This is a genomic window from Falsiroseomonas sp. HC035 (genome assembly GCF_050563525.1).
Lineage (GTDB): Bacteria > Pseudomonadota > Alphaproteobacteria > Acetobacterales > Acetobacteraceae > Falsiroseomonas.
In genome coordinates this window covers 1-166,619 of record NZ_JBNXUN010000012.1, presented here as the reverse complement: position 1 = coordinate 166,619, position 166,619 = coordinate 1, and the positions used below count along the sequence as shown (strand labels likewise).

The 166,619-nt window shown below is 70.0% G+C and carries 131 protein-coding genes and 6 pseudogenes; 58 read left to right on the top strand and 79 right to left on the bottom strand.

What is annotated here, in order from left to right; genetic code table 11:
• Positions 1 to 245 precede the first annotated feature (245 nt).
• Both ACLF3G_RS21950 and ACLF3G_RS21945 read right to left on the bottom strand, forming a co-directional pair.
• Positions 246 to 383, bottom strand: a complete 138-nt coding sequence (locus tag ACLF3G_RS21950) for a hypothetical protein (RefSeq protein WP_430671547.1) — start codon at positions 381 to 383, stop codon at positions 246 to 248.
• Positions 384 to 399: 16 nt separating this feature from the next.
• Positions 400 to 1,023 carry an alpha/beta hydrolase family protein gene (locus tag ACLF3G_RS21945; protein WP_430671549.1) on the bottom strand — a complete coding sequence of 208 codons (624 nt, stop codon included), beginning with the start codon at positions 1,021 to 1,023 and terminating at the stop codon, positions 400 to 402.
• A 119-nt stretch (positions 1,024 to 1,142) separates the two neighbouring features.
• Here ACLF3G_RS21945 and ACLF3G_RS21940 point away from each other — a divergent pair, with 119 nt between their 5' ends.
• On the top strand, positions 1,143 to 1,949 hold the full coding sequence (locus ACLF3G_RS21940; protein ID WP_430671546.1) for an exodeoxyribonuclease III: 807 nt from the start codon (positions 1,143 to 1,145) through the stop codon (positions 1,947 to 1,949).
• A gap of 54 nt (positions 1,950 to 2,003) precedes the next feature.
• On the opposite strand, the gene ACLF3G_RS21935 is transcribed toward ACLF3G_RS21940, so the two are convergent.
• Entirely contained in the window at positions 2,004 to 2,549 is a 546-nt protein-coding gene (locus ACLF3G_RS21935) for a hypothetical protein (protein ID WP_430671545.1), read from the bottom strand.
• A 158-nt stretch (positions 2,550 to 2,707) separates the two neighbouring features.
• Positions 2,708 to 3,157, bottom strand: coding sequence for an N-acetyltransferase family protein (locus ACLF3G_RS21930; protein ID WP_430671544.1), 450 nt, complete (start codon positions 3,155 to 3,157; stop codon positions 2,708 to 2,710).
• Between the two features lie 298 nt (positions 3,158 to 3,455).
• Here ACLF3G_RS21930 and ACLF3G_RS21925 point away from each other — a divergent pair, with 298 nt between their 5' ends.
• Complete coding sequence (locus ACLF3G_RS21925) at positions 3,456 to 4,289, top strand: DUF1206 domain-containing protein (RefSeq protein ID WP_430671543.1); 834 nt, start codon at positions 3,456 to 3,458, stop codon at positions 4,287 to 4,289.
• On the opposite strand, the gene ACLF3G_RS21920 is transcribed toward ACLF3G_RS21925, so the two are convergent.
• From ACLF3G_RS21920 to ACLF3G_RS21900, 5 genes are all read right to left on the bottom strand, one after another.
• Positions 4,270 to 4,539: a hypothetical protein gene (locus tag ACLF3G_RS21920; RefSeq protein ID WP_430671542.1), complete on the bottom strand. Its 270-nt coding sequence runs from the start codon at positions 4,537 to 4,539 to the stop codon at positions 4,270 to 4,272. The two genes, ACLF3G_RS21925 and ACLF3G_RS21920, sit on opposite strands and share 20 nt — an antisense overlap.
• Before the next feature lie 9 nt (positions 4,540 to 4,548).
• Positions 4,549 to 4,755, bottom strand: a complete 207-nt coding sequence (locus ACLF3G_RS21915) for a hypothetical protein (protein WP_430671541.1) — start codon at positions 4,753 to 4,755, stop codon at positions 4,549 to 4,551.
• Positions 4,756 to 5,253: 498 nt separating this feature from the next.
• Positions 5,254 to 5,553 carry a hypothetical protein gene (locus ACLF3G_RS21910; protein ID WP_430671540.1) on the bottom strand — a complete coding sequence of 100 codons (300 nt, stop codon included), beginning with the start codon at positions 5,551 to 5,553 and terminating at the stop codon, positions 5,254 to 5,256.
• Positions 5,554 to 5,875: 322 nt separating this feature from the next.
• Positions 5,876 to 6,265, bottom strand: coding sequence for a hypothetical protein (locus tag ACLF3G_RS21905; RefSeq protein ID WP_430671539.1), 390 nt, complete (start codon positions 6,263 to 6,265; stop codon positions 5,876 to 5,878).
• A gap of 864 nt (positions 6,266 to 7,129) precedes the next feature.
• Positions 7,130 to 7,837 carry a substrate-binding domain-containing protein gene (locus ACLF3G_RS21900; RefSeq protein ID WP_430671538.1) on the bottom strand — a complete coding sequence of 236 codons (708 nt, stop codon included), beginning with the start codon at positions 7,835 to 7,837 and terminating at the stop codon, positions 7,130 to 7,132.
• Between the two features lie 118 nt (positions 7,838 to 7,955).
• Between ACLF3G_RS21900 and ACLF3G_RS21895 the strand changes: the two genes are divergently transcribed.
• Positions 7,956 to 8,582: an aspartate/glutamate racemase family protein gene (locus ACLF3G_RS21895; protein WP_430671537.1), complete on the top strand. Its 627-nt coding sequence runs from the start codon at positions 7,956 to 7,958 to the stop codon at positions 8,580 to 8,582.
• Between the two features lie 40 nt (positions 8,583 to 8,622).
• Here the strand turns inward: ACLF3G_RS21895 and ACLF3G_RS21890 are convergent, their stop codons facing one another.
• The 3 genes from ACLF3G_RS21890 to ACLF3G_RS21880 all read right to left on the bottom strand — a co-directional run bounded on the left by ACLF3G_RS21890 (position 8,623) and on the right by ACLF3G_RS21880 (position 12,710).
• The gene (locus ACLF3G_RS21890) at positions 8,623 to 10,320 is read right to left on the bottom strand and encodes a GMC oxidoreductase (protein ID WP_430671536.1); all 1,698 of its coding nucleotides are present in this window, start codon (positions 10,318 to 10,320) and stop codon (positions 8,623 to 8,625) included.
• A gap of 131 nt (positions 10,321 to 10,451) precedes the next feature.
• Positions 10,452 to 11,927 (bottom strand): mannitol dehydrogenase family protein, encoded by a 1,476-nt coding sequence (locus ACLF3G_RS21885; RefSeq protein WP_430671535.1) that lies wholly within the window; start codon positions 11,925 to 11,927, stop codon positions 10,452 to 10,454.
• Between the two features lie 18 nt (positions 11,928 to 11,945).
• Positions 11,946 to 12,710 carry a DeoR/GlpR family DNA-binding transcription regulator gene (locus ACLF3G_RS21880; RefSeq protein WP_430671534.1) on the bottom strand — a complete coding sequence of 255 codons (765 nt, stop codon included), beginning with the start codon at positions 12,708 to 12,710 and terminating at the stop codon, positions 11,946 to 11,948.
• A gap of 173 nt (positions 12,711 to 12,883) precedes the next feature.
• On the opposite strand from ACLF3G_RS21880, the gene ACLF3G_RS21875 reads away from it, so the two are divergent.
• Genes ACLF3G_RS21875 through ACLF3G_RS21850 form a run of 6 tightly spaced genes read left to right on the top strand, consistent with a single transcriptional unit; the run spans position 12,884 to position 18,711 of the window.
• Complete coding sequence (locus tag ACLF3G_RS21875; RefSeq protein ID WP_430671533.1) at positions 12,884 to 14,191, top strand: ABC transporter substrate-binding protein; 1,308 nt, start codon at positions 12,884 to 12,886, stop codon at positions 14,189 to 14,191.
• A gap of 55 nt (positions 14,192 to 14,246) precedes the next feature.
• Positions 14,247 to 15,044 carry a carbohydrate ABC transporter permease gene (locus ACLF3G_RS21870; protein WP_430671532.1) on the top strand — a complete coding sequence of 266 codons (798 nt, stop codon included), beginning with the start codon at positions 14,247 to 14,249 and terminating at the stop codon, positions 15,042 to 15,044.
• Complete coding sequence (locus tag ACLF3G_RS21865) at positions 15,038 to 15,853, top strand: carbohydrate ABC transporter permease (RefSeq protein WP_430671531.1); 816 nt, start codon at positions 15,038 to 15,040, stop codon at positions 15,851 to 15,853. Before ACLF3G_RS21870 ends, ACLF3G_RS21865 begins: the two co-directional genes overlap by 7 nt.
• Positions 15,850 to 16,818: an alcohol dehydrogenase catalytic domain-containing protein gene (locus ACLF3G_RS21860; protein ID WP_430671530.1), complete on the top strand. Its 969-nt coding sequence runs from the start codon at positions 15,850 to 15,852 to the stop codon at positions 16,816 to 16,818. The genes ACLF3G_RS21865 and ACLF3G_RS21860 overlap by 4 nt, the downstream gene beginning before the upstream one ends.
• Positions 16,815 to 17,750, top strand: coding sequence for a PfkB family carbohydrate kinase (locus tag ACLF3G_RS21855; RefSeq protein WP_430671529.1), 936 nt, complete (start codon positions 16,815 to 16,817; stop codon positions 17,748 to 17,750). Before ACLF3G_RS21860 ends, ACLF3G_RS21855 begins: the two co-directional genes overlap by 4 nt.
• Before the next feature lie 43 nt (positions 17,751 to 17,793).
• Positions 17,794 to 18,711 carry an aldolase gene (locus ACLF3G_RS21850; protein WP_430671528.1) on the top strand — a complete coding sequence of 306 codons (918 nt, stop codon included), beginning with the start codon at positions 17,794 to 17,796 and terminating at the stop codon, positions 18,709 to 18,711.
• On the opposite strand, the gene arsJ is transcribed toward ACLF3G_RS21850, so the two are convergent.
• Genes arsJ through ACLF3G_RS21825 form a run of 5 tightly spaced genes read right to left on the bottom strand, consistent with a single transcriptional unit; the run spans position 18,674 to position 23,039 of the window.
• Positions 18,674 to 19,930, bottom strand: a complete 1,257-nt coding sequence (gene arsJ / locus ACLF3G_RS21845) for an organoarsenical effux MFS transporter ArsJ (RefSeq protein WP_430671527.1) — start codon at positions 19,928 to 19,930, stop codon at positions 18,674 to 18,676. The genes ACLF3G_RS21850 and arsJ overlap by 38 nt on opposite strands.
• Positions 19,927 to 20,454 (bottom strand): hypothetical protein, encoded by a 528-nt coding sequence (locus ACLF3G_RS21840; protein ID WP_430671526.1) that lies wholly within the window; start codon positions 20,452 to 20,454, stop codon positions 19,927 to 19,929. Before ACLF3G_RS21840 ends, arsJ begins: the two co-directional genes overlap by 4 nt.
• Positions 20,451 to 20,966 carry a glyceraldehyde 3-phosphate dehydrogenase NAD-binding domain-containing protein gene (locus tag ACLF3G_RS21835; protein ID WP_430671525.1) on the bottom strand — a complete coding sequence of 172 codons (516 nt, stop codon included), beginning with the start codon at positions 20,964 to 20,966 and terminating at the stop codon, positions 20,451 to 20,453. The genes ACLF3G_RS21840 and ACLF3G_RS21835 overlap by 4 nt, the downstream gene beginning before the upstream one ends.
• Before the next feature lie 22 nt (positions 20,967 to 20,988).
• Positions 20,989 to 21,906 carry a metalloregulator ArsR/SmtB family transcription factor gene (locus ACLF3G_RS21830; RefSeq protein WP_430671524.1) on the bottom strand — a complete coding sequence of 306 codons (918 nt, stop codon included), beginning with the start codon at positions 21,904 to 21,906 and terminating at the stop codon, positions 20,989 to 20,991.
• Between the two features lie 47 nt (positions 21,907 to 21,953).
• Positions 21,954 to 23,039 carry a site-specific integrase gene (locus ACLF3G_RS21825; RefSeq protein WP_430671523.1) on the bottom strand — a complete coding sequence of 362 codons (1,086 nt, stop codon included), beginning with the start codon at positions 23,037 to 23,039 and terminating at the stop codon, positions 21,954 to 21,956.
• Between the two features lie 355 nt (positions 23,040 to 23,394).
• Between ACLF3G_RS21825 and ACLF3G_RS21820 the strand changes: the two genes are divergently transcribed.
• The 13 genes from ACLF3G_RS21820 to ACLF3G_RS21760 all read left to right on the top strand — a co-directional run bounded on the left by ACLF3G_RS21820 (position 23,395) and on the right by ACLF3G_RS21760 (position 39,777).
• Positions 23,395 to 24,414, top strand: a complete 1,020-nt coding sequence (locus ACLF3G_RS21820) for an ABC transporter substrate-binding protein (protein ID WP_430671522.1) — start codon at positions 23,395 to 23,397, stop codon at positions 24,412 to 24,414.
• Positions 24,414 to 25,043, top strand: a complete 630-nt coding sequence (locus ACLF3G_RS21815; RefSeq protein ID WP_430671521.1) for a cysteine hydrolase family protein — start codon at positions 24,414 to 24,416, stop codon at positions 25,041 to 25,043. Before ACLF3G_RS21820 ends, ACLF3G_RS21815 begins: the two co-directional genes overlap by 1 nt.
• Before the next feature lie 77 nt (positions 25,044 to 25,120).
• Positions 25,121 to 25,915: an ABC transporter ATP-binding protein gene (locus tag ACLF3G_RS21810; RefSeq protein WP_430671520.1), complete on the top strand. Its 795-nt coding sequence runs from the start codon at positions 25,121 to 25,123 to the stop codon at positions 25,913 to 25,915.
• 13 nt (positions 25,916 to 25,928) lie between these two features.
• Positions 25,929 to 26,753 carry an ABC transporter permease gene (locus ACLF3G_RS21805; protein WP_430671519.1) on the top strand — a complete coding sequence of 275 codons (825 nt, stop codon included), beginning with the start codon at positions 25,929 to 25,931 and terminating at the stop codon, positions 26,751 to 26,753.
• Between the two features lie 2 nt (positions 26,754 to 26,755).
• The gene (locus ACLF3G_RS21800; protein WP_430671518.1) at positions 26,756 to 27,904 is read left to right on the top strand and encodes an acyl-CoA dehydrogenase family protein; all 1,149 of its coding nucleotides are present in this window, start codon (positions 26,756 to 26,758) and stop codon (positions 27,902 to 27,904) included.
• Positions 27,901 to 28,770 carry an amidohydrolase family protein gene (locus tag ACLF3G_RS21795; protein WP_430671517.1) on the top strand — a complete coding sequence of 290 codons (870 nt, stop codon included), beginning with the start codon at positions 27,901 to 27,903 and terminating at the stop codon, positions 28,768 to 28,770. The genes ACLF3G_RS21800 and ACLF3G_RS21795 overlap by 4 nt, the downstream gene beginning before the upstream one ends.
• Positions 28,767 to 30,221, top strand: coding sequence for a class I adenylate-forming enzyme family protein (locus ACLF3G_RS21790; RefSeq protein ID WP_430671516.1), 1,455 nt, complete (start codon positions 28,767 to 28,769; stop codon positions 30,219 to 30,221). The genes ACLF3G_RS21795 and ACLF3G_RS21790 overlap by 4 nt, the downstream gene beginning before the upstream one ends.
• Before the next feature lie 201 nt (positions 30,222 to 30,422).
• On the top strand, positions 30,423 to 34,334 hold the full coding sequence (locus ACLF3G_RS21785; protein ID WP_430671515.1) for a hydantoinase B/oxoprolinase family protein: 3,912 nt from the start codon (positions 30,423 to 30,425) through the stop codon (positions 34,332 to 34,334).
• A gap of 8 nt (positions 34,335 to 34,342) precedes the next feature.
• Complete coding sequence (locus ACLF3G_RS21780; RefSeq protein ID WP_430671514.1) at positions 34,343 to 35,923, top strand: ABC transporter substrate-binding protein; 1,581 nt, start codon at positions 34,343 to 34,345, stop codon at positions 35,921 to 35,923.
• Between the two features lie 9 nt (positions 35,924 to 35,932).
• The gene (locus tag ACLF3G_RS21775; RefSeq protein WP_430671513.1) at positions 35,933 to 36,940 is read left to right on the top strand and encodes an ABC transporter permease; all 1,008 of its coding nucleotides are present in this window, start codon (positions 35,933 to 35,935) and stop codon (positions 36,938 to 36,940) included.
• A 4-nt stretch (positions 36,941 to 36,944) separates the two neighbouring features.
• Entirely contained in the window at positions 36,945 to 37,841 is an 897-nt protein-coding gene (locus ACLF3G_RS21770; RefSeq protein WP_430671512.1) for an ABC transporter permease, read from the top strand.
• The gene (locus tag ACLF3G_RS21765; protein ID WP_430671511.1) at positions 37,838 to 38,824 is read left to right on the top strand and encodes an ABC transporter ATP-binding protein; all 987 of its coding nucleotides are present in this window, start codon (positions 37,838 to 37,840) and stop codon (positions 38,822 to 38,824) included. Before ACLF3G_RS21770 ends, ACLF3G_RS21765 begins: the two co-directional genes overlap by 4 nt.
• The gene (locus ACLF3G_RS21760) at positions 38,821 to 39,777 is read left to right on the top strand and encodes an ABC transporter ATP-binding protein (RefSeq protein WP_430671510.1); all 957 of its coding nucleotides are present in this window, start codon (positions 38,821 to 38,823) and stop codon (positions 39,775 to 39,777) included. Before ACLF3G_RS21765 ends, ACLF3G_RS21760 begins: the two co-directional genes overlap by 4 nt.
• On the opposite strand, the gene ACLF3G_RS21755 is transcribed toward ACLF3G_RS21760, so the two are convergent.
• Positions 39,774 to 40,499, bottom strand: a complete 726-nt coding sequence (locus ACLF3G_RS21755; RefSeq protein WP_430671509.1) for a transporter substrate-binding domain-containing protein — start codon at positions 40,497 to 40,499, stop codon at positions 39,774 to 39,776. The two genes, ACLF3G_RS21760 and ACLF3G_RS21755, sit on opposite strands and share 4 nt — an antisense overlap.
• Before the next feature lie 124 nt (positions 40,500 to 40,623).
• Here ACLF3G_RS21755 and ACLF3G_RS21750 point away from each other — a divergent pair, with 124 nt between their 5' ends.
• The 3 genes from ACLF3G_RS21750 (at position 40,624) to ACLF3G_RS21740 (ending at position 44,061) form a co-directional block, all read left to right on the top strand.
• A complete protein-coding gene (locus ACLF3G_RS21750) occupies positions 40,624 to 41,283 on the top strand; it encodes an AroM family protein (RefSeq protein ID WP_430671508.1) in 660 nt (219 codons plus the stop codon).
• A complete protein-coding gene (locus ACLF3G_RS21745) occupies positions 41,283 to 42,368 on the top strand; it encodes a DUF917 domain-containing protein (RefSeq protein WP_430671507.1) in 1,086 nt (361 codons plus the stop codon). The genes ACLF3G_RS21750 and ACLF3G_RS21745 overlap by 1 nt, the downstream gene beginning before the upstream one ends.
• Before the next feature lie 124 nt (positions 42,369 to 42,492).
• Entirely contained in the window at positions 42,493 to 44,061 is a 1,569-nt protein-coding gene (locus ACLF3G_RS21740) for a hydantoinase/oxoprolinase N-terminal domain-containing protein (RefSeq protein ID WP_430671506.1), read from the top strand.
• A gap of 343 nt (positions 44,062 to 44,404) precedes the next feature.
• Here ACLF3G_RS21740 and ACLF3G_RS21735 read toward each other — a convergent pair whose 3' ends face one another.
• The 10 genes and pseudogenes from ACLF3G_RS21735 to ACLF3G_RS21690 all read right to left on the bottom strand — a co-directional run bounded on the left by ACLF3G_RS21735 (position 44,405) and on the right by ACLF3G_RS21690 (position 53,519).
• Complete coding sequence (locus ACLF3G_RS21735) at positions 44,405 to 44,680, bottom strand: glycine zipper domain-containing protein (protein ID WP_430671505.1); 276 nt, start codon at positions 44,678 to 44,680, stop codon at positions 44,405 to 44,407.
• On the bottom strand, positions 44,677 to 45,066 hold the full coding sequence (locus ACLF3G_RS21730) for a Rap1a/Tai family immunity protein (RefSeq protein ID WP_430671504.1): 390 nt from the start codon (positions 45,064 to 45,066) through the stop codon (positions 44,677 to 44,679). Before ACLF3G_RS21730 ends, ACLF3G_RS21735 begins: the two co-directional genes overlap by 4 nt.
• A 124-nt stretch (positions 45,067 to 45,190) precedes the next feature.
• The gene (locus tag ACLF3G_RS21725; RefSeq protein ID WP_430671503.1) at positions 45,191 to 46,198 is read right to left on the bottom strand and encodes a lipid A deacylase LpxR family protein; all 1,008 of its coding nucleotides are present in this window, start codon (positions 46,196 to 46,198) and stop codon (positions 45,191 to 45,193) included.
• 3 nt (positions 46,199 to 46,201) lie between these two features.
• Positions 46,202 to 47,191 carry an SLC13 family permease gene (locus tag ACLF3G_RS21720; RefSeq protein WP_430671502.1) on the bottom strand — a complete coding sequence of 330 codons (990 nt, stop codon included), beginning with the start codon at positions 47,189 to 47,191 and terminating at the stop codon, positions 46,202 to 46,204.
• 11 nt (positions 47,192 to 47,202) lie between these two features.
• Positions 47,203 to 48,015: an SLC13 family permease gene (locus ACLF3G_RS21715; RefSeq protein WP_430671501.1), complete on the bottom strand. Its 813-nt coding sequence runs from the start codon at positions 48,013 to 48,015 to the stop codon at positions 47,203 to 47,205.
• Between the two features lie 3 nt (positions 48,016 to 48,018).
• Entirely contained in the window at positions 48,019 to 49,569 is a 1,551-nt protein-coding gene (locus tag ACLF3G_RS21710) for an AbgT family transporter (RefSeq protein WP_430671500.1), read from the bottom strand.
• Positions 49,566 to 50,948, bottom strand: coding sequence for a M20/M25/M40 family metallo-hydrolase (locus tag ACLF3G_RS21705; RefSeq protein WP_430671499.1), 1,383 nt, complete (start codon positions 50,946 to 50,948; stop codon positions 49,566 to 49,568). The genes ACLF3G_RS21710 and ACLF3G_RS21705 overlap by 4 nt, the downstream gene beginning before the upstream one ends.
• A gap of 154 nt (positions 50,949 to 51,102) precedes the next feature.
• On the bottom strand, positions 51,103 to 51,537 hold the full coding sequence (locus ACLF3G_RS21700; protein WP_430671498.1) for a DUF1269 domain-containing protein: 435 nt from the start codon (positions 51,535 to 51,537) through the stop codon (positions 51,103 to 51,105).
• Positions 51,538 to 51,625: 88 nt separating this feature from the next.
• A pseudogene (locus ACLF3G_RS21695) lies at positions 51,626 to 52,015 on the bottom strand (alpha/beta hydrolase); the annotation flags it as partial.
• 352 nt (positions 52,016 to 52,367) lie between these two features.
• A complete protein-coding gene (locus tag ACLF3G_RS21690; protein ID WP_430671497.1) occupies positions 52,368 to 53,519 on the bottom strand; it encodes a patatin-like phospholipase family protein in 1,152 nt (383 codons plus the stop codon).
• 1,301 nt (positions 53,520 to 54,820) lie between these two features.
• Here ACLF3G_RS21690 and ACLF3G_RS21685 point away from each other — a divergent pair.
• Genes ACLF3G_RS21685 through ACLF3G_RS21665 form a run of 5 tightly spaced genes read left to right on the top strand, consistent with a single transcriptional unit; the run spans position 54,821 to position 59,463 of the window.
• The gene (locus ACLF3G_RS21685; RefSeq protein ID WP_430671496.1) at positions 54,821 to 56,146 is read left to right on the top strand and encodes an ABC transporter substrate-binding protein; all 1,326 of its coding nucleotides are present in this window, start codon (positions 54,821 to 54,823) and stop codon (positions 56,144 to 56,146) included.
• 21 nt (positions 56,147 to 56,167) lie between these two features.
• Positions 56,168 to 57,103: a branched-chain amino acid ABC transporter permease gene (locus ACLF3G_RS21680; RefSeq protein ID WP_430671495.1), complete on the top strand. Its 936-nt coding sequence runs from the start codon at positions 56,168 to 56,170 to the stop codon at positions 57,101 to 57,103.
• A complete protein-coding gene (locus ACLF3G_RS21675; protein WP_430671494.1) occupies positions 57,100 to 58,044 on the top strand; it encodes a branched-chain amino acid ABC transporter permease in 945 nt (314 codons plus the stop codon). The genes ACLF3G_RS21680 and ACLF3G_RS21675 overlap by 4 nt, the downstream gene beginning before the upstream one ends.
• Positions 58,041 to 58,793, top strand: coding sequence for an ABC transporter ATP-binding protein (locus tag ACLF3G_RS21670; protein ID WP_430671493.1), 753 nt, complete (start codon positions 58,041 to 58,043; stop codon positions 58,791 to 58,793). The genes ACLF3G_RS21675 and ACLF3G_RS21670 overlap by 4 nt, the downstream gene beginning before the upstream one ends.
• Positions 58,786 to 59,463: an ABC transporter ATP-binding protein gene (locus ACLF3G_RS21665; RefSeq protein WP_430671492.1), complete on the top strand. Its 678-nt coding sequence runs from the start codon at positions 58,786 to 58,788 to the stop codon at positions 59,461 to 59,463. Before ACLF3G_RS21670 ends, ACLF3G_RS21665 begins: the two co-directional genes overlap by 8 nt.
• Positions 59,464 to 59,665: 202 nt before the next feature.
• Here ACLF3G_RS21665 and ACLF3G_RS21660 read toward each other — a convergent pair whose 3' ends face one another.
• The 9 genes from ACLF3G_RS21660 to ACLF3G_RS21620 all read right to left on the bottom strand — a co-directional run bounded on the left by ACLF3G_RS21660 (position 59,666) and on the right by ACLF3G_RS21620 (position 71,747).
• Positions 59,666 to 60,568, bottom strand: a complete 903-nt coding sequence (locus tag ACLF3G_RS21660; protein ID WP_430671491.1) for an MBL fold metallo-hydrolase — start codon at positions 60,566 to 60,568, stop codon at positions 59,666 to 59,668.
• Positions 60,558 to 60,728, bottom strand: coding sequence for a hypothetical protein (locus ACLF3G_RS21655; RefSeq protein ID WP_430671490.1), 171 nt, complete (start codon positions 60,726 to 60,728; stop codon positions 60,558 to 60,560). Before ACLF3G_RS21655 ends, ACLF3G_RS21660 begins: the two co-directional genes overlap by 11 nt.
• A 178-nt stretch (positions 60,729 to 60,906) precedes the next feature.
• Positions 60,907 to 62,610, bottom strand: coding sequence for a GMC family oxidoreductase (locus ACLF3G_RS21650; RefSeq protein ID WP_430671489.1), 1,704 nt, complete (start codon positions 62,608 to 62,610; stop codon positions 60,907 to 60,909).
• 23 nt (positions 62,611 to 62,633) lie between these two features.
• A complete protein-coding gene (locus tag ACLF3G_RS21645) occupies positions 62,634 to 63,719 on the bottom strand; it encodes an ABC transporter ATP-binding protein (protein ID WP_430671488.1) in 1,086 nt (361 codons plus the stop codon).
• Positions 63,720 to 63,725: 6 nt separating this feature from the next.
• Positions 63,726 to 64,610: a carbohydrate ABC transporter permease gene (locus ACLF3G_RS21640; protein WP_430671487.1), complete on the bottom strand. Its 885-nt coding sequence runs from the start codon at positions 64,608 to 64,610 to the stop codon at positions 63,726 to 63,728.
• A complete protein-coding gene (locus ACLF3G_RS21635; protein WP_430671486.1) occupies positions 64,607 to 65,524 on the bottom strand; it encodes a carbohydrate ABC transporter permease in 918 nt (305 codons plus the stop codon). Before ACLF3G_RS21635 ends, ACLF3G_RS21640 begins: the two co-directional genes overlap by 4 nt.
• 2 nt (positions 65,525 to 65,526) lie before the next feature.
• Positions 65,527 to 66,900, bottom strand: a complete 1,374-nt coding sequence (locus ACLF3G_RS21630; protein ID WP_430671485.1) for an ABC transporter substrate-binding protein — start codon at positions 66,898 to 66,900, stop codon at positions 65,527 to 65,529.
• Positions 66,901 to 67,338: 438 nt separating this feature from the next.
• Complete coding sequence (gene fdhF, locus ACLF3G_RS21625; RefSeq protein ID WP_430671484.1) at positions 67,339 to 70,080, bottom strand: formate dehydrogenase subunit alpha; 2,742 nt, start codon at positions 70,078 to 70,080, stop codon at positions 67,339 to 67,341.
• On the bottom strand, positions 70,077 to 71,747 hold the full coding sequence (locus ACLF3G_RS21620) for an NADH-ubiquinone oxidoreductase-F iron-sulfur binding region domain-containing protein (protein WP_430671483.1): 1,671 nt from the start codon (positions 71,745 to 71,747) through the stop codon (positions 70,077 to 70,079). Before ACLF3G_RS21620 ends, fdhF begins: the two co-directional genes overlap by 4 nt.
• 506 nt (positions 71,748 to 72,253) lie before the next feature.
• Here ACLF3G_RS21620 and ACLF3G_RS21615 point away from each other — a divergent pair.
• The 5 genes from ACLF3G_RS21615 to ACLF3G_RS21595 are packed head-to-tail and all read left to right on the top strand — an operon-like array spanning position 72,254 to position 88,459.
• Positions 72,254 to 74,914: a hypothetical protein gene (locus ACLF3G_RS21615; RefSeq protein ID WP_430671482.1), complete on the top strand. Its 2,661-nt coding sequence runs from the start codon at positions 72,254 to 72,256 to the stop codon at positions 74,912 to 74,914.
• Positions 74,914 to 78,456, top strand: coding sequence for a DUF6603 domain-containing protein (locus ACLF3G_RS21610; protein WP_430671481.1), 3,543 nt, complete (start codon positions 74,914 to 74,916; stop codon positions 78,454 to 78,456). Before ACLF3G_RS21615 ends, ACLF3G_RS21610 begins: the two co-directional genes overlap by 1 nt.
• Positions 78,457 to 78,461: 5 nt before the next feature.
• Positions 78,462 to 81,869 carry a hypothetical protein gene (locus tag ACLF3G_RS21605; protein ID WP_430671480.1) on the top strand — a complete coding sequence of 1,136 codons (3,408 nt, stop codon included), beginning with the start codon at positions 78,462 to 78,464 and terminating at the stop codon, positions 81,867 to 81,869.
• A gap of 8 nt (positions 81,870 to 81,877) precedes the next feature.
• Positions 81,878 to 86,668 (top strand): hypothetical protein, encoded by a 4,791-nt coding sequence (locus tag ACLF3G_RS21600; protein WP_430671479.1) that lies wholly within the window; start codon positions 81,878 to 81,880, stop codon positions 86,666 to 86,668.
• 3 nt (positions 86,669 to 86,671) lie between these two features.
• Positions 86,672 to 88,459: a hypothetical protein gene (locus ACLF3G_RS21595; protein ID WP_430671478.1), complete on the top strand. Its 1,788-nt coding sequence runs from the start codon at positions 86,672 to 86,674 to the stop codon at positions 88,457 to 88,459.
• A gap of 29 nt (positions 88,460 to 88,488) precedes the next feature.
• Here ACLF3G_RS21595 and ACLF3G_RS21590 read toward each other — a convergent pair whose 3' ends face one another.
• Together ACLF3G_RS21590 and ACLF3G_RS21585 are read right to left on the bottom strand one after the other, a co-directional pair.
• Positions 88,489 to 89,643 carry a Gfo/Idh/MocA family protein gene (locus ACLF3G_RS21590; protein WP_430671477.1) on the bottom strand — a complete coding sequence of 385 codons (1,155 nt, stop codon included), beginning with the start codon at positions 89,641 to 89,643 and terminating at the stop codon, positions 88,489 to 88,491.
• Positions 89,640 to 90,323: a GntR family transcriptional regulator gene (locus tag ACLF3G_RS21585; RefSeq protein WP_430671476.1), complete on the bottom strand. Its 684-nt coding sequence runs from the start codon at positions 90,321 to 90,323 to the stop codon at positions 89,640 to 89,642. The genes ACLF3G_RS21590 and ACLF3G_RS21585 overlap by 4 nt, the downstream gene beginning before the upstream one ends.
• A gap of 240 nt (positions 90,324 to 90,563) precedes the next feature.
• Here ACLF3G_RS21585 and ACLF3G_RS21580 point away from each other — a divergent pair, with 240 nt between their 5' ends.
• The 8 genes from ACLF3G_RS21580 (at position 90,564) to ACLF3G_RS21545 (ending at position 98,730) form a co-directional block, all read left to right on the top strand.
• Positions 90,564 to 91,844, top strand: a complete 1,281-nt coding sequence (locus ACLF3G_RS21580) for an ABC transporter substrate-binding protein (RefSeq protein ID WP_430671475.1) — start codon at positions 90,564 to 90,566, stop codon at positions 91,842 to 91,844.
• A gap of 4 nt (positions 91,845 to 91,848) precedes the next feature.
• Positions 91,849 to 92,802, top strand: a complete 954-nt coding sequence (locus ACLF3G_RS21575) for a carbohydrate ABC transporter permease (protein WP_430671474.1) — start codon at positions 91,849 to 91,851, stop codon at positions 92,800 to 92,802.
• The gene (locus ACLF3G_RS21570; RefSeq protein ID WP_430671473.1) at positions 92,795 to 93,679 is read left to right on the top strand and encodes a carbohydrate ABC transporter permease; all 885 of its coding nucleotides are present in this window, start codon (positions 92,795 to 92,797) and stop codon (positions 93,677 to 93,679) included. The genes ACLF3G_RS21575 and ACLF3G_RS21570 overlap by 8 nt, the downstream gene beginning before the upstream one ends.
• 11 nt (positions 93,680 to 93,690) lie before the next feature.
• Positions 93,691 to 94,809, top strand: coding sequence for an ABC transporter ATP-binding protein (locus tag ACLF3G_RS21565; protein WP_430671472.1), 1,119 nt, complete (start codon positions 93,691 to 93,693; stop codon positions 94,807 to 94,809).
• Positions 94,806 to 95,564: an SDR family NAD(P)-dependent oxidoreductase gene (locus ACLF3G_RS21560; protein ID WP_430671471.1), complete on the top strand. Its 759-nt coding sequence runs from the start codon at positions 94,806 to 94,808 to the stop codon at positions 95,562 to 95,564. The genes ACLF3G_RS21565 and ACLF3G_RS21560 overlap by 4 nt, the downstream gene beginning before the upstream one ends.
• A 15-nt stretch (positions 95,565 to 95,579) precedes the next feature.
• Positions 95,580 to 96,761 (top strand): mandelate racemase/muconate lactonizing enzyme family protein, encoded by a 1,182-nt coding sequence (locus ACLF3G_RS21555; RefSeq protein ID WP_430671470.1) that lies wholly within the window; start codon positions 95,580 to 95,582, stop codon positions 96,759 to 96,761.
• Positions 96,762 to 96,785: 24 nt separating this feature from the next.
• Positions 96,786 to 97,571 carry an HpcH/HpaI aldolase family protein gene (locus tag ACLF3G_RS21550; RefSeq protein ID WP_430671469.1) on the top strand — a complete coding sequence of 262 codons (786 nt, stop codon included), beginning with the start codon at positions 96,786 to 96,788 and terminating at the stop codon, positions 97,569 to 97,571.
• A 115-nt stretch (positions 97,572 to 97,686) separates the two neighbouring features.
• Positions 97,687 to 98,730 carry a tagatose 1,6-diphosphate aldolase gene (locus ACLF3G_RS21545; protein WP_430671468.1) on the top strand — a complete coding sequence of 348 codons (1,044 nt, stop codon included), beginning with the start codon at positions 97,687 to 97,689 and terminating at the stop codon, positions 98,728 to 98,730.
• Here the strand turns inward: ACLF3G_RS21545 and ACLF3G_RS21540 are convergent.
• The 8 genes from ACLF3G_RS21540 to ACLF3G_RS21505 form a co-directional block, all read right to left on the bottom strand.
• Positions 98,711 to 99,622, bottom strand: a complete 912-nt coding sequence (locus ACLF3G_RS21540) for a PfkB family carbohydrate kinase (RefSeq protein WP_430671467.1) — start codon at positions 99,620 to 99,622, stop codon at positions 98,711 to 98,713. The two genes, ACLF3G_RS21545 and ACLF3G_RS21540, sit on opposite strands and share 20 nt — an antisense overlap.
• Position 99,623: 1 nt before the next feature.
• A complete protein-coding gene (locus ACLF3G_RS21535) occupies positions 99,624 to 100,904 on the bottom strand; it encodes a TRAP transporter large permease (RefSeq protein ID WP_430671466.1) in 1,281 nt (426 codons plus the stop codon).
• 4 nt (positions 100,905 to 100,908) lie between these two features.
• Complete coding sequence (locus ACLF3G_RS21530; protein WP_430671548.1) at positions 100,909 to 101,310, bottom strand: TRAP transporter small permease; 402 nt, start codon at positions 101,308 to 101,310, stop codon at positions 100,909 to 100,911.
• A 103-nt stretch (positions 101,311 to 101,413) separates the two neighbouring features.
• On the bottom strand, positions 101,414 to 102,418 hold the full coding sequence (locus tag ACLF3G_RS21525) for a DctP family TRAP transporter solute-binding subunit (protein ID WP_430671465.1): 1,005 nt from the start codon (positions 102,416 to 102,418) through the stop codon (positions 101,414 to 101,416).
• A 91-nt stretch (positions 102,419 to 102,509) separates the two neighbouring features.
• The gene (locus ACLF3G_RS21520) at positions 102,510 to 106,217 is read right to left on the bottom strand and encodes a cellulose synthase subunit BcsC-related outer membrane protein (RefSeq protein WP_430671464.1); all 3,708 of its coding nucleotides are present in this window, start codon (positions 106,215 to 106,217) and stop codon (positions 102,510 to 102,512) included.
• A gap of 3 nt (positions 106,218 to 106,220) precedes the next feature.
• Positions 106,221 to 110,834: a UDP-forming cellulose synthase catalytic subunit gene (gene bcsA, locus ACLF3G_RS21515; protein WP_430671463.1), complete on the bottom strand. Its 4,614-nt coding sequence runs from the start codon at positions 110,832 to 110,834 to the stop codon at positions 106,221 to 106,223.
• Positions 110,831 to 111,658 (bottom strand): cellulose synthase operon protein YhjQ/BcsQ, encoded by an 828-nt coding sequence (locus ACLF3G_RS21510; RefSeq protein ID WP_430671462.1) that lies wholly within the window; start codon positions 111,656 to 111,658, stop codon positions 110,831 to 110,833. Before ACLF3G_RS21510 ends, bcsA begins: the two co-directional genes overlap by 4 nt.
• A 32-nt stretch (positions 111,659 to 111,690) precedes the next feature.
• Complete coding sequence (locus tag ACLF3G_RS21505; RefSeq protein ID WP_430671461.1) at positions 111,691 to 112,296, bottom strand: hypothetical protein; 606 nt, start codon at positions 112,294 to 112,296, stop codon at positions 111,691 to 111,693.
• A gap of 373 nt (positions 112,297 to 112,669) precedes the next feature.
• On the opposite strand from ACLF3G_RS21505, the gene ACLF3G_RS21500 reads away from it, so the two are divergent.
• The 3 genes from ACLF3G_RS21500 (at position 112,670) to ACLF3G_RS21490 (ending at position 116,286) form a co-directional block, all read left to right on the top strand.
• Positions 112,670 to 112,954, top strand: coding sequence for a hypothetical protein (locus ACLF3G_RS21500; protein WP_430671460.1), 285 nt, complete (start codon positions 112,670 to 112,672; stop codon positions 112,952 to 112,954).
• Positions 112,955 to 113,162: 208 nt separating this feature from the next.
• Positions 113,163 to 114,965 carry a hypothetical protein gene (locus ACLF3G_RS21495; RefSeq protein WP_430671459.1) on the top strand — a complete coding sequence of 601 codons (1,803 nt, stop codon included), beginning with the start codon at positions 113,163 to 113,165 and terminating at the stop codon, positions 114,963 to 114,965.
• A 367-nt stretch (positions 114,966 to 115,332) separates the two neighbouring features.
• A complete protein-coding gene (locus ACLF3G_RS21490; protein ID WP_430671458.1) occupies positions 115,333 to 116,286 on the top strand; it encodes a dihydrodipicolinate synthase family protein in 954 nt (317 codons plus the stop codon).
• A gap of 32 nt (positions 116,287 to 116,318) precedes the next feature.
• Here the strand turns inward: ACLF3G_RS21490 and ACLF3G_RS21485 are convergent, their stop codons facing one another.
• The gene (locus ACLF3G_RS21485; RefSeq protein WP_430671457.1) at positions 116,319 to 117,272 is read right to left on the bottom strand and encodes a Bug family tripartite tricarboxylate transporter substrate binding protein; all 954 of its coding nucleotides are present in this window, start codon (positions 117,270 to 117,272) and stop codon (positions 116,319 to 116,321) included.
• Between the two features lie 5 nt (positions 117,273 to 117,277).
• Entirely contained in the window at positions 117,278 to 118,258 is a 981-nt protein-coding gene (locus tag ACLF3G_RS21480) for a Bug family tripartite tricarboxylate transporter substrate binding protein (protein WP_430671456.1), read from the bottom strand.
• A gap of 91 nt (positions 118,259 to 118,349) precedes the next feature.
• Here ACLF3G_RS21480 and ACLF3G_RS21475 point away from each other — a divergent pair, with 91 nt between their 5' ends.
• Genes ACLF3G_RS21475 through ACLF3G_RS21465 form a run of 3 tightly spaced genes read left to right on the top strand, consistent with a single transcriptional unit; the run spans position 118,350 to position 122,164 of the window.
• Entirely contained in the window at positions 118,350 to 120,059 is a 1,710-nt protein-coding gene (locus ACLF3G_RS21475; RefSeq protein ID WP_430671455.1) for an SMP-30/gluconolactonase/LRE family protein, read from the top strand.
• Between the two features lie 15 nt (positions 120,060 to 120,074).
• Positions 120,075 to 120,983, top strand: a complete 909-nt coding sequence (locus ACLF3G_RS21470) for a dihydrodipicolinate synthase family protein (RefSeq protein WP_430671453.1) — start codon at positions 120,075 to 120,077, stop codon at positions 120,981 to 120,983.
• Positions 120,980 to 122,164, top strand: a complete 1,185-nt coding sequence (locus tag ACLF3G_RS21465; RefSeq protein ID WP_430671452.1) for a mandelate racemase/muconate lactonizing enzyme family protein — start codon at positions 120,980 to 120,982, stop codon at positions 122,162 to 122,164. Before ACLF3G_RS21470 ends, ACLF3G_RS21465 begins: the two co-directional genes overlap by 4 nt.
• 19 nt (positions 122,165 to 122,183) lie before the next feature.
• Here the strand turns inward: ACLF3G_RS21465 and ACLF3G_RS21460 are convergent, their stop codons facing one another.
• The 5 genes from ACLF3G_RS21460 to ACLF3G_RS21440 are packed head-to-tail and all read right to left on the bottom strand — an operon-like array spanning position 122,184 to position 127,263.
• Positions 122,184 to 122,879 carry a haloacid dehalogenase type II gene (locus ACLF3G_RS21460; protein ID WP_430671450.1) on the bottom strand — a complete coding sequence of 232 codons (696 nt, stop codon included), beginning with the start codon at positions 122,877 to 122,879 and terminating at the stop codon, positions 122,184 to 122,186.
• A gap of 17 nt (positions 122,880 to 122,896) precedes the next feature.
• Positions 122,897 to 123,895: a Bug family tripartite tricarboxylate transporter substrate binding protein gene (locus tag ACLF3G_RS21455; RefSeq protein ID WP_430671449.1), complete on the bottom strand. Its 999-nt coding sequence runs from the start codon at positions 123,893 to 123,895 to the stop codon at positions 122,897 to 122,899.
• A gap of 31 nt (positions 123,896 to 123,926) precedes the next feature.
• Positions 123,927 to 125,042, bottom strand: a complete 1,116-nt coding sequence (locus ACLF3G_RS21450; protein ID WP_430671448.1) for a MalY/PatB family protein — start codon at positions 125,040 to 125,042, stop codon at positions 123,927 to 123,929.
• Positions 125,039 to 125,869, bottom strand: a complete 831-nt coding sequence (locus tag ACLF3G_RS21445) for a sulfurtransferase (RefSeq protein ID WP_430671447.1) — start codon at positions 125,867 to 125,869, stop codon at positions 125,039 to 125,041. The genes ACLF3G_RS21450 and ACLF3G_RS21445 overlap by 4 nt, the downstream gene beginning before the upstream one ends.
• Positions 125,866 to 127,263: an ABC transporter substrate-binding protein gene (locus ACLF3G_RS21440; protein ID WP_430671446.1), complete on the bottom strand. Its 1,398-nt coding sequence runs from the start codon at positions 127,261 to 127,263 to the stop codon at positions 125,866 to 125,868. The genes ACLF3G_RS21445 and ACLF3G_RS21440 overlap by 4 nt, the downstream gene beginning before the upstream one ends.
• 74 nt (positions 127,264 to 127,337) lie before the next feature.
• Here ACLF3G_RS21440 and ACLF3G_RS21435 point away from each other — a divergent pair, with 74 nt between their 5' ends.
• Positions 127,338 to 127,745: a VOC family protein gene (locus ACLF3G_RS21435; RefSeq protein ID WP_430671445.1), complete on the top strand. Its 408-nt coding sequence runs from the start codon at positions 127,338 to 127,340 to the stop codon at positions 127,743 to 127,745.
• Here the strand turns inward: ACLF3G_RS21435 and ACLF3G_RS21430 are convergent.
• Positions 127,712 to 128,632 (bottom strand): LysR family transcriptional regulator, encoded by a 921-nt coding sequence (locus tag ACLF3G_RS21430; RefSeq protein WP_430671444.1) that lies wholly within the window; start codon positions 128,630 to 128,632, stop codon positions 127,712 to 127,714. The genes ACLF3G_RS21435 and ACLF3G_RS21430 overlap by 34 nt on opposite strands.
• A 98-nt stretch (positions 128,633 to 128,730) precedes the next feature.
• On the opposite strand from ACLF3G_RS21430, the gene ACLF3G_RS21425 reads away from it, so the two are divergent.
• Complete coding sequence (locus tag ACLF3G_RS21425) at positions 128,731 to 130,269, top strand: proton-conducting transporter membrane subunit (protein WP_430671443.1); 1,539 nt, start codon at positions 128,731 to 128,733, stop codon at positions 130,267 to 130,269.
• A gap of 18 nt (positions 130,270 to 130,287) precedes the next feature.
• Positions 130,288 to 132,678 carry a YbcC family protein gene (locus ACLF3G_RS21420; RefSeq protein ID WP_430671442.1) on the top strand — a complete coding sequence of 797 codons (2,391 nt, stop codon included), beginning with the start codon at positions 130,288 to 130,290 and terminating at the stop codon, positions 132,676 to 132,678.
• Positions 132,679 to 132,693: 15 nt separating this feature from the next.
• Here ACLF3G_RS21420 and ACLF3G_RS21415 read toward each other — a convergent pair whose 3' ends face one another.
• From ACLF3G_RS21415 to ACLF3G_RS21365, 11 genes are all read right to left on the bottom strand, one after another.
• On the bottom strand, positions 132,694 to 136,011 hold the full coding sequence (locus tag ACLF3G_RS21415) for a hypothetical protein (RefSeq protein WP_430671441.1): 3,318 nt from the start codon (positions 136,009 to 136,011) through the stop codon (positions 132,694 to 132,696).
• Positions 136,012 to 136,388: 377 nt separating this feature from the next.
• Complete coding sequence (locus ACLF3G_RS21410; RefSeq protein ID WP_430671440.1) at positions 136,389 to 137,537, bottom strand: Gfo/Idh/MocA family protein; 1,149 nt, start codon at positions 137,535 to 137,537, stop codon at positions 136,389 to 136,391.
• On the bottom strand, positions 137,534 to 138,592 hold the full coding sequence (locus ACLF3G_RS21405; protein ID WP_430671439.1) for a sugar phosphate isomerase/epimerase family protein: 1,059 nt from the start codon (positions 138,590 to 138,592) through the stop codon (positions 137,534 to 137,536). The genes ACLF3G_RS21410 and ACLF3G_RS21405 overlap by 4 nt, the downstream gene beginning before the upstream one ends.
• 17 nt (positions 138,593 to 138,609) lie before the next feature.
• Positions 138,610 to 139,527, bottom strand: coding sequence for an SRPBCC family protein (locus ACLF3G_RS21400; protein WP_430671438.1), 918 nt, complete (start codon positions 139,525 to 139,527; stop codon positions 138,610 to 138,612).
• Between the two features lie 11 nt (positions 139,528 to 139,538).
• Positions 139,539 to 140,369 (bottom strand): phosphoenolpyruvate hydrolase family protein, encoded by an 831-nt coding sequence (locus ACLF3G_RS21395; RefSeq protein ID WP_430671437.1) that lies wholly within the window; start codon positions 140,367 to 140,369, stop codon positions 139,539 to 139,541.
• A gap of 2 nt (positions 140,370 to 140,371) precedes the next feature.
• Positions 140,372 to 141,568, bottom strand: a complete 1,197-nt coding sequence (locus ACLF3G_RS21390) for a Tm-1-like ATP-binding domain-containing protein (protein ID WP_430671436.1) — start codon at positions 141,566 to 141,568, stop codon at positions 140,372 to 140,374.
• A 14-nt stretch (positions 141,569 to 141,582) separates the two neighbouring features.
• Positions 141,583 to 142,284, bottom strand: a complete 702-nt coding sequence (locus ACLF3G_RS21385) for an ABC transporter ATP-binding protein (protein WP_430671435.1) — start codon at positions 142,282 to 142,284, stop codon at positions 141,583 to 141,585.
• On the bottom strand, positions 142,284 to 143,030 hold the full coding sequence (locus ACLF3G_RS21380; RefSeq protein ID WP_430671434.1) for an ABC transporter ATP-binding protein: 747 nt from the start codon (positions 143,028 to 143,030) through the stop codon (positions 142,284 to 142,286). The genes ACLF3G_RS21385 and ACLF3G_RS21380 overlap by 1 nt, the downstream gene beginning before the upstream one ends.
• 56 nt (positions 143,031 to 143,086) lie before the next feature.
• On the bottom strand, positions 143,087 to 144,358 hold the full coding sequence (locus ACLF3G_RS21375) for an ABC transporter substrate-binding protein (protein ID WP_430671433.1): 1,272 nt from the start codon (positions 144,356 to 144,358) through the stop codon (positions 143,087 to 143,089).
• A 68-nt stretch (positions 144,359 to 144,426) separates the two neighbouring features.
• Entirely contained in the window at positions 144,427 to 145,422 is a 996-nt protein-coding gene (locus ACLF3G_RS21370; protein ID WP_430671432.1) for a branched-chain amino acid ABC transporter permease, read from the bottom strand.
• Positions 145,415 to 146,290, bottom strand: coding sequence for a branched-chain amino acid ABC transporter permease (locus ACLF3G_RS21365; RefSeq protein ID WP_430671431.1), 876 nt, complete (start codon positions 146,288 to 146,290; stop codon positions 145,415 to 145,417). The genes ACLF3G_RS21370 and ACLF3G_RS21365 overlap by 8 nt, the downstream gene beginning before the upstream one ends.
• 114 nt (positions 146,291 to 146,404) lie before the next feature.
• Here ACLF3G_RS21365 and ACLF3G_RS21360 point away from each other — a divergent pair, with 114 nt between their 5' ends.
• Entirely contained in the window at positions 146,405 to 147,028 is a 624-nt protein-coding gene (locus tag ACLF3G_RS21360; protein WP_430671430.1) for a hypothetical protein, read from the top strand.
• On the opposite strand, the gene ACLF3G_RS21355 is transcribed toward ACLF3G_RS21360, so the two are convergent.
• The gene (locus tag ACLF3G_RS21355; protein ID WP_430671429.1) at positions 146,992 to 148,629 is read right to left on the bottom strand and encodes a phosphoenolpyruvate hydrolase family protein; all 1,638 of its coding nucleotides are present in this window, start codon (positions 148,627 to 148,629) and stop codon (positions 146,992 to 146,994) included. The two genes, ACLF3G_RS21360 and ACLF3G_RS21355, sit on opposite strands and share 37 nt — an antisense overlap.
• Before the next feature lie 218 nt (positions 148,630 to 148,847).
• On the opposite strand from ACLF3G_RS21355, the gene ACLF3G_RS21350 reads away from it, so the two are divergent.
• Positions 148,848 to 149,540, top strand: coding sequence for a class I SAM-dependent methyltransferase (locus tag ACLF3G_RS21350; protein ID WP_430671428.1), 693 nt, complete (start codon positions 148,848 to 148,850; stop codon positions 149,538 to 149,540).
• On the opposite strand, the gene ACLF3G_RS21345 is transcribed toward ACLF3G_RS21350, so the two are convergent.
• Genes ACLF3G_RS21345 through ACLF3G_RS21320 form a run of 6 tightly spaced genes read right to left on the bottom strand, consistent with a single transcriptional unit; the run spans position 149,530 to position 156,985 of the window.
• Positions 149,530 to 151,332 carry an ABC transporter ATP-binding protein gene (locus ACLF3G_RS21345; RefSeq protein ID WP_430671427.1) on the bottom strand — a complete coding sequence of 601 codons (1,803 nt, stop codon included), beginning with the start codon at positions 151,330 to 151,332 and terminating at the stop codon, positions 149,530 to 149,532. The genes ACLF3G_RS21350 and ACLF3G_RS21345 overlap by 11 nt on opposite strands.
• A complete protein-coding gene (locus ACLF3G_RS21340) occupies positions 151,332 to 152,282 on the bottom strand; it encodes a glycosyltransferase family 2 protein (RefSeq protein ID WP_430671426.1) in 951 nt (316 codons plus the stop codon). The genes ACLF3G_RS21345 and ACLF3G_RS21340 overlap by 1 nt, the downstream gene beginning before the upstream one ends.
• Positions 152,279 to 153,250 carry a polysaccharide deacetylase family protein gene (locus ACLF3G_RS21335; RefSeq protein WP_430671425.1) on the bottom strand — a complete coding sequence of 324 codons (972 nt, stop codon included), beginning with the start codon at positions 153,248 to 153,250 and terminating at the stop codon, positions 152,279 to 152,281. Before ACLF3G_RS21335 ends, ACLF3G_RS21340 begins: the two co-directional genes overlap by 4 nt.
• Positions 153,247 to 153,888, bottom strand: coding sequence for a hypothetical protein (locus ACLF3G_RS21330; RefSeq protein ID WP_430671424.1), 642 nt, complete (start codon positions 153,886 to 153,888; stop codon positions 153,247 to 153,249). The genes ACLF3G_RS21335 and ACLF3G_RS21330 overlap by 4 nt, the downstream gene beginning before the upstream one ends.
• Positions 153,873 to 154,739, bottom strand: coding sequence for a glycosyltransferase (locus tag ACLF3G_RS21325; protein WP_430671423.1), 867 nt, complete (start codon positions 154,737 to 154,739; stop codon positions 153,873 to 153,875). The genes ACLF3G_RS21330 and ACLF3G_RS21325 overlap by 16 nt, the downstream gene beginning before the upstream one ends.
• A 2-nt stretch (positions 154,740 to 154,741) precedes the next feature.
• Complete coding sequence (locus ACLF3G_RS21320) at positions 154,742 to 156,985, bottom strand: glycosyltransferase (RefSeq protein WP_430671422.1); 2,244 nt, start codon at positions 156,983 to 156,985, stop codon at positions 154,742 to 154,744.
• A 279-nt stretch (positions 156,986 to 157,264) separates the two neighbouring features.
• Here ACLF3G_RS21320 and ACLF3G_RS21315 point away from each other — a divergent pair, with 279 nt between their 5' ends.
• Positions 157,265 to 158,299, top strand: coding sequence for a glycosyltransferase family 2 protein (locus ACLF3G_RS21315; protein ID WP_430671421.1), 1,035 nt, complete (start codon positions 157,265 to 157,267; stop codon positions 158,297 to 158,299).
• Between the two features lie 121 nt (positions 158,300 to 158,420).
• Here the strand turns inward: ACLF3G_RS21315 and ACLF3G_RS21310 are convergent.
• From ACLF3G_RS21310 to ACLF3G_RS21295, 4 genes and pseudogenes are all read right to left on the bottom strand, one after another.
• Positions 158,421 to 158,575 (bottom strand): annotated as a pseudogene (locus ACLF3G_RS21310) (IS481 family transposase); the annotation flags it as partial.
• A 27-nt stretch (positions 158,576 to 158,602) separates the two neighbouring features.
• Positions 158,603 to 159,021, bottom strand: a pseudogene (locus ACLF3G_RS21305) (IS21 family transposase); the annotation flags it as partial.
• Positions 159,022 to 159,471: 450 nt separating this feature from the next.
• Positions 159,472 to 159,867: pseudogene (locus ACLF3G_RS21300) on the bottom strand (transposase); the annotation flags it as partial.
• Between the two features lie 219 nt (positions 159,868 to 160,086).
• Positions 160,087 to 161,118 (bottom strand): IS110 family transposase, encoded by a 1,032-nt coding sequence (locus ACLF3G_RS21295; RefSeq protein WP_430671420.1) that lies wholly within the window; start codon positions 161,116 to 161,118, stop codon positions 160,087 to 160,089.
• Between the two features lie 318 nt (positions 161,119 to 161,436).
• Here ACLF3G_RS21295 and ACLF3G_RS21290 point away from each other — a divergent pair, with 318 nt between their 5' ends.
• Entirely contained in the window at positions 161,437 to 162,591 is a 1,155-nt protein-coding gene (locus tag ACLF3G_RS21290) for an acyl-CoA dehydrogenase family protein (protein ID WP_430671419.1), read from the top strand.
• 513 nt (positions 162,592 to 163,104) lie between these two features.
• Here the strand turns inward: ACLF3G_RS21290 and ACLF3G_RS21285 are convergent.
• Entirely contained in the window at positions 163,105 to 163,536 is a 432-nt protein-coding gene (locus tag ACLF3G_RS21285; RefSeq protein WP_430671418.1) for a hypothetical protein, read from the bottom strand.
• A 173-nt stretch (positions 163,537 to 163,709) separates the two neighbouring features.
• Complete coding sequence (locus ACLF3G_RS21280; protein ID WP_430671417.1) at positions 163,710 to 165,452, bottom strand: SWIM zinc finger family protein; 1,743 nt, start codon at positions 165,450 to 165,452, stop codon at positions 163,710 to 163,712.
• 153 nt (positions 165,453 to 165,605) lie between these two features.
• Here ACLF3G_RS21280 and ACLF3G_RS21275 point away from each other — a divergent pair.
• Positions 165,606 to 165,992 (top strand): annotated as a pseudogene (locus ACLF3G_RS21275) (YrrC family ATP-dependent DNA helicase); the annotation flags it as partial.
• A gap of 187 nt (positions 165,993 to 166,179) precedes the next feature.
• A pseudogene (locus ACLF3G_RS21270) lies at positions 166,180 to 166,619 on the top strand (IS21 family transposase); the annotation flags it as partial.

Below are 166,619 nucleotides of genomic sequence, written 5' to 3'. Positions count from 1 at the left end.
ACGCATCGTCGAGATCTTCCTGCACAACCTGGAGTGCTGGCTGGATGGCCGGCAGGCGGACATGCGGAACGTGCTGGACAAGGCGCTGATGTACTGAATGAGGTTGGCCCGTTCGTGCGAGGGCGCTTTCGGGCTCGCGCGGTTGCTGGCCGAGAGTCTGGGGGCGAGGGTCGGATGCGCGAGCAGCAGCTCCGCATGGCGCAGCACGCCCCCGGACGTCTGGCGATAAAGCGAAGCGGACTCAGTCAATTACCCGGATCGGGATCCAGGCCAATCCGTTCGACCGTGCTTGCAACAGCGGTGCTATCCTTGCACGGTCCGCCTGACGCCGCGGCGCCGGCCGCATGTTCAACATCGGCGATCGGCTGTTGATCCGTGGTCATGGGGCGCAGGTCGCCGTCACGCAGCTTGGGCGGCGACGCCTCGCATCCAGGCCGCAGCACGATCGAGCATCTCGTGGAGGATTTCGGCATCGGTGCGCCCGGACCTCAACCGGACATGGAAGGCGTGGTCAGCCTGCTCCGACACGACCAGCGTCGCCCGTTCCCCCAGCTTCGCGACCACCGGCCGCAGGTGTGCCATGTCGGCGAGGGCGTCACGCGTGCCCTGAAGAAACAGCATCGGCACGCTGATCCGCGTGAGATGGTCCGCCCGTTCGTCGCTCGGCTTGCCCGCCGGGTGCAGCGGGAAGGCCAGGAAGACCAGCCCCGCGACATCCGGCAGTGGCGCCTCCGCCTGTGCCTGCGATGTCATGCGTCCGCCAAAGGATTTGCCCCCGGCGAAGAGCGGCACCTTTGGCAGTCTCTCGCGCGCCGCATCGACAGCAGCCCGGACGGTTGCCTGCGCGAGCGGCGGCCGATCCGGCCGCTTGCTGCCTGCCTCCATGGAGGGGAAATGGAAGCGCAAGGTGGCGATCCCCCGTGCATTTAACCCCTCGGCCACCGCGGCCATGAACGGGTGGGTCATGCCGGCGCCAGCGCCATGAGCCAGGACCAGGCAGGCCTCGGGACGTGGCGGCGCCATGAGCAGGGAGGACACGCCGTGCGCGCCATCGACCTGGATCTTCATGACGCCTCCGACGATCATTCTACGTTGGCCCCGGGACAGCCGACCCTACAGCGCATGAGCCGAGATCCAATCACGTGAAGATAGCCACCTTCAACATCAACAACGTGAACAAGCGCCTGCAGATCCTGCTCGACTGGTTGGCGGAGGCGCGGCCCGACGTCGTCTGTCTGCAAGAACTGAAGGCGGCGCAGAATGCCTTTCCTGCGGAAGCCATCAGGGCGGCAGGCTACCACGCGGCCTGGGTGGGGCAACCGACCTGGAATGGCGTCGCGATCCTCGCTCGCGGCGCAGCACCTGTGGTGACCCGCCGGGATCTGCCTGGCGATCCGAAGGATCTGCAAAGCCGGTACATCGAGGCCGCCGTCGGCGGCGTTCTCATCGGCTGCCTCTACGCACCGAACGGCAACCCCCAGCCCGGCCCGAAGTTCGCCTACAAGCTGGCTTGGCTCGAGCGGCTGATAGCCCACGCCGCGACCTTGCAGCAGGCCGGGATCCCGATCGCGCTCGCCGGCGATTACAACGTCGTACCCACGGATGCAGACATCTATCCGTCCAGGTCCTGGGCCAAGGACGCGCTGCTTCAGCCCGAAAGCCGAGCGGCGTTTGCCACACTGCTCGCGCAGGGCTGGACCGATGCGATCCGCGCAGGGCACCCGGGCGGGCCTGTCTACACATTCTGGGACTACAAGCGCGACCGCTGGCAGCGAGATGCGGGTCTGCGGATCGACCACATCCTGCTCAGCCCGGCGCTCAGTGAGCGGCTGGAGGCCGCGGGCGTTGATCGTGAGGTCCGAGGCTGGCAGGGTGCGAGCGACCACGCGCCCGCCTGGGTCGCACTACGCCCCGCAGGGAGGCGGCTGCGTCAGGCCCGCAGACGCTGACGGTCCTGGCGTGGCCGATCGGGTCCATCCTGGGATCAGCGAACCAGCCTCGCCTCAGGCGCGACCACCCGCCTCGCGGTACGCTTTCTGCGCCGCGGCTACTTTAGCCTCGGCAAGCCGGCGCACCTCCACATAGCTCGCCTCGGCTGCAGCCTTTTCGGCATCCAGGGCTGCCTGGCGTTCATCCAACTTCGCCTCCTCGGTCTTGCGCCGCTCTTCGACGGCACGCAGCGCCGCTTCGGCCTTGGTCAGCATCGATCGGTCGGGAGGTGGCGGCGGAGGTGGCGCCTTGGTCGCTGCTGGCTTGCCAGTCCGCCGGTTCGCCGTCCTGGGCGGCACATCGGGCAGTTCGGGAAGCGATGTCGGCTCGACCTCGAAGGGCCCGTCGGAGCCGACAGGCCGCTTCAGAACCGTCCCCGGATGCGCATTTGCCGCCGCAACGGCCGCCTCATTGGTCGTGAGCTTTGCCTGCCCGTCCGCAAATACATTTCGATGGACACCCCATGCCTGCATCGCCGCGGCCTGGCTCGGCGCTGCCACGACGGTGTCAAAAAAGCCGAAGTGGGCCTGGAACACCTTCAGCTTGCGGGCCTTTGCCATGACGATCCCATCTACTGCGTGCCAGGCCCGATCACTTGGCGCCCGCCGTGCTCGTGGCCATCCATTCCGTTCCGCCCAGACAGGCCGCTGGTCCTCTCGATCCGGGCTTGCGCCATTCACGGGCACCCCTGCGAACTCGGCCTGGACCAACGCGCACGCTACCCCTGCTTGCGAAGTGACCGTACGAACATCCGGCCTGCCTCTGCAAAGCCAGTGGCTCGGCAAAACGCATCGAGCGACGCCGCGTCTGGCCGGGCCAGGATTTCCAGGTCGCCGCAGCCCGCCACGCGCGCAGCTTGAGCGGCCGTCTTGACCAGAATGCGCGCAATGCCCTGACGCCGCTCCTCGGCGTTGACCAGCAGTGTCGTGATTTGCGCTGTCGGACGAGGCGCACGAAGCGTCGGATACCAATGCATCACCACCAGGCCGCTGAGCGGCCCCCATTGCAGGGCCACAAGTGCCGTTGAGGATGCCTGGCGCGATGCCACGATCAGTTCTGCCAACACACGCGCGTCGGTAACGTGCCCTGCCGTGGCGAGCAAGGTGGCCAAGCCAGGCGCGTCGCTTGCCGTGGCCGCGCGGATCTCAAGGCCGTAGCGTGACGTCAACACGTTGATCCCTGGATTTGACGGACCCTGTGGATGAACCAAGGATCAGGTCAATGGCACAGCGGTTATGCCCGACGCATCAGGACGCTGGCGACGGTGTTCTGGGTCCGGGCTGACCCGGTCTTGGCGTGAGCAGCGCTTTGCTTTGAACGCAGGAGAAGCCTTCGAAAGCTGCTGGTGCTGCACGGAAACCCGGCCGGCACCGGTCCGGCGATCAGGGCGAGCGACCTTGCACCGGAACCCCGGCTTTGATGCGTCGTTCCATATGCTTCGACCAAGGAACGAAGGGAACAGCGGCATGCCGGCCTCCCGGAATCGCCTCGAGCAACTCGCCAGGCTCGGCTATGCGGCGCGTGGCGCCGTGAGCCTGATCGTCGGGGGGCTCGCCCTGCTCGCGGCATTTGGGCAGGGCGGCGAAGCCACCGGATCGAAGGGCGCCCTCCAGGCCCTGATGGCGCAGCCGCTCGGCGAGATACTGCTGGTCGTCGTCGCCCTCGGCCTCTTCGGTTTCGCGCTGTGGCGTGCGTGCCAGGCGGTGCTCGACGCGGATGCGGAGGGCCGTTCTGCCAAGGCGCTCGCCGTTCGTGGAGGGCGTGCGCTTGCCAGCGTTACCTATGTCAGCCTCGGCATCTTTGCCCTTGGCCTGATCTTCGCTACCGGGCGTGGAGCCGATGAAGAGCAATCGGCGCAGGACTGGACCGCTTGGCTGCTGGCGCAGCCCTTTGGCCGTTGGTTGGTGGCCGGGGTGGGCCTGGCGATCATTGGCGCGGCGATCGGCATGGCGGCGAAGGCGTGGACTGCCTCATTCAGGCGCCACCTGGCCTGCGGTCCGGCCGCATCCTGGGTCGTCCCGCTCGGCCGGGCTGGTTTCGCGGCGCGCGCTGTCGTGTTCCTGCTGGTAGGCGGCTTCCTGCTCGTCGCAGCCTGGCAGACAGATCCGAGCGAGGCACGTGGCCTCGGTGGTGCGCTGGAGGCGCTGCAGCAGCAGCCCTATGGCCGGGCGATGTTCGCGCTGGTGGCGCTCGGACTCGCGGCGTTCGGCGCCTTCAATTTCGCACAGGCGCGGTTTCGGCGGATCGCCACGCCCGAGGCCGGTGAGGTCGCCGCGGCGGTCAGGGCAGGCACGGCCTGACGCTCTGATCGGCCGTCGCGGACGGTGACCGCCATGACCGCGCAGCCCCGAGGTCCTGGGCGGTCGTGGCAAGGGCGGCAGCGGCCGCCGCGTGGGACGCCGGTGGCCGGGCGCGCAGGCGCACCAGCCGGTCGGCGAGACGGATCGGCTTGCTGAGGTCGTCGCTGGCGCCGCAGCCCAGGCCGTCGAGCCGGTCCTGTTCGCCGACCGCGCCGGCTGGCAGGAGGAGGGGAATCCACAGCCAGCTCATTGGGGGTTGCTAGGCGGCATCGGCCGGGATCGTCAGGGTCCGGAGCATGGCCTGGCCGGCCTGCCAGGCATCCTCGGCGTAGCGGAAGGGCTGGTCGAAGTGCTGCAGGACGATGCCGTTGGCCTCGCGGAGGATGGACCAGCCCCAGGTCTTGGGGAGGCGCGAGCGGATTTCGACCTTCACGTAGCCGGCGATGAAGGGAGGGCGTTCTTGCATGGTTGCGACCTTCCAGGAGCGGCGGCCGGCCGATAGGGACGGACGGCGTGCGGGCCGGAGGTACCACAGCACGTTTCCGTGATGACAGCATCAAGTAAGCAACCCGACAAAAAGCCACGAACTAGCATGCCCTGGTTTCTTGACTTCCCGGCGATGCTACCGGAGGGCGATTCGTCGTTGTTTGGGGAGGCGAGGGCACAGGCGGAGACGCGCAAGTTCCTTGTGCAATTTGGGACTACCCCTTAGGGATTCTCACGGAAACGAGAGAAGGGGGTTCTGATGGCCAGAGGGATCGTACTTGTGCCGGCGATGTCCGTGCCGCTCTGGATCGGCATCTACTACGTTTTCAGCCTTCTCTTCTCCGCGGGATAGCCACGGCGCCAGGCGCGCCCGCCTGTGCCTGGCGTGCCACGCTTGGATGCCTGGCGCCCCTTCAGGCAAGGTCCATGCCCGGCGCCTCTGTGACGCCCGCAGACCTCTATCGGGGCTGCCGGCCACTCATGACAGGCCGAGCCGGCGCGCCCAGGATCCGGGCCCGCGCGGCGCGGGGGGCGCGATCTGCGTCACCTGAAACCGGTCCGCCACCGCCTCCGGCATCGCCACCGGGCCGAAGTAACGGTCGCCCCGCAGGTCGGCCGGCGCGCAAACGACCACGCCATCCTGCCACTCCCGCCGATCGACCGTCTCCGGCCAGTCGTCGCCGCGCCAGAGCAGCGGGCGCAACCCGCTCGCATCCTCCACCCAGTGCCAGCCGCTGCTCTCCGGCCTGACGGGGACACCATCCCACCTGTCGCTCATGCGCCTGTCCCAACCTGTGCCTGATATCTGCAGCGTAGCAAGCACGGTGCCGCCGCAGTGTGGCGAAAAGGGGTAACTCGAAGTCCATGGTTCGCCCTGCTGTGACCTGGCCGCTTATGGTGCTGCTCCAGGTCCGGCTCGGCGGCCAAGGCTGACATCGCCGAGCGGTTCAGGGATGACCGCTGCAGGGCGCAGCGGGGTCAGTAGGGATCCCATTCCTCACTGCGTTGAGCGCGCCAAGCGATCAGCCTGTGCCATACAGGGGTTGCCAGGATACCGCCCAGCAGTCCGACGACCAGCATCAAGGCCACGTCCACGACCGTCAAACCGCGACCAGGTCGAGCCGCTCGACCAGTCGTCGGTGCCGCCAAGTCGACGCAGCAACCGAGGCAAAGCGAAGCGCCAGCGACCGGCGCTTCGCCTGCTGCGTTGGCACGCCCGGCAGAGACCATGCGATCGCCGTCTCGCCGTCGGCCATCATCGCGTCTGCAACACCCACAGGGATCAAGCGTGCCGATGATCGGGCCAGATCGGAGGACATGTTCACGACCAGCAACACGGGCCGGTCAGTCGCCGCCAGGTGACCCATTGCCTGCCGCAGCATGAGGGCGAAATGCGCTGTAGCGGCGCGCTCGGTCTGGACCAGATCCAGTGGTTGGGCACGTCGAGGCGCAAATCCTGCCGTGGTCCGAAAGGCGGCGCTGATATGCATTTTGCTGGGCCTAATGGCTGCTGGGGTTTGCCTTACGGTTGCAAGGCAGCCGCTCGGGGGGGGCGGCAGAAAGGAAGTAGCGCAGCGACGCACACTCCAAATTTGACATATTGTTGAGAAAGTTAGTAAAAGGTTATTGTCCCGCCTTTGTGATGTTCTGCTGCTGCCATGAACTTCGAGTGGCGCGTCTCTTTGACCGCTCCACCTCAGGTACAAGACACCTGCACCACGCGTGGCGCCGCCCGCGGTCAATGTTAGGCCGCAGTCACTGGCCGGCCGGCTGGCTCAGGCCTTGTCGGGCGCCGCCAGGGTGCTGGAACCAACCGGACCTCATGCCGAAGCCAGCATTATCTGGCAGCCCAGGGCGGAGGGCGCGCCCGCAATGGTGCAGGACAGCAGACACCGTGGCGCATCATCATGCCGCCGCGAGACAGCCATCGACGCTCGCGAACTCGCCGGCGGCGGATAGCCCGGCGCTGCATCGGCCGCGGCTGGCCCGGCGTGCGGCACGCAGGCGCTCGACACCCCGAGCACCGACCGCACATGCACGCGGGCCGGGCGGCGCTCAGGACCTGGAAGTCCCCTCGGCGGCTTCCTTCATGATCTGCCTGTCGAGCGTCAACTCGCCACCCCCCGCTTCAGCCGCGGGTTCTCGCGCTCGAGATCCTTCAGCTGCCGCGCCTAGTCCACCTTCCGGCCGCCATGCTCGATCGCCAGCGATAGAAGTGCGCTTTCGGCGACGATCAGGCTACGGCAGATCTCCCTCCTTTGGGGCCCTGCGCCAGCTCTCCTTACAGGTGAATCCCGGTCAGGGGGGGAAGGGCAGCGCTTCAGGAAGCTGGTGAGCGCGCCGGTCCTTGACCGTCAGGTCGCGGGATCAACCCCGCTCGCCAAATAGGCGGCTCTCGCCCGTTCGCCCTTCAGCGCCGCAAGGAATGCCTCGGCCGCGGCGCGGTTCGGCGATTGCGCCATCATTGCCGCCGAGAAGGACGAGACCTGCTGCAGCTCCTCCGGGAATTTCCCGACCACCTCGATGCCGGGGACGACCATCAACTCACTCACCTGCTGCACGGCGAGATCCGCCTCCCCGGTCACCAGCTTTTCGGCGGTGAACCCGGCCGGGATCACCGTGGCGCGGCTGCGGACGGCATCGGCGATGCCAAGGCGATCGATCACCTTCTCGAGGTGGATGCCGCTGGCCCCGGCGCGTGAATAGGCGACGGACCGCGCCTGCAGCAGCGCCGCCTTGAACGCCTCGATGGTATCGATTGCCGGATGCGGCGCACCGGCTGCCACGGCGAGGCCGAGGCGGGAATGCGCCACCTCCACCCGCGTCGCCGGATCGACCTTGCCCTGCTCGACCAGCTCGTCCATCGAGGCCTTGATCAGCACGAGAATGTCAGCCTGCTCGCCGGCGGCGACCTTGGTCATGATCAGCGTGGTCGGCACCCAGTCGACCACCACCCTGTTTCCGGTGCTCGCCTCGTAATCCGCCACGATCCCGCCCTCGAAGGCACCGCGTACGGCGAGCCCTGACAGGATCTGGAGCGTCGCGCCCGACAGATTGGCCATGGGTTCTGCATCTCCTCCGATGGGTATAGGCTGGCCCCGTACAAGCCTGGCGGTCTGCCAGCAACAAGGTCCTCCCATGCCCTGCCGCATCGTGCTCCTTCACGCAACTCCCGTCGCCATGCAGCCGATCCAGTCCGCCTTCGCGGAACGCTGGCCGGAGGCGGAGACCGTCAACCTGCTGGACGATGGCCTCTCCCTCGACCGCGCACGCGTATCGGAGCTGACCGAGGCGATGATCGAGCGCTTCGTGGCCTTCGGGACCTATGGCCACCGCATGGGCGCGGACGGCATCCTGGTGACCTGCTCCGCCTTCGGCCCGGCGATCGACCGCATGATCGAGGCGCTTCCCATCCCCGTGCTGAAGCCGAACGAGGCGATGTTCCAGGCGGCGATCGCGCAGGGCGGACGCGTTGGCATGCTGGCGACCTTCGGGCCATCCGTCGGCACGATGACGGAGGAATTCGACGAATTCGTCGCCCGCAGCGGCCGGCCGGCGAGCCTGACCACCGTGCTGGTGGCAGATGCCATGGACCTGCTGAAGAAGGGCGATGCGGATTCACACAACCGCCTGGTCGCCGAGCGCGCGCCAGACCTTGCCGGGTACGACGCCATCATGCTCGCCCACTTCTCCACCTCCCGCGCCGCGGCGGCGGTGCGCAGGGTCGTGGACGTCCCGGTGCTGACGGCGCCGGATGCGGCCGTTCTGCGCATGCGGGAGATGATCGAGGCCCGCGCGGGCAGCTGACTGGTTCGCCGGGAATGATCGACGTCTCCCGGCCGGGGCGTCAGCCGATCTCCTTGGCCAGGCGCAACGCCAGCGCAACCAGGTGCCGCACCGGGTTGGCCGCCGCGGAGAAGGGCATCACGGACATGTCGCACACGTAGAGCCCTCGCCCTTGCCCGCCGCGGACCTCGAGGTTCTCCTCGACGACGCCGGGGGTGAAGTCCTGGTCATGGCGCGCCTTGCTCGGCATGCGCAGCGACCCGACCGCGTGGTGGACCGTGCCCCAGCCAAAGCCGTGGCCGTCCTGGCCCATCGTCTCCCACGGCGTCGCGGCGACGCCGTTGTTGTCGAACTTCCCAATGACCCTGCGCGCCATCCCGTTGATGAGGTCGAAGATCTCCTGGTCGGTCCTCTCCGGCCAACCAGCCAGGGCGGGGAAGCGGTTCCTGCGCAGGTGGTCCGTGTGGCTCTGGTTCCGGAAACGGATCTCGGGGACGTAGCCGAGGTGGTCCGCCGAGAGGATCGCGTTGTCCGGGTCCAACGGATTTCCGAAGCTGAACTTGATCTCGATGGAGGGGGGGCCCGCGGCCGGGAAAGGCTCGCTGGGCGAGGACGGGTCGTTCTCCCGCAGGTGCCAGTACTCGTGGTTGACATTCATCTCGATGTTGAAGGGATAGCGCACCGCCGCGCCGTCTCCCGCCAGCCCTCGGCTGTAGAGGATGATCTTGGCCGATATGCCCCGCGGGATCGCAAGGCCCGCGATGTGAGTGGCCTGGCTGTGGAACACGCCCGTGGTCGGATGGTCAGTCAGCCCCACCCCGATGAGGTCCTGCACCGACTGGTCGAGCGTCCGGCCGATGGTGCTGCGCCGCAGGAGCTTGGGGCTCTCGATCGACCCGCCCGCCAGCACCACGGTTTTCGCCCGGAAGAAGCGGGCCTCGCCGGTCAGCGTGTTGCGCGACACCACCTCTAGGCGCCCGTCCGGATCCGGAATCCGGATGACGTCCTCGACATAGTGGTTCAACAGCATCTTCAGACCCTGCGGCTCCGCGCCGGAATTGTGGTCGCCGGAGAGCTTGAGCTGGTTCACCAGCAACTCGGCGGTGTTGAACACGCCGGTGGACTCGCGCGGAAAATCCTTCGCCGCCTCGCCGCTGGCTTGCAGATAGGGCTGGTCCAGGGCGCGCGGCGTCTGCACGATCTCGAAATCCGCCGCGAGGTCGGTCGCGCGGAGGCGTTGCACGATGCCTTCGGCGACGTCGCCGAGCGTCAGCGACTGGTTCATCTTCCTGCCCGCCTCGTCCAGCAGGCCGCTGGTGAACGCGGCGCGCACCTTGTCGGGGAAGAAGTCCAGCTCCCAGTCCTGCAAGGTAGGTATCAGGCCGGACCAGAAGATGGAGCGGCCGCCCAGGTTCATCTGCGGGAACTCGCCGATGAAGAAGGGGTTGCCGTCGTCTCCGCGCTGCGCCGCCTGCCAGAACGTCCGGCAGCCGAAGCGCTTGGCCACCTGGTCGTTGGACAGGCGGGCGCAGTTGTAGACATGAGTCGGGTAGAGGAAGGTGCCGGCCTCCAGCACCAGGATCCTCCGCCCGTCCTGCATGTCGGCGAGGGCATCCGCTAGCACGCCGCCGCCGATGCCCGAGCCGACGATGATGATGTCGAAGTCGCCGCTGGCGCCGGTGTAGGAGGGCGAGACCCTCTGGAACACGGGGTTCAGGTCGGCGATGAAGTTCGGGAAGGTTCCGGGGGTGAACGTCATCCTGATGCACTCCGCGCGCGGTGTGATCCTGCCGGCGCGAGGCTACGATTTCAGTGCGGCCTGATGCTACAGCCGTGGCGTGGCGCCGGTCCCTGACCTGCCGATGAACCGGCCCCGGCTGAAGGCCTTCCCTAAAACGCCAGCACCTCCCGCGCCGCGACGAGGGTTCGGCGGGCGCCGGTCGTATGCAGCGCGTGCAGCCATCGTCGCAGCGGCGCGACGAAGGCCGGCCGTGTGCCGAGGTCGCCGAACACCGCCTCAACCGAGAGCAGTGGGGCCGGGTCCGGCCCGCCCTCCAGCGCCCGCTGCCGCAGCAGCGGGGCCAGCGCGTGCCGCAGCAGGATCGGCTGGCCGGCCTCGTCCTCCCCGGCCGCGCAGCGCATCCACGCGGCGACCGCAAGCGCGAGAAGATCCACCGGCAGGCCGTCGCGCAAGCGGTCACGCAGCGGGTCGAGCAGAATGGTGGGGGATCCATCGGCCACGATGCGGGCCGGCGTGTCGCGGATGGCGGGGTTGGCAAAGCGCGCGACGAGGCTGCGCTTGTAGGCCTCGAGGTCGACGCCCGGCACCGGCGGTACGGTCGGGCCGGTCTCGCGGTCCATCACCGCCCGCATCAGTGCCGCCAGGTCTGCATCCGCCAGGCAATCCGAGACATGGGCATGGCCGAGCAGCCGTCCGAGGCCCGCCACGGTATGATGGCTGGCATTCAGCAGGCGCAGCTTCATGAATTCATAGGGCCCGACATCCGGGACGAGTTGCGCGCCCACCTCCTCCCAGGGCGGGCGGCCGGCGGCGAAGTGGTCCTCGATCACCCATTGGCGGAAGGTCTCGCAGGGTACCGGCCAGCGGTCGCGCAGGCCGTGCCGCGCCGCCAGCGCCTGCCGGTCCTCCTCCGTCGTGCCGGGCGTGATGCGGTCCACCATGCTGGATGGAAAGGCGGCTTCGGCCGAGATCCAACGCGCCAGCGCCGGGTCGCGCATCTCCGCGAAGGCCAGCACGGCGTCGCGCAGCACGCGGCCATTGTGCTGGATGTTGTCGCAGGACATCGCCGTGAAGGCGGGCCCGCCGGAATCGCGGCGGCGGCGCAGCGCCTCCACGATCAGGCCGATGGCGGAGCGCGGCGCCTGCGGCGCGGCCAAGTCCGCGCGGATCGCCGGGGTCTGCGGGTCCAGTTGCTTGGTCGCGCGGTCCACGCAGTAGCCGTTTTCAGTCACGGTCAGGCTGACGATGCGGATCTCCGGCGCATCCATCGCGCGCAGCAGGGCGGCTGGGGAGGATGCGGCGTCGATCAGGCCGGCCAGGGAGCCGATCACCGTCGCGCCTTCCTCTCCCTCGCCGCGCTCGAGCAGTGTGTACAGCCCATCCTGCGGCGCCAGCGCTTCGATGATCCGCCGATCCGTCGGCATCAGGCCGGCGCCGAGGATGCCCCAGGACAGGGCCTCGGCGCGGCGTTCCATCAGGTCGTGCGTGTAGCGGGCCATGTGGGCCCGGTGGAAGTTGCCAGGGCCGAGATGCACGATACCGGCGCGCACTGCGGCCGGGTTGTAGGACGGGGTCCGCACCGCGGCCGGCACGGCCCGCAGCGTCGCGCGGCTGAGTTCGATCACGCTTTCCTCCTTGGCCTTTCAGACGACCAGAACCTCTGCCCCCGCCGCCCGCAGCGCCTTGCCGGTGGCGGCCGGGGCGGCGGCATCCGTGACCACCATGGCACCGCGCCCAGGCCGCGCCACGCGGCAGGGCGCGGCGCGGCGAAATTTCGTGGCATCCGCCACGACGAGAAGGCGCCCGGCGCCCGCGAGCATGGCGCGCGCCACCGCCACCTCGTCCTCGTGGTAGTCGAGCAGCCAGCCATCCGCGCCGATGGCGCCGACGCCGGTCAGCAGCGCGTCGCAGCGCCAGCGTCCGGCCATCTCGGCCGCCGTCGCGCCGGTCAGCCCGCCATTGCGCGCCTGCCAGGCGCCACCCAGCAGGTGCACCTTCATCCCTGGCGCGGCGCCGAGGATGCGGGCTGCCGCGCTGCTGTTGGTGACCACGAGCAGGTCGCGATGCGTCGCGGCCAGAGCCGCGGCCGTCGCCTCCACCGTCGTGCCGAGGGTCAGGAACAGCGAGGATCCATCCGGCACCAGCGTGGCCGCGGCCTCCGCGATCCGTGCCTTCGCGGCGCTGTTCTCCACGTGACGCACGGCATAGTCGGTGTTGGCGATGGAGGAGGGCAGGCTGGCGCCGCCATGGTGGCGACGCAGCACGCCCTTGCCGGCCAGTTCCGACAGGTCGCGCCGGATGGTCTGCGGCGTGACGGACAGGCCGATCGCCAGCTCCTCGATGCCCGCATAGCCGCCGCGGCGGCGCAGCGTGTCGAGGATTCCTGCATGCCGGCTGTCGGCGCCCATCCCTGCGCGTCCTTCCCTCGCCCTCGTTCCGTCGGCGGAAATCTGAGCGCGAAAACGAAAATCCACTTGCGGAATCGAACATAGGGCGTCTTCAATCCGCTCCGCAACAAGGCGCGTGATGTGCCGACTGCAACAAGATCACCGCGGTCCACCGCGGGATGGGGAGAACGGCCATGAAGCGGCGTGAGCTCATCGGTGGCGCCTTGTCGATCGCAACGGCCGCCGGAACGGCGCCGGCGCGCGCCCAGACCAGTGCCTTCGACTGGCGGCGGCAGGACGGCCAGACCATCAACCTGATGTTCAACAACCACCCCTGGTCACAGGCGATGCGCGAGCTGGTGGCGGAGTTCACCGCCCGCACCGGCATCCGCACCCGGATCGAGATCTTCAACGAGGAGCAGTTTCGCGCCCGGCTGACGACCTTCATGCAGGGTCGCTCCGCCGACCTCGACGTCTTCATGACGCTGGCGAGCCGGGAGGGGCCGGTGTTCCGGCGCGCCGGCTGGTATGCCGACCTGGCGCCGCTGCTGGCGGACCCCGCACTTACCGCCCCGGACTACGACGCGGCCGACTTCTCCGCCTCCATCCAGGGCGCCAATACCTTCGAGGGCCAGGTGGTCGCGGTGCCGATCAACCAGGAGGGGCCGCTATTCTACTGGCGAAAGGACGTGTTCGAGCGCCTGGGCATTGCCGAGCCGCGCTTCCTGGAGGACATTCCGGCGGCGGCCGCGGCGATCAAGGCGGGCGATACCAGCATCATCCCCTGGTCGGCCCGCGGCCTGCGCACCGCCATCCCCTACGCCTTCATCGGCTTCGTCAACAACCTCGGCGGGTCCGTCGTCACGGCCGATGGCAAGCCCGGCCTGTCGCAGCCCGGCAGCATCCGCGGGCTGGAGATGTATGCGAACCTGCTGAAGGATTACGGCCCGCCCGGCGCGCTGAATCACACCTTCACCCAGGTGATCGAGCTGCTGGGCTCGGGCCGCGTCGCCATGGTGCACGAAAGCAGCAACGAGTTTGCCAACATCATGCGCTTCCCGGGCCGTGCCAACGACCTCGGCGTGAAGGTGCTGCCGCCGGGACGGGAAAGCGGCATTTCAAAGCCGGCGGCGATCGGCTGGGGCATCTCGATCTCCAGCCATTCGCGTCGCCAGCCCGCCGCCTGGACGTTCCTGCAGTGGGCGACGTCCAAGGATACGCAGGCCAAGCTGGTCTCGGCCGGCGTCGCGCCGCCCCGCGCCTCGGTCTTTCGCGGCCCGGCCTTCGAGGCCTGGGCGGCGGAACAGCCGATCCGCCGCGCCTGGGCCGATGCGCTGGTGCAGCTGGGCCGGGAGGGCACCGGCGTGTTCCAGCCGCCGACCGACCGCATTCCGGAAGCGCGCGAGAAGATCGGCGATGCCGTGCAGCAGGTGGTCCTCGGCCGCGCAACGCCGGCCGAGGCGGCCCGCACGGCGGATGCAGAGCTTGCGAAGCTCCAGTAGGCGCGGCGCCTCTTATCGCTGGATGGTGGCGCCCGCGCTGGTCTTCGCGGGCGTTATGATCGTCTTCCCATTCGGCTACGCGGTGTGGCTGTCCCTGTCCGAGGTGGCACTCGGACAGGCGCCGCGGCTGAACGGCGGCGCCAACTACGCGCGCCTGGCGGCCGATGCCGATTTCTGGAACGGGCTGCGGCTGACCCTGACGCTGTACGTCATCTCGCTCGGCGCGCAGCTCGTCATCGGCACCTGGCTTGGACTGCTGCTCGCACGGTCCCGCCGCGCGCGCGGCCTGGTGCGGACCATCCTGGTCTCGCCCTTCATGCTGCCGCCGGTGGTGATCGGCATGATGGCCATCGTCATCCTCGATCCCTCCTTCGGCATCGCCAACTGGATCCTGATGCAGCTCGGCCTGCCGCCGCGCCTGTGGCTGGCGGATCCGGACACCGTGATCCTGACGGTCGCGGCCATCGACACCTGGCAGTGGACGCCCTTCGTCGCGCTGATCGTCATGGGCGGCTACCTGTCCCTGCCGACGGAGGTGTTCGAGGCGGCGGAGGTGGACGGCGCGCAGGGCTGGCAGCGCTTCCGCCGCATCACCCTGCCGCTGCTCGGCCCGACGCTGGTGACCGCCGCGGTGCTGCGCAGCGTGGACCTGCTGCGCTTCTTCGACGTGATCTACATCACGACTCAGGGCGGCCCCGGCACGGCGAGCACCACGCTGAACATCCTGGCCTATCGCCGTGGCTTCGAATTCTTCGACATCGGCTATGCCAGCGCCATCATGGTCACGCTCTCGGCCATCGTCTTCGGCTCCGTCCTCGCCTTCGCGCGGCTGCGCCGGGCCGTGACATGGTAGGGCGGCGGTTCTGGCGCGCGGCCGATACCGCGTCCCTGGTGCTGGTGCTGGCGGTGCTCGTCGCGCCGGTCGCCTGGGTGGTGCTGAGCGCCTTCAAGACGCGGACGGAGGTGGCGGCGCTGCCGCCGAAATTGGTCTTCACGCCGACGCTGGAGAACTTCGTCGAGCTGTTCGGCCGTGGCGACTTCCTGGACTACACCTGGAACAGCTTCGTCGTGGCAGGTGGCTCCGCCCTGCTCGGCCTGGCGCTCGGCTTTCCGGCAGCCTTCGCCATGGCCTGGCACCGCATGACCTGGCCGGCGACGGCCACGCTGTTCGCCCGCATGGCGCCAGGGACGCTGTTCCTGCTGCCCTGGCTGATCATGTTCACCGAGGTCGGGCTGACCGGCACGCGGACCGTCCTGGTGCTGACCCACGCCGTCATCACGCTGCCCGTCACCATCTGGGTGCTGCTGCCCTACCTCGAGGGCATCCCGCGTGAACTGGTGGAAAGCGCGCATATCGACGGGGCGCGGCAGGACCAGGTGCTGCGGCTGGTCGTGCTGCCGCTGGTGGTGCCGGGCATCGTGGTGGCGGCGATCCTGTCCTTCGTCTTCTCCTGGAACTACTTCCTGTTCGCGCTGGTGCTGTCGGGCATCGAGAGCAAGACGGCGATCGTCGCAAGCTTCAATTTCGTGGGCGAGGGCGTGACCAACTGGGGCGCGCTGATGGCGGCCGCCGTGGTCATCGCCACGCCGCCCCTGGTCCTGACCATGTTGATCCAGCGCCGCCTCGTCGGCGGGCTTGCGGCGGGAGCGGTGAAGGGATGAGAGCAGCGCGTTTCCACGGCGAGGGCCGGATCAGGGTGGAGGAAGCGGCCGATCCCGCCCCGGTGGCGGGCGAGGTCACGGTGCGCGTCGCCGCCTGCGCCCTGTGCGGCAGCGATTTGCGCCCGCTGCGGCGCGGCTGGCCGTTCACGCCGGGCCACGAGATCGCCGGCATCGTCGACCAGCCGGGGCATGCGCGGCACGGGCAGCGCGTCGCGGTCTACATCCCGGTGTTCTGCGGCCGCTGCGAGGCCTGCACCAGCGGGCGCACCCATCTCTGTGAGACCAGCCGCGAACTCGTCGGCTGGCAGCGCCACGGCGGCTATGCGGAGGCCGTGGCAGTGCCGGAGCGTTGCCTGCTGCCGCTGCCGGACGACGTGCCGGACCATCTCGCGCCGCTGCTGCTCGATACCATCGGCACCACGGCGCATGGCGTCCGCCTCGCCAGCCGCCTGGTGCAGGACGGGCCGGCGCTGGTGCTGGGGGCCGGGCCGATCGGGCTCGGTGCCATCCTGGTACTGCGCCGCATGGGGTTCGGGCCGATCTCGGTGGTGGATCCGGTGGCCTACCGGTCCGGCTTCGCCGCCACCCTGGGCGCCGAGCCGGTATCGGCCGACGCCGCGGCGGCGGGCCGCTTCGCCCTGGTGGTCGAGGCGACGGGCAAGGACGCGGCACGGCAGGTGGCGCTGGAGGCCGTAGGGGTGGAGGGCGTGATCCTGCAGCTCGGGGAATCCGATGCCTGGACGATCACGGAGACGCGGTCGATCCGGCTGAAGGACTTCTTCCTGCTGCGATCCTTCTACTTCCCGATCGGCGACTTTGCGGCGAACCTCGCATTGCTGCGCGCCGACCGCGCGGATTACGAGCGGCTGGTCGATGACCGAGCCGGGTTGGACGGGCTGGAGACCCTGTTCGCCGCCTTTGCGCGGGGCGAGAAGCTGAAGCCCGTGCTGGCGCCGGGGCCGTGACGGGCAGCCGTGGCCGCGTGGTCTGCGTCGGCATCGCCGTGCTGGACCAGGTCTGGGAATTGCCGGCGCTGCCGCCCGCCCCAGGGAAGTACCTGTCGCACGGGTTCAGGGAGACGGGCGGCGGCATGGCGGCCACCGCGGCGGTCGCCGTCGCCGCGCTTGGCGGTGCCGCGCTGTGGCATGGGCGGCTGGGAGAGGATGGGCCGGGCGCCACGCTGCTCGCGCTGCTCCGGCAGCGCGGCGTGCAGGTGGTGGATGTGACGCCGGCGCCGGGCGGGCGCACCCCCATCTCCGGGGTGCTGGTCGATGCGGAAGGCGAGCGTGTGCTGGCGGTCTTCCCCGGTGACGGGCTGCCGGAGGCCTCGGCGCTGGCCGAGGCCCGGCTCGATGGCGCCGGTGCCGTCCTGGCCGACCCCCGCTGGCCGGCCGGGGCGGAGCGGCTGCTCCGCCTGGCCGGCGCACGCGGCATCCCGCGTGTGCTGGACGCCGATGTCGCGGCCGCCGGCACGATCGCGGACCTGGCACCGGTCACCGACCACGTCATCTTCTCCCAGCGCGGCCTGGCCGAGTTTACCGGCGCCGATGACCCCGCCGCGGGCCTTGCCGCCGCCGCCACGCGCCTCCGCGACCTGCCGGCCTGCGGCCCGGGCGGATCGCTCGCGGTGACGCTCGGGGCGCGGGGCAGCCTCTGGTGGCGGCCGGGCGGCTCGGCAACCCTGGCCGCACCGCGCATCGCGGCCCGTGACACCACCGGCTGCGGCGATGTGTTCCACGGCGCCTTTGCGCTGGCGCTGGCCGAGGCGCGCGAGGTGCAGGAGGCCGCCCGCTTCGCCACGGCCGCGGCGGCGCTGAAGGCGCAGCGCGGCGCCGGATGGCAGGGCATGCCGGACCGCGCCGCAGTCGAGGCGCTGGTTCATGAGGGTTGGACATGAGGCCGCCGCAGAAATGCGTCCGATCAGGACAGGGGAGAGCACGATGATGAAGACCGCCCGGGGAATCGACCTCAGCGCCCTGGCCCGCCCTTCCGGCGCCTTCGCCATGCTGGCGGTGGACCAGCGGGAAGGTCTGCGGGCCATGCTGGCCGAACATCAGGATGGGCCGGTGAGCGACCGGACGATGTCGGATTTCAAGATGGCGGCGTTGCGGGCGCTGACGCCGCATGCTTCTGCGGCGCTGCTGGACCGGGAGCTGGCCTGGGACCGCGCGATTGCGGAGCACGCGGTGGCGCCAGGCTGCGCCCTGATCGCCGCCGCGGATGTGCTGGTGCCTGGACCCGGGGAACTCGTCGCCGACTCCCGCATCGACGAGGCGGTGCTGCCGGCGAAGGTTCGGGCCGATGGCGCCGTGGCGCTGAAGCTGCTGGTCATCTGGCGGCCGGACGATCCGGCCGAGCCACGCGTCGCGCTGGTCGATGACTTCATCGCCCGCTGCCGCGCCGCCGGCCTCGCCAGCATCGTCGAGCCGGTCTGCCGCAAGCCGCGCGACGGCCGCGCCTGGAATCCGGCCGAGGGCATCCTGCCGGCCGCACGCGAACTCGGCGATCGCGGCGCCGACATCTACAAGGCCGAGATGCCGCTGTTCGGCAAGGGCGCGGAGGCGGAGGTCCGGCGGGCCTGCGCGGAGTTGACCCGCACCGTGAACGGTCCATGGGTCGTGCTGTCCTCGGGCGTCGCGCCAGACGACTTTCCGCAGGCCGTCGAATGGGCCTGCCGCGAAGGCGCATCCGGATTCCTCGCAGGGCGCGCCGTGTGGCGCACCGTCATCGGGCGCCCCGATATCGAGGCCGCGCTCCGGGAGGATGCCGTTCCGCGCCTGCAGCGCCTGGTGGAGGTCGTGGACCGGGTCGCGGGCGGGTTCAGCCCCGGCGCCCGGCCCCGGACGCCGCACGATTGAGCGGCAACCCCAGCGTCACCGCCCAGCACGCCGCGAGCATGATCGCCGACCCGGCCAGGCAGGCCGCGAGCCCGCCCCAGCCATACAGCAGCCCCGAGAGCAGGGTTCCGCCGAAGCGGCCGGCGGCGTTGGCGGCATAGTAGAAGCCGACATCCTCCGCCGCCTTCTCCGACCCGGCATAGGCCAGCACGAGGTAGGAGTGGACGGAGGAGTTGACGGCGAAGACGAAGCCGAACACCGCCAGCCCCGCAGCCACCACCAGGTCCGGCCGCGGCACCTCCGCCAGCACCACGCCAGTCAACGCCACGGGCACCAGCGCCAGCGCCAGGGACCACAGCCGCGCAGCGGGAACCTCGGCGGAAAGCCCGTCGGCGCTGCGCCCTACCAGCCCCGGCGCGGCCGCCTGCACCACGCCGTAGCCGATGGTCCACAGCGCAAGGAACCCACCCACCATGGTGAAGCTCCAGCCAGCGGCATAGAGGAAGACGGGCAGGCCGACCACGAACCACACGTCGCGGGCGCCGAACAGGAAGACCCGCGCTGCCGCCAGCAGGTTCACGCCGCGGTTCCTGGCGAACAACTCCCTGGTCGTCTCCGAGGCCTTCGCCCGGCCCATCAGCGGCGGCAGGGCGAGCACCACGCCGGCCAGGATCAGCGCCAGCCCCGCCGCCATGGCCCACAGCGCGCCGCGGAAGCCCAGCACCTCCAGCAGCAGGCCGCCCAGGAAGAAGCCGAGGCCCTTCATCGCGTTCTTGCTGCCGGTGAAGAATGCCACCCAGCGGAACAGCCGGCCGGAGGCCTCGCCGGCGGTCAGCTTGATGGCGGATTTGCTCGCCGTCTTGGTCAGGTCCTTGGCGACGCCACAGACGCCCTGGGCCGCCACGACCCAGGCGACCGAAGCCGCCGCCGTCCAGCCCGGCGACATCGCCGACAGCATCAGGAAGCCCAGGATCTGCGTGGCAAGCCCCACCGCCAGCATCCGCGCGATGCCGAAGCGCACGGCAAGCCATCCGCCGACCAGGTTCGCGCCGATGCCCGCCGCCTCGTACAGCAGGAACAGGAAGGCCAGCGTGAAGGGGGAGTAGCCGAGCCGGAAGAAGTGCAGCAGCACCAGCATGCGCAGCGCGCCGTCGGTCAGCGTGAAGCCCCAATAGGCGGCGGTGACGATGGCGTAGTTGCGCGTGCCGGAGCCGGGGGACGCGAGGGCGCTGCCGCTCAAATCCCGGCCTCCGCCATGTGGCAGGCGAGGTCCACCATGCGGCAGGCATAGCCCATCTCGTTGTCGTACCAGGCGTAGACCTTGAGCAGCGTGCCATCGGTCACCAGGGTGCTCGGCGCGTCGATGATGGAACTGCGGGTGTCGCGGGCATAATCGGCGCTGACCAGCGGCCGGGTCTCATGGCCGAGGATGCCGGCGAGGGGGCCGGCGGCGGCGGCGGCGAACAGCGCGTTGACCTCCTCGGCGCTGGTCTCCCGCCGCATCTCGAAGACGCAGTCGGTGAGGGAGGCGTTCAGCACCGGCGCGCGCACGGCGTGGCCGTCCAGCTTGCCGCGCAGCTCCGGGTAGATCAGCGCGATGGCCGTAGCGCTGCCCGTCGTCGTCGGTTGCAGGCTCAGCATGGCCGACCTGGCGCGCCGAAGATCCTTGTGCGGGGCGTCGACGACGACGTTGGTGTTGGTCGGGTCGTGGATGGTGGTGATCTGGCCGTGCCGGATGCCGATCGCCTCATGCACCACCTTCACCACCGGGGCGAGGCAGTTGGTGGTGCAGGAGGCTGCGGTGACGATCGGGTGCCGCGCCGGGTCGACAGGTGGTGATTGACGCCAACCACGACATTCAGCACGCCGTCGAACTTCACCGGTGCCGCGACGATAACGCGTTTCGCGCCACGATCGAGATGGCCCTGCAAGGTCGCCGGGTCGAGGAACTTCCCCGTGCAGTCCAGCACCACATCGACGCCCAGCTCGCCCCAGGGGATGTCGGTCGGCCTGACGTGCTCGGAAAAGCCCAGGCGGCGCTCGCCGATGCGGATGGCGTCGCCCTGTGCCGCGATGGGCGCGCGCCAGCGGCCCTGCACGCTGTCGAATTCCAGCAGGTGGGCGCAGGCGGCCGCACCGCCCTTGATCTCGTTGAGGTGCACGACCTCCAGCCGGTTGCCGGCGCGCGGATCCTCGGGCTGGCGCTCGGCCGCACCCATCGCCGCGCGGAGTGCGAGCCGCCCGATCCGGCCCATGCCGGAGATGCCGACTCTCATATGCGTAGTCCAGACTTGGCCATCATGCCCGCGCCAGCCCCTGCGGCTGCGCCAGTTCGTCGAGCCGCGCCTTCAGCGCCATGCGGTCCAGGGTGCCGAAGGGCAGGCTGGTGAAGATGGACAGGCGGCGGTGCAGCGCCGCGTAGAGCTCGTTGAGCAGCGTCGCGCGTTCCGGCGGGCTGCCGCTGAACTTTGCGGGGTCGGGCAGCGGCCAGGCGGCGGTGATCACGGTGTCGCCGAAATCCGGACAGGCCTGCCCGGCCAGCGTGTCACACAGCGCCACGACGAAATCCATGCGCGGCGCGCCGGGACCGGTCAGGGCGTCCCAGGATTTCGAGCGCAGCGCGGAGACCTCGTGGCCGAGCGCCTTCAGCTGCTGCAGCACCTCCGGCAGGGGGCCGTCCTGCGACGGGTCCGATCCGGCGGAGAAGGCGCGGAAGCGGCCTTCGCCGATCCGGCCAAGGATCGCCTCGGCCATGATCGAGCGGGCGGAGTTGCGGGTGCAGAGGAACAGCACGTTGAACACGGGCGGCTGCATGCGGGCGGTCTCCCTTCCAGTGTCGAACAGACGGTTGAGGTCGCCGCAGCGGTCCGGCTCACCGCCGCAGCAGGCCTCGGCGAGGAAGGCGACCAGGGCGCGGAGGGCGGCGATCTGCGGGGCGTAGACCAGGCTACGCCCGTGACGCGTGGCGGCGACGAGGCCGGCCTGCTCCAGGGCGCGGAGGTGGAAGGACAGGGTCGAGGCCGGCACGCCGAGGCGCGCTGCGATGTCCCCGGCGGCGAGGCCCGAGGGGCCGGCGACCAGCAGGGTGCGCATGAGCTCGAGCCGGGTCTCCTGACCCAGCGCCATGAAGCCCAAAACGGCCTGTCCTACATCCATGTTTCCAACATAGTCGAAGGGACGAGACATCAGCGTGAAGCTTGCGTGACGCTGCGACACCGGCGGCTTCGGGCAGAATCCGCACGCAGCAGCCCCTTGCAGCCGTCCTACAGCGCCCCTTTCAGCGGATGCCCCTCGAAGAGGTCTCCAAACTCAAGGTACTCGCCCAGCGTATCGAAGCGCTTGTGGCGCCCGAGGCGCTTGAGCTGCGCGGGGTGGGCGCCGCGGCTCATGCCGGTGGTGAGCGCGCCACGCTTCAGGCTGTGGCCGCCAAAGGCCGCGGGATCGAAGCCGGCCGCCGCGGCACGGGCCTGGACGATGTCGCCGACCGATTGTGGCGACAGCGGTGCGGTGCCAAGTCGGGGCGGGACCGCAGGCTGGCCCGGCCGTGCCGGCCCCGGCGCCCAGAGGCGGCGGAACAACGGCCCGGCCTCGATCGCCGCCGCGGCACGCCAGTTGCGGATGGCGCGAACCGGGCAGAGTTCGGTGCTGCCATAGGGCAGGGGGATGCGCACCGCCGCGGCCTGGCTGCCCTTGCTCTGCGGAAGTTCCAGCACCAGGCCGCGTTCCGTCGGCGCCAGGCGTTCGACCCGGATGGCCGCGATCTCGGCGCGGCGCAGGGCCCCGGCAAAGCCCACGATCAGCAGGGCGCGGTCGCGCAGGCCGCGCAGGTCGCCGGGGATCGGCGCCAGCAGCTGGCGCAGGATCGCGTCGGTGGCCGCCGCGACCTTCCTGGGCGTCTCGCCGGCGGCGGCGGCGGCACGGGAAATGCCGGCCAGGGTCTGGGCGACGCGGAGGTCGTCGGTGGGCGTCGGCAGGCCCGCGGCGCGATGGAGGTAGCGCAGCGCGGCGCGACGCAGCACCAGGGTCGGCGCGGCCAGCCCGCGGGCGCGCTCACCGGCCAGGAAGGCGGCCACGTCGGCGGCGTCGGCCGGCAGCGCCGGGCGGCCATGCACCTGGCACCAGGCGCACCAGGCGCGCACGGCGGATCGGTAGGCGCTGCGGGTGTTGGCGGCGGTGGCGAGCCGCCGGAAGGTTTCCGCGGCCGCCTGGTCGCCAGCCAGCGTGCCATCGGAGACTGGAGCGGCGGCCTCGGCCGCGGTATCGAACCAGCGTGCCACAGTGGCGGGGGCGGCGCCGAGCGGGGCAGGGGTCTGGTTCCGATCATGGGTGGAGAGGATGAGGGCGTCCAAGTGGCATCTCCAGATCGTAGCTACGAGATTGATATAAAACGAAATACCTACTACCGACAAGACGCATTATGGGTAGTAGCTTCATCAAAGCAGTCGGGGAGGGGGCCCTTGGCCGCGACGGCTGGAGCCGGTCGACGTTAGCCGCCGAGCAAGGCTGGCGCGGCTCCGGGCGACCCGGGGCCAAGCCCCTGGGGGCCGCGGCCAAGTCTGGTGCCGCGGGACGCGTTTGCCGGGATCGAGCCGCTGACGGCCTCCTGCTCTGCGGGGAGAAGCATCCGTGGGCGGTTCACGCGAGCGGCATTGACCCCGCAGGCGTTAGAGTTTCATCCTCGTGTCGCACAGCGAGGGGATCAACATGTCAGCACCGAACGCCACGCGCCGGGCTGCACTTGCACTGGGGTCCGGCGGGCTGATCGCCCTCACGCTGCGCGACACCCGTGCACAATCGACGCGCGCGATGACCTTCATCACGCCGTTTTCCTACATCCTGGCCTTCGTCGACGTGCTGAATGCCAAGGGCGGCGGCTATTTCGAGCGCGCGGGGCTCGACGTCACCATCGAGCAGGGTCGCGGCTCCGCCATGGCTGTGCAGCAGATCGTCGGCGGTGGCGGGCTGCTGTCCCGTACCGGCGTAGGGGACCACATCCGCGCTTCCTCGCGGCCCGGTGGCGATGACCTCATCGCGGTGGGCACCATCAGCCAGGGCTCGCCCTTCTACGTCATCAGCGCCCCGTCCAAGCCGATCCGCACACCCGAAGACATGGCGGGCAAGACCATCGGCGTCCTGTCGGTGGGCGGTGCGACGGAGATCGTGCTCGACGTGATGCTGCAGGCGCGCGGCGTGGACCGGGCGCGGGTGGCGCGACAGGTGGCACCGAACTCGCCGGCCGGGTTGCAGCTGATCGAGCAGGGGCGGATCGATGGCTACATCGTCTCGGCTGGCGTGCCGATCGCGCTCCAGGCCGCCAACACGCCTCATGTCTCCTGGAACACGGACGACGTCGCCCCGATCCCCGGGCAGTGCTATATCGCCCGGCGGTCCACGCTGGCGCAGAATGGCGACCTGATTGTGCGGTTCCTGCGGGCCGTAAAGCTGTCGCTTGACGACATGCTGGCGGATACGGACCTTTCGAAGACCCTGGCCAACCTGCGCGGCTTCGAGATCGCGGAGATGCGCAACGCCGCCACCGCACCGCTGATCCTGCGTAACGAGATGCAGTTCTGGCTGACCGCGGGACGCGAGAACATCCTGCGCAACGTGCCGGAGCGCTGGCAGCGCGGCTACGACCTGATGGCGGCGGCCGGGTTCACCCCGCCGGGGCTGAAGGCGGAGACGCTTTACACCAACGACTTCGTCAACCGCGCACTCGCCTGATGCGCTTCCGGCGTGCGGAGGCCGCGCTGCTGCTGGTGGACTACCAGCGGGGCTTCCTGCACAGCCAGGGCTTCGTCGCCGCCCAGGGACGCGACGTCTCGGCCTGCGCCGCCGCCGCACGGCAGGGCTATGCCCTGGCACGCGCCGCGCGGGAAGTGGGCATGCCGGTGATCTGGACGCGGCATGTCCTGCGCGCGGATCACGCCGATGGCGGGCTGCTCACCACGGAACTCCGGCCACGTCTCGGCGAGATCGGCGCGCTGGCCCGCGGCAGCGAGGATGTCGAGATTCCGCCGGACGCCGGTGTCGAGCCGGTGGACGTGGTGATCGACAAGCCACGCTACTCGGCGTTCTTCGGGACCGCGCTGGATGTCGTGCTGGCCACGCGCGGCATCCGTGGGCTGATGGTCGGCGGCGTGACAACATCCATGTGTGTTGAGAGCACCGTGCGGGATTCGGCGCAGCGGGATATCCGGACCTTCGTCGTCCGCGATGCCGTTGCGGATTTCGACCTCGCGCGCCACGATGCCTCGCTCGCTGCCATGGCCTTCGGCTTCGCCCGCATCCTCGGCGCCAACCAGGCCATGGACGCGATCGCAACCGGGGAGGCAAACTTCCCCCTGCCCTGACCCGTGCAATAGACAGGCGCCTGGTGACGCGCGATCCTCGTCGGATGCAGGCTGCACGCATGGCGCCGGGAGAACACATGGCCGACGCGACCCATCCCGCGATCGCCTTCCGCTCGGTTGAGAAATGGTACGGCACGCGCGACGAACCGGTCCACGCGCTGGCGGCCACGGACCTCGACGTGGCGGATACCGAGTTCCTGGTCCTGCTGGGGCCGTCCGGGTGCGGCAAGACCACCATGCTGCGAATGATCGGCGGGTTGATCGCACCCACATCCGGCCAAATCACCATCGAGGGCGCCAGCCTCTGGCGCAACGGCCAACGGCAGGCGGAGGCATTGTCTGACCTCGGCATGGTCTTCCAGGAAGCCAACCTGTTTCCGTGGCTGTCCATCGAGCAGAACATCGCCCTGCCGCTGGAGTTGAAAGGAACACCGAAGGCGGACCGGGCGGCGCGGGCGCAGGCACTGGCGACGCTTGTCGGCATCCAGGGTTTCGAGAAGCGCTGGCCGCGCGAACTCTCCGGCGGCATGCGCCAGCGGGCCGCCATCGCGCGCGCCCTGTCCTATGACCCGCGCATCCTGCTGATGGACGAACCGTTTGGCGCGCTGGACGCCATGACGCGGGAGGCGATGAACCTGGAGCTGCAGCGCATATGGCTCGAGACGCGCAAAACCATCGTACTGGTCACCCATTCCATCGCCGAGGCCGTGTTCCTGGCCGACCGCATCCTGCTGCTGTCGCCGCGCCCTGGCCGGGTGGACCTGACGGTGGATGTGCCTTTCGCGCGTCCGCGTGGCACGGACCTGCAGTCGACGCCCGAATTCCAGGCCATTGTCCGGCAGTTGCGGCACCGCCTCAACGAGATCAGCTAGGGAGCGGCCGAGCGTGACCGAAACGGCAAGGCCCGCCCCCGCGCAATTCGCCAAGCGCCTGGTGACCATGGACGGCGCATTGCCCTGGATCACGACGCCGATCCTGCTCGGCATCCTGATCCTGATCTGGGACTCCTATGTCCGCTACGCCGGCATCTCGCCATTGATCCTACCGCGCCCTGGTGCAGTGTGGACGGCCTGGATGGAGATGCTGCGCGATCCACGCGCCTGGCACCACACCTGGATGACGGTCTACGCCACGCTGTCCGGCTTCGCCTATGCCTGCGTCATCGGCATCACGCTTGGGGTGCTGATCGCGCGGCTGCGCTGGCTGGAGCTGACGCTGAACCCCTTCATCGTGGCGACGCAGGTGATCCCGAAGGTCGCGCTGGTGCCGCTGTTCGTGCTGTGGTTCGGCTTCGGCGTGACGTCGAAGGTCATCGTCGCGGCGGTGCTCGCCTTCTTCCCGATCCTGACCAACACGGCGATGGGGGTGAAATCCATCGACGAGGGGCATCGCGACGTGATGGTGTCGCTGAACGCCACGCGCTGGCAGGTGTTCCGCCGGCTGGAATTTCCCTCCGCGCTACCCTTCATCATCACGGGCCTCGAGATCGGCATCGTGCTGGCCATCATCGGCGCCGTGGTCGGCGAGTATCTTGGCGGCAATGCCGGGCTGGGGCATCTGTTGATCGCGCGACTCAACGCCTTCGAGACGGACCAGATGTTCGCCGTGCTGATCCACATGTCGATCCTCGGCTTCATCTTCTACTTTGCGATCGGCGCGCTGCGGAAGATGCTGGTGCCCTGGCATGCCTCGGCGCGGCTGCGGGTGTGACGATGACTGCGGAACAGGCACAGATCCTTGCCTCCGTCGACGTCTTCCTGGCGCGGCGCCTGCCGCCGGCGGAGATCCGCCGGCGCGATGCGGCGCATGTGCCGCCCTACGACCTGTTGCCGGAGATGGGCCAGGCTGGGCTTTTCGCCCTCGCCGTGCCGGTGGCGGAAGGCGGACTCGGGGCGGATTGGGCGACGGTGTCACTGGTGCAGGAACGGCTTGGCGAGCACGCCTACATGGCTGCCTCCATCTTCAACCGCGTCGTCGGCTTCGGGCTCGCCTCGGTGCGCGGCTACGGCAGCGCCGCGCAACGCGCCGCGCTGCTGCCGCCGCTGATGGCGGGCGAGGCGTTTTGCGCCCTGGCGCTGACGGAACCGCAGGCGGGCAGCGACGCGGCCGCGATCCGCACGCGCGCGACGCGCCAAGCGGGCGGCTGGCGCCTGAATGGCCGCAAGACCTGGATCAGTGACGCGCGGGAGGCTCGCTGGCTGATCCTGCCCGCGCGCACCGGGCCGGAGAATGAGGGGCCGCGCGGCATCTCCCTTTTCCTGGTGCCGAGCAACTCCCCTGGGATCGACATGACGGGGCTGCCGAAGATCGGCAATAACTGCATGCCCTCCTTCGACATCGGCCTGCAGGATGTCGACCTGCCGGATGACGCGCTGATGGGAGAGGAAGGTCGCGGCTTCACGCAATTGATGGCGACGTTGCATTACTCCCGCGCCTCCATGGCCGCCACTGTCACCGGCGCGGCGGAGGCGGCGCTGCGCATCGCGCTGGCGCATGCGCAGGATCGTGTGCAGTTTGGCCGGCCGATCGGCCAGTTCCAGGCGATCGCGCATCGGCTTGTGGATATGCGCATGCGCGTCGACCAATCGCGCCTCATGGTGCGCCACCTGGCGCGGCTGATCGACAAGGGCGCGCCGTGCCGGCGGGAGGCCGCGCAGGCGAAGGTCATCGCGACGGAAACGCTGCGCGATGTCGCCGATGCGGGTATGCAGATCCTGGCCAGCGCCGGCTATTCGGCGGACAGCGACATGCAGCGCCTGTGGCGCGACTCCCGCCTTTATACCTTCGGCGAAGGGGCCAACGAGGTCCTGCGCGATTCCATCGCGCGCGACCTGGGACTGACGACAAGGGGGACAGCGTGACAGGCATCCGGGCGATCGATGCGGTGGTGAACATCTGGACGCCGGAGGCGCTGGCCGGCCGGCCGGACCGCACCGGCTTCTACACCAGCAAGATGCGCGTGAAGCGCGAGATCTTCGAGGGCATGAGCCTGAAGGACATGATCGCGCGCATGGATGCCGCCGGAATCGAGAAGGCTTTCCTGATCGCGGCAAAGGTCGGTCGGCTCGGTCACCCCGCCTGCTACCACGTGGACTACCGGCTGGTGGCGGATGCGGTGCAGGCGCATCCGGACCGCTTCCACGGCCTCGCCGGCCTGGACCCGACGGAGGGCATGCGCGGCGTGCGTGAGCTGGCCCGCGCCGTGACGGAATACGGCTTCATCGGCGCGCATTTCTACCCGCACTGGTTCGAGCTGCCGCCGGATCATGCGAAGTGGTATCCGTTCTATGCGAAATGCGTCGAACTCGACGTGCCGGTGCAGCTCCAGGTCGGGCAATCCATGGTCTATGACCCGAGCTACCCGCTGCGCTCCGTCGGCCGGCCGATCACCCTGGATGCGGTGGCCTGCGACTTCCCCGAGTTGAAGATCGTGGGCATCCATGTCGGCATCCCCTGGACCGAGGAGATGATCGCGATGGCGTGGAAGCACGCCAACGTCTTCATTGGCTCCGACGCGCACAGCCCGCGCTACTGGCCCGACAGCTTCAAGCACTACATCCGCAGCTACGGACAGGACAAGGTGATCTTCGGCACCGATTTCCCGGTGCTCGATTTCGGCCGCACCATGGCGGAGATCGCGGAGCTCGGCCTGCCCGACACGGTGCTGGAAAAGTTCCTCCGCACCAATGTGCAGCGTCTCTACAAGCTGGACGGCGCCGGCGCATGAACCTGGCCGATGCGCTGGACATCCACGCCCGGGCCCGGCCAAGCCACCCGGCGCTGATCGACGGCGCGCTGACGCTGACCCATGCGGAGTTTGCCGCGCGCGTCCGGCGCATGGCGGCATGGCTGCTCGACCTCGGCCTGCCGCAGGGACGCCCCATCGGCATCTGCCTGCGCGACACGGCGCAGCATGTCGTGGCGCTGTATGGGGTGGCGCGTGCCGGCCTGCCGATCCTGCCGATGGATGTGCGCTGGACGACGGAGGAGCAGCGCAACGTCGCGGAGCATTTCGGTGCCGCCCTGGTGCTGGCGGAACCCGGCTCCCCACCCCTGCCCGGGCTGCGCTGCCAGCCTCCGCAGGAGGCCGGGACGGAGGCCGCGGCCGCCGCCCGCTTCGCCAGCGACCCGGACGCGCCCTTCGTGCTGTCGCTGTCCTCCGGCACCACCGGCCGGCCGAAGGGTCCGCTGATCGCGCACCGGCATTTCCTCGCCCGCTTCCGCACGCACTGGATCAATCTCGGGCTGAATGGCCGCGACCGTTTCGTCTGCGCCACGCCACTGTATTTCGGCGGTGGCCGCACCTTCGCGATGTCCGTACTGTTTTCCGGCGGAACGCTGATCCTGAAGCCACCGCCCTGCACGCCGGAGGATCTGGTGACCTGCGTCGCCGAGCAGGGCGCCACCAGCCTGTTCCTGGTGCCGACGCAGTTCCGCCGCCTGCTCGCGCTGGATGATGCCACTTTGGCCCCGCTGCGGGCGTTGAACCTGCTGTTCTCCTCCGGCGCGCCGCTTTCGCCGGAGGAACGCCTGGCGATCCGAGACCGGCTCTGCCCGCGCTTCTTCGAATACTACGCCAGCACCGAAGGCGGTGGCGTGTCCCTGCTGACACCTGCGGACCTGGCGACGCACGGCGAAACGGTGGGGCGGCCGGTCTTTGCCGTCGAGGTCGAGGTGGTGGATGCCGCGGACCGACCCCTGCCCCCCGGCGAGACCGGCCTGCTGCGCTACCGTGGCCCCGCCTGCGCCACCGCCTATCACCGTGACCCGGAGGCCTCGGCCGAGGCGTTCCGCGAGGGCTGGTTCTACCCGGGCGACCTCGCCTCGCTGGATGTGGAAGGATATGTGACCCTGCGCGGACGGCAGAAGGACATGATCATCCGCGCGGGCATCAACATCCATCCAGGCGATATCGAGGCGACGCTGAACGCGCATCCGGCGGTGGCGGAATGTGCTGTCCTGGCGTGGCCGTCGCCCGAATTCGGCGAGGAAATCGCGGCCTTCGTGAAACTGGCGGAACCCTGCGATCCGGAGGTGCTGCTGGGGTTTGCGCGATCCCGGTTGCCAAGGCCGAAATGGCCGCGCGCGGTCTTCATCGTGGACGATCTGCCCCGCAACAGCGCCGGCAAGGTGCTGAAGCGCGAATTGGCGCCGCGCCTGCCGAAGCTGGCTGGTTGATCCGCTGGCGAAATCCTGCCGCAAGGACTGGTGACATTCTTCCGAGAGACTTCAGCGGCCGTGATCTGAGCCCCAGGCCTGCACGCGCCGTCGGAATCTTCGATGTTCTTCATTGGCTCCGCCGGACGACGCATCATGGGGATTGCGAGCACCGGGGTCCGACCATAGGCTCGCCCTGTATTGATCGGAGCGAGACCTCCCGTGACGAGCGCCCCGGACCGCTATCGCCTCGGCTTTGACATCGGCGGCACCTTCACCGACTTCGTGCTGCTCGATGCGGCGAGTGGCGGCATCACGCTGCACAAGTGCCTGACGACGCCGCAGGATCCGGCGGAAGGAGCGATGGCCGGCATCCGCGCCATCGTCGCACAGGCTGGCATCGACGTCGCCGCGCTGGGTGAGGTGCTGCACGGAACCACGCTCGTCACCAACGCGCTGATCGAGCGGCGTGGTGCCACCACCGGCCTGCTGACGACGCGCGGATTCCGCGACGTGCTCGAACTCGGCATCGAGCAGCGCTACGACATCTACGACCTGTTCCTGCGCTTCCCCGACCCGATCGTGCCGCGCCGGCGACGGATCGAGATCACGGAGCGGATCACCCATGGCGGCGAGGTGGTCGCACCGCTCGACCTCGGGCAGGTGCGGGAGGCGGGGGCGCGGCTGGTGGCGGAAGGCTGCACGGCCATCGCGATCTGCTTCCTGCATGCCTATGCAGATCCGGCGCATGAGCGGGAAGCGGCGGAGGTGCTGCGCGCCTCGTTCCCGACGCTGTCGATCAGCCTTTCCTCGGAGGTGGCGCCGGAAATCCGCGAATACGAGCGCTGCGTCACCACCTGCGCCAATGCCTTCGTGCAGCCGCTGATGGACCGATATCTCGGGCGGTTGATCCGGGAGATGGAGGGGCTCGGCTTCACCGGCACCTTGCGCCTGATGCAATCCGATGGCGGGCTCTGCGCGCCGGAGGTGGCCCGCGCGCTGCCGATCCGCCTACTCGAATCGGGACCGGCGGGCGGCGCGCTGGCGACGGTGCTATTCGCCCGCGCGGCCGGGCTGCCGGATGCGCTGGCCTTCGACATGGGCGGCACCACGGCGAAATCCTGCCTGATCGAGAATGGCCGTGCCGAGGTGGCACCGCTGATGGAAGCCGCGCGGGTGCACCGCTTCAAGCGCGGCTCCGGCCTGCCGATCCGCGCGCCGGTCGTGGACATGATCGAGATCGGCGCCGGTGGCGGTTCCATCGCGCGGGTCGACGAGACCGGGCTCATCAAGGTCGGGCCGCATTCCGCCGGCGCCATGCCCGGCCCCGCCTGCTACGGGCGCGGCGGCACGGAGGCGAGCGTGACCGACGCCAACCTGCTGCTCGGCTACTACGACCCCGGCTTTTTCCTGGGTGGGACGATGGCACTGGATGTCCCGGCGGCCGAGGCGGCGCTGGCGCGGCTCGGCGAGAGGCTCGGCCTGCCGGCGATCGAGGCGGCCTGGGGCGTGCACGCGGTGGTGTGCGAGGCGATGGCCGGCGCCACGCGGGTGCACCTGGTGGAGAAGGGCCGCGATCCGCGGCGCTATGCGATGGTGGCGTTCGGCGGCGCGGGGCCGGCGCATGCGGCGCGGGTGGCGCGGGTGCTCGGCATCACGGATGTGCTGGTGCCGCCGGCCTCCGGTGCGGCCTCGGCACTCGGCTTCCTGGCGGCGCCGCTGGCCTTCGAGCAGTCGCGCAGCCTGATCTCGCCGCTCGGCAAGGATGTGGATTGGGCGGCGATCGGCGCGGCGCTCGCCGGCCTGGAGGACCAGGCGCGCGGCCGCCTGCGCGCTGCCGGCATCGCCGCCGATGCGATGCGGGTGGAACGCGGGGCCGAGATGCGGCTGGTCGGTCAGTTGCACCAGATCACCGTGCCGCTGCCGGAGGGCGCGATGGAGGCCGGCCGCCTCGCGGAGATTCGCGCGCGCTTCATCGAGACCTACCAGCGCCTGTACACCCGCGTGGTCGAGGGCGCCGAGATCGAGCTGTTGTCGCTGCGCGTGCGCGTGGTCTCGCCGGAGCCGGAGATTGCCGTCTCGGGTTCCGTCGGATCCGGCGATGCGGGCGGCGAGGCGTTGAAGGGCCGCCGGCCAGCCTGGTTCGACGGGGCGTTCCACGACACGCCGGTCTATGACCGCTACCGGATGAAGCCAGGTGCGATGGTCGCGGGGCCGGCGATCATCGAGGAGCGCGAGGCGACGACGATCATCGCGCCGGGGGATACGCTGCGGGTCGATGCCGTGATGAACCTGCGCATCACGGTGGGTGCCACCGCGCGGCCGCAGGCGCTGGTGACGCCGGGGATGGCGCTGGAAACCGCGATGGCGCGGATCGAGGCGGACCCGATCGGGCTCGAGATCATGTGGTCCCGGCTGATCTCGATCGTCGAGGAGATGTGGCAGACGGTCTGCCGCACGGCCTATTCGCTGATCATCTCGGAGGCGCAGGACTTCGCCAACGAGATCCTGGACCCGCAGGGCAACCCGCTGGCGCATTCGCCACGCTCCATGCCGTTGTTCAACCTGACGCTGACCCGCTGTGTGAAGGCGCTGCTGGAGCATTTCCCGGTCGGGACGCTGCGACCGGGCGATGTGCTGGTGACCAACGACCCCTGGCTCTGCGCCGGGCATCTGTTCGACATCGCCGTGGTGACGCCGGTGTTCCACCAGGGGCGCGTCGTGGCGCTGATGGGCACGGTCGGGCATGTCAGCGACATCGGCGGCGTCAAGGACCCGCTGAGCGCGCGCGAGATCTACGACGAGGGCGTGCTGATCCCGCCGATGAAGCTGTATGCGGCCGGGGAGCCGGATCGTTCGCTGTTCCGGCTGCTGGCGGCGAACATCCGCAACAGCGACCAGGTGCTGGGCGACGTGGAATCGCTGGTGACCTCCAACGCTCTGGGCGCGCAGCGGCTGGTCGCCTTCATGGAGGAATACGGGCTGGAGGATTTGGCTGCGCTGGCCGCCGTGGTGCAGGGGCGCAGCGAGGCGGCGACGCGGGCCGCGATCCGCGCGGTGCCGGACGGCGTGTATGAGAGCGAGATCGAGAACCGCCCGCTCGGCGAGGTCCTGCGTTATCGCGTGCGCGTCCACAAGCAGGGCGAGACGATCCATGTCGAGCATGTCGAGGCGCCGCCGACGCTGCCGCGCGGCGGGCTGAACTGCACGATGAACGTGACGGCGGCGCATTCCTCTTACCCGCTGAAATGCATGCTGACGCCGGCGGTGCGCGGCAATGCCGGCTGCTATGCACCGATCAGCGTGGTGGCGCCGGAAGGCTCGGCGCTGAACTGCAAGCCGCCGGCGGCGGTGGCCTATCGCACGCGCCTGTCCTGGTTCATCGGGCCGAATCTGTACCGGGCGATGGCGGCGGCGATTCCGGACAAGGTGCAGGCTTTCACGGGTCTGCCCAAATCTTTCGGCTTCTACGGCCGCAACAACCAGGGCCGCGTGGCGTCCGACCATTTCTTCATGGGTGGCGGGCAAGGTGCGTCATCCCGGTCCGACGGAAAGTCCGGGCTGCTGTTCCCGACCTCGGCGGCGAACACGCCGGTGGAACTGCTGGAAAGCCGGATGCCGGTGCTGGTGCTGGAGAAGGGGCTGGTGCCCGATACCGGCGGTGCGGGGCGGCAGCGCGGCGGGCTTGGACAGCGCATGCGGGCGCGGCGGCTGGATGCGGGGGCCGAGCCCATCATGGTCGGGCTGTACCCCGAAGGCTGGGGCCTGAAGCCGGAGGGCCTGTTCGGCGGCCGGCCTGGCGGACCTGGGCGAGGCACGGTGACCGCGTCGGGTGACGCCGCGCCACGCGATGTCGGCACCGGGGAAATGGTCGCACTGGTCGACGCGGGCACCGAGATCGAGGGCCAGATCGCTGGCGGTTCCGGCTTTGGCGAGCCATGGGACCGGGCCATCGAGGCGGTGCAGTCCGATCTTGAAGATGGCTATGTCACCGCCGAGGGTGCGGTGCGAGACTACGGCGTGGTGCTCGGCCCGGACGGGCGCATCGATCCCGCCGCCACGGCAAGGCGGCGTGCGACACGCGAGGCCGACGCGGACAGGGTCATGGCAACAAGCAACGGGGGCTCACAATGATCGAGAACATGTCACGCCGCGGGCTGCTCGGGGGCGCCGCGGCGCTGGCTGCGGCGGTGCCCGGCATCTCCGTCGCCTTCGAGCGCGACGGCAACCGCAAGGTGATGGTCTTCTCGGGCAACCAGGCGGTGCCGGTGCTCGACCCGCATGTGCGCTACGACTGGTCGACCCGCATGATCCAGCAGGGCGTCTATGACGCGCTGCTGAAATACGAGGGCGATCCGCCGGTCATCAAGCCGTGGCTCGCGGAACGGCATGAGGTCTCGGATGACGGCCTGACCTACACCTTCCACCTTGTCGGCAACGCGAAGTTCCACAACGGCGACCCGGTGGATGCGGAGGCGGTGCGGTTCTCCTTCGAGCGCGGGCTGAAGCTGAACGCCGGCATCGCCTGGATGCTGAAGGACTTCCTGAAGCCGGAGAAGATCACGGCGGTGGACGCGCGCACGGTGCGCTTCACCCTGGAACGCGCCTTCTCGCCGTTCCTGTCCTATGTGCCGTGGTGGTACATCGTCAATCCGCGCCAGGTGATGGCGAACCAGGAGGGCGACGATCTCGGCCGCAAGTGGATGACCGAGAACGAGGCGGGGTCCGGCCCCTTCAAGCTGCGCCGGTTCAACGCCAACACGCTGATCCATGTGGATGCCGTGCCTGACTACTGGAAGGGCTGGCCGATGCCGGAGGCCGAGCGGCTGTCCGGCATCATCTACCGCATCATCCGCGAGAGCGCGCCGCGCAAGGCCGCGCTGCAGCGGCGCGAGGCGGATATCATCACCAACCTGACGCCGGACGACATCGACCAGATGGCGCGGCTGCCGGGCGTCGCGATCGAGAACCACAAGGGCTCGACCACCTTCGGCATCAAGTTCAACTGCCAGACCGGGCCGACCGCGGACATCAACCTGCGCAAGGCGATCGCGCACGCCTTCGACTACGAGTCGCTGCTGACCATCCACAACGGCGCGGCGGCGCTGATGACCAGCCCCTTCCCGGCCTCCATGGCCGGGCACATCGACGTGCCCGGCATCCCGCGCAAGGACTTGGAAAAGGCGCGCGAGTACCTGCGCCAGTCCGGCACGCCGAATGGCGGGATCGAGCTGGAATACGTGCATGTGCAGGGTCTGGAGGATCCGCGCCGCATCGGCCTCGCGCTGCTCGACAGCCTGCGCGCGCTCGACATCCGCGTGAACATCGTGGGGCAGCCCTGGACCACCATGGTCAGCCGCGGATCGAAGCCGGACACCTCCCCTGCCATGATGTCGATCTACGTGACGCCGGTCGGCACCGACCCGGACACGGTGGCCTACCAGTACCATCGCTCCTCCTGGGGCCTGTACTACGGCACCTCGCACTACGAAAACGCCGAGGTCACCCGCATGATCGACGAGGCGCGGGGCGAGACGGACCAGGCGAAGCGCATGGCGCTGTATGCCGAGATCCAGCGACGCATCGTCGCCGACCAGCCGGAGATCTTCGGCATGGTGGCGAACCGCATCTGGGCGCGGCGCGACTACGTGCAGGGCTTCAGCTTCAGCCCGGTGCGCTTCACCGGGGAAATCGACCTGTACCCCCTGTGGGTCCAGGGCTGAGCGCGACAGGTGGCAGGCTACATCCTCCGGCGCATCGGCCTCGCGGGGCTGATGCTGTTCGGGCTGGTCTGCCTGACCTTCGTGATTTCCAACGTCGCGCCCGCCGACCCGGCGGCGCTGGCGGCGGGGCCGGATGCGGGGCGGTCGCAGATCGAGCAGGTGCGCCGCGAATACGGCCTCGACCGGCCGCTGCATGAACAGTTCCTGCGTTACGTCGGTGACCTGGCGCAGGGCAATTTCGGGCAGTCGATCGCCACCGGCCGCTCCGTCGGCACCGATCTTTCCCGATATTTCCCGGCAACGCTGGAATTGGTGATCCTGGCGATGGCGCTGGGGGTACTGCTGGGGGTGCCCCTCGGAGTGGTCGCGGCCTTACGGAAGGACCGCGTGGTGGACCACGCGACGCGGATCTTCGCGGTGTCCGGCATCGCCCTGCCGCCCTTCTGGTTCGGGCTGCTGCTGCAATTGGCCTTCGCCACCTGGCTCGGGCTGCTGCCGACCAGCGGGCGCCTTTCGGTGTTCACGGAGCCGGCCGAGCCGATCACCGGGATGCTGCTGGTGGACAGCCTGCTGCGCGGCGATCTGGACCTGTTCGGGGAGGCGCTGTCCTACATCATCCTGCCCGCGATCGTGCTGTCCCTGCCCTGCCTCGCCTCCATCCTGCGGGTCAACCGCAGCGAGATGGTGGAGGCGTTGCGGACGGACTACGTCACCGCGGCCCGTGCGCATGGCGTGACGCCCTGGCGGATCGTCGCCGTGCACGCGCTGAAGAACGCCATGCTGCCGACGCTGGCCATCATCGGGCTGCGCTGGGGCTGGATGATGAGCAGCACGGTGCTGGTGGAGACGGTGTTCGACTGGCCGGGCATCGGGCTCTACGCCGTCAGCTCCGCCATCGCCGGCGACTTCAAGCCGGTGATGGGGGTGACGCTGATCGTCGGGTTGAACTTCATGCTGGCGAACCTGATCGTCGACCTGCTGTACGGCGTGCTCGACCCCCGGCTGCGGCGGGCCTGAGGCGATGGACGCACCCCTCGCCGTCGAGCAGGCCGCCGCCGCGCCGGAGCGCCGCCGGTTGCGGCTGGCGATCTGGCTGCTGACGCGGTCCTTCTCCTCCATGCTCGGGCTGTTCCTGGTGGCGACCATCGTGCTGCTGGCGCTGGCCGGGCCGTGGATCGTGCCCTACCCGGACGATGTCGCCGGTGGCGTCAACCTGGCGAACAAGCTGCAACCGCCCTCCGCCGCCCATTGGCTCGGCACGGACGAGGTGGGCAACGACATCCTGACCCGCGTCATCATCGGCGCGCGGCTGTCGCTGCTGGTCGGCATCGGCATCACGGTGGCGGCGGCGGTGATCGGCGTGCCGCTCGGCATCCTGGCGGGGCTGGCGGGCGGGCGGCTGCGGGAAGTCATCATGCGCTTCACCGACCTGTTCCTGTCGGTGCCGGGGCTGGTGCTGGCCATCGCGCTGGTCGCGGCGCTGGGGCCGGGCATCGAGAATGCCATGATCGCGCTGATCCTGGTGTGGTGGCCGGGCTATGTGCGGCTGGCGGAATCGAAGGCGCTGTCCATCCGCGAGGAACCCTACATCGAGGCGGCCCGCGTCGCCGGCGCCTCGCAGTTCCGGATCCTGCGGCGACACGTGCTGCCGAACAGCATCTCCCCGCTCATCGTGAAGATGAGCATGGATGTTGGGCAGGCGATCCTGGCGGTGGCCTCGCTCGGCTTCATCGGGCTGGGGGCCAAGCCGCCGACGCCGGAGTGGGGCGCGATGATTTCCATCGCGCGCGGCTACCTGCCGGAATGGTGGTGGTACGCGATGGCGCCGGGCGTGTTCATCTACCTCGCCGTGCTCGGCTTCAACCTGCTCGGCGACGGGTTGCGCGACATCCTCGACCCACGGAGCAATCGCGGGTGACGGCGCTGCTGGAGATCCGCGATTACCGACTGGCCTTCGACACCTTCGACGGCACGGCGCAGGTGCTGGACGGCATCGATCTGGGGCTGGAGGCCGGGCAGACGCTCGGCATCGTCGGCGAGACCGGCTGCGGCAAATCCGTGCTGGCGCGCAGCCTGCTCGGCCTCAACCCGGCCCCACCGGCCCGGGTGGTTTCGGGCGAGATCCGCTTCCGCGGGCAGGATCTGCTGCGGCTGCCGGAGCGAGAGATGCGGCGGTTGCGCGGGCGGGCCATCTCCATGGTGTTCCAGGACCCGGCCAGCTACCTGAACCCGTTGCTCGCCATCGGCACGCAGATGGAGGACGCGATCCGTGGCCAGGATGCCGCGGCCGGGGTACGCGCACGGCCGCGCCGGGCGGCGCGGGACAAGGCGGCGGAGTTGCTGGCGGCGGTCAGCCTGCCGGAGCCGGGGCGGCTGCTGGACAGCCACCCGCACCAGCTTTCGGGCGGCATGCGCCAGCGCGTGCTGATCGCGATGGCACTGGCCGGGGAGCCGGCGCTGCTGGTGGCGGATGAACCGACGACGGCGCTGGATGTCACGGTGCAGGCGCAGGTGCTGGCGCTGATCGCGGGGCTGGTGGCGGCGCGCGGGCTGGCGCTGATGCTGATCAGCCACGACCTCGGCGTGGTGGCGGCAAGCTGCGCGCGGGTCGCGGTGATGTATGCCGGCACCGTGGTGGAGGAAGCGCCGACGCAGGCGCTGCTCGCCCACCCGCTGCACCCCTATGCGCGTGGCCTGATCGCCGCCGTGCCGGATCTGGACCGGCCGGAGCGGCGTCCGCAGGGCATCCCCGGCAGCATCCCGAGCCTGCTCACGCCGCCCTCCGGCTGCCGCTTCCACCCGCGCTGCCCCGCCGCGACGGAGATCTGCCGCCGGGAGAAGCCGCTGCCGCGCGCGATCCTGCCCGGCCGCGCCGTCGCCTGCCACCACGCCACGCCATGACCGATCTTCTTCTACGCGCGGAGGGGCTGTCCAAGGCCTTCACCAGCAAGGGCGGCGCCTTCCGCCGGCCCAGCCGGGTCCTGGCCGTGGCGGATGTGGACCTCGTCATCGCGCGCGGCGCGGCCCTCGGCGTGGTTGGCGAGAGCGGCTGCGGCAAGTCCACCCTGGCGCGGCTGCTGCTGCGGCTGATCCCTTTGAGCGGCGGGCGCATCGTCTTCGAGGGCCAGGATATCACCACGCTGCGCGAGCCAGCGTTGCGCCCGCTGCGGCGGCGGATGCAGTTGATCCACCAGAACCCCTCCGCCGCGCTGGACCCACGGCTATCCGCCGAGGAGTCGGTGGCGGAGCCGCTTCTGATCCATGGCGTCGCCTCCGGCCGCGCCCTGCGGGATCGGGTCGCCGCGCTGCTGGCCGAGGTGGGTCTGCCGGCGGGCTTCCTGCACCGGTTTCCGCATGAGTTGTCCGGCGGGCAGAAGCAGCGCGTCTGCATCGCCCGCGCGCTGGCGCTGGAGCCCGAACTGCTGGTGCTGGACGAGCCGACCTCGGCGCTCGACGTGTCCGTGCAGGCGCAGATCCTGGATGTGCTGGAGGCGCTGCGCGCACGGCGCGGCCTCGCCTACCTGTTCATCAGCCACAACCTGGCCGTGGTGCGTCAGGTGTGTGAGCGGGTGGCGGTGATGTATCTCGGCCGCATCGTCGAGGAAGGCACGGCGGCGGAGGTGCTCGGCGCGCCGCGTCACCCCTACACGCGCGCCTTGCTGACCGCCGTGCCGCGGCTGGATGCACGTGGCATCAGCCCGGCGGAGGCGGGAGAGCCGCCGAACCCGGCGGCGCCACCCTCCGGCTGTGCCTTCAACCCGCGCTGCGCGATCGCGGTGGAAGCGTGCCGGGCGGAGATGCCGGCGCTGCTCGATGTCGGTGGCGGGCACCTGGTGCGCTGCCCAAGAACCTAGGCGGCAGGCGCCACCGAGAGCCCGGCCACCTTGTGCTGCGCGATGAACTTCGCGACCAGGCCAGAAGCCTTCGCCTCCTCGACGAAATCGTGCAGGAACGCGGCGGCGGCGGTGTTGGCGCGGGCGGTGCCGATGGCCTGCTGCACCGCCATGAAGCGGCCCTCCAGGATGCGCGCGCCCGGCAGGCCCTCGACATCCGTCAGCAGGCGCGGGCGCAGCCCGGCCAGGGCTTCCAGCTTCTGCTCCACGAACAGCGTCAGCGACCCGTCCAGGCTCTCCGCGCGCATCAGCGTGGCGTGCTGGATGTTGCGGTCCAGCCACAGGTCGTAGGCGGCGCGCGCGGCGACGGCGATCCTAACGCCGGGACGATCGACCTCGGCGAGGCTGGTGATGGGCGACCCGGCGGGCACCAGGTAGGTCGCCTCGATCTCGGCATAGGCGGCGGTGAAGGCAATTCTCTCGGCCCGCTGCGGCTCGGCGCCGATCAGCCCGATGTCCCAGGCACCGGTGCCGGCGGCATCCGCCAGCTCGCCCGGCCGCGGATACGGCACGTAGCGCACCGGGACGCCGAGCCGGTCTGCCAGGGCGCGGGCCATGCTGGGGGAGACACCCTCCGGGTCGCCGGATGCGCTGCGGCCGGTGACGAGCAGGAAGTTGCTCAGGTTGATGCCGGCGCGGAGCACACCCGTCGGGGCAAGCTGGGCGAGAATCTCGGGGGACATGGCGTTGGCTCCGTTGGCTGGCGGCGCAGGATGCTTCGTGACGCGGCGTGCCGCCAGCCCCGGTCTTCCCCGCCTGTGCCGCCCGCGCCATAGTCCGACGGCAGCATCGGGATGAACACTGGCCATGGCGGCACTTCCCGTCTTCATCATCGGACAGGCGCCGCGCCACGACCTTGTGGACGAGATCGCCACCGCGGTGCCCGGGCTTCAGGTCGCGCTGCGCGGGGCGCTGGACGGGCTGTCGCGCGCCCAAGTCGCGGACTGCGCGCCGCGCGACGGCGCGGACACGCTGTCCACCGTGCTGCCCTCCGGTGAGGGCATCACCGTCTCCAAGCGCGCCGTGACGCAGCGGCTGCGGGGCCTGCTGGAGGCGGTGCCGGGCGCCGCCCTGCTCGCTTGCACCGGCGCCTTCAAGGGGCTGCCGGAGCGGCCGAGCCTGGTGCAGCCCTCCGCCGTGCTGAATGGGCTGGCGCAGGCGCTGCTGCCGCGCGGGCGGCTCGGCCTGTTCGTGCCGCTGCCGGAGCAGGCCGAGGCGCTGCGCGCGGAACGGGAACGGGAGGGGCTTTCCGTGGCGGTGGTCCCGCTGCGCCCGCATGGGGACGATGCGGCGCGGGAGGTGGCGATGCGGCGGATGGCGGCGGAAGCGCCGGACCTCGTGCTGCTCGACTGCATCTCCTACACCAGGCGCGACAAGGCGGCCGCAGTGGCCGTGCTGTCCTGCCCGGTGCTGCTGTCCGTCGCCGTGGCCGCCCGCGCCGCCGCGTCGCTGCTGCCGGAGGTCTGATGCGCGAACTCTCACTGGACGATATCGAGGCGCTGGCGGTCGGTGCCTGGGTGCTGGGCACGGGCGGCGGTGGGTCGCCCTATCTCGGCCTGCTCAACATGCGGCGCCTATACGCCGAGGGAAAGCGCGTCAGCCTGATGCGGCCGGAAGACTTGGCCGATGATGCGCTGGTCGCCGTCGTCTCCAACATGGGCGCGCCGCTGGTCGGGCAGGAACGCCTGACCGACAGCGAGAATATCGGCCGCGCCGTGACGCTGATGGAGGAGTACCTCGGCCGGTCCTTCGATGCGATCATGAGCGTCGAGATCGGCGGCAACAACGGCGTGCAGTCGCTGATGGCCGCCGCCGAGACTGGCAAGCCGGTGGTCGATGCCGACGCCATGGGCCGCGCCTATCCGGAGGCGCAGATGACAAGCTTCGCGGTCGGCGACCTGAAGCCCTATCCGCTGTCCATGGTCGATCCACGCGGCATCGAGGGCATTGTCGCCAAGGTACCGTCCTGGAAATGGATGGAGCGCCTGTCGCGCAAGATGTGCGTCGAGGTCGGCTCGATCGCCGCCACCTGCAAGGCGCCGCGCAGCGGGGCGGAGGTGAAGCAATGGGGCATCCTGCACACCACCAGCCAGGCTATCACGCTGGGCCAGGCGATCAGGCTTGCGCAAAGGGAACATCGCGACCCGGTGCAGGCGATCCTGGATTGCGAGAAGGGCGTGAGGCTGTTCCGCGGCAAGGTCGCGGATATCGCGCGCCGCACGACGGAAGGCTTCCTGCGCGGAACGGCACGGCTCGATGGGCTCGACGACTGGCGCGGCCATGACTTCGAGATCGCGTTCCAGAACGAGTGGGCCGTGGGCTGGCTGGATGGCGTGCCGCGGGTGATGACGCCGGACCTGATCTGCGTGTTGGACACGGTGAGCGGCGAGGCGATCGGCTCGGAGACGCTGCGCTACGGACAGCGCGTGACGGTCGTGGCGCTGCCGGCGCCGCCGGTGTTCCTGACGCCGCGTGGGCTCGACTTCGTCGGGCCGCGAGCCTTCGGCTACGACCTCGACTTCCGGTCGGTCTTCTCGGAGGTGGTGGCATGAGGCAAAGAGCGGGATCGCGAAACCCGCGGCCGCGGATAGCGGCCGAGGCCCCGAACGGCGCCCACCGCCCGTGCGGCGAGCCAAGCTCCCGCAGGGATCGCCCGGCGCCTGAGGGCACGGCAACATGAGGCGACGCATCGGCATTGATGTCGGCGGCACCAACACGGACGCCGTGCTGCTGGAGGATGACCGCGTCCTGCACGCGATGAAGACGCCGACCACGGCGGATGTGCTGACCGGTGTCCGGATCGCGCTGCTCGATGTGGCGCGTGCCATGGGCGCTGGCGGCGTGCAGGCGGTAATGATCGGGACGACGCATTTCGTGAACGCTGTGGTGCAGCGGCGCGACCTGGCGCCGGTCGGCGCGCTGCGGATCGGTCTGCCCGCGGCGAAGTCCCTGCCCCCGTTCTGCGACTGGCCGCCGGACCTGGCCGCCATCGTGCGCGGGCAGGTGCACATGGTCGAAGGCGGCCATGACTTCGATGGCCGCCCGATCATGCCGCTGGACGAGACGGCGGTGCAGGCCGCCGCGCGGGCGATGCTGGCGGGCGGCATCGGCTGCGTCGCCGTCAGCAGCGTGTTCTCGCCGCTCGACCCCGGCATGGAGCGGCGCGCTGCCGAGATCCTGCAGGCGGAGATGCCGGATGCCGCCATCACGCTGTCGCACGACCTCGGGCGCATCGGGTTGCTGGAGCGGGAGAATGTCGCGCTGCTGAACGCCTGCCTGGCACCGCTCGCCCGGCACACCATCGCGGCGTTCGAGGAGGCGTTGCGCCAGGCGGGCATCGTGGCGCCGCTGTTCATCACGCAGAACGACGGCACCGTGATCCGCGCCGAACTCGCCGCGCGCTTCCCGGTGCTATCCTTCGCCTCTGGCCCGACCAACTCCATGCGCGGCGCCGCCTTCCTGACCGGGGTGCAGGACGCGCTGGTGGTGGATGTTGGCGGCACCACCAGCGATGTCGGCGCGCTCAAGGGCGGCTTCCCGCGGGAGGCGAATGCGGTGGTGCAGGTCGGCGGCGTCCGCACGCTGTTTCGCATGCCGGATCTGCTGTCCATCGGGCTCGGCGGCGGGTCGCATGTCGAGTCGGATGACGCGGGCCGCATCCGCATCGGCCCGCGCAGCGTCGGCTTCCGCCTGCCGGAACTGGCGCGGATCTTCGGTGGGCCGCAACTGACCACCAGCGATATCGCCGTGCGCGCGGGCCTTCTCGGTCTGGGCGATGCCGCGCAGGTGGAGGATGTCGCACTTGGCTTTGCCAAGGCCACCTTGGCCGAGGCCGCGCGGATGCTGGAGGAGACGATCGATCGCATGAAGACCGATGCGGCGCCGGTGCCGCTGCTCGCGGTCGGCGGCGGCGCCTTCCTGGTGCCGGACCGGCTGCAGGGCGTGTCGGAGGTGCTGCGCCCGGCCCATGCCGCCGTTGCCAATGCTGTCGGTGCCGCCATCGCGCTGGTCAGCGGCGAGGCCGACCAGGTCTTCCAGGGCATGACCCGTGCGGAGGCGATGGCGGAGGCGGAGCGCATCGCCCGCAGCCGCGCTGTCGAGGCCGGCGCGGAGGCCGCGACGCTGGCGCTGGTCGATGTCGAGGACCTGCCGATCGCCTACCTGCCCGGCGGCGCGCTGCGGGTGCGTGCCCGGGTGGTGGGAGAGATCGCCGAGACCAGCCGAACGCCACGACCGGCACCTTGAGGCAAAGCTTGGGACGAAGTCCGAACCTGCGGTAGACTTCAACCCCTGTAGCAGTTCAGTACATCTGAATTCGGGATAGGCGGCACATTGGTCGGCGCCGCAGGGGGCATGCGCCGGGTAGCGGGAGAACGGCGACCGCGGCGATCATGTTCCGGCAAGCGACCAAACACCCGGATGCGACGCCGGACCTGCCGGGGCACCTCATCCACTGGCCCGGCCGTGGCCTTGCCACCGAGGCTGACCCTGGCCCCCTGCCCCGCAACGGGCTTCGCGAACCGGTCCATCCCGGCAGACGTCATGCCTTGCGGTCGGCTACTCCGATGCCGTCCTGCGCAAGCCTGGATCAGCGCTGCGTGCGGCCGGCTTGCACGCCCTGCTCGAAGGCGCGATCACGTGCGCGGACATGCCGGTCGTAGACGAAGCCACCGCCGGCGCCCAGCCCCGCCCCTGTCGCAGCGCCAAGTCCGGCATTGCCCGAGAAGGAGCCGACCAACGCGCCCGCGCCGGCGCCTGCCAGGCCGCCGGTCATGGCGCGCTGCGCGCCCGGATCGAGATCAGCGCAGGCCGCGAGGCTGAGTAGCGCGACGCCACTCATCGACAGGGAAAGCTTGCGCCTCATTGGCGTGTCCTTTGTGACGCGGGTTGCGTGGCTGCAGGCGTGGGGCAGGGAAAGGCACTACTGGCCCATCGCATCACGCCATCGATGGCACGATCCCCGGCATATCGAGGGTTTCCGCGCGACCAGGCGACGAAGGCGGCCTGCGCCTGCTCCACTGTCGGTGTGACCTCGCCCAGGCAGAACATGGGCGTCAGGCCGCCGCGCGCGGTGCTGGCCTCATGGTACTGCCCCGCTCCGACAAGGAAGCCACGGCAATACGCAATCGCCGCCGCATCGGACGACGCGCATAGTTCGGTCAGCGGGCCCGTCGCGATCGGGCCTGTCTGTGCGGCGGCCACTCCGCCGGCGACTGCCGCCAGCATCATGCCTGCGATCAATCTTCTCATCGGATCCAGGTCCTCCCGTCCCCATCGCTCACCGTGGGCGGCGTGACCGAGCTTCACCGCACGAGGCCGATCGGCACATCGGCAGGAGATCGCGGCAATATGCGCGGCGTCCCCGCCGCCATGTTCAGAAGCGTGCGGCCAGGCTGAGGGAGCCGAATTGCGAACCCTCCCGTTGCGTCTCGAACTCCTTGCTGCGCAGCGTGTAGGTGAAGGTCAGGCGCGCCAGCGGAAGCATCACGGCAAAGCCGAGACTCGCATCGCCGACCAGCGTTACCCGCGCCACGCTACGGCTGTCGCGCCAGGTGTTGCCGTCCAGCGTGATGTCGCGCGCGACGGCACGGCCCTCGACCGCCGCGAAGCCGTACCAGCCCCAGCGTTCCGTCGGCTGGAAGAACACGGATCCGGCCGAAACAGGCCGGGCGCGCGGCGGGCCGAAATCCGCCTCCAGTTCGGTGCCGACTCGCAACAGCAGCCCGGCGGCCGCATAGGTCTGCACATTGCCGAGGCTGGCTGCCAAGCTCGGCACGAAGCCATACTGCAGCCCGGTCTCGCCGAGCGGTTGGTTCAGACGCCACTGCCGGTTCAGCACCAGGTTGAGGCCCGGCTCATCCTTGATCTGCGCATCCCAGCCCAGGGCGCGGTCGATGTTCAGCAGGTCGTGCGTGTTGTTCTGCACCTGCTCGCCCAACGCAGCGGGCCCGACCACGCCGAGCTGCAGTTCCAGGCTGCCCAACTCCCGCGGCGTGTAGGACGTCAACGTTACCGCGCCGTAGAGCCACCCGGCATAGGGCCGATCGTTCGGATCGGGATTGCGCGCCAGGGTGTCCTCCGGCGTGAACTTCTTCTGCCCGACGGCCAGACCCCAGCGGGCGATGCCACCGGTCGGGAACAGCAGCGAGGGCCGGTCCGTCAGCGCCGCCAGCCAGTCCGGCGGGTTGTAGGACGGCGAGACCCAGCCGAACAGGAACCCGTTGGTGTAAAAGCGGTCCCGGCCCGAGAAGGTGTCGTTCTCGAGCAGGAAGATCCAGGTGGCCGCCGGGTCCGTCGTGCGCACCGGCGGGGTTTGCGCGGCGGCAGGCAGGGCGGCCAATGCGGCGGCAACGCAAGCAGCAGTCAGGGCGATTTGGCCCATCGCTCAGAAGCGCCAGACGAGAGGCACGAGGAAGACGCCGACGATGAAAAACCAGATCATCATCGGCAGGCCGAATTTCCAGTATTCGCCGAAGGCGTAGCCGCCGGGGCGCATGACCATCAGGTTTGTCGGCGTCGCGATCGGCGTCAGGAAGGCGGCCGCCGCGGCCACGGCGATGGTCATCAGCACTGGCAGCGGGGAGACGCCCATTGCCGCGGCCGCGGCGATGCCGACGGGAATGATGATCAGCGCCGTCGCCGTGTTGCTGATCAACTGGCCGAGCACGGCGGTCAGAACGAACAGCCCCGCGAGCAGGATGGTGGGGCTGCCGCCGGCGGCCATCGCCACCAGCCCGTCCGCCATCAGCTCCGCAGCGCCGGTCTGCACCATGGCGGTGGACAGCGGCATCATGGCTGCGACCAGGATCACCGTGGTCCAGTCGATGGCGCGGTAGCACTGCTCGACGTTCAGGATGCGAAGCAGCACCAGCGTGAAGGCGCCCAGCATTCCAGCGACCGCCGCCGGCACCAGACCGGTGGCCAGGCAGAACACCATCGCGGCGAGCACGCCGATGGCACCCCAGGCCCCGGCACCCAACGGCACGGCCTGCCGGCGCACGAGTTCAGGCGAATTCACCACCAGCACCTGCGGGTCCGCAAGCCGGACGTCGAGCGCCTTCCAGCTTCCCTGCAGAAGCATCGTGTCGCCCGCCTGCAGCGTCACCGGCTCCGACCCGGCATCGACGCCACCGCGCTGGATGGCGATGACGACAAGGTCGCCGCTCTCAGTGACCATGCCTGGGAAGGCGGTCTGGCCGATCATCGCCGAGCGCGGTGGGATCATCACCTCGGCCAGGCCCGAGTGGCGGTTGAAAAGGCTGTCACGCAACTCCACGTCGCTGTTCTCAAGCCGAAAGGCTAGGTGCTTCGAGGCGGCAAGCCGCGCTGCCTCGTCGCCCTCGCCGGAGACGAGCAGGAAGTCGCCTTCGGACATCGTCTCGCGCTTCAGGCGCTCGCCGGTCTTCCGTCATGGATCGCGACCAGGCGCAGACCCTCCCACGAGTGAACCTGGAGCACCGAGGGCGGCTGTCCGGCCAGCGGCGAGCTGGCGCGCAGCCGCAGCCGGAACAGTCCCTTCTGCAGCCCGTACTGCTCGACCAGCGTCGTCGCGTGGCGGCCGAAATCGACGCTCATCGTCTCTCCCGCCCGATGCGGCAGCAGCTTTTCGCCGAACAGCACGGTGATGGCCATGGTGCCCAGCAGCAGCGGGATGCCGACGATGGTGAACTCGAAGAAGCCGATGGCGCGCATGCCAGCATCGGCCGCGGCCTCGCTGACCAGCACGTTCACCGGCGTGCCGGTCAGCGCGAGCATCGAACCGGCATGCGCCGAGAACACCAGCGGCATGAGCAACTGGGAGGGCTTCCGCCGCAGCCGCAGCGCCATCACCATCACCACCGGCAGCAGGGCGGCGACCGCACCGTTGACGCTGATCAGCGCGGTCAGCACCGCCACGAGCAGGGAGATCAGCACCAGGAGCCGCGTGCGGCTTTCCTCACCGGCGCCACGGATCAGCATCTGCCCGGCCCAGGCGGTGACGCCGGTTCGGTCCAGCGCGGCGCTGATGACGAACAGCGTAGCGATGAACATCACCGCCGGATCGCCGAAGCCGGATAGCGCCTGGTTCAGCGTGACCAGACCGGTGGCGTACAGTGCGAGCCCGACGCTCATGGCCACGATGATGACCGGAATGCGGTTCCAGACGAAGAGGACGATCGCCGCCAGGATGATGGCGGCCATGAGGGTGATGTCACTCATCCTCTACAGGCCCCACGGCAGGCCGAGGAGGTACCAGGCCGCCAGCAGCATGGTCCACACCAGGGAGATCGCGATGACGTAGGGCAGCATCAGCGCGATCACGGTGCCGACGCCGGCATCCTTCTGGTACTTGATGGCGAAGGTGACGATCATGGCAAAGTAGGCGTTCAGCGGCGTGATGGAGTTCATCGGGCTGTCACCCACGCGGTAGGCGGCGAGGACGGTTTCGGGCTCGACGCCGAGTTGCATCAGCAGCGGCACGAACACCGGCGCGAAGATGGCCCATTTGGCGATCGCCGCGGTGATGATGAGGTCGATGCCGAAGACGGCGATGACGAAGCCGATCAGCAGCACGACGGTGGGCAGGTTGAGTCCGCCGAGGAACTCCGCGAGCGAAACCGCCGCGAGGGTGGCCATGTTCGAGTAGTTGAAGATCGCGATGAACTGGCTGATCACCAGCAGCAACAGGATCAGGCCTGCCAGGGCGCCGATCGATTTCTGGATGGCGGCGATGGCTTCCGCCGCGCTGCGCATGGTCCCCGCTGCACGGCCATAGGCGATGCCGCAGACCAGGAAAATCAGCGCGATGGAGACGATCAGGCTGCCCATGAAGGGCGAGGCACCGATGATGGCACCGGTATCCGGGTTGCGCAGCGGCGCGCCGGGCGGAAGCACCAGCAACCCAATGAAGGCCAGCACGCCGAAAAGGCCGAGGCCCGCGGCGCGGAGAGCTTTGTATTCGTCGTCCGACAGCACATTCTCGCCCGGAACCGTGTAGTCCCCCGTATAGGCACCGAGGCGCGGCTCGATCACGCGTTCCGTGATCAGCGCGATCAGCACCGTCAGCATGGCGACGGAGGCGATGGAGAACCACAGGTTGGCAGCGAGGTCGATCGACGCGGTCGGACTTACCAGGCGGGCCGCATCGTTGGTGATTTCTGTCAGGATGCCGTCCACGGGCACGATCAGGACGTTGACCATGAAAGCCGAGGCCACGGCGGCGAAACCCATGGCAAGCCCCGCGAGCGGATGGCGCCCGACGCTGAGGAAGGCCGCGGCCGCGAGGGGGATCAGCACGAGGTAGCCGGCATCCGCGGCGATCGAGGAGACGATGCCCACGAAGACCAGGATGTAGGTCAACGCCCGTGGCGGTGCGACGATCACGAGCTTGCGGATGAGCGCCTTCACGAGGCCCGATTCCTCCGCCACGCCGACGCCGACCATCGCCACGATGATGACGCCGACGGCGTTGAAGCCCATGAAGTTCGGTACCACTCCGGTGAACATGAAGCGAATGCCGTCGATGGTCAGCAGGCTGCGCGCGGCCGTCGTCGCCGGCTCGATGTCCCCGGTGGCCGGGTTGTAGGCCTGGTAGGTGACCCGGGCGCCGAAGGCCGCAAGCAGCGCCGACAGGACCACCACGAAGATGATGAGGTAGACGAAGATCATCACCGGATGCGGCACGCGGTTGCCGATGCGCTCCACGGTATCAAGCAGGCGCTGCATCACGGTCTTCGCCTCCAGCGCCGCTGGCGGAGGGTGGATCGCGCTCATGCCGCCAGTGCTCCCAGGATGCGCGCCCAGGAGCGGATGCCCTTCTGGAAGCTGACCAGGTTGTACTTCTCGTTCGGGCTGTGGATACGGTCATCCTCCAGCCCGAAGCCCGCCAGCACGACATCCATGCCGAGCGACGTCTTCAGCATGTGCGTCACGGGGATGGAGCCGCCGGAGCCGATGAACACGGCGGGCTTGCCCCATTCATCGCTCAGCGCCTTGCGCGCCTTGGCAAAGGCAGGATCGGTATCGGGAAAGCGAATCGCGCGGCCGGATCCGTGCTCGATGAACTCCGCGCGGCAGTCGGCAGGCAAGCGCGCGCGGACATGGGCGCGGAAGGCTTCGCGGATGCGGTGCGGGTCCTGGTCGAACACGAGGCGGAACGAGATCTTGGCGGAGGCCACAGCGGGGATCACGGTCTTGAAGCCATCGCCCTGATAGCCGCCCCCCATGCCGTTGATCTCGCAGGTCGGACGGGACCAGACCATCTCAAGGGCGTCGCGGCCTTTTTCACCCGCCGGCACCGAAAGCCCGATGGCGCCCAGGAACTGCTCGGCGGTGAAGCCGAGCGTGCTCCACTGCTCGCGCAGTTGCGCCGGCAGTTCCGGCACGCTGTCGTAGAAGCCGGGCAGCGTGACGCGGCCCTGTTCGTCGTACAGCTCCGCGAGGATCTTCGCGAGGATCCTGTTCGGGTTGGCCGCGGCCATACCGTAGAAGCCGGAATGCAGGTCGCGGTCGGCGGCGTGGATGATCACCTCCTCGCCGCACAGGCCGCGCAGCATAGTGACGATGGCGGGTGTTTGCGCATCCCACATGTTGGTGTCGCAGATCAGCCCGATGTCGGCCCGAAGCTCGGCCTGGTTGGCATCGAGGAAGGCCGGCAGGTTGACGCCGCCCGATTCCTCCTCGCCCTCCAGCAGGATCGTCACCGAGACGGGCAGCTTGCCCGTCGCCGCCTTCCAGGCGCGGCAGGCCTCGACGAAGGCCATCAACTGTCCCTTGTCGTCGGCGCTGCCGCGGCCGCGGATCACCTTCGTTCCGTCCTCCAGCGTCTCGACCACCGGATCGAACGGATCGCGATCCCACAGCTCCAGCGGGTCCACGGGCTGTACGTCGTAATGGCCGTAGAACAACGCGGAGGGGCCGCCGGCGCCGCGGTTGTGTGCGACGACGATCGGGTGGCCGGGCGTTGGGCGCGCCGAGGCATCAAAGCCGATGGATCGCAGATCCTCTGCGTGCCATTCGGCATTCGCGGCGCATTCACGGGCGAAGGCGGGGTCCGTGGAGATGGACTTGATGCGCAGGACGGCAAAAAGGCGTTCCAGGGCGCCGTCCATGTCACGATCAATCTGCGCCAGCACGCGGTCGAGTTCGCTCATGGATGTCCTGCCTGCCGTTGTGGCGGCCGGGGGCGCCTGTCGCGTCACCAGGTCCTGCCGGTAGGGTCACGTTAGAGACGTGCTGAGCATCGTCCCACGGCGACACGTCCCGCCGCTGTGCCCTCCGTCCGCCGCGACTGCGCGGCTTTGCGGATCATGCGGCGCCTCGCTCGGCCTCGGCACCAGCCAGCGCCGTGCGCAGCAGGTCCTCCTTGGTCTCGTCGAAGGAGCTGCTCATGATCCGTCCGCCCATGCCACGGAGCCCTTCCATCACGCGTTCGGCGGTCATCTTCCGCACCAGAAGGAACAGGGCGGCTTCGCCCGCGTCCAGCGTCTGCGCCACCTCCTTCATGAAGGTGTCGTTGATGCCGACATCGCTCAGGCGGCCGGCCACGGCGCCCGTCGCGGCGCCGAGCGCGGCGCCGGCCAGCGGATTCAGGAACAGCAGGCCGATCAGGGAGCCCCAGAGCGCGCCGCTGGCCGCACCCGTCGCGGTTGGCTGGAGGATCTGGTTGAGCTTGATGCTGCCATCCGGCCGGCGCAGGGCTACGGCGGCATCGCCGACCGCGATCAGGTATTCGCGCTGCATGGCGAGGATGCGCGCGCGCGCCTCCTCCGCCTGGGGCTCGGGCCGGCAGCGCCGTGAGTCCGGCAAAGCGGGCAAAGGCGGTGATGCCGACCATGGGGGAGATCAAAACGAGCCGGTCCGCCCGAGGCAGTCCCTGGTTCTCCAGGGCATCCAGCGCATGCTTCAGCGCCAGCGCCGCACCCGTGGAAAAGCCCACCAGATGCAACGGCCGATCCGGGCCGGCGCGGGCGCGCGCCTCGCGCATGGCAAGCCGCGTGGCGGCCAGCCAATCCTCCCATGTCACCTGCGTGAGGGCCGCCGGCACCGTGCCATGCGACGGCAACCTGATGCCAACGGCGACCCAGCCGTGGCGGTGGTAGAGCGCCCCGACGTGGCGCAGGCTGTAGGGTGAATCCGTCAGGCCATGCAGAAGAACCACGGCGCCACGTATCTCGCCCTCGGGCTGCAGCACGAAGGACCGGTTCCAGTCCCGCGCCATCCGCGCGGGATGCAGCGGGCTACCGTCAAAGTAGCGGTTGGCCGCGATCCGGTCCTCCGGCTCCAGCGCCTCCGTCACCTCCCGGCGGACCGTCCCGAAGGCCGCGGCCTCGGCGGCGAGCCAGCCAGCCCAGTCGGCGCCATCGATCGCCTCGGCGCGCAACTCCTCCGGCACCACCAGGTGCCAGGGCGCGAGGGGCGGGCCACGCTCGGTATCCCATATGCGCAGGATCAGCAGCGCGACCAGCAGCGTGGCCGCCAGAAGCACGATCCGCGTCGGCAGGCGCCGCATCCATCCGGGCATGCCCGTCACCCATCCTGGCTGGGATGGCGGCCGTATCGTGCGAGCAGGCTCATCGTTCGGCGGCCAGGGTTGCCGGCGCGGTGCGCGAGGCGGTGGGCGAGGTGGTGACAAGCGGTGGCGCGGTGGCCCAGGCTGTGCCGTGGAGACCGGCGGCACGGCCGTATTCGAAAAGCGCCTTCATGAAGTCGGGGTCGAACGGCCCACTACGCGGTGCCGTGAAGTCGGTGCCGATGTAGGCCACGCGAAATCCGAGCCCGTCGCGCACCGCCGTCAGGTAGATCCGGTTGATGTCATTGATGCCGCTGAAATGCAGGAGGGTGGAGGCGGATCGGCCCGTGATGCTGAGCACCCCGCGGGCGACGGTCGCACCTTCCAGGTCGATGCGTCCGTTGCGCACGACATGGATCGTCCGTCGCGGCGATGCCGACCTTTCGCGATCCAGATCGCGCAGCTGTACCGACGGCGGATAGAAAAATACCTGCACGGAGGCGCCGCCATCCACATGCATCTCCTGGTAGGCGCGCCCCTCGTGGTTGATGTTGACCAGCACCGGTGGGAACGCGCCCGGGATGGAGGCCGAGGCCAGCAGGATGCGGCGGAACAGGTCCAGCGCCCCGGGCTGGCCGCTCGCCGCGATGGCGCCGATGTTCCAGACCACCGGTCGTTGCAGGTCGAGATTGGTCGTGCCGATCAGCAGCAGGCGCCCGCGTGCGTATTCGCCGGCGATCGAGCGGAGCATCGCCTCGTCGGCATACCGCTCGATCATGCGGAAAAGCGGTGATGTATCGGCGACCGCCTCGCCGAACACCAGCGAGAATGCGGTGGCAAGCCACCCGCCGAAACGCAGCACGTCGGCTTGGCCTGCGGGGGTGAAGACCTCGCGAAGCTGTGCGTCGTAGGCAGGGCCCAGGAAGGCGAAGGGCGCGATCAGGGCGCCGGCGGAGATGCCGGTGACGACGGTGAAGACAGGCCGGTTGCCGGCCTCTGTCCAGCCGTTCATCAGCCCGGCGCCGAAGGCACCATTGTCGCCTCCGCCGGACAGCGCGAGGAAATGCGCTTCCGCCGGCCCCACGCGTTGCGCGCCCTGCGCCGCGCGGCCACGCTCGGCCATCAGCCTGCCTTCGCGGCTGAGCGCATCGGGCGGGCCGTCCGGCCAGAAACGCGCATTGGGGATGCCCAGCACAGGCAGGTCCGTCGTCATGCTGGACGGTGGCGGATCGAGCCGAAGGATGCTCGTGCAACCGCCGAGGAGGCTTGCTGTCAGGATCGAGAGGACGACGAGCGCCCTTCCGTGCGTCAGGCCCGCTTTGAGACCGCGCCAAGCCATGAGGCTGTCCCGCATCAGTCCGGGGCCATCCCGCCGCGGCGGGGGTGGCTTGCGAGGTCATCCCAAGCCAGGTCCGCCGTCCGGTCGAGTGGCCCTGCAGACAGTTTCCAGCCCCGCATCATTGGGGCGCCGTGGCAAGCATGAGGGCGATGGAGCAGATCACTGTCGTTCCTCCAAGATCAACGGTGGCTCCCGCAGCGAATCTGGCATGGCGCCTGCCAGGCGCGGGTCACGACAAGCCGCGGCAGGGGCTACCGTGTTGCTCCTGGCCCTGGTTCCGCCAGTTGCCGCCGGACCCGGACCAATTCCGCTAGAGCCACTCCGCTACCGCCGGGCCGCCAGGCTCGTGGCAGTCGATCCGGCCTCCTGCAGCCAAATCTTGAACTCCTCGGTGGATCCTCGTGTTGCAGCTTCGCCAGCCGGCACGGCGACGCCTCGACATGGGCCAGGTGATTCCGAGATCCACTGGAGCCTGAACGATGCGACCGGATTCGACTGGGGCTTGCGCCGGCACGTTTCCTGGCGGGAAGCTACACGGACCTGCCTGGCGGGAACAATTGGCACCAGGTGTCATCGCTGTGGCCGGAATCCCAAGCGCGGCGAAAGCTCGCCACGGGCCATCGGGTTCGGGTCACCATCCGGCCTGCCATGCCTGCCGCCGTCTTGAGGCTGCCGGCAGTCCCTTGCGCCCGAACCTTCGCCTCGACGGCGCTGCTGCCGCTGCCAAGTCGGAGCGGCAGGCCGATCGTGCCTCCTGAGCCGACTGTCCGGACGCACGTTGCCGCCGTGCCCGCTGCACCGCCGCCGATCTCAGCGCATCTGACCAACGCCGACGGCGCCCCCGACCGAAGAGCCGCGATAGGTATGAGGCCCAGTCGCAAGAGGTGCCGGCGCCACGCTCGCACACCTTGGCAGCCCTGTTGACATCGGCCCGAATCGGCCCTCTGCTGACGTCGAGTGGCGACTGCGCGGCACGGCCTAAGTGGTTGTGCCCGCGGCGATGATCGTGAGAGTCAGATTTTCCTTCAGGCCCGCCGGGACTCGAGATCGACACGGTTTTGAAAAGCGCGCCACGGTCGCCGATGCCGTGCTACCGCCTGATCCATCCGGCCCTTGGACCTGTCGCATCCACCCAAGCCCCGACAAATAACGGGGAGCCTCCAGGGAGAACGTCGATGCCGTCACCGTTCCAGCTGACCCGCCGCAAGGCGCTAGCCGCAGGCTTCGGGTCAGTGCTGCTTCCCGCTTCTCTCTCGGCCCAGGCGCCGGCGCAGCGCCCCAACGAGCTCAAGATCGGCGTCACCACCTTTCTCTCGGGCCCCGCCTCCGTGTTCGGTGTGCCAGGGCGCAACGCGGCCGAGATGCTGGCAGAGGAAATCAACCGCGAAGGCGGCATCGGCGGCGTGCCGGTGCGCCTGTTCTTCGTGGACGAAGCGCCCGGCATCGACCATCTGGTCGGGGAGTTCCGACGCCTAGTGCAGAACGAACGGGTGGACGTGATGTTCGCCTCGATCTCCTCGGGCTCCTGCCTGGCCTGCACCCCGCTCGGCGAGGAACTGCGGAAGGTGACGCTGCTGTGGGACTGCGGCACGCAGCGCATCTTCGAGGAGCGACGCTACCAGTACGCCTTCCGCACCCAAGCCAATGCGACGCCCGAGATCCTGGCGCCGCTGCTCTACCTGATGAAGACAAAGCCCGACTTTCGTACCGTCGCCGTGCTGAATCAGGACTACGCATGGGGCCGCGACTCCTGGGAGATCTGGAAGACCGCGATGGACGCGCTGAAGCCGGGGACGCGCGTCGTCGCGGAACTCTTCCCGCGCTTCGGCGCGACGGACTTCTCGGCGGAGGTGACACGCCTGCTGGCTCTGCGGCCGGACGTGATCCTCAGCACGAGTTGGGGCGGCGAACTCGACACCTTTATTCGCCAGGCGGCCGAGCGGCGACTGTTCGAGCGTTCGACCTTTGTGCTGCCGCTGGCCGAGTCCTCGCTCGAGCGCGTCGGGCGCAGCCTGCCTGCCGGGCACATCGTCGGCAGCCGCGGCGACCATTGGCACCAGCACCCGCGCCCGGCGAATCCGCAGGCCCTACAGCGCTTCGTGGAGAATTACCGGCGCCGCGCCGACGCCTACCCGATCTACCCGACCTACCACATGGCGCAGGCCTTCAGCGCGCTACGCGCGGCCCATGCGAAGGCGATGCAGGCGAATGGCGGCAACTGGCCATCCGATGCGCAGCTCGCGGCCGCCTTCCCTGGCCTCGAGTTCGATAGCCCGACCTCGCGCATGCGCATCCGCGAGGACGGCCAGGGCCTGGAGCCGCAGCTCATCGGCACCACCGTCCATACGGACCGCTTCCCCTTCGCGGTGATGGACAACATGGTGATCTTCCCGCCCGACCTGGTCACCACGCCGGCCGGCCAGAACAGCGTCGCCTGGCTGCGCACGCTGACCCCGGACATGGTGAGCCGGGTCCCCGATCCGATCCGGGCCGGCGGCTGACCGCGGAAGGCTGGCGCCTCGGTGAGTAACTGGTTCACGGAAAACGGGCCGCTGCTCGGCCTCGCGCTGCTGGACGGCGTCGCGAGCGCCGCGCTGATCTTCATGGTGGCGGTCGGGCTCAACCTGGTGTTCGGCGTGCTCCGCGTGCTGAACGTGGCACACGGCAGCCTGTTCGCGATCGGGGCCTACGCGGCGGCCTCGGTCGGCTTCTTCGCGGCCTCGGCGGGCCTGCCGGCCTGGGCCTCCCTCCCCGCCCTCCTGTTCGCTGCGATGCTGGTGGGCCTCGTGCTCGGGCCGTTGATCGAGCGGCTGCTGCTGCGGCGCATCTACGACGAGGAGCCGGTGCTGCAGCTTCTCGTCACCTTCGCGCTCTTCATGATCCTCGAGGATGCGCAGAAGCTCGTCTGGGGCGTGCAGCCAGTCTCCTTCAGCACGCCCGTCTCGCTGATGGGCACCGTGGACGTGCCCTTCGGCACCGACGTCATCCCCTACAACACCTACCAGGTCATCCTACTGCCGGCCGTGGCGGTCGCGACCCTGGTGGGGCTCGCGATCTTCCTGCGGCGCACGCTGACCGGACGCGTCATCCTGGCTGTTACCATAGACCGCGAGGCGGCGACCGCGATGGGGATCGACGCGCGGAAGGTGTTCCTGCTGACCTTCACCTTCGGCGCAATGCTGGCAGCCCTGGGTGGCGCGCTCTCCACGCCAACATCGTCCCTTGTGCCGGGCATCGGCGCCTCCACCATCGTGCTGTCCTTCGCGGTGGTGGCGACGGCCGGCCTCGGCCAGATCGAGGGCGCGGCGCTGACGGCGCTGATGATCGGCATCGGCCGGTCCATCGCGGTGACGTTCTATCCCGAACTCGAGGTGGTGGTGCCCTACATCATCATGGTCGCGGTGCTGCTGGTGCGGCCGCAGGGCCTGTTCGGCGTGGTGGAGACACGGCGCGTATGACCCTCCGCCGGATCGAGCTGCTGCTTGCCCTCCTCGGCGCCGGCGCGCTGGTCCTGGCGGCCATGGCGACGCCCTGGCTGAAATTCGTGCTGACGATCGCGCTTGCGAAGGGCATCGCGGTGCTCGGCATCATGCTGCTGCTGCGCGCGGGCCAGGTGAGTTTCGGCCACGCGCTCTACGTCGCGCTCGGCGCCTATGCCGTCGCCTTCCTGGCGCCCGTGCTGCCCGATGCCGCGCTGCTGCTGCCGGCGGCCGCGCTCACGACGACCATCGTCGGCACCCTCATCGGCCTGTTCGTGTCGCGCTACCGCGAGATTTTTTTCGGCATGCTCAACCTGGCCTTGAGCATGGTGTTCTACTCGATGCTGGAGAAGTTCTACCACTACACCAAGGGCACCGACGGGATCCGCGTGCCGCCGCTGACGGTGGCCGGCCTGGAGCTCGACCGAGTGACCCATGAATGGACGATCTTCGGCATCGCACTGGCGCTGGCCTTCGGCTTCGGCGCCTTCGCACGCGTCTATCTCGCCTCCCCGATGGGCCATGCGCTGACAGCGATCAAGACGCGCGAGACCCGGCTGGACTTCATGGGCGTCTCGGCACGCAGCGTGCTGCTGGCGGCCTATGTTCTCTCCGCCACGATGGCCGGTTGCGCAGGCGCGCTGATCGCGATGGCGACGCGCCACGTCACGCCTTTGCTGTCCTACTGGACGGCTTCCGGCGAATTGGTCTTCATCGCCATCCTTGGCGGTGCGGGCGGCGTCCTCGGGCCCTTCCTGGGCGCGGTCACCTACGAGCTGGTGCGGGTCTACGCGGCGGCGACGGTCGCCGACATGTGGCAGATGATTCTCGGCGCCGTGCTGTTGCTGGTCATCCTGTTCGCGCGCGGCGGCATCTGGGGCCTGCTGGCGCTCCGCCTGCAACGACGGGGCGCCGCATGACCGCGCTGCTTGAGGCGCGCGGACTCCGCCTCGCCTTCGGTGGCGTGAAGGCGGCGGATGGCATCGACCTCGCGGTCATGCGTGCCGAGTTCCTCGCCATCATCGGCCCGAACGGGGCGGGCAAGACCACCTTCATCAACATGGTGACCGGCTACCTGCGCCCGCAGGGCGGCACCATCACCTATGACGGTACCGAGATCACCGGCCGCCGCCCGCGGGAGATCGTGCGCCGCGGCATCGCGCGGTCGTTTCAGTTGCCGCAGCTTTTCTCCGAGCACACGGTGGAGGAGAACGCCGCCCTCGCGGTTGCTGCGCGCGAGGGGATCTGGTCGCCCTTCGCGCCCCTGCTCCGCCCGGCCTGGCGCGATGAGGCGCGGGAGTTGCTGGACCGCTTCGGCCTGCTGCCCGTCGCCACCCGGCGGGCCGACGCGCTGAACGAGGGCACGCGCAAGCTTGCCGATATCGCGATGGCAATCGCGCTGAAGCCGCGCCTGCTGCTGATGGATGAGCCGACCAGCGGCGTCTCGGCGTCCGAAAAGATGGCGGTCGTGGAGACGCTTGCGCGCGTGCTCCGCGAGGCGGGCGTCACGGCCGTGTTCGTGGAGCACGACATGGACGTGGTCGAGCGCTTCGCCGACCGCGTGGCCGTATGGTCCCAGGGCCGGATAGCGGCGCTCGGCCCGCCGGCGCAGGTCCTGGCCGACCCGGTGGTGCAGCGCGAGGTGATCGGGATCGAGCGCCATGCTTGAGCTGCAGTCGGTGGTGGTGGACATCGCGGGCGCGCCGGTGCTGCGCGACGTCTCGCTCACCCTGCCGCGCGGCGGGTGCGTGGCACTGATCGGACGCAACGGCGCCGGCAAGACGACGGCGCTGCGCGCCCTGATGGGCCTGCTGCCGCTTCGCGGCGGCCGGGTGCTGATCGAAGGCCATGACGCGTCGGCGGTGCCGGCGCATCACCGCGCGCGCCTCGGTATTGGCTATGCGCCGGAGGAGCGGCGGCTGTTCGGCGTCTTCACCGTGCGTCAGAACCTGCTGCTGCCGGCCGAGGTGCTGGGCCTGGCGAAAAGCGAAATCGGAAGGCGGCTCGATGCCGTCTTCACCTTCCTGCCGGAACTCGCGACACTGGCGGACCGTCGCGCGGCGGGGCTCTCCGGCGGGCAGGGCAAGATGGTGGCGCTGGGCCGCGCGCTGATGGTCGGCACGCGCGCCGTGCTGCTGGACGAGCCCTTCCAGGGCCTAGCTCCTGTGCTCGCGCAGCGCTACGCGCAGGCGCTGCGAGATTTGCAGGCGTCCTTCCCCGATGTCGCGCTGCTGGTGACCGAGAGCAACCCGCAACTCCTGACGTCGCTGGTGGACACCACCTATGTCATTGAGCGGGGCGAGATCACGCAGGGCCGGGCATCCGGGGCGCAAGGCTGAGCCGCGCGCCCGCGGACGGGCGTCCAGACCCTTCCACGATCTACTCCGTCAATTCGTCCCGGCGCGCAGCCCGGCGGCACGCCGTTGGCAACCGCGTCACGGTGGGGCCTGGAACGGCAGGCCTCCACTGCTGCGACGCCGGCAGAGGATCGCCGGTGATCGTGCGGGGGCGGAGCGGATCGACCTCCGCCAAGGCAAAAACTCACCCAAGGCTGGTGACGTTCATCGGTGTCGCCACCCAGCCATAGCCTTCGGCTTCCTTGCGGACATGGCCAAGCCCCGGCCACGGAAAATGGTAGGACAGCACCGCATGCCGGTCCGTCGCCAGGCGATCGAGCATGCGCGCGCGGGTCTGCGCCGACAGCTTCGGGTCGGTGTCGAAGGAGAATTCCATCAGCGGCTGTCGCAGCAACAGCACCTGGTGATGCGCCAAGTCGCCGGTGTTCAGCATGGTCCGGCCCGCCGACGTGATGGCGTAGCAGGTGTGGCCTACCGTATGGCCGGGCGCGAAGATGGCGGTGACGCCCGGCACCACCTCCTGCTCGTTGCGTACCATGACGAAGCGGTCGCGGTACGCGTTCAGGTTCTTCTTCGCGCCCTCGATGAAGACATTCATGAAAGCCGGACCGCGCTTGTTCGCGTCATCGGTCCAGAACCGTACATCGGCCTCGTTGATCGCCACCTGCGCGTTCGGGAACACACGCTGGCCGTTGGCGTCCACCAAGCCCCAGACATGGTCGCAATGGGCATGCGTGGCGACGACCATGTCGATCTGTTCGGGCTGGATGCCGGCGGCGCGCAGATTGGCCAGCAGGCGGCCCGTGGTCGGGCCGAACATCTTGGAGTCGGCCCCCATGCTCTCACCCATGCCGGTGTCGAACAGCAGCAACTGGCGCCCGGTGTTCAGGACCAGCACGTTCTGCTCGAGCGTGGCCGCGTTGGGATCCAGGAATTCGTTGGTCAGCATGCCGGTGATCCGATCGGCGCCAGGACCGACGAAGCTGTCCTGTGGCTTGCCCAGCGGCAGGCTGCCGTCGGAGACCACGGTCGCCTCGAAGTCACCCCATTTGAAGCGGTGCCAGGCTGGCGCAAGTTCATTGCGCATCGGCGCGGCCGCCTTGGCTGCCGCGTGCGGCAAGATCATTGCCGCCGCTGCGGCGGCTCCTGCGCCGAACAGGTCGCGGCGGGCGAAACCAGCGTTCATTGGGCATCTCCTCGTGCGGTTGTTCTTCGGCCAATGCCAAGGCCTTGGCCGACTGCATCATGCCACAGCCCATCCGGACTCGATGCTGGAAATCGGGGCCTGATCCGGCACGGTGATTTCAGCCGAACAGGGCCGGGGTGCCCAACGGCGCCCGGGGTCGGATCTGGCCGGTTCGCAGATGCCCTCACCATCCGGTCCAGGCCCCGCTTCGCCTCCGCGGCGCAGCCGCCCACATGCCGCTATGCGCCATCCAGGATGGCGTCGCTGATCTTCTCCGCGACCATCAGGGTGGGGAAGTTGGTGTTGGCGCAGGGCACCACGGGAAAGATGGAGGCATCCACAACCCGCAGGCCCCCCACGCCGCGCAGGCGACCGCTGGCATCGACCACGGCCATCGGGTCCTCCAGCCGCCCCATGCGACAGGAACAGGATGCATGCCAGATGCCGATGGTCTGCTTGCGGATGAAGGCTTCCAACTGCGCGTCGTCGGTCATCACCTCGGCAAACTGGAAGCCCTCCACCACGAAGCGCTCGATGAAGGCCTTCCGCAGGAAGGCGGGACCATCCAGGAAGCGGCTGATCACACTGGTCAGGAAGCGGTTCCGCGCATTCACCACGCCAATCTTGCGCACGCGATCGCTGTAGGCTGCCGGGAACGGATTGTCCGTCACCGCGGCCAGCGCCGGCGCCATCATCATCGCCGCGCACATCCGGAAGCCGGACATCAGCCGGTCCAGGTCGCGCCGGTCCGACAGGAGGTTGAACTCGACCACCGGTTCTTCGCGCCAATCCGCCGAGGCGAGCCGCACCTGCCCGGTCTCGGAGAAGGTCTTGTTCACCCAGATCAGGAAGCTGCCGACCTGCTCGCCGACACTGTGCCAGGCGGATTTGCTGACCACGGCGGCGAACATGTCGCCCTGCGGCATCTCGGCCAGGCCCGAGGAATAGCGAAGGCCGAGCAGGATATGCCGTCGCGTCCGCGCATCCACCCGCGCCGCCTTCCGCACGAAGGAGGACAGCGCGATGGATGGATGATCCATCAGGCCTTGGCCAACGCCCGGCAGGGCCGCGAGCACCGGGATGCCGAGGTCGCGCAGATGTGCCGCGGGACCGATGCCGGCCCGCATCAGCGCAGCCGGGCTGTGGATGGCGCCCGTCGACAGAATGATTTCCGGTGCCCGGAATTCCTGTTCCTGCCCGGCCACGAGAGCCACGACGCCGATGCAGCGCGTGCCGTCGAACAGCAGCCGCGTCACCTGTGTCCCGCAGGAAAGGGTCAGGTTGGCGCGCTGCCGGGTTGCCCGGTCGAGGTAGCCCATGGCGGCGCTGGCGCGTGTTTCATCCTGGTTCGAGATGGTGATGGGGAAGTAGCCATCACGCCACTCGCCGTTCTGGTCAGGCAGGTAGCGAAAGCCAGCGTCCTCGAAGGCCTGCGCGGCGGCCCGGGCGTGGTTGTTCCAGTTCTCCGGCATGATGCGCCGGACCGGTATGCGCCCCTCCCGGCCATGCAGCGGCCCATCGAAATCCAGGTCGCGCTCCACCTTGCGGAAATAGGGCAGTACCGCGTCCCAGTCCCACCCGTCCGCCCCGCGCTCCGCCCATTCCGCGTAGTCGCTGGGGGCGCCGCGATTGGCCATCTGTCCGTTGATGGAGGACCCGCCACCGAGCACGCGCGCCTGCTCGTATTTGCGCAGCGGCGGCCGCTCCGTCGGGTTGTTGTGGCTCACCACCTGCGTGTGCACGCGCAGGCTGGTCCAGTGGAAGCGCGGGTCGAAATAGGCGGTGCCGGAATAGCTGTCGCGGATCTCCGCAGGCTCCTCCCCCGGCGTCGTATCCGGCCCGGCCTCGCAGAGCAGCACGCGGTGGCTGCTGCGGGCGGAGAGGCGATGCGCGAGCACGGAACCAGCGGAGCCGCCGCCGATGATGATGGTATCGAAGTCCACGCGGTGGTTCTCCCGGTGCCGCGTCAGCGGCGCTTCAGCGCGGCGCCCGTCGTGGGATCGAACAGGTGGATCCGCGCCGGGTCGAAGGCGACGGCGGCCGGCGTGTTCAGCGCCGCACGGACCTCGCTGCGCACCTCCGCGGTGATGCGCAGGCGTGGGGCGACCTCGACCTCGATCAGGCGCTCGGAGCCGATGAGTTCCGTCATCCACACGGTGCCCGGAACGGCGTCTGGCGCATCCAGTGCCGCCATGCGTACATCCTGCGGCCGAACGCCGAGGGTCAGCCGGCGCGGCGCTGCGGACAGGTCGAATTGCGGCGGCGCCGGGATGGCTCGCCCGGCGACGACCAGAACCGGGCGATCCGCCACCGAGCTCAGCTCGACATCCGCGAAGTTCATCGGCGGGCTGCCGATGAATCCGGCGACGAACAGATTGGCCGGCTGGTCGTAGACATCCTCCGGCGTACCGAATTGCTGCACCTCCCCCTGGTCCATCACCGCGACCAGATCGGACATGGTCATGGCCTCGAGCTGGTCATGGGTGACGTAGATGGAGGTGGTTTCGAGATCCAGGTGGAAGCGCTTCAGTTCGCCGCGCATGGTGGCGCGCAGCTTGGCGTCGAGGTTGGACAGCGGCTCGTCCATCAGGAAGATGTCCGGCTTGCGCACCATGGCGCGGCCGAGTGCGACGCGCTGGCGTTGGCCGCCGGACAAAGCGCGTGGCTTGCGGGCCAGCAGCGCGCCGATCTCCAGCACCCGCGCCACCACGCCCACCTTCTCCGCCCGCTCGGCACGCGGCATGCCGCGGACCTTCAGGCCGTAGCCGATATTCGCCGCCACATCCATGGTCGGGTACAGCGCGTAGGACTGGAACACCATGGCGATGTTCCGGTCTGCCGGCGACAGATGCGCGACGCGGCGGTCGCCGAAATAGATCTCGCCCGATGTCGCCTTCTCCAGCCCCGCGATCATCCGCAGCAGCGTGGTCTTGCCGCAGCCGGAGGGGCCGAGCAGCGTGACGAAGCGCCGCTCCGGAAAGGTCATGTCGAGCGACTTCAGCACCTTATTGGAGCCGAAGGATTTCGAGAGTTGTTCCAGGCGGACCTGCATGGCGTCTCAGCCCTTCACCGCGCCGGCGCCGAAGCCGGCCACCAGGTGGCGTTGCAGCAGCATGAACAGGATCGCCATGGGCACGGTCATCAGCACCGAGGATGCCATCATCAGCCCCCAATCCACATGCGTGCCGTCGAAGAAATGCATCACGCCAACCGTCAGCGGCAGGTTCTCCATGGTGTTGATGAAGACCCGGCCGAACAGGTAGTCGTTCCAGGACACGATCAGCGTGAAGATCGCCGCGGCGACGATGCCTGGCCAGGCGCTCGGCAGCACGATTTCCCAGAACACTCGGAGGCGGGAGGCACCATCCACCAGCGCCGCCTCCTCGATCTCGATCGGAACGCTGCGGAAGAAGGCCCACATCAGCCACAGCGAGAAGGGCAGCGTGATGCAGACATAGCCGAGGATCAGGGACAGCAGCGTGTCCGTCAGCCGCAAATCCGCCATCACCAGGAACATCGGGAAGACGAAGATGATGGACGGCACCATGTAGCCGACCAGCGCCAGGTAGGGTACGGCGCGTTGGCCCGGGAAGCGGAACCGCGTCAGCGAATAGGCCGCGAGCGTCGAGACGATGGTGCTGATCAGCGTGGTGCTGACGGTGACGATGACGCTGTTGGTGAACCATTGCAGGAAGAAGGCCGAGGGTGGCGGCGTTTCCGTGCCCGCCCCGGCCTGGAAATAGGCTTCACGGCCGACCAGCAGGGCGCGGTAGTTCTCCAGCGTCCACGTGCTGGGCCACAAGGTCGGCGGCCACAGGAAGATCTCGTCCTTCGGCTTCATGCTGGTGAAGAAGGCCCAGATCAGGGGAAAGCAGACCAGTAAGGTGATCGCCAGCAGCAGCGCATACAGCGCCACGCGGCCAAGAACCTCGCGGCTTGTCATGGCGCCTTGTCCTCCTGCCCGAAGCCGGACACCCGCACATAGATCACTGTGCCCACCAGCAGCATCACGATCATGATCACCCCGGTGGCCGCGGCCACGCCAAGGCGCAGATTGGCCATGCCTTCCTCAAACGCATAGACCGCCAGGTTGAAGGTCGAGGTGCCGGGTCCGCCGCGCGTGAGCAGGTAGATTTCCTCGAATTTATTGAAGGTCCAGATGGTGCGGAACACCACCACCACCACCAGCACTTCCTTCAGCATCGGCAGCGTGATGTCGATGAACCGTCGCCAGGCACCGGCGCCGTCCACTTTGGCCGCGTCATACAGTTCGGTCGGAATCGTCTGCAGCCGCGCCAGCACGCAGATCACCACGAAAGGCGTGTATTTCCACACGTTCAGCAGCACGGCGGAGGTCATAGCCATGTTCGGCGTGGACAGCCAGGCGATGTTCTGGTCGATCAGGCCCGCGCTCAGCAAGGCGTGGTTCACGATGCCGATCTCGGAATTGAAGATCCAGCGCCAATTCAGCGCGATCACCACCGTGGGCACGATGTAGGGGAACAGCAGCAACCCGCGGAACACTGCCATGCCCGGCAGGGTCACATGTAGGAGCAGCGCCAGGCTGACGCCGAGCACTGTCTGCAGCAGGATGGACCATCCGGTCCAGACCAGCGCCTGGTGAAAGCTTTCCCAGAACAACGGATCGTCCAGGATGCGCTCGAAATTCTCCAGCCCAACCCAGCGAATGTCATCAGGCCGCAGCGGGTTGTAGGCGTAGAACGCCATGCGCACGGCTTCCGCGACCGGCCACACCATGAAGGCGGCCGCGGTGACCAGGAAGGGCAGCATGAACAGGATGCCGACCTGGCGATCGGAAAGCCGGAAGCGGGCCGGCCGCGGTCGGAGATCCTGCATGCTCAGCCGGCGAGCATGCGCGCATTGTCGCGACGGATGCCTTCGAACTGCCGGTGGCCCCATTCGACGGCGGCCTTCGGCTGCTCATTGTTCAGCAGCATGCGCTGCACCGCCTGTGCCCAAACGCTGCGGCCATGCGCGACGCCGGCCAGCGGGTTCACGCCGCGCTTCATCTCGAGTCCGGTGTTGCAGGCATGCGGCACGGATTGGCTGAAGATCACGTCCAAGGAACGCTGCTTCGACTGGTAGAAGGGATGCGCCAGCATCGCCGGCGCCGTCGCCACATCCTTGAAGACCGGTCCGACATTCGGCATCAGGCTCTGGCTGTAGCGCACCATCCAGTCGACGCTGTTGGAGACGTAGGTGATCGCTTCCTTCGCTTCCCTGATGAAGGCGTTGTCGCGGCGTGGGATGATCCAGCCGTTGATGTCGGTCCAGGACCAGCGCTTGCCGGTGCCGGGATGCGCGGGGTTCAGGTAGTACTCCATGTTCTGGAACAGCGCCGGCGTTTCCTCCGCCGCGCGGCCCATGGTACGGCCCCAATAGGCGGACATGCCGGTGCGTCCCGCGACATGCTGGTCCACCACCTGCAGGAAGCTGAATTCCACCGCCGCGCGCGGCATCGAAGCATGCAGCCGCCGGATGAAGTCGAAGGCTTCCGTCGTCGCGGTGCTGTCGAAGGTTGTGCGGAATTGCGCGGCCGGATCCCAGGTCAGCCCGCCGGCCTGCCAGATGAACTGCGTGATGTGGTAGTCGGCGCAGAGGTTGCGGCCGAGCGCCATGGTGTAGCCCGCCATGCCGGGCTTGCGTTCGGTGATGGTGCGGGCCGCGTTGGCGAACTGGTCCCAGGTCCAGGTTGCGGGATCACCGAGGCCCAGTTCGTTCACGATGTCCTGCTGCACCACCAGCAGGCAGGGCTGGTGGTGTACCGGCACGGCGTACTGCACGCCCCGCCAGGCGCCGAACTCTTCCAGCGTGAAGCCATCCACCAGGCGTTCCCGCGCACGGATCGCGGTGTTGACGTCCTCCACCGGCTCCAGCAGCCCTTCGGCCGCAAGTTGGTAGGCGATCGGGCTCTCGACGCTGATCAGGGCGGGCGGACGACGTGCGGCGAGATCCGTCGCCAGCTTCACCGTCACGCCGTCCCAGGGAATCTGCTCGATCTCGAAGCGGATGTTGGCGTTGTTGCGCTGCGCCCATTCGTTCATGCCCTGAACGAAGACGCCGCCATAGGGGCCGGGCTCGCCCCAGACGCGCGCAACCCGAGTGCCGCCCTGTGCAAGCGCCGGAGCCGCCAGGATGGATGAGAGTGCGGCGCCGCCCGCGCCCTGCAGCAGGTGGCGCCGGGATGAGGCAAGGCGCGTGAGATCGATCATCGGCTCAACTCCCTTCCATCGCGCAGGCCTTGTCCGGCCCATCGCTTCATTGTGTCAGCGGTGTTGCATCGGCGCGTCGTGGTGATCGCGAAGGCGGGTCGGCGCAAGGCTCCTGCGGCCGCCGTGCCAGCCGGGCCAACCCAGGTCGTTCCGTGGTTCGGCGTCTCCTTCCGATCCGTCCGACCACCCATCCCGCGCGGGCAGCGGTTGCTTCGGGCCAGGCCGGAAGTGGGCGTCCGGTGGCTTTTCCGGCAAAGTTGACGCGGTCTCGGGCTTGCCGGACCAGAACGCTATCGGGCTCCGCCCACGACTGCAACAGCCTCCTTGCGCGTGCGTGCAAGGCCATGAGGCCCGGACGTCGGAGAGCCGCCGGGCCGCCACCAGCGCGCCATGCTGGAGCGGTCCAAGCAAAGGATGAAGGCCTGTCAGCACGTTCCCTCAGACGGCCTCGACCCGTACGGCGCAATACTTGAACTCCGGAATCTTGCCGAAGGGATCGAGCTGGGGGTTGGTCAGCAGGTTGGCCGCGGCCTCCCGGTAGGCGAAGGGCACGAAGACGAGGCCGTCCGGCAGGTCCGGGTCGGCGCGCGCGGCGAGCTCCACCACGCCGCGGCGCGTGGACAGGCGCAGGCGCCCGCCCGGCGGCACGCCAAGCCGCCGCAGCACCTCCGGCGCCAGCGAGGCGGTAGGCACCGGCTGCAGCGCATCCAGCACGCCAGCGCGCCGTGTCATGGCGCCGGTGTGCCAGTGTTCCAGCTCGCGCCCCGTGGTCAGCACGAAGGGGAAATCGGCATCCGGCATCTCCGCCGGATCAAGCAGCTTCGCCGGTACCAGCCGTGCGCGTCCCGTCGCAGTCGGAAAGGCTTCGCCAAAGACGATCGCCGCCCCCGGCTGGTCCGGACCAAGGCAGGGATAGGTGACACTGTCCTCCCGCAGCAGCCGGTCCCAGGTGATGTGGTCGAGGCTCGGCATGGCCAGCGCCATCTCGGCGAAGACCTCGCGCGGATGGGCATAGCTCCAGTCCAGGCCGAGGCGCCGCGCCAGGTCGACGATAATGTCGAGGTCCTGCCGGGCCTGGCCGGGCAGCGGCAGGGCGGCGCGGCCCATCTGCACCTGGCGGTTGGTGTTGGTCGCGGTGCCGTCCTTTTCCGGCCAGGCGGAGGCCGGCAGCACCACATCGGCCAACGCCGCCGTTTCGGTCAGGAACAGGTCCTGCACGACCAGGTGGTCGAGCCTGGCGAGCGCCGCGCGGGCATGCACGAGGTCGGGGTCGGACATGGCCGGGTTCTCGCCCATGACGTACATCCCGGCGATCTCGCCGCGTTCCATGGCGCCCATGATCTCGACCACGGTCAGGCCGGGCTTCGGGTCGAGCCGAGCACCCCACAGCGCTTCCAGCCGCGTCCGGGCCGCATCCTCTCCGGTTGGGTGGTAGTCCGGGAAGGCCATCGGGATCAGTCCGGCATCGGACGCGCCCTGGACGTTGTTCTGCCCGCGCAGCGGATGCAGCCCGGTGCCGGGCCGTCCGACATGGCCGCACAGCAGCCCGAGCGCGATCAGGCAGCGCGTATTGTCCGTGCCGTGGGTAGATTGGCTGATGCCCATGCCCCACAGGATCATGGCGCGGTCGGCACGCGCGAACAGGCGTGCCACGCGGCGGATCTGGGCCGCTGGCACGTCGCAGATGGGCGCCATCGCCTCCGGTGTCAGCGCCGCGACGTGGTCGCGGAGCCGCTCGAAATCCTCGAGATGCGCCGCGACATATTGTCGGTCGTGCAGCCCTTCCGCGATGATGACGTGCAGCATCGCGTTCAGCAGCGGCACGTCGCGACCCGGCGCGAAGCGCACCACCTCCGCCGCGTGCCGGTCGAGGCCGGTTCCGCGCGGGTCCATCACCACGAGCTTCGCGCCACGGGCGGCGGCCTGTTTCAGGAAGGTGGCGGCAACCGGGTGGTTCTCGGTCGGGCGTGCGCCGATCACCACGATCACCTCTGCCTCCATCGCCGCCGTGAAGGGGGCGGTGACGGCGCCGCTGCCGATCCCCTCAAGCAGTGCGGCGACCGAGGCCGCGTGGCAGAGCCGCGTGCAATGATCCACGTTGTTGGTGCCGAAGCCCGTGCGCACCAGCTTCTGGAACAGGTAGGCCTCCTCGTTCGAGCCCTTGGCCGAGCCGAAGCCGGCCAGGGCATTCGGTCCGCGCGTGTCGCGGACACGGCGCAGCCCTTCGGCCGCGCGCGCCATGGCCTCCTCCCAGCTCGCCTCGCGGAACTTGCTGCGGGCATGGCCCAGGTCGACGCAATCGCCAGCGTCCTTCGCCGCGCCGTCGATTCGCACCAGCGGCGCCGTCAGCCGCTCGGGGTGGCGGACGTAGTCGAAGCCGAAGCGTCCTTTTACACAGAGCCGGCCGAGATTGGACGGCCCGTTGCGCCCCGTCACCTCGACAATGACATCGTCACGCACCTTGAAATCTACCTGGCAGCCGACGCCGCAATACGGGCAGACGCTTGGCACCACGCGCTCGGTTGCCTGGCTGCGCTGGCCGGCCTGGTCCACCACGGATTTCGGCAGCAGCGCGCCGGTCGGGCAGGCCTGCACGCACTCCCCGCAGGCGACGCAGGTGCTCTCGCCCATCGGCGTCGCGGTATCGAACACCACTTGCACATCCATGCCGCGATGCGCGAGGCCGATGACGTCGTTGTGCTGCACCTCGCGGCAGGCGCGCTCGCACAGCCCGCACTGGATGCACGCGTCGAGCTGAACCAGCATGGCGGGGTGGCTCGCATCCGTGCGCGGCACCCGCGGCTCCGCGGCGAAGCGGCTTCCCGTGACGCCGACATGCCGCGCCCAGCGGGCGAAGACGCCGGAGGGGTCGCGGGCGCCCGCGCCGGGCTGATCCGCCAGCAGCAGCTCGAACACCATTCTGCGCGCATGCTGTGCGCGTGGCGTCGCGGTCTGCACCACCATGCCTTCGGTTGGCCTGCGGATGCAGGACGCCGACAGCACACGCTCCCCGGTCACCTCGACAAGGCAGGCGCGGCAATTGCCGTCAGGACGGTAGCCTGGCCTTTCGAGGTGGCAGAGGTGCGGCACCTCGACGCCGAGGCGCGTCGCCACCTGCCAGATGGTCTCGCCGGGCGCGGCCTCCACGTCCCGGCCATCGAGTGTGAAGCGTGTCGTCATGGCAGACTGTCTTCGGGAAAATGGCGCAGCAGGGTCAGCACCGGGTTCATCGCCGCTTGGCCAAGCCCGCAGATCGAGCCATCCGCCATGGCCTGCGCCAGGTCCTTCAGCAGCGCGCGGTCCCAGACCGGCGCGTCCAGCAGGTGCGCTGCCTTGGCGGTACCGACGCGGCACGGCGTGCATTGGCCACAGCTTTCATCGCGGAAGAAGCGCATCAGGTTGCGCGCCGCCTCCGCCAGGTCGTCCTGGTCCGACAGCACCACCACGGCGCCGGAGCCGACGAAGCAGCCCTGCGCATCGAGCGTGCCAAAATCGAGCGGCAGGTCGCCGAGACGCTCCGGCAGGATCCCGCCGGAGGCGCCACCCGGCAGATAGGCCACGAAACGGTGGCCTGGCGCCATGCCGCCGCAGAACTCCTCGATCAACTCGCGCACGGTGACACCGGCGGGTGCCAGCTTTTCCCCGGGGTGGCGCACGCGGCCGGAGACCGAGAAGAAGCGCAGGCCGGTGCGCCCGCGCCGTCCCTGCGCCGCATAGTCGGCGGGGCCCCCTGGCGTGCCCAGGATCTGTGGCAGGAACCACAGCGTCTCGACGTTGTGGATCAGCGTTGGCTGGCCGAACAGGCCCGCCTCGCCGGGAAAGGGCGGCTTGTGCCGGGGATAGCCACGACGGCCCTCCAGGCTCTCCAGCAGCGCGGTTTCCTCGCCGCAGATATACGCGCCGGCGCCGCGCCGCAGGTGGATGGGCATGCCGGTGAGGCCTGCATGTGCCAGGGCGGCGAGCTCCCGTTGCAATGCGCGGCGCAGATGCGGGTATTCATCACGCAGGTAGATCCAGCAGGCCTCCGCCTGGACCGCATGCGCGGCGAGCAGCATGCCTTCCAGCACACGATGTGGATCGGTCTCCAGGCAGTAGCGGTCCTTGAACGTGCCCGGCTCGCCTTCGTCGGCATTCACCACGACATGACGCGGACCAGGATTGGCGCGCACGAGTGTCCACTTCCGCGCCGCCGGGAAACCCGCGCCGCCGAGGCCGCGTAGCCCGGACTCCTGCACCCGCGCCAGCATCACTTCGCGCGGCAGATCGCCCGCCAGCGCCGCCGCCAGCACGCGGTAGCCGCCACGGGCGCGGTAGTTCGACAGCGTTGGCGGCGCCGGCATCTCCGGCACGTCGCTGGTCACGGCACGCGCAATGCTCTCCGGCGTCGCCGCCTCCACCAGGTCATGTCCGACGGCGCAGGCGGGCGCGTGATGGCAGGCCCCCATGCAGGGAACCGCGACCAGTCTTGCACCTGCGATGGGGGCATCGCGCAGCGCCTGCATCAGCCGCATCGCACCGGCCATGGCGCAGGGCAGGCTCTCGCAGACACGCACCGTGACGGGCTCCGGTTCCGGCGCGGCATCGTCAACCACGTCGAAATGCGCGTAGAAGGTGGCAACCTCGAAGACCTCGACCGGCGCCAGGCGCAGCATTGCCGCCAGGGCCAGCAGGTGGCCTTCCCGCAGGCAGCCGAAGTGGTCCTGCAAGGCGTGAAGGTGCTCAATCAACAGGTCGCGCCGCTGGTCCATCCCCGTGAGCGCGGTGGCGACCGCCTCGCGCATGTCCGCCGTGACGCTGCGGCCACGCGGACCAAAGCGTGGCGCGCGGCGTGCTGTCGGCGGGTCCATGACCGGAGGCGAATAGGTGGGTGGGTTCACCATGCAGTCGATGCTCCACCTGTCCTCGGCATGCGCATGATCGACAAGTTCAATCTGCCGCCGGCAATCGGCCTGCCCCATAAGGGCACCGTGAGCGTAGGCAGGCCTGCATGCGGAGTGCAACACCTCCCAGGGCGCGGAGTCCATCAACCGGAAATACGTTGGCGCTTCGCGCTCGGGTTGCAGCCGTCACGCAGGATTGACTGGGCAGATCATCGGCCTGGGCGTGACGATGGCAGGGCGGACCGTGCGGAAGTCCTGCGCCTGGAGGAAGGCGGCCATGGCGTCGAGTTGCGACTTGGTGCCTTATCCGGTGAAGGTCGACCAGCGCATCCGGCGCCATCTGTCTCGCGGGATCATTCGTCGCCCGTGCCCCGCCCCGGCTGCCTCCATGCCAGCGCTCGCACAGCCACCATTCGAACCGCATCGCGGGGCGCAGCCTCATGGCTGACCTGCCGCTCCTGCTCGCCGGACCCATGTTGCGTCGGTTGGATGGTCAGACCGTCACCGTCTGGCTCGCCTGCCGCGAAGCTTGCCTGGTCGCGCTGACGCTGTTCGAGGGCGAGGCGACATCGTCCGGACCCGGCGCATCGGATGGGCTCGCCCCGGTCGGAAGCGGTACGGCGACGACCCGCCGCCTCGGCGAAGGGCTGCATGTGGCCCTGGTCCGCGCCGGGCGGCCGGAGGGTGCTGCGAACAACCCGGGGACCCCGGCGCTGCAGCCCGGCCACCTGCGGCCAGGCGCCCGCTACAGCTACGACGTCGTCCTGGCGCCGGTGGCCGGTGGCGCGGCGAAGGGCCTGCTGGCACTCGGACTGCTGGAGGATGACCCCAAGGGTGACGACGGCGTCCGCAAGATCGAGAACATCTCGCCGCTCGCGCCAGCGGTCTTTGGCCTTGGAGGTGGCGAGAAGAAGCTACCTGGCTTCGTCGCCCCGCCCGCGGCCCTGGATGAACTTCGCATCGCGCATGCGAGCTGCCGCAAGGCACATGGCTCCGGCACGGATGCGCTTTCCTGGCTGGACGACGCGCTGGCTGGAAAGGTCGGCGAGCCGCCGGTCTCGCTCGGACGGCCGCACCAGCTTTTCCTGACAGGCGACCAGATCTACGCGGACGACGTGCCGACGGCGCTGCTGCACATGGTCCAGCAGCTCGCCGCCGACCTGATGGGCGGCACGGAGCAGCTGCCGCGCGCGGATGGCAGCCTGGCCGACGTCACCGCGACAACCGTACCGCCTCTGCGTCGTACCGTCCTCATCCGCGGTGCAGGCGGGTTCACTTCGGTCGAGGCGCAGAACCACCTGCTCACATTCGGTGAGTACGCGGCGATGTACCTGCTGGCCTGGTCACCGCTCTGCTGGCGCGCGGTCGCCGACCTCGCCGCGTGCAGCGCGCAGTCCGGCACGGCGCCAGGGCCCTTCCCGCTGACCGACCTCGACGCGCTGCTGCCCGCGGAAGGCGGGCCAGGGTTGCCGGGCCGCATCGCGGTGACAATCGGGCCGGGCTTCGAGGCGGAGCGTCAGCGCCTGCGCGTCTTCGCGGCGACGGTCGGGAAGGTCGCGCGGGTGCTGGCAAATACCCCGACGCTGATGATCTTCGACGACCACGACGTGACCGACGACTGGAACATCAACGCGGCCTGGGAACGCCGGGTCCTGACCAAGCCGCTCGGTGTCGCGGTGATGCGCAACGCACTCGTCGCCTACACCTTCTTCCAGGCCTGGGGCTCGGATTGGCCGTCCTTCGAGAAGGCGGACTCACCCAACCGGAAACTTCTGGAGGCGGCGACGGGCTGGCTCGCGAACACGCGCGATCGCGATGCGGCCCGGCAGGCGGAACTGGACGAGCTGCTCGGTCTGACCATGGCGTCGCGCAAGCCGGAGGCGAAGGAGAAGCGTGCCACCTTCCACTACACCGCGCCCGGCCAGGTGCATGCCGTGCGCGTGCTGGACAGCCGCACGCGGCGCACCTTCCCGCAAGGTGGCGTCGAGCCGGCGCGGCTGCTCGGCGACACGCTGGAGGACCAGGTGCCGGATGCCCCGGCCCGCAACGCGCAGGAGGTGCTGCTGGTCATCGCCTCCACCCCCGTGCTCGGGCCGGAGATCATGGAGCGCATGATCCAGCCGCTCGCCGTGCGCGGGTTCGACGTGGTGCGCGCCTGGAAGGGCCGGGCCGAGGATGCGGACGCACAGCCCGCCGACGGCAAGCCGGCCGGCTCCGCCCTCGCCTTCGCGGCCGGCCGCACGCGCGGTGACTTCTTCGCTGACACGGAAAGCTGGCCGTCCAACGAGGCCGCGCTGCAGGACCTTCTCGCGCGCCTCGCCAACCATCCGCGCGTCGTGGTGCTCGGTGGCGACGTCCATTACGGCCTGTCGCTGGCGATGGACCGCTGGGCGCGCAAGCAGGGCGCATGGGAGGCCTCGCGCATCGTCCAGCTCACCTCATCCGCATCGCGCAATGCCCTGCTGCCGGAGGCGGAGGCGATCTACCGCGGTTGGCACTGGCTCAACCTCTGGATGGCGCCGAAGGGCGTCGAGGGCGTCGGCTGGAAGGGCAAGGCGAAGCTGACGGTACCCGACGACGCCGACCTGTCCCTGCTGCAACGCCGGCGGCTGGAGGAGGAGGAGCCCGCCCTGCTGCGCACAGCGGGCTGGCCCCAAGGCGTGGCGGAAGATGCGGCCAACCCCCCCGATTGGGCCTGGCGCATGATCACGCTGCGCGACATCCGTCCGGATGAGGCGCGTGGCGCCGCGCTCGCCGAGCCCGCCACGCGCACCGCGGAAAAGGTAAGGAAGGCGACGGACCTGCCGCGCGGGCTGGAACGGGCGCAGCGCGCGGCCGATGCGCATGCGGCGGCGCTGGGCGATCGCTTCATGCCGCTGCGCGAGGCGGTGCTGACGAACAACGTCGGGATCATCCGCTTCCAGCTGAACGATGCGGGCGAGCCGGTCGCGGTGGTGCACGACCTCATCTCCACCACGCGCCGCGACTATCCGGAGGACAAGGTCGTGCCGTTTCCTGCCGACAAGCCCTTCGGCTTCGGGGCCGACCTCTCGAAGGGCCACCCGCACACCAACTTCGTGGTTCCGCTTGCTGTCGACGGCACGCGCCCCACCCTGCCGCCGGCCGGCGCCTGATGCCCGCCGGGCCGCATATCCCGGGCCCGGTTTCCACGCTGGCGCGCTGGACGCGGCTTGCGCTCGACGGCATGCGGCGCGCGGCGGAGAGCCCGGCGCTGCTGGCCCATGTTAGGCGCGAACTCGGCTTGCCGCCCGGGCCGCCGCCGGATACGCCCGCGCTGCTCGATGACATCCGGCTGCAGGAGAAGAAGCTCACCGAGGCCGAGGACGCGGCACTCGACGACGCGCTGTTCGAGATGCTGAACGGCCTTGGCGAGATCCGGCGCCTGGCGGAGCGGCTGCTCGGCGCCGGCGACCTTGGCGACAAGGCGGCCGATACGGTCTACGCGCTGTGCACGCTGCTGGCGGCGGAGACGGTGCGGGCGGAGTACCCGCTGGCCCACGCCGTGCTGCGGCTGCTGATGCTGGGCTACGAGCGGCTGGAGGAGGCGCCACGGCTTGACCCGGTTGCGATCTTCCATCGCCTTTCCGGCAAGGCGGAGCGCGACGGGCTGCGGCGCTTCGGCGGCGACGACGCCCTGGCCGGAATGGCCGCGCCGGCGCTGCTGCTGATCCTGCGGACCCTGGCGGCGAAGACGGCGCCAGGCGCCGCGGACGTCAAGGCGCTGCCGCCAGGCGCCATCTATCTCTCGCCCGGCGAGGCCGGCGGCATCGCCTTCGCCACGGGGTGGGAGCCGGTGCCGCCCGCGCCTGACGCGCCAGCCTCCGTCGGCGAGGTGCAGGACCTTCTCGCCCGCGCGATCAGCGCCTCCTTCGGCGGCGCGCTGCACGTGAAGGGCAAGGACGGCCCGGCCGCCACCGTCAAGCTGGCCTTCGTGATCAGCGCCCTCGCGCTCGATGCGGAGGATGGCGGACCTGGCTTCCTGTTCCGCGCCGGCACGCTGATCGCGGAGGGTGAGCTCGATCTGCCGAAGCCGGATGGCAGCCTTGGAAAGCGCAAGCTGAGGCTGAAGGCGAAGGAGAACTCCGCCGCCACGCTGCTGTGGCGCACGGCTGACAACACGCTCGACCCCTCTGGCGATGCCGGGCCGCCCGACGTGGAGCTTTCGGTCCAGCTCGACGGAGTGCCGGACGTGCCCGCCTTCCGCATCGGTACCGCGGGCAAGTCGCGCCTCGATCTCCGCAGCGTCGCGGCGGGTGGGCGGATCGGCAAGAACGGGACGGGGCTGTTCCTGAAGGTCAGCGATGCGGAGCTGGTGCTGCAGCCCGGCGATGCGGGCGGACTCATCGGCGACATCTTCGGTGCGCTCGGCGCCGGGAAGCTGGCTGCGAAGCTCTCCGCACAACTGCTGCTCGATGCGAAGCGCGGCTTCCTGGTGGATGGCGCGGCAGGGCTCAAGATCAGGCTGGCTTCCGGCCTCGGCGCCGGCGATGCGGCGTCCGTCGCGGCCATCCGCGCGGACTACATCGACCTGGAGCTCGGGCCGGGCAAGAAGGGCGGCATCGGCCTCGGCATCCGCTCCGCCGGCAGCTTCCGCCTCGGTCCGCCGGCGCTCGGTCATTTCGGCGCAAGCCTCGACCGGTTCGGCTTCGACGTCGAGTTCGCGGGGAAGGAAAAGGGCGGGCTGAAGCTGCAGCCGCCCAAGGGCATCGGCGTCTCGCTCGATCTCGGGCTGGTCAGCGGCGGCGGCTACCTGCTGCTCGATTTCGACAAGGGCGAGTTCGCCGGCGCGCTGGACCTGACGCTCTGCGGCTGGATCGCGGTGAAGGCCATCGTCATCCTCTCGACGCGCCCGCCAGGTTCCACCTTCGGCGAGGCGCCGCCGCCCTATGCCTTCTTCGCCCTGGTCTATGCCCGCTTTCCGGGCGGGCTCGAGCTGTTCCTGCGCCTGACGCTGAACGCGGTGGGCGGCATGATCGGCCTGCACCACGGCTTCGACGAGGCCGCACTGCTCGCGGCCCTCCCGAGCGGCGCGATGGACGACGTGCTGTTCCCCGAGAATCCGGTGGGCGACGCACCGCGCATCATCTCCACCCTGAAGACCATCTTCCCCATCCGTCGCGACGCCATGACCATCGGGCTGATGGCGGAGCTCGGCTGGGGCTCCGACCAGCTTTCGTCCGTACGGCTCGGCATCATCCTGCCCTTCGACAACTGGGGTGGCGACCGGCGCACCTCGCTCGACCGCATCATCCTGCTCGGTCGGCTCGCCATCGAATGCTTCCGCAGCCTGCCGGACCCGATCCGCTTCTCGATCAAGGTGGACGTGGTCGGTGTCATCCAGTTCTCGCCGCCGCAGATCCGCCTCTACGGGCAGCTGCGCGACAGCCGGCTCGGGCCGATCGCGATCCAGGGCTCGGCCGCGCTGTCCTTCGGCTTCGGCGACAACGCGCATTTCCTGATCTCGGTCGGCGGCTTCCATCCGCGCTACGAGCCGAAGCCGGACTGGCTGCCAGCCATGGACCGGGTGGGCGCGACCTACGACATCGGGCTGGTGAAGGCCTGGGTGCGCGGCTACCTCGCGGTGGCCGCCGGCACCCTGCAATTCGGCGCAGAGTTCGGCATCCGCTACAAGTTCGGGCCGATCTCGCTGGGCGCAAGCTTCGGCCTCGACGCGCTGATCCATACCAGCCCCTGTTTCCGCTTCGAGGTGGCGGTGCGCGGCGCCGCCGATATCAGCTTCCGCGGCCGCCGCCTGCTCGGCGTCTCCTTCGAGGGCGAGCTGTCCGGCCCCGGCGCCTGGCGGCTGAAGGGCCACGCCGAGGCGAAGATCCTGTTCTTCACGGTCGAGGTCTCCTTCGACGAGCGGTGGGGCGACGATCCCGCGCCGCAGCCGCCGGTGATCGCGCTGGCCGAGCTGCGGGCGCTGCTGGAGCGCGACCTGACGGCCCGGGAGAACTGGGTGGTGGCGCTGCCATCCGGCACGCCGACCATGCTGACCTTCGCCGAGGGCCCGGCGTCGAAGGCCGGCGAGATCGTCGTGCATCCCTTCGCCGCGCCGGGCTTCGTGCAGCGCCGGCTACCGCTCGGCGTGAAGCTGCAACGTCTCGGCCGTGCGCCGCTGGAAGGTGCACCGCAGCTTGGCCTGCCGACGCTGTCGCTGAACGGCGCGCCGCTGCCGCAGGCGGAGACGCTGATGGAGTTTTTCCCGGTCGCCGAATACCTCGACGTGCCGGAAAACGAGCGCCTGACCCGGCCAGGCTTCCAGCGCATGGCAGCCGGCGTCCAGGCCGCGGGCAGCGGCGGCTTCACCTGCGCGCAGCCGGTCGCGGTCACGGTGGAGTATGAGGAAGTGCCGCTCGGCGAGGCCGGCAGCCTCGCGGTCGCCATGGTGCCGGACGGGCTCGCCATCCTCGACCTGCTGGCGGATGCCGCCGCCGCGCGCGGGGACCTCCGCCGCGCCGAGCGCTACGCGGTGCCCAGGCCCGACAAGGTGCGCCTGAAGGCCGGCGACTGGTCGGTGGCGGAGGCGGGCACGCTCGCCCCCCGCGCCACCGCGGCGCCGTCCTGGGCCGCCGCCTCCCCCGCCGCACTTCGGGCGATGGGGCTGGTGCCGACCGATGCGCTGCTGGTCGAAACCTTCGAGCTCGGGGGCTGAGGGCGATGCAGCGCTACCATTTCTTCTCCTGGGTGCGCCGCGGCCTCGGCAGTTCGCTCGCGCCCGCGGCGGGCGGCCTGCCGGCGCGCGGCACGGCGGAGTTGGCGGTCGGCATCACCCTGGCCGGGGAAAACATCACGCAGATCCGCCGCTTCCTGATGCTGGGCCCCGGCGACGTCCTCGGCCTCGACCCGCGGCTGATCGTGCGGCAGGAGCCACGGCCCGGCACACGCGACTTCGAACCGAACATGCTCACCGCGGTCGAGTTCGACCCGCCGGACCTGCCCTGGATCGTCGCCACAACCCAGCCTGAGCGCGACCAGCTGCGGCCCTGGCTCGTCCTCGTCGTGCTGGACCGCGACCGGGTGCCGGGCGTCCGCGTGCGACCGGGCCGGCCGCTGCCCTATGTCGAGGTCCCGGATGGCGAATTGCCCGACCTGTCGCAATCCTGGGCCTGGGCGCATGGCCAACGCCTGGCGCTCGATGGCGGCGCGGATGATGCGGCGGAGATGGCGCGGCGGCCGGAGCTGAACGTCTCGCGCCTGGTCTGCCCACGGCGTCTGGCCGCGGACCGGCGCTGGCTGGCCTGCGTGGTGCCGGCCTGGGACGCGGGACGGCGCGCGGGCCTCGGGGAGGCGGCCGGAGACCCGGACGCGCCGCTCACCGAGGCGTGGCAACCTGGCCAGGCCACGATCCTTCCCGTCTATCATCACTGGGAGTTCGAAACCGGTGAGGATGGCGATTTCGAGGTGCTGGCCCGCCGCCTGACCCCCGCGCCCGCCACCATCCCGCCAGCCGGCAGCGAGGAGGCACGCCGCGGTCTGGTCTGGCTCGGCGCCGCCGATGGGCGCGCGGACACCCTGGCCGCGCTGCCGCCCGGTGGCGACAGGGCGGAAATCCGGCAGGAAGCGCCGCTGGAGGTTCCGGGGCGGGAGGTGAGCCCGCAGGAGGTCCCGCCGGCTTTCGTCGAGGCGGTCCGCCGCGCCACCACGCCCGCCGAGCCCGGGCCCGACGGCCTGGCGGAGCTCCTGCCCCCGCTGCATGGCGCCGCGCATGTCCGGCGCGACGCACCGGATGCAGCCCGGATGGCCACGGACTGGTTCGACGAGTTGAACCTCGACCCGCGCACCCGCATCGCCGCGCGGCTCGGTGCCGACACCGTCCGCCGGTACCAGGAGGACCTGATGCAGGCCGCGTGGGAGCAGGTGGGAGAGGTGCTGGCGGCGAATGCGCAGCTCGACCGCGGGCGCCTGGCCGCGCTGGTCAACACGCGCCTGGTGGAGCGCCACGTCAGGCGCCTGCGGCCGGAGCGCGTGCTGGCGATCACCTCCGTGCTGCATGCGCGCACCTTCCCGGCCCGCGCAGGGCAGCCCGCTGCGCTGACGGTGGCCGGCGAGATCGCCCGCACCAGCCTGCCCGACCGCACCTTCGATGCCGCGGCACGCCGCCTCGCCAGCCCCGCCGGGCGGCTGATGCGCCTTGCCGAGCGTTCGCTCGCGGCACGCGACCTGCCCGCCGCCGGCGCCCGGTATGCCGCGTCGCGCGGGCTTGCCGCCGCGCTGCTGCGCAGCGAGGCCATTGCCGACCCCTCCCTGCGTGGGCGCGACGGCATCGCCGGCTTCCGCCCGGCCGAGGAGGCGCTGCGGCAGGGTGTCCCTGAATTCCGCCTGGGGCGGGAGGTGATCGGGATGGACCGGCTGCGGGAGGGTGGTGGCGCGCTCGACCGCGCGGACCGGCCGCGCGCCGATCTCGGCCGCATCGGCGTGCTGCCGGAAAGCCGCCTCCCCGAATTCCAGCGCTTCGCCGCCGCCCAGGGCACGGGGCTGGCCGAGGTGGTCGGCCAAGTGGCGGAGATGCTCGCCGTAGCGCCGCGCGCCGCGGCGGTCGCGCTGCAGCGGGACGGCGGCACGCAGCGCCTCGTCGCGCTCGAGCCGACGCAGGAACGCGGCTCCACCACGCTTTCCATCGTGGATGCCGCAGGTCGGCGCCAGGAACTGCTGACGGCGGCCGGCAGCGGCGTGCGCGACATCGCAGGCGCGGTGGAAGTCGCGCGCAGCGCCTCCGTTGGCCTGCTCGATGCCGTGCGCGAAGGGCGGCGCGCGACGGTGACCGAGCGGATGGAGGGTGGCAGCTCCGTACTACGGCTGCGCCTCGCCGAGGCCGTCGCGCCGCAACGCGTCGAGGAGGGGCGCCTCGGATTCCGCACCCGGCGGCGGGCCGGCACGGCGGAGACCACCATTCCCCGCGGCGGCGCCGCCGACATCCTGCTGCGTGGGCGCGAGGTGGCGCGCGAGCGTCGCGACCTCCCGGTCTTCGACGTCGGCGGCGATACGACGCCGCTGTTTGACACGGTGCTGGCCCTGCCGGAACGCGACCCGGCGGCGGTGCGCCGCGTGGAACTCGCCTTCTCGCGTCTCGACCTGCCGCCCGTCGCGCCCGCCGCGGTGCTACGGGGCGTGCCGGACGGGCTGCCTGCCCTGGCCGAGCGCCTGCGCGCCGCCATCCACCCACCGCGCGTCATAGGACGCCGCCTCGGCGCGCAGATCGCCATCCCGGGCTGGCTCGGGGGCGCCGGGCGCGCGCCGCTCGACCCGATCATGGCGGCGCCGGAGTTGCGCGCGCCGCTGGCCGACCTGTTCGCCGCCTTCGCACCGGACCAGATGCTGCCGCGCGAGCTTTCCCTGCCCCCGGACGGCGTCGCGGCCCTGGAGGCCAACAACCGCTTCATCGCGGCTTTCATGGTCGGCGCGAACCACGAGTTGAACCGGGAGCTGCTCTGGCGGACCTATCCGACGGATGGGCGCGGGACCTCCCTGACCCGGTTCTGGAACTGGCGCGACCCGGCACGGCTCGACTGCCGCGACATCCATGCCTGGCCGGCCGGCGGGCCGCTCGCCGCGCGGCTTGCCTCGGGCGAGGCGCGCATCGCGCTGGTGCTGCGCGGCAACCTGCTGCGGCGCTATCCCGGCACGCAAGTGCTGGCCTGGAAGGCGGACAACAACGGCAGGCTGGTGCAGGTCGACCCGGCGCAGCCCCGGGACACGCTACGCGAGACGCTGTTCCGCCTCAGGATCGAGCCCGACATCACCGTCGTCGGTCTCGACATCGGGGAGGAGGAGCTGCGTGCCGATCCGCACTGGCGCTTCGTGGTGCAGGAACCGACGACCGAGCCGCGCTTCGGGCTCGACGCGCCGGAAACGCTCGCCGGCGGTCGGCGCCGCGGCTTCCGGGGCCAGGCGCAGGCCGATGATCTGAACTGGCAGCAGACCGGGACGCCGCCCGGTGCGCATCTCGACCCCGCCCGCGTGCCGGGCGCCTTGCAGACCGCTGGCGCCCTCGCCGGACTGCTGCTGCAGCGCCCGGTGCGGGTGCTGATCACCGCGGCGACGCTGTTGCCGGACAAGCCGGGCTAGGAGCCGCCATGGCACTCGAGCTGGACCGCTTTCGCAATGCCCGCCAGGCGGAGGAGGCTGCCGCGCGGGAGGCGGAGGCGCTCGGACTCCGCGCCGCCGCCGCCGAACACGCGGCGCGACGCGCGCGAGGCGCTGGCGATGCAGTTGCGGCCGCGGCCAGCGAGCAGGTGGCCCAGGACCTGCGGGCCCAGCGCGCGCAGGCGCTGCGCCTGCGGCTGGAGCAAGCCGCCGAGATCGGGCAGCTCCTCGGCGGAATGGATCGCCGTGCGGAGACGCTGATCGGGACCCTCTCCACCCGCCATCCCGTGGCGCTGCTGCCGGTGCGGATCGAGACCCGCTTCGACCGCGACGCGGCCGGCGCCGTCGCGGCGCTGCGCGTGCGAATCTTTCCCGACCAGATCCACCTGCACCAGCACCGCGCCGTCCTGACGCCGGCCGAGGTCGCAGCGGGCCGGGCCTATTGGACGGCGCTGCATGCGGATCCGGCGGCCGCGGCCACGGCCTGGGCGGCGCTGGTGGATGCGGTGGCGCGGCCGGAGCGTGCGGCCTTCGTCATGGACCGCCTGCGCCCGCGCAACACGCCGCCCGCCGAGCCCGAGTTCCGGGACGTCGAGGGGATCGACGCCGCCGGGCCGGTCCCGGCGCAGGCCCGGCTGCTGCCGACCCGCTGGCTCGTCCTGCTCTGCGACGCGGATTGGACTGTCTTCCACCGGGCCTGGGGCGAGACCATTCCGGACAGCCTCGCCGCCGCCCCCTTCGGCGAGGCCCTGCAGGAGGCCGAGGACGCATCGGCCGATGACGCGGCGGAGGCCGATGACCAGGCGCCACCACCCGTGCCGGACGCGGCGACGCAGCGCGATGCCGAAGATTTCGCCTGGGTCACCGACTTCGCGCGGGCGCAGGCGGTCGGGATGGCGTTGACGATCCCACAGGCGGATCTCGCGGGGCGCGCCCTGGCCAACGGCGTGCCGCGGCTGGTCGTGCTCGGCGTGGACTGGACCATGACGCCGGAGGAGGCCGCGCAGCGCCTCGCCGCGCAGCTCGAGGCGCATGGCTACGCGGACGGCCTGGAGTTCCTCGCCCCCGGCACGCCGACCAATGCCCGCAGCGGCGGCGCGGAGCACCGGGCGGAGCAGGCGCAGCGCTTCCATCCGGCGCCCTGGGTCGCGCCGGCCGCGACGCCACTGCCCGCCGAGGCCGAAGCCGCGCGGTTGGCCCTTGCGCTGGGCCTCGACCCCGGCCTGGCCCCGTCCCTCGCCCGTTTTCCCGGCGGGGCCGCCGACCGGGAGACGGTGCCGCGCGAGGCGAACACCGCGCTCTGGGGCGCCGTCTTCGGCTTCTGGTTCGCCGAGCTGCTGGACGGCATGGTGCCGGAGCCGATGCTGGATGCGCTGCGCAGCCATGTGCGGGACTTCCTCCGTCCCGCCGGCCCGCTTCCGGCGCTGCGCATCGGCCGGCAGCCGTACGGCCTGCTGCCGGTGCTCGGCCTGCCGATCCGCCGCACGCAGGAAGCCGCCTTCGCCGCCTGGCCGGCGTTCGAGGCCGGGCTGGCGCGGATGCTCGGCCGCATGCGGGGCTGGGCGGAGGCGCCTTCGCTGCCCGGCGCCGCCGCATCCCGTCCGCTGGATGCACTCCCCGGCATGGCGAACATCCCGCGCGGGGAGGACACGCCGGATGTGCTGGCCGCCATCCTGAAGCGCGGCCCCGTCGCGGCGCGCGGTGCGGTTCGGCTGACCATCGGCGAATGGAGCCGCCTGCACTCCACCGCGGCGAAGGACGAGGCGGCCAGGCTCCATGCGCTGCGGGTCGGCGCGATCTTCGCGGACCTCGGCCTGTCGCAGGAACGGCTGATGGTGTCGGAGCACACCACCCTGCCCCGCATCCTGCCGGAGCGCATGCCGGTGCCGATGCGCGGCCTGCCCTGGGTGGCCGCCGAGCTGGCCGGCTCCGACGCGCCGCGTCGCGCCTATGAAAAGCTTGCGGCACGGCTCGAAGGGCTGAGCCGCAGCCGGGACGACGACCAGGAGGACCGGAACCGGGTGATGCTCGCCCAGTCTGCCGATCACTTCGACACGCTCTATGAGGCGCTGCTGTTCGTCTCCGCCGCGCATGAGGTGGAGAGGCTGGTCCTGAAGCTGGTGCTGGACCTGCCGCGCCAGGCTGGCATCGCCACCACGCAGCGCTTCGCCGCCGAGATGGCGGGAATCGAGGCCACGCCCGCGGGCAGCGCCCTGTTGCAGGTCGAGACGCCCTGGCAGGCACTCGGCCTGCAACGAGCCGGCGCGGCGACGAGCCTCGCGCAGGAGGTGCATGCGGGGCTGGAGGCGGTCCGCCACCTGCCGCCGCAGGCCGTCGAGCCGGAGACCGGCTTCCGCGACCTGCATGCGCAGCGCCGGGCGGCGGAGATCCTGGCCGATCGCCCGGCGGCGGAGCTGGACCACGCGCTGCGCGGGCTGCTGGATTGTGGATCGCACCGGCTGGACGCCTGGATCACCTCGGTCGCCACCCGCCGGCTCGAAGCGCTGCGCGGTGCCACGCGGCAGGGCCTGCATCTTGGCGGCTGGGGCATCGTGCACGACCTGCGCCCCGACCCGCTCGGGGAGGCCAGCGAGGGCTTCGTGCAGGTGCCGACGCTGCGGCACGGCGCGGCGGCCGCAGTGATACGGGCCGCGCACATGGCGAACCGCGACGATTCACCGGATGCCTTCGCGGTGCGGCTCGATTCCGCGCGCGTCCGCGACGCCCTGGCAATCTCGGAGGGGGTGGGGCAGGGCCAGCCGGCGGGCGCGTTGCTCGGCTACCGCCTTGAGAAGCGCCTGCTGGAGGACAAGCCGCGCGCCAAGTTCATCGGCCCGCTGCGCCGCCTCTGCCCCCTGCCCGGCGCCGCCGCGGTGGTGGCGCCGGTGCCGGAGGCGGTGGAGGCGATGCCGCCGGCCGGCGTGGTGGATGGCCTGGCGCTCGCCATGCTGTGGCAGGAACGCGACAACGACGCGGCCTTCTTCGCGAAGCTCCGCCCGCATGCGGGGTTCGACCTGGCCGAGCCCGACCTCGCCGCGCTGCGGACGCATCTGCAGGCGCTGCTTGAACTGGCCGACGCCTTCGGTGACCTCTGGTCCTTCGAGGCGGTGCACCACCTGGCCTCCGGCAACCTCGACCGCGCAGCCGCGGCGATGGCGGTCACGGACCGCCAGGCACAGCCACCCGAGGCCCAGGGCGTGCGCACGCCACGGGAGGCCTGGGGCTACACCCAGAAGCTGCTCTGGCTGCGTTCCGCGGATGCGGTTGCAGAAGGCTGGCCGGCCGATGTCGCGGCGGAGGCGGAGCCCGTCGGCAATGCCATCGCCGCGTCCCTGCTCGGCCCGCCGGACCGCTTCGCACTGGCCGGCGAGGTGGTCGCCGAGGACGGCACGACGACGCCTTTGGCCGGGCTTGCGCTGACCGACCTCGGCCTGTCTCCGCTCGGTCTGCTGCGCCTGGCCGAGGCGGAGGCGGAAGGCGGGCTCTCGCGGCTGGAAGCGCGGGCGGGCGCGGTGCTGGAACGGCGCGCCGCACCCTTGCCGGCCGGCGGGCGCGTGCGGATGCGGCCCGACCCGCCGGAGGGGGCCGAGGCATTCGGGCTGGCCGCCCTGCTCGCGCTGCTCATCGCCGCTCGCGAAGCCCTCTTCGACCGCCCTGCAGCGAACTGCCGCGACATCGTCCCGCCGCGCGGCCCCGTGGCCGATGGCGTCGAGCGGGCCGCGCTGCGGGCCCGCGTCCAGGCGCTTGAGAACGCGGTCACCAACGCAGTAGCGGCGCTGGATGCCGCGGCGGACCGCGCCGCGCGGCTGGAGGCGCTGCGCACCGCCTCGGCCCTGGCGGAGGTACCGGCCCTGGTTCATGCGGATCCTACACCGGAGCGCATGGCCGAGGAGGCCGTGGCGCTTGCGGTCGAAGCCGCCCGCGCCTCGCTGGAGGCGCTCCGCCAGCGCTGCGCGACGCGGCTCGCCGATGCCACGCAGGCCGAGGCCGAGGGGACCGAATCACCCGGCGAGGCCGTGGCCGCCGATGCCGAGGCGATCCGCCGGGTCTTCGGCGCCGGCTTCCCCATCCTGCCGCCCTTCAGCCTGCCGCCCGAGGAGGCGGCCGCCTGCGAGGCGAGCCTCGGCCAGCGGGCGGAGCTGCTCGGCCCCGGTGGCGCCTTCGAGATCGTGCGCTGGCAGCGCGCCATGGCGATGGTGCGGCCGCGCATGCGCGCGCTGCTGGGCGCACTCGATGCAGCGAGCCTTACTGGGCACGAAGCCGGGGCCACGGCGAATCTGGTCCAGCTTCCGCTGCAACCGGGACAGCGCTGGGTCGCCCTGCCATTCGCCGATCCCGAACGGCCGCCGCGGGCGACGCTGCTTGCCGCCGTACTGCTGGGCGACACAGGGTCCGCGGATGTGGCGCTGGACGCGCCGTTCGCCGGCTTCGCCATCGATTCCTGGGTGGAAGCGATCCCGGAGCGCCGCGTCACCACCTCCGTCACCTTCCACCACGACGCGCCCGGCGCCAGGCCACCGCAATCCATCCTGCTCGCGCTCGATCCCGGGCTCGGCGCCCAGGGTTGGTCGACCGACGCGCTGCTCGCCGCGGTGCGGGAGGCCTTCGACCTGGCGCGGCTGCGGCTGCTGGCGCCGGAGGATATCGCGGGCCACGGCGCTGTGCTGCCGACGACGCTGGTGCCGCGCAATGTCGCGGGCCAGTCGGTCTCGGTGGATCTCGCGACCAAGTTCGACAAGGTGAACCTGACGCTGTCGGCCTTCGTGGCCGGGAGGGAGTGAGCAATGCCCATCCTGGTCGGTACCGCTGCGATCAAGGCCGATGCCACGCTGTTCGTGCTTGAGCCCAGCATCACGCGCTGGCAGCGGCTGGAGGTCTCGCCCGCCGCGCTCGACATGGCGCCCGGGCTGGATGCGCGAATCGCCGACCCGCTCTGGATGATCGGGCGGCAATGGCAGTTCGCCGAACTGCTGGGCAACGACGCCGGCTCGCCGGTCTCGGCGACCCTCGCCTGGCAGTCCGCGCCGCTCAGGGTCGCCGGAGGCGGCGCGGAGACCGGCGGGGCACCGATCGAGCCAGTCATCGAGGCAGAGCCGGCGCGCGCCGCCTACGCGGCGCTCGCCGCCGAGGCGGGCATCGATTTCGGCCGTGCCCTCGCCCTGGAGGGCGCGGCGGCGTTGCTGCCGGTGTTCCGCGCCGCCTTTCCCTTCAGTCCGCCGGAGCCGGATGCGCTTGCCGCGCGCGACATGGCCGGGCAACGCTTCCGGGCGCTCGCTGCCGGCGCGCTCGACGGAGCGGCCCTGGCGGCCGCGCTTGTGGCGGCGGAGCAGGTGGCAGGCGCCGCGGCATTGCCCGATACGGTCGCCGTGCCGGAGACGTCCCGCGACGCCACGTTGCGCGCCGCGACCGCATGGCTCGGGCACTGGCGAACCCTGCTTTCGGAGCGCGACGGCGCATCGGCCTGGGATGCCGAGCGCCTCGCCTACCGCTTTACACTCGAAGCCGTGGAGCCCGATGGAGGCGTCACGCCACTCCCGGCGGAAGGCTATGCGGATGGCCGGCTCGACTGGTGGTCCTTCGACCAGGCTGCCTCCGCCGGCGGCGGCGGGGCGGCGGTGGCGCATTTCGTCACGCGCATGCCCGCGCCCGTGACCTTCGCCGGGATGCCTGCCGACCGCTACTGGGAGATGGAGTTGGGCGGCGCGCCGCTCGCCGGCGTTTCGGCCGGACCGGCCGGCATCGCGACGATGCTCGCGCTGGAATTCCTGCTGGTCTCCGGTACGGACTGGTTCCAGCTTCCGCTGCGCCTGCCCTACGGTGTCGCATGCCGTGTGTCGGGGCTTTCGGTCACGGACTGCTTCGGCGTGACGCAGCAGATCGGCCGGGCGGCGCCAGGGCCGGGCGGCTGGGCGATGTTCGACCCTTCGGTGCAGGACCGGGTCGCGGAGCCGCTTTTCATGCTGCCCTCGGTCACAGCAGGTGTGCTGGAGGGCGATCCGATCGAGGAGGTTGCGCTGTTCCGCGACGAGGCCGCCAATCTTGCCTGGGCCGTCGAACGGCGTGTGCCGGGACTGACGTCCGTGCCGCTCGACGGCAAGGCGCTCGCCGCGCCGGAGGGCGCCTTGCTGTGGCAGCGGCCGGAGGGCGAGGCGGAGCTTACGGCCGCGGCGATCTACCGGCTGCAGAGCCCGGTGCCGTTGCGCTGGTTTCCGCTGGTACCGGAGCGCGACCCGGATCGGGTCGGCGGCGTGAAGCTGCGCCTGCGCCGCCTGCGCCGCGTCACCGCTACGGCGGCTGACGAGAGCGGTCCCGATGCGCAGCGCGCCCTGCAGTTGCAGGCGAACGAGGAAACGCCGCTCGCCGCCGTACTGCAACCCAGGGATGGTGCCTTCCTGCTGGCGGAGCAGGAGGTACCGCGCGCCGGATTGGTCCTCACCCGGTCGTTTCAGTACACCCGCGGGCCCGATGGGGCGCGTCTGCTGTGGCTGGGACGGCGCAAGCGCATCGGCCAAGGCGAGGCCGCCAGCGGTCTTGCCTTCGACCTGCTCGATCCCGTGCGCCAACCGGCATGAGTGGCAGGGCTGGCTTGAGGCTTGCGCGTTCAATTACCGGGCGGCAGGTCGACCCAGGCGCCATGGTGGAACTGGCTTTCCAGCGCCGCCGCGATCATCCGCATGCCGGCCAGGCCATCGCGCAAACCGGGCACTGAAAGCGCCTGCGCGGCAGGCTCGCTGCCACGCTGCCGCGCCAGGATCAGTTCCGCGAAATCCTGGTAGAGGTTGGCGAAGGCCTCATGCAGGCCCTCGGGGTGGCCGCGCCGCTGGCGTCCGGCGGCCAGCGCGGTGGCGGACAGCAACGGGTGCTGGCGCGTCAGTATTGCCGGAAAGCCGTCCCGCGATGCCAGGCGCAACTCACCGTGACGGTCGTGCCGCCATTCCAGGTGGCCCTGCTCGCCCCAGACGCGCAGCAGGATGTGGTTTTCCGCCCCCGCCGCCGCCTGGCTGGCGATCAGGCTGCCGCGCGCGCCACCTTCCAGGCGGAAGCGCAGATTGGCGTAATCCTGCACCACGCGACCAGGCTGCAGGGTACCAAGCTCCGCGCTCAGCCGCACCGCGGACTGTCCTGTGACGTAGCAGGCCAGGTGGAAGGCATGCGTGCCGATGTCGCCCAGCACCAGGGACGGCCCGCTGGTGGCAGGATCCAGCCGCCAGCGGCGCGGCGCATCGACCTGCGCCTCCACGAAGCTGGCCAGGCCGGCGCCGAAATATTCGACCTGCACCATGCGCAGCGCGCCCAGTGCACCCGCTTCCACCTGGGCGCGCGCCTCGCGGATCATCGGGTAGCCGGAATAGGCATGGGCGAGGCACAGGATGGTGCCATGCGCCGCAACCGCCTCCGCGATCGCCGTGGCTTCCTCCATCGTATTGGCCAGCGGCTTTTCCAGCATCACGTGCAGCCCGGCCTCCGCCGCGGCGCAGGCCAGGCGCCGGTGGCTGTCGTTCGGCGTGACGATGGTGACGGCGGCGATGCCATCGGGCAGCTGCTTTTCGGCGGCGAACATCGCCTCCGCGCTCGGGTAGCTGCGGTCCGGGGCGACGCCGTATTCCCGCGCTGCCGCCGCCGCCTTGTCCGGATTGCTGGAAAAAGCGCCGGCCACGACGGCGAAGCGGCGGTCGAGCAGCGCGGCACGCTGGTGCACCGGCCCGATCATCGCTGGCGCGGCGCCGCCGACGAAACCCAGGGCGATCGGAGTCATGGCTGGTCCTTCTGCATCATCGCCAGCATGTCGTCCCCGGCGCGACGCACATGCAGGGCGTGGATGGCCTGCGCCGCGGCGGCATCACGACGCTCCAGCGCTTCGATCAACGACCAATGCTCCTGCTGGATGATGGCGAGGCGGCCGGGCGCGTAGCCGTGCCGGCTGCGCAGCACGCCGATGATGGCGGTATGCTGGTCCAGCAGGCGCATCGCCTCGGCGTTGCCGGTGACGCCGAGGATCGCCTCGTGGAACTCGCGGTTCACCGGCTCCAGCGCCAGCCGGTCATTAGCCGTGACAAGCGCATCGTAGCGGTGCTGGATCGCGCGAAGCTGGTCGATGAGGTCCGCGGTGACGCAGGGGGCCGCCTGGAAGGTCAGGAAGCCTTCCAGCGCCTCGCGGATGTCGAACAGGTTGCGGATGAACCGGGCATCCATGCGACGGACGCTGGCGCCGCGGTTGGGCGACAGCGTGACCAGTCCTTCGCCCTGCAGCTGCTGCAACGCCTCCCGCACCGGCATTTGGCTGAGTCCGTAGAGCAGCGCCAGGTCGGCGATCTTCAGGCGTGATCCCGGCGCGATGCGGCCGGCGATGATGTCGCGCCGGATGCGGTCGCGCACCCGCTGGTAGGTGGTGCCGCCCATCGGCGGGTCCGTCGTCTCCGTGGGCAACGTCTCCACGCGGATGCTCCTGCGGCGTCGTGGCGGAATGCTCCCGATGCCGTGTGCAGTGGGGTCGGGCGGCGAGGCTTGACCCCCAATGATCGATTTGATCAAATCGATCGGTCCAAGAAAATGCCGATTTGCAGGCCCCGGCGCAAGCACTGTGAGACCCGGGCCCTGCCGATCCCGAAGGTGCCGCGAAGCGGCCGTCACATGACAAGAAGGCCGGCCCCGAACGCCGGCTGAGAGGGAGGGTCCATGAACGCCATCACCCGCCGCGGCGCGCTGCTCGGCACCATCGGCGCCACGCTCGCCGCACCGCGCCTCGCGCAGGCCCAGGGCGTGAAGCCGCGCCTCACCCTGATCTCGCAGTGGAGCGCGGGCAGCGATGGCGCCGCGATCACCGCGCTTGGCCGTGTCTTCGAGGAGGAAGGCGGCACCTGGCAGCACAGCCCGGTGCCGGGTTTCACGACGGAGATGATGAACAAGCTGCGTGCCGACATCCTGTCCGGCAACCCGCCGGCGGCGTCCCAGCTCAAGGGACCGGAGATTGCAGCCTGGTCGCGCATCGCGCCGACGCGGGACCTGACGCGGGAAGTGGCGGCGGCGGGGTACGAGGCCGTGGTGGCGCCGGACCTGGCAAAGCTGCACAAGCCGCAGGGCAAGTGGATCGCGCTGCCGCTGCAGATCTACCGCACCAACACGCTGTTCGTGTCCCGCCGCGCGATGGAGAAGGTGGGGGCGCGCGAGTTGCCAAAGACCTGGGCGGAATTCAATTCCCTCGCCGGCAAGATGAAGGACGCCGGCATCACGCCGATCGCCAATGGCGGCATCCGCTGGGATGACGGCATGAAGTTCGAGATCGCCCTCGCCGGCCTCAGCCCCGAAGCCTACCGAAAGGCGCTGATGGAACTGGATGACCGCACGCTGCGCGGGCCGGAGGTGCTGGCCGCCTTCCGCCAGTTGCGCCAGTTCTCCAACTGGATGGATCCGGCGGCCGCCGGCCAGCACTACAGCACCTTCCTGCCGCGTTTCATCCGCGGCGAAATGGGCATGCTGATGATGGGCGGCTGGGCGCAAGGCGTCATCCGCCACAATGGCTTCGGTCCGGAGGACTACATGGTCGGACAGGCGCCGGTCGACAACGGCAAGCCCTGCTTCGTGCTGAACGCCGATGCCTTCATCTTCTGGCAGCGGCGCGAGCCGGATTTCCAGGCCGGCCAGGCGCTGTTCGCGAACCTGGTGATGAGCAAGCGGGTGCAGGAGATGTATTCCAAGATCACCGGCTCCGTCCCCGTCCGCACCGACATGGACCTGTCCGGCGAAGGCTGGTCCGACGGACAGCGGGAGGCTTCGCGATCGCTGGGTGAATCCGTGCGCGCCAACCAGGCGGTGCTGAGCCTGGCGCACAACATGGCGCAGAACAACCAGATGTCGGCGGCGATGATCGACATCCTGACCGAGTATGTGCACGACAAATCCGTGACGCCGGAGGTGGCGGTACGCCGTCTGGCCGCGGCCGTCGACGACGCGCGCTAGCTTTATGAATGTCGAGGCGAAGCTGGTGGGCGTGGCACCGCTGCCCGCCCGGCGCCTGCCTTCCGCCCGGCGTGCCTGGGTGGAGCGCTGGCTGCCGCATCTGGTGCTGTGGCCGCCGCTGCTGATCAGCGTGCTGCACGTGATCAGCTTTACGCTCTACACAACGTGGATCTCCTTCACCGACTCCACGCTCATCCCGAGCTACGAGCTGATCGGGATGCGCAACTACTGGTCGGTGCTGAACTCGCGCAACTGGGGCATCGCCTACAACAACCTGCTGATCTACGGCACCTGCTTCGTCACGCTGACCACCGCGCTCGGCCTGCTGCTGGCCATCCTGATCGACCAGCGTATCCGGGCGGAGACCCTGTTCCGCACCATCTTCCTGTATCCCATGGCGGTGTCCTTCGTGGTCACCGGCACCGTCTGGGCCTGGCTGCTGAATCCCGGGGTCGGCATCCAGAAGCTGGTGCGCGACATGGGTTTTCCGGAGTTCCGCTTCGACTGGCTCGTCGACCGCGACATGGCGATCTACACCATCGTCATCGCCGGTGCCTGGCAGGCCTCCGGCTTCGCCATGGCGCTGTTCCTGGCCGGCATCCGTTCGGTGGAGGCGGACCTGTACAAGGCGGCGCAGATCGATGGTGCCGGCGTCTGGCGCATCTACCGGCGCGTCGTGCTGCCCAGCATCGGGCCGATCTTCATCGCCGTGCTGGTGGTGCTGCTGCAATTCACCATCAAGACCTTCGACCTGGTGCGCGCGCTGACCGGCGGCGGGCCCGGCATCGCGACGCAATTGCCGACGCTGGTGGTGTACGACCTGATGTTCCAGCGCGGTCTGCTCGGCCGTGGTGCCGCGGCCGCGGTACTGATGCTGCTGTCGCTGCTGGCGGTGCTCGTGCCGTATTTCGGCTATGTCCGTTGGCGGAAGCACCGGGAGGGACGCCGCAATGGCTGACGCCGCCGCCCCCTCCTTCTCCCCCGGCGTGCGCGGCCGGCCGGCGCGCTTCATGGTCTATGCGCTGCTGATCGGCTTCGCCGCCTTCTATCTGACGCCGCTGGTGGTCGTGGCGCTGAATTCGGTCCGCACGGCGCAGGACATCGGCGCCACCTCCGTCATCGGTTTCCCACGCGAATTCGCCTTCGACAATTTCAGCCGCGCCTGGGGCAGCTACTGCATCGCGCAGACCTGCGCCGGCATCTCGCCCTACATGTGGAACTCCTTCCTGCTGGTGATCCCGGCGACCATCCTCTCGACCCTGCTTGGAGCGCTGAACGGCTATTCGATCGCGCTGTGGCGCTTCAAGGGCGACAACTGGATCTTCGGCATCATCATCCTCGGCGTCTTCCTGCCGGAGCAGATGAAGCTGATCCCCTGGACCCTGGTCCTGCGCGACCTCGGCCTGACCAACAGCATCTCCGGCCTGGTGATGATCCATGTCATCCAGGGCATCAGCTTCACGACGCTGTTCTGCCGCAACTACTACGTCTCCATCCCGCCGGAGCTGCTGAAGGCGGCGCGCATCGACGGCGCCGGCTTCTTTCGCATCTTCTGGCGCATCGTGCTGCCGCTGTCGCCGCCGATCCTGATCGTCACGGTGATCTGGCAGTTCACGCATATCTGGAACGAGTTCCTGTACGGCGTGACCTTCACCTCCGGCACGCAGCAGCCGGTGACGGCGGCGCTGATCGCGCTCAGCGTCTCGGTCAGCGAGGCACCGCAGTACGGCGTGCAGAGCGCGGCGGTGCTGCTGGCCGCACTTCCGACGCTGCTGGTCTACCTGTTCGGCGGCAAGTACTTTCTGCGCGGGCTCACGGCCGGCGCGGTCAAGTAGGGGATCCTGGAATGGCGGCACTGACCATCCGCGGCGTGCGCAAGCGGTTCGGCTCGCAGGAGGTGCTGAAGGGCATCGACCTGCAGGCCGACAGCGGCGAATTCCTGGTGCTTGTCGGCCCCTCCGGCTGCGGCAAGTCGACCCTGCTCGCGATTATCGCGGGCCTCGAGAACGCCAATGAGGGCGAGATCGAGATCGGCGATCGCGTGGTGACCCGCATTCCGCCGAAGGACCGCGACATCGCCATGGTGTTCCAGTCCTACGCGCTCTATCCCACCATGACAGTTCGGGAGAACATGACCTTCGGCATGGAATGCAGGCGTATCCCGAAGGCGCAGCAGGCGGAGGCGCTGGACCGCACGGCGAAGCTGCTGCAGATCGAGGCGCTGCTGGACCGCAAGCCATCACAGCTGTCCGGCGGCCAGCGGCAGCGCGTGGCGATGGGGCGCGCCCTGGTGCGTGACCCGTTGCTGTTCCTGTTCGATGAGCCGCTGTCCAATCTCGACGCCAAGCTGCGCGTCGAGATGCGGATGGAGATCAAGCAGCTGCATCGCCGCATCGGCTCCACCATCGTCTATGTCACGCATGACCAGATCGAGGCCATGACGATGGCGACCCGCATCGCGGTGATGCACCAGGGGGAGGTGCAGCAATACGCGGACCCCGACACCATCTACAACCGGCCCGCCAACCTGTTCGTCGCCCGCTTCATGGGGGCGCCGCCGATGAACACCGTTGCGGCGCGGCTGGCGAGTGATGGCGGTGGGCTGACAGCCGTCATTGGGGCTGGCCGGCCGGACGAAATTCGCCTGCCGCTGCCGGACGATGTGGTGGCGACACGCGCCTTCCTGGATCGCGACGTCGTGCTGGGGATCCGGCCGGAAGCCATTGGCGAGGCCGAGCGCCGCTTCGGCGCCGACCCGCGCACGAGCATCGCCATCGACGCACCGGTCGAGATGACGGAGCCGACAGGTGCCGAGACCATTGTGTTGATGCGCATGGGCGGCCAACAGCTCCTCGGCCGCGTCGCCCCGGATGTACGCTTGGCGGTGGATGCGCCCGGCCGCTTCGCCGTGGACACCCGCCGCATCTGCCTCTTCGACCCAGCCACGGACCGACTGATCGCATGAATCCTATCACTGCCTCGCGCTATGCGGGGCTCGCCGGCCGCCTGGTCATCGTCACCGGCGGAGCCAGCGGAATCGGCGAGTCCTTTGTCCGGGAATTCGCCGGCCAGGGTGCACGCGTGGCGTTCCTCGACAAGCAGGCGGAGATTGGCAAGGCGCTTGCGTCGGAGCTCGGCGCGACCTTTCGTGTTTGCGACCTGACCGATACGACGGCGCTGCGTCGGGCGCTGGCGGAAATTCATCTAGAATGCGGCCCGGCCTCCGTTTTGGTCAACAATGCCGCTGTGGACCAGCGGCAGGATTTCTTCGACGTCACCGAAGACAGCTTCGACTTCATGATGGCAGTCAATTTCCGGCACGTCTTCTTCGCCTGCCAGGCGGTCGCGCTGCAGATGCGTGAACTTGGCGGTGGCTCCATCGTCAACATGTCCTCGATCGCCTGGATGAATGGCGCTCCGGACATGCAGGCCTACGCCGCCGGCAAGGCCGCCATCGTCGGCTTCACCAACTCCCTGGCTCGGCAACTCGGCCCCCACCGCATCCGCGTCAATGCCATCGCCCCCGGCATGGTCATCACGCCGCGCCAGCGGGAGCTTTGGTATCAGGATGAGAGCAAGATCGCTGCCGGGCGTGCGCGCCAATGCATTCCAGACGCGATCGAGCCGGAGGAGGTCGCGCGCCTTGGCCTGTTCCTCGCCTCCGACGACAGCAAGCTGATCACCAAGCAATGCTTCATGGTCAGCGGCGGCTCACGCTGACGGAAAGGACTGCGCGTGAAGATCCAGGGCATCGAGACGCTGCACTGCGACGCGGGCTGGCGGCACTTCTCCTTCCTCAAGGTCACGACCAACGAGGGGTTGGTCGGCTGGTCCGAGTTCAACGAGGGCTTCGGCAGCACCGGCCTCGGCGCTCTAATCGAGGCGCTGGCGCCAATCGTCATCGGCATGGACCCGATGCGGATCGAGTTGATCGGCAACACGCTGCACACCCGCACCGTGCAATCTCGCGGCGGGCTGAACCGGCAGGCCATTGCGGCGATCGAGAACGCGTTGCTGGACATCAAGGGCAAGGCACTCGGCGTGCCGGTCCATGCGTTGCTTGGCGGCGCGGTGCGGGACCGCATTGCGGTCTACTGGTCGCATTGCGGCAGCTACCGCGCGCGCTACCCAGAATCACAGACCGGCGTGCCGATGATCCGCGATTATGACGGGCTGTCGCGTCTGGCGGAGGAGGTACGCGCACGCGGCTTTCGCGCCCTCAAGACCAACACGCTGCTGCCGGATGGCAAAGGCGGCCTGCGAAGCCACCGCCCTGGTTTCGGCCACGGTGCCGGCTTCCCCGAGTTGAACTGGTCCCCGGAAGTGGTACGCGGTGCGCATGATACAGCCATGGCCATGCGCCAGGGTGGCGGGCCGGACATGGGCGTGATGCTCGATGTGAACTTCCACTTCAAGCCGGAAGGTGTCATGCGCATCGCGGAGGCGTTGGCGCCTGTCGGCCTCGCCTGGCTGGAGGTTGATACGCATGACGTGCGCTCGCTCGAGCTCATCCGCCGCGTGGCGAACTGTCCTATCGCGTCGGGCGAGACGCTGTGTGAACGGCGTGACTTCAAGCCATTCCTCGAAGCCTACAGCATGGATGTCGCCATCATCGACGTGATCTGGAACGGCTTCTGCGAATCGCTGAAGATCGCCGCCATGGCGGAGGTATACGAGATCAACGTTGCGCCGCATAACTTCTACGGCCAGCTTTCCAGCGTCATCAGCGCGCATTTCTGCGCCGCGGTGCCAAATCTGCGGATCATGGAGATCGACATCGACAGCGTCGCGTGGCGCGATGAATTCGTCACGACGCCACCGGTCATCGAGAACGGCGCCATGCTGGTGCCGACCGGGCCGGGCTGGGGCTGCGATGTCAACGAGGCTGCGGTACGGGCACGCCCACCCAGGGCCTGACCGCGAAGCAAGGAGAGAGACCCGATGGCGACCAACGAGTTGAAGCAGCTGTGGAAGTCCGGCAAGGCGGCGGTGAACGGGTGGCTCGCCATCCCCTCCGGCTTCTCCGCCGAGGTGATGGCCCGCTGCGGCTGGGACAGCGTGACGGTGGACATGCAGCATGGCGTGCAGGACTACATGTCCATGGTCTGGTGCTTCCAGGCGATGGGGCGCGAGCCGGTGACGCCGATGGTGCGCGTGCCGTGGAACGAGCCGGGCATCATCGGCAAGGCGCTCGATGGCGGTGCCTACGGCATCATCTGCCCGATGGTGAATACCAAGGCGGAGGCCGAGGCGCTGGTGTCCTACTGCCGCTATCCGCCGAAGGGCGCGCGCAGCAATGGCCCGATCCGAGCCGGCTCCTACGGCTCCGCCGGCGAATACCAGCGCACCGCGAATGACGAGATCCTGGTGATCCCGATGATCGAGACCAAGGAGGCGGTGGAGAACATCGAGGCCATCCTCGACGTGCCCGGCATCGACGCGATCTATGTCGGCCCGAGCGACCTCGCCTTCTCGCTCGGCCTGACGCCGAAGCTGGATTCGGAGGAACCGCAGGTGCTGGCGATCTACGAGATGCTGCTGGCGGCCTGCAAGAAGCGCGGCATCTATGCCGGTATCCATTGCGGCTCCGCCGCTTATGCGGCACGCGCCATCAAGATGGGCTTCCGGTTGACCACCATTGCGAATGACAGCGGGCTGATGGCCAAGGCCGCGACGGAAGCCGTGGCCGCGGTGTGGAAGGAAGTCGGCGAGTTCCGCAAGGCCTGACCGGCGCTTTGGGCGCTGCCGGCGAGTGCGCCGACAGCGCCTGATGGTCATCGTGGCTTCTGGTCCGCCGGAATTGGCGGCATGCTGATCCCTGAACGAACGAAGGAAACGGCACATGGCGCTGGCCCCGGGAAAGCTGCGCGCATTGACGCGGCTTGCGGATCGCGACGGCTTCTTCCGCATGGTGGCGGTCGACCAGCGCCCGCCGATCATGAAGAAGATCCGTGAGACGCTGGGCGAGGATGCCGTGACCTGGGAGCGCATGGGCGCGGTGAAGGCGGCGCTGCTGCGCACCTTGCAGCCACATGCCTCCGCCATGCTGCTCGACCCCGGCTTCGCCTACCCCTACGCCTTCTGCGACCTGGACCCGGCGAAGGGCCTGCTCATCACGCTGGAGCAGTTCGAATTCGAGGAGGGCGAGGGCGGCGGGCGCATCACCCGCACTTATCCCGGCTGGTCCCCCAGAACGATCAAGCGCATGGGCGCGGATGGCGTGAAGCTGATGCTGTTCTACCGGCCGGATGCGCCCGCTTCCGTCAACGACCGCCAACATGACTTCGTCCGCCGCATCGGCGATGCGTGCCGGGAGGCCGAGATCGCGTTGCTGCTGGAACCGCTAGTTTATCCTCTGGCGCAGGATGCCGCCGGCGCCGCCGCCTATACCGAAGACCCGGCGAAGCGGCCGGAACTGGTGATCGAGACGGTGCGGGAATTCGCCAAGCCGGACTATGGCATCGACATCTTCAAGCTGGAGACGCCGATCGCGGCGAGCCAGGTTCCGGCGCCAGAGGATGAGACCAGCGCCGTGGCCGACACGCAGGCCTGGTTCGAGAAGATCGACGCGTTGCTCGACCGCCCCTGGGTGATGCTGTCCGCCGGCGCGGGGATGGAACCGTTCCGGCGCATCCTGACCTATGCCTTCCGCGCCGGCGCCTCCGGCTACCTGGCTGGCCGTGCCATCTGGTGGGACAGTTTCGCCGCCTATCCCGACATGGCCAAGTTCGAGGCGGCGCTGGCCGAGGGCGGCATCGCCTACATGCATCGGATCAACGCGCTGCTGACGCAGCATGGCACGCCCTGGACACGGCGGCCGGCCTACCGCGACGGCATCGAGATCAATCCGGGCGGCTCGGAATTCGTCAGCCGCTATCCCGGATGAGCGCCTCGACCTCCGCTCGCACCGGCGCGCCAAGCCGGCCGCCGCGACGGGTGCATTTCAGCGCGGCGGCGGCATTGGCGAAGCGCGCTGCATCGGCCAGCGTCGCACCCTCGGCCAGCGCCAGCGCATAGGCGCCGTGGAAGACGTCCCCTGCCCCCAGCGTATCCACCACCCGCACGGCAAAGCCCGGGCTGGACCAGTCACCCTCCGCATCCATCCAGCGGTAGCCGTGGTCGGCCCGCGTCACGCCGACGCTGCCGCGATAGCCGCCGCGGCGGGCCACCACCTTGGCCAGCGCGCGGGTCGGGTCTTCCTCCTCCGCCAGCATGGCGAGGCCGGGTGCTGAGAACACCACATGATCGGCCAGCGGCACCAGCGCCGCGGCGGAGGGGTTCGGGCTGAGATCCGCATCGAGCACGGAGGGTATGTTCCGCGCCGCGGCCTCCCGCAGGGCGCGTTCGGCGCCAGGTGGCCAGCCGACATCCGCCAGCACGCAGCCAATGCCCTCAAAGGCCGCGTCCCAATCCACCCAATCGGGCGGCACGCCGAGGCCCTGGCCAGGGAAGGCCAGGATCAGCCGCTCGCCGCCCGGTTCCACCGCGACGGAGGATACGGCGGAACGCGCGCCGTCCAGCGTAGCGACGAAGCGGGTGGCGACACCGAGGCGGTCGAGTTCCTCGATGATCTGGCCGCCTACCGCATCGGCCCCGACCCGCGCGACCAGCCGCGATGTTCCGCCGAGGCGTGCGATGGCGCAGGCGGCCGTCGCGGCCGGACCGCCACCGGTCTCCGACAGCTCGCTGGCATAGACCTTGATGGGCGCGGTCGGCAGGCCGGGCAGCGACAGGATGCGGTCCCACACGGCCATGCCGACGCAGAGAACTCCGGCCATCTCAGCGCGCGGCCCCGAAGACCAGGTCAGGAAGGAACAGCGTGATCTGCGGGAACAAGGTGATCAAGGCTAGTGCGGCGAACAGCGGGATGTAGAACGGCAGCACCGCGCGGATCAGGTGCTGCAGCGGGATGCCGCCGACCTTGGCGACGACGAACAGGCCGATGCCCATGGGCGGCGTCAGCAGCCCGATCATCAGGTTCAGCACCATGACGAAGCCGAAATGCACCGGATCGATGCCCAGTGCCAGGATCACCGGCATCAGCACCGGCACGGTCAGCACCAGCACCGCCAGCGCCTCCATGAACATGCCGAGGAACAGCAGCAAGATGTTGATGAGCAGCAGCATGACCAGCGGGTTGTCGGTGACGCCCAGCAGCATCTCCGCCACCTGCTGCGGCACACGCTCCCGCGCCAGCACCCAGTTGAACAGCGTGGCGGCCGCGACGATGAAGCCGACCACGGCGGTGGTGTTCATGCTTTCGCGGAACACCCGCAGCAGGTCGCCCCAGCCAAGCTCGCGGTAGACCAGCGTGCCGAGGATCAGCGCGTAGAGCGCGGCGATGGCCGCGGCTTCCGTGGCCGTGAAGATGCCGCCGAAGATGCCGCCGAGGATGATGGCCGGCGTCAGCAGCGGCAGGAAGGCGCGCAGGAAGGCGCGGCCCCGCTGCGTCCAGGTGAAGCGCGGGCCGCGCGGAAAGCCGGCCTTGCCCGCGACCCACCAGATATAGGCCATCAGGCACAGCGCGATGACGATGCCGGGCAGGATGCCGCCCAGGAACAGTCGGCCCACCGAGACATTCGCCATGACGGCGTAGAGCACGAGCGGGATGGAAGGCGGGATGATGGGCCCGACGACGCAGGACGCCGCGGTGATGGCGCCGGCGAAGGCGCGGGGATAGCCCTCCTTCACCATCGCCTTGATCTCGAGCGCGCCGAGTCCGCCGGCATCGGCGACAGCGCTGCCGGACATGCCGGAGAAGACGACGGAGGCCACCACGTTCACATGACCCATGCCGCCGCGGAAATGGCCCACCAGCGATGCGGCGAAGTCGAAGATCCGGTCGGTGACGCCCGATGTGTTCATCAAATTGCCGGCCAGGATGAAGAACGGCACGGCGAGCAGCGTGAAGCTGTCCACCCCCGCCATCAGCCGCTGCGGCGCGCTGATCAGCGGCGCACCCTCGATGAACAGCCAGCCGACGGCGACCACGCCGAGCGCGAAGGCGACCGGCATGGCCATGAGCACCAGGCCGAGCCAGGCGGCGAAAAATCCCAGCATGTGCCTAGAAGTCCCGCCCTTCGGTGTGGGTCAGCGCCTCGCCACGGCGCCAGGCGCCGATATCCTGCACCGCGCCGAGGACGATGCGGATGGCACAGAGGCCCATGGCGACGGGCACGATGCCGAGGACAAGGCCCGTCGGCATCTCGATCGCCTCCGTCGGCAGGTCCCAGACCTGCGCCGCGCCGCGAAATCCCCAGACCAGCACCAGCAGGCAGAACGCCAGCATCAGCGCCTGCATGGCGAGCGATACAATGAGCGTCAGGCCACGCGGCAGCGCCTCCACCACGAAGTTGATGCCGACATGGCTGCGGTCGCGCAGCGCGGCGGCGGCGCCCAGGAACACCACGCCGACGAACAGGCTGCGCGCCGCTTCCTCGCTGTAGGGGTTCGGGTCGTTCAGCACGTAGCGGGTGAAGACCTGCCAGAGCACGGCGGCGAACATCAGCACGCCGAGGAGGATGGCGACGCCCTCCTCGGCATGGCGCAGGACGAAGCGCACCGGCGCGCTACAGCGCCTGCAGGGCGGCGAAGACGCCGCGGCCCCAGACCTCCTCGTAGCGCTCGTACAGCGGCGCCAAGGCACGGCGGAAGGCGGGTCGGTCGCTGTCGATGAACTGCGTGCCACGGCCCTCAAACTCGCCGCGCAGGCTCTGCTCGCCCTGGCGGACCAGCGCATCCGAGACCTTGGCGCCCTCACGCAGCGCCTGCGCCACCAGCGTGCGGTCGGCCTCCGGCATCGCGGTCCAGGTGGCGGAGGCGATGACGGGCAGCAGCGGCACCAGGATGTGGCCGGTGAGGTTGATGTAGCGCTGCACCTCCATGAATTTATTGGCGGCGATCGTCGGCAGCGGATTCTCCTGGCCGTCGATGACGCCGGTCTGGAGCGAGAGGTAGACTTCGCCCAGCGACATCGGCGTTGGCGCGGCACCCAGCGTGCGCATCATGTCGACGAACAGCGGCGCCTGCGGCACGCGCATCTTCAGGCCGCGCAGATCCTCCGGCTGGCGCAGCGGCTTGTCCCGGGTCGTCATGTGGCGGGTGCCATAGTACCACGGCTCCAGCGGCCGCATGGACCGGCCCTCCGCCAGCTGGCGTGAGGCGGCCTGGATCGCGGGGTGGCCGAACATCCGCAGCACCTGGTCGAAATCGCTGGCCAGGAAGGGGGATTCCAGGATGGAGATCGGCCGCACCCAGCTTCCCAGTACGGCCGGGCCGGTGATGCAGAGGTCCAGCGTGCCGTTGGAGACCTGCGTCAGCATCTCCCGCTCGCCACCCAGCTGGGAGGACGGGAAGTTGTCGATCCGCAGCCGGCCGCCCGAACTCTGCTGCAGCACCTCCGCCGCCTTCACGATGCCGCGCGTCACCTCGCCCTCCGGCGGGTGGACATGGCCGAAGCGCAGCGTGCGGGCGGCCTGCGCCCTGGCCGCGCTGGAGACGATGGCAGGTGCGGCGAGCAGCGCGGCACCGCCCAGCAGGAAAGTGCGCCGCAGCGACCCCATGGCAATTGGCATTATCCGTTTCCCTTCGTATCCGTCCGCATTTCGTCCGCGTCCGTTCGAGGGGAAGCTTGCACCAGCCTCCGCGCGCAGGCCAGTCCCGGCTTCAGAACCGGTTCCGCAGCCGCAGCTGAAACCGCGTCTCGTCGAAATTGGACGCCTTGTCGTAGCGCAGACCCGCGCCGATCGAGAGGCTGGGGTTCAGCGCGTAGTCCAGATCCGCCCGCACCCCGCCCACCGCGCCGGCCTGCGACTGGCTGCGGAAGTTGGCCAGCACCGCGTCGTTGGTGCCCGCCGTGGCCGAGGCCAGCGCCACAAGCTGCCCCTGCAATTCCGGGTCATTCGGGAAGACCGGCGCCGCATCCTCGCGCCACGCGGCGTAGCCGAGCGTGGCGCCGACGCGATAGGACAGGTCGCCGTTGCGGCCGCGGTAGTCCACCGGGATGTTCAGCGCGGTGTATTGCTGCGGCGAGAAGTAGCCGCCGTGGCCGAGCGTGAAATACCGCAGGTTCCGCTCATAGGCGAGGTAGACCAGGTCCAGCCCGGTCCGCAGCTCGCTGTCGCCGTCGCGCCAGATCGGGATGGAGACACCCGCGCCGCCCTCGATCCGGGTGTTGGAGGCGACGCCACTGCCGTCGAAGGCGGAATAGCCGCCGCCGACATAGCCGTAGCCATTGCCGAGCGGGAATTCGATCTGCGCCCGCCCGCCGGTCCGTAGCACCGGGCCCCAGCTCGCGCCGGTACGCGGGTCCGTGGCGCCGGACCAGGACAACAGGCTGTCATTCATCCCGCGCCGCTCGGCCGTGAAGCGCGCGCGAATTCCCCCCGCGGTCAGCTGCGGCGCGATCTCGGCGCCACCAATGATGTTGGAGGTCTGGAAGCCGATCGGCGTGGTGCCGACATCGGCGCGCAGCCAGTCGCCGCGCTGGTAGGCAAGCCCGACCCCGACACCGGAGGCGCCGGCATCGCCAGGCGCGGGCAAGGCCCCTGCCCCGTTCAGCACGCTGGCGCCGAAGCGCTGCCGTGCCTGGCGCGAGTTCTCCAGTGAACCCGCGTCGATGGTGGTGGGCTCGGCGAAGGCGGTGATGCGTCCGCCGACCACAGGCAGCGCCGCCACCGCCTCCAGCCGCGCCGAAAGCTCGCTGAGCTTGTCGAGGCCATCGTCACCGGAACGCATGCGGCCGGAGGCCACGGCGGCGAGGCTGGGGCCGACATCGTCGCGCAGCGCGGCAAGCTCACGCTCGATGTCCCGCGTCAGCGGATCCGCCGGCGCGCCCTGCCGCGGCACCGCCGCCGGGCCGAAGGGATTCGCGAGGCCGGAGGGTGTCGCCGCCGCCGAGCCGCGCCCTCCTACGCCCAGTTCGGCGGCGCGCTGCCGCGATGCCGCCTCCAGCGCCTGCCGCGCCCGTCCACCGTCGCCGGCATCGCGCGCCACGCGCGCTTCCAGCAGCAGCATCCGCGCATCGCCCGGCATGGCGCTGCGGCCTTCCGCCAGAAGCTGCGCCGCGCGCTGGCGGTCGCCGGCCGCGATCGCCGCCTCGATAGTGGCGCGTCGCGTCTCCACGTTGCGCGGATCCCGCGCCAGCAGCATCTCCGCAATTCTCAGCGCCTCGGCGGGCTGGCGGGCGGTGATGTAGAGCCGCGCGAGAGCCAGCTGCGCCTCCGGGTTGCTGCCGTTGGCCAGGGCCGGGCGCAGGCGTTCGAAGGCGCCCGCCTGGTCGCCGGCCTCGTTCAGCCGATCCGCGGCGCGGATGGCGGCACCGCCGCGCAGCGCGGCCAGGTCGCGCTGCGCCTCGGCGGAAACCCCGCCCGCCTCGATCTCGGCCGCGAGCGCCACCGCTTCCGCCTCCAGCCCGGCCGAGAGCAGCGCGCCGGCGATGGCCACGCGCGCCGGAACCTGGGCCCGGTTGGCGATGGCCGCGACGCGGGCCGCCTCCCCGGCGCCAGGTCGGTCGCCGGCCTCGCCGAAGGCGCGGATGACGGCGGCGGCGGTGGCCCCCGTAGGGTCAGGCCGCGCGGCGATGGTCAGCAGCCGGGTGCGCCCCTCAAGCGGAGACGCCGCCATCAGTGCCACCGCCGCCGCCACGTCCCGCTGGCTGCGGATGCGGGTGGCGAGGCGGGACATGTCCGTGCTGCGGCGGTTGGCCGGGATGCGGGCCAGGAAGGCATCGGCATCCGCCAGCCGGCCATCCTCCTCCGCCATCAGCGCCGCGGCATAGGTGGCATCCGGCGTTCCGACGCGGGCGGCGAGCTCCTCGACCAGCGCGCGGCCTTCCGCACCCCGACCCTGCCGGCGCAGCGCGCGGGCGAGGTCGAGGAGGATCCACGGATCATCCGGCGCCGCCGCCACCGCATTGCGCAGCAGCGCGGCAGCCGCGGTGGGGTCCGCCATGCGCGCCGCCTCGTTGCGGAAGGCCGTGGCGGCGGCGGGCGCCGGCGGCGTGCCGCCTGCGACGCCGCGCGGCGCGCTGTCCTGCCGCGCCGCCACCACGACCTCGCTGCCGCGGTTCTGCGCCCGCAGCGCGGCGTTCAGGCCGGCCTGTGCGGATGGCAGGCCCGGGCGCCGCGCCAGGGCGGCCCGGAAGCGCGCCTCCGCCCCCGGCGCATCGCCCCGGCGCAGCGCGATCTCGCCGAGCACGGCTTCCGCGTCGGACCGGTCCTCCACGTCGCGTAGCGCGGCGCGCCGGCCGGCGGCATCGGCCTGGTCAAGCGCCCCGCGGCGCAGCGCGGCGCGGGCGGAGGCGACTTCCTCCCCATAGGACGCCGCATCCAGTGCCCGCTGCCACTGCCGGGCATTGGCCGGGTTGGCGGCAATGGCGCGTTCCAGCAGGTCCCGCGCCTGCGGCAGGTTGCCCTCCCGCAGCCGGATGATGCCGAGGCCGCCGAGCGAATCCGCATCCCGCGGGTTGTCCCGCACCAGCGCCTCGAACCGCCGGGCACTGTCGCCGAGCGCGCCGGCCTCTAGCCGTTCGAACGCCGCCTGGCGTGCGGCCGCATCCGGGTCGGGCGCAGTCGCGGCCGTGGCTGCCGGCACGCTGCGCAGCGCGGCGAGGCGTTGCGCCATGGAGGCGTCCTCGGGGAAGCGGCGGAGGAAGGTTTCGGCCTGCGGTGCGATGGCCGGGTCATTGCCGGCGAAGCCGATCCCGGCGGCCCAGGCGCGGCGCGCCTCCACCGCCACCTCCGGCATCTCCGACAGGGCGCGCAGGCGTTCCAGGCCCTGGGCGCGGGTGGCGGGGTCGAAGGTCAGGGCCTGGGCATAGGCCAGCCGGGCACGGCCATCGGCACCGGGCCGTTCGGCGATGCGGCCAAGGTTGCGCACTCCCTCCTCCCGCGTTGCCGGGGCGCCGGCGAGGGCCTGGTAGTATTCGACGGCGAACTCCTCGGGTGGCGGACGGTTGCCGAAGACGGCGCGGTAGCGCTGCACGGCGGCGGCGGCGCGGCCATCCTGGGCCAGGCGGCGGGCCTCCTCCAGCCCCGTGCGGTCCAGCGTGCTGGCGCGCACGGCGTCCTGCACCGCCTCCAGCTGCGCCGTGGCGCCGGTGCGCTGCAACCTGGCCAGGTAGCCATTCGCCGCATCGCGGTTGCCGCGCGCCAGTTCCAGCCGCGCCGCCATGGCCAGCGCGGAGGGGTTCTGCGGCTCCGCCGCCAGGGCCCGTTCCACCGGGGCGGCCGCCAGGTCCGGACGGTCCTGGCCCAGCCAGCGTTCCGCCTGCCGGATCAGGATGTTGACCGCGCCGGAGCCAGGCGCCTCCTGCGCCAAAGCGTGACCTGCGGCCAGCGTGGCCAGCAGGGCGAGTGGGAGCCGCTTGCGCATCCTTCAGTGGTCCTTCGGGGTGCGCGCGCGCAAGCGCATGGCGGAACGGCGGCGCAGCATCCAGGCGGTCGGCAGGCCGAGCAGCAGGGCCGCCGCCAGCATCAGCGCGATGACCGCATAGGGGTCCTCGTCGATCCAGAGGTAGGGCACCAGCCACCAGGGCGGATCGCCCACGGCATAGCCGCGCCCGGTGCGGAAGGCGCTGATCCTGCTGCCATTGAGCACGGACAGGTCGCCCTGCACCTGCCCCGCCGTCGCCGGGTCGCGCAGCGTCGCCACCGCATTGGCCAGCGCCAGCGGCGTGGCGCCCAGCACCGCGACCACCGACCGTCCCGACTGTAACGGCGACTGCGTCCCGACGATCACCGCGACGCTCTCGCCGAGTTCGGTCAGCGCCGCGGCGGCGCGCTGGCGTTCCTCGCCCTCGCCCAGGAACAGCGCGCGGATTTCCGACAGGCGGTCGGAAGCCCCGAGGGTAAGCCGTTCCGCCGTCACCTGCACCGGGCTGTCGCGCAGCAGCGCCGTCGCGGCGGGCTGGCGGCCGAGGGTGCCGAGCAGGATCAGGTCGCGGTTGGCCATGGCCGAGAGCCCGTTGGGGAAGGCCACCTGCAAGCCGGTCGCCGGCAGCCCGACCTTCAGCGCCAGAGCACCCACCAGATCCAGGAAGGCGCCGGTCTCCACCGTGTTCGGCTGTTCCGGCAGGACCAGTGCGGTGGAAGACAGGTCCGCCATGCGGGTGAAGGGAAAGCCGGAGGAGGCGAAGAAGCCCAGCGAGGGCAGCCGCGCATGCCGCCAGGCGCCGGTGATGTCGATGGTCGAGGTCGGCTCGATCGCGGCGCGGATCTCGCCCGGCACCGCGACGCAGTCGCCGCGCGCCAGCGGCCGCATGTCGAAGCGCATCTGCAACTCGTCCTGGCCGGCCAGCAGGTAGGTCGGCACCAGCACGCGGCCGCGGCGGACTGCCGGGTCGTCCAGCAGCGTGCCGACCAGCCAGGGCTGCGCGAAGCCGGGCAGCCACCAGCGATCCCCGGAGCCCAGCGGCAGCGACTTCAGGAAGGCGCCGGAGACCGCGACGTCGAGCCGGGAGGCTGCGACATCCAGCGCCTGTCCGGTCGGCGCACGGAAGGCGATGTCAACGGGAATGCCGCGCCCGGCCCAGGTCAGCAGGTCGGGCGCCGTGCGCAGCGGCACGCGGATGGTGCCGGGCGAGTAGCCGAAGGCCTGCAGATCGGTGCGGTCGGTGCGGCGGCCGAACTCCTCCGCCCGGTCGGCGGCGACCCAGCGCGGTGCGTCATAGGGCTGGCGCGGCGCCAGCGTCGGTGGTGCCGAGATCACCACGGCCTCGCCGCCGAAGCTGTTGCCGCCAACGGCCATCGCCGTGGCCGCCTGCACCAGCTCGCCCTCCGACCGGCCGGCGATGACCAGCAGCGTGCCGAAGGGGTCGGTCGGGTTCGGCACCAGCGCCAGCGTCGGTCCGCTGATGCGCGGCAGCGGCAGGTTCGGGATGGCATCGGCGCTGGCGGCGAACACCAGGGCGTTGCCGGTCGGCGGCAACTGGCGGGAGACCGGGAAGCGCGCGCCTCGGTAATCCGCCTCCACCGCGAAGTAGGAGGTGGCGATGGCCGCCGCGCGCAGCGCCGCGGTGCCGGATTCGGAGGCCATGACCACCGGCAGGTTCAGCGCCTGGCGCAGGTTGCGGCGATCGAACAGCGGCTCCGGCAGCCGCGCCAGGTCGCGCTGCGGCACCAGGCGCTCGATGGTCAGCGACAGCGTCGAGAGGTCGGAGACATTGGCGGACAGCAGGCCCGACAGCGGGTCGTTGCATTCGGTGGTGTAGCGCGCGCTGAAGCGGAAATTCAGACGGTTCAGCTCGGCGAAGGCCAGCGGGTCCAGGTCGAAGCCGACAGGGCCGAAGGCACCGCGCGCGGGGTCCAGCGGCAGATTGCCGACGAACTGTTCATTCAGCGTCACCGCGATCTGCGACAGGGAGGGGATGAGCTGCGCCGAGGAGCCGCCCTGCACCACCAACCGCGCGGCGGTGACGACCTCGTCGCGGGAAAAGCCGAACAGCACGCCCTGCAGGTCGGCGGTGCCGCGGAATTGCATGGGCCCGGTGAGGCCCAGTTCGCGCAGCGTGAAGCGCAATTCCCGTACGGCGTTCGAGGCCAGAGGCGCGGCGGCCAGGGGCGCGGGCGCGACCGAGGGGGCTGTTGTTGGCGCGGGAGCCTGCACGGGCATCTGGGTGGGCACGACAGAAGCCGGCGGTGGCAGAGGTTCGGAAAGAGGCGGCGCCATGAACGTGCCCGGGTCCAGCAGGGATCGCGGCGCCTGCGCGAGCGCCACCCCTGGCAAGCCGAGCGCCACGGCCAGCAGCACCGCGGATACCAGTTCCGGCAGTTTCCGCGCCGCCGTGCCCGGCGTATCCTCTGCCTGTATGCCGGCACGACGCGGGCGCAGCATGTCCGACTTGCGTTCCAGCACCGTGGCCGCCGTGGCCGCCGCCTTGCGCACCGGCGCCTTACGGATGCGGAAGCGGTAGCGCACGAACACCGCATCCCGCGTCGCCGCCACCACGTCGCGCAGCGCCCGCAGCGGACGATCGACCGGCCAGTGGTCCCAGGCGATCCAGGCATCCGGCCGGCCGAAGAACACGCGCACCAGCGCCATCTCGTCGCGCACATCGGTCAGCACGAAACGCACCATCGCCTCGTCATCCTCCCAGCGCAGCAGCTGCGCCGGCACCTCCTGGACCTCGCCGCCGACATGGAAGGCGATGCGGATCTCGGCCTCGTCCGCCACGCCGAGCGGCCGGTCCAGCAGCAGCCGCGCACCGGAGAGCGACAGGTCGGAGGTGGTGGCCTTCATCCGGCGCCCGTCGGGCAGCACGATCTCGGAGGGGATGTCCGCCTGGATGCGGGCGCGGGCGCGCATTTGCTCACGCTCCACGCCCACCGCGACGGCGGCGGAAACCGGCACCAGGCACAGAACCGCCCACAGCGTGTTCAGGGCGTAGGCCTGGAATTCCAGCGATCCGGTGGCGGTGGTGGCCAGGCCGTAGATGCCGATGGACACGCCGATAAGCAGCATGCCGAGGATCACCAGCGTCGGCAGCACGGCGCGCACGTCCAGGTAGCCTTCCTCCACCATGCCGCCCTTGTCGGTGACGTTGAACTTGCCCTTGAGGGGGTCCCACAAAGTGGCCAGCGTGACGCGCACCAGCGGCCCGGCCAGTGTCGCCTCATAGATCTCGGACCAGAAGGAATGCCGGTTGCGGCCGTTCAGCCGGGCCGCCGTGCCGAAGGCGTGGATCATGTGGCTGCCGGCGTAGGCGATGATCGCCAGCGGTGAGGCGGCGATGATGTTCTGGCCAAGGAACAGGAACGCCAGCGGCGAGGTCAGGAAGACGATGCGCGGCAGCGCGAACAGGAAGGAAAATCCCGCGGTGGTGTAGCACAGCCGCTGCGCGATGGTCAGCTCACGCGCCATCGGCGTGTTCTCCTGCCGCAGGATCTGGATCATCCCGCGCGCCCAGCGCATGCGCTGGCCCATGTGGATGGACAGGCGCTCGGTGGCGAGGCCGGCGGCCAGCGGCAGGCGGATATAGGCGGTGTGCCAGCCCTTCTTCTGCATCAGGAAGGAACAGTGGCAATCCTCCGTCACCGTCTGGTGCGGCACGCCGCCCACTTCCTCCAGCGCCGTGCGGCGGATCAGCGCGCAGGAGCCGCAGAAGAAGGCGGCGTTCCACAAATCGTTGCCCGGCTGGATAGCGCCGTAGAACAGCAGGCCTTCGTTCGGCACCGGGCGGCGGCGCGCCAGGTTCCGCTCGAACGGGTCCGCCGAGTAGAAGAAGTGCGGCGTCTGCACCATGGCGATGCGCGCATCGCGCACCAGCCAGCCGGCGGTCAGTTGCAGGAAGGCCCGCGTCGGCGCGTGGTCGCAGTCGAAGATGGCGATGTATTCGCCATCCGTGTGCTTCAGTGCGTGGTTGATGTTGCCGGCCTTGGCGCCCTTGTTGTCGGGGCGGATGATGTAGCCGCAGCCGACCTGCTCGGCGAAGTCGCGGAAGGCGGGACGGCGGCCGTCATCCAGGATGTAGACGTTCATCCGGTCCCGCGGCCAGTCGATGTTCATCGCCGCCAGCACCGTCGGGCGGACGATGTCGAGATCCTCGTTGTACGAAGGCACGTAGATGTCGACGGTGGGCCACAGCGACGGATCCGGCGGCAGCGGCACCGGCTTGCGGTCCAGCGGCCAGGTCAGCTGGACATAGGACAGGAACAGCAGCGTCGCGGCATAGGTCTCCGCCAGCAGCAGGCCGATGGACAGGGTGCCGCCGAGGAACGTCTCGAATTCCAGCGTCTGCGTCACCCGCCAGAACAGGTAGCGGGAGGTGATGGCGACCGAGAGCATCACCAGCACCACGGTGACGCGGCGGGACCGGAAGCGGTTCAGGACGATGAAGGCGGCGGCCCCCGCCAGCGTCAGCACGCCCTGCGCCTCCCCGGGCAGCGGCACGGTCACGACGATGACCAGCGCCAGCAGGCCGAGGCCGACCAGCAGCCCGCGCAGCAGCCGGCCTGGCAGCGGCAGGCGGCCTTCCGTCGCGGCGCGGATCAACGCCGGTGACCCCAGGATGCGAGGGCCGAGAAGGTGGGGCGTGGCTTGTCGCGGTCCTGCGGCACGGCCAGCGCCAGCAGGCCCTCGATGCGTTCCGCCAGCAGCGCCAGATCGTCCGACCCTGGCCCGGTGCCCTCGACCGGCAGGCGGCGATCCGCCAGCGCCTCCGCCACCGCAGGGTCGCGCGCCACGGCGCTCACCGGGCGGTCGCCCATGGTCTGCTGCGCGAACTCCAGCACGGCATCAGACAGGGGCGAGCCCAGCTCAACCTGGTTCAGCACCAGCATCGCCTTCTGCGCCGAGCGTGCCGCCAGGGTGCCACGACCGAGGAAGCGGCCGCTGGCAATGGAAGGGATGAAGGAGGCCGAGCCGGAATCCGCCAGCAGCACCACGCAGATCACGTCCGCCAGTGGCAGCACCGCGGACAGCGCCGGGGTCGGCCCTGGCGGCGCATCCACCACCACCACGCGCTGCGGCACCGACAGCATGTCCCGCACCTGGCTCGCCAGCACCTCCGGCTGTTCCAGCACCAGGCGCGTCAGGTCGAGCGCCGCCTTGGGCTCGGCATGGCCATGCGGCAGCAGCGAAATCGCGGCCCGGGTCGGGCGCACGCAGTCGCGCCAGGACAGGCCCTCCGCCATCCGCGCCAGGAAGCCGCCCTCCTCGTGGATCGGCACGCCGAGATGCAGCCGCAGCGCGTTCTGCGGGTCGAGGTCGAGACCGACGACCTCATGCCCCTGTGCGGCCAGCACGGCTGCGACGTTGGCGGCGAGGGTGGTCTTCCCGACGCCGCCCTTGGGCGAGACGAAAGCAACGAGCGGCATGATGGATGGGGTGCTCTGGCTGGATGTGGTGGTCAGGTCGCGGAGCGACGCGGCGCGTTGCGCCGGTCCGGGCGCCGGGAGGGGTCAGGCAGCATCTCCTCAAGCAGCGCAAAGCGCCGGCCCGGCGTGGCTCCCTGTCCGGCGTCGGGCTTGCCCGCTGGCCTCACGCCCGGGATGCTGTCCGGAACACCATCAGCCGGCGCCCGCCGGTCGCGGCCAGTCCTCGGCGGCCGGTAGCCGACATGGATCGGCGCCTCGAATCCTTCGGCCGGGGGCAGCGCGAGCGGGCCGCGCCTCCGGAGACTCTGCTGAACGGCAGGGCCCGTGGGCGCGGCAGGCTGCGGGTCCTCGATGAGGCGGGAAAAGCTCGCCAGCAGCGTCCGCGTACGCGCCGTGCTTGGCGTCTCGGCCGGTGGCGGACCGGGGGTGGCGGCCGCAACCGCCTCGGCGCCGGATGGCGCGGCGACGACGAGCAGCCGTGAGGAAGCCCCGGGCAACGGTTCGGCCGGCGCAAGCGGGGCAGAAGGCGCCAGGATCCCGGGGGCCGGCCAGGTGCGGTAGCTGAACTGGGCGAGACTGCAGGAGGAAAGAAGTCGTTCGACGTGGCGCTCCATGCTCCCCCACTTCACATTGAACAACAGGCAAGTCTGAATGCAGCAGAGTTCGCCCTTAAGTCAACAACAACGGCGAGGCCCAGTATTTGTTGTTCATAGAGCGTGAACGCAACGAGCGGATTTCGATCCGAATCTTCTTTTTGGTAGCTTATTTCATGCCGATGAGGATGTTGCGAAAATAGCGTCGATGAGAGACTGTGCCCTGCCCGGTTCCGTTCGTCCTGCTCGTCGCGGATCGGACTGCGGGCGCCGCGAACCCGGTCCATGGCGCCGGAACTGGTCGATCACCGGGCCTGTCGGCGTTAGGTAGAACTACCTGCCGCGATCCGGCAGCGAACCGCGGCATGCTTCCTGGCTTGGTATCGTGCGACATGTGGTCGATCCAACCTGGTCCCGAATGCCTGTTCCACCGGTGGCATCCCGCGTGCGAGGCGCGCTCGGCCTGGACCGCCTCGGTGTCGCCGCCGACGGCGATGTGGAAGGAACCAGCGCCGGCCCGACCGCCGAGGCAGGGCGCTACGTCGCGCCCTGCGTCTATCTCTGGCTGCGCCAGGGGGTCCAGAGCGGGCAGACCGGGGTGGGCAAGGAGGTGGAAATCACGCCGCGACTGAAGCTGGAAGGCGAGACCGCGACCGGCCCGGCCGGCGATCGCCCGGGGCTGACCGTCGAATTCCAATACTGACGGTGTGACGAGAGTGTCGATCGGCACATCCGCCAGGCGCTGTGCAAGGGTGGCGCGACACCGATCTCCAGGAATTCTTCAGGAAATCATCAGATCCGCATGAGCTTCCGACCAAGCCTGCCGGGCCGGCGGCTGGCAGATTCTCGCCCGCCAAGCGACCCGGACCGCCACGCGGGAATCCGGTCCGATTCATCAGGGAATCCAGACCATGACACCGACCCGATGCAGGCCCACCACCCGCACATTGCTGCTCGGCACCGCCGCGGCGGCGCTTCAGGCATTCGCCGTGCCGCAGGCCGCGGCCCATGACGATCACTACCGGCCGCAGGTCGCGCAATTGCAGGAGGCGCCACAGCCTGCACCGCCACGTGGTGAGATGGGCATCTTTGGGCGCGACCTGCCACGCGGCGCTTCCGCGCCCACCAGCGACGAGCGCCCCCCGCTGCGCCCCAATTTCGGCTCGCTGGGCTGGCCGGGTGCCAGCACGAACCCGCAGGCCCAGGCCTATTTCGACCAGGGCTACCGCTTCGCCTGGGCCTTCAACCATGGCGAGGCGGCGCGCAACTTCCGCGCGGCGCAGGCCCTGGATCCAGCCTGCGCGGCGTGCCTCTGGGGCGAGGCCTGGGTGCTCGGCCCGAACATCAACTACCCGATGGTGCCGGACGCCAATGCGCGCGCACTGATCGCGCTGGATGCGGCACGCCGGATGGCGGCGCAGGCCGCGCCGCAGCACCGCGCGCTGATCGAGGCGCTGTCGACGCGGCACGCGGCGGATCCGCAGGCCGACCAGGCCGCGCTCAACACGGCCTATGCGGAGGCCATGGACGCGGTGCAACGGCGCTTCCCGCAGGACCCGCACATCGCCGTGCTGGCCGCCGATGCCATGATGAACGTCACCCCCTGGGACTACTGGGGCGAGGGCGGGCGCGAGCCGAAGGGCTGGACGGCCCGCACCGTGGCGCTGCTCGAGGGTGTGCTGGGGGAGGCTTCCGGAACCGGCGTCGCCGCAATGCCCGACCATCCCGGCGCGATCCACCTCTACATCCACAGCGTCGAGGCGTCCGACCGGCCGGAACGCGCCGCCGGGCATGCCGCGCGGCTGCCCGACCTGATGCCGGGCTCCGGGCACCTGGTGCACATGCCGAGCCACATCCACTATCGCCTCGGGCGCTGGCGGGACAGCCTGGACGCCAATCGGGCCGCCTCCGCGGCCTCCGAGGCGCTGATCGCGGAGGGCGGCCAGAGCCTGATCATGAGCCAGGCCTACTACCCCCACAACGTCCACTTCCTGCTCGCCTCCGCACTGATGGGCGGCGACGGGCGCACCGCGGTCGAGGCGGCCGAGAAGCTGGCGGACCTGGTGTCCGAGCGCGCCAAGCGCGAGGTGCCGTGGACGCAGCCGATCGCCGCCAGCCGCTACCTCGCCCATGCCCGCTTCACGGCGCCGGGGGCGATCCTGGCCCTGCCGGCACCGGATGGCGACTTCCCCTATGTCCGGGCGCATTGGCACTATGCCCGCGGTGTCGCCTTCGCGCGCCAGGGCCTGGCCGAGCAGGCCCAGGGCGAGGTTGCGGCGATCGGGGCGCTGGGCCAGCGGCCGGAGATTGCGCAACTCGATGCCGCCGGCATTCCGGCGACGGTGGTGTTCGACATCGCGCAGCGCGTGGTCTCCGCTCGGGTGGCGCAGCGGGCCGGCGACCACGCCGAGGCGGCACGCCTGTTCGGGGCGGCGGCGGCATTGCAGGACAGCCTGCCCTACATGGAGCCGCCCTTCTGGTACTACCCGTTGCATCAGGCTCTCGGTGCCGAGCTGCTCGCGCAGGGTCGCCTCGACGCGGCGGAGGCGGCCTTCCGCGCGGCACTGGCGCGCGTGCCGAACAATGGCTGGGCGGCCGCCGGCCTGCTGCGCGTCGCCGAGGCGCGTGGCGACACCGCGGCAGCGCAGGAGGCCCAGGCGCTGATGCGGCGGAGCTGGTTCGGCGGCGAGCCGCCAGCGAACGACCAGCTCTGAACTGCCCGGCCGCGTGGCCTGCGGGTGGCGCGCCACGCGGCCAGGCAACCGGAAGGGGCAGCCCCTCGCAGGACCAGGCCTGCCGCTCCTCGTTGGTTATCCGAACCCGTTCGGGTCAGGGCTCGGCCAGGAATTAGGGCGGAAGCCCCGCCGAACTGCGCGCCGCGGGCGCCGGCGCGCGGACGTAGGCTGACTGGCGCTAAGCTGACCGGCGTGCGGCTGGCGGCCTGCGCCAATATAGCCGCAGTGGTGGCGGAACCGCGCCGCAGCAATACCGGAGCGGTTGACGCGCCAGCACCGCCGACCCGAAGCTCCTGGACAATGGAACGATGTTCCATCCAATGGCACTGCCAGGAGGACGCACCACGTGCCCCCATTGCCCCGCCTGTCGGGCGTCCACCCCATCCTCTACGCCTTCTACGGCCCCGACGGACGGCTGGACCGGGCGGCGCTGGACCGGCAGGTGGATGTTTGCCTGGCCGCCGGCTGCGATGGCATCGCCCTGCTCGGCCTGGTGACGGAGGTGTTCCGGCTTTCCACCGAGGAACGGCTGGACCTGGTCGGCTGGGCCGCCGCCCGCATCGCCGGGCGCGTCCCGCTGATGGCGACCGTCGCCGAGGCCACGGTGCACGGCCAACTCGACTTCATCACGGAGGCGAAGCGCCGCGGCGCCGATTGGGTGGTGCTGCAGCCGCCGCCGGTGAAGGGCGTGGCGGAGCGCGAGATCCTGCGCTTCCTCGGCGAAGTCGCGGACCATTCGCCGCTACCGGTCGGCGTGCAGAACAACCCGCTGAACATGGAGGTCTCGGTCTCCAACGAGTCGCTGCTGGCACTGCACCGCAACCATCCGAACATCCGCTTCATGAAGGCGGAAGGCCCTGCCGTCTCGGTCGGGGCCTTCGCGCGGGAGGCTTCGAAGACCTGCGACGTCTTTGCCGGCCATGGTGGCATCGAATGGCCGACCAACCTGCGCAGTGGCTGCCAGGGCCTGATCCCGGCGCCGGAACTGGTGGATGCGCAGGTGGCGCTGTGGCGTCTGTGGTCGTCCGGTGAGACCGAGCGGGCGGAGGCGCTGCACCGCGCCATCCTGCCCGTGGTGGTCTTCATGTCGCGGTCCCTGCCGCTGCTCATCGCCTATGGCAAGCGCCTGATGGCGCTGCGGATGGGCTGGCCGGAGGTGCATCCGCGGCTGCCGGAGGTCGCCGTGACACCCTTCGGGCTGGAGGAGCTGGCGCGCTTCCACGCGCTGCTGGGGCCGCTGTCGTCGGAGCCGGGGGCGAAGCTGTCCCCTGCCCTGCTTGGCCTGGCCGGGCTCGACTGAACGCCAGACGGGCGCCGCGTGACGCCCAGGCGCTACTCGATGCGAATGTTCGCCCGGCGCGGCACGGCGGACCAGCGCTCCACCTCCGCCAGGTAGAAGCGCCCCCATTCCTCCCGCCCCGTCGGCTTCGGAATCAGGCCGAGTGTATCAAGGCGCGCCTGCACCTCCGGCACCGCCGCCACCTGCGTGAAGGCGGCGTGCAGCCGTTCCAGCGCCGCCGGTGGCGTGTTGCGCGGTGCGAGGAAGCCGAACCAGCTATCGGATTGCAGCGCGGCGACGCCAAGCTCCGCGACGGTCGGCACCTCCGGCAGCATCGGGCTGCGCGTCGGGCTGGTGACGGCCAGCGCCCGCAGCCGGCCGCCGCGGACATGCTCCGCCACCTCCAGCACGTTGCTCACCATGAAGTCGAGCCGCCCGGCGATCAGGTCCGCCTGGCCCTGCGGGCCGCTGCGATAGGGCACGTGCTCCAGCGTCAGGCCGAAGGCCTCCTTCATGATCTGGTGCGCGGGCTGCCAGCCGGCCAGCGCGGCGCTGCCGGTCTGCAACGGCCGGGCGGCGGCCTTGCCGCGGGCGACCAGCGCCGCCAGGTCGCGATCCGGCGAGGCGACGGGCACCACCAGTGCATTCGCCGAATTGCCGGCGAAGAACACCGCCGCGAAGTCTCCGGCCGTATCGTAGGGCAGCCTTGCATACAGGCCGGGCGCCACCGCATGCGCATTGGCGATCAGCATGATGGTGTGCCCATCCGGCGCCGCCTTGGCGACGCGGTCGGATGCGATGGTGCCGCCGGCGCCGGGCTGGTTCTGCACCACCATCGGCTGGCTGAGCAGCGGCTGCATGCGCTCCGCGAAGGTTCGCGCGATGATGTCCGTCGCGCCGCCGGCGCCATAGCCCACCACCAGCGTAACTGGGCGTTCCGGCCAGGCTTGCGCCTGCGCGGCGAAGGGCAGGCCGAGGCCGGCGGCCAGCAGGATGCGGCGCTGCATGCGCGTCACTCCACCACGATGTTCTGGGCGCGGGCGAGGTCACGGAAGGTGGCCAGTTCACGCGCCATGAAGGCGCTGAAATCGGCCGGCGTGGTGTGTTGCGGCATCTCCAGCGAAAGCTGCCCGTAGCGCTGCACCGTCTCCGGTCTGCGCAGGAAGGCCTGCGTCTCCGCCGAAAGCCGCGCCAGGATCGGTGCCGGCGTGCCGGCCGGTGCGGCGAGGCCGTGCCAGGAGGCGAGTTCCGCGCCCGGATAAGTCTCATTCAGCGCCGGCAGGTCGGGGTAGGCCGGCATGCGCGCGGGCGCCGTCGTGGCCAGCGCGCGGATCTGGCCGTCGCGGATCAGCTGCGTCGTCGTGGCCGCGACATCGAGCGAGGCATCGATGGTACCGGCCAGCAGCGCCTGCAGCAGCGGCCCGCCGCCGGCGAAGGGCACATGCGTCATGCGGATGCCGGCCTTGGCCATGAACAGCTCCATGCCGAGATGCAGCGAGGAGCCGACGCCGGAGGAGCCGAAGTTGATTGCCTCCGGCCGGGCCTTCGCCGCCGCGACCAGGTCCGCCACCGTCCTCACATCCGGCAGCTTGCGCGGATTGACCAGCAGCAGGGCCGGCGTCACCGCCAGGTTCGAGATGGGGGCAAAATCCTCGATCGGGCGGTAGGGCAGCGGCACCTTGCGCACCGCGGGCAGGATGGCGTTGGCGGCGATGTTGATCATGCCCACGGCGGTGCCGTCCGCCGGCGCCTTGGCCAGCGCATCGACGCCGATGGCGCTGCCGGCGCCGCCGCGATTCTCCACCACGAAGCCATGCCCGAACGCCGTCTGGAAATGCGCCGCCAGCATGCGGCCGACCAGGTCCGCCGCGCCGCCAGGCGGGAACGGGATGATGAAGCGCACCGGCCGGCTCGGCCAGGCCGCCTGGGCCCGGGCGATCGAGGGCGCGGCGAGGGCGGCGAGGCTGATTGCTGCGAGCTGGCGGCGGCGCATCGGGACTTCCTCCGTTCCTTGGTGTCTTGCGTGACTTGGAACTTGGTTCCACGATATGGACACAGCCGGAGACGGTCAATCGGGGAGACGCATGGCGCGCAGCAGGCCCATGGAGGCGGAGGAGGAGGCGGCCTCGGTGCCCGGCACCCAGGCGCTGACCCGTGGCATCGCGTTGCTCGGCCTGGTGGCCGATGCGCCCGCCCCGCTGCGCTTCGCCGAGATCGCCGACCGCGCCGGCCTGGCCCGCCCCACGGCGCACCGAATCCTGGCCGCGCTGGTCGAGGCGCGGCTGCTGCGGCATGAGCCGGCGACGCAGACCTACGCCCTCGGCGCCCGCTTCCTGGAGATGGCACATCGCGTCTGGGACGGCTTCGACCTGCGCGCAACCGCGGCGCCGGAGCTGGAGCGCCTAGCCCGCATGGCCGGGGAGACGGCGCGGCTGGCGGTGCTGGATGGCGATGGCGTGCTGTATGTGGACCAGCGCGATGCGGAACAGGAGGCGGTGCGCCTGGTCAACCGCGTCGGCGCCCGCGCCCTGCCCCACGCCAGCGCCTGCGGCAAGGCGATGCTGGCGCAGCTTCCGGCCGCGGAGCGCCGCCTGCTGCTGGACCGCCTGATGCCGCTGGCCGCACCTGGCCCGCGCAGCATCACCGAATTGCCAGCCCTGGAGCGGGAGTTGGCCCTGGTGGCGGCGCGCGGCTACGCGCTGTCGCTGGAGGAAGCCTCGGCTGGGGTGAATGCGGTGGCCGCCGCGGTGCTGGATCGCCGCGCGCGACCGCTCGGTACCATCTGCCTCGTCGGCCCCGCTTTCCGGCTCGGCGAGGCGCGGCTGCATGCGCTGGGACGGGAGGTGATGGAGGCGGCGCGCCGCATCTCCGGCAACGCCGCGCAATCCGCCATGACGCTGACCGTGGCGCCGCGCCCGGCCAGCGTGTCCGATGGCGTGACGCTGGCCGTGCGGGCGGAGGCGCTGCTGGGCGAAGGACCGCTGTGGCACGAAGACCGCCTGCACTGGGTCGATATCCTGGCGCCGGCCGTGCATGTCAGCGACCCTTCGACCGGCGCCGATGCGGTGATCCCGGTGGAGGAGTTGGTCGCCGCCCTGGCACCGCGCCGTGGCGGCGGGCTGGTCGCCGCCGCGCGGTCCGGCCTGCGGCTGCTGGATGCAGCGGGGCTCGGCCGGGTGTTGGCGGCACCGATCGCGGAGGGAGCTTCCCTGCGCCTGAACGACGGCAAGTGTGACCGCGCCGGGCGCTTCTGGGTCGGCTCGCTCGCGCTGGATTCGACGCCGGATGCCGGCGCACTGCACCGCATCTATGCGTCCGGTCAGGTGCGGGTGATGCAGGCGGGGCTGCATGTCGCCAACGGCATCGGCTTCAGTCCGGATGATGCGCGGCTGTACCTGGCCGATAGCGGCCGCCGCCGCATCGACGTGTTCGACTTCGACCTGGCCGGCGGCACCGTCGCCAACCGCCGCCCCTTCGTCGCATTCGCGGAGGGCGAGGGCGTGCCGGATGGGCTGACGGTGGATGCCGAGGGTGGAGTCTGGGTGGCCCTGTGGGATGGCTGGCGCGTCGCGCGCTATTGGCCGGACGGCACGCTGGACCGGGCGGTGAACCTGCCGGTGCCGCGCCCGACGAGCTGCGCCTTCGGCGGCAAGGACCTCGGCACGCTGTTTGTCACCAGTGCGCGCGTGCGGCTGTCCGCCGCCGAACTCGCGGAGGCGCCACTCTCGGGCTCCGTTTTCGCCATCGACACGGGCGGTGCGCGTGGCCTGTCCGAACCCTCCTTCAACGGCTGAGGATTTTCGCTCGTCATGACCAAGCTTGCTGGCGTCTTTCCTGTCTTGCCGACGCCGTTCACGCCGGAGGATGCGGTGGATGAGGCCGCGTTCCGGCGGCTGATCGACTTCGCGGTGGAAGCTGGCGTCGATGGCGTGGTGTTCCCCGGCATGGCCAGCGAAGTGGAGACGTTGAGCGCCGCGGAGCGTGGGCAGATGGTCGCCGTGCTCGGCGCACATCTCGCCGGGCGGCTGCCCTTCATCGTCGGGGCGTCGCATGCCGATCCGGCCGAAAGCGCAGCGCGGGCGTGGGAGGGCATGGCGGTCGGCGCCACCTGCGCCATGATCATGGCGCCGCCGCAGGCCGGTCAGGACGTGGCGAAGCAGGTCGCCTTCTTCAGCGCCGTGGCGGAGGCAGCGCCGGGCCTGGTCATCATGCTGCAGAACGCGCCGGCGCCGAACGGCGCGGCGCTGTCACCGGAAGCGGTGGCGGCGGTGGCCGCGGCGGTGCCGGCGATCCGCTACGTGAAGGAGGAAACGCTGCCCTGCGGCCAGCACGTCACCCGCATCCTGGCCGCCGTGCAGGGTGGGCTGGATGGCGTGATGGGCGGCGCTGGCGCGCGCTTCGTGCTGGATGAGCTGGCACGCGGCGCCAACGGCACGATGCCGGCGCTGGAGTTGGCCGATGCGCATGCGGCGCTGTGGCGGGCCTGGACGCGCGGCGACCGCGCGGAGGCGCGGCGCATCTACACGGCGACGCTGCCGCTGCTGATGCTGCAGATGACCTTCCGGGTCCGCGCGACGAAGGAGGTGCTGCGGCGCCGCGGGCTGCTGGCGCATGTCGGCGCACGCGCCGCGGGACCGCGTTTCGATGCGGGCGACCTGGCGGAACTGTCCGAACTCATCGCGACGGCGGCGCCGGTCATGACCATCCACAAGCCATGAGAGGCCCGGATCGGATCACGCGGGTCACCGCGCATGTCATCGCCATCCCGCGCGACGTGCCCTATCTCGGTCCGCTGCGCGAGGGAGAGTTCGTCAACCGCGCGGGCTACATCGTCCGCCTCGGCAACCGCACGCTGTACCCGACGCAGGACCGCAGCATCGTGCTGCGCATCGACACGGAGCACGGCCTGACCGGCTGGGGCGAGACCTACGGCATCGTGGCGCCGGAGGCGGTGCGCGCCATCGTGGACGACGTACTGGCGCCCGTACTGGAGGGCCGCGACCCCTCCGCACCGGCGGTGATCCATGAAGACCTGTACGACCTGATGCGCGTGCGCGGCTTCTTCGGCGGCTTCTACCTGGATGCGCTCGCGGCCGTCGACATCGCGTTGTGGGACCTGCTCGGGCGACGGCTCGGCGTGCCGGTCTCGACACTGCTGGGCGGGCGGCGGCACGCGCGCCTTCCCGCCTACGTCTCTGGCCTGCCGCGCGCCACGCTGTCCGAGCGCGTGGATTTCGCGCGCGACTGGCAGGCGCGCGGCTTCGCCGGTTTCAAATTCGCCGCCGTCGTCGCCGATGACGGGGCGGAGGCCGAGATCGCGGCGCTGCGCGAGGGGCTCGGCCCGAAGGCTGCCATAATGGCCGACCTGCACTGGAAGAACAGCGCCGCCGAGGCGATCCGCCTGATCCGCCGCCTGGAACCACACGGCCTCGCCTTCGCCGAGGCGCCCTGCGCGCCTGAGGATGTCCAAGGCGTCGCGGAAGTGGCGCGCGGCGTCGGCGTGCCGGTCGCGCTGGGGGAGGAACTGCGCACCGTCTTCGAATGGCTGCCGCGCCTGCAGCATCGCTGCATGGCGATCGGCCAGCCGGAGATGGGCCACACCGGCATCACCGAGTTCTCCCGGATTGGCGCGTTGTGCCACGCGCACCATGTGGCGGTGATGCCGCATGCGGCGATTGGCATCGGCCTGTTCATGGCGGCCAGCCTGCAGGCGGCCAGCACCCTGCAGAAGCTGCCATGGCACGAATACCAGCACAGCATCTTCGACCCCAACCTGCGCCTGACCCGGCCGACCGGCAGCGCCCATATGCAGTGCGAGGCCGGGTTCTACACGCTGCCGGATGGGCCGGGGCTGGGGGTCGAGCCCTCCGCGGCACTGCTGGCCGAGATGGACGCGTAGCGACCGGCCGGCTGTGCGTTCAGGCCGCACCCAGCAGCGCGGGCAATTCGGCGAGGCTGCGGATCTCGTGCTCCGGCGCGCCCGGCAGCCGTTCCCGCCGCTGGCCGTAGCGGTTGCACCAGGCCACGCGCATGCCGAAGGCCGATGCGGCATGGGCGTCCCAGGCGTTGGAGGATTGAAAGGCGATCGCCTCCGCCGGCACGCCGAGGCGTGTGACCGCGAGCTGGTAGACGCGGGCATCCGGCTTGAAGCTGCGCACCTCCTCCACCGACAGCACGTGGTCGAGCAGCTTGTCCAGGCCGGCGCCCTCCACCGCGTCGCGCAGCATGTCCGGCGATCCGTTGGACAGGATGGCGGTGACGAAGCCGGCCTGCTTCAGGCGGCGCAGCACGTCCGGCACATCCGGGAAGGTGCCCAGCGTCCGGTACAGATTCATCAGGCGATCCCGCAGCACGCCGTCCTGCGGCAGGCCGAGGGTCTCGAGCGCGTAGTCCAACGCGTCCCCGGTGACCTGCCAGAACGGCACGTAGCGGCCCTGCAACCCGCGCAGCCAGGAATACTGCAACTGCTTGTCGCGCCACAGCACGGTCAGCGGGCCGGCCTTGTCGCCCAGCACATCGACACAGGCGGAAGCGGCTCCGGCGAAATCAAACAGCGTCCCATACGCGTCGAAGACGCAGGCGCGGATGCCGCTGAAGGGGAGGCTGCCGGTCATGGCTCAGCTTCGCCCTCTTACTCGGCCTTGATGCCGAGGCGCTCGATGATCTCGCCGAAGCGCGTCCGCTGCCCCTGCATGAAGCTGCCGAAAGCCTCCGGCGCCAGCGCCAGCGGCTCCGCGTTCAGCACCTCCAGCGTCGCGGCCAGGGCGGGGCCGGCCACCGCCTCGCGCAGGATGCCGTTCAGGCGCGCGATGATCTCGGGCGGCGTGCCCTTCGGCGCGGTAACGCCGAACCAGCTGCTGATCTCGAAATCCGGCACGCCGGCCTCGATCATCGTCGGGAACTCCGGCGCGAAGCGGGTGCGTTCGCGCGTCGTGACCGCAAGCCCGCGCACGGCGCCGGAGCGCACATGCGGCAGGATCTGCGGCGTGTTGTCGAAGGCGATCTGGATGCGGCCGGCCAGCAGGTCCTGCAGCATCAGCGACCCGCCGCGATAGGGCACATGCACGATGTCCACCCCGGCGATCGACTTGAACAACTCGCCCGCGAGATGCACCGACCCGCCGGTGCCCGCCGAGCCGAAGTTCAGGCGGCCCGGATTGGCGCGGCAATGCGCCACGAGTTCCGCGACGGTGGTCGCGGGAACGGAGGGATGCACCACCGCCATGCTGCCGATCTGCGCGAAGGACCCCACCGGCGCCACATCCGCGACGCCGTCATAGCCGGGATTGGGGTACAGCAATGGCCCGGTGATGTGGGTGGAAGGCGCCGCGAAGGCCAGCGTGTAGCCATCCGGCGGCGCCGTCACCGCCTGCCGCGTGCCCGCCGTGCCTCCGGCGCCGCCGCGATTGTCCACGAAGACATTCTGGCCGAGGCCGGCGCTCAGCACCTCCGCCACGATCCGCCCCATGCGGTCGGACAGCCCACCGGCCGGGAAGGCCACCACCAGGCGCACCGGGCGGCTTGGCCAGGGCGATTGGGCCAGGGATGGCGTGGCGAGCAGGCCCGTAGTCAGCAGGCCCGTAGTCAGCAGGCCGGCGGGCAGCAAGCCCAGGGCGCGGCGGGTCAGCATGGGCCATCTCCTGCGGGTCGTGTTGGCGGCGTCATGTTGGGATGCAGGCGGCGATGCGCGCAATGCCCTCGTCCAGCAAATTGCGCGGGCAGCCGAAGTTCAGCCGTGCGAAGCCCGGCGCGCCGAAATCCGCGCCCGGGTTCAGCGCGACCTGACCCCGTTCCAGCAGCACCCGCGCCGGATCGGCGCCAAGCCCGGCTTCGCGCAGGTCGAGCCAGGCGAGGAAGGTGGCCTCCGGCGCCGAGACGCGCAGGCCCGGCAGGCGGCCCAGACGCTGCACCAGGTGGTCGCGATTGGCTTGCAGGTACGAAACCAGCGCATCGAGCCAGGCATCGCATTGCGTGAAGGCCGCCTGCATCGCCAGCAGCCCCAGGCCGCTGCCCTGATCCACCATGCCAAGGCGGCAGGCCTGTACGCGGTCGCGCAGCGCGGTGTCCTGGATGATGGCGAAGGCGATCTTCAGGCCGGCGATGTTGAAGGCCTTGCCCGGCGACATCAGCGTGACCGTGCGCGCCGCGACCTCCGGTGCCAGCGACGCGATCGGCACGTGCCGGCGTCCGTCGAACAGCAGGTCGCAATGGATCTCGTCGGAGATGATCCAGGCGCCGGCGGAAAGGCAGGCCTGCGCCAGCGCCTCCAGCTCCGCGCGCGAATAGACATGGCCGGTCGGGTTGTGCGGGTTGCACAGCAGGAAGGCATCGTCGCGCGTCATCGCCCGGCGCAGCGCTGCGGCATCGGACTCAACCGGCAGCGGCGCGTCGCGCAGGCCCCAATGCGCGGCGACGGCGCGGATCGGCGGGTAGGTTGGCGCGTGGTAGTGCAGGCCGCCACCCGCCGGGACCAGGGCGCGCGCGGCCATGTTGAAGCCCGGCACCACGCCGGGCAGCAGCACCACATGCTCCGGCGAGACGGCCCAGCCATGGCGCGCGCCCATCCGGTCCGCGATCACCTGCCGCACCCGGTCGGACACCGCGGCATAGCCGAAGACCGGGTGCCGCAGGCGCTCCGCCAGGGCGTCCGCGATGGGTGGCGCCACCGGCACATCCATGTCCGCCACCCACATCGGCAGCACATCCGGCGCATAGCGCGACCACTTGGTGGAGTCGGTGCCGAGGCGCGGCGGGGCTCCGGCGAAATCCGGGATCATACCGGCCGCGCTCCCACGACCACCGGTCGCGCAGGATCGGCCGCCCAAGCAGACCAGGAGCCGGGAAACATCGCCGCCTCGATGCCGATGGAGGCCAGCGCCAGCACCGAATGCGCGGCGGAGATGCCGGCCCCGCAGGAGACGCCGACCGGGCTGGCCCCGTCCGCGCCCAGCGCTGCATACAGATGCCGCAGCGTCGCGGCATCCGCGAAATGCCCGGCCTCCGTCAGCACATCCGCCGCCGGCGCGCTGACCGAGCCCGGGATGTGCCCGCGGCGCGGCTCGCCCGGCCCGCCGATGTAGTTCACCCGCACCCGGCTATCGAGCAGCAGGCCGTCCCGCGCCAACGCCGCCGCGGCATCCGCGTCCAGCACCGGCAGGTGTCCCGGCGCGAGCGTGACCTCCCCCGGCTCCAGTTGCCCTGGCTCCCGCGCCACGGGCAGTCCCGCCGCCTGCCAGGCCGCGAAGCCGCCATCCAGCAGCCGCACATCGGCAAGTCCGGCCCAGCGCAGCACCCACCAGGCGCGCGCCGCGACCAGCCCGCGATCATGGTCATAGACCACCACCGGCACGCCGCTCCGCAGCCCCCAGCGCCGCGCGTGGCGCTGCAACTCCGCGATGTCGGGCAGCGGGCGGCTGCCGCGGGTGCCGCCGCCGGGGGCTGCGAGTTCCGTCGGCAGGTCCACATCCATCGCACCCGGAATCCGTGGCACGCCGGCCCAGTCGCCGGGGCCGTTGCGGATAGCCAGCACCGCAACCGGCGCGCCTTCCGCCAGCATCCGCCCGAGCGCCGCGGCCGTGACCAGCACCTTGTCGCGCGCGTTCATCCTCGTTCTCCTCCGCCGAAACCCAGCACGCCGCGATGGTCCATCGTCAGCCCCGTCACGCCCGGCCGCGCGGCATAGGACTCCTCCGGGTGGAACAGATAGAGCCAGGGCGGGTCCGCCTGCAGCCGGGCGAGGCAGCGCGCATAGGCCGCCGCCCGCGCGTCATGCTCCATCGTGTGGTTCGCCGCCAGGATCATCGGCTCCAGCGCCGGGTCGTCATGGCCCTGCCACCAGATGCCGCAGGAGGCGGCGGAGATCTTGTCGTTCAGGACGCGGAAGGTGCTGTGCGGCGAGCTGTCGAAAATCGCCATGTCGCCGATGCGCTTGTCGCCGACCTGCCGTGCGTAGTCCGGGCGATCCTCCACCACCTCGATCCGTGCCGGGCATCCGGCCTCGGCCAAGTCGCGCGCCACCATCGCCGCGATGTCCGGCGCGCGTTCCGGCATGTGGGTCGGCGTGCGGATCAGGATCTCGGCCCCGGCGCCTGCTTCAGCGAACAGCCTCCGGGCGCGGTCCGGGTCGTACGGGATCCGTGCCAGACCAGCCTCCGCCATGCCGAGGTGGAAGGGGCTGACGATACTCGCGGCCGGCACGCCCAGTCCGTGGAACAGGTGCCGCAGGATTGCCGGCCGGTCCACCGCCAGGTTCGCGGCCAGCCGCGCCTTGCGCGAAGCGAAAAGCCCGGCCGTGCAGTTGAGGTAGAACATCACGGACAGCGTCGTCGGCACCCGGCCCCACCGCAGCCCGTGCCCGCCCGGTGCCGCCGCGCGCCGATCCAGGTTCAGCGCGACATCGACGCTGCCGTCCAGCAGCATGGCGAAGCGCGCCTCCGCACCCTTCTCCGCGACGAACCGCAGCCGCGCCGGCTGCCTGCCGGCCTCGACGGCGTCCAGGTCCACCGCGGCATCGTCGCGCAGCGCCGCCACGCAATACGGCCCGGTACCGATCAGCGCCTGGCCGTCCGGCGCGTCACGCGCCACGAAGAACTCGGCGAGAATCTCCGGCAGGTCCGCCAGCGGCTCCGGCGTCGCGATGCGCAGCGTCATCGCGTCCGCCGCCTCGATCCGCGCACCGGCCAGGTAGCGGGCGTAGGACCAGGGCATGCCGAACATGTCGCGCCCTTCCAGCGTCGCCGCGATGCTGTCCCGCACATGCTCCACCGTGCAGGCGAGGCCGTCGTGGAAGCGCGCGCCGGGGCGGATCGAGAAATGCCAGACGCGACCCTCCGCATCATGCCGCCAGGACACGAACAGCGCTGGCCCGACCGCCCCGTCCCGCCACTGGCACAGCGGCTCGAACACCAGCGAGCGCAGCGTGAGGACGGAGGTATCGTCCGTGATGCGCCCGCGCGGCGGGAAATAGACGCGGTCGAGCGCCACGGTCAGCCGGTTCATCGTCGTCCTCGCCGTCATTGCCGCGCCCGCCGCCGCGAGCAATGCTGCCTTACCACCGCTGCGAGGCCGGAACCATGCGACCCCCCTTCATCGAGCAGAATGTCGTCTGGCTCTACAGCGACGACCTGGACACCCATGCGGCATTCTACCGCGACGTGTTGGGCCTGAAGCAGGTGCTGGACCAGGGGGTCTGCCGCATCTTCCAGGTCAGCCCGACCGGCTTCCTCGGCGTCTGCAACAAGGAAGGCCGCCCGCGCGGCACCAAGGGCATGATGTTCACCTTCCTCGTCGAGGATGTGGAGGAGATGTACCAGTACCTGCTGGCGCGTGGCGTCGCGTTCGACGGTCCGCCCAACATGCTCGGCGGCCGCACCATCTATTCCGCCTTCTTCAAGGACCCGATCGGCTACTGGCTGGAAATCCAGGAATTCAACGACCCGCGCTGGCCCTACCCCGAGGGAAGGGGGCCGCGCCGCGGCTGAGTGGCGGCGCCGACGCCGGCCACGCCCAGCAATTCGCGCAGCAGCGGGTTCGGGAAGCGCCGCGGCACGGTGACGGCGTGGAAGGGCTGCACCAGGCCCGGCACGCGTTCCGCCTCCAGCAACTCGCCCGAGGCCAGTTCGTCGCGCACCACGATGGGCGGCAACACGGCCAGCCCGACGCCTTCGCGCGCCAACAGGCGCATCATGGCCATGTCGTCCACCTCGGCCGCGATCTGCAACCGGATGCCGAGGCGCTCGCGCAGCGCCTCGAACCCGGCCCGCAGCCCGCTCTCGGGCGTCGGCAGGATCAGAGGCGCGGCGGCCAGCCGCTCGGCCAGCGTCGCGCGGCCGGCCAGGAGGGCCGGGCGCCCGATCAGGCTGATCGGCTCCTCCGCCAGGCGGTGCACCACGAAGCCGCGGGCGGACCCGGTCGCGGGCGGCTCGCTGGTCAGCACGACATCGAGGTCGAGCGTCTCCAGCGCACGCAACAGCTCCGCCATGCCGCCCGACCGCAGCACCACCTCGACATCGGGCCGGCCGAGCGCCGGGCGCAGGAAGGTCAGCTGGAAGTTGCGCGACAGTGTTGCCAGCGACCCGACGCGCAGGATTGTCTGCGCACGCCCGGTATCGCGCAGCGTGGCGAGCAGATCCTCCGCCGCCGCGGAAATCACGTCGGCATGCGCCAGCGCGATGCGCCCGGCCTCGGTCAGCACAAGTTGCCGTCCGCGCCGCTCGAACAGCGCATGGCCGAGCCGGTCTTCAAGCGCGCGGATCTGTGCCGACAGGGCCGAGGGCGCCAGGTTCAGCCGCCCGGCCGCCCGGGTCAGGTTCCCCTCATGCGCGACGGCACGGAAATAGCGCAGGTGGTGGTAGTTCAGGTCGGGCATGTCTGTTCTGCTTTATCGCATGATTCCCCCGTAACAATGTCATTATTTCCGGGGTTTCGCCCTGCTATCCCGCGCCGGACCACCGGAGCGACCAAGCCATGCCGAGCCATCTGCTGCCCCTCCTCGCGCCGCTCGCGCTGGTCGCGGCCGCCATCGTCGCCTTTCGTGGCCCGGCGCTGCGGCCGACCGGGAGCCTGCGATGGGCCGGTCTGGCGGCCGCCGGGGCGCTGGCTGTGGCGGTGGCGAGCGCGATCCTGCTGATCCTGGCCGGAGCCGGCGGCGCGCCGCTGGCTCTGGTGCGGCTCGATGCCGTCTCCGCCACCATGCTGCTGCTGGTCGCCTTCGTCGGCTGGGTCGTGGTCCGCTACGCCGGCACCTACCTGGATGGCGAGGCACGGCAGGGCCCCTTCACCGGATGGCTGTGCCTGACGCTCGCCGCCGCGCTGCTTCTAGTGCAGGCGGGCAACCTTGTGCTGCTCGTGTCGGCCTGGTGCGCGGCGGGGTTCGGCCTGCAACGGCTGCTGCTGTTCTACCCTGATCGGCCGGCGGCGCGGCGGGCGGCGCGCAAGAAGGCGATCTTCGCGCGGGCCGGCGATGTCGCCCTCGCCGCCGCGGCGCTGCTGCTGGCGCTCGGCCTCGGCACTGCCGACATCGCTGCGGTCCTGGAGGCGGCGCGGAGCGGGCAAGCGCCGGGCGTGACGGCGGGCGCGGCCGCGCTGCTGGCGCTCGCCGCGCTGCTGAAGTCAGCGCAGTTCCCGACCCATGGCTGGCTGACCGAGGTGATGGAGACGCCGACGCCGGTTTCCGCCCTGCTGCATGCCGGGTTGATCAATGCCGGCGGCTTCCTGCTGATCCGCTTCGCCGACGTGATGCTCACCGCGCCCGGCGTGCTGGCCGCACTGGTCATGATCGGCGGCTTCACCGCGCTGTTCGGTGGGCTGGTCATGCTGACCCAGCCCGCGGTCAAGACCGCGCTGGCCTGGTCCACCATCGCGCAGATGGGCTTCATGATCCTGCAATGCGGCCTGGCGCTGTTCCCGCTGGCGCTGCTGCACATCGTCGCCCACTCGCTGTACAAGGCGCATGCGTTCCTGGCGTCCGGCACGGCGGTCGAGAAGGTGGCGGCGATCCGCCGGCCGGGGCCGGTGGCGGTGCCCGGGGGGCGCGCGGTCGGGCGTGCGTTCCTCGCGGCGCTGATGCTGTACGCCGTGATCGGCGCGGCCTTCGGGCTCCAGGGCAAGTCGCCCCAGGCCATTGCGCTTGGCGCCATCCTGGTGCTTGGCGTCGCCTACCTGCTGGCCCAGGGCTTTGCCGATGCGGCGCCCGGGCCGCTCACCCTGCGGACCTCGGCCGCGGCCGCGGCGGCGGCCGTCGGCTACTTCGCGCTGCAACGCGCGGCGGAGGCGCTGACCCATGGCGTGCTGCCCCCTGCCCCCGCGCCCGGAGCGCTGGAATGGGTGCTGATCGTCCTGGCGCTGCTCGGCTTCGGCCTGACCGCCTTCGCGCAGGCAACCTTTCCGCTCTGGGCGCAGCACCCCGCCGCGGCCGGCCTCCGGGTCCACCTGGCCAATGGCCTGTACGTCAACGCCCTGACCGACCGGCTGCTGCGCGGCTGGTCCACCCGCAACGCCGCCTGAGCCCAGCGGAGCCGCATCATGCCTTTCGACACCTCCGCCGCCCCAATCTCCCGGCCAGCCCTGGCCGCCGCGCTCGACCGCGCGCAGCGCGCCATTCCGCCGGCCTGGCCACTTGCGGCCACCGTCGCGGTGAACCCCTTCCTGGGCCAGGCCGAGGAAGGCCTCGCCACCACCGCGGCACGGCTGCGCAGGGTGGCCGGGCTGCCCGTCACCATGCCGCGCGCCTGGTATGCCGGACGCGTCGCCGCCGGCACGATCACGGAGGACGACCTGGCGGCCGCCTTGTCCGCGGCGGCCGCGCCGCATCGCCCGGATGGCATCGCGGCGCTGCGGGCGGCGCTTGATAAGCCAGCGCCTCCCCCATCTGCGCTGCCGACCATCGCCGACCTCGTCGCCGAGGCCACCGGCACGGACTGGCCCGGCATCATCGCCGAACGTCTCGGCGCCTTCGCCGCCGCCTGGTTCGACGAGGGCCAGGCGCTGTGGCCAGCCCCGAATCGCGGGTCGCCCTATGCCTCCTGGCGCGCTGCGGCGCTGCGCGACCTGACGCCTGAAATCCTCGGCCTTCCGGGCTTCTGCGCCCATGTCGCCGCGGCACCGCCCGAGGCCGAAGCCGCGGCGACCCGTGCGCTGTCTGCGCTGGGCGCACCTGACGCGGCGCTGGAGACGCTGCTGCACCGGCTGCTGATGACCCTCGGTGGCTGGGCGCAACTCGCCCGGCAGCGCGGCTTCGTCGCGGATCTCGCCAGCGGCACCGATCCGACGCTGGCGGAGCTGCTCGCCATCCGCCTGGTGTGGGAGGAGGCGCTGCTGGCCCGGCATGCCGAGCTGGTCGGCGCGCGGTGGAAGGCGGTGCTGGCCGCCCATGCGGAACCGGTCGCCGCCACGCCGGACGACGCGATCGACGCCATCCTGCAGGACGCGGCAGACCGGGCGGCGCAGCGCACACTGCTCGCCACGCTGCGGCCCGCAGCCGCCGAGACCGGATCCGCGCGCCCGGCCCTACAGATCGCGTTCTGCATCGACGTCCGGTCCGAAGTGCTGCGCCGGGCCCTGGAGTCGTTGGACCCGGGCATCCGCACCAAGGGCTTCGCCGGCTTTTTCGGCCTGCCCCTGGCGCACCGGCCCTTCGCCTCGGATGTGGTGGAGAACCGGTTGCCGGTGCTGCTGCGCCCAAGCCTGCTCACCTGCAGCGCCGCGTCGCCAGGCGAGGACGCGGACCGCGCCCGGATCGGGGCCCGGGCAAGGCGCGCCTGGGGCCGCTTCAGCCAAGCGGCCGTCTCCTCCTTCGCCTTCGTCGAATCGGCTGGGCCGCTGCATGGCTGGAGGCTGCTCCGGGATTCACTCAGCCTCGGACGCGCCAGCGCGAAGCCGGAGCCGGCGCCGCGGCCCGTTGTGGCGATGGCAGCCTCCGACCGCATCGCCACCGCCGAGGCTGTGCTGAAGGCGATGTCGCCGACCACGGATTTCGCGCCGCTCGTGCTGCTGGCTGGCCACGGGGCGAGCGTCGTCAACAACCCGCATGCCAGCACACTACAGTGCGGCGCCTGCGGCGGCCACCAGGGCGATGTCAGCGCACGCCTGCTGGCAAGCCTGCTGAACGATCCCGCGGTGCGGGAGGGACTCGCGGCCCGCGGCGTCACCGTTCCGCAGGATACGTTGTTCCTCGGCGCGCTGCACGACACGACGTCCGACGCGGTGACGATCTTCGAGGACGACCATCCATCCGCCCCGCATGTCGCGGCGCTGCGACAGGCGGAAGCCTGGCTGACCGCTGCTGGTGCCCTGGCCCGGGCGGAACGCGCCCTGCGGCTGCCGCGCGCCGCCTCCGCCGCGGCGGTTGTGCAGCGTAGCCGCGACTGGTCCGAGACCCGGGCGGAATGGGCGCTGGCCGGCTGCCGTGCCTTCATCGCCGCGCCGCGGGCCGCGACGCGGGGCCGCGATCTCGCCGGCACGGCCTTCCTCCACGATTATGACTGGAAGCTGGATGAGGGTTTCGGCGTGCTGGAGTTGATCCTGACGGCGCCGGTCGTCGTCGCCAGCTGGATCAGCCTGCAATATTACGGCTCTGTCGTGGCGCCGGAGGCCTTTGGCGGCGGCAACAAGCTGCTGCACAACGTCACTGGTGGCGTCGGTGTCGTCGAGGGCAATGGCGGCGCGCTGCGCACCGGACTGCCCTGGCAGTCCGTGCATGATGGCGAGCGGCTGGCGCATGAGCCGCTTCGGCTCAGCGTCGTCCTGGCGGCGCCGCAGGAGGCGACCGATGCCATCCTGCGGCGGCACCCACAGGCGCAAGCGTTGTTCGACAACCGGTGGCTGCACCTGTTCGCCATCGACGATCAGGGCACCGTCTCGCGCCGCCGCGGCGACGGCGCCTGGCGGGCCGAGGCACCCGGGGCCCTGGCCTGACCCCGGGCGTTGGCTTCAGCCGCCGTACAGGATCGAGTAGCCGTCCCAGTTCACGTCGATGTTGCTGCCGACGAGCACGGTGTGCATGTCCGCGACATCGTCGAAGCGACCGTTCGCGTCCGCCACGTCGACCAGGATGCGGGTTGCCGTCACGATGTCATTCCCCTCCCAGTTCAGAACCTGGATGTTCTTCTCGTAGCGGATCGAAAGACCCACGATCCCGGCCTCCACCGCCTGCGCATTGGCGGAGCCGGCGCCGAAGAACTGCACCTGGTCTGCGTCGATGCCGGTGAACTGGATCCGGTCACCGAGGTGGAAGTTCGTGATGTAGTCGCGCGCCTGGCTCGTCGTGCCCGATTCCGCGCGCAACGCGGCGCGGGACGAGCCCTCATAGACGAAGGTGTCGAAGTCGACGCTGCCGAACAGGTTGTCGCCGTCGTCGCCGCCCGAGATGAGGTTCGCGCCGCGGAAGCGCGCATCGGCGTAGACCGTGTTCGCCGCGACGTCACCGGCATGGATGACGTCCCGGCCGCCCTCGCCGTACAGATAGTCCGTGCCGCTGCCGCCGATGATGACGTCCCCGCTGCCTCCGGCCCAGACCACGTCGTTGTCCGCGCCGGTTTCGATGACGTCGTAGCCCATTGTGCCGCGGATCGACTGGTTGCCGGCGCTGCCGCTGACGATCATCGAATCCGCGGAGGATGCGCGCGATGCCAGCAGGGAGAAGACCTGCGAGTGTTCCGCATCCAGCCCGTTCTGGGCCGCATGGACACTGACCGCCGTGTCCGTCACCCGCAGGTGGTCGGCACCGGTCACTGCGTTGCCCGCGGCGGATTCGTTGTCGTAGGCCGCCACCGCATCGTTGATGCCGTAATAGGTCCGGCCGTTGGTATCTGTGGCATAGATACTCTCGGCGGCCGGACGGAAGATCTCGGCCGACGCGACGTTGAAGTGGCCCGAGACCTCGACGGACACCGCCCGATGATCGCCTTCCAGATCCGTCGCCGGATTGCCGCGCATGAAGCCCAGGCGTCCGGCGCTGCCATCGCCGATCGCGGCCAGCATCGCCGTGGTGCCGTCCTGCACCCAGAACGCGTAGCCAAGGCCGGAGGGACCGGTCGTCTCCTCGTTCGCTCCGACGAAGCTGCCGATCTCGGCGGCGTTGCCGCGGATGTAGGCGATATCGGTCCGCCCTGAGTTGCCGTAGCCGATGACGGTGCTGGCTTGGGCCGTGGTCAGGAAGGGCCAGCCATAGCTCTGCGTGGTCACCGCGATGTCGACCGCGGCGTTGCGCACCGTGGCGCCGATGGCGTCCACATTGGCGAAGGTGTCCTGGATGCCGAAGGTCACGGTGCCCGTCGCGCCGTCACGGGCCAGGATGGTGGCTGCCTCGCTGGCCTGGGCCAGGTTGCTGGCCGTGAGATCCACCGCGGCCGTGACAGCCGCCAGGTCGCCGTTCGCCAGGGCGTAGGAGCCGTCCACGATGCTGTAGACCGCAGCGGCATCGCGGGCATGGATAATTTCCGCCTGCCAGACGCGTGCCGCCTCGGTCGCCCCGACCGCGGTGGCGTGGATGACAATGTCCGCGACCCCTGCCGCCGAGGAGGCGAGGTTGCCCGCCGTGTCCGCAAGGCTGAAGGTCAGGTCGGCCAGCTCGATGGAGCCGCCAACGAAATCCTGCAGATTTGGCAGGGCCAGCAGCGCCTGCACCTGCGCCACGGTCACCGGACCCAGCGCGTAGCTGCTGAGCCGGACCACCTCGACATCGCCGAGGAAGCCCTGCGCCTCCTCGGACAGGATGCGCTGCCAGGTGTCCGTGAGCGCCGTGCAGGTCAGCCCACCATCACCGTTCGCCGCATCGATGGCCGCGAGGTCATCCACCGTGGCGACTCCGGTCGCCGCGACATCGGTGCCGGCCACGATGAACGGGTTCACCGCGCCGTCCGCGATCAGGTTTGCCAGCGAGTCGGCGATCGCCGTATAGACCAATGCACCGTCACCGTTGGTAGCGTCGATGGTCGTCAGCTGCGCGATCGTCGCGGCATCCTGCACCTCGACGTCGATGCCCGCGGCGACATAACCGCCGGTGTTCGCTGCCAGGTCCGCCGCCGTACCCGCGAGCGTGGTGTAGACGAGCGCGCCGTCGCCGTTGGCAGCGTCCAGCGCCGCAATCTGCGCCAGGCTGGCGGCGTCGGTCACCGTGATGTCGGTGCCCGGGATGATGAAGGCACTGACCGTATCGGCCACGACCAGGTTGGCCACGCTGTCGGCGATGGCGGAGTAGGCAAGCGGCCCTGGGACCGCAGCCGCGAGGGTGGCAAGGTCTGCAACTGTCGCGCCATCGGTCAGCGTCACGCCGCCCTGCGCGCCGGCGACCACGGGCCGTACCTCCGCTTCCTCAAACAGGTTCGCCAGGGCGTCACGGATCGCGTAGGTGCCGTTGACGGTGGAGGCCTCTGCCTGGGCCACCGAAAGGGTCAGGATGACACCCTCATCGACGTCGTAGGCGTCGACCGTGCCAAGGTCCGGGTTGCCGGACAAATCGACCTCCTCCGGCACCAGGACCGTCACATCGACCGCGGCATCGACGCGCGACAGGTCCGTGCCTGGCGTGATGTCGCCCAGCACCAGGATGCCGTTCTGCACCGCGATGCCGGAGAGCGCAGGTGCCTCGGCCGCCAGGATGAGGCCATCCAGGGCCAGCGCCTCGACCTCGTCGAAGTCGGTGACCGGCGCTTCGACGCCTTCCCGCCTGAAGCGCGCCGTGGTGCCTTCCAAGATCAGCACCAGGTCGCCACGTGCCGTCCCGGAGAAGATGACCGTGCCGTCGGCGTCCACCATGGCGGTGAAGGTCGGGGGCAGCGGCCGCCGGCCCTCCGCTTCGCCGTAGATGAGATAGTGCGTCAGCGGGTTCATGCCCGATATGCCGACGTCGGGATTCTCGGCCAGGTAGAACGCCGTGTCGAAGGCTTCCGAGGGATTGCGGCCCTCAAGCTCGCCAAACTCCAGATAGTGCTCGAGCGGGTTCAGGCCTGCCTCGGCGACATCGGGATTCGAGGCGAGGTAGTAGGCCATGTCGAAATGCGGCGAAGGGTCGCGGCCCTCTTGCCAGCCAAAGGCCAGGAAATGCTCGAGCGGGTCGATCCCGGAGGCCGCCACGTCGGGGTTGGCCTCTAGGTACCATTGCGCGTCGAACAGGGCGTTTGGAGAGCGACCTTCAGAGCGTCCGTAGGTCGTATAGTGATCCTGCGCGGTCAGCCCCGATTCCGCGATGTCGGGATTGCGCAGGATGTAGAAAGCTTCGTCGACGGGGAGTTGCCGGCTGAAAATCATGTGAACCAAGACCCTGAGCTCCAAGCGTAAATTCGCCTGAGCTATTTACTCTTGGCGTTACCTACAGTGTCGAGATGCTCCCATTCAACAAAATTATTAAAGATTCCTTATACGTTTGGAAGCAAGTACGTTATGGTTCAGTATAGTTTCCTTAATGCGACAACTTCGTCACTTCGGACAGGCTTCCAGCCTTCGCTAGCGCCATTTTCTGGAGGTGTGGCGAGTATTGGTTGTACCGCTGTTGCCCCCGCATCGCTCGGCTGTTCCCGCACCGCCGCCGGCCGGCCTGCATCGCGATACGAGGTGCGTCCGCACCCCCTCCGGTGAGGATCCCAAAACCCCTCAGCGAACCCTTTCCGGGTGCAGGGCTGCGCCCATCAGACGACTTTCGTCCAGCACGCATTCCCCTGGCTTGAAGCAACGGCCGCCGCGATGAACTGCATGCCCCGCATCCCCTCATCGATACCGGGCACCAGGGTGCAGGCGGCGTGCGGTGGGCGCGCCTCGCGCAGGGCCATGATCTGCTCGGCAAAGTCACGATAAATCTGGGCAAAGGCCTCGAGATACCCCTCCGGATGCCCCGCCGGTATGCGCGTGGCATGCGCGGCGGCCGGCAGGGCGCCGACGCCACCGCGTCGGATCGCGCGGGGCGGCTCGCCGAACGGCGAATGGAGCAGCAGGTTCGGCTGTTCCTGCGCCCATTCCAGTCCGCCGAGCGTGCCATACACCCGCAGCCGCAAGGCATTCTCCTGCCCGGGCGCAACCTGCGAGCACCAGAGCATGCCGCGGGCGCCGCCGCCGAAACGCAGGAGGATATGCGCGTTGTCATCCAGCGCCCGACCAGGAACGAAGCTTGCGAGATCGGCAGCGAGGCTTTCGACCCGCAAACCCGTGACGAATTCCGCCAGGTTGAAGGCATGCGTCCCGATGTCGCCGATGCTGCCACCCGCCCCGCTGCGCTGCGGGTCCGTGCGCCAGGCGGCCTGCTTCTGCCCGGTGCTCTCTAACGCATTCGTCAGCCAGTCCTGCGCATATTCCACCTGCACGACCCGCAGGTCCCCGAGCGTACCCGCCGCAACCATCTCGCGCGCCTGGCGCATCAGCGGATAGCCGGTGTAGTTGTGCGTCAGCGCAAACAACGCCCGGCTGGTCCCCGCCGCCTGTTCGAGGCTTCGTGCATCTGCCGCGGTGTGACACAATGGCTTCTCGCAGATCACGTGGATGCCGGCCTGCAGGAAGGCGATCGCCGGGCCCGCATGCAGGTGGTTCGGCGTGACGATCGCCACGACCTCCACCGCATCCTCCCGCACGGCTTCCCGCGCCACCATCTCCTGCCAACTCTCGTAGCTGCGATCCCGCGCCACATGCAGTTCGGCGGCGCTGGCGTGGGCCCGGGCCGGATCTGCGGAAAAGGCCCCCGCGACCAGCTCGTAGCGATCATCGATGCGTGCCGCGATGCGATGCACGCCGCCGATGAACGCGCCCTGCCCGCCGCCCACCATCCCGAGCCGCAAGCGCCGGCTCATCGCCCGAGACCCAGCATGGCGCGGTTCGCCGCGGCATCCGCGCCGCTCGCCGCGAAATCGTCGAAGGCGCGGGAGGCGACCTGGATGATGTGGGCGGCGATGAAGGGCGCACCCTCCGCCGCACCCTGTTCGCTGTCCTTGATGCAGCACTCCCACTCCAGCACCGCCCAGCCGTCGAAGCCGTGCTGGCTGAGGCGCGAGAACACCGCGCCGAAATCCACCTGCCCGTCGCCGAGCGACCGGAAGCGCCCGGCCCGTTGCGCCCAGGGCGCGTAGCCGGAATAGACGCCCTGACGCCCGGTCGGGTTGAACTCCGCGTCCTTCGCGTGGAAGGCGCGGATGCGGTCGTGGTAGATATCGATGAAGGCGAGGTAGTCGAGTTGCTGCAGCACGAAGTGGCTGGGGTCGTACAGGATGTTGCAGCGCGGATGGTTGGCCACGCGCGACAGGAACATCTCGAAGGTGGTGCCGTCGAACAGATCCTCGCCGGGATGGATCTCGTAGCAGACATCGACGCCCGCCTTGTCGAAGGCGTCGAGGATCGGCCGCCAACGCCGCGCCAACTCGTCGAAGGCGGTCTCGATCAGCCCTGCGGGTCGCTGCGGCCAGGGATAGGCGTAGGGCCAAGCCAGCGCGCCGGAAAACGTCGCATGCGCGGTCAGGCCGAGGCGGCGGGAGGCGCGGGCGGCCAGCATCATCTGCTGCACGGCCCAGTCCTGCCGTGCCGCTGCATTGCCGCGTACCTCCGGCGCAGCGAAGCCGTCGAAGGGGATGTCATAGGCCGGATGCACGGCGACAAGCTGGCCCTGCAGATGCGTGGACAGTTCCGTCAGTTCCAGCCCCGCCTCGGCCAGCGTGCCGCGCACCTCGTCGCAGTAGTCCTGGCTCTCCGCGGCGCGCGCCAGGTCGAACAGGCGGGCATCCCAGCTTGGGATCTGCACGCCCTTGTAGCCATGCCTGGCGGCCCAGCGCGCGATCGCCGGCAGGTTGTCGAAGGGGGCCGCGTCGCCGGCGAACTGGGCCAGGAAGATCGCTGGCCCCTTGATCGTCTTCATCCGCATCCTCCCCTGGGTCAGCGCCTTGCGAAATGCCGCGCGTTCACGGTGCGCAGTGCCTTCAGGTAGACATTCTGCTCCGTGCCGGGAATCAGCGTCACGTCATCCTGCGGCGAGGCCACCCAATCCCCGGTCCAGACTCCCAGCGTGCGGACCCCATCCGTCACGGGCCACAACCGGGCGCCGCTGACATAGTTCATCCAGGGCATCTCGCACTGCGTGATGCAGTAGGAAAAGCTGCGCTCGGTATCGTCCAGGTGCAGCAGCTTCTCATGCAGCGGGCTGCCGCCGAAGCGGAAGTCGCGGGTGCCGGAGACCTTGTCGCTGGGCACGCCGTCGATCATGCGCATCTGCGTGATGTCCTCATGCCAGGCGCCCATGCCGGCGAAGTCGCGGATCACCCGCCACACCGCATCGGCCGGTCCGTCCAGAACCGTGCTGCACCACACCTTGTTCGGCTGGAAGCCCGCCCAGCGGCGCGCCCCAGGCGGGGTGGTGCGGCCCGCGACCAAGGGCTTCAACGCATCCCACCCCGCCTGGAACACGTGCGTGCCGATGATCTCGACATACTTGCCACGATCCTCCGGCGCCTCGTCGAACACCGCCTCCCACTCCGCGAAGGTGCGGTCGCCATCGGTGACCGGCAGCAGGCGAACCCGCGCGACGTAATTCTCCACCGGGAAGGCAGGCGTCTCGAAATTGTAGGAGAAGGCGTAGTCACGGTCGCTGAAGCTGAGCAGCTTTTCGCGTACATGCGCGCCATTCGCCAGGTGGAAGCTGCGGATACAGCCGACCACGTCGGAGTCGAGACCGTCCTCGATCTCCGATCTCACGATGGCCCGGTTCCAGCTTGGCAGGCCGTTGAAGTCGCGGATCACCGACCAGACCGCCTCGACGGGCGCATCGAGAATGGTGGAGGCATAGGCACGGGCCATGGGATGCGTCCTCAGAAGGTGATCGATTTGAAGTCGCGGGTGCGGCCGCTGAGCGCGATTTCCGTCGGCAAGCGTTCCATGGAGGAGGCGCCGTAGAAGCCGTTGATGTTCGTCGTGTTGCGCAGGATGAAGGTGGCGTCTTCCGGCGTCGCGATCGGCCCGCCATGGCACAGCACGATGATGTCCGGGCGCACGCGGCGTGCCGCCGCCGCCCATTCGTCGATCAGCTTCGGGCAATCCTCCAGCTTCAGCGCCGTCTGCGCGCCGATCGCGCCGCCGGTGGTCAGGCCGAGATGCGGCACCAGGATGTCGGCACCGGCGCGCGCCATCTCCGCCGCCTCCTCCGCGTTGAAGACGTAGGGCGTGGTCAGCATGTCCTTCGCATGCGCCAGGCGGATCATGTCGATCTCATGCCCGAAGCCCATGCCGGTTTCTTCGAGATTGGCGCGGAAGGTGCCGTCGATCAGGCCGACGGTCGGGAAGTTCTGGATGCCGGCAAAACCGAGCGCCTTCAGCTCGTCCAGCAGATGGTCCATGATGGCGAAGGGGTCGGTGCCGTTGACCCCGGCGATAACAGGTGTGCGCTTGACCACCGGAAGCACTTCGCGCGCCATCTCCTTCACGATCTCATTCGCGTTGCCGTAGGCCAGCAATCCCGCGAGGGAGCCGCGGCCGGCCATGCGGTAGCGGCCGGAATTGTAGATGACGATCAGGTCGATGCCGCCGTCTTCCTCGCATTTCGCGGAAAGCCCGGTGCCCGCGCCGCCGCCGATGATCGGTTGCTTCCGGGCCACCATGGCATGGAAGCGGTCCAGCAATTCCCTACGGGTGAAGCGTGGCATGGTCAGGTGATCTCCCGGAAGGCGGCAAGGACTGCGTCCACGAATGCCCGGTCGTTGATCGCGGCAGGCACCTCGATCAGCTTGCGGTTGGGCGCTGGGACGAAGCCGGCACGGATGGTCTCGAACAGGGCGGCGTCCGCCTCAGGGTCGTGGAACGGCATGCCCGGCACGTCGATGGCGGAGACGCCGCCCAGCGGCAGCAGGAATCGCACCGGCCCTTCCATGCGGTTGAGCCGCTCCACCAGGAACTGGCCGATGGCACGATTTTCCGCCGGCGTCGTCCGCATCAGCGTCACCTGCGGATTGTGGATATAGAGGTTGCGGCCGCCGAACCGCGTCGGAACGCTGTCCCGCGCGCCAAAATTGACCATGTCCACCGCGCCGACGCTGCCGACATAAGGCAGCCGCGTGCGGATCGCGGCGCCGAGACGGTCGTCGTCACAGGGGAAGACGCCGCCCACCAGGAAGTCCGGCACCTCCGTCGTCGTCAGGTCAATCAGCGCCGAGACCAAGCCCGAATCCGCCAACTTCTCCATGCTGCGGCCGCCGGCACCGGTGGCATGGAAGACATAGCATTCGTGCGTTGCGTCCAGGGCCTCCCGCAGCATGGTCACGCAGGCGGTCGTGACGCCGAACATCGTCATGCCGATGCCGGGCTTCGCCGCGATCGCATCCCCAGGCAGCGCGTGCAGTGCCATGCCGGCGACCGCATGCGCGGCATTGGCAATGACTCGGCGCGAGATCGGGTTGAGCCCCGCAACATCCACCACCGAATACATCATCGCGAGGTCGGTCGGCCCGACATAGGCTGCGACGTTGCCCGATGCGACGGTGCTGACCATCAGCTTCGGCGTCCCGATCGGTAGCGCCCGCATCGCCTGCGTCACCAAGGCAGTGTTACCCGAGCCGCCCAGACCGAGCACCGCGCCGACATCCGTGCGCTCCGAAATCCAGTGCGTCAGCGCCTCGGCCATTGCCGCCACTGCGGCACCGCGGTCATCCCGGCCGAGCACGGCCCCAGCGCCCTGCGGGTGGTGCGCGGCGATTTCGGCGGCGGCCACATCGGCGCCCTCGCCGGCGCCCCTTGTGCCGACATCCACCAGCACGGGATCGGCACCCGCATCGCGCAGGCAGGTGACGGCGAAGCGCAACTCCTCCGCCTTCGTATCCATCGTGCCGATGACATAGACCCTTGCCATCCCCGCCTCTCCCCTCAGTGCCCGCCGCCGGCAACGCCGAGGTAGCGGCGTTGCAGGTCTGGATCTTCCGCCAGGCGCGTCGCCGGCATGGTCGTGGCGATGCGGCCCGTCACCATCACGGCAACCTCCTCCGCCACCTCCGTCGCGACGCGCAGGTTCTGCTCGACCAGCAACAGGCCCATGCCATCCGCCGGCAGCCCTCGCAGCACCTCGATCAGGTGGTCGACGATGACGGGAGCGAGACCCTCGCTCGGCTCATCCATGATGACCAGCCTGGGATTCATCAGCAGGGCGCGGGAGATGGCGAGCATCTGCTGCTCGCCGCCCGACAACTCGGTGCCGCCATTGCGGCGGCGCTCCGCGAGACGCGGGAAGGTTTCGTAGACTCGATCGATATTCCAGCGCGCGCCGCGGGTCGCGACAAGGCGCAGATGCTCATCCACGGTCAGCGAGGGAAAGGTGCGTCGCCCCTGCGGAACCAGCGCGATGCCACGGCGGGCGATCCGGAAGGGCGGGAGGCCGGCCAGCGGCGATCCATCCAGGCTGATGGCGCCCTCGCTGGCCCGAACCAGCCCCATCACGGCCTGGCACAGCGTGGTCTTGCCCATGCCATTGCGGCCGACGATGGCGACGGGCGCGGCGCCGATGCTCAGGGAGACGCCCTGAAGGATATGCGCCTGGCCGAAGCGGACATGCAGGTCACGGACCTCCAGCATCAGTGCCCGCCCCCGAGATAGATGGCCAGCACCACGGGGTCGGTGGCAATGCGGTCCGGCGGCGCTTCCACCACCACCTCGCCGTCCTTCATGACGGTGACGATGTCGGCCGCCGGCAGGGCGATGTCCATGTCGTGCTCGATCAGGATCAGCGTCAGCGTGCGCGGCAGGTCGTGCAGCAGCTTCAGCAGCTCCGGGCGGTCTCCGGGCGATAGACCGGCGGCCGGTTCGTCCAGCATCAGCACCCGCGGATCGCCGGCCAGCGCCATGCCGACCTCGAGCTGCCGGCGCTGGCCGTGGCTGAGGCTGGAGACCTCCGCCGCCAGCAGATGCGAAAGGCGCATGCGCTCCGCCAGCTCCCGCACCTTGGCGAGCGCCTCGTCGCCCGGCGCGGGACGGCGCAAGGAGAAACGGTTGGGCCGCGTGCCGCGCACGGCGACGAACAGGTTGTCCTGCACGGTCAGGCCGTTGAACAGCAGCGAGGTCTGGTAGGTGCGTCCGATGCCCAACCGCGTGCGCTGGTGTGGCTTTAGCCGCGTGATGTCGGTGCCGAACAGCGCGATGCTACCGGCGGTCGGCGGGAAGTCGCCGCAGATCGTGTTGAACAGTGTGGTCTTGCCGGCACCGTTGGGGCCGAGCACCGCGCGGCGTTCGCCCGGCTGCACGTCGAAGCTCACCTCATGCAGGGCCTGCAGGGCGCCAAAGCGGCGGCTGACGCCGCGAAGCGAGATGGCCGGTGGGTTCACGATCTGCCAGTGCTGGACATGCGGGGCCGGCGAAAGCCGGCCCCTGTGGAAGAAGATCAGGCCGCGACGCAGCCCGCATTGTCGCGGGACGGGGAGCCGAGTTGCAGGAACTGCGCCTCCGGCATGCCCAGCGTCTGGTTGACCTGTGCCGCGCGGTCGAAGGCCACCACCACGGCGCTGCCGGAGCGTTCCTCGATCTTGTTCAGGAAGATGTCGGATATGGCCTGCCGGTTGTGGTCCAGCTTCACCGCCGCGCCGGTGGGCGCCTTGATCTCGGCCGCCGCCAGCGCCCGCTGGAATGCCGCCTGGTTGCCGGACAGATCGCCATCCACCGCGCGCAGCGCATGCAGGATACCGTACAGGTTGGTCACGTAGTTCACCCCGTGGATGGAGGGCGAGGCGAAGCCGCCCTCATTCGCCCAGCGGCGACGGTAGCGCGCGACGAAGTCGTTCCAGCTCGGGTCGTCGATGATGTCCGCGATCGGGCCGCCGGAGATCATGCCCATCATCACCCGGCGATGCGGACCACGGGCTGACAGCATGGTCTGGTCGGCCATGATCGAACCGCCGACCAGCGGCTTGTTGCCACCGGCCTGGGCGTACTGCGTCATGAAGGCCAGCCCGTCCGTACCGCCATGCACCACCACCACGGCCCCGGCGCCGGAGCGGTTGATCTGCGCGATCTGGGAGGTGAAGTCGGTGGTGCCGAGCGGTGCCCAGAACTGCGTGACCTTGCCGCCGAGACGGCAGAATTCCAGGTTGAAGCCGAAGACCTGCGCGTAGGGGAAGGCATAATCGCCCGCGGTTACCGCGACCTCCCGGATCCCCATCGTCTGGTAGACGTGCCGCCCGAGGCCGGCCATCCACTGCGTGCCGTCGGTGGAGAAGCGGAAGAAGTTGGGGGACGGGTTGCGCAGCGTGGTATCCGACGCGCCGGAGGATCCGTTGACGATGGTCTTCCCCGTCAGCGTGCGGGAATAGTCGCGCAGCGCGATGCCCTCCGCGCCCGACAGCGGGCCGAGGATGATGTCCACATTATCCTGCTCGATCAGCTTCCGCGCACGCGCCAGCGCCACATCGGCCTGTGCGTTGGAGCTCTCGCGGATGAACTCGATGCGCCGGCCGCCGACGGTGTTCTCGATGCGCTCCAGTTCCATCGTCACGCAGCGGTAGGCGTCCTGCCCGCCGGTGGCGAAGGGGCCCTCCAGCGTGGTCAGGCCGCCGAGTCGGATGGGGGCGCGCTGCGCGATGGCGGGCGCGGCGAGCGGTCCGGCGGCGAGGCCGGCCGCGCCCAGAAGCGCGGTGCGGCGGGTGATCCGAAACTGCATGACCAATCCTCCTTGGTGGCTTGTTGTGGTGGTGCGCGAAGCCGGACGGCCGCGCGGACGCGGTGGGCTCATTCCCGGCGCGGCGTGACCAGGCGGCGAAGCCGGGCGGCCAGGCCGATCATGCCGTCCGGCGAGGCCAGCACGATGACCAGGAACACGACGCCGATGAGCGTGTTGAAGCGGTCGCGGTCGTAGATGGTGGCCGCGAAGGTGTCGAAGACCGTGAAGATCAGCGACCCGATGAAGGCGCCGATCGGATGGCCCAGGCCCCCGATCACGCTCATGATGAGCACGTTGATGGAGGCGCCGAGACCGATGGAGCCGGGCGAGATGCCGATGTTGTAGATGGTGGACAGGATGCCGCCGCAGCCCGCGACGAACCCCGCCAGGCCGAAGGCGGCGATGCGGTGCAAGGCGACCGAATACCCCAGCGCCGCGACGCGCCGGGGATTGTCGCGGATGCCCTGCAGCACCAGTCCGAAGGGCGTCCGCACCAGGTACAGGATGCCGAAATACAGCAGCGCGGCCGTGGTCAGCGCAATGTGGTAGAACACCATGGCGTTGCGGAAATCCGCGCCGAACACCGTGGGGCCGACGACGTTGCGGATGCCCTCGTAGCCGTTGAACCAGGCGATGTTGGTCTCGATGAAGCGGAACACGCCCATCGCCAGCGCCAGCGTGATCATCAGCAGGTAGATGTCCCGCGTCCGCACGCTGACGGCGCCGACCAGCAATCCCATCGCGGTCGCCGCCAGCAGCCCGACCGGGATCGCCGTGGCGTAGCCGAGCCCGCCGGCGATGCTCGGCACCGCACCTTCGACGAACACCGCCAGCGTGTAGCCCGCGACGCCGGCGATGGTCATCTGCGCCAGGGACACGAAGCCGCCATAGGTGGCCAGGAAGGTCAGCGACATGGCGATGATGCCGAAGACCAGGGCGCGGCCTAGGATGTTGGCGGTCCAGAACTGCGCCTGATTGGCCGGCAGGACCTGCGGCAGCAGCCAGGGCAGCGCCAGCAGCAGCAGCAGGCCCGCCAGCGACCAGGTGATGGTGCGGCTACGCACGGCCGAGGATGCCCTGCGGCCGCAGCGCCAGCACCGCCACCATGATGACGAAGGTCAGGATGACGGAATAGGTCGGGAACACCGCCTGCCCGATCTGCTCCGCCAGCCCGATCAGCACCGCGCCCAGCGCCGTGCCCGTGACGCTGCCCATGCCGCCGACGATGACCACCACCAGCGAGACCAGCAGGAAGCGCCCATCCGCGCCCTGCGCCAGCGGCTGCGCCGTGGCGCCGATGACCCCGCCAAGGCCCGCCAGCGCGGCGCCCAGCGCGAACACCGCGATGCCCACCAGCGGCACGTTGACGCCGCAGGCGCCCAGCATCTCCCGGTCATCGACGCCGGCACGGATCATCATGCCGAGCTTCGTGCGGTTGAGCAGCAGCCAAAGTCCGATGCCGACGGCCAGCGCGATGCCGATCTGCACCAGGCGGAAGGTCGGGTAGCCACCGATGCCCGGAAGCTGCGTGGCGCCGAAGATGGCGTCGGGCGCGAAGAACTGCCGCGGCGTACCGCCGAACACGGCAAGAAGCTGGTCGGCCACGATGATCGACAGGCCGATGGTGACCAGCGCCTGCCGCAGCTCCTGGCCCTGCATCCAGCCGAGCAGCAGCTTCTGCACAACGGCCCCGAACACGGCCGCGAAGGCGACGCCGGCGGCGAGGCCGGCATACCAGGCGTACCAGACATCGCGGTCGTACAGCGGCTCGAACACCGCGTAGCCGACATAGCCGGCCACCAGGTACATCGCACCATGCGCCATGTTCACCACGCGCATCAGGCCGAAGATCAGCGAGAAGCCGCTGGCGATGATGAAGTACAGCGCGGCCAGCGTCAGCCCGTTCAACACGATGGTTGCCGCCAGATCCATGCGCCTGCCCGTTTCCCCGCAGCCTCACCGAGCCGCTATCCGGGGCCGACGATGGCGGAGCAGGCGGAGGCGCTGCAAGATGGTATTTCCGCAATGATTGGGTAGAATTGGGTAATGACCAAAGATCCTGCCCAGCTCAGTCCTTGTGCAGATCTCGCTGCGGTGCGTGCGGCGGACCGGCCCGGGCGCGTCTTCCTGCCGGCGCTGGCGTCCTTTCCCACGGAGAGCTGGCCGCTGGTGGCGCTGCTGCCGGTGCTCGACATCAACGGCGCCCTGGCCGCGGCGCTGGGCGCGGGGCGCCCCTTCCGTGGCGGCGCCCCGGTCGCCGGCATCTTCGCCTGCGACCCCTTCCTGCGTCTGGCGGACCTCGCCGCGACGCTGCGCGCGGCCGGCATCACGCAGGTGGTGAACTACCCGACCGTGCAGATCTTCGAAGGCGAGACCGCCGCCGCCCTGGCCGCGGTCAACTACCGGGCCGAGTCCGAGTTCCGTCTGCTGCTGCGGCTGGCCGCGCTGGGCTTCACCCCGATCGCCTGCGCCACCTCACGCGTCGCGGTGGATACGGCGCTGGAACTCGGCCTGCGGCGCATCCTGCTGCATCCGGGGGTGCTGCCCCGCGCGGATCCATCCGGCTGGTGGACGCCGCTCGCCACCCGGGTGGCGGTGGAGGGTGGGGTCGCACTGGGCTGGCAGATGCCGGATCAGGCCTCCAACCCCAGGCGACGCATGCGGTTGTAGAGCGTCTTGCGGGCGATGCCGAGGAAGGCGGCCGTCTCGCCGCGGCGGAAGCGGTTGCGGCGCAGCGCGTCCAGGATCCAGGCGCGCTCATCTTCCGGGGATGCCGGCGGTGCCGTGCTGGCCAGGCCGATCTGCGCCTCCAGCGTCGCGAGGTCGATGCGGCCGTTGCGGCCCTCCGTGGCCGCGCGCCGCAGCACCTCGGCCAGCTCGCGCAGATTGCCGGGCCAGCTTCGCGCCATCAGCAGACGCAACGCCGCCGGCTCCAGCTCCGCCGCCCCGTGCTGCGCCCCGCGCAGCAGGGCGCGCGCCAGCAGGGGCAGGTCCTCCAGCCGGTCGCGGAGCGCCGGCACGGTCAGGCGCTGCGCAGACAGGGCACGGGCCAGCGCTTCCCCGCCCAGGGGATGCGTCAGCACCAGCCGCGCACCGGGAATGCGCTCGGCGGGCTTGGCAAAGCGGGCGAAGCTGCCGCGCTCGATCCAGTCGGCCAGCCTGGCGCGCAGCATGGGCGGCAGTGCATCCGCGCTCTCGATCACCAGCGTGCTGTGACGCAATGCCAACAGCGCGGCCGGTCCACCTTCACCGAACAGCCGGGCCGCGATGTCCTGCCGGGCATCAAGGAAGGTCAGCGCGCCGGTGCGGCCGCTGGCCTGGTGGATGGCGCGCGCGACCGTGGTGCGCCCGGCGCCGGGCTCACCTTCCACCAGGATCGGCAGGTCCGTGGCCACCAGCCGGGCGATGCGTGCCATGAGCTGCCGCGCCGGCTGCGAGCGGCCGACCAGACCGGGCACCCGCGCCGCCACCGTGTCGCCTTCCTGCGGCAGCAGCCGCGTGGTCTTGAAGGCGGAGGTGGTCTGCATAACGGACATCTCGAGCGGCAGTCGGTCGAGCGTGGAGCCGCCAAGGTAGCCATCGGCGCGGGAGGCCTCGCACACCTGCTGCAGGTGGCTCGGGTCGATGATCGGTCCGCCCTCCACGAAGCACAGTGTGCCGGGCGCGCGACGGCGGATATGCGCGAACAGGCGCCGCGCCCGTTCCGCCGCCTGGTCCAGCGGCACGCCGCTCGGCACGCCCTGGCTGCCGCCCGAGTTCCAGCCGAAGTTGAGGCACAGCCGCTCTACCTTCGCGTCCAGCAACGCATCCACCTCCACCCGCGTCTTCGCATAGCCGAGTGTCGCCAGGCGGTATTCGGGCGCGGCGCGCAGCATCTCAACCTCGCGCGGGAAGCCGAGGCCAGCCTCCTCCAGCGCCACGCGGAAGCTGCCATCGAGGTGGATGGCGGTGGGGAAGTTGGCGACGCCGTTGTAGCCGGCCTCGCTGACGCGGCGCAGCAGGGCCGGGATGGAAAGCCGCGGGTCGCAGGCGGCGGCGCCGAAGAAGACCGGGACGGAGACGCGGTCCAGGATCTCCTGCCGTGCGAAGGCATCGGTGAAGGCGTTGCTGTCGCGGATCGGCAGCATGGCGGCGAGCGATGGCGCGCCCATGACACGCAGGCGACCGGCGGACAGCACCAGCAGGAAATCCGCCCCGCCATCCACCGCGGCGCGCGCCGTCATGCCCAGCCCAATGGCGGCGCCAACGAGGATCTCCATGCGCTTCGCCATGCACCCATCCTTGCCCGGCGTCGCGGGTTATAGCGCAGTGTGGCGCGGACGGTCACCTCTGGCACGAGGTCCAGCGTCGTCGCGCGGACGCCGTTGGCGACCGCGTCCGCGCGAAGCCTGGAACACCGTCTGGTGAACGCGCGATCCGCTGACACTGCCGTGGCGATGCCGTAATGGGATGGCTGCCGGCCTCATCTTCGGCAAGGGAGCCAACCGCGGTGCTGCTCAAGACCATGGACCCAAAGGACCGCGGAACCGGCGCCGCGCGACGCCCCGAGCTGGGTGATCTCTGGAGCGTGCGGCCGATCAGCCGCAGCTTCGGCTTCGATCGTGGAACGCCAGTGGACCGCCACTTCGTGGACCGCTTCCTGACCGCCCATGCCGCCGACGTCTTTGGCCGCACGTTGGAGATCGGCGACGACAGCTACACCGCGCAATATGGCGGCACGCGCACCACGCAGCGCGACATCCTGCATGTCGACGCCAGCAACCCCCGCGCCACAATCGTCGGAGACCTGTCGGGCACCGTGGATCTGCCGGCGGAGGCCTTCGACTGCGCCGTCATCACCCAGACGCTGCACCTGATCCAGGATGTCCGCTCCGCCCTGGTCAAGCTGCATCGCAGCCTGAAGCCGGGCGGCGTCCTGCTCGTGACCGTCCCGAGCGTCAGCCAGATCAGCCAGGATGAGTGGGCCGCCACCTGGTACTGGGGCTTCACCGCCCGCTCGCTCCGCCGCCTGGCGGACGGCGTGTTCGGTGCCGATGCCGTGGCGGTGGAGAGCTTCGGCTCACCCGCCGCGACGGTCGCGTTCCTGCACGGCGCCGCGGCCGAGGAAGTACCGCCGGCGGTGCTGGAGATGCAGGACCCGGCGCGGCCGACGCTGCTGGGCCTGCGCGCGATCAGGCGTTAGACGGGCTGGCGGGGGCGAGAAGGTCGCGCGCGTAAAGGCGCGCGAAGGCACCGCCGGCCCGCGCCAGGACTGCGGGCCTGCCCTGTTCGACCACCCGTCCCGCCTCCAGCACCACGACGCGGTCGGCGTGCTGGATCGTGCTCAGGCGATGTGCGACCACCACCACCGCGGTCCGCCCGTCGAGGCGCACCAGCGCCTGCTGGACTGCGGCCTCCGAAAGGCCATCCAGCGCATTGGTGGCCTCGTCGAGCAGCAGGATATCCGGCCGCCGCAGCAGCGCGCGCGCTAGGCTGATGCGCTGCCGCTGCCCGCCGGACAGGCTGAGGCCACCGGCGCCCACTTGGGTGTCGTAGCCAAGCGGCAATGCGGCGATGAAGCCAGCGGCGTCGGCCTGCCGCGCGGCCTCGATGATGGCCGCCCGATCCGCCTGGCCCTCCGGCAGGCCGAAGCCGATGTTGTCGGCGATCGATCCCGTCATCAGTTCCGCATCCTGCCCGGCAATGGCGATGCGGCCGCGCCAGGCGGCCAGGTCGAGGTCGCGCAGCGTCACGCCATCCACCAGGATCTGGCCCGCGCTCGGATGGTGGAAGCGCAGCAGCAGGTTGATGATGGTCGATTTGCCGGCGCCGGATTCTCCCACCAGCGCCGTCACCTCGCCACGATGGATTTCGAAGGACACGTCGCGCAGCACCTCGGTGCGATCTTCCCAGTAGCGGAAGCCGACGCGGTCGAAGCGCACCATCTCCTGCAGGCCGGCAAAGGGACGCGTGCCGGAGCGGATGTAGGCGTCCCGGTCCTGGTCGAGCAGATCCTTCACCGCGGCGACCGCCGCCGCGGAGCCGGCGAGCAGCACGCGGTTGTGCTCCAGGTTCCGGGCATGTGGCTGCAGCCGGTAGACCAGGAGCAGGAAGGCGATGAGCGTCGGCAGCGCCACGCCGGAGCGGACCGCGACCAGCACGGCCACGATGAGCAGCGGCGTGTAGAGGAACTCGACCAGCGGATGGACCAGGCCGACGACCCGTTCCAGCCGGAAGAAGGCCTGCCTCACCTCCTCCGTCGCGGCGTCGAAGCGGCGGGTTTCCGAGCCCTCCCGGCCGAAGGCCACGATCATGCGCGCGCCGTTCAGCATGTCCAGCAGGTGGCGCAGCAGGTTGCCATTGGCGGCGGTCGAAAGCTCGCCCAGGTGCCGGGCGCGGCGCGTCAGCAACCGGATGGTCAGCGAGGCAAGCACCACCGCCACCGCCGCCCCGATCGTCAACTGCCACGAAATCACCAGCAGCATGACACCGAAGACGGCGATGGTGCTGGCATTCGCGACGAGGGTGAACAGGTAGCCGACGGCGTCGCTGGTCCGCCAAAGCTGCGTGTCCATCACGTTGAGCAGCTCGCTCGGCTGGCGACGCTGGATGAAAGGATGGCCGAGGCCGAGGACCTGGCGGAACACGCCCCGCCGCAGGTCCTGGCTGACCCGCCCGTTCAACCAGTTCGACACGATGACATGGGCATAGAGCACCACCGTCCTGGCCAGCACCAGCGCGATGATCGCGCCGCCGACGACCAGCATGCGCTGCTCCGCATCCAGGTCGCCGAAGATGCGGCCGAAGGGGCTGGTGGTGTCCAGCTCCCCGGTCGCGGCCTGCAGGAAAGGGATCAGCAGCCCGATCCCGATGCCTTCCGACAGGGAGGCGAAGACGCCGAGCAGGCCGAGCACCGGCAGCGCCCAGGGGTAGGGTCGCAGGAAGCTTCCGAGGTGTCGGACCACCTCGGGCACGATGCCCGTGCGGGCCGCCATCAGCGGGTCCTCACGAGACGCACGGCACGCTTGGCCGCGTGTTTCAGCGCGCCGGCGATGGCTGACGGCACGGCCAGCACCGCATGCAGCCTCGGTTGTCGATACGGCCGGAATTCCCGGTCGAGCCAGCGCCAGACCAGCGGATCGCGCATCTGCCGGGCGCGCAGATACGCCTCCAGCCATTCGAGGAAGTTGCGGCGCGCCGGATTGGCGCGCTTCGGGTGGTAGTGCGCGGCGCTGACGGCCTGCGCGGAATAGGAGGCGTCGTGCTGCCGGTATTTGTCCAGGCAATCCGCCACCACCAGGATCGGCGCGTGCAGCGCCATCTTGGACAGGAAGACCTGGTCCTCGAAGGCGCCACGGAAGGCTTCCTCGAAGCCGCCGACCTGCCGTACCGCCTCGGCGCGCGCCAGCAGGCTGCAGATCCCGGGCAATGCCGCCCCGCCGGTGCGCAGGAAGCGGCGCAGCAATTCGGGCGGCTCGAAGCGCGTGCCGTCCTCGGCGTGCAGCCTGCCGGTGAAGTCGCGCGCCACATCCTCCGGCCGCCCGGTCCAGCCATACCAGTACAGCGTCGGCCCATAGACCATCGCCACATCCGGCGCTGCGGCCAGAACCTCCAGGTGCCGCTCCAGCCGACGCGGCAGGAAGACGTCGTCGGCATCGAGGAAGGCGATGAAGTCGCCCCTGGCTTCGGCGATGCCAAGGTTGCGGGAGGCGCTCATGCCGCGATTCTCATGCCCCGCATGTTCCAGGTAGCGCACCCGCGCCGGATGGGCCTCCGCGATACGGCGCGCGATGCCAGCGCTTTCATCGGTGGAGCCGTCGTCGACCAGCAGCAATTCCCAGTGGCGATGGGTCTGCGCGAAGACGCTGTCGATGGCCTCCTCGAGAAAGGCGCCCGGGTCGCGGAAGATGATGATGACCGAGACGAGGGATGCGGCGTGGCTCATGCGCAGATCGCCGAGACCTGCCGGACCAGCGCGTCACCGGGCATGTCCGGAACCGGCAGCCGCGCCAGGCGGAAATGATCGGGGCGGTGGCCCACGCCGCCACCGGATGTCGTGCAGGCGCGCAGGAAGCCGGCATCGCGCACGGCGGCGACGCCGTGGCCGTCATGGGCACCGAAGGGGTAGGAGAAGCTGTGCACCCGCATGCCGATCATCGCCTCGAGTTCATCCTTGCCGCGCTGGATCTGGTCCCGCTGTCCTGCCGGCGGCAGCGTCGGAAGCCGGGGGTGGTCGGCGGTGTGCCCGCCAAACTCGATCAGCCCGCGGCTTCGGCCGGCAAACTCCCCGAGCTCCGCCGGCGTGAGGGGTCGGTGCGTCTCGCGCGGCCGGCCCACGGCGCGGCCAAGCTCCATCGCGAACGACCCGAGCGCCGCCTGTTGCGCGTTCGGCGGCAGGTCCGAAAGCGCGGCCCATACCTGTCGGTAGAGCGCCGGCGGATCAGCGGTCATCCACACCCGCGCCTGCCCCCCCACCGCAGCCTGCAACCTTGCCGGCAAGGCACCTCCGAGCAGCAGACGCTCCAGCGCATCCCACCAGAATTCGCGCGACGCCAGGATGGGGCCGGTGGCGACGAAGATCGTGGCCGGTGCGTCGCTGCGCTCCAGCAGCGGAAAGGCAGCATGGTAGTTGTCGGCGTAGCCATCGTCGAAGGTGATGGCGAGGGCGCGCTTCGGCAGCCGCTGCTGCTCCGCCGCGGCCACCAGCTCGGCCAGCGGCAGGATCGTGGCACCCCAGTCGCGGAGCGCGCCGAGGTGGTCCTGGAAATGCGTGGGCGACACGCAGAGGTCCCAGGGATCCGAGCCTGGCGCCGCCACCCGGTGGTACATCAGCACCACCGCGCCCCGCCGCAGCCCAAGGCGGTGGCCGGCCGCACGCAGCCGGGCGGTGAGGCCGAGCTTGGGAAGCCTCACCGCGCAGCCTGCACGCCGATGACGAGCGGATAGGGCGCGTCGTGCCGGTCGCGCTGGGCCCGCGACAGCGCGGTGGCGGGCGATCCGGCGGCGCAGGCGACGGCGGCGAGCACGTTGCCATGGGCCGTGACCCGCACCGAGGCCGGTGGCGCCACCGCCTCGAACATCAGCTTGGCCAGATGCTGCGTGAAGCGCCACTGGTGCGTATCCTCGAAGCCGGGCTCGGCCCGGACCACGCCGGGCAGGGTCGCGAGCAACAGCGCGCCGGGCCGGCAGGCCGCAACGACCCGCCGCAGGCCTTCGTGCGGATCGTCCACCTGGCCCAGCACGTCGACCAGCACCGCCCCGTCATAGTCCTCGCCGGGCAAGCCGCCCTGGTCCAGTTCCGCGACGCCGATGCGCGTCACCTGGGCATCGGGCAGCGCCACGGGAAGCGCGCCGGCCACCAGGATGCGGCCCCTCAGCAGGGCGGCACGCGCGGCGAGGAATTCGGTCGTGTAGTGCGCGGCCAGTCCGTCCTGGCCGGCGGCCAGTGCGCCGCTGAAGCTGTCCGGGCTGGCGAGGGCGCCGAAACGCAGGCGCCCGACCTTTCGCGCAAACAGGAAGCGGCGGATGCGCTTGATCAGGGGGACAGCCATCGGGGGACCCTTCGGGCAAAGGCGCCGATCTCGCCGGCGGAAAGCCGAAACTCGCCGCGCGCCACGCGGGCGGCGACCTGGCGGGCGAACTGGAAGCCGTATTTGGCAATCGTGAAGCGCAAGCCGGCGCGGTAGGCGCGCCGCAGATCCCGGCTGGCCAGCCGCGGGCGCTGGCGGCGCAGCACGGCGAGCCCGGCCTCGATCATGTCGAGCGATTGCCCGGACAGGGTGCCGCCGTGCCGCCGGTACTCCGCCACCAGCGCCATGTGGGCCTGCACCGGATGCCGCCACGCCATGCGAAGATACAGGTCGTGATCCTCGCAGGACCGCAGGGCGGCATCGAAGCCGCCGGCCTCGACGATCGCGGAACGCCGGTACAGCACCGCGCCATGCATGCCGACGAGGTTGCGGGCCAGGAGAGCGCCGTAGGGAACCGGCCCCGGCCTCGGCCGGACCGAAGGCCGGCAGGGCCGGCCCGTGGCATCGACATTGGTGTAGCCACCGAAGACGAAGCCGCAGTCCGGATGCTCGGCCAGGCACGCCATGCCCGCCGCCAGCCCACCGGGCAGCAGCCGGTCATCGGCGTCGAGAAAGGCGACGAGGCTGGCGCTGCCCGCGGCCAGCCCGGTGTTGCGGGCCCCGGCAAGTCCCTGGTTGGCCTGCCGGATAAAGATCGCTTCCGGCGCCACGGCCCGCACCGCCGCGGTGACATCCTGCGTCGAGCCATCGTCTACGACGATGATCTCGACCTTGGCCGGCGCCTGCCGCCGCGCGCTGCGCAGCGCATCCGGCAGCAGATGGGCCTGCTGGTAGCAGGGAATCACGATGGTGACGTCCGGCGGCTGCGTCATGATCAGCCAAGCAGGCGGCGAACGAGGCGCCAGTACAGGTTGAGGCAGAACGACAGGGCGGCCACCGCGGCGGAGACCACACGTTGCTCCGCCACGCCCTGCGCCAACGGCAGTGCGCCGCCGGACAGCAGGACGCGGTCCGGCACCAGGCGCCGCGCCTGCATGATGCGGCGCTGCCGGCGGATGCCGGCAAAGTTCCGCGCCTGCCAGAGCCAAGCGTCCATCCAGGGGCGGGCCCAGCCATTCTTCAGAACGAAGACGAAAGTCGCCGCTTCATACAGCAGCAGCGCGGGCGCCAGGATCAGCAGCGTGCGCAGCCGGTAGTGCGTGATCATCGTCAGCAGGCGATGCCGCATCGTGAGGTAGGCGCGGCGATGCGGATAAGTGCCCTGCCCGCGGTACGAAAGGCCGGGCGTGCCACGGCCACGATCGTGATGCACGACAGCCTCCGGCACGCAGAGGATCGTGTGGCCCAGCGCCCGCATGCGAAGGCTGAACTCCAGATCCTCGAAATAGAAGACATAGCGCTCGTCGAAGCCGCCGGCGTCGAGCACGGCGTCGCGGTCCACCAGCATGCAGGCGCCGATGCAGGCGCCCACCTGCACCGGGCACGGTTGCATCTCGAAGGCCGCGCGGCTCGCGAGGGGCAGGTTGGCGTGGCGCAGGCTCATCGTGCCGACGAAATGCGCGGCGGCGCCGTCGCACTGGACCAGGTCCAGGTCCGGATGGAACACCACGCGCGGGCAGGCGACCGTGGCGGCCGCCTGACGCATGGCGCGCCACAGGATCTCGATGCACCGGTCCGTGACGTAGACATCGCCGTCCACCAGCAGGACCGGACCCGGCCCGACATGGCGCAGGCCGGCATTGCGCGCCGCCGCCAGCCCGATGTTGGTGTCCATGGCCAGGAGTTCGACGTCGGGAAACTCGGCACAGACCTGCTCCCGGCTGCCATCGGTCGAGGCGTTGTCCACCAGGATGATCCGCGACGGCGACGCGGAGGCCGAGGACAGGGCACGGATGGTGTTCGCGATACGCTCCCCGCCATTGTAGTTCACCACGATGGCCGCGGGACGAGTGTCCGTCGCGGCGGGCGACATGCGAACAGACGGGGCCTCGATGTGTCGTGGCTTGATCAGCCGGGGATAGAGCCCCTCGAGCTGCTCCGCGACCTGGTCCCAGGCGAAGTGCTTCTGCACCAGGATGCGCCCGTTGTCGCCCATCCGGCGTGCCGTCTGGTCGTCATCCAGCAGACCCACCACGGCGCCGGCGAATCCCTCGATGTCGCCATTCGCCACGATCCGTGCGTGCTGCCCGTTCACCAGGTGGCGCGCGGAGCCCTGGAAGGACACGATCGGTCGGCTTGCTGCCATGTAGTTCAACAGCTTCTGCGGCAGGCCCGCGCCCTCGATCCGCGGGTTGAGCGCGACGGTGGCCCTGGCGAGGCGTGCCGGCAGGTCGGCGAACAGTGTGTGCAGGACATCGATCCGGTCGCGCACGCCGAGCGTCTGCGCGATCTCCTCGTATCGGTCGAACCGATCCTCGGTGGCCAGCATGAGCCGCGTCATCGGCCGCATGTCGAGGATGCGCCGGAAGCTGCGGATCAGCAGATCGATGCCCTGGAAGGGCGCGAGGTTGCCGGCATAGACAATGAGGTTCGGGTCCTGCGCCGCGTCCCGGCCCTCGGGCAAGTCGAAATGCTCGGCCTCCACGCCATTCGGGATGACGCTGATTTGTTCGTCCGGCACGCGGGACTTCTCGATCAGCGCGGCGCGGATCTCCGCCGAAACCGCCACGACATGATCGGCCAGCCGGGGTGCGAAGCGATCCACGACTGATCCTGCCAGGCGCTTGGCGCCCTGCGGCAGGCCAAGCCGGTAGTAGTGGAGTTCGGAGGACAGGGTCGTGTGGGCGTCGTAGATGAGAGGAATCCGATGGCGCCGCGCTGCGGGCCAGGAGACCGCGAGCCCCTCGAAGTGGTGGGCGTGGATGATGTCGATGCGATGGTCGCGCACGACCTCCGACACCGTCGAGGCGAGCGCCGGATCCAGCAGCAGAAGTTTGGACAGCGCCGGGCCGGGAGAGGTTTTTCTATAGCTGTCGAAGTTACGGATCCGATGTACGGTAAATGGCGGCTTGGTCGGAAAGTCATCGCCAAGATGATAGGTTGCAACGTGAACGTCGTGGCCCCTCAACGCCAGGGCTTCCGCCATGCGGAGGATCCGTGTGGGCGTGCCGCGGGACATGGGAAACGGGCATGCAGCCGTCAAAAGAATTCGTTGGGCTTTCATTTCCGCGCCAACCACTGGTGCCCCACACAGCTCATCTTCTTGATTTAAAGACATCAAACGGCCCCGCGCGTCATCAAAAACGATACAAACGCGCCGCCGCGTCTCGTGATTGGTCAGAGACGGGATATTGCAGATAATCTTACGTAGGCGCCACGATATAAAATCTCAACTTCATGAGAGCAGTTGGCGGGCTTGTTTAAATTTAAGTAAATTCAGTTTTTGGAGTGTCGCAGCATGTCGCCGGCCATTTCGGTGGTGATGCCCGTGTTCAACGTGGCGCCCTTCGTCGCGCAGTCCCTGGGCAGCATCCTCGGCCAGACCTTCCGCGACCTCGAAGTCATCGTCATCGATGACGGCTCCGCGGACGGCACGGTGGCGGAGATCCGCAAGGTGGCCGACCCGCGCGTTCGTCTCGTGGAGTTTCCCTCCAACCGCGGTGTCGTGGCCGCATTGAACGAGGGCCTCGACCGCGCGCGTGGCACCTTCCTGGCTCGGATGGATGGCGACGACATCAGCCATCCGAAGCGCCTGGCGCGCCAGCTCGCCTTTCTCGACCGGCATCGCGCCATCGGCATCTGCGGCACGGCCTGGAGCTTCTTCGGCGCGCGCGGAGGGGCCGACCGCTATAGGTCGGGCAGCGCTGAGCTCAAGGCGGGGCTGCTGTTCGGCTCACCCTTTTCGCACCCGACTATACTGGCGCGCCGGGACCTGCTGGAACGCAACCACATCCGCTACGACCCCGCCTACGAGGCGGCGGAGGATTACGAGCTCTGGGCGCGGCTCGCGCGCCACACGGAGATGGCGAACCTGCCGCAGATCCTGTTCCACCAGCGCATCCACCCCGGCAGCGTGAGCCATGTCCAGCGGCCGCGCCAGGAAGCGGCGGCAAGGCGGGTGCGGCGTGACCTGCTGGGCTGGCTGGGCCTTGGGTCGACCCCATCACGTGCCGATACGGATGACGAGGACGCCGGGATCCACGAGCGGATCGTGCGGGCCTCCATCACCGGCGCGGAGCCGGACCTCAGGCCGCCTTTCCTTACGGAGGCCGAAGCCTGGCTGGTGCAGGTGCTCGAATGCAATCGTCGCAGCCGGCGCTTCGACGAGGACGGCCTGGCGCGTGTGATTCAGAAGCATTGGTACAAGATGTGCCGCAACCTGTGGTTCGCGACCGGCGCATCCGCCGTGGAGGCCGCCTTTTTCGCCTCATCCTTGAGCACGGCCGGCTGGAGGATCCGCTGGCGCCTGAATAGGATCCGGCAGGCCCCTTGATGATAGCTTTGTGCGGAGCAAGGATCGCAAGCGCGACTGGCCGCGGCGCGATGATCCTGCGTTGAAACTGCACGCATGATAGACGCCCCGCCAAGCAGTGCAGGCGAAGCCTACACTGGATGCGGCGCCTGAACTCGACGATGATGGCCTCCTCCGCCTCGGACCGGGTGGTGCTGCGGGGCCGGGAGGGATGCATCGGCGCATCGAAGTGGTGGCACGCCCGCGCCTCTTGTTGGCTGTCTCAGGGTTCAGCCCGTTGCCGACCGCCAGGGCGCGCATAGGGCGCCGTCCTCAGCGGCCGCAGGGGGCATCCAGGCTGGCGAAGAGTTCCGCCCGGCTGGCGCCAAAGCCGCGCATCAGGCGGGCATTCAGCTCGGCGGTCAAGGTGATGATCGCGACATTGAGGTCGCCGAGCGCAAAGAACCTGGCGTTGCGCAGCCGCGCCAGAATCCACCGCTCCGCCAGCAGCACCGACTGCTCAACCTTCACCTTGTAGCGCGGCTTGCCGGGCCGGGCTGGGCTGGCAGGATGGCGGCGCCGTAGTGCTCCGCCATCTCCAGATAGGACCGGTTCAGCCCGGGGTCATACCGGTCGGGGTTGGTCACCGCGGCCTTGAGGTTGTCGCAGACGATGAATTTCGGCACGCGGCCCAGCGCGGCGAACAGGTTCACATGCGCCCCGAGCCAGTCCGCCAGCTCCTCGCTGGCCCTGGCCTCGGCGAACACCAGACTGCCATCCGAGGTCAGCCGCCCACCGTCAAAGGCGGCAGTGAGCTTCTTGCGGTCGATCGCTGGAAAGCCGAACGGCTCGGTCGTATCGTCGTCCATGGCGGGTGTGGCGCGGCCTGAGGGTGCTACGGGTTGGTCTCGACACCCAAATCCGTAAACGCATCCAGCAGCATACGCCACACCCGCCAGCCTCACCCAGGCATGTGGTGAATAAGAACGGCTTCTGTAATCGGGTCGGTCAATGACCGGCGTAGTGGTCACATCGCGGGTTCCTCGCTTCTGTTCGTGGTCGGCGTGGAGCCGCCACAGGCTACGGCTAGGCAGGCGGGGCGGACCAATCTAGCAAGCGGGCTCGGCGGAAACCGGCACCGGCGCTCTTGCGGTCTCGCCCTGCCGCGTCCCCGCGACGGGACGTCGGACGCTCGGGTGGGGAACGGTGGGCGACTACGCCACGACCGCCTCCTTGCCCCAGCGGAACTCGGTGCCGTCGCGCCACATGCCCAGCAGCACGACGGCGAGCTTGCGGGCTACGGCCACCTTGGCGCGGCGCATGCCCGAGCGCTTCGCGATCGCCATGCCCCAGGCCTTCAGCGACGACCAGCGGCTCGTCCTGGTGAGCAGGACGTTCGCTGCCTCATAGAGCGCTTGGCGCGCAAGACCGTCGCCTTGCTTGCTGATGTGCCCCACACGGTCGGTCTCGCCGGACTGGTAGCGCCGAGGCGTCAGGCCGAAGTGGGCACCTATGGCACGGGACCGGCTGAACCGCGCCGGATCGTCCACCGCCGAGCAGAAGGTCAGCGCGGTGACCGGACCAACACCGGGCACCGTCATCAGCCTTCTGTAATCGGGTCGGTCAATGACCGGCGTAGTGGTCACATCGCGGGTTCCTCGCTTCTGTTCGTGGTCGGCGTGGAGCCGCCACAGGCTACGGCTAGGCAGGCGGGGCGGACCAATCTAGCAAGCGGGCTCGGCGGAAACCGGCACCGGCGCTCTTGCGGTCTCGCCCTGCCGCGTCCCCGCGACGGGACGTCGGACGCTCGGGTGGGGAACGGTGGGCGACTACGCCACGACCGCCTCCTTGCCCCAGCGGAACTCGGTGCCGTCGCGCCACATGCCCAGCAGCACGACGGCGAGCTTGCGGGCTACGGCCACCTTGGCGCGGCGCATGCCCGAGCGCTTCGCGATCGCCATGCCCCAGGCCTTCAGCGACGACCAGCGGCTCGTCCTGGTGAGCAGGACGTTCGCTGCCTCATAGAGCGCTTGGCGCGCAAGACCGTCGCCTTGCTTGCTGATGTGCCCCACACGGTCGGTCTCGCCGGACTGGTAGCGCCGAGGCGTCAGGCCGAAGTGGGCACCTATGGCACGGGACCGGCTGAACCGCGCCGGATCGTCCACCGCCGAGCAGAAGGTCAGCGCGGTGACCGGACCAACACCGGGCACCGTCATCAGCCTGCGGCAGACGGCATCGTCACGCGTGGCGCAGATAACAAGGCGATGCAGGCGCTCCCGCTCGGACAGCAGGGCCTCGCGTACCTGCAGCAAGGGCTCGATCACGGCGGCAAGGCTCTTGCGGTCCGCCGCGAGCTCACGGGCTCGACTGGGAAATGCCCGCTCAACGACGGGGCCGACCTTCAGCCCGAAGCCGCGCAGCAGGCCACGGATGCCATTGTCGATGTCCCGGAGTTTCCCCACCAGCAGCTTCCTGGCCGTCAGCAACGCCCGGAGCTCCTGGGAGAGCTCCGACTTCACATGCACGGCCCGGAACCAGCCGGTTCGGACCATCTGGGCGATAGCACGTGCGTCGGTCCGGTCGGTCTTGACCGGCATGGTCTTGGTCGCTGCCCGTAGCTGCCGGGTCTCGAGCAGCACCACCGGCAGCCCCGCCGCCTTCAGTCCGGCATGGAGCCACTGCGACATCGGCCCAGCCTCGAGGCCGACACGGGCGAACTCCAGACCCGCCCCCGTCAGGGCCGCAGCCAGCGCCTCCGGCTCGCTCTCCGCCTTCAGCTCCCGGAGCACGGCCCCGGAGCCGTCAACAATGCAGATGCTGCTCGTCTCCAGCGAGACGTCGATCCCGGCATAGTGGGTCATCTCGGTGCCTCCCTCTGCTCAGGCCCACCTGGGCCTTCTGGAAGAACAACCGGTCACGGCAACTCGCGCTACCTGCCGACCCGATTACCGTATCTAGGCGCCTCGCCGCCTGCAGTGCAGACTGGGCGGACCCTATGCTGCAACGCCCTTCAATCTTCGCTGCGTGGGCCGGCAAGCCGCGAGAAAGCGGCAGACCTGGTTGCTAGGGCAGGAAGGTCGTGCTCCCGCCCGGCCGGCTCAATTCTTCCGTGATGTAGCATTTCCGGTTTGCCCGCGACGGCTGGAGCTTCGACGCTGCTTCTCGACGGGAGACGTGCCATGCGCGACCACGACACCGCCGACCTGCTGCTGGACCGGCTCCGCGGCCTCACGCCCATCGTCGAGCAGCACCGCGAGGCCATTGACGCCGAGCGCCGATTACCTGCGCCACTCTTCGGCGCGCTTGCCGAAGCTGGGCTCTTCCGGCTCTGGTTACCGAGGGCCCTTGGCGGACCGGAACTCTCGCCGCTTGAGTTCATGGAGGTAGTGGAGGCCGCGACAGCGCTCGATGCGTCGGTCGGATGGATCGTCGGAAACGGGGGCGGGGCGAGCCGCGTTGCCGGCTACTTGCCGGAAACAGCGGCAAAGCGAGTGTTCGCGGACCCGCGCGCCTTCCTGGTGCTGGCTACCGGCGCGGTGGGCCGCGCCGTTCCGACCGAGGGCGGCTATCGCGTGACGGGCCGTTGGCCCTACGGCAGCGGCATCCACGGCGCGACCGGCGTGGCCGGGCTCTGCGCTGTCGCGGCGGCAGGGCAGGAGGGGCCGGCGCCGACGCTGATGGCGCTTGCGCCGATCGACGCCGTGGCGGTGATCGATACCTGGCAGGTGTCTGGCCTCAAGGGCACGGGGAGCTGCGACTTCACGCTTGATGACGTGTTTGTTCCGGCCGATCACGTCTTCGGCTACCCGGACCAGCACGCGGTGATGCCGGGCCTGGTTTACCGCCTGCCTGTGGTCAGCACCTTCAGCTGGAGCGTCTCGGTGGTGCCGCTGGCGATCACGCGCGCGATCTCGGCGGATGTCGCCGGGCTGATGGTGGACCGGATGCGCGTCGGCACCAGCGTGGCGCTGCGCGAGCGCGAGAGCATCCAGTCGGAGGTGGGCCGCGCCGAAGCCATCTTGCGTGCCGCCCGTGCCCTGATGGTTGAGGCAATGTCGGCGCTGATGGCGGCGGTGGAGCGCGGCGAGACAGCGCTGATACCGCGCCGTGCGGACCTCCGCTTGGCCACAGCTCACGCCGCGGACAGCGCGCTCCGCGCCGCGGCGATGCTGGAGGCAGCGGTTGGAGCCGTCGCCATTCAGGAAGGCGGGCCGCTCGCGCGGCGGCTGCGCGACCTTCGCGCGGCAGTGCAGCACGTCGCAATGTCGCCCAACAGCTTCATCGTCGCCGGCCGGCTGCGCCTAGGACTCGACGCGGGCACGATGCGGATCTGAGAGGGTTGGACCTAACCTGCCGATGCGCCATCGACGCTCCCGGTGACATGGCAGGCAGATCCGACGGGCGTAACCCGACGGGAGCTCCTCCCGCGGCCCAACCCGGTCAGCCGAGGGCACGCAGGCCCTGTCCGCTTCCAGCAAGGCGGCGGCACCCAGCAGGTGGCCGAGAAGGGCGCGAAGCTGCTGCTCTCGCCCGTTGGTCAGCAGTTTCTGCTTGGGCCTCACCATTGGACCTATCGGGCGCGGCCGGGGGAGTCGCTTTTGGGTCGCGGGAGGCGCTTGCCGCCCGCGGGCGACCGCTCCGTTCAGATGTATATCCCCTCGGAGATGGCGAGTGCGTCGTCAACCTCCACCCCGAGATACGGGACGGTGCTCTCGATCTTCGTGTGACCGAGCAGCAACTGGACCGTCTAAAGATTGTCGGTCCGCCAATAGATGAGGGCCACCTTCGTACACCGGAGTGAATGGGTTCCGTACAGCCGAGCATCGAGCCCGACCGAGCCGACCCAACTATCCAGCAATCGAGCGTAGTGGCGGTGGTGATCGGCTTCCGGCCGCCCCCAATCCTACTCGGAAAAGGTAGTCGCCGGACCTGAGGCCGCCCTGAGTGATCCAGCGCATGACGACTTCGCGGGTCTGCTCGGTCAAATCGAACTGTACCGGGCGCCCCGTCTTGCGCTGCAGCACCGTCGCCCGCGGCCGAATGGGCCCGCCGAGGAGCACGTCATCAACGCGGAGGGCGACCAGATCACAGCCCCGGATTTTGCTGTCGATGGCGAGGTTGAACCAGGCGAGGTCGAGGTGGCGTTCGGCAATCTGGAGCCGGATGCGGATGGCCCAGACCTCACGGAGCTTCAGCGGCGGCTTCTGGCCGAGCAGCCGCCTCCTGTTCCAAGATGGACGACCTCCGGCGGGATCTCTGGGTGTGGGGTCGTGGCTCATTGCGGATCTCCTGGTCCCGTCCAACCGCGACCACCGCGGCCGGGGCGCCAGAGGACCAAAAAGTTCCCGACGCAGTCCGACAGCCTCGTCTTCCCGATACCCTTTCGACCTCGGCGGCAACCTCTCCCGCACCATAGGTGGCGCCATGGTGCACCACGCGGCACTGCTGTCGGTCAGGTCGATCTCGCCGACTTGCGGCTTTCCGCGCCGCTCACCGTCTCACGCAGCATGGCGACGAAGTTCCGCTTGGCGCGGTGCCGCGCCAGCAGATCCTCGACATAGGCCCGCTGCGCGCCGTCCTCGCCGATCCGGGCACGCACGGCCGCTATGCGGCCGACCAGCCGGCAGGCATCGGCATAGCCGTGCTTGTTGGTGAGCCCGACCTGCGCCTCAGCCAAGCGCTGGTAGACCGCGATGGCGTCCGCGGGCCTGGCCACCTCGCTCGCCTCCGCCAGCTGGCGCCAGAGGCCGTCATGGCAGCCGTGTCGCCGCGCCGCATCCCATGCCGCGTCGAGCCGTCGCTCGCGGAGGAGGATCTCGATTATCAGCCCCGCCGCGCCGACGTCCTCCCATCCCGTTCGCGGCGCGCGCTTCGCAAGCCTCGCCTCCAGCACCCCCAAGGCGCGACCCGTCATCGCGGTCCGCGCCGCGGACCGGGCACGTGTCCCCTTCGCCAGCGCTTCGTAGAGCCGCATCGAGGGCTGGCGCTCGAAGCCGCGCCAGAGCACCGCCTTGGCCTCCGCGCCTCGCCCGGCGGCACGGTGCCGCTCGGCCAGGAACACCAGCAGCGGCTCGTTCGAGGGGTCGTCGAATAGGAAGGCCCCCTCCTCCGCCCAGCGCACCGCCTCCGCCTCGCGCTCCCCTTCGAGGCAGAACTCCGCCAGCCGCAGATAGTCGTGCGCCTGCGACAGCCCCGCCGCCCGCAGCGCGATGCGCCGGTCCATGTCGCCATCGCGCGCCGCGAAGCCGTCCAGGATCGGGAACAGCGTGTAGCGGGCGAAGCCCTCCTCGTCGCCGGCAAGCACGCCACCGCGCCGCGCGCGCGTCTTCGGCAGCGCGTCCCAGGCCACCTCGGCGAGGCGCCGATACTCGGCCAGGCCGGCCGGGCCGAGAAGGTGGCCATAGGTGCCGCTCGCGGCGCGGAAGGTGCCGAAGGGCTCGCCCGTCTCGAGCCGGAACAGGTCGCGCGCGAGCGTAACCGGATCGGGGCGCAGCGCCTCACACGCGGCGAGGTGCAACGCCGCGGCGCGCTCCGCGATCTCGACCCCGCCGCGTTCCGAGTCGTCCACCGTCTCCAGTGCGCCCGGCAGGCGCCCGAAGAGATCGGTCGTGAGTTCCAGCACCAGGGCAGCATGCGCGGCCGAGAGCAGGCCCTCGAAGCCCTCCAGAACGTCGAGCACGCCCGCGACCCAGCTGCCGGCTTCCTGGTACTCGACGAAGCGGCCCGTCCGCAGCGCGCGCTTTAGCGCCGCCCGGCAGCGCTGGGCGAGCCCGGCCGCGTCTCCGGCGGCGGCGCGCGCGGCGAGGTCGAGGCGGTCGAGCAGCGCGGCATCGCGCTCGGCAAGGTCGAGGATCATTTCGGCGAGCCGCTCGACTCCCTGGCCACGCAAATGCGCGCGAATGGCACCCAACCGGTCCGGGACATCGCCGCCCGCCCCGGTCGCCAGTCCGGTGGCGACGAGATGCTTGCAGAAGCCATAGTCGGCGAAGGCGGGGCAGGCGCACTCGCCCTCAATACCGGCCCGGCCGGCCCGCAGCACCGTCCGGTAGACGGTCGTGCCGGCGACCCGCGCGGAGACGACGATGCCGTCGTCCGAAAGAAGCCCCACCCGCCCCTCGCGCAGATATGCCTCGCCGCGGGCGAAGGTGGCATCGCCGGCCAGGCGCTTCAGCTCGGAGCGGGCAAAACGGGACATGACGAGTGACCTCCAGTCTTTGTGCCAGGCGCCGTTCCGGCAGCCGCGGGCCGCACATCATATCGCTCATCCAGCCCCTTCGGCACGCCGCGGGGCTGGCGCGAGAGCGGCCACTGCCGGTACGCCAGACGCGCGAGGGGGATGCCCTCGGCGATGCAATGGCCGTCCCTGAGGAGAGGAGTTGGCGTGATCGGGCCCACGGGGGAGCCGGGAGCGGAGGTGCTCGCCGGGCAGGTCGAACGGGTCACCTTCCACAACGAGGACAGCGGCTTCTGCGTCCTTCGCGTGAAGGCGCGCGGGCGCCGCGACCTCGTCACCGTGGTGAGTCACGCCGCAACGATCTCGGCCGGAGAGTGGATCACCGCCACCGGCGAGTGGGTGGTGGACCGCACCCACGGCCAGCAGTTCCGTGCGCGCTTCCTCCGCACCTCCGCGCCGACCACGGCGGAGGGCATTCAGAGGTACCTCGCCTCGGGGATGATCCGCGGCATCGGCCCAGCCTATGCGGGTAAGCTCGTCCGCGGCTTCGGCGAGGAGGTGCTGCGCGGCGATCATGGTGAGAAAGCGCGGCGATCAGGATGAGAAACGCCTGCATGGCGTCGGCGGGAGGGCGTAGCCCGACCGACGGGGCCATGCAGGCGAGCGCCTCGCCCCTGCCGGGGGTGGGTGGCTGGCGGTTGCGGCCGGCCGGCATCGGAATGGCTCCTTCGCTACGAGGGGTCTTCCGGTGCCCGGCCGCCATGTCACCGACTGCCAGATGAGGCTGTACATGACACTTCGCCGCACCCAGCCCGTGCCGATCGACGCCGCCAGAGCGGGGTTCAGCACGGCCACCGCCTATCGGATCGAGGGGGACCCCCGACCATCTTCGGCCCGCACCACGCCCCGCGGACGGCGTCGGCCGGACCCGCTGGCGGCGATCTGGGACGGTGAGGTCGTCCCGCTGCTCCAGTCCGCGCCCGGACTGCGGCCGATTGCCGTCTTCGAGGAGATCAGGCGCCGTCATCCCGAACTCGGCGCCGGTATCCGCCGCACGCTGGAGCGCCGGATCCGGGGCTGGCGGGCGCTGCACGGACCGGAACAGGAGGTGATCTTCCGCCAGCTCCATCAGCCCGGCCACCTCGGCCTGTCGGACTTCACCGACATGCGCGATCTCGCCGTCACCAT

What these genes read in the sequence shown, in the direction of transcription:
- ACLF3G_RS21950 (WP_430671547.1), bottom strand. Translation starts at nt 383, where the DNA reads ATGACCACGGATCAACAGCCGATCGCCGATGTTGAACATGCGGCCGGC.
- ACLF3G_RS21945 (WP_430671549.1), bottom strand. Translation starts at nt 1,023, where the DNA reads ATGGCGCCGCCACGTCCCGAGGCCTGCCTGGTCCTGGCTCATGGCGCT.
- ACLF3G_RS21935 (WP_430671545.1), bottom strand. Translation starts at nt 2,549, where the DNA reads ATGGCAAAGGCCCGCAAGCTGAAGGTGTTCCAGGCCCACTTCGGCTTT.
- ACLF3G_RS21925 (WP_430671543.1), top strand. Translation starts at nt 3,456, where the DNA reads ATGCCGGCCTCCCGGAATCGCCTCGAGCAACTCGCCAGGCTCGGCTAT.
- ACLF3G_RS21920 (WP_430671542.1), bottom strand. Translation starts at nt 4,539, where the DNA reads ATGAGCTGGCTGTGGATTCCCCTCCTCCTGCCAGCCGGCGCGGTCGGC.
- ACLF3G_RS21915 (WP_430671541.1), bottom strand. Translation starts at nt 4,755, where the DNA reads ATGCAAGAACGCCCTCCCTTCATCGCCGGCTACGTGAAGGTCGAAATC.
- ACLF3G_RS21910 (WP_430671540.1), bottom strand. Translation starts at nt 5,553, where the DNA reads ATGAGCGACAGGTGGGATGGTGTCCCCGTCAGGCCGGAGAGCAGCGGC.
- ACLF3G_RS21905 (WP_430671539.1), bottom strand. Translation starts at nt 6,265, where the DNA reads ATGCATATCAGCGCCGCCTTTCGGACCACGGCAGGATTTGCGCCTCGA.
- ACLF3G_RS21900 (WP_430671538.1), bottom strand. Translation starts at nt 7,837, where the DNA reads ATGGCCAATCTGTCGGGCGCGACGCTCCAGATCCTGTCAGGGCTCGCC.
- ACLF3G_RS21895 (WP_430671537.1), top strand. Translation starts at nt 7,956, where the DNA reads ATGCAGCCGATCCAGTCCGCCTTCGCGGAACGCTGGCCGGAGGCGGAG.
- ACLF3G_RS21890 (WP_430671536.1), bottom strand. Translation starts at nt 10,320, where the DNA reads ATGACGTTCACCCCCGGAACCTTCCCGAACTTCATCGCCGACCTGAAC.
- ACLF3G_RS21880 (WP_430671534.1), bottom strand. Translation starts at nt 12,710, where the DNA reads ATGGGCGCCGACAGCCGGCATGCAGGAATCCTCGACACGCTGCGCCGC.
- ACLF3G_RS21875 (WP_430671533.1), top strand. Translation starts at nt 12,884, where the DNA reads ATGAAGCGGCGTGAGCTCATCGGTGGCGCCTTGTCGATCGCAACGGCC.
- ACLF3G_RS21870 (WP_430671532.1), top strand. Translation starts at nt 14,247, where the DNA reads ATGATCGTCTTCCCATTCGGCTACGCGGTGTGGCTGTCCCTGTCCGAG.
- ACLF3G_RS21865 (WP_430671531.1), top strand. Translation starts at nt 15,038, where the DNA reads ATGGTAGGGCGGCGGTTCTGGCGCGCGGCCGATACCGCGTCCCTGGTG.
- ACLF3G_RS21860 (WP_430671530.1), top strand. Translation starts at nt 15,850, where the DNA reads ATGAGAGCAGCGCGTTTCCACGGCGAGGGCCGGATCAGGGTGGAGGAA.
- ACLF3G_RS21850 (WP_430671528.1), top strand. Translation starts at nt 17,794, where the DNA reads ATGATGAAGACCGCCCGGGGAATCGACCTCAGCGCCCTGGCCCGCCCT.
- ACLF3G_RS21835 (WP_430671525.1), bottom strand. Translation starts at nt 20,966, where the DNA reads ATGAGAGTCGGCATCTCCGGCATGGGCCGGATCGGGCGGCTCGCACTC.
- ACLF3G_RS21820 (WP_430671522.1), top strand. Translation starts at nt 23,395, where the DNA reads ATGTCAGCACCGAACGCCACGCGCCGGGCTGCACTTGCACTGGGGTCC.
- ACLF3G_RS21815 (WP_430671521.1), top strand. Translation starts at nt 24,414, where the DNA reads ATGCGCTTCCGGCGTGCGGAGGCCGCGCTGCTGCTGGTGGACTACCAG.
- ACLF3G_RS21810 (WP_430671520.1), top strand. Translation starts at nt 25,121, where the DNA reads ATGGCCGACGCGACCCATCCCGCGATCGCCTTCCGCTCGGTTGAGAAA.
- ACLF3G_RS21800 (WP_430671518.1), top strand. Translation starts at nt 26,756, where the DNA reads ATGACTGCGGAACAGGCACAGATCCTTGCCTCCGTCGACGTCTTCCTG.
- ACLF3G_RS21790 (WP_430671516.1), top strand. Translation starts at nt 28,767, where the DNA reads ATGAACCTGGCCGATGCGCTGGACATCCACGCCCGGGCCCGGCCAAGC.
- ACLF3G_RS21780 (WP_430671514.1), top strand. Translation starts at nt 34,343, where the DNA reads ATGTCACGCCGCGGGCTGCTCGGGGGCGCCGCGGCGCTGGCTGCGGCG.
- ACLF3G_RS21770 (WP_430671512.1), top strand. Translation starts at nt 36,945, where the DNA reads ATGGACGCACCCCTCGCCGTCGAGCAGGCCGCCGCCGCGCCGGAGCGC.
- ACLF3G_RS21760 (WP_430671510.1), top strand. Translation starts at nt 38,821, where the DNA reads ATGACCGATCTTCTTCTACGCGCGGAGGGGCTGTCCAAGGCCTTCACC.
- ACLF3G_RS21755 (WP_430671509.1), bottom strand. Translation starts at nt 40,499, where the DNA reads ATGTCCCCCGAGATTCTCGCCCAGCTTGCCCCGACGGGTGTGCTCCGC.
- ACLF3G_RS21750 (WP_430671508.1), top strand. Translation starts at nt 40,624, where the DNA reads ATGGCGGCACTTCCCGTCTTCATCATCGGACAGGCGCCGCGCCACGAC.
- ACLF3G_RS21745 (WP_430671507.1), top strand. Translation starts at nt 41,283, where the DNA reads ATGCGCGAACTCTCACTGGACGATATCGAGGCGCTGGCGGTCGGTGCC.
- ACLF3G_RS21740 (WP_430671506.1), top strand. Translation starts at nt 42,493, where the DNA reads ATGAGGCGACGCATCGGCATTGATGTCGGCGGCACCAACACGGACGCC.
- ACLF3G_RS21735 (WP_430671505.1), bottom strand. Translation starts at nt 44,680, where the DNA reads ATGAGGCGCAAGCTTTCCCTGTCGATGAGTGGCGTCGCGCTACTCAGC.
- ACLF3G_RS21730 (WP_430671504.1), bottom strand. Translation starts at nt 45,066, where the DNA reads ATGAGAAGATTGATCGCAGGCATGATGCTGGCGGCAGTCGCCGGCGGA.
- ACLF3G_RS21725 (WP_430671503.1), bottom strand. Translation starts at nt 46,198, where the DNA reads ATGGGCCAAATCGCCCTGACTGCTGCTTGCGTTGCCGCCGCATTGGCC.
- ACLF3G_RS21720 (WP_430671502.1), bottom strand. Translation starts at nt 47,191, where the DNA reads ATGTCCGAAGGCGACTTCCTGCTCGTCTCCGGCGAGGGCGACGAGGCA.
- ACLF3G_RS21715 (WP_430671501.1), bottom strand. Translation starts at nt 48,015, where the DNA reads ATGAGTGACATCACCCTCATGGCCGCCATCATCCTGGCGGCGATCGTC.
- ACLF3G_RS21710 (WP_430671500.1), bottom strand. Translation starts at nt 49,569, where the DNA reads ATGAGCGCGATCCACCCTCCGCCAGCGGCGCTGGAGGCGAAGACCGTG.
- ACLF3G_RS21705 (WP_430671499.1), bottom strand. Translation starts at nt 50,948, where the DNA reads ATGAGCGAACTCGACCGCGTGCTGGCGCAGATTGATCGTGACATGGAC.
- ACLF3G_RS21700 (WP_430671498.1), bottom strand. Translation starts at nt 51,537, where the DNA reads ATGCAGCGCGAATACCTGATCGCGGTCGGCGATGCCGCCGTAGCCCTG.
- ACLF3G_RS21690 (WP_430671497.1), bottom strand. Translation starts at nt 53,519, where the DNA reads ATGACGACGGACCTGCCTGTGCTGGGCATCCCCAATGCGCGTTTCTGG.
- ACLF3G_RS21685 (WP_430671496.1), top strand. Translation starts at nt 54,821, where the DNA reads ATGCCGTCACCGTTCCAGCTGACCCGCCGCAAGGCGCTAGCCGCAGGC.
- ACLF3G_RS21675 (WP_430671494.1), top strand. Translation starts at nt 57,100, where the DNA reads ATGACCCTCCGCCGGATCGAGCTGCTGCTTGCCCTCCTCGGCGCCGGC.
- ACLF3G_RS21670 (WP_430671493.1), top strand. Translation starts at nt 58,041, where the DNA reads ATGACCGCGCTGCTTGAGGCGCGCGGACTCCGCCTCGCCTTCGGTGGC.
- ACLF3G_RS21665 (WP_430671492.1), top strand. Translation starts at nt 58,786, where the DNA reads ATGCTTGAGCTGCAGTCGGTGGTGGTGGACATCGCGGGCGCGCCGGTG.
- ACLF3G_RS21660 (WP_430671491.1), bottom strand. Translation starts at nt 60,568, where the DNA reads ATGCGCAATGAACTTGCGCCAGCCTGGCACCGCTTCAAATGGGGTGAC.
- ACLF3G_RS21655 (WP_430671490.1), bottom strand. Translation starts at nt 60,728, where the DNA reads ATGATGCAGTCGGCCAAGGCCTTGGCATTGGCCGAAGAACAACCGCAC.
- ACLF3G_RS21645 (WP_430671488.1), bottom strand. Translation starts at nt 63,719, where the DNA reads ATGCAGGTCCGCCTGGAACAACTCTCGAAATCCTTCGGCTCCAATAAG.
- ACLF3G_RS21640 (WP_430671487.1), bottom strand. Translation starts at nt 64,610, where the DNA reads ATGACAAGCCGCGAGGTTCTTGGCCGCGTGGCGCTGTATGCGCTGCTG.
- ACLF3G_RS21635 (WP_430671486.1), bottom strand. Translation starts at nt 65,524, where the DNA reads ATGCAGGATCTCCGACCGCGGCCGGCCCGCTTCCGGCTTTCCGATCGC.
- ACLF3G_RS21630 (WP_430671485.1), bottom strand. Translation starts at nt 66,900, where the DNA reads ATGATCGATCTCACGCGCCTTGCCTCATCCCGGCGCCACCTGCTGCAG.
- fdhF (WP_430671484.1), bottom strand. Translation starts at nt 70,080, where the DNA reads ATGACGACACGCTTCACACTCGATGGCCGGGACGTGGAGGCCGCGCCC.
- ACLF3G_RS21620 (WP_430671483.1), bottom strand. Translation starts at nt 71,747, where the DNA reads ATGGACCCGCCGACAGCACGCCGCGCGCCACGCTTTGGTCCGCGTGGC.
- ACLF3G_RS21615 (WP_430671482.1), top strand. Translation starts at nt 72,254, where the DNA reads ATGTTGCGTCGGTTGGATGGTCAGACCGTCACCGTCTGGCTCGCCTGC.
- ACLF3G_RS21610 (WP_430671481.1), top strand. Translation starts at nt 74,914, where the DNA reads ATGCCCGCCGGGCCGCATATCCCGGGCCCGGTTTCCACGCTGGCGCGC.
- ACLF3G_RS21605 (WP_430671480.1), top strand. Translation starts at nt 78,462, where the DNA reads ATGCAGCGCTACCATTTCTTCTCCTGGGTGCGCCGCGGCCTCGGCAGT.
- ACLF3G_RS21600 (WP_430671479.1), top strand. Translation starts at nt 81,878, where the DNA reads ATGGCACTCGAGCTGGACCGCTTTCGCAATGCCCGCCAGGCGGAGGAG.
- ACLF3G_RS21595 (WP_430671478.1), top strand. Translation starts at nt 86,672, where the DNA reads ATGCCCATCCTGGTCGGTACCGCTGCGATCAAGGCCGATGCCACGCTG.
- ACLF3G_RS21590 (WP_430671477.1), bottom strand. Translation starts at nt 89,643, where the DNA reads ATGACTCCGATCGCCCTGGGTTTCGTCGGCGGCGCCGCGCCAGCGATG.
- ACLF3G_RS21580 (WP_430671475.1), top strand. Translation starts at nt 90,564, where the DNA reads ATGAACGCCATCACCCGCCGCGGCGCGCTGCTCGGCACCATCGGCGCC.
- ACLF3G_RS21575 (WP_430671474.1), top strand. Translation starts at nt 91,849, where the DNA reads ATGAATGTCGAGGCGAAGCTGGTGGGCGTGGCACCGCTGCCCGCCCGG.
- ACLF3G_RS21570 (WP_430671473.1), top strand. Translation starts at nt 92,795, where the DNA reads ATGGCTGACGCCGCCGCCCCCTCCTTCTCCCCCGGCGTGCGCGGCCGG.
- ACLF3G_RS21565 (WP_430671472.1), top strand. Translation starts at nt 93,691, where the DNA reads ATGGCGGCACTGACCATCCGCGGCGTGCGCAAGCGGTTCGGCTCGCAG.
- ACLF3G_RS21560 (WP_430671471.1), top strand. Translation starts at nt 94,806, where the DNA reads ATGAATCCTATCACTGCCTCGCGCTATGCGGGGCTCGCCGGCCGCCTG.
- ACLF3G_RS21550 (WP_430671469.1), top strand. Translation starts at nt 96,786, where the DNA reads ATGGCGACCAACGAGTTGAAGCAGCTGTGGAAGTCCGGCAAGGCGGCG.
- ACLF3G_RS21545 (WP_430671468.1), top strand. Translation starts at nt 97,687, where the DNA reads ATGGCGCTGGCCCCGGGAAAGCTGCGCGCATTGACGCGGCTTGCGGAT.
- ACLF3G_RS21540 (WP_430671467.1), bottom strand. Translation starts at nt 99,622, where the DNA reads ATGGCCGGAGTTCTCTGCGTCGGCATGGCCGTGTGGGACCGCATCCTG.
- ACLF3G_RS21535 (WP_430671466.1), bottom strand. Translation starts at nt 100,904, where the DNA reads ATGCTGGGATTTTTCGCCGCCTGGCTCGGCCTGGTGCTCATGGCCATG.
- ACLF3G_RS21525 (WP_430671465.1), bottom strand. Translation starts at nt 102,418, where the DNA reads ATGCCAATTGCCATGGGGTCGCTGCGGCGCACTTTCCTGCTGGGCGGT.
- ACLF3G_RS21520 (WP_430671464.1), bottom strand. Translation starts at nt 106,217, where the DNA reads ATGCGCAAGCGGCTCCCACTCGCCCTGCTGGCCACGCTGGCCGCAGGT.
- ACLF3G_RS21510 (WP_430671462.1), bottom strand. Translation starts at nt 111,658, where the DNA reads ATGCCGCTCGTTGCTTTCGTCTCGCCCAAGGGCGGCGTCGGGAAGACC.
- ACLF3G_RS21500 (WP_430671460.1), top strand. Translation starts at nt 112,670, where the DNA reads ATGCCTGTTCCACCGGTGGCATCCCGCGTGCGAGGCGCGCTCGGCCTG.
- ACLF3G_RS21495 (WP_430671459.1), top strand. Translation starts at nt 113,163, where the DNA reads ATGACACCGACCCGATGCAGGCCCACCACCCGCACATTGCTGCTCGGC.
- ACLF3G_RS21485 (WP_430671457.1), bottom strand. Translation starts at nt 117,272, where the DNA reads ATGCAGCGCCGCATCCTGCTGGCCGCCGGCCTCGGCCTGCCCTTCGCC.
- ACLF3G_RS21480 (WP_430671456.1), bottom strand. Translation starts at nt 118,258, where the DNA reads ATGCGCCGCCGCCAGCTCGCAGCAATCAGCCTCGCCGCCCTCGCCGCG.
- ACLF3G_RS21475 (WP_430671455.1), top strand. Translation starts at nt 118,350, where the DNA reads ATGGCGCGCAGCAGGCCCATGGAGGCGGAGGAGGAGGCGGCCTCGGTG.
- ACLF3G_RS21470 (WP_430671453.1), top strand. Translation starts at nt 120,075, where the DNA reads ATGACCAAGCTTGCTGGCGTCTTTCCTGTCTTGCCGACGCCGTTCACG.
- ACLF3G_RS21465 (WP_430671452.1), top strand. Translation starts at nt 120,980, where the DNA reads ATGAGAGGCCCGGATCGGATCACGCGGGTCACCGCGCATGTCATCGCC.
- ACLF3G_RS21460 (WP_430671450.1), bottom strand. Translation starts at nt 122,879, where the DNA reads ATGACCGGCAGCCTCCCCTTCAGCGGCATCCGCGCCTGCGTCTTCGAC.
- ACLF3G_RS21455 (WP_430671449.1), bottom strand. Translation starts at nt 123,895, where the DNA reads ATGCTGACCCGCCGCGCCCTGGGCTTGCTGCCCGCCGGCCTGCTGACT.
- ACLF3G_RS21450 (WP_430671448.1), bottom strand. Translation starts at nt 125,042, where the DNA reads ATGATCCCGGATTTCGCCGGAGCCCCGCCGCGCCTCGGCACCGACTCC.
- ACLF3G_RS21445 (WP_430671447.1), bottom strand. Translation starts at nt 125,869, where the DNA reads ATGAACGCGCGCGACAAGGTGCTGGTCACGGCCGCGGCGCTCGGGCGG.
- ACLF3G_RS21440 (WP_430671446.1), bottom strand. Translation starts at nt 127,263, where the DNA reads ATGAACCGGCTGACCGTGGCGCTCGACCGCGTCTATTTCCCGCCGCGC.
- ACLF3G_RS21435 (WP_430671445.1), top strand. Translation starts at nt 127,338, where the DNA reads ATGCGACCCCCCTTCATCGAGCAGAATGTCGTCTGGCTCTACAGCGAC.
- ACLF3G_RS21430 (WP_430671444.1), bottom strand. Translation starts at nt 128,632, where the DNA reads ATGCCCGACCTGAACTACCACCACCTGCGCTATTTCCGTGCCGTCGCG.
- ACLF3G_RS21425 (WP_430671443.1), top strand. Translation starts at nt 128,731, where the DNA reads ATGCCGAGCCATCTGCTGCCCCTCCTCGCGCCGCTCGCGCTGGTCGCG.
- ACLF3G_RS21420 (WP_430671442.1), top strand. Translation starts at nt 130,288, where the DNA reads ATGCCTTTCGACACCTCCGCCGCCCCAATCTCCCGGCCAGCCCTGGCC.
- ACLF3G_RS21415 (WP_430671441.1), bottom strand. Translation starts at nt 136,011, where the DNA reads ATGATTTTCAGCCGGCAACTCCCCGTCGACGAAGCTTTCTACATCCTG.
- ACLF3G_RS21410 (WP_430671440.1), bottom strand. Translation starts at nt 137,537, where the DNA reads ATGAGCCGGCGCTTGCGGCTCGGGATGGTGGGCGGCGGGCAGGGCGCG.
- ACLF3G_RS21405 (WP_430671439.1), bottom strand. Translation starts at nt 138,592, where the DNA reads ATGAAGACGATCAAGGGGCCAGCGATCTTCCTGGCCCAGTTCGCCGGC.
- ACLF3G_RS21400 (WP_430671438.1), bottom strand. Translation starts at nt 139,527, where the DNA reads ATGGCCCGTGCCTATGCCTCCACCATTCTCGATGCGCCCGTCGAGGCG.
- ACLF3G_RS21395 (WP_430671437.1), bottom strand. Translation starts at nt 140,369, where the DNA reads ATGCCACGCTTCACCCGTAGGGAATTGCTGGACCGCTTCCATGCCATG.
- ACLF3G_RS21390 (WP_430671436.1), bottom strand. Translation starts at nt 141,568, where the DNA reads ATGGCAAGGGTCTATGTCATCGGCACGATGGATACGAAGGCGGAGGAG.
- ACLF3G_RS21385 (WP_430671435.1), bottom strand. Translation starts at nt 142,284, where the DNA reads ATGCTGGAGGTCCGTGACCTGCATGTCCGCTTCGGCCAGGCGCATATC.
- ACLF3G_RS21375 (WP_430671433.1), bottom strand. Translation starts at nt 144,358, where the DNA reads ATGCAGTTTCGGATCACCCGCCGCACCGCGCTTCTGGGCGCGGCCGGC.
- ACLF3G_RS21365 (WP_430671431.1), bottom strand. Translation starts at nt 146,290, where the DNA reads ATGGATCTGGCGGCAACCATCGTGTTGAACGGGCTGACGCTGGCCGCG.
- ACLF3G_RS21360 (WP_430671430.1), top strand. Translation starts at nt 146,405, where the DNA reads ATGACCAAAGATCCTGCCCAGCTCAGTCCTTGTGCAGATCTCGCTGCG.
- ACLF3G_RS21355 (WP_430671429.1), bottom strand. Translation starts at nt 148,629, where the DNA reads ATGGCGAAGCGCATGGAGATCCTCGTTGGCGCCGCCATTGGGCTGGGC.
- ACLF3G_RS21345 (WP_430671427.1), bottom strand. Translation starts at nt 151,332, where the DNA reads ATGGCGGCCCGCACGGGCATCGTGCCCGAGGTGGTCCGACACCTCGGA.
- ACLF3G_RS21340 (WP_430671426.1), bottom strand. Translation starts at nt 152,282, where the DNA reads ATGAGCCACGCCGCATCCCTCGTCTCGGTCATCATCATCTTCCGCGAC.
- ACLF3G_RS21330 (WP_430671424.1), bottom strand. Translation starts at nt 153,888, where the DNA reads ATGGCTGTCCCCCTGATCAAGCGCATCCGCCGCTTCCTGTTTGCGCGA.
- ACLF3G_RS21325 (WP_430671423.1), bottom strand. Translation starts at nt 154,739, where the DNA reads ATGACGCAGCCGCCGGACGTCACCATCGTGATTCCCTGCTACCAGCAG.
- ACLF3G_RS21320 (WP_430671422.1), bottom strand. Translation starts at nt 156,985, where the DNA reads ATGTCCCGCGGCACGCCCACACGGATCCTCCGCATGGCGGAAGCCCTG.
- ACLF3G_RS21315 (WP_430671421.1), top strand. Translation starts at nt 157,265, where the DNA reads ATGTCGCCGGCCATTTCGGTGGTGATGCCCGTGTTCAACGTGGCGCCC.
- ACLF3G_RS21295 (WP_430671420.1), bottom strand. Translation starts at nt 161,118, where the DNA reads ATGACCCACTATGCCGGGATCGACGTCTCGCTGGAGACGAGCAGCATC.
- ACLF3G_RS21290 (WP_430671419.1), top strand. Translation starts at nt 161,437, where the DNA reads ATGCGCGACCACGACACCGCCGACCTGCTGCTGGACCGGCTCCGCGGC.
- ACLF3G_RS21285 (WP_430671418.1), bottom strand. Translation starts at nt 163,536, where the DNA reads ATGAGCCACGACCCCACACCCAGAGATCCCGCCGGAGGTCGTCCATCT.
- ACLF3G_RS21280 (WP_430671417.1), bottom strand. Translation starts at nt 165,452, where the DNA reads ATGTCCCGTTTTGCCCGCTCCGAGCTGAAGCGCCTGGCCGGCGATGCC.